Source organism: Actinomadura fulvescens (genome assembly GCF_039533225.1).
Classification (GTDB): domain Bacteria; phylum Actinomycetota; class Actinomycetes; order Streptosporangiales; family Streptosporangiaceae; genus Spirillospora; species Spirillospora fulvescens.
In genome coordinates, this window is the sequence record NZ_BAAATD010000005.1 from 502,207 (window position 1) to 712,271 (window position 210,065).

The 210,065-nt window shown below is 70.5% G+C and carries 177 protein-coding genes, 3 tRNA genes and 1 pseudogene (1 of these 181 running past the window's edge); 85 read left to right on the forward strand and 96 right to left on the reverse strand.

All coding sequences use genetic code 11. The features are described 5' to 3' along the window. The 3 genes from ABD333_RS21360 to ABD333_RS21370 all read right to left on the reverse strand — a co-directional run. Positions 1–111 carry the beginning of an isoprenyl transferase gene (locus ABD333_RS21360; protein WP_344543457.1) on the reverse strand. It extends 708 nt beyond the left edge of the window, so the window shows 111 of its 819 coding nt (coding positions 1–111); the start codon lies at positions 109–111; the stop codon falls past the left edge of the window. Between the two features lie 87 nt (positions 112–198). Then, positions 199–717, reverse strand: a complete 519-nt coding sequence (locus tag ABD333_RS21365) for a hypothetical protein (protein WP_344543459.1) — start codon at positions 715–717, stop codon at positions 199–201. A 217-nt stretch (positions 718–934) separates the two neighbouring features. Beyond that, on the reverse strand, positions 935–1,456 hold the full coding sequence (locus tag ABD333_RS21370; protein WP_344543460.1) for a hypothetical protein: 522 nt from the start codon (positions 1,454–1,456) through the stop codon (positions 935–937). A 113-nt stretch (positions 1,457–1,569) separates the two neighbouring features. Between ABD333_RS21370 and ABD333_RS21375 the strand changes: the two genes are divergently transcribed. Both ABD333_RS21375 and ABD333_RS21380 read left to right on the forward strand, forming a co-directional pair. After that, positions 1,570–3,117 carry an MFS transporter gene (locus tag ABD333_RS21375; protein WP_344543462.1) on the forward strand — a complete coding sequence of 516 codons (1,548 nt, stop codon included), beginning with the start codon at positions 1,570–1,572 and terminating at the stop codon, positions 3,115–3,117. Beyond that, the gene (locus ABD333_RS21380) at positions 3,098–3,742 is read left to right on the forward strand and encodes an acyl-CoA-like ligand-binding transcription factor (RefSeq protein WP_344543463.1); all 645 of its coding nucleotides are present in this window, start codon (positions 3,098–3,100) and stop codon (positions 3,740–3,742) included. Before ABD333_RS21375 ends, ABD333_RS21380 begins: the two co-directional genes overlap by 20 nt. Positions 3,743–3,945: 203 nt before the next feature. Here the strand turns inward: ABD333_RS21380 and ABD333_RS21385 are convergent, their stop codons facing one another. The 3 genes from ABD333_RS21385 to ABD333_RS21395 all read right to left on the reverse strand — a co-directional run bounded on the left by ABD333_RS21385 (position 3,946) and on the right by ABD333_RS21395 (position 8,258). Next, a complete protein-coding gene (locus tag ABD333_RS21385) occupies positions 3,946–5,124 on the reverse strand; it encodes a C40 family peptidase (RefSeq protein ID WP_344543465.1) in 1,179 nt (392 codons plus the stop codon). Positions 5,125–5,303: 179 nt separating this feature from the next. Continuing rightward, positions 5,304–7,289: a thioredoxin domain-containing protein gene (locus ABD333_RS21390; protein ID WP_344543466.1), complete on the reverse strand. Its 1,986-nt coding sequence runs from the start codon at positions 7,287–7,289 to the stop codon at positions 5,304–5,306. A gap of 30 nt (positions 7,290–7,319) precedes the next feature. Beyond that, entirely contained in the window at positions 7,320–8,258 is a 939-nt protein-coding gene (locus tag ABD333_RS21395; protein WP_344543467.1) for a ribonuclease Z, read from the reverse strand. Between the two features lie 120 nt (positions 8,259–8,378). Between ABD333_RS21395 and ABD333_RS21400 the strand changes: the two genes are divergently transcribed. After that, positions 8,379–8,825 (forward strand): pyridoxamine 5'-phosphate oxidase family protein, encoded by a 447-nt coding sequence (locus tag ABD333_RS21400; RefSeq protein ID WP_344543469.1) that lies wholly within the window; start codon positions 8,379–8,381, stop codon positions 8,823–8,825. Here the strand turns inward: ABD333_RS21400 and ABD333_RS21405 are convergent. From ABD333_RS21405 to mca, 3 genes are read right to left on the reverse strand one after another with little or no spacing between them, the layout of a single operon-like run. After that, positions 8,800–10,011: a low temperature requirement protein A gene (locus tag ABD333_RS21405; protein WP_344543470.1), complete on the reverse strand. Its 1,212-nt coding sequence runs from the start codon at positions 10,009–10,011 to the stop codon at positions 8,800–8,802. The two genes, ABD333_RS21400 and ABD333_RS21405, sit on opposite strands and share 26 nt — an antisense overlap. Positions 10,012–10,036: 25 nt before the next feature. After that, positions 10,037–10,351: a hypothetical protein gene (locus ABD333_RS21410; protein ID WP_344543472.1), complete on the reverse strand. Its 315-nt coding sequence runs from the start codon at positions 10,349–10,351 to the stop codon at positions 10,037–10,039. Beyond that, positions 10,351–11,226, reverse strand: a complete 876-nt coding sequence (mca, locus tag ABD333_RS21415) for a mycothiol conjugate amidase Mca (protein ID WP_344543751.1) — start codon at positions 11,224–11,226, stop codon at positions 10,351–10,353. The genes ABD333_RS21410 and mca overlap by 1 nt, the downstream gene beginning before the upstream one ends. Positions 11,227–11,350: 124 nt before the next feature. On the opposite strand from mca, the gene ABD333_RS21420 reads away from it, so the two are divergent. Then, positions 11,351–11,731: a DUF4307 domain-containing protein gene (locus tag ABD333_RS21420; RefSeq protein WP_344543473.1), complete on the forward strand. Its 381-nt coding sequence runs from the start codon at positions 11,351–11,353 to the stop codon at positions 11,729–11,731. Positions 11,732–11,858: 127 nt separating this feature from the next. Beyond that, positions 11,859–12,359: a transcription elongation factor GreA gene (gene greA / locus ABD333_RS21425; RefSeq protein WP_344543475.1), complete on the forward strand. Its 501-nt coding sequence runs from the start codon at positions 11,859–11,861 to the stop codon at positions 12,357–12,359. Between the two features lie 79 nt (positions 12,360–12,438). On the opposite strand, the gene ABD333_RS21430 is transcribed toward greA, so the two are convergent. Beyond that, positions 12,439–12,972 (reverse strand): Lrp/AsnC family transcriptional regulator, encoded by a 534-nt coding sequence (locus ABD333_RS21430; protein ID WP_344543476.1) that lies wholly within the window; start codon positions 12,970–12,972, stop codon positions 12,439–12,441. A gap of 122 nt (positions 12,973–13,094) precedes the next feature. Here ABD333_RS21430 and hppD point away from each other — a divergent pair, with 122 nt between their 5' ends. The 7 genes from hppD to ABD333_RS21465 all read left to right on the forward strand — a co-directional run bounded on the left by hppD (position 13,095) and on the right by ABD333_RS21465 (position 22,809). Beyond that, positions 13,095–14,189, forward strand: coding sequence for a 4-hydroxyphenylpyruvate dioxygenase (gene hppD / locus ABD333_RS21435; RefSeq protein WP_344543478.1), 1,095 nt, complete (start codon positions 13,095–13,097; stop codon positions 14,187–14,189). Positions 14,190–14,334: 145 nt separating this feature from the next. Then, positions 14,335–14,862 carry a DUF4190 domain-containing protein gene (locus ABD333_RS21440; protein ID WP_344543479.1) on the forward strand — a complete coding sequence of 176 codons (528 nt, stop codon included), beginning with the start codon at positions 14,335–14,337 and terminating at the stop codon, positions 14,860–14,862. 81 nt (positions 14,863–14,943) lie between these two features. Next, positions 14,944–16,353 carry an RDD family protein gene (locus tag ABD333_RS21445; protein WP_344543481.1) on the forward strand — a complete coding sequence of 470 codons (1,410 nt, stop codon included), beginning with the start codon at positions 14,944–14,946 and terminating at the stop codon, positions 16,351–16,353. Positions 16,354–16,413: 60 nt separating this feature from the next. After that, the gene (locus ABD333_RS21450) at positions 16,414–17,940 is read left to right on the forward strand and encodes a M1 family metallopeptidase (RefSeq protein ID WP_344543482.1); all 1,527 of its coding nucleotides are present in this window, start codon (positions 16,414–16,416) and stop codon (positions 17,938–17,940) included. Positions 17,941–18,038: 98 nt separating this feature from the next. After that, complete coding sequence (locus ABD333_RS21455) at positions 18,039–19,763, forward strand: M1 family metallopeptidase (RefSeq protein ID WP_344543484.1); 1,725 nt, start codon at positions 18,039–18,041, stop codon at positions 19,761–19,763. Then, positions 19,760–21,223 carry a M1 family metallopeptidase gene (locus ABD333_RS21460; protein WP_344543486.1) on the forward strand — a complete coding sequence of 488 codons (1,464 nt, stop codon included), beginning with the start codon at positions 19,760–19,762 and terminating at the stop codon, positions 21,221–21,223. The genes ABD333_RS21455 and ABD333_RS21460 overlap by 4 nt, the downstream gene beginning before the upstream one ends. Before the next feature lie 158 nt (positions 21,224–21,381). Further along, positions 21,382–22,809, forward strand: coding sequence for a M1 family metallopeptidase (locus ABD333_RS21465; RefSeq protein WP_344543487.1), 1,428 nt, complete (start codon positions 21,382–21,384; stop codon positions 22,807–22,809). Positions 22,810–22,834: 25 nt separating this feature from the next. On the opposite strand, the gene ilvA is transcribed toward ABD333_RS21465, so the two are convergent. From ilvA to ABD333_RS21480, 3 genes are all read right to left on the reverse strand, one after another. Next, positions 22,835–24,058, reverse strand: coding sequence for a threonine ammonia-lyase (ilvA, locus tag ABD333_RS21470; protein WP_344543489.1), 1,224 nt, complete (start codon positions 24,056–24,058; stop codon positions 22,835–22,837). 119 nt (positions 24,059–24,177) lie between these two features. Then, positions 24,178–25,146 carry an ROK family protein gene (locus tag ABD333_RS21475; RefSeq protein WP_344543490.1) on the reverse strand — a complete coding sequence of 323 codons (969 nt, stop codon included), beginning with the start codon at positions 25,144–25,146 and terminating at the stop codon, positions 24,178–24,180. Next, positions 25,143–26,324: an FIST signal transduction protein gene (locus tag ABD333_RS21480; RefSeq protein WP_344543492.1), complete on the reverse strand. Its 1,182-nt coding sequence runs from the start codon at positions 26,322–26,324 to the stop codon at positions 25,143–25,145. The genes ABD333_RS21475 and ABD333_RS21480 overlap by 4 nt, the downstream gene beginning before the upstream one ends. Positions 26,325–26,495: 171 nt before the next feature. On the opposite strand from ABD333_RS21480, the gene ABD333_RS21485 reads away from it, so the two are divergent. Genes ABD333_RS21485 through ABD333_RS21495 form a run of 3 tightly spaced genes read left to right on the forward strand, consistent with a single transcriptional unit; the run spans position 26,496 to position 30,424 of the window. After that, complete coding sequence (locus ABD333_RS21485) at positions 26,496–27,902, forward strand: sigma 54-interacting transcriptional regulator (RefSeq protein ID WP_344543493.1); 1,407 nt, start codon at positions 26,496–26,498, stop codon at positions 27,900–27,902. Positions 27,903–27,915: 13 nt separating this feature from the next. Further along, positions 27,916–29,901, forward strand: a complete 1,986-nt coding sequence (locus ABD333_RS21490) for a vWA domain-containing protein (protein WP_344543495.1) — start codon at positions 27,916–27,918, stop codon at positions 29,899–29,901. A 10-nt stretch (positions 29,902–29,911) separates the two neighbouring features. Continuing rightward, the gene (locus tag ABD333_RS21495; RefSeq protein ID WP_344543496.1) at positions 29,912–30,424 is read left to right on the forward strand and encodes a hypothetical protein; all 513 of its coding nucleotides are present in this window, start codon (positions 29,912–29,914) and stop codon (positions 30,422–30,424) included. Between the two features lie 7 nt (positions 30,425–30,431). On the opposite strand, the gene ABD333_RS21500 is transcribed toward ABD333_RS21495, so the two are convergent. Both ABD333_RS21500 and ABD333_RS21505 read right to left on the reverse strand, forming a co-directional pair. Further along, positions 30,432–31,442, reverse strand: a complete 1,011-nt coding sequence (locus tag ABD333_RS21500; protein WP_344543498.1) for an alpha/beta hydrolase — start codon at positions 31,440–31,442, stop codon at positions 30,432–30,434. A 97-nt stretch (positions 31,443–31,539) separates the two neighbouring features. Further along, entirely contained in the window at positions 31,540–32,688 is a 1,149-nt protein-coding gene (locus ABD333_RS21505; protein ID WP_344543500.1) for a cystathionine gamma-synthase, read from the reverse strand. 165 nt (positions 32,689–32,853) lie between these two features. On the opposite strand from ABD333_RS21505, the gene ABD333_RS21510 reads away from it, so the two are divergent. Both ABD333_RS21510 and ABD333_RS21515 read left to right on the forward strand, forming a co-directional pair. Further along, positions 32,854–35,016 (forward strand): MMPL family transporter, encoded by a 2,163-nt coding sequence (locus ABD333_RS21510; RefSeq protein ID WP_344543501.1) that lies wholly within the window; start codon positions 32,854–32,856, stop codon positions 35,014–35,016. Between the two features lie 201 nt (positions 35,017–35,217). Then, a complete protein-coding gene (locus ABD333_RS21515) occupies positions 35,218–37,386 on the forward strand; it encodes an MMPL family transporter (protein WP_344543503.1) in 2,169 nt (722 codons plus the stop codon). Between the two features lie 159 nt (positions 37,387–37,545). On the opposite strand, the gene ABD333_RS21520 is transcribed toward ABD333_RS21515, so the two are convergent. Then, complete coding sequence (locus ABD333_RS21520; protein ID WP_344543505.1) at positions 37,546–38,922, reverse strand: cystathionine beta-synthase; 1,377 nt, start codon at positions 38,920–38,922, stop codon at positions 37,546–37,548. 187 nt (positions 38,923–39,109) lie between these two features. Here ABD333_RS21520 and ABD333_RS21525 point away from each other — a divergent pair, with 187 nt between their 5' ends. The 4 genes from ABD333_RS21525 to ABD333_RS21540 all read left to right on the forward strand — a co-directional run bounded on the left by ABD333_RS21525 (position 39,110) and on the right by ABD333_RS21540 (position 43,582). Then, the gene (locus tag ABD333_RS21525; RefSeq protein ID WP_344543506.1) at positions 39,110–40,150 is read left to right on the forward strand and encodes an SGNH/GDSL hydrolase family protein; all 1,041 of its coding nucleotides are present in this window, start codon (positions 39,110–39,112) and stop codon (positions 40,148–40,150) included. A gap of 213 nt (positions 40,151–40,363) precedes the next feature. Next, positions 40,364–41,740 (forward strand): outer membrane protein assembly factor BamB family protein, encoded by a 1,377-nt coding sequence (locus ABD333_RS21530; protein ID WP_344543508.1) that lies wholly within the window; start codon positions 40,364–40,366, stop codon positions 41,738–41,740. A gap of 195 nt (positions 41,741–41,935) precedes the next feature. Next, positions 41,936–43,156, forward strand: a complete 1,221-nt coding sequence (locus ABD333_RS21535; RefSeq protein ID WP_344543510.1) for an acetyl-CoA C-acetyltransferase — start codon at positions 41,936–41,938, stop codon at positions 43,154–43,156. Between the two features lie 198 nt (positions 43,157–43,354). Beyond that, on the forward strand, positions 43,355–43,582 hold the full coding sequence (locus tag ABD333_RS21540) for a DUF4287 domain-containing protein (RefSeq protein ID WP_151565633.1): 228 nt from the start codon (positions 43,355–43,357) through the stop codon (positions 43,580–43,582). A gap of 187 nt (positions 43,583–43,769) precedes the next feature. On the opposite strand, the gene ABD333_RS21545 is transcribed toward ABD333_RS21540, so the two are convergent. The 7 genes from ABD333_RS21545 to ABD333_RS21575 form a co-directional block, all read right to left on the reverse strand. Beyond that, the gene (locus ABD333_RS21545) at positions 43,770–44,555 is read right to left on the reverse strand and encodes a Bax inhibitor-1/YccA family protein (RefSeq protein WP_344543514.1); all 786 of its coding nucleotides are present in this window, start codon (positions 44,553–44,555) and stop codon (positions 43,770–43,772) included. A 137-nt stretch (positions 44,556–44,692) separates the two neighbouring features. Continuing rightward, positions 44,693–44,766, reverse strand: a tRNA-Leu gene (locus ABD333_RS21550). Positions 44,767–44,927: 161 nt separating this feature from the next. After that, positions 44,928–46,211, reverse strand: coding sequence for a class I SAM-dependent methyltransferase (locus ABD333_RS21555; RefSeq protein ID WP_344543516.1), 1,284 nt, complete (start codon positions 46,209–46,211; stop codon positions 44,928–44,930). A gap of 191 nt (positions 46,212–46,402) precedes the next feature. Beyond that, on the reverse strand, positions 46,403–47,752 hold the full coding sequence (locus ABD333_RS21560) for an NAD(P)/FAD-dependent oxidoreductase (RefSeq protein ID WP_344543518.1): 1,350 nt from the start codon (positions 47,750–47,752) through the stop codon (positions 46,403–46,405). 266 nt (positions 47,753–48,018) lie between these two features. Next, on the reverse strand, positions 48,019–48,837 hold the full coding sequence (locus ABD333_RS21565) for a uracil-DNA glycosylase (RefSeq protein WP_344543519.1): 819 nt from the start codon (positions 48,835–48,837) through the stop codon (positions 48,019–48,021). A 27-nt stretch (positions 48,838–48,864) separates the two neighbouring features. After that, entirely contained in the window at positions 48,865–49,884 is a 1,020-nt protein-coding gene (locus ABD333_RS21570; protein WP_344543521.1) for an HAAS signaling domain-containing protein, read from the reverse strand. Continuing rightward, entirely contained in the window at positions 49,881–50,216 is a 336-nt protein-coding gene (locus tag ABD333_RS21575; RefSeq protein WP_344543522.1) for a PadR family transcriptional regulator, read from the reverse strand. The genes ABD333_RS21570 and ABD333_RS21575 overlap by 4 nt, the downstream gene beginning before the upstream one ends. A 183-nt stretch (positions 50,217–50,399) precedes the next feature. Between ABD333_RS21575 and ABD333_RS21580 the strand changes: the two genes are divergently transcribed. Continuing rightward, a complete protein-coding gene (locus ABD333_RS21580; protein WP_344543524.1) occupies positions 50,400–51,149 on the forward strand; it encodes a DUF2510 domain-containing protein in 750 nt (249 codons plus the stop codon). Positions 51,150–51,171: 22 nt separating this feature from the next. On the opposite strand, the gene ABD333_RS21585 is transcribed toward ABD333_RS21580, so the two are convergent. The 4 genes from ABD333_RS21585 to eno are packed head-to-tail and all read right to left on the reverse strand — an operon-like array spanning position 51,172 to position 54,513. Then, positions 51,172–52,113, reverse strand: a complete 942-nt coding sequence (locus ABD333_RS21585) for a Ppx/GppA phosphatase family protein (RefSeq protein WP_344543525.1) — start codon at positions 52,111–52,113, stop codon at positions 51,172–51,174. Then, on the reverse strand, positions 52,110–52,691 hold the full coding sequence (locus ABD333_RS21590; RefSeq protein WP_344543527.1) for a DUF501 domain-containing protein: 582 nt from the start codon (positions 52,689–52,691) through the stop codon (positions 52,110–52,112). The genes ABD333_RS21585 and ABD333_RS21590 overlap by 4 nt, the downstream gene beginning before the upstream one ends. A gap of 53 nt (positions 52,692–52,744) precedes the next feature. Continuing rightward, positions 52,745–53,188 carry an FtsB family cell division protein gene (locus ABD333_RS21595; RefSeq protein ID WP_344543528.1) on the reverse strand — a complete coding sequence of 148 codons (444 nt, stop codon included), beginning with the start codon at positions 53,186–53,188 and terminating at the stop codon, positions 52,745–52,747. A gap of 41 nt (positions 53,189–53,229) precedes the next feature. Next, on the reverse strand, positions 53,230–54,513 hold the full coding sequence (eno, locus tag ABD333_RS21600; RefSeq protein ID WP_344543530.1) for a phosphopyruvate hydratase: 1,284 nt from the start codon (positions 54,511–54,513) through the stop codon (positions 53,230–53,232). A 196-nt stretch (positions 54,514–54,709) separates the two neighbouring features. Between eno and ABD333_RS21605 the strand changes: the two genes are divergently transcribed. From ABD333_RS21605 to ABD333_RS21620, 4 genes are all read left to right on the forward strand, one after another. Continuing rightward, on the forward strand, positions 54,710–55,759 hold the full coding sequence (locus ABD333_RS21605) for an ABC transporter substrate-binding protein (protein ID WP_344543531.1): 1,050 nt from the start codon (positions 54,710–54,712) through the stop codon (positions 55,757–55,759). Next, positions 55,756–56,574: an ABC transporter ATP-binding protein gene (locus ABD333_RS21610; protein ID WP_344543533.1), complete on the forward strand. Its 819-nt coding sequence runs from the start codon at positions 55,756–55,758 to the stop codon at positions 56,572–56,574. Before ABD333_RS21605 ends, ABD333_RS21610 begins: the two co-directional genes overlap by 4 nt. Continuing rightward, the gene (locus tag ABD333_RS21615) at positions 56,564–57,439 is read left to right on the forward strand and encodes an ABC transporter permease (RefSeq protein ID WP_344543534.1); all 876 of its coding nucleotides are present in this window, start codon (positions 56,564–56,566) and stop codon (positions 57,437–57,439) included. The genes ABD333_RS21610 and ABD333_RS21615 overlap by 11 nt, the downstream gene beginning before the upstream one ends. A gap of 72 nt (positions 57,440–57,511) precedes the next feature. After that, positions 57,512–58,894: a sensor histidine kinase gene (locus ABD333_RS21620; protein WP_344543536.1), complete on the forward strand. Its 1,383-nt coding sequence runs from the start codon at positions 57,512–57,514 to the stop codon at positions 58,892–58,894. Between the two features lie 18 nt (positions 58,895–58,912). Here ABD333_RS21620 and ABD333_RS21625 read toward each other — a convergent pair whose 3' ends face one another. The 7 genes from ABD333_RS21625 to mfd form a co-directional block, all read right to left on the reverse strand. Next, positions 58,913–59,269, reverse strand: a complete 357-nt coding sequence (locus ABD333_RS21625) for a tetratricopeptide repeat protein (RefSeq protein WP_344543537.1) — start codon at positions 59,267–59,269, stop codon at positions 58,913–58,915. 31 nt (positions 59,270–59,300) lie between these two features. After that, entirely contained in the window at positions 59,301–61,181 is a 1,881-nt protein-coding gene (nhaA, locus tag ABD333_RS21630) for a Na+/H+ antiporter NhaA (RefSeq protein WP_344543539.1), read from the reverse strand. 1 nt (position 61,182) lies between these two features. Next, positions 61,183–62,127 (reverse strand): NADP-dependent oxidoreductase, encoded by a 945-nt coding sequence (locus ABD333_RS21635; RefSeq protein WP_344543540.1) that lies wholly within the window; start codon positions 62,125–62,127, stop codon positions 61,183–61,185. 105 nt (positions 62,128–62,232) lie between these two features. Next, a complete protein-coding gene (locus tag ABD333_RS21640) occupies positions 62,233–64,587 on the reverse strand; it encodes a transglycosylase domain-containing protein (protein WP_344543542.1) in 2,355 nt (784 codons plus the stop codon). A gap of 178 nt (positions 64,588–64,765) precedes the next feature. Continuing rightward, on the reverse strand, positions 64,766–65,761 hold the full coding sequence (locus ABD333_RS21645) for a nucleoside triphosphate pyrophosphohydrolase (protein ID WP_344543543.1): 996 nt from the start codon (positions 65,759–65,761) through the stop codon (positions 64,766–64,768). Between the two features lie 2 nt (positions 65,762–65,763). Then, positions 65,764–66,465, reverse strand: coding sequence for a hypothetical protein (locus ABD333_RS21650; RefSeq protein ID WP_344543545.1), 702 nt, complete (start codon positions 66,463–66,465; stop codon positions 65,764–65,766). 98 nt (positions 66,466–66,563) lie between these two features. Further along, a complete protein-coding gene (gene mfd / locus ABD333_RS21655) occupies positions 66,564–70,100 on the reverse strand; it encodes a transcription-repair coupling factor (protein WP_344543753.1) in 3,537 nt (1,178 codons plus the stop codon). Positions 70,101–70,332: 232 nt separating this feature from the next. Here mfd and ABD333_RS21660 point away from each other — a divergent pair, with 232 nt between their 5' ends. From ABD333_RS21660 to ABD333_RS21680, 5 genes are all read left to right on the forward strand, one after another. Beyond that, positions 70,333–70,905: a TetR/AcrR family transcriptional regulator gene (locus ABD333_RS21660; protein ID WP_344543546.1), complete on the forward strand. Its 573-nt coding sequence runs from the start codon at positions 70,333–70,335 to the stop codon at positions 70,903–70,905. Then, on the forward strand, positions 70,902–72,458 hold the full coding sequence (locus ABD333_RS21665; RefSeq protein WP_344543548.1) for an MFS transporter: 1,557 nt from the start codon (positions 70,902–70,904) through the stop codon (positions 72,456–72,458). The genes ABD333_RS21660 and ABD333_RS21665 overlap by 4 nt, the downstream gene beginning before the upstream one ends. Positions 72,459–72,573: 115 nt before the next feature. Further along, a complete protein-coding gene (locus tag ABD333_RS21670) occupies positions 72,574–73,365 on the forward strand; it encodes a class I SAM-dependent methyltransferase (RefSeq protein WP_344543549.1) in 792 nt (263 codons plus the stop codon). Between the two features lie 140 nt (positions 73,366–73,505). After that, positions 73,506–74,978, forward strand: a complete 1,473-nt coding sequence (cysC, locus tag ABD333_RS21675; protein ID WP_344543551.1) for an adenylyl-sulfate kinase — start codon at positions 73,506–73,508, stop codon at positions 74,976–74,978. A gap of 106 nt (positions 74,979–75,084) precedes the next feature. Further along, positions 75,085–76,074, forward strand: a complete 990-nt coding sequence (locus ABD333_RS21680; RefSeq protein WP_344543552.1) for a sulfite exporter TauE/SafE family protein — start codon at positions 75,085–75,087, stop codon at positions 76,072–76,074. Between the two features lie 16 nt (positions 76,075–76,090). On the opposite strand, the gene soxR is transcribed toward ABD333_RS21680, so the two are convergent. The 4 genes from soxR to ABD333_RS21700 form a co-directional block, all read right to left on the reverse strand. After that, the gene (gene soxR / locus ABD333_RS21685; RefSeq protein WP_344543554.1) at positions 76,091–76,546 is read right to left on the reverse strand and encodes a redox-sensitive transcriptional activator SoxR; all 456 of its coding nucleotides are present in this window, start codon (positions 76,544–76,546) and stop codon (positions 76,091–76,093) included. Between the two features lie 87 nt (positions 76,547–76,633). Continuing rightward, complete coding sequence (locus ABD333_RS21690) at positions 76,634–77,230, reverse strand: NADPH-dependent FMN reductase (RefSeq protein WP_344543555.1); 597 nt, start codon at positions 77,228–77,230, stop codon at positions 76,634–76,636. Positions 77,231–77,418: 188 nt separating this feature from the next. Next, entirely contained in the window at positions 77,419–77,988 is a 570-nt protein-coding gene (locus tag ABD333_RS21695; protein WP_344543556.1) for a hypothetical protein, read from the reverse strand. Between the two features lie 1,079 nt (positions 77,989–79,067). After that, entirely contained in the window at positions 79,068–79,847 is a 780-nt protein-coding gene (locus tag ABD333_RS21700) for a WecB/TagA/CpsF family glycosyltransferase (RefSeq protein WP_344543557.1), read from the reverse strand. A gap of 152 nt (positions 79,848–79,999) precedes the next feature. Here ABD333_RS21700 and ABD333_RS21705 point away from each other — a divergent pair, with 152 nt between their 5' ends. The 3 genes from ABD333_RS21705 to ABD333_RS21715 all read left to right on the forward strand — a co-directional run bounded on the left by ABD333_RS21705 (position 80,000) and on the right by ABD333_RS21715 (position 83,505). After that, the gene (locus ABD333_RS21705) at positions 80,000–80,782 is read left to right on the forward strand and encodes a hypothetical protein (protein ID WP_344543558.1); all 783 of its coding nucleotides are present in this window, start codon (positions 80,000–80,002) and stop codon (positions 80,780–80,782) included. Positions 80,783–80,894: 112 nt separating this feature from the next. Then, positions 80,895–82,169, forward strand: a complete 1,275-nt coding sequence (locus ABD333_RS21710) for a hypothetical protein (RefSeq protein ID WP_344543559.1) — start codon at positions 80,895–80,897, stop codon at positions 82,167–82,169. A 76-nt stretch (positions 82,170–82,245) separates the two neighbouring features. Then, entirely contained in the window at positions 82,246–83,505 is a 1,260-nt protein-coding gene (locus tag ABD333_RS21715; protein ID WP_344543560.1) for a glycoside hydrolase family 26 protein, read from the forward strand. Positions 83,506–83,881: 376 nt separating this feature from the next. On the opposite strand, the gene ABD333_RS21720 is transcribed toward ABD333_RS21715, so the two are convergent. Beyond that, positions 83,882–86,695, reverse strand: coding sequence for a PKD domain-containing protein (locus ABD333_RS21720; RefSeq protein WP_344543561.1), 2,814 nt, complete (start codon positions 86,693–86,695; stop codon positions 83,882–83,884). A gap of 409 nt (positions 86,696–87,104) precedes the next feature. On the opposite strand from ABD333_RS21720, the gene ABD333_RS21725 reads away from it, so the two are divergent. The 9 genes from ABD333_RS21725 to ABD333_RS21765 all read left to right on the forward strand — a co-directional run bounded on the left by ABD333_RS21725 (position 87,105) and on the right by ABD333_RS21765 (position 99,481). After that, positions 87,105–88,385: a hypothetical protein gene (locus ABD333_RS21725; RefSeq protein WP_344543562.1), complete on the forward strand. Its 1,281-nt coding sequence runs from the start codon at positions 87,105–87,107 to the stop codon at positions 88,383–88,385. Next, positions 88,382–89,596, forward strand: coding sequence for a hypothetical protein (locus tag ABD333_RS21730; RefSeq protein ID WP_344543564.1), 1,215 nt, complete (start codon positions 88,382–88,384; stop codon positions 89,594–89,596). The genes ABD333_RS21725 and ABD333_RS21730 overlap by 4 nt, the downstream gene beginning before the upstream one ends. After that, positions 89,593–90,462, forward strand: a complete 870-nt coding sequence (locus ABD333_RS21735) for a sulfotransferase (RefSeq protein WP_344543566.1) — start codon at positions 89,593–89,595, stop codon at positions 90,460–90,462. Before ABD333_RS21730 ends, ABD333_RS21735 begins: the two co-directional genes overlap by 4 nt. Positions 90,463–90,477: 15 nt before the next feature. Then, the gene (locus ABD333_RS21740; protein ID WP_344543567.1) at positions 90,478–91,980 is read left to right on the forward strand and encodes a hypothetical protein; all 1,503 of its coding nucleotides are present in this window, start codon (positions 90,478–90,480) and stop codon (positions 91,978–91,980) included. 140 nt (positions 91,981–92,120) lie between these two features. After that, positions 92,121–94,229, forward strand: coding sequence for a Wzz/FepE/Etk N-terminal domain-containing protein (locus ABD333_RS21745; protein ID WP_344543569.1), 2,109 nt, complete (start codon positions 92,121–92,123; stop codon positions 94,227–94,229). Further along, on the forward strand, positions 94,213–95,826 hold the full coding sequence (locus ABD333_RS21750) for a lipopolysaccharide biosynthesis protein (RefSeq protein WP_344543570.1): 1,614 nt from the start codon (positions 94,213–94,215) through the stop codon (positions 95,824–95,826). The genes ABD333_RS21745 and ABD333_RS21750 overlap by 17 nt, the downstream gene beginning before the upstream one ends. Beyond that, entirely contained in the window at positions 95,810–97,138 is a 1,329-nt protein-coding gene (locus tag ABD333_RS21755; RefSeq protein ID WP_344543572.1) for a hypothetical protein, read from the forward strand. The genes ABD333_RS21750 and ABD333_RS21755 overlap by 17 nt, the downstream gene beginning before the upstream one ends. 16 nt (positions 97,139–97,154) lie before the next feature. Then, positions 97,155–98,501, forward strand: coding sequence for an RCC1-like domain-containing protein (locus ABD333_RS21760; RefSeq protein WP_344543573.1), 1,347 nt, complete (start codon positions 97,155–97,157; stop codon positions 98,499–98,501). Next, positions 98,495–99,481 (forward strand): glycosyl hydrolase, encoded by a 987-nt coding sequence (locus tag ABD333_RS21765; protein WP_344543575.1) that lies wholly within the window; start codon positions 98,495–98,497, stop codon positions 99,479–99,481. The genes ABD333_RS21760 and ABD333_RS21765 overlap by 7 nt, the downstream gene beginning before the upstream one ends. 15 nt (positions 99,482–99,496) lie before the next feature. Here ABD333_RS21765 and ABD333_RS21770 read toward each other — a convergent pair whose 3' ends face one another. From ABD333_RS21770 to ABD333_RS21825, 12 genes are all read right to left on the reverse strand, one after another. Then, on the reverse strand, positions 99,497–100,324 hold the full coding sequence (locus ABD333_RS21770) for a hypothetical protein (protein WP_344543576.1): 828 nt from the start codon (positions 100,322–100,324) through the stop codon (positions 99,497–99,499). Between the two features lie 72 nt (positions 100,325–100,396). Then, complete coding sequence (locus ABD333_RS21775) at positions 100,397–101,293, reverse strand: glycosyltransferase family 2 protein (protein ID WP_344543578.1); 897 nt, start codon at positions 101,291–101,293, stop codon at positions 100,397–100,399. A gap of 134 nt (positions 101,294–101,427) precedes the next feature. Further along, complete coding sequence (rfbB, locus tag ABD333_RS21780) at positions 101,428–102,402, reverse strand: dTDP-glucose 4,6-dehydratase (RefSeq protein ID WP_344543580.1); 975 nt, start codon at positions 102,400–102,402, stop codon at positions 101,428–101,430. 84 nt (positions 102,403–102,486) lie between these two features. Continuing rightward, positions 102,487–103,749: a sulfate adenylyltransferase subunit 1 gene (locus tag ABD333_RS21785; RefSeq protein ID WP_344543755.1), complete on the reverse strand. Its 1,263-nt coding sequence runs from the start codon at positions 103,747–103,749 to the stop codon at positions 102,487–102,489. 32 nt (positions 103,750–103,781) lie between these two features. Beyond that, a complete protein-coding gene (cysD, locus tag ABD333_RS21790; protein WP_344543581.1) occupies positions 103,782–104,696 on the reverse strand; it encodes a sulfate adenylyltransferase subunit CysD in 915 nt (304 codons plus the stop codon). An 80-nt stretch (positions 104,697–104,776) separates the two neighbouring features. Beyond that, positions 104,777–105,649, reverse strand: a complete 873-nt coding sequence (locus ABD333_RS21795; RefSeq protein WP_344543583.1) for a 3'(2'),5'-bisphosphate nucleotidase CysQ — start codon at positions 105,647–105,649, stop codon at positions 104,777–104,779. Between the two features lie 78 nt (positions 105,650–105,727). Beyond that, positions 105,728–107,245, reverse strand: a complete 1,518-nt coding sequence (locus tag ABD333_RS21800) for a sugar transferase (protein ID WP_344543585.1) — start codon at positions 107,243–107,245, stop codon at positions 105,728–105,730. A gap of 208 nt (positions 107,246–107,453) precedes the next feature. Beyond that, entirely contained in the window at positions 107,454–108,029 is a 576-nt protein-coding gene (gene pth / locus ABD333_RS21805) for an aminoacyl-tRNA hydrolase (protein WP_344543586.1), read from the reverse strand. 84 nt (positions 108,030–108,113) lie between these two features. After that, a complete protein-coding gene (locus tag ABD333_RS21810) occupies positions 108,114–108,737 on the reverse strand; it encodes a 50S ribosomal protein L25/general stress protein Ctc (protein WP_344543588.1) in 624 nt (207 codons plus the stop codon). 327 nt (positions 108,738–109,064) lie between these two features. Continuing rightward, complete coding sequence (locus ABD333_RS21815) at positions 109,065–110,045, reverse strand: ribose-phosphate diphosphokinase (protein WP_344543589.1); 981 nt, start codon at positions 110,043–110,045, stop codon at positions 109,065–109,067. A 175-nt stretch (positions 110,046–110,220) separates the two neighbouring features. Further along, positions 110,221–111,744 (reverse strand): bifunctional UDP-N-acetylglucosamine diphosphorylase/glucosamine-1-phosphate N-acetyltransferase GlmU, encoded by a 1,524-nt coding sequence (gene glmU, locus ABD333_RS21820; protein ID WP_344543591.1) that lies wholly within the window; start codon positions 111,742–111,744, stop codon positions 110,221–110,223. 182 nt (positions 111,745–111,926) lie between these two features. Then, positions 111,927–111,998 (reverse strand) — tRNA-Gln (locus tag ABD333_RS21825). Between the two features lie 507 nt (positions 111,999–112,505). Between ABD333_RS21825 and ABD333_RS21830 the strand changes: the two genes are divergently transcribed. Together ABD333_RS21830 and ABD333_RS21835 are read left to right on the forward strand one after the other, a co-directional pair. Further along, positions 112,506–113,462, forward strand: a complete 957-nt coding sequence (locus tag ABD333_RS21830; RefSeq protein WP_344543592.1) for an acyl-CoA desaturase — start codon at positions 112,506–112,508, stop codon at positions 113,460–113,462. A 17-nt stretch (positions 113,463–113,479) separates the two neighbouring features. Beyond that, the gene (locus ABD333_RS21835; protein ID WP_344543594.1) at positions 113,480–114,301 is read left to right on the forward strand and encodes a TetR/AcrR family transcriptional regulator; all 822 of its coding nucleotides are present in this window, start codon (positions 113,480–113,482) and stop codon (positions 114,299–114,301) included. 207 nt (positions 114,302–114,508) lie between these two features. Here the strand turns inward: ABD333_RS21835 and ABD333_RS21840 are convergent, their stop codons facing one another. After that, positions 114,509–115,303, reverse strand: coding sequence for a trans-aconitate 2-methyltransferase (locus ABD333_RS21840; RefSeq protein WP_344543596.1), 795 nt, complete (start codon positions 115,301–115,303; stop codon positions 114,509–114,511). Between the two features lie 77 nt (positions 115,304–115,380). Between ABD333_RS21840 and ABD333_RS21845 the strand changes: the two genes are divergently transcribed. After that, positions 115,381–115,881 (forward strand): MarR family winged helix-turn-helix transcriptional regulator, encoded by a 501-nt coding sequence (locus tag ABD333_RS21845; RefSeq protein ID WP_344543597.1) that lies wholly within the window; start codon positions 115,381–115,383, stop codon positions 115,879–115,881. A gap of 1 nt (position 115,882) precedes the next feature. Here the strand turns inward: ABD333_RS21845 and ABD333_RS21850 are convergent, their stop codons facing one another. From ABD333_RS21850 to metG, 8 genes are all read right to left on the reverse strand, one after another. After that, entirely contained in the window at positions 115,883–117,682 is a 1,800-nt protein-coding gene (locus tag ABD333_RS21850) for an ABC-F family ATP-binding cassette domain-containing protein (protein WP_344543599.1), read from the reverse strand. A 71-nt stretch (positions 117,683–117,753) separates the two neighbouring features. After that, on the reverse strand, positions 117,754–118,674 hold the full coding sequence (locus ABD333_RS21855; protein WP_344543756.1) for a 4-(cytidine 5'-diphospho)-2-C-methyl-D-erythritol kinase: 921 nt from the start codon (positions 118,672–118,674) through the stop codon (positions 117,754–117,756). 69 nt (positions 118,675–118,743) lie between these two features. Then, complete coding sequence (locus ABD333_RS21860) at positions 118,744–119,850, reverse strand: glycoside hydrolase family 26 protein (RefSeq protein WP_344543600.1); 1,107 nt, start codon at positions 119,848–119,850, stop codon at positions 118,744–118,746. After that, positions 119,783–120,928 (reverse strand): 16S rRNA (adenine(1518)-N(6)/adenine(1519)-N(6))-dimethyltransferase RsmA, encoded by a 1,146-nt coding sequence (gene rsmA, locus ABD333_RS21865; RefSeq protein ID WP_410556522.1) that lies wholly within the window; start codon positions 120,926–120,928, stop codon positions 119,783–119,785. The genes ABD333_RS21860 and rsmA overlap by 68 nt, the downstream gene beginning before the upstream one ends. 42 nt (positions 120,929–120,970) lie before the next feature. Continuing rightward, the gene (locus tag ABD333_RS21870) at positions 120,971–121,774 is read right to left on the reverse strand and encodes a resuscitation-promoting factor (protein WP_344543602.1); all 804 of its coding nucleotides are present in this window, start codon (positions 121,772–121,774) and stop codon (positions 120,971–120,973) included. A gap of 129 nt (positions 121,775–121,903) precedes the next feature. Continuing rightward, positions 121,904–122,338: a hypothetical protein gene (locus tag ABD333_RS21875; RefSeq protein WP_344543604.1), complete on the reverse strand. Its 435-nt coding sequence runs from the start codon at positions 122,336–122,338 to the stop codon at positions 121,904–121,906. Between the two features lie 50 nt (positions 122,339–122,388). After that, positions 122,389–123,219: a TatD family hydrolase gene (locus ABD333_RS21880; RefSeq protein ID WP_344543605.1), complete on the reverse strand. Its 831-nt coding sequence runs from the start codon at positions 123,217–123,219 to the stop codon at positions 122,389–122,391. Next, positions 123,216–125,009, reverse strand: coding sequence for a methionine--tRNA ligase (gene metG / locus ABD333_RS21885; protein WP_344543607.1), 1,794 nt, complete (start codon positions 125,007–125,009; stop codon positions 123,216–123,218). Before metG ends, ABD333_RS21880 begins: the two co-directional genes overlap by 4 nt. A 217-nt stretch (positions 125,010–125,226) precedes the next feature. On the opposite strand from metG, the gene ABD333_RS21890 reads away from it, so the two are divergent. Further along, entirely contained in the window at positions 125,227–126,921 is a 1,695-nt protein-coding gene (locus tag ABD333_RS21890) for an ArnT family glycosyltransferase (RefSeq protein WP_344543608.1), read from the forward strand. Here the strand turns inward: ABD333_RS21890 and ABD333_RS21895 are convergent. Genes ABD333_RS21895 through ABD333_RS21905 form a run of 3 tightly spaced genes read right to left on the reverse strand, consistent with a single transcriptional unit; the run spans position 126,918 to position 130,972 of the window. After that, a complete protein-coding gene (locus ABD333_RS21895) occupies positions 126,918–128,414 on the reverse strand; it encodes a hypothetical protein (protein WP_344543610.1) in 1,497 nt (498 codons plus the stop codon). The genes ABD333_RS21890 and ABD333_RS21895 overlap by 4 nt on opposite strands. Further along, the gene (locus tag ABD333_RS21900) at positions 128,411–129,691 is read right to left on the reverse strand and encodes a glycosyltransferase 87 family protein (protein ID WP_344543611.1); all 1,281 of its coding nucleotides are present in this window, start codon (positions 129,689–129,691) and stop codon (positions 128,411–128,413) included. The genes ABD333_RS21895 and ABD333_RS21900 overlap by 4 nt, the downstream gene beginning before the upstream one ends. A 15-nt stretch (positions 129,692–129,706) precedes the next feature. After that, positions 129,707–130,972: a glycosyltransferase family 2 protein gene (locus tag ABD333_RS21905; protein ID WP_344543613.1), complete on the reverse strand. Its 1,266-nt coding sequence runs from the start codon at positions 130,970–130,972 to the stop codon at positions 129,707–129,709. A gap of 244 nt (positions 130,973–131,216) precedes the next feature. Between ABD333_RS21905 and ABD333_RS21910 the strand changes: the two genes are divergently transcribed. Genes ABD333_RS21910 through ABD333_RS21920 form a run of 3 tightly spaced genes read left to right on the forward strand, consistent with a single transcriptional unit; the run spans position 131,217 to position 135,958 of the window. After that, positions 131,217–132,845 carry a hypothetical protein gene (locus ABD333_RS21910; RefSeq protein ID WP_344543614.1) on the forward strand — a complete coding sequence of 543 codons (1,629 nt, stop codon included), beginning with the start codon at positions 131,217–131,219 and terminating at the stop codon, positions 132,843–132,845. 9 nt (positions 132,846–132,854) lie between these two features. Next, a complete protein-coding gene (locus tag ABD333_RS21915; RefSeq protein WP_344543616.1) occupies positions 132,855–134,483 on the forward strand; it encodes a hypothetical protein in 1,629 nt (542 codons plus the stop codon). After that, complete coding sequence (locus tag ABD333_RS21920; protein WP_344543617.1) at positions 134,480–135,958, forward strand: phospholipid carrier-dependent glycosyltransferase; 1,479 nt, start codon at positions 134,480–134,482, stop codon at positions 135,956–135,958. Before ABD333_RS21915 ends, ABD333_RS21920 begins: the two co-directional genes overlap by 4 nt. Here ABD333_RS21920 and ABD333_RS21925 read toward each other — a convergent pair. Together ABD333_RS21925 and rsmI are read right to left on the reverse strand one after the other, a co-directional pair. Beyond that, on the reverse strand, positions 135,917–136,246 hold the full coding sequence (locus ABD333_RS21925) for a hypothetical protein (RefSeq protein ID WP_344543619.1): 330 nt from the start codon (positions 136,244–136,246) through the stop codon (positions 135,917–135,919). The two genes, ABD333_RS21920 and ABD333_RS21925, sit on opposite strands and share 42 nt — an antisense overlap. A gap of 52 nt (positions 136,247–136,298) precedes the next feature. Next, entirely contained in the window at positions 136,299–137,165 is an 867-nt protein-coding gene (gene rsmI, locus ABD333_RS21930) for a 16S rRNA (cytidine(1402)-2'-O)-methyltransferase (RefSeq protein WP_410556516.1), read from the reverse strand. 75 nt (positions 137,166–137,240) lie between these two features. Here rsmI and ABD333_RS21935 point away from each other — a divergent pair, with 75 nt between their 5' ends. Next, a complete protein-coding gene (locus ABD333_RS21935) occupies positions 137,241–138,908 on the forward strand; it encodes a dolichyl-phosphate-mannose--protein mannosyltransferase (RefSeq protein WP_344543622.1) in 1,668 nt (555 codons plus the stop codon). A 7-nt stretch (positions 138,909–138,915) separates the two neighbouring features. Here the strand turns inward: ABD333_RS21935 and ABD333_RS21940 are convergent, their stop codons facing one another. Further along, a complete protein-coding gene (locus tag ABD333_RS21940; protein ID WP_344543623.1) occupies positions 138,916–140,127 on the reverse strand; it encodes an MFS transporter in 1,212 nt (403 codons plus the stop codon). A 78-nt stretch (positions 140,128–140,205) separates the two neighbouring features. Here ABD333_RS21940 and ABD333_RS21945 point away from each other — a divergent pair, with 78 nt between their 5' ends. Then, positions 140,206–141,228 (forward strand): LacI family DNA-binding transcriptional regulator, encoded by a 1,023-nt coding sequence (locus ABD333_RS21945; RefSeq protein ID WP_344543625.1) that lies wholly within the window; start codon positions 140,206–140,208, stop codon positions 141,226–141,228. Between the two features lie 29 nt (positions 141,229–141,257). After that, the gene (locus ABD333_RS21950) at positions 141,258–142,304 is read left to right on the forward strand and encodes a magnesium transporter CorA family protein (RefSeq protein ID WP_344543626.1); all 1,047 of its coding nucleotides are present in this window, start codon (positions 141,258–141,260) and stop codon (positions 142,302–142,304) included. 45 nt (positions 142,305–142,349) lie between these two features. Here the strand turns inward: ABD333_RS21950 and ABD333_RS21955 are convergent, their stop codons facing one another. Beyond that, complete coding sequence (locus tag ABD333_RS21955; RefSeq protein ID WP_344543628.1) at positions 142,350–143,999, reverse strand: penicillin-binding transpeptidase domain-containing protein; 1,650 nt, start codon at positions 143,997–143,999, stop codon at positions 142,350–142,352. Between the two features lie 109 nt (positions 144,000–144,108). Here ABD333_RS21955 and ABD333_RS21960 point away from each other — a divergent pair, with 109 nt between their 5' ends. The 13 genes from ABD333_RS21960 to ABD333_RS22020 all read left to right on the forward strand — a co-directional run bounded on the left by ABD333_RS21960 (position 144,109) and on the right by ABD333_RS22020 (position 160,971). Next, entirely contained in the window at positions 144,109–145,065 is a 957-nt protein-coding gene (locus ABD333_RS21960) for a LysR family transcriptional regulator (protein WP_344543630.1), read from the forward strand. Then, positions 145,062–145,979, forward strand: coding sequence for a serine hydrolase (locus tag ABD333_RS21965; RefSeq protein ID WP_344543631.1), 918 nt, complete (start codon positions 145,062–145,064; stop codon positions 145,977–145,979). The genes ABD333_RS21960 and ABD333_RS21965 overlap by 4 nt, the downstream gene beginning before the upstream one ends. Before the next feature lie 62 nt (positions 145,980–146,041). Further along, positions 146,042–146,839 (forward strand): hypothetical protein, encoded by a 798-nt coding sequence (locus ABD333_RS21970; RefSeq protein ID WP_344543633.1) that lies wholly within the window; start codon positions 146,042–146,044, stop codon positions 146,837–146,839. Positions 146,840–146,905: 66 nt separating this feature from the next. Then, complete coding sequence (locus ABD333_RS21975) at positions 146,906–148,483, forward strand: serine/threonine-protein kinase (RefSeq protein ID WP_344543634.1); 1,578 nt, start codon at positions 146,906–146,908, stop codon at positions 148,481–148,483. Next, positions 148,480–150,030: a serine/threonine-protein kinase gene (locus ABD333_RS21980; RefSeq protein ID WP_344543636.1), complete on the forward strand. Its 1,551-nt coding sequence runs from the start codon at positions 148,480–148,482 to the stop codon at positions 150,028–150,030. Before ABD333_RS21975 ends, ABD333_RS21980 begins: the two co-directional genes overlap by 4 nt. Positions 150,031–150,060: 30 nt before the next feature. Further along, a complete protein-coding gene (locus tag ABD333_RS21985) occupies positions 150,061–150,960 on the forward strand; it encodes a hypothetical protein (RefSeq protein ID WP_344543638.1) in 900 nt (299 codons plus the stop codon). A gap of 111 nt (positions 150,961–151,071) precedes the next feature. After that, complete coding sequence (locus ABD333_RS21990; protein WP_344543639.1) at positions 151,072–153,789, forward strand: AAA family ATPase; 2,718 nt, start codon at positions 151,072–151,074, stop codon at positions 153,787–153,789. 24 nt (positions 153,790–153,813) lie between these two features. After that, entirely contained in the window at positions 153,814–155,490 is a 1,677-nt protein-coding gene (locus tag ABD333_RS21995) for a toprim domain-containing protein (RefSeq protein ID WP_344543641.1), read from the forward strand. 383 nt (positions 155,491–155,873) lie between these two features. Next, complete coding sequence (locus tag ABD333_RS22000; RefSeq protein ID WP_344543642.1) at positions 155,874–156,704, forward strand: phosphatase PAP2 family protein; 831 nt, start codon at positions 155,874–155,876, stop codon at positions 156,702–156,704. A gap of 4 nt (positions 156,705–156,708) precedes the next feature. After that, positions 156,709–156,969, forward strand: a complete 261-nt coding sequence (locus ABD333_RS22005; RefSeq protein ID WP_344543644.1) for a PGPGW domain-containing protein — start codon at positions 156,709–156,711, stop codon at positions 156,967–156,969. Between the two features lie 78 nt (positions 156,970–157,047). Continuing rightward, positions 157,048–158,322 carry an ADP-ribosylglycohydrolase family protein gene (locus ABD333_RS22010; protein ID WP_344543645.1) on the forward strand — a complete coding sequence of 425 codons (1,275 nt, stop codon included), beginning with the start codon at positions 157,048–157,050 and terminating at the stop codon, positions 158,320–158,322. Positions 158,323–158,485: 163 nt separating this feature from the next. Then, on the forward strand, positions 158,486–159,508 hold the full coding sequence (locus tag ABD333_RS22015; RefSeq protein ID WP_344543647.1) for a saccharopine dehydrogenase NADP-binding domain-containing protein: 1,023 nt from the start codon (positions 158,486–158,488) through the stop codon (positions 159,506–159,508). 125 nt (positions 159,509–159,633) lie between these two features. Continuing rightward, a complete protein-coding gene (locus tag ABD333_RS22020) occupies positions 159,634–160,971 on the forward strand; it encodes a sensor histidine kinase (protein WP_344543649.1) in 1,338 nt (445 codons plus the stop codon). 49 nt (positions 160,972–161,020) lie between these two features. Here the strand turns inward: ABD333_RS22020 and ABD333_RS22025 are convergent, their stop codons facing one another. The 5 genes from ABD333_RS22025 to ABD333_RS22045 form a co-directional block, all read right to left on the reverse strand. Further along, positions 161,021–161,833, reverse strand: a complete 813-nt coding sequence (locus ABD333_RS22025; protein ID WP_344543650.1) for a class I SAM-dependent methyltransferase — start codon at positions 161,831–161,833, stop codon at positions 161,021–161,023. A 123-nt stretch (positions 161,834–161,956) separates the two neighbouring features. Then, positions 161,957–163,195 (reverse strand): RNA polymerase sigma factor, encoded by a 1,239-nt coding sequence (locus tag ABD333_RS22030; protein ID WP_344543652.1) that lies wholly within the window; start codon positions 163,193–163,195, stop codon positions 161,957–161,959. Between the two features lie 8 nt (positions 163,196–163,203). Next, the gene (locus tag ABD333_RS22035; protein WP_344543653.1) at positions 163,204–163,629 is read right to left on the reverse strand and encodes a YciI family protein; all 426 of its coding nucleotides are present in this window, start codon (positions 163,627–163,629) and stop codon (positions 163,204–163,206) included. A gap of 96 nt (positions 163,630–163,725) precedes the next feature. Then, positions 163,726–165,048, reverse strand: a complete 1,323-nt coding sequence (locus tag ABD333_RS22040; protein ID WP_344543655.1) for an alkaline phosphatase family protein — start codon at positions 165,046–165,048, stop codon at positions 163,726–163,728. Between the two features lie 180 nt (positions 165,049–165,228). After that, positions 165,229–165,810: a class I SAM-dependent methyltransferase gene (locus ABD333_RS22045; protein WP_344543656.1), complete on the reverse strand. Its 582-nt coding sequence runs from the start codon at positions 165,808–165,810 to the stop codon at positions 165,229–165,231. Between the two features lie 250 nt (positions 165,811–166,060). On the opposite strand from ABD333_RS22045, the gene argG reads away from it, so the two are divergent. Continuing rightward, positions 166,061–167,500, forward strand: coding sequence for an argininosuccinate synthase (gene argG, locus ABD333_RS22050; RefSeq protein WP_344543658.1), 1,440 nt, complete (start codon positions 166,061–166,063; stop codon positions 167,498–167,500). Between the two features lie 15 nt (positions 167,501–167,515). Here the strand turns inward: argG and ABD333_RS22055 are convergent, their stop codons facing one another. The 3 genes from ABD333_RS22055 to ABD333_RS22065 are packed head-to-tail and all read right to left on the reverse strand — an operon-like array spanning position 167,516 to position 168,658. Next, entirely contained in the window at positions 167,516–167,899 is a 384-nt protein-coding gene (locus ABD333_RS22055; protein ID WP_344543659.1) for a VOC family protein, read from the reverse strand. After that, positions 167,896–168,258: an ArsR/SmtB family transcription factor gene (locus tag ABD333_RS22060; protein WP_344543661.1), complete on the reverse strand. Its 363-nt coding sequence runs from the start codon at positions 168,256–168,258 to the stop codon at positions 167,896–167,898. The genes ABD333_RS22055 and ABD333_RS22060 overlap by 4 nt, the downstream gene beginning before the upstream one ends. Further along, the gene (locus tag ABD333_RS22065) at positions 168,245–168,658 is read right to left on the reverse strand and encodes an SRPBCC domain-containing protein (RefSeq protein ID WP_344543662.1); all 414 of its coding nucleotides are present in this window, start codon (positions 168,656–168,658) and stop codon (positions 168,245–168,247) included. Before ABD333_RS22065 ends, ABD333_RS22060 begins: the two co-directional genes overlap by 14 nt. 197 nt (positions 168,659–168,855) lie before the next feature. Here ABD333_RS22065 and rpmF point away from each other — a divergent pair, with 197 nt between their 5' ends. The 3 genes from rpmF to ABD333_RS22080 are packed head-to-tail and all read left to right on the forward strand — an operon-like array spanning position 168,856 to position 170,061. After that, the gene (gene rpmF, locus ABD333_RS22070; protein WP_344543664.1) at positions 168,856–169,029 is read left to right on the forward strand and encodes a 50S ribosomal protein L32; all 174 of its coding nucleotides are present in this window, start codon (positions 168,856–168,858) and stop codon (positions 169,027–169,029) included. A 35-nt stretch (positions 169,030–169,064) separates the two neighbouring features. Continuing rightward, on the forward strand, positions 169,065–169,307 hold the full coding sequence (gene rpsR, locus ABD333_RS22075; RefSeq protein WP_344543666.1) for a 30S ribosomal protein S18: 243 nt from the start codon (positions 169,065–169,067) through the stop codon (positions 169,305–169,307). A 13-nt stretch (positions 169,308–169,320) separates the two neighbouring features. Further along, a complete protein-coding gene (locus ABD333_RS22080) occupies positions 169,321–170,061 on the forward strand; it encodes a class I SAM-dependent methyltransferase (RefSeq protein ID WP_344543667.1) in 741 nt (246 codons plus the stop codon). Positions 170,062–170,121: 60 nt separating this feature from the next. On the opposite strand, the gene ABD333_RS22085 is transcribed toward ABD333_RS22080, so the two are convergent. Next, positions 170,122–170,391, reverse strand: coding sequence for a hypothetical protein (locus ABD333_RS22085; RefSeq protein ID WP_344543669.1), 270 nt, complete (start codon positions 170,389–170,391; stop codon positions 170,122–170,124). Positions 170,392–170,536: 145 nt separating this feature from the next. Here ABD333_RS22085 and ABD333_RS22090 point away from each other — a divergent pair, with 145 nt between their 5' ends. Continuing rightward, on the forward strand, positions 170,537–171,958 hold the full coding sequence (locus tag ABD333_RS22090) for a helix-turn-helix transcriptional regulator (RefSeq protein WP_344543671.1): 1,422 nt from the start codon (positions 170,537–170,539) through the stop codon (positions 171,956–171,958). Positions 171,959–171,991: 33 nt separating this feature from the next. On the opposite strand, the gene ABD333_RS22095 is transcribed toward ABD333_RS22090, so the two are convergent. Genes ABD333_RS22095 through ABD333_RS22115 form a run of 5 tightly spaced genes read right to left on the reverse strand, consistent with a single transcriptional unit; the run spans position 171,992 to position 176,624 of the window. Beyond that, positions 171,992–172,651 carry a M15 family metallopeptidase gene (locus ABD333_RS22095; RefSeq protein WP_344543673.1) on the reverse strand — a complete coding sequence of 220 codons (660 nt, stop codon included), beginning with the start codon at positions 172,649–172,651 and terminating at the stop codon, positions 171,992–171,994. A 17-nt stretch (positions 172,652–172,668) separates the two neighbouring features. After that, a complete protein-coding gene (locus ABD333_RS22100) occupies positions 172,669–173,904 on the reverse strand; it encodes an ABC transporter permease (RefSeq protein WP_344543675.1) in 1,236 nt (411 codons plus the stop codon). Between the two features lies 1 nt (position 173,905). Then, positions 173,906–174,793: an ABC transporter ATP-binding protein gene (locus ABD333_RS22105; RefSeq protein ID WP_344543676.1), complete on the reverse strand. Its 888-nt coding sequence runs from the start codon at positions 174,791–174,793 to the stop codon at positions 173,906–173,908. Continuing rightward, a complete protein-coding gene (locus ABD333_RS22110; RefSeq protein WP_344543678.1) occupies positions 174,790–176,115 on the reverse strand; it encodes a peptidoglycan-binding protein in 1,326 nt (441 codons plus the stop codon). Before ABD333_RS22110 ends, ABD333_RS22105 begins: the two co-directional genes overlap by 4 nt. After that, positions 176,112–176,624 carry a hypothetical protein gene (locus tag ABD333_RS22115; protein WP_344543680.1) on the reverse strand — a complete coding sequence of 171 codons (513 nt, stop codon included), beginning with the start codon at positions 176,622–176,624 and terminating at the stop codon, positions 176,112–176,114. The genes ABD333_RS22110 and ABD333_RS22115 overlap by 4 nt, the downstream gene beginning before the upstream one ends. 125 nt (positions 176,625–176,749) lie before the next feature. Between ABD333_RS22115 and ABD333_RS22120 the strand changes: the two genes are divergently transcribed. Beyond that, on the forward strand, positions 176,750–177,424 hold the full coding sequence (locus ABD333_RS22120) for a response regulator transcription factor (RefSeq protein WP_344543682.1): 675 nt from the start codon (positions 176,750–176,752) through the stop codon (positions 177,422–177,424). Then, complete coding sequence (locus ABD333_RS22125; protein WP_344543683.1) at positions 177,411–178,655, forward strand: sensor histidine kinase; 1,245 nt, start codon at positions 177,411–177,413, stop codon at positions 178,653–178,655. The genes ABD333_RS22120 and ABD333_RS22125 overlap by 14 nt, the downstream gene beginning before the upstream one ends. Positions 178,656–179,694: 1,039 nt before the next feature. On the opposite strand, the gene ABD333_RS22130 is transcribed toward ABD333_RS22125, so the two are convergent. Continuing rightward, positions 179,695–180,321: an ANTAR domain-containing response regulator gene (locus tag ABD333_RS22130; RefSeq protein WP_344543685.1), complete on the reverse strand. Its 627-nt coding sequence runs from the start codon at positions 180,319–180,321 to the stop codon at positions 179,695–179,697. 1,120 nt (positions 180,322–181,441) lie between these two features. On the opposite strand from ABD333_RS22130, the gene ABD333_RS22135 reads away from it, so the two are divergent. The 5 genes from ABD333_RS22135 (at position 181,442) to ABD333_RS22155 (ending at position 186,035) form a co-directional block, all read left to right on the forward strand. Beyond that, positions 181,442–182,011: a hypothetical protein gene (locus ABD333_RS22135; protein WP_344543687.1), complete on the forward strand. Its 570-nt coding sequence runs from the start codon at positions 181,442–181,444 to the stop codon at positions 182,009–182,011. A gap of 93 nt (positions 182,012–182,104) precedes the next feature. Next, a complete protein-coding gene (locus ABD333_RS22140; RefSeq protein WP_344543688.1) occupies positions 182,105–182,677 on the forward strand; it encodes an EF-hand domain-containing protein in 573 nt (190 codons plus the stop codon). Between the two features lie 320 nt (positions 182,678–182,997). Beyond that, positions 182,998–183,711, forward strand: a complete 714-nt coding sequence (locus ABD333_RS22145) for a tetratricopeptide repeat protein (RefSeq protein ID WP_344543690.1) — start codon at positions 182,998–183,000, stop codon at positions 183,709–183,711. A 94-nt stretch (positions 183,712–183,805) separates the two neighbouring features. After that, the gene (locus ABD333_RS22150) at positions 183,806–184,285 is read left to right on the forward strand and encodes a hypothetical protein (RefSeq protein WP_344543692.1); all 480 of its coding nucleotides are present in this window, start codon (positions 183,806–183,808) and stop codon (positions 184,283–184,285) included. 10 nt (positions 184,286–184,295) lie between these two features. Continuing rightward, complete coding sequence (locus ABD333_RS22155; protein WP_344543694.1) at positions 184,296–186,035, forward strand: sensor histidine kinase; 1,740 nt, start codon at positions 184,296–184,298, stop codon at positions 186,033–186,035. Between the two features lie 202 nt (positions 186,036–186,237). Here ABD333_RS22155 and ABD333_RS22160 read toward each other — a convergent pair whose 3' ends face one another. The 3 genes from ABD333_RS22160 to ABD333_RS22165 all read right to left on the reverse strand — a co-directional run bounded on the left by ABD333_RS22160 (position 186,238) and on the right by ABD333_RS22165 (position 187,534). Continuing rightward, positions 186,238–186,555 carry a DeoR/GlpR family DNA-binding transcription regulator gene (locus ABD333_RS22160; protein ID WP_344543758.1) on the reverse strand — a complete coding sequence of 106 codons (318 nt, stop codon included), beginning with the start codon at positions 186,553–186,555 and terminating at the stop codon, positions 186,238–186,240. Further along, a complete protein-coding gene (locus tag ABD333_RS47545; protein WP_410556500.1) occupies positions 186,471–186,767 on the reverse strand; it encodes a DeoR family transcriptional regulator in 297 nt (98 codons plus the stop codon). Before ABD333_RS47545 ends, ABD333_RS22160 begins: the two co-directional genes overlap by 85 nt. 122 nt (positions 186,768–186,889) lie before the next feature. Beyond that, a complete protein-coding gene (locus ABD333_RS22165; protein ID WP_344543695.1) occupies positions 186,890–187,534 on the reverse strand; it encodes a LuxR C-terminal-related transcriptional regulator in 645 nt (214 codons plus the stop codon). 90 nt (positions 187,535–187,624) lie between these two features. Between ABD333_RS22165 and ABD333_RS22170 the strand changes: the two genes are divergently transcribed. After that, a complete protein-coding gene (locus ABD333_RS22170) occupies positions 187,625–188,377 on the forward strand; it encodes an ABC transporter ATP-binding protein (protein ID WP_344543697.1) in 753 nt (250 codons plus the stop codon). Positions 188,378–188,380: 3 nt separating this feature from the next. Beyond that, positions 188,381–190,882 (forward strand): FtsX-like permease family protein, encoded by a 2,502-nt coding sequence (locus tag ABD333_RS22175; protein ID WP_344543699.1) that lies wholly within the window; start codon positions 188,381–188,383, stop codon positions 190,880–190,882. 751 nt (positions 190,883–191,633) lie between these two features. Here ABD333_RS22175 and ABD333_RS22180 read toward each other — a convergent pair. Next, a complete protein-coding gene (locus ABD333_RS22180) occupies positions 191,634–192,218 on the reverse strand; it encodes an HD domain-containing protein (RefSeq protein ID WP_344543701.1) in 585 nt (194 codons plus the stop codon). 721 nt (positions 192,219–192,939) lie between these two features. Between ABD333_RS22180 and ABD333_RS22185 the strand changes: the two genes are divergently transcribed. The 4 genes and pseudogenes from ABD333_RS22185 to ABD333_RS22200 form a co-directional block, all read left to right on the forward strand. Continuing rightward, positions 192,940–195,648, forward strand: a complete 2,709-nt coding sequence (locus ABD333_RS22185; protein WP_344543760.1) for a trypsin-like peptidase domain-containing protein — start codon at positions 192,940–192,942, stop codon at positions 195,646–195,648. Between the two features lie 12 nt (positions 195,649–195,660). Beyond that, positions 195,661–196,173, forward strand: a complete 513-nt coding sequence (locus ABD333_RS22190) for a hypothetical protein (protein WP_344543703.1) — start codon at positions 195,661–195,663, stop codon at positions 196,171–196,173. A 78-nt stretch (positions 196,174–196,251) separates the two neighbouring features. Beyond that, entirely contained in the window at positions 196,252–197,421 is a 1,170-nt protein-coding gene (locus ABD333_RS22195) for a hypothetical protein (RefSeq protein WP_344543704.1), read from the forward strand. 118 nt (positions 197,422–197,539) lie between these two features. Beyond that, a pseudogene (locus ABD333_RS22200) lies at positions 197,540–197,945 on the forward strand (helix-turn-helix domain-containing protein); the annotation flags it as partial. Positions 197,946–198,400: 455 nt separating this feature from the next. Here the strand turns inward: ABD333_RS22200 and ABD333_RS22205 are convergent. From ABD333_RS22205 to ABD333_RS22250, 10 genes are all read right to left on the reverse strand, one after another. Beyond that, entirely contained in the window at positions 198,401–200,665 is a 2,265-nt protein-coding gene (locus ABD333_RS22205; RefSeq protein WP_344543706.1) for an FtsX-like permease family protein, read from the reverse strand. 55 nt (positions 200,666–200,720) lie between these two features. Next, on the reverse strand, positions 200,721–201,386 hold the full coding sequence (locus ABD333_RS22210; protein WP_344543707.1) for an ABC transporter ATP-binding protein: 666 nt from the start codon (positions 201,384–201,386) through the stop codon (positions 200,721–200,723). 86 nt (positions 201,387–201,472) lie between these two features. After that, on the reverse strand, positions 201,473–201,886 hold the full coding sequence (locus ABD333_RS22215; RefSeq protein WP_344543709.1) for a hypothetical protein: 414 nt from the start codon (positions 201,884–201,886) through the stop codon (positions 201,473–201,475). A 1,162-nt stretch (positions 201,887–203,048) separates the two neighbouring features. Beyond that, positions 203,049–203,122, reverse strand: a tRNA-Ala gene (locus tag ABD333_RS22220). Between the two features lie 54 nt (positions 203,123–203,176). Beyond that, positions 203,177–203,743 carry a divisome protein SepX/GlpR gene (gene sepX / locus ABD333_RS22225; RefSeq protein WP_344543711.1) on the reverse strand — a complete coding sequence of 189 codons (567 nt, stop codon included), beginning with the start codon at positions 203,741–203,743 and terminating at the stop codon, positions 203,177–203,179. A gap of 229 nt (positions 203,744–203,972) precedes the next feature. Then, positions 203,973–204,611 carry a GNAT family N-acetyltransferase gene (locus ABD333_RS22230; protein ID WP_344543713.1) on the reverse strand — a complete coding sequence of 213 codons (639 nt, stop codon included), beginning with the start codon at positions 204,609–204,611 and terminating at the stop codon, positions 203,973–203,975. 120 nt (positions 204,612–204,731) lie between these two features. Continuing rightward, positions 204,732–205,568 carry a class II fructose-bisphosphate aldolase gene (locus tag ABD333_RS22235; RefSeq protein ID WP_344543715.1) on the reverse strand — a complete coding sequence of 279 codons (837 nt, stop codon included), beginning with the start codon at positions 205,566–205,568 and terminating at the stop codon, positions 204,732–204,734. 236 nt (positions 205,569–205,804) lie between these two features. Then, positions 205,805–206,710, reverse strand: a complete 906-nt coding sequence (locus ABD333_RS22240) for a 1-phosphofructokinase family hexose kinase (protein WP_344543717.1) — start codon at positions 206,708–206,710, stop codon at positions 205,805–205,807. Beyond that, on the reverse strand, positions 206,707–208,080 hold the full coding sequence (nagA, locus tag ABD333_RS22245; protein WP_344543719.1) for an N-acetylglucosamine-6-phosphate deacetylase: 1,374 nt from the start codon (positions 208,078–208,080) through the stop codon (positions 206,707–206,709). Before nagA ends, ABD333_RS22240 begins: the two co-directional genes overlap by 4 nt. Positions 208,081–208,087: 7 nt before the next feature. Then, a complete protein-coding gene (locus tag ABD333_RS22250; RefSeq protein WP_344543721.1) occupies positions 208,088–209,008 on the reverse strand; it encodes an SIS domain-containing protein in 921 nt (306 codons plus the stop codon). Between the two features lie 142 nt (positions 209,009–209,150). On the opposite strand from ABD333_RS22250, the gene ABD333_RS22255 reads away from it, so the two are divergent. Continuing rightward, on the forward strand, positions 209,151–209,936 hold the full coding sequence (locus ABD333_RS22255) for a DeoR/GlpR family DNA-binding transcription regulator (RefSeq protein WP_344543723.1): 786 nt from the start codon (positions 209,151–209,153) through the stop codon (positions 209,934–209,936). Positions 209,937–210,065 lie beyond the last annotated feature (129 nt).

Genomic DNA, 210,065 nt, shown 5'->3' on the forward strand with positions numbered 1-210,065 from the left:
CGACGACTCGACCCGGCGCTCGTACATGCGGTAGGCGGCGTCCCGCACCACCCCGTACGCGGCACTGCTCTTGATCGCGCCGGTCAGCCTCGCGCGCCGCCCCGTGCCCATGTGCTCCCCGTCCCGCCGTGTTCCGTCTAGAACGACGCTCAATTATGGCCCGGACGTGACGGTTGTCCCACCGTCTCCGGTATTTACTCAGCGACGGGTGCGCTGATGCCCACGGTAGCTCGCACCGGCCCGTTCGGCGTCGGCGAGAAGTTCGGTGAGGAAGTCGTGCAGTTCGGCGGAGGTGAGGACGGCCCGTACACCGCGCCCGCCCGAGCCCCAGGCCTCGATCACCGCGCGGCGGGCGACCCGCCATACGCCGAGGCCGGTGCCCTGCCGTTCGATCCAGACCGAGGAGGTGCGCAGCGCGCAGCGGAGCTCCCCCGTGCTGGCCACGTCACCGCGGTCGCGGTAGCGGAAGGCGAAGAGCTCGGGCTCGCGGGTACCGCCCGCGCTCGGCGGCGGATCGGGGAACCGGTCGTCCGGATCGGGCCACGCGGCGGCCTGCGGCGACCCTCCGGCGCGCGCGGCGGCCACCCGCTCGGCGAGCTCGGCGAGGAAGTAGCCGCAGCGCTCCCCCACCGCGCCGAACGAGTCCCCGTCGCGCCGCAGCTCCAGCGTGACCTCGTACGGTGTGCCGCCGCGGTCGAGCGACGCGACCGGCACCACCGCCAGCGATGATCCGTCAAGACAGCGAAGTCCCCCCACGTCCGGCACATTAGGCCAGGCCACCACCATGATCACACCTAGCCGGGCTTGAGATCATGTAATGTTCGGCGGCCTCGTCCGCACGCGGGCACCTAAAACGATCAATACGGCCGTTCCGGCTCGCGGCCCGGCGGTTTCAGGATTGCGGACCGGCGGTTCAGCCCCGCGGACCGGCGGCTCAGGCCTGCGGACCGGCGGCCCGGGCGCGTTCGACGTACTCCAGGGCGGTGCGCAGCTCACCGAGCCACTCGTCGGTGTTCTTGCCGACCAGGCGGACGCACCAGGCCAGCGCGTCACTGCGGCTGCGCGCCACACCCGCGTCCACCAGGGTGTCCAGGACGCGGCGTTCGGGCTGGCGCAGCCGGGTCATGACGGGGACCGAGAGCGTCGTGAACATCTCCCGCTGCTCCTCGCACTCGACGCCCCACGAGACCTTGTGGCCGAACCGGTGCTCGGCTTCGCGCGCGATGGCGATGCGCTGGTCGCGGGTGTCCTCGCGGAAACGCTGGATGTGGCCCGCCACCGCGGCGGCCCGTTCGGTGCCGGCGAGCTTCGCGGCGGCCGCGGGCACCGGCAGCCGTCCGACGACGCTGACCTCTTCCCTGTCCAGCACGATCTCGGGCACCGCCTCGAACCAGTTCTCGGGAAGCCGCCCGGAGAACCAGCCTCGCACGGTCTCCGCTGCTTCATTCGTATTCATGTAATCAAAATTACAGCCTCAGGCGCCCACCACCAAGGGAACGAGCACATTGACATGGACCACCTTTTGAGAGCTACTCTCATTTACGAGTGACTACTACTTGGAGGCAGGCCATGTCAACGACTCCGGAAACGCGCGGCTCCGCGCGGCGGTGGTGGGGTCTGGGCGCGCTCGCGCTCAGCCTGCTGGCCCTGGGCTTCGACCTGACGATCCTGAACGTGGCGCTGGCGACGCTCTCCGCGGATCTGGACGCGAGCACCAGCCAACTGCAATGGATCGTCGACTCGTACGTGCTGGTCTTCGCGGCGGTGCTGCTGCCGGCCGGGCTGCTGGGCGACCGGTTCGGCCGCAAGCGCCTGCTGCTCGCCGGCATGGCGGTCTTCGGCCTCGCCTCACTCGGCGGCGCCCTCGCGGACGGCCCGGGGAGCGTGATCGTCGCCCGTGCGTTCATGGGCGTCGGCGCGGGGATCATGATGCCGCTGTCGATGTCAATCCTGCCGGCGATCTTTCCCCCGCACGAGCGCACCCGGGCGGTCGCGATCTGGTCGGCGTCCATGGCGCTCGGCCTGCCGCTCGGGCCGCTGCTCGGCGGCTGGCTGCTGGAGCACTTCTGGTGGGGCTCGATCTTCCTGATCAACGTGCCGGTGGTCGCCGTGGCCGCGGTCGCCGTCGCCCTCCTGCTCCCCGAATCCCGTGACACGAGCGTCCCCCGCCTGGACGTGGTGGGCACGCTGCTGTCGGTCGCCGGTCTCACGGGCCTGGTGTACGGGATCACCGAGGGCCCGGCGGACGGCTGGCGCGACCCCGTCATCGTCGCCGCGATCGGCGGCGGCCTCGTCCTGCTCACGGTGTTCGTCCTGTGGGAGCGGCGCCTCGCGCAGCCCATGATGGACGTCACCCTGTTCCGGGACCCGGCGTTCACCTGGGCCGTGATCGCCGGAACGCTGGGGACCGTCGTCATGGCGGGCACGCTCTTCGTGCTTCCGCAGTACCTACAGGTGGTGCAGGGCAACGGCGTCTTCGACACCGGACTGCGGCTCATCCCGATGCTCCTCGGCCTCATGGTCGGCGGTCTGGCCACCGAACGCCTGACGGCGCGCACCGGCCACAAGCCGCTCATCGTCACCGGCCTCTTCCTGCTGGCCGCGGGGCTCGGCTGGGGCGCGCTCACCGACACCGGCGACGCCTACTCCTCGACCGCGATGTGGCTGACGGTCCTCGGCCTCGGCGTCGGGCTGACCATGGTCCCGGCGATGGACGTCGTCCTCGCCCGCCTCCCCGACGACCAGGCCGGCCGGGGCTCGGGCCTTGTCCAGACGCTTCGGCAGACCGGCGGCGCGCTCGGCATCGCGGGGCTGGGCAGCCTGCTGTCGGTCGTCTACCGGGACCGCGTCGACCTGGACGGCCTGCCGGCCGAGGCCGCCGGCCAGGCCCGCGACTCGATCGGCGGGGCCGCCGCCGTGGCGGAACGGCTCGGCGACGGCCGGCTGCTGGCCTCCGCCCAGGACGCCTACGTGCACGGCATGAACGCGGCGCTCGCGGTGTGCGCGCTCGGCGCCCTCACCGTGGCCCTGCTGGTCTGGATCTTCCAGCCGCCGCCGGAACGTGCGCGGCCGGCCGCCGATAGCCCAGAATCGGACCATGAGCACGTCGCTTCCTGAGCATGCCATCGACCGACTCCAGGACCGGCTGGAGCGGCTGCCGCTTCGGGAGCGCAAGAAGCTGAAGACCCGGCGGGCGATCCAGGACCACGCCCTCCGGCTCTTCACCGAGCAGGGCTACGACGAGACCACCGTCGAGCAGATCGCGGAGGCGGCGGAGATCTCCCCGAGCACGTTCTTCCGGTACTTCCCGACCAAGGAAGACGTCGTCGTGACCGACGAGTACGACCCGATCATGGCGGAGATCTTCCGGGCCCAGCCGGCCGGGCTGGCGCCCATCGAGGCGCTGCGCGCCACGTTCCGCGAGATCCTGCCGCAGATGCTCGCCGGGGACCTGGACGCCGTCACCGCGCGGATGCGCCTGACCGCCCAGGTGCCCGCGCTGCGCGCCCGCACCACCGAGTCACTGCGCGAGGGCACGCACGCCGTGCTCAAGGAAGTCATCGCCGAACGCACCGGCCGCCCGCAGGACGACCTGGACGTCGAGGCGTTCACCTGGGCGCTCCTCGGCGTCCTACAGGCGGCGATGTACGCGTGGCTGGACGGCAGGGTCGCGATCGACGACCTCACCGACCACATCGACCACAACCTCGAACTCCTCGCAGCCGGATTCCCGCTCTGTTAATTCTTTCGCGGCCTCGGAGTCCTCGCCTGGCGGCTCGGACCCGAACCGCCAAGGGTGGCTGGGCGGGGGGTGTAGTGGACGGGCGACATCGCTTCACGACCCGGTCGCGCACTCGCGTGACGGCTGAGAGCGAGAAGGTGTTCCGGCGTGCGGATGAGTTCGCGGCCATCGCGATCGCCGGTACGGCCGGGATCGGGATGTGTTCAGCCGGCTACGCGGGCGGCTTGGCGTGGGTTGACTCGGACGGCGCCGCGCATGTTGCGGGTGTAGACGTTCTGGATCTGCACGACCGTGCCGCGCCGCGGGGCCGCCAGCATCTTGCCGTCGCCCAGGTAGAGCGCGATGTGCGAGATGTAGCCCGGCGCCGTCGGGTCGTTGGCCCAGATGAGCATGTCGCCCGGCTGCGCCTTGCTGTAGGGGATCACCCAGCCGGCGCGCGCCTGGTCGGCTGCCACGCGGGGCAACCTGATGCCTGCCCGGGCGAAGGCGTACTGCATCAGCCCGGAGCAGTCGTAGCCGCCCTCGGCCTCCGACTCGCCGCCCCACACGTACGGCCAGCCGAGGCGGGTGTGGGCGGCGCGGATCACGGTCTGTACCTGCTGCGCGGTCATCACCTGGCCGTTGGCGTCCGGCAGCTTCCGGGCCTGCGGGTAATCGATCTTGGGGCTCACCTCGACCGCGCGGGCCTGCTTGGGCAGCAGCTTGCGCAGCTCCTTGATGAGCTTGGTGGCCTTGGCCTTCGGCGCGCTGACCAGCATCGCGTTGGCGGACGGCATGCCGAGCGACCGGGCGCTGGCGTGCGAGATCACCGCGTCGACGTCGGCGATGCCCATCGTGGCGTACGCGCCCACGCGCAGCGTCGACTGCTTCTGCTTGCCGCCGACCGGGATCTGGGTGCCGAGCTGGACGCCGCCGTCGTTGCCCATGGTGAACGAGATCGCCACGTCGCCGCCGGCGATGTTGCGCCACAGGGCGTCCGACTGGGCGGTCGGCTTGGGCGTGTAGTTGCGGAACGTGGACGGGTCGACGCCGAGCAGGCCCACGCGCTTGCCCGCCACCATCGCCTGGACCGCGTCGACGACCTCGACGCCCTGCACGCCCTTGACCCTGCGTACCTTCTCGATCACCTCGGGCGGCAGGGACGCCGGCGCCGCCACCATCACCTGGGGTGACCGGCGCTTACCGAGCGGGGCGATGGCCGTCGGCGACAGCTGACCGTTGCTTGAGGCGGCCACGAACCGCTGGTGCGCGGTCTGCGGAGTGGCCTGCGGACCGTCGCCTCCCTGCCGATGCGCTACCAGGACGGCCGTGTTGGCGGCCAGCGTGGTCAGCACCGAAACGCCGATGATCGTCGGAAGAACCCGGCGGTCCGGCCTGCGCACGGCAACACTCCCTCGAAGGTCGACCTTGACTATGGCCCAGAGGCGTGACCACCGTCCAGATACCCAGCGCCCTGTGCACCATCCGGATACGGACGGCCGCAATCAGTCAGCCCTGGCTCCGTTACTCATTGGTAACACCAAGCGCCACTGAGATCAAGGTCACTCGATGACAAAGTATGTCAGGTCGTCAGGCCTCGCAGCTCGCGCACCAGGTCGGCGGTGGCCGTCACCGGCAGGCGGCACGTGAACCCCCGGCAGACGTAGGCCGCCGGTGCTCCGTCCACCAGGCCCCGCCCTTCCAGCAACGGGACGCCCGCCTGCCCTGGCTCCCCCACGGCGACCACGGCGCCGGGAGAGACCGCCATCAGGGCCGTCTGGTGCAACGCCGTCGTGCGTTCGTCGTCACGGCCGCCCACGACGGCGACCTCCAGCGGCCCTTCCGTGTACGCCTCCGCGACCGCGAGGCCCCACCCGGCGAACCGCGCGGCCTTCTCGGCCAGCACCGTCACCGGCCCGAGCGCCGTGCCCGCCGCCTCCCGATGCCGCTCCGATCCGGTCAGCGCCGAGTACGACAGCAGAGCCCCCGCGGCCGCGAACTGCCCCGACGGCGTCGCGTTGTCGGTCGGGTCCTGCGGCCGCCGGAACAGCCGCTCCGCGTCGTCGGCGGTGTCGAAGAAGCCACCCGTACCGTCTCCGAAGTGTTCGAGCACCGTGCCGAGCAGCTCACCGGCCAGCGACACCCATCTGGTGTCGCCCGTGACGCCCTGGAGTGCCAGCAGTCCCTCGGCCACGTCCGCGTAGTCTTCGAGGACCCCGGCATTGTGGCCCGCGACCCCGTCGCGCGATGTCCGTACGAGCCGTCCGTCCTTGATGTGCAGGCGTTCGAGCAGCCGGGCGACCTCCTCCGCGGCCGTCACCAGGTCCGGGCGGCCGAACAACGCCCCGCACTCGGCCAGAGCCGCGATCGCCAGGCCGTTCCAGGCGGCCACGACCTTGTCGTCCCGCGCCGGGGGGACCCGCCGTTCCCGTGCGGTGAGCAGCTCGGCCCGCACTCTCGCGTACCGTTCGAGGTCGTCGGGGTCGCGCGGCAACTGCAGGACCGAGGTCCCGTGCTCGAACGTCCCGGTGACGTCGAACAGCTCCACGGCATACGCGCCGTCCTCGTCGCCCAGCAGGACCCGCAGTTCCTGAGGGGTCCAGACATAGAACTTGCCCTCGACGCCCTCACTGTCCGCGTCCAGGGCAGAGGCCAGCCCGCCTTGGTCCGTTCGCAGGTCGCGCAGCATCCAGTCGCAGGTCTCCAGCGCGATCCGGCGCGCGAACGGGCTCCCCGTCAGCCGCCACCAGTGCGCGTACACCCGCGCCAGCAGCGCGTTGTCGTACAACATCTTCTCGAAATGGGGCACGACCCACGCGTCGTCCACCGAATACCGTGCGAAGCCTCCGCCAAGCTGGTCGTACATCCCGCCTCGGGCCATGGCCTCCAGAGTGTGCCCGGCCATCGAGAGCGCCTCGGCGTCGCCCGTGCGCGCGTGGTGCCTCAGCAAGAACTCCAGTGCCATCGACGGCGGGAACTTGGGCGCGCCACCGAAACCGCCACGCGACCTGTCGTACGACCCCGCCAGCGACCGGACCGCCGCCTGGAGCAGCTCCTCCCTCGGCGGCTCCGCCCCGCCCAGGGCAGGCCCCCGGGAGCTTAGGGCAGTCACGACCTGCTGCCCCTGCCCTACGACCTCGTCCCGCTGGTCTGTCCACGCCTTGTGGACGGCGTTCAGCAGGGCTTGGAACTGCGGCCTGGGAAAGTACGTCCCGCAGTAGAACGGATGGCCGTCCGGCGTCATGAACACCGTCATCGGCCAGCCGCCCTGACCCGTCATCGCCTGGGTGGCCTCCATGTAGACCGCGTCGACGTCAGGCCGTTCCTCCCGGTCGACCTTGATGTTCACGAAGTGGGAGTTCATGAGCTGCGCCGTCTGGACGTCCTCGAACGACTGGTGCGCCATCACATGGCACCAGTGGCACGCGGCGTAGCCGACCGACAGGAGGATCGGGACGTCGCGCCGCCTCGCCTCGGCGAACGCCTCGTCGTTCCACTCCCACCAGTCCACCGGGTTGCCGGCGTGCTGCAGCAGGTACGGGCTCGTCGCGTCCTTGAGACGGTTCATGCCCCGATCCTGCCCCATCCGGCCCCGGCCTCACTTCGCGCGGCGGCGCGACGGCATGACGACGCGATCGAGATCGTGGACGAGCACGATGTCCCCGCTGTACGCGGCGGCAGCCTGTTCGACGAAGCGCGGCTCGTCCTCGACGCGGTAACGCTCGGAGATGTGGGTCAGCACGAGACGCCGCACACCGGCAGCCGCGGCGACTTCGCCCGCCTGGCGTGCGGTCAGATGACCGTAGGCGGTCGCCAGCGCGGCGTCCTCGTCGAGGAACGTGGACTCGATGATCAGCAGGTCCACGTCGGCGGCGAGCTCGTGCACGCCGTCGCACAGCCGGGTGTCCATGACGAACGCGACCTTCTGGCCGGGCCGCCGGACGCTGCACTCCGCCAGGGTCACCGTGCGCCCGTCCGGCGCGACGACGGAACCCTCCTCCTGAAGCCGCCGGACGAGCGGGCCGCGCACGCCCCGGGCCGCGAGCAGCGCCGGCCTCATCGTCACGCCGTCGGGCTCCTCCAGCCGGTAGCCGTAGGCCTCGACCGGATGCGACAGCCGGCGTGCGGTCAGGCCGAACGGCGCGTCCCCGGTGTCGAGCTCCATCCGTTCGCCCGAGACGGGCTGCTCCCTGATGACCTCGGTGCCCCGGAACGGCGTCGCGTACCGGAGCCGCGCCCAGTATTCGGCGCCGCTCGCCGGGAACGCCGCGTCCACCCGGTGCCCGACGCCGTCGCGGGCGATGCGCTGCACGATCCCCGGAACCCCCAGGCAGTGATCGCCGTGGAAGTGCGTCAGGCAGATCCACGTCACGTCGGTCGCGGTCACCCCGGCGAAGGTCATCTGCCGCTGCGTTCCCTCGCCCGGGTCGAACAACAGGCCGTGCCCGTCCCAGCGCAGCAGATAGCCGTTGTGGTTGCGGGTCTTGGTGGGCACCGCGCTGGCGGACCCGAGCACGACGAGATCGCGAACGGACATGCCGACCATGGTGCCGCGCGGGCGTGCGGGGGCCGGACGGTACCCTGCCGGAAGTCGCGGCAAGTACGCCCTTACATCGGAGGTGCGCCCGTGGGCGGCAACAAGCGAGACAAGATAAAGATGACTCCCGCCGAGACCGCGGACTTCCTGGCGTCCTCCCACAAGGTCCAGGTCGCCACGGTCGGCAAGGACGGCGCGCCGCACCTGGTCACGATGTTCTACGCGCTGCTCGACGGCAAGATCGCGTTCTCCACGTACAAGTCCTCGCAGAAGGTGCTCAACCTGCGCCGCGACCCCACGATGACGTGCCTGGTGGAGGACGGCGAGGAGTACGGCGAGTTGCGCGGCGCCGCCCTCTACGGCCGGGGGCGCATCGTCGAGGACCCGGAGATCCGCCTCCGGGTCGGCGCGGTCGTCGGCGCCCGCCTGGCGGGGATGCCGGTCCCCGAGATGGGCGCCCCGATCGATCCCGAGTTCGCCGCCGCGCTCGAACCCTCACTCGCCAAGCGGGTCATCGTCGTGATGGAGCCCGACCGGATCGTCAGCTGGGACCACCGGAAGGCGTGAGCGCCTCGGCCTCCCTCCGGTGCAGGTAGGCCCGGACCGCGCGGACGTCCCAGAGGGCGAGGGCGGCCATGACGGCGGTGGCGGCGCCGGCCAGCGCCAGCGGCGTGACGAAGGGATAGATCAGCGCCAGGGCGGCGAGCGCGAGGACGGCGGCGATCCGAGCGGTCGTGAAGTGGCCGAAGACGACCCGTTTGAAGATCGCGTGACCGAGGACGAACAGCGCCGGGCCGCCGAGGGCCACGGCGGCGGTGCCGCCGGCCACGTGGCCGCCCGGGTGGGCCATCACCAGTTCGTCCGCCACCGCGGTGACGATGATGCCCGCGACCATCGGGATGTGCACGAACGTGTAGGCGGTCATGCCCAGGCGGCCGGGATCGTCGGATTCGGCGATGATCTCGGCCGCGGCGTCGGCGGCACGATCGAAGTACAGCCACCACATCGCCGCGGCGGTCACGAGCGCCTGCACCAGCGCCAGCGTGGTCGCGGCGGTGGGCTTGAGCTCGGCGAACGTGGCGCCGGTGATCAGCAGGGACTCTCCGAGCGCGATGATCATAAAGAGCCGGCAGCGCTCGGCCATGTGCTCGCCGTCGATGGTCCAGTCCGTCGTCCGGGAGCTCCCCAGACCGGGGACCCGGTAGCCCGCCCAGGGACCGGCGTACTCCAGGAGCAGCGCCGCCGTCCAGAACCAGATCCGGGCCTGGTCGTCCGCCAGCCCGCCGGCGATCCAGACGGCCGCCGGAACGGCGATCCAGACCATGACGCGCTGGAAGTTGGGGCCGAGCTCGTGGCGCCAGGTCACGACCACCACGTAGAAGGTCCGGCCCGCCTGAACCGCCACGTACGCGCCCGCGAACCACAGCGCGCGGTCATCGAACGCGTGCGGGATCGACGCCGACATGACCAGGCTGGCGAGCATCACCCCCGCGAGCATGATCCGGTTGCTCTGGTGGTCCGGGTCGAACCAGTTGGTCGTCCAGCTGGTGTACATCCACGCCCACCAGACGGCGAGCATCAGCAGCAGCGTCTCGGCGGCGCCGCGCGGGGTCAGGTGCTCCAGCAGGCGGTGCGACAGCTGCGTCACCGCGAAGACGAAGACGAGATCGAAGAACAGCTCGAACGGGGTGACCCGGGTACCGCCGTCGCGACTGCGGAGCGGACCGGGCAAACCGGGAGAAAGGGAACTCACGCCTGGATCATGCCCGAAGGCACGGTCAGGCGGTGGCGCCGTTCTCCTTTTCGGTGGTCTCGGGCTTCGCGTCGGCCCTGGCCTTGGCCTTGACGTCGGCGCCGGCCTTGACGTCGGCACCGGGCCTGGCGTCGGCGTCGGCCTTGGCGGTCTGCGCGGCCTCCCACTCCTGCTGCTTGAGGTCGGCCTCGCGCGGTGCCTGGATCCGGCCGATCTGCTTGTTCATCGAACGGATCAGGAAGACCACGGCGACCACCAGGGCGAGGAACACCCCGAAGCCGAGAAAACCCGGCGTGACCGTGTCGTCGTTGAGCGGCATCGGATCGGCGAGCACGAACACTACAAAGACACCTTCTCCCGGATACCCGCGAACAGATCGTCCTCCGGCAGCTCGGTGTCGACCAGGGACCTGGCCAAATGGTAGTCCTCGGTCGGCCATGCCTCACGCTGGAGGTCCAGCGGGCACACGAACCAGAAGCCGTTCGGGTCGATCTGGGTCGCGTGGGCCAGCAGCGCCTGGTCGCGCGTCTCGAAGTAGTCGGCGCACGGCACCCGGGTCGTCACCGCCCACGGCTGGGGCCGCTCTTCCAGCCTCTTCAGCCAGTCGCCGTAGGGCGACTCGATCCCGGCCTTGCCCATCGCGGCGTCCAGCGCGACCAGCCGGTCCCTCGTGAACGTCATGTGGTAGTAGAGCTTGAGCGGCTGCCACGGCTCGCCGGTGCCGGGGTAGCGGTCCGGGTCGCCCGCGGCCTCGAACGCCTCCACCGACACATCGTGGGTCTTCACGTGGTCGGGGTGCGGGTAGCCGCCCTTCTCGTCATAGGTGAGCATCACGTGCGGCCGGAACTCCCGGACGGCTCGCACCAGCGGCTCGGCGGCCACCTCCAGCGGCTCCAGCGCGAAACAGCCCTCGGGCAGCGGCGGCGGCGGGTCGCCCTCCGGGAAGCCGGAGTCGACGAAGCCCAGCCAGGTCTGCCGGACGCCGAGGATCTCGCGCGCCCGCGCCATCTCCTGCTCGCGGACCTTGCCGATGTCGGCCTTGATCTCGGGACGGTCCATGGCCGGGTTGAGAATGTCGCCGCGTTCCCCGCCGGTACAGGTGACGACGAGGACCTCGACTCCGTCCGCGACGTACCGGGCCATGGTCGCCGCGCCCTTGCTCGACTCGTCGTCAGGGTGGGCGTGCACGGCCATGAGCCGCAACGGTTCGGACACCTGCTCGGGCACCTCGGGATCTCCCTCTCGGAGGCTCTTGGCGGGACCCCGGTTCGGAGCACGCGCCACGACGGAAGAGAATTGTTCCTGACAACGTCCGAACCCCGCACGGAGATTCCCCGCGATGGCCACGAGCGCCCCAGCAGCACCCACCACATCCCGCCGCGGCCGGCTCGGCCTGGTGGTGATCGGCCTGCTGGCCGCCGTCTGCGCGGGCGGCTGGGCGATCATCATGGCGAACGTGGGGCAGCAGCCCGGCATCGCCAAGCAGACGATCAGTTACAGCGTACTGAGCGACTCGGCCGTGCGGATCAAATATTCGGTGTCCAAGGGCGAGGGCGACGAGGTCCGCTGCGTGGTGGACGCGTTCGACACCGATTTCGCGGTGGTGGGCAAGCAGGAGATCACCGTGCCGCCCGGCACCGGGACCCTCACGCGGACCGACGTGCTGACGACGACCAAGAGGGCCACCGGCGCCCGTGTCGAGAGCTGCCGCAAGGTGTGAACCGGCTGGTAAAAGCCCACCAGTGGTTGCCCGGTTGCAGAGGGCTTCAAGGGGGAACCTTTACCTCCACACACCGGATAGGCTAGAGGTTTCACCCGGCCGCATTTCATGTGGATGAGGAGTATCCGTGACCGAGACCCGCGCTGACAACGTCACCTGGCTGACGCAGGAGGCGTACGACCGGCTCAAGTCTGAGCTGGACCATCTGTCGGGCCCGGGCCGCATCGAGATCGCAGCGAAGATCGAGGCGGCGCGGGAAGAGGGCGACCTGCGCGAGAACGGCGGCTACCACGCGGCCAAGGAGGAGCAGGGCAAGATCGAGGGCCGCATCCTCCAGCTGCAGAGCATCCTGGAGAACGCGCGCGTCGGTGAGGCCCCCCGCACCGAGGGGGTCGTCGGTCCGGGCATGACCGTCACGGTCGCCTTCCAGGGCGACGACGAGGAGGTCACCTTCCTGCTCGCGTCCCGCGAGGAGAGCGGCGCGCCGATCGACGTCTACTCCCCCAAGTCCCCGCTGGGCGCCGCGATCAACGGCAAGAAGGTGGGCGAGAAGGCGTCGTACTCCCTGCCCAACGGTCGCAGCATGACCGTCGAGATCCTGGACGCCACGCCGTACCAGGGCGCGTAAAGCCTTCGACGAGGGATACCCAGGCCGGGCCGTCCCGCCGCGCCGCCGCTTCCGAGCGGTCAGGCAGCGGTCAAAGTCTCTAGCCGGTCCGCCGCTCCGCCCGGAGCGGCGGACCGCCGGTTTTTCCGGGCCTTCTCGCCGCCGCCCGGACGAGCGGGAGCGTGCGCTGCCGCACCTGGGTGGCCAGCGAGATCACCGACGACGCCCGCTCCACCCCCTCCACATCGACGATCATGTCGATGACCCGCTGCAGGTCCTGGTTGCTGCGCGCCACCACGCGGCAGAGCATGTCGTTGCCACCCGTGATCGTGTGCGCCTCGATCACCTCAGGCACCTCCGCGAGCCGTTCCGCCACCGGATCGTGCCCACTGCGCCTCTGCCCCCGGCTTTGCCTGATCTGCAGGGTCACGAACGCGGTCACCCCGTAGCCGAGCGCCGCCGGGTCGACCTCCGGGCCGAAACCGCGGATCACACCCTCCCGGACGAGCCGGTCCAGCCGTGCCTGCACCGTGCCGCGCGCCACCCCGAGCCGCCGCGACGCCTCCAGCACGCCGATCCGCGGCTCTTCGGCGAACAATTCCAGCACCCGCGCGTCCAGGTCGTCGATCCCCACCTCGCGCCTCCCGTGGTCACCATGTACAGAAAGTCCGGTGCTACCCGCCGGTTACTGTGCAGATTGTCCAGTGATTCAGACCACTGTTGCGCACTCTGTAGGCAATTGTCGACATTGGGGTCATGGATGAGTTCCCGGTCAAGGGCATGGACGCCGTCGTCTTCGCCGTCGGCAACGCCAAGCAGGCAGCGCACTACTACTCGACCGCTTTCGGGATGCGCCGGGTGGCCTATCGCGGCCCGGAGAACGGCAGCCCCGACGAGGCGGTGCACGTGCTGGAGTCCGGAAGCGCGCGGTTCGTCTTCCGCGGCCCGGTACGCGCGGGCACCGACCTCGGCCGCCACGTCGCCGAGCACGGCGACGGCGTGGTCGACCTGGCCATCGAGGTCCCCGACGCCGAGGCGGCCTACCGGCACGCTCTCGCCAAGGGAGCCACCGGCCTGGCCGAGCCGTACGTCCTGGAGGACGACCACGGCAAGGTCGTGCTCGCCGCCATCGCCACGTACGGCGAGACCCGGCACACGCTGGTCGACCGCAGCAACTACTCCGGGCCCTACCTGCCCGGCTTCGAGGCCGCCGACCCGATCGTGGAGCCGCCCGCCACCAAGCGCTACTTCCAGGCGATCGACCACTGCGTCGGCAACGTCGAGCGCATGAACGAGTGGGCCGACTTCTACCACCGGGTCATGGGCTTCACCGACATGGCCGAGTTCGTCGGCGACGACATCGCCACCGAGTACTCCGCGCTGATGTCGAAGGTGGTCGCGGACGGCACGCGCAAGGTCAAGTTCCCGCTGAACGAGCCCGCCGAGAGCAAGCGCAAGTCGCAGATCGACGAGTACCTGGAGTTCTACGGCGGTCCCGGCGTCCAGCACATCGCCCTGGCGACGGGCGACATCCTGGCCTCGGTCGACCAGATGCGCGCCGCCGGCGTGGAGTTCCTGGAGACCCCCGACTCCTACTACTCCGACCCCGAGCTCCGCGCCCGCATCGGCGAGGTCCGCGTCCCCGTCGAGGAGCTCCAGAAGCGCAAGATCCTCGTCGACCGGGACGAGGACGGCTACCTGCTGCAGATCTTCACCAAGCCCGTGCAGGACCGTCCGACGGTCTTCTTCGAGCTGATCGAACGGCACGGCTCGCTGGGCTTCGGCAAGGGCAACTTCAAGGCGCTGTTCGAGGCCATCGAGCGCGAGCAGGAGCGCCGCGGCAACCTGTGAGCCCACCTCGGTTCCCCGGGACCCACCTCCCTCCCGGGGAGCCGGGGTTCCAGCTGATCCGCTTCTGGTCGGCGTTCGGAAAAGCTTTGTCCTCGATGAGGCGTGGCGGGGTTTGGGCGGACGGACCCCGGCTCACCTTGTCGGCATGACCCATGATCCCGCGCCCGGGGATGACGAGCCCCGCACCAGGCCGCCCGCCGACGAGAAACCGCCCGCGTACACCGAACCTCCACCGCACGGCGAACACCCTCCCAACGACCGCCCGCCCCCGCCCAGCACACCGCCTGGACAGCAGCCCACCTACGGCCAGTTGCACGGTTATGGGCAAGTGCCGTCGTACGCGCAACCGCCGGTCACCGGAGTACCTCCCTACAACCAGAGTGGTTCGCCCTACGGCCAGTCGTCCCCCTACGGCCAAGCAGGAGGAGGCCAGACCAGCGGGCTCGCCATCGGGAGCCTGATCGCCGGGATCGTGGGCCTCCTCTGCGGCTTCGGGTCCATCGTGGCGGTCGTGCTGGGACACCTCGCGCTGAGCAAGATCAAAAAGACGGGCGAGGGCGGACGCGGACTGGCCATCGCGGGACTCATCCTGGGCTACGTGGCGCTCGTCGGCTGGCTCCTCTACCTGGCCCTCGCGGTGTTCGCGGGCAGCAACGGCGACTCGACCTACTAGCGGGTCAAGATCAAGCCAACCGCCGTCCATATGTGAGCGGGGGCGCGTTTGCGGACGGGCCCGCGCGCCGACCTTTCCGGCATGAGCCAACCGCCGCACGACCCCCGCTCCGGGGAGGAGCCGGCCGACCGGCCGCCGCGCACCGAAGAACCGCCACCGCACGGCGAGCAACTGCCCTACGCCCAGGAGCCACCCCGCGGGCAGCACTCATCGAGCGGTGAGGAGCCGTCATCCGGCGAGCAATCCCCACACTCGCAGCAGCCGCCCTACGGGCAGGAGTCTTCGCGCGGTGGGCACCCACCGCTCGGCGAACAACCACAGGGCGGCGAGCAACTGCCCTACGGGCAAGAGTCTTCACGTGGTGGGCAAGCGCCGCTCGGCGAGCAATCGTCACAGGCCCAGCAGCCGCACTACGGGCAGCAGCCACCACGCGGTGGACAAACACCGGGTGGCGAGCCTCCACGCGGCGCACAACTGCCCTACGGGCAAGAGTCTTCACGTGGGGAGCAGTCGCCACTCAGTGAGCAATCCGCACAGCCCCAGCAGCCGCCCTACGGGCAGCAGCCACCACGCGGTGAGCAACCGCCGGGCGGTGAGCCACCGCACGGCGAGCAACTGCCCTACGGGCAGGAATCCTCGCGTGGGCAGTCGCCGCTCGGTGAGCAGTCGTCACACGCCCAACAATCGCCCTACGGGCAGCAAACGCCGGGCGGTGGGCCGCCGTACGGAGAGCAACTGCCCTATGGGCAGGAGTCTTCGCGCGGTGGGGAGTCGTCACATGCGCAGCCGCCTTACGGGCAGGAGCCGCAGGAGGGTGGGCCATCGCCATACGAAAAGGCGCCGCCGCACGGTGGGCAGCCGTCCTACGGGCAGGAGCCACCTGGGGGTGGGCAGGCGCCTTATGGGCAGCAGCCGCCTCCGTACGGGGGTGGGTATGGCGGTGGGCAGGAGCCTCCGTATGGGGGGCTGCCGGGATACGGGGGCGGTGAGGGTGGTTACAACGATCCCACGGCCGGCCTGGCGAGCATCGGGCAGCGGCTGGGTGCCGGTCTGATCGACCTGGTGCTGGTGACGGTGGTGACCAGCATCGTCTCGCTGCCGTTCGTCGACTGGACGCGGGTGTTCGACCCGGACACCGGCGAGAGCGTGACGTTCTCGACCGGTCAGGGGGTCGCGAACCTCATCGGGGCCGTTCTGGCGTTTCTGTACTACTGGTTGATGACCCGGAAGTACGGGCAGACGCTGGGCAAGAAGGCCCTCGGCATCCGGGTGGTGCGGGAGGAGGACGGGGGCGCGATCGACAATGGCCGGGCGCTCAGCCGGGCCGCTCTCTACGTCGTGCTTCTCATGATCTGCTGCTGTGTGGCGGGGATCGTCGACGTGGCCTGGATCCTGTGGGACCGGCGGCGGCAGGCGCTGCACGACAAGCTCGCGCACACGGTCGTGGTCAAGGCCCGGCCTGGGGAGCCCGACCCGTACGCCGGGCGTTGACCGGCATGGGGCGGTAGATCCAAGTTGCCCAGAGTGCCGTTGCGAAGGCAGTCTGGGCACGTGACTTCGGCCGGACGCTCCCACAGCCCCCTGTTTCGCCGTCCCGTCCTTTGCGGGCTGGCCGCGCTCGCCGTGGCCGGGGCGTTGACGGGCTGCCAGGTGACGGTCCGCGACAAGGACCGCGCCGAGCCGGGCGCGCCGACGCCCGCGGCCACGGAGACGGGCGGCCCGAGCGGGCCGGACAGCGTGGGCGACCGCTATGTGCCGGGTGACGGCAACGGCGGCTACGACGTCCAGCATTACAAGCTGAAGCTCGCCATCACGCCGGGCGGCGCCAAGGAGCTCGACGGCACGGCCGAGATCACCGCCTCGGCGACCGCGCGGCTGAGCCGCTTCAACCTGGACCTGACCGGCCTCGACGTCGCCCAGGTGACGGTGGACGGGGCCGCCGCGCAGCACCAGCGGCAGGGCAGCGAGCTGATCGTCTCCCCGGCCAAGGCGGTGGAGAAGAACGCCACGTTCACCGTGGCCGTGCGTTACTCGGGCACGCCGCAGCCGGTCGTGGACCCGATCCTGGGCCGGTACGGCTGGATCCGCACGTCGGACGGGGTCTTCGTGGCCTGCCAGCCGAGCGGCGCGCACACGTGGTTCCCGAGCAACGACCACCCGAGCGACAAGGCCACGTTCGACTTCGAGGTCACGGTGCCGGAGGGACTCACGGCGGTGGCCAACGGCGAGCCCGCGTCGAAGGTGCCGAGCGGGGACGGCACGGACGCTCCGGGCGACGACCCGAACATCGTCCCGGCCGCGGCGGGCCGGCGCGCGGTCACGACGGCCTGGCGGGTCAAGGACCCGATGGCCACCTATCTCGCCACGGTGACGGTCGGCCGGTTCGGCGTGAAGACCGGCAAGACCCCGGGCGGCATCCCGATCATCACGGCCGTGGACCCCACGGTGTCGGCCGTGCCCCTGGACGTCTTCCACGCCAAGAGCGCCGAGATCACCGACGAGCTGGTGAAGCTGTTCGGGCCGTACCCGTTCACCTCCACCGGCGGCATCGTCGACAACGCGGCGGTCAACTTCGCCCTGGAGACGCAGACCCGGCCGGTCTACAGCGCGCTCGGCGCGGACCAGACGATCATCGCGCACGAGCTGGCGCACCAGTGGTTCGGCGACAGCGTCAGCGTCACCAGATGGCAGGACATCTGGCTGAACGAGGGCTTCGCCACCTACGCCGAGTGGATGTGGGGCGAGCGCATCGGCGTGGAGACCGTCCAGGAGAAGTTCGACGGCCTGTACGCCGACAGCGGTAACCGAGAGCTCTGGAACGTCCCGTCGGGCAACCCCGGCCGCGCCAACATGTTCGGGCGTTCGGTGTACGACCGCGGTGGGATGACGCTGCACGCGCTGCGCAAGAAGGTCGGCGACGACAAGTTCTTCGACATCCTCAAGACCTGGGCCAGGGAGAAACGCCACTCCAACGCCACGACCCCGCAGTTCATCCAGGTCGCCGAGCGCGTGTCCGGACAGTCGCTCGACACGTTCTTCGACGCGTGGCTCTTCCAGCGGGGCCGCCCCGCGCTGTGACGCGCTTCGTCTGCTGCGGGTGAACGAGCGGCAAGGGCTCGGAAAAGCCCGGGCAAGTGGCGCGACTTCGCCCCGCTTCGGCCATCAGTGTTGGCTGGGTGAACGGGCCTTGGGGACGCATGACCGCGGCGGCCACCGCCGCCGCCGTGCTGGTATCGATCAACAGCGGTGAGGCCTCGCCGGCCTCCGGATCCGACGCTGCGCAGGACTCCGCGCCCTGTCCGCGGACGTCCACGCCGACGCCCGCGGCGCCAGCGCCCGCGCCTGCGCCCGCGGCATCCGCGCCGGCCCCGGCGGCGTCCGCTCCGGCCCCCGTGGCGTCCGCCTCCGCGGCGACCGCGCCCGCGCCGGCGGTCTCTGAACGGCTGTTCCGCCGGATGGCGGTGCCGCAGCCCGAGGCCGTTCCGGCTTCGCCCCTCTCGGTGGAGCCCGGTCCCGACACGCCGCCCGGGGCGAGCACCGCGCTGGAAGGGTGCGATCCCACGAAGGCCGCGACGCCCGGCCCGGCGCCCGCGAAGGCCGTCGCGGGCAAGGCGGGCTCCTCCGGCCTGGGCGACGCGTACTTCCGTGACGCCGGCAACGGCGGCTACGACGTGCGGCACTACGACGTGGCGCTCGAATACGCCAAGGGCGGCAAGGTCGACGCGACCGTGACCGCCACCGCCGTGGCGACGCAGCACCTGTCGCGCTTCAACCTGGACTTCCGCGGCCCCAAGATCGTTGATGTCACCGTCAACGGGAAACGCGCCGCGCACCGCCGCAAGGGCCAGGAACTCATGATCACGCCGGCCTCGGCCCTCGCCGCGGGCAAGCCGTTCACGGTCGTGGTCCGCTACTCGGGACGGCCCGGCCCCGTGCGCAACGGCTCCCTCGGCACCTACGGCTGGGTGCCGAGCAGGGACGGCGCGGTCGTCGTCGCCGAGCCGGACGGCGCGCCCACCTGGCTGCCCGTCAACGACCACCCGCGCGACAAGGCGACCTACGCCTTCCGGATCACGGTCCCCCGCCACCTGCAGGCCCTCGCCAACGGCGCGCCGGGCCGGACCGTACGACAGGGCTCGACCACGATGTACGAGTGGTCGGAGAAGTCGCCGATGGCCCCGTACCTGGCGATGGTGGCCATCGGCAAGTTCCAGGTGAAGCGCGGCATGGCCGGGAAGACGCCCGTGATCACCGCGGTCGACCCGCGGTTCAGGAAGTCGGCCGCGGACCTGCACAAGACCACGATCAAGGCCCTGACGTGGGGTGCCGAGAAGTTCGGGCCGTATCCGTTCGCCACCGGCGGCGGCATCGTGGACGACCCGCGGCTGGACTACGCGCTGGAGACGCAGGAGCGGCCGGTGTACGCCGGGTTCGCGCCCGACGGCGCCTTCATCGTGCACGAACTGGCGCACCAGTGGTTCGGCAACAGCGTCAGCCTCAGGGACTGGCCGGACATCTGGCTGAACGAGGGCTTCGCCACCTACGCCGAATGGTTGTGGCGCGAGCGCGGCACGAAGGACTCGGCCAAGAAGATCTTCAAGCGCTACTACCGCCAGCCGGGCTCGTCGCCGATCTTCAACCCGCCGCCGGGCCGGCCAGGCCGCCGGGAGCTGTTCAGCTTCTCGGTCTACATCCGCGGCGCCATGACCCTGCAGGCGCTCCGCCAGCGCGTCGGTGACCAGGCGTTCTTCAAGATCCTCAAGACCTGGGCCGCGACGTACCGCGACTCCAACGCGAGCACGCCGCAGTTCATCGCGGTCGCTGAGAAGACCTCCGGCAAGCAGCTCGACAAGCTGTTCAAGGCCTGGCTCTACACGAAGGGCAAGCCCAAGAAGTGGTGACCAAGCCCGCCGCGACGCGTACGGTCGCGCTGCTCCTGACGCCCGCGCTCGTCGCCGCCGCCCTGCCCACCGGCACGACCGGCCATGACGGCGAACGGCCCGCTCCGGCAGCCGCTCCGGCGACCGCGACGGTCCCGGCGCGGGCCGGGTCCGAGGGGTTCACGGCGGGCTCGGCGGGCATCGGGGACTCCTACTTCCCGAACGCGGGGAACGGCGGCTACGACGTCGCGCACTACGCCATCAAACTGCGCTACATGCCGCAGGGCGGCCGCATCTCCGGGGTCACGACGATCACGGCGACCGCCACCCAGAACCTCGCCCGGTTCAACCTCGACTTCGCCGGCAACCGGGTCCGCTCGGTGAAGGTGAACGGCGCGGCGGCCTCGTTCACCCGGCAGGGCCAGGAGCTGACGATCACGCCGCGCGACGGGATCAGGAAGGGCGCCCGGTTCACCGTCGACGTGGCGTACGCGGGTTCGCCCCGGCGGAACCAGGCTCCCGGGCTCGGCAGGACCGGCTGGATCCCCACCGGCGACGGCGCCGCGACGCTCTCGCAGCCGGCCGGCTCCGCGACCTGGTTCCCGCTCAACGACCACCCGTCGGACAAGGCGACCTACGCGTTCACCATCACCGTCCCCAGGGGGCTGACGGTGGTGGCGAACGGCGAGTTCCAGGGCTCGGCGAACCTCGGCGCGACGAGCACCTTCACCTGGCGTTCCACCAAGCCGATGGCCGGTTACCTAGCGCTCGTCGCGATCGGGCGGTTCAGGACGCGCGACGGCCGGACGCCGGGCGGCGTCCGCAACTACACCGCCATCGACCGCGCCAACCGGAGCAGCACCGCCCGGTTCCAGGACATCACCGCGAAGGTGACCGACTGGGGCGCGCGCCTGTTCGGGCCGTTCCCGTTCGACTCCACCGGCGGGGTGATCGACGACGTGCCGGTCGGGTACGCGCTGGAGACCCAGAACCGGCCGGTGTACCCCGGCGGCGCCACCACCACGCTGATCGTGCACGAGCTGGCCCACCAGTGGTTCGGCGACAGCGTCAGCATCAGCCGGTGGCAGGACATCTGGCTGAACGAGGGCTTCGCCACCTACGCCGAGTGGTTGTGGAACGAGCAGCACGGCGGCCGCAAGGCCGAGGAGCGCTTCGCCGAGGAGTACGCGCACCCCCGCGACTTCGCGGGCTGGAAGGTCCCGACGGGCAGGCCGGGGCGCAAGAACCTCTTCGCCACCTTCCCGGTGTACGTCCGCGGGGCGATGACGCTGCACATGCTGCGCAAGACCGTCGGCGACGACACGTTCTTCCGGATCGTGCGCGCCTGGACCTCCGACCACGCCCACGGGAACGCCACGACGGCTGACTTCCGCAAACTCGCCGAGCGGGTCTCGGGACGCGACCTCGACCGGCTGTTCGAGCAGTGGTTGTCCACCCGCGGCAAACCAAGCCTGCACTGAACGAAGGACCATCCGAGCCGGGCATCGCCGCCGGGTTTGTGGCGTCGACCGGAAAGCTGGCCCGAACTGGCCGATTTGAGACCAAATCGCGCTTGCACGCCCATTGATCTCCCGAAATTCTTGGGGCTGCCCCGACAATTCTTTCGAGGACGAGGTCGATGAGCAGCAGATCCCCCAAGGTTCTGGCCGCCGTGGCGCTGGGCGCCACCGCCGGCCTTCTTGTTTCAGTGGCCCCCGCCGAGGCCGCTGCCGTCCGGTTCACGCCCGGCGCGCCCGGCGCGGGCGACCCGTACTTCCCCGACATGGGCAATGGCGGTTACGACGTCGCCCACTACGACATCGGGCTCAAGTACAACCCGGCGACCAAGGGCATTCAGGCCGTCACCCACATCAAGGCGCGCGCGACGCAGAATCTGTCGCGGTTCAACCTGGACTTCCTGGGCCCGTTGAAGATTTCGGCGCTGCGGGTGGACGGCAAGAAGGCCGCCTTCAAGCGCACCGGCGCCCAGGAGCTGGTCATCACGCCGCGCAAGGGCCTGCGCAAGGGCGCGCGCTTCGCGGTGACCGTGGCCTACTCCGGCGTGCCGCAGACGGTCAACGACCCCGCGCTGGGCGTCTCCGGCTGGGTGCCGACCCCGGACGGCGCGCTCATGGTCAACCAGCCCATCGGCGCCGCGACGGTCTACCCGGTCAACGACACCCCGCGCGACAAGGCCACGTACACGATCACGCTGGCCGCGCCGAAGGGCCTCACGTCGCTGGCGAACGGCGACCCGGCGGGCCGGTGGACCAAGGGCGGGACCACCGTCTCGCGGTGGGCGATGCGCCAGCCGATGGCCAGCGAGCTGAGCATGATCGCGATCGGCAAGTACGACGTGATCCGCACCAGGCTGAACGGGAAGATCCCCAACATCACGGCCACCGACCGGCAGCTCGGCATCTCCGCGGCTCTGGCCAAGGACTTCAACAAGCAGACCGGCGACTTCCAGAACTACCTCGCCACCATCTACGGCCGTTACCCGTTCTCCTCCACCGGCGGCATCGCGGTGAAGGCGGGCGTCGGCTACGCGCTGGAGACCCAGGGCCGGCCGGTCTACGACCTCACCCGGCGCCCGGGGACCATCCCGCGGCCTGATCTGATCATCCACGAGCTCGCGCACCAGTGGCTCGGCGACAGCGTGACGCCGAAGCGCTGGGCCGACATCTGGCTCAACGAGGGCTTCGCGACCTACTCCGAGTGGCTCTACTTCGAGAAGTACACCGGCAAGCCGGTCCAGCAGTCCTTCGACGAGGTGTACGCCACGCCCGCCGACAACGACCTGTGGAAGCCGAAGACCGCCGACCCCGGCCGGGACAACATCTTCCACGCGACGGTCTACGACCGCGGCGGCATGACGCTGCACGCGCTGCGCAAGGCGATCGGCGACGAGAAGTTCTTCAAGCTGGTCAAGGCCTGGCCGACCGTCAACCGGTACGGCAACGTCAGCACGGCGGACTTCATCCGCTTCGCCGAGAAGATCTCCGGCAAGCAGCTGGACGACCTCTTCCAGAAGTGGGTCTATTCGAGCGGCAAGCCAAGCCTCTGACCTGGCCAAACGTCGAACGGGCGGGTCAGCTCAGCGTCAGGGTGTAGCCCTTGGCGCGGAGCCGCCCGAGGACCTCCTCGCCGTGGTCCGAGCCGCGCGTCTCCAGGTGCAGCAGCACCTCGGCCTCCTCGACGTGGAGGCGCGCGGCGACCCGTTCGTGCATCACGTCCAGCACGTTGACGCCCAGCTCGGCCAGCTCGCCGAGCAGCGTCACCAGCGCGCCCGGGCGGTCCTTGAGACGGCAGCGGACGACCATGTAGCGGCCCGCCCCCGCCAGCCCGTGCCGCAGCACCTTGGCCAGCAGCAGCGGGTCGATGTTGCCGCCCGACAGCAGCGCCACGACGGGCGTCCGGACGGCGTAGGAGTGCTCCAGCAGCGCGGCGACGCCCGCCGCGCCCGCCGGCTCGACCACCATCTTGGCGCGCTCCAGGCAGAGCAGCAGGGCCTGTGAGATCGACTCCTCCGTCACCGTGACGACGGCGTCGACCAGCTCGTTCACCAGCTCGTAGGTGAGCTCGCCGGGCGAGCCCACCGCGATGCCGTCAGCCATCGTGGGGCCCAGCTCGACGCGGACCGGTCGGCCGGCGGCGAGCGACGGCGGGAACGCGGCGGCCCGTTTGGCCTGGGCGCCGACGACCTTGACCACGGGCCCGCCACGTTCGTCCGACACCGCGCGGAGCGCCGCCGCCACGCCCGACATCAGCCCGCCCCCGCCGACCGCGCCGACGACGGTGCGCACGTCCGGGCACTGCTCCGCGATCTCCATGCCGATCGTGCCCTGCCCGGCGACCACGTCCCTGTGGTCGAACGGGTGGATCAGCACGGCACCGGTCTCCACCGCGTAGGTCCGCGCCGCCTCCAGGCAGTCGTCGACCGCCGGCCCCGGGAAGATCACGTCCGCTCCGTAGCCGCGGGTGGCGGCCACCTTGGGCAGCGGCGCCCCCTCGGGCATGAAGACGGTGGCCTTGGCGCCGAGCATGGCGGCGGCCAGTGCGACACCCTGCGCGTGGTTGCCGGCGCTGGCCGCGACCACGCCGCGGGCACGCTCGTCGTCGCTGAGCCGCGCGATGCGCACGTACGCGCCGCGGATCTTGAACGAGCCGGTGCGCTGCAGGTTCTCGCACTTGAGGAAGACGGGACCGCCAACGATCTCGGACAGCACCCGAGAATGGATCAGCGGAGTGGGCACGATCACTCCGCGCAGCAGGTCCTGGGCCGCGCGGATCTCATCGACGCTGACGAGGTCCATCCCGGCATCCTCTCACCCCCGGCGATCTAGGGCGTGTCTCGAAGTCAGCTGCCCTGCTACGGGCGCCGACTTCGAGACACGCCCTACCCGGCCGGTGCGCGAAGGAAGGCTCCGACCGTTCAGTCGGCGTTCCAGTAGCGATCCGCGGCGAAGATCAGGGCTGCCGCACCGATGAGGCCCGAGGTCTGGCCGAGGGCGGCGGGCACCACCTGCACCTGGCGGGCGAACTCCATCCGCGCGTGGGTCCGCAGCGCGTCCTCCAGCGGGTCGAAGAGCAGCGCGCCCGCCTGCGACAGCCCGCCGCCGATCGCGACCACCTCCAGGTCGCACAGGTGGGTGGCCGAGGCGATCGCGATGCCGAGGGCACGTCCGGCACGCACCATCGCGGCCTCGGCGACCGGATGGCCGCGGCGCGCGTCGGCGGCCAGCTCCACGCCGTTGGCGTCCCGCCTGCCGGGCCGCCAGCCCTGCTCCTGCGCCCAGGCCACCAGGCCGGGACCGCGCGCGACGGCCTCCAGGCAGCCGCGCCCGCCGCACACGCACGGCGGGCCCTCCGGGTCGACGACCACGTGGCCGATGTGCCCGGCGTTGCCGCTGGCGCCGTCGATGAGGTGCCCGCCGAGCACCATCCCGCCGCCGACCCCGGTCGACACCACCATGCCGAGCACGTTGTCGCGGCCTCGCCCCGCACCGCGCCAGTGCTCGCCGACGGCCACGCAGATCGCGTCGTTGTGCACGCGTACGGGCAGGCCCGGGTACCGCGACCGCAGCCGTTCCCGCAGCGGGAACCCGCGCCACGCGGGGATGTTGAGCGGCGACACCGCGGCGGCCGGCCAGGTCATCGGCCCGCCGCAGCCCACGCCGACGCCCGCCAGCTCGGGGGCGCCCGCGTCGGCGGCGATCTTGTCCAGCAGCGACTCCAGCGTCCGCCAGAGCCCCTCCGCGTCCACGCCCGCGTCGTTCGGGGTGGCGATGCGGTCGTAGGCGGCGACGCGCCCGCCGGGCTCCACCACCGCCACGGCCGTCTTCGTCCCGCCGATGTCGATCGCCAGCACCGGCGAACCGGTCTCCGCCACCGGGTCGGTCATTCCGGCCCGCCGGAGCCGAACGCCAGGATCGAGGCGGTGAAGCCGTGCACGTGGTTGCGGCCGGCCACCGGACCGATCTCCCCGGCCGCGAAGAAGCCGCCGACCCCCACGTTCCCGAACGTCCGGCTCAGGACCTTCGCGTCGTGGTCGGAGTCGCTGAACATCGTCCGGCCGCGCCCGTTGCAGGAGAACAGCAGCGCGCCCTCGACCGGACCGAGCTCGAAACGGTCGAGCAGCGCGGCGAGGTCCTCGTCGGCGGCGCCCGCGTCGCGCACCTGGAAGCGCACCGTGCGGCCGACCTCGACCACGTCGCCGATCGCGATGGCGCCGCTGTCGGTGTCGGCGCCGACCACGCTGCGGACCAGGAAGTCGCCGTGCTCGTGCTCCTCGGCGTACTCGTCCATGGCCACGCCGATCAGCAGGCCGCGCCCGGCCAGCTCCTGGTCCTCCTCGGGAAGGCCCAGCACGACCTGCTCCAGCTTGTCGAGCGCCGGCGTGCCCGCCAGCTCGTACAGCACGTTCTCGTCGGCCCTGGTCACCACCATGTCGGGGCCGATGGGCCGGGCGCCCTGGCTGACCACGGTGGCGGCCGTGACGTCGCCGCCCAGCACGACCCCGACCGCGCCCGAGTCGAAGATCTCACCGTCGACGAACACGCGGGTGCCGCCGCGTCCGCCGGGTTCGAGGCCGCCGCCACCGCTCTCGGCCATGCCGCCCACCAGGGGAAGGCCCGGCATCGCGTCGTCGGAACGCTCGACGAACGCGTCCACGGGGAAGGTGTACGGGTCGGCGAGCAGCACGCCCACCACGTCGTCGTCGTGACCCTCGGGCATGCCGACCACGATGAGGCGGTCGTCGGTCTTGAGCGTCTCCAGCCGGAAGGGCTCCAGCCGGGCGCCGGGCAGTACCGCCGCCCACGCGCTGACCGCGCTGTCCTCCTCCACGCCGCGCCCGCCGCCGATCACCCCGGAGGCGCTGCAGCCGAGGACCACGGCGCCGTCGGCGACGTTCATGGCACGGTACGCCGCGGATTCGAGCTCGTCGGGGTCGCTCGTGGAAATGAATACACAGACCAGATCTGGTGGTGCTTCCAGTGGTGAAAGCGCCTGCTTGACCGCCGATTCGGCGGCGTTGGGCAGATCGGGTCCGAGGGCCAGGCCGTCACCGAAGCGCGCCATCGGCCTCCCCTCCTTCGAGCCGTACACCGGATGGAGTCACGGTCCCAGTCTCCCTGCTCGGTCGCGCTCGCCCAAATAGGTCTCCCGCGAGCCCGCCAGGACGCCGTGGCGGGCGGGTGAATGCGGCGGGCAGGGTGCGATTCCGGGGATCCGCGACGTAATGTCGATCGCGTGCGTCCAACCAGCGAGACCACTCTGGGCGAGCTTCGCACCAGCGGTCACATCCAGCGGTCGGTGAAGGCCGAGATCCGTCACAACCTGCTCGTCCGGCTGAGATCCGGCGAGCCGCGGTTCCCCGGGATCGTCGGCTTCGACGACACGGTGCTCCCCCATCTCGAACGCGCCCTGCTGGCCGGGCACGACCTGGTGCTGCTGGGCGAGCGCGGCCAGGGCAAGACGCGGCTGATCCGTACCCTGACCGGGCTGCTGGACGAGTGGACGCCGGTCATCGCGGGCTGCGAGATCAACGACCATCCGTACGAGCCGGTCTGCGTGCGCTGCCGGCGGCTCGCCGCCGAGGTCGGCGACGATCTGCCGATCTCCTGGAAGCACCGGGACGAGCGGTACGGCGAGAAGCTCGCCACCCCGGACACCTCGGTCGGCGACCTGATCGGCGACGTCGACCCGATCAAGGTCGCCGAGGGCCGGACGCTGGGCGACCCCGAGACGGTGCACTTCGGCCTCGTGCCGCGCACCAACCGCGGCGTCTTCTCCATCAACGAGCTGCCCGACCTGGCCGAACGCATCCAGGTCGCGCTGCTCAACGTCCTGGAGGAACGCGACGTCCAGATCCGCGGCTACGCGCTGCGGCTCCCTCTGGACGTGCTGCTGGTCGCCAGCGCCAACCCCGAGGACTACACCAACCGCGGCCGCATCATCACGCCGCTCAAGGACCGGTTCGGCGCCGAGATCCGGACCCATTACCCGCTGGAGCTGGACGCCGAGCTCGACCTCATCCGGCAGGAGGCCGCGATCGGCGAACTCCAGGCGGAGGTGCCCGGCCACCTGCTGGAGGTGATCGCCCGGTTCACCCGGCTGACCCGCGAGTCGACCGCCGTCGACTCGCGTTCGGGCGTGTCCGCGCGGTTCGCGCTCGCCGGCGCCGAGACGGTCGCCGCGGGCGCGCTGCGCCGGGCCGCGCTGACCGGTGAGGAACGTCCGGTGGCGCGCGTGTGCGACCTGCCCGCCGTCGTGCCGTCCCTCATGGGCAAGGTCGAGTTCGAGGTCAGCGAGGAGGGCCGCGAGCAGGAGGTGCTCGAACACCTGCTGCGGCGCGCGACCGCCGAGACCTACCGCCGCACGCTCGGCGCCGCCGACCTGTCCGGGCTGCTCGACAAGTTCGACTCGGGCGAGGTCGTGGAGTCCGGCGAGCTCGTGTCGTCGGCCGAGCTGCTGCGCCGCATCGGCCCGGTGCCGGGCCTCGCCAAGATCATGGAACGGCTCGACCTGTCCGGAGACTCTCCGGGACAGGCCGCGGCCGCACTGGAGTTCGCCCTGGAGGGCCTCTTCCTCACCCGCCGGCTGTCCAAGGACACCTCGTCCGGCCGCGCCGACGGGACCGCCACCTACCGAACGTGAGTTGGGGCCGCTGATGAGCCGCTACCGGTACGGGGCCTACCACGATGGGCCCGACCCGCTCGCCCCGCCGTACGACGTCCGCGACGCGCTCGACGCGATGGGCGACTCGGTGCTCGAAGGCAACCGGCCCGACGACGCGCTGCGCGAGCTGCTGCGGCGGGGACTGCCGGGAGCCGAGGGCCGGCGGGGGCTCGACGACCTGCTCCGGCAGGTCCGCGACAGGCGGCGCGAGCTGCGCGACCGAGGCCGGCTCGACGGGACGCTGGAGCAGGCACGGGCGCTGCTCGACACCGCGATCGGGCAGGAACGCGCCGAGCTGTTCCCCGATCCGAGCGACGAGGCCCGGCTGCGCGAGGCCGAGCTCGACACGTTGCCGCGCGACACCGCGCAGGCGATCCGGCGGCTGTCGGACTACGAGTGGCGTTCGCCCGCGGCCCGCCAGACGTTCGAGCGGCTCAAGGACCTGCTGCGGCGCGACGTGCTCGACGCGCAGTTCCAGGGCATGAAACAGGCGCTGCAAAGCCAGGACCCGCAGATGATGGAGCGGGTCAAGGACATGATGGCCGCGCTCAACGAGATGCTCGACAAGGACGCGCGCGGCGAGCACACCCAGGACGACTTCGACCGATTCATTCAGCAGTACGGGGATTTCTTCCCGGACCAGCCGCAGAATCTCGACGAACTGGTCGACTCCCTGGCCCGCCGCGCGGCGGCCATGGACCGGCTGCTCGCCTCCCTCAGCCCCGAGCAGCGCGAGGAGCTGGCCGGGCTGATGCAGCAGACCTTGCAGGACGCGGGCCTGGCCATGGAGATGTCGCGGCTGAACGACGCGCTCCGCGCCCGGCGCCCCGAGCTCGGCTGGGGCGGCCAGGAACGGATGACCGGCGACGACCCGCTCGGCGTGGGCGACGCGACGACGGCGCTGGCCGAGCTCGCCGACCTGGCCGAGCTGGAGGCCGCGCTCGGGCAGGACTACCCCGGCGCCCGGCTCGACGACATCGACGAGGCGGCCGTCCGTCGCGCGCTCGGCCGGCAGGCGGTCGACGACCTCGCCGAGCTGCGCCGGATCGAGAAGGAGCTCGAACGCCAGGGCTACCTGCAGCGCAAGCGCGGCAAGCTGGAGCTCACCCCCAAGGCCGTGCGGCGCCTCGGCGAGACGGCCCTGCGCCGGGTGTTCTCGCAGCTGGAGGCGGGCCGCCGAGGCGACCACGACCAGCGCGACGCCGGGCAGGCGGGCGAGCTGACCGGCTCCAGCCGCGAGTGGCGGTTCGGCGACGAGCAGCCGCTCGACGTCGTCCGTACGATCGGCAACGCCGTCCACCGGGGCGCCATGGAACGCCCGGCCGCGCCCTCACCGCACAAGCGCGCCAACGGCGTGCGGCTGACCGTGGACGACTTCGAGGTCCACGAGACCGAACGGCGCACCGCCGCCGCCGTCTGCCTGCTCGTCGACCTGTCGTACTCGATGGTGCTGCGCGGCACCTGGGCGGCGGCCAAGCAGACCACCCTGGCCCTGCACACCCTGGTGACCAGCAAGTATCCGCAGGACGCCATCCAGATCATCGGCTTCTCCAACTACGCCCGGGTGCTGCATCCGACGGAGATGACGGGGCTCGACTGGGACATGGTGCAGGGCACCAACCTCCACCACGCGCTGATGATCGCGGGTCGTCATCTGGACAAGCACCCAGACTTCGAGCCGATCGTGCTGGTGGTCACCGACGGTGAGCCGACCGCCCATCTTCGGTCCGACGGCCGGTCGATGTTCGACTACCCGCCGTCCGCCGACACGCTCGTGCTGACGATGGCCGAGGTCGACAAGATGACCCGGCGCGGGGCCTCGCTCAACGTCTTCATGCTGGCCGACGACCGGCGGCTGGTGTCGTTCGTGGAGGAGGTCGCGCGGCGCAACGGCGGCCGGGTCTTCGCGCCCGACGCCGAGCGGCTCGGCGAGTACGTCGTGAGCGACTACCTACGAGTACGGCGCGGCCGCCGCTAGCGTTGGCGCCATGTCGAAATCCGATCGCCTGCTGCTCATCCTGCACCTCGGCTTCGCGATCTTCACCCTGGGCCCGCTGACCGCCGCGACGATGGCCACACCGCGGTTCATCCGCCGGCGGGACACCGTCGTGCTCCGGTATCTCAACCGGACGACGAGGATCTACGGGCTGGGCACCCTCGGCATCCTGCTCTTCGGCGTCTACCTCGCCAAGGGCGACTTCGCGAGGGTCTGGCTGACGGCGTCACTGACGCTGTTCGCCGTGGCCCTCGTTCTGCTGATGCTGGTGGAACGCGACCAGCGCAGAGCGATCCACAAGCTGGAGGTCGCCGAGGCCGAGGCGGCTCCCGCCGCCTCCGCCGACAACGACAAGGCCGAGACCAAGGACGGGGCCGACGAGGCCGCCGAGCCACCCGCGCCCGACGACATCGCCCAGGTCGAACGCGGCCGGATCGCCTCCATGTCGGGCGTGGTCGCGCTGCTCTGGCTGGTGATCCTGTTCCTGATGGTCTGGTACGACTAGATCGACGTCAGCGCGTCCGGGACCTGATCCAGGACAGGAGCTCCGGATAGACGGTCTCGTCGTTCATGAGCCCGTTGCCGTGCAGGTCGCCCGGCACGGTCTTGACCCTGACGGGCACGCCGACGCCGCGCAAGGCGCTGGCCAGGCCGGTGCTCTGGGTCACCGGAACGAAGTCGCCCTGGCTGTGGACGAGCAGCATGGGCGCGTCGCCCCGGCTGGCGTGGGTCGCGGAATTGGCGTCGTCCACCCGCTCCCAGCAGGCGGGGCTGGCCTGGCTCGGCACACAGCCGAGAAGCTTGATGACCGCGCCGCGCAGGCTGCTCTGGGCACGGGACGCCGTCGCGGCGATCCCGTCCTGGTAGGCCAGGTAGGGGGTGTTGACGGGTGACAACGCGGCCACGCCGCGCACCTGCCCCGCGCCGGTGCCGACGGTGCCGAGCTGCGTCGCCAGATGGCCGCCCGCGGACGCGCCGACCACGACGATCCGCCGGGGGTCGACGTTCCACGACCTGGCGTGCTTCTTGACGAACGCGAGCGCGGCCTGGGCGTCGGTGCGCTGGGCGGGCCAGTGCGCCATGCCCGACAGGCGGTAGTCGGCGGCGAAGACCGTGAACCCCTGCGTCGTCAGGCGTCGCGCGAAGTACTTCCAGCCGGTCTTGCTGCCCCCGCGCCACGAGCCGCCGTGCAGGAGCAGGACACCCGGACGGGCCGGCTGCTTGCGCGCCTGCTTCCTGGACTTGGACGCCGCGCGCCAGTAGACGTCGACCCGCTGGCGCGGGTGCCGCCCGTAAGCGTAGGTGCGCTGGCTCGGCGGTTTCGGCGTCACGATGACCGCGCGGGCGGAGACGACCGAGGAGTCGGACCGGGCGGGCGGCGACGGAGGGGTGGTCGTCGTGGACGAGGACCGCTCCTCGGTCAGCTTGGGCGCGGGCGGCTCCGCCTGCGCTCCCGCCGGCACGGCCACGGCCGACAGGCAGGTCGCGGCGACGGCCGCCCCGGCAACCAGCACCTTGCGCACTCGGGCCCCTTTCTAGGCGGAACCTGGCGCGCACATCATAAAGCCTTGATCACCCCCATGGCCCCCGGAACCCCACGGATACCGGGGAGCGCGGGGCTCAGGCGAGGGCCCGGTCCAGATCGCGGAGGAGGTCGTCGACGTTCTCGATGCCGACCGAGAGGCGGACGAGGTCGCCGGGGACCTCCAGCGGCGAGCCGACGGCCGAGGCGTGCGTCATGCGGCCCGGATGCTCGATCAGCGACTCCACGCCGCCCAGCGACTCGCCGAGCGTGAACAGCTTGGTGCGCTCGCAGACGCGGACGGCCGCCTCCTCGGAGGCCATCCGGAACGACACCATGCCCCCGAAGGCCTTCATCTGCTTGGCGGCCGTGTCGTGGCCCGGGTGGCCGGGCAGCCCCGGGTAGAGGACCTCGGTGACCGCCGGGTGGCGGCTCAGCATGCCGGCGACGGCCTCGGCGTTGGCGCAGTGCCGGTCCATCCGAACGGCCAGGGTCTTGATGCCGCGCAGGGTCAGCCACGCGTCGAACGGGCCCGCGACCGCGCCCATCGCGTTCTGGTGGAAGGTGAGCCGCTCGCCGAGCCCGGGGTCGGCGACGATCAGCGCGCCGCCGACCACGTCGGAGTGGCCGCCGATGTACTTGGTGGTGGAGTGCACGACCACGTCGGCGCCGAGGGCCAGGGGCTGCTGGAGGTAGGGCGAGGCGAACGTGTTGTCCACGGCCAGCAGTGCCCCGGCGTCGTGGGCGACGGAGGCCAGCGCGGCGATGTCGGCGATGCCCAGCAGCGGGTTGGTCGGCGTCTCGATCCAGACGAGCTTCGTCTCCGGGCGGATCGCCGCGCGGAGGGCGGCGACGTCGTTCAGCGGTACCGGGTCGAACGTCACGCCCCACGGCTCGGCGACCTTCGCGAACAGCCGGTAGGTGCCGCCGTACGCGTCGTTAGGGATGACGACGTGGTCACCGGGCTTGAGCACCGTACGCAGCAGCGCGTCCTCAGCGGCGAGTCCGGACGCGAACGCCAGGCCGCGTACTCCGCCCTCTATCTCGGCCAGGCAGGTCTCCAGCGCCGTCCGGGTCGGGTTGGCCGACCGCGAGTACTCGTAGCCGCCGCGCAGCCCGCCGACGCCGTCCTGCTTGTACGTGGAGACCTGGTAGATCGGGGGGACGACCGCACCCGTCGTCGGGTCGGCCTCCTGCCCCGCGTGGATGGCCAGCGTCTCGAACCCGTGGTGAACGTCGTTGTCCATGAGCACGAGGCTACCCACCCGGTGCGCTACCCGAGGACGAGGGATCCGCCGGATCCACCCCGCAGGTATCAGGCCGGGGTTGGCTTCGCAGCGGGACCACAACGAGAAATCTGATCTTTAGCGTCTTCAGCATTCCCCCATACATCTCAGCTGAAGGAAAGACGCATGTTCGCATGGCTCGCGCGCGTCGTCGTCAGACATCCGTGGTGGACGATCCTGGCCTGGCTGGTCGCCGCCGCCGCGGTCATCATGACGGCGCCCGAAATCAAGACCCAGGACGACACGTCCGACTTCCTCCCGTCCAAGTACGAGTCGATCCAGGCGGCGAAGATCGCTGACCGGGCGTTCCCGCAGCAGGACGAGGAATCGGCGCTCATCGTGATGAAGCGCGCCGACGGCGCGCCGCTCTCGGCGGCCGACAGCGCCAGGATCGCGCAGACGGCCACGGCGCTGACGGCCCGCAAACCCGCGGTGGTCCGCGCCTACACCACCGGACCCGACACCATCGCGCCCAACAAGGCCGTCCAGCTCATCGGCATGCCGATGATCGGTGACGACGACGACAAGATGAGCGCGGCGGTCAAGGAGGTGCGCGGCCAGCTTCCCGCCCAGCTGGCGGGCAGCGGCCTGGAGGCCAAGATCGGCGGCAATGTCGCCGCGTGGGTCGACAACGAGAAGTCGTTCGAGCAGTCGTTCGAGGTCGTCGGGATCGCGACGTTCATCCTGATCATCGGGCTGATCCTGCTGATCTTCCGGGCACCGCTGGCCGCGCTGCTGCCGCTGCTGGTGATCACCGCGACGATGCAGGTGGTGAACGGGCTGATCGCGTTCGCGGCGAACGCCTTCGGCTGGGAGGTGGGTGACGACCTCGGCATCATCATGCTGATCGTGCTGTTCGGCATCGGCACCGACTACATCCTGTTCCTGCTCTTCCGCTTCCGCGAACGGCTGCGGGCGGGCGACGACAAGAAGACCGCGATGATCGTGTCGATGGAGCGGGTCGGCGAGGTCATCTTCTCGGCCGCGGGGGCCGTCGCGGTCGCGTTCCTGGTGATGCTGCTGGCCGCGTTCGGCGGCTTCGGCCCGATGGGCCCGGCGCTGGCGATCGCCGTCGTCGTCATGGCGATCACCTCGCTCACGCTGGTCCCGGCGATCGTCTCGCTGCTCGGCACCGCCGTGTTCTGGCCGTCGAAGGCCTGGCGGCGCCAGCCCAAGGGCACCAGCGCCGCGGCGCTCGGCCGGCTGGTCGGGCGGCGCCCCGCGCTGGTCGCCCTGGTCTCCGGCGCGCTGCTGGTGGGCCTGGCGGCCGGGGTGTTCTCGTTCAAGAGCAACAACGACTTCTTCGCCGGGTTCCCGCAGGACACCGAGTCGGCGCAGGCCGGCAAGGACATGGAGAAGGGTTTCCCGCCCGGGCTGACGACGCCGGTCACCGTCTACCTCAAGCGCACCGACGGGCAGCCGATCTCCGCGGCGCAGGTGTCCTCGTTCAGCGCGAAGGCCAAGGGCGTGCCCGGCGTGGGCCGCGTCCAGCAACCGCAGAGCAGCAAGGCCGACCGGTCGGTGGCGAGCGTCGACCTGCTGCTCAAGCAGAACCCGCTGTCGGCGGAGTCGATCGAGCTGGTGCGCGGCGACCTGCGGGACGCGGTGCACAAGGCGGCGCCGCCCGGTACCCGCGCCTATGTCGGCGGTGAGACCTCGACGTTCGCCGACATCAACAACGTCATGAACCGCGACCTGTCGGTGATCCTGCCCGTGGCGGCGTTGCTCATCGCCCTCATCCTGGCCCTGCTGTTGCGCAGCCTGGTGGCGCCGGTCTACCTGGTCGCGGTGGTGCTGCTCGGCTTCGCGGCGACGCTGGGCGCGGCGGTCTACACGTTCCAGGGCGCACTGGGCGAGCCCGGGATCACTTTCCAGCTGCCGACGATCCTCTACCTGTTCGTGCTGGCGATCGGCACCGACTACAACATTCTGCTGACCGCGCGGCTGCGGGAGGAGGCGAAGGAGGGGAACGACCCGCGCCGGGCCGCCGCGCTGGCCGTCGAGCACGGCGGGCCGACCGTCGCCGCGGCCGGCCTCATCCTCGCCGGGACCTTCTCGGTGATGATGCTGGCGAAGGTCTCGATGCTCCAGCAGATCGGCTTCTCGGTGGCGATCGGGATCGTGTTGTCGGCGTTCGTGATCTCGATCTTCCTGGTGCCCGCGCTCACCGCGCTGCTCGGGCACAAGGCGTGGTGGCCCGGTCACGGCGACGAGCCGCCGGTGCGCCCGGGCCGGGATCCGCTGGAGGACCGGCTCGCCCACTCCGGACGGCACGCCAGGCAGCCCTGACGCCCGCCCGCGAAGGGCGTCATGCCTGATCGGAAGAGGTCCGACAGCAGGAGGGTGGACCTAGGTCCACCCTCCTGGAGGAGGAGATCCTCCCCCGGAGGTATCAGGTGATAGTTCGGCGCTCAGGGTGACCACAAATGGGAGAACGTTCCATACGGTTGACCAGTATCGCTGGATAAATCACTCTCTGAAGGAATCTGCATGTTTTCACGGCTCGCGCGGTTCGTCGTGAGACACCCGTGGTGGACGATCTTGGCGTGGGTCGTCGCCGCCGTCGCCATCGTGGCTCTCGCCCCGAGTATCGAAACGAAATCTGACCAGGCGGACTTCCTGCCCGCCAAATACGAGTCCATCCAGGCCGCGAAGCTGGCCGAGAAGTCGTTCCCGCAGGCCGCGGACGCCACCGCGTTCGTCGTGGTCAAGCGGGCCGACGGCGCGAAGATCACCCCGGCCGACAGCACCAAGATCACACAGGTCGCGCAGACGCTGACCGCCAAGAAGTACCCGCGCGTGGTGGGCCTGCAGACCAACGCGGAGAGCGTGGCGCCCAACCAGGGCTTCCAGCTGATCAACGTGGCGCTGAAGGGCACGGACCAGAACGCCCAGAAGGATCAGGGCGAAGCGATCAAGAACATGCGTAAGGACCTGCCCGGTGCTCTGGGCGGCGACCTCACCGCCAAGATCGGTGGCGACACCGCGGGCTGGGTGGACAACGAGGACTCCTTCACGCAGTCCATGGCGCTCGTCACCGGTGGCACGTTCGTTCTGATCATCGCCCTGATCCTGCTGATCTTCCGGGCGCCGATCGCCGCGATCCTGCCGATCCTGGTCATCATCGCCACCGAGATCGTGACGATGAAGGTGATCGGCGCGGCGTCCAAACTGCTGGACTTCTCCGGTGACGACAGCCTGCAGATCATCTTGACGATCGTGCTGTTCGGCATCGGCGCGGACTACTACCTGTTCCTGCTGTTCCGCTTCCGCGAACGGCTGCGGGCGGGCGACGACAAGAAGACCGCGATGATCACCACGGTCGAGCGGGTGGGCGAGGTCATCACCTCCGCCGCGGCCGCCATCGCGGTGACGTTCCTGGTGCTGATGTTCGCCGCGTTCGGCATCTTCTCCGCGTGGGGCCCCTCGCTGGCCATCGCCGTGATCGTCATGGGCATCACGTCGCTGACCCTGTTCCCGGCGCTCATCTCGCTGCTGGGCACGGCCATCTTCTGGCCGTCGAAGTCCTGGAAGAAGGAGCCCAAGGCCACGCTCGCGACCGGGATGGGCCGGATGGTCGGCAAGCGCCCCGCGCTCGTCGCCCTCGGTTCCGGTGCCCTGCTGGTCGTCCTGGCCCTCGGTGCGTTCGGGTTCAAGGCCGACTACGACTTCCAGGCGAGCTTCCCGCAGGACACCGAGTCGGCCCAGGCCGCGAAGGAGATGCAGAAGGGCTTCCCGCCCGGCCTGACCCAGCCGGTCCAGGTCTACCTGGAGTCCACCGACGGGCAGCCGATCGCCAAGGACAAGGTGACCGCCTTCAGCCAGCAGGCCAAGTCACTGCCGGGCGTGGGCGGCGTCCAGCCGGCGCAGGAGGCCCCGGGCGGCAAGGTGGTCCAGATCGACCTGCTGCTCAAGAAGAACCCGAACAGCAACGCCTCGATCGAACTGGTCAAGGACGATCTGCGGCCGGCCGCGCACGACATCGCCCCGGCCGGAACCAAGATGCTGGTGGGCGGCACCACCGCGATCTACGGTGACATCAACAAGGTCGTCAACCGCGACCTGTCAGTGATCCTCCCGATCGCGGGCGTGCTGATCGCGCTGATCCTGCTCGTCCTGCTGCGGTCGGTGGTCGCACCGCTCTACCTGGTGCCGATCGTGCTCCTCGGCTTCGCCGCGACGATGGGCTCGGCGGTGTTCGTCTTCCAGGGCGCGATGGGGCAGCCCGGTGAGATCTTCCACCTGCCGATCATGTTGTACCTGTTCGTGCTGGCCATCGGGACCGACTACAACATCCTGATGACCGCGCGACTGCGCGAGGAGGCCAAGGCAGGCCACGAGCCGCGCAAGGCCGCGGCCCTGGCGGTCCAGCACGGCGGCCCGACCGTCGCCGCGGCCGGGCTCGTCCTGGCGGCCACCTTCTCGGTGATGCTGGTGGCGAAGGTCACGATGCTCCAGCAGATGGGCGGCTCCATCGCGATGGGCATCGCGCTGTCGGCCTTCGTGATGGCCATCTTCCTGGTGCCCGGCATCACCGCGCTGCTGGGCCGCGCGGCCTGGTGGCCCGGCCACGGCGCCGACCCCAAGAAGGCCGCGCCGGACGCCCAGGGTCCGGGCGAGACCCGCGAGGACTTCGTCCCCTCGGGTTACCGCTCCTAAAGCGTTGGATTGCGGCGTGGAGGTCTGAAATAGCCGCCCACGACCCCACGCCGCAATTCAACTTCATGAGAAGGCGAAGCGCCGGAGATCGGCTCGGATCTCCGGCGCTTCGCCGCGTTCACGCCCAGGTCGGGAACGACCCGCGGCCAGGAGGGTGGGTCAGGACGAGCCGGCCGCGAGGAAGGCGAGGACGTCCTGCCGGGTGATGAGGCCCTTGGGCTTGCCGTCCACGAGGACGACCGCGCCGCCGGCCTTCTCCAGGACCTCGACGGCCTTGCTCACCGGCTCGCCGGAGCCGAGCGTCGGCAGCGGCGCGGACATGTGAGCCTCCAGCGGGTCCGACAGCCGCGCCCGGTCCTTGACCAGCACGTCGAGCAGGTCGCTCTCGACGATGGAGCCGACGACCTCGGCCGCCATGACCGGCGGCTCCTCCTTCATCACCGGGAGCTGCGACACCCCGTACTCGCGCATGATCGCGATCGCGGTCTGCACGCTCTCGTGCGGGTGGACGTGCACGAACTCCGGCAACGTGCCGCCCTTGCGGGTGAGCACCTCGCCCACCGGGGTCTCCTCGGTGGACGGCGCGAGGAAGCCGTAGTCGGCCATCCACTCGTCGTTGAAGATCTTCGACAGGTAGCCCCGGCCGCCGTCCGGCAGCAGCACCACGATCACCGCGTCCGGCTCCGCCGCGGCGGCGACCCGCAGCGCGGCGACGACCGCCATCCCGCAGGAGCCGCCGACCAGCAGGCCCTCCTCACGGGCCAGCCGCCGCGTCATGACGAACGAGTCGCGGTCGGAGACGGCGATGACCTCGTCGCAGATGTCCCGGTCGTAGGTCTCCGGCCAGATGTCCTCGCCGACGCCCTCGGTGAGGTAGGGACGGCCGCTGCCGCCGGAGTAGACCGACCCCTCCGGGTCGGCTCCGATGATCTTCACTCGGCCGCCGGAGACCTCCTTGAGGTACTTGCCGGTACCGCTGATGGTGCCGCCGGTGCCGATGCCGGCGACGAAGTGCGTGATCCGCCCCTCGGTCTGCTCCCAGAGCTCCGGCCCCGTCGTCTCGTAGTGCGAGCGCGGGTTGTTGGGGTTGGTGTACTGGTTGGGCTTCCAGGCACCGGGGATCTCGGCCGCGAGCCGGTCCGAGACCGAGTAGTAGGAGTCCGGGTGCTCCGGCGAGACCGCTGTCGGGCAGATGACCACCTCGGCCCCGTACGCCCGCAGCACGTCGATCTTGTCCTTGGCGACCTTGTCAGGGCAGACGAAGACGCAGCGGTAGCCGCGCTCCTGGGCGACGATGGCCAGGCCCACCCCGGTGTTGCCCGAGGTCGGCTCGACGATCGTGCCGCCCGGCCGGAGCTCTCCCGAGGCCTCGGCGGCGTCGATCATCCGGACCGCGATGCGGTCCTTCACCGAACCGCCGGGGTTGAAGTACTCGACCTTGGCCAGCACCTGCGGCGCCTGGTCGCCGGTCACCTTGCGCAACCGGACGAGCGGTGTGTTGCCCATCAGCTCGACGAGCGAATCATGTACGTGCACGCGACGTCCTTGTCGGGTTTCAACAGGTTTGCATCCACGTTCAGGCCGTGTGTACTTCGGGTGTACTGCGGCGAAGCAGGATGCGCATTCGGATAGATTCCAGTTTCCGACGGTAGCCCACATCGGCCGCCGGGGGCAGCCTCGGTCCTACGGGGTACACCCTTGTCATGACGGAGGGTAAGCGACGATGCTGAGAGCGTTGACCGCGCGGCGCATCGCGACCGCGGCCGCGTACGGGGGAGGCGGGATCACCGCGCTGGGCGGGATGACGTTCGGGTTGATCGTCATGGAGGCCAAGATGGCCCGCCGGATCATCCAGGCCACGCCGTACGGCGAACCGCCCCGCGCCGACGACCTCTACGGCGGCCGGCTGCCCGGCGAGCCCATCTCCTTCGTCGTGCTCGGCGACTCGACCGCGGCCGGGCTCGGCGTGGACGAGCCGGACGAGACGCCCGCCGCCCTGCTGGCCGCCGGGCTGTCGGCGATCGCCGCCCGCCCGGTGTGGCTGACGAACGTCGCCAAGTCGGGCTCCCGGTCGGAGGCGCTGGCCGAACAGGTCGCCCGCGCGCTGGAGGCGGAGCCCGAGATCGCCGTCATCATGATCGGCGCGAACGACGTCACCGGGCGCGTGCCCGCCGCCGAGTCCGTCCGCCATCTGGCCGCCGCCGTCGAACGCCTGCGCGCCGCGGGCTGCGAGGTCGTCGTGGGCACGTGTCCCGACCTGGGCTCGGTCAAGCCCCTCATGCAGCCGCTGCGGTGGATCGCGCGCCGTGCCAGCCGCCAGCTCGCCGCGGCCCAGACGATCGCCGTGGTCGAACGCGGCGCCCGGTCGGTCTCACTCGGCGACCTCCTCGGCCGCGAGTTCGCCGCCGACCCGCTCGCGATGTTCAGCGACGACCGCTACCACCCCTCCGCGCACGGCTACGCCGCGGCGGCGATGGCGCTGCTGCCCTCGATGGCCGCCGCGCTCGACCTCGACACCGATCCCGAAGCGCTGCCCGATCCCCGGCACGGCGAAGGCGTGCTGCCGGTCTACCTGGCCGCCGCCGAGGCGGCCGAAGAGCCCGGCACCGAGGTCGCGGGCACCAGCGTCGCCGGCCGCGCACGCGGGCCGCGCGGCGCCTGGGCCACGCTCCTGCGCCGCCGCCGCGACCCGATCGCCGACGAGGACGTGGAGGACGCGTCGTCCGGCGACGGCGTCGTCCCGGGCACCGCGGGCGCCGCCTGACCCCGGTCCTGCCCGCGCCGGATCGCAGGGTGCCGGAAACGGCTCCGGATCTGTAGTGCCTCTGTTACGTTCTGTTGTTGCGGCGACGGGCGGGGGCATGCCGCAGGCGCGCCTCGGGGCCTGGCAGCCGGTTCGCGGCAGGCCGTGCCGTCGTTCTCCGATTCGGTGACGGCCGGCACTGTCATCCATCGCGCTCGCTGAGGAGCTACCCCCATGGCCTCGCACACCCGACAACGACCACGTTCCGCGACCGCCACGGCACACCTGGCCATGGCGGCGCTCCTGCTGGGGGCGGCGGGGTGCTCCAGCGGCCCGGGCGCGAGCGGCGCCGCGGCCGCGCAGGGCTGGTCCGGCAAGGGCGTCAACACCGTGAGCCGTCCCGTCGCGGGCGCGGGTGTCACCGCCGTGACGGGGCTGCGCCCCGACGGCTCGCTGGAGACGTCGGTGTTCGACCTGTCCAAGGGCCGCAAGCTGTGGTCACGCCCGGCCACGATGGTCGGCCGGCTGTCCGGGATGGGCGTCCAGCCGCCCGCGGTGGCCGGAGCCGAGGGACACGGCGTCGTGGTCTCGCTCGAACCGCAGAAGACCGGCAGGTGGAAGGCGACGCTGGTCGCCCGTGACGCCCGTACCGGCGCGCAGAAGTGGGTGCGCCCGGTGGACTCGACGTTCGGCCCGGTGCGCTGCGGCGCCTACCTCTGCCTCTCGGAGTTCACCGCCCGCAAGAACGCCCGGTTCGTCGTGCTCGACCCCGCGGCGAGCGGCAGGCAGCTGTGGAAGACGGCCGGCATCGCCGAGGTCGAGTGGGCCGGCCCCACGACGGTCGTGCTGTTCCGGATGGCCGAGCATCCGACGCTGGAGGCCCGCGACCTGGCGACCGGCAGGACGCTGTGGACCTTCCCGGTCGAACGCGCCGTCGGCGCGGGCGTCAACCTCTCCGGCGGCTGGGCGTTCGGCTCGCTCGGTGACGTCCTCGTCGGTTACGTGGCCCCCTACCAGCAGCGCAAGGGCCGGTCGCTGTCCGCGTTCGGCTTCTTCGGCCTCAACATGGCGACCGGCAAGCCGATCTGGGTCCGCAAGCGCCTGCTGCGCGTCTACCCCAGCGCCAACCCGGCCGTCGCGTTGATCACCCGTCAGGTCACCGCGGCGGGCGGCTACGGCGGCTTCGAACAGCTCGACCCGCGGACGGGACGGACGACCGGCACGATCTCCGCGGACAGGGCGCCCAAATCCGCCTGGTGGCTGGCCTTCCCCGCCGACCTGTCCCGGCTCGGCTTCCTGTCGCAGGGGCGGGCCGGCTCTGCCTACGATCTGCGCACCTCGGCCCAGGCGAAGACCAAGGGCACGCGCGCCTGGTCGTTCTGCACGGTCGACCCGGCCGAGCTGAAGATCACCGGTCAGCGCGGCTTCTATCCGGTCGCGCCGCTGTGCGCGTACGACCTGGCCACCGGCCAGAAGATCGGCCAGGCGGGCCCGCCGCCCGGGTGGTACACCGGAGCCGTCGACGGGTGGCGCGTCTGGCGGGACGAACGCGGCGTCCTGCACGCGGTCAAGGACGCCAAGGGCACGACGCCCGGCATGTACGGCTTCTGATCCGGCGGCGGGACCGGGGCGCGGAGGGGCAAAGTTGTCTCCGGTGTGAGCAAGCGCGCACTTATTGGACTCACCGTCCATAAGCTCCGGGCCCCGCCGTGTACGCCCGCCCCGGCAGCGGCTAGATTGCTTAGTGACCGGTGAGTAACACCGTCGCCGGGACAGCCACCGGCCGCTCAGACAGGGAGATCCGACATGCCCGAGGCAGTCATCGTCGCCACCGCGCGCTCGCCGATCGGCCGCGCCTTCAAGGGTTCGCTGAAGGACCTGCGCCCGGACGACCTCACCGCCCAGATGATCACCGCGGCCATGGCCAAGGTGCCGCAGCTCGACCCGAGCCAGATCGACGACCTGCTGCTCGGCTGTGGCCTGCCCGGCGGCGAGCAGGGCTACAACCAGGCCAAGGTGGTCGCCACGCTGCTCGGCTGGGACAGCGTGCCCGGCGCGACGATCACCCGCTACTGCTCCTCCTCGCTGCAGACCTCCCGGATGGCGCTGCACGCGATCAAGGCGGGCGAGGCCGACGTCATCATCTCGGCGGGCGTCGAGATGGTCAGCCGCTTCGCCAAGGGCAGCAGCGACGGCCTGCCCGACACCCAGAACCCGCTGTTCTCCGACGCCGAGGCCCGTACCGCCAAGACGGCCGAGGGCGGCGCCGGCCTCTGGCACGACCCGCGCGAGGACGGGGCGCTGCCCGACGTCTACATCGCGATGGGCCAGACCGCCGAGAACGTCGCGGGCATCCGCAGCGTGAGCCGCCAGGCCCAGGACGAGTTCGGCGTCCGCTCGCAGAACCTCGCCGAAAAGGCCCTCGCCAACGGGTTCTGGGAGAAGGACATCACCCCCGCCACCCTGCCCGACGGCACGGTCGTGTCCAAGGACGACGGCCCGCGGCCCGGCACCACCTACGACAAGGTGTCGCAGCTTCAGCCGGTGTTCCGCCCCGACGGCACCGTCACCGCCGGCAACTGCTGCCCGCTGAACGACGGCGCCGCCGCGGTCATCATCATGAGCGACACCAAGGCCGCCGAGCTCGGCATCACGCCGCTGGCCCGCATCGTCTCGACCGGCGTCACCGGCCTGTCCCCCGAGATCATGGGCCTCGGCCCGGTGGGCGCCTCCCAGCGCGCGCTGGCCCTGGCGGGGCTGACCATCGACGACATCGACCTGGTCGAGATCAACGAGGCGTTCGCCGCGCAGGTGCTGCCGTCCGCGCAGGACCTCGGCGTCGACCTCGACAAGCTGAACGTCAACGGCGGCGCCATCGCGGTCGGCCACCCGTTCGGCATGACCGGCGCCCGCATCACCTCCACGCTGATCAACTCGCTGCAGTTCCACGACAAGCAGTTCGGTCTGGAGACCATGTGCGTGGGCGGCGGCCAGGGCATGGCGATGGTGCTGGAGCGCCTCAGCTGACCCAGCTCCGAACAACGACGGGCCGCGCGAACGCGCGGGCCGCCGTCGTTTCTGCAGCTTCCTTACTTTTTATATGAACGATCGTCACCTAATGAATGATCTACGTTACGTAACGGATAGGTCCCCGTTAGGGGGTTGTCACATCCTGCCCGCTGTTGCAGAGTCGGCAGGAAGAGCCCCGCTTCCTGGAGGTGCCAATTGTCTTTGAACCACTCGCCGGAGACGCACAGCAAGCTGATAGCCCGCATCCCGCAAGTCACAGGACGTGACATCCCCGAGTGGTTCACCGCCATCGAGAACGGACCGGCCTTCCTCCGCTGCGAGGAGCGCTGCAACTGGCTCGCCGACGAGCACGGGCTCTCGCACGGCTACGCGGCCGCACTGGTCCGCGAGCACGAGCGCACCCGCCGGGCGCGCCACTACTGACTGACCGCCGCGCCGGCCACGACGCCGGGAGCGCGGCACCCCCCCCCGACGACTTCGCGGGATCCCGCCGACGGACGATCTCCGCCGTCGCACCGCTACGCGACGCGACTTCGGCGCAGAGATCCCGCAACTGATTCGCCCCCTGCCGGATCGGCTCCGGCAGGGGGCGAGTCATGTTCCGGGGTCGTTACTCGCGGAAGTACGAGAGCAGTCGCAGGATCTCCAGGTAGATCCACACGAGGCTCAGCGTGAGCCCGAAGGCGCAGAACCAGGCGAACTTCTCCGGCGCGCCCGCACGCACGCCCTGCTCGATGGAGTCGAAGTCCAGCAGCAGGAAGAAGCAGCCGACCAGGATGGCGATCACGCTGAACGCGATGCCGAGCGGGCCGTTGTCGCGGATCCCGATGCCGGAGTCGTTGAAGATCCCGACGACCAGGTTGACGAGCATGAGGGCGACGAGCGCCAGCCCTGCCGCGCACACGAACCGGGCCAGCTTGGGCGTCACTCGGATGATCTTCAGCGAGTGCACCGCGAGGACCGCGGCGAACGCGAGCGCGGTGCCGATGACCGCCTGGAAGACGATCCCCGCGTAGAGCGTCTCGTAGTAGTGGCTGACCGCGCCGACGCCGACACCGTAGACGGCCGAGAACACCAGCACCAGCGGCGCGTTGGCCTTGCCCGAGAAGCTGATGAACAGGCCGATGCCGAGCTGCATCAGGAAGGCGACCACCGCGATGGCCAGCGCGGTCTGCACCGGCACGAACGCCCAGGTCAGCGCACCGGTGAGCACCAGGGTGCCCAGGCTCATGAAGCCACGGATGACGACGTCGTCGTAGGTCATCGTCCGCTGGCTCGGGGGCGCGTAGGACGGCGCGTCGTACATGTCCTGGAGCTGCTGCGGAGGCGGCGCGCCGTAGCCGCCCCCCTGCCCACCGAAGGCATTGCCCCGGAACGCCGGGTTCCTGCTCTCCATTGCTGCCTCCACTCAGGCTTACCTGTCAGATCATCCTAAAGGCTGCGGGCGTATCGCGGTGCCTCCGCATCGTGACGGCTCGGTATCGGGACCTGCGCGGCGGCCGGCGCCCGCGGAAAGGACGCCGGCCGCGATCGTGCCCCCGGTCGGATTTGAACCGACACCTGAGGCTCTTTTAGGGAGCCTGCCTCTGCCGTTGGGCCACAGGGGCGGCGCAATCATACCCAGGCTCATTCCCAGTCCCACCTGCACACTGTCCGGCCGAGCCCCCCTTTTCCACCGAATCCGCACCCCATTTCAGGCCAGACGCCCCGAGCCGGGACAGAACGCTGAAATAAGGACAGGGATGCAAAATGGGGAGCGATACGTCCGCTACGGCGCGCCATCCGCATGGACCGTGAACGCCTCGACCATCGTGGCGCCCGCGCGGCCATCGCGATCACGGCGAATCGCGCAGATCTCGTGGACGCCGACCCGGCCGCTCTCGCACGCCAGCGCGGAGGCGGCGAGATAGAGCAGCCACACCCTCGCCCGGCCGGCCCCCGCGAGCTCTGCGCATTCGGCCCAGTGCCGCTGGAGGTTGGCCGCCCACGCGCGCAGCGTCCGGGCGTGGTGCTCGCGCAGCGCGGTCACGCCGCGCACCTCCAGCCCGGCCGCCTCCACCTCGGCGACGAGCTCACCGAGCGGGCGCAGTTCGCCGTCCTCGGGGAACATGTAGCTGGTCGTGAACGTCCGCCGGATCTGGTGCGGGCCGGGCCGCCGCACGGGTTCCTGGATCAGCAGCCGGCCGCCGGGGGCCAGCAGTTCGTAGAGCCGGGGCATGTCCCGGCCCAGCGCCTCCAGGCCCGCCAGCCCCACGATCGCGTCGTACGGCCCGCCGCCCGCGGCGGCGAGATCGCGGTCGCGTGGTTCGACGCGGTCGGCCAGCCCCGCGGCGGCGGCCCGTTCGCGGACGTGTTCGACCTGCACCGGCGAACGGGTGAGGCCGACGACGCGCACGCGGTACTGCTCGGCCAGGTGGCACGCGAGGGCACCCCAGGCGCAGTTGAGATCGAGCACGCGGGCGCCGGGGAACAGGCCGAGCCGTTCGGCCACCGAGTCGAACGCGGCCCGCTGCGCCCCCTGGAGATCCACCGCGCCGTCCCATGCCCCGGTGCCGTGCGCCATCCCGGCGCCGAACAGCCGGGCGAAGAACTCCGGGGCGGCCTCCAGCGGCGCTCCGTCGCCGGCCCCGCGCCGGCCTGACCGGAACTCCTCGGGCGGCGGCTTGGGCTCCGGGCCCACGGCGCCGAGCGTCACCGCGGTACGGACGATCTCGCGCTTGTCGTCGGTACTGAGCCGGATCGGCTCGTCGCCGATGCGCATGACCCGCTGCACGGCGCCGAGCGCAGCGAAGACGTCACCCTCGATGTCCAGCTCACCGGCGACGTAGGCGCGGGCGAGCCCCATCTCGCCGGGCTTCCACAACAGCCGGCGCAGCGCCCGCCGGTGCCGGATGACGAACGCGGGCGCGGTGGCGGGGCCGATCGTGCTGCCGTCCCAGGCGCGGACCCGGATCGGCAGGTCGGCGGCAGCCGCCGGGCCGTCACCGTCCTCGGCACCGAGCATGATCTTGGTGAGCAGCGGGGCGAGCCGGGAGGCCACACCGTCCTGCACGACGCGTGCCTCCTCTCAGCCTCGGGCTCGGGCGTGTCTCAAAGCCAGCTGCCCTACTACGCGACGCCCAGGTGCGCACCTCACGGAGTTGTCGTCAGTCGACGGCCAAACCCGGGCCGACTCCCTCCTCCGCCCCCGCGATGCACGCACCTGGACGCCGCTCGCTACGGGCGCCGACTTCGAGACACACCCTAGTCGTCCGGGCGCCGTCCGGCCGCGAGCTCGAACTCCCGCCGGGGCCGCTCCATCGCGCCGAGCGAGACGATCTCGCGCCGGAAGAACAGCGCGAGCGTCCAGTCCGCGGTGACGCGCATCTTGCGGTTGACCGTCGGCACCCGAGACAGATGGTATGTGCGGTGCATGAACCAGGCGAGCACACCCTTCAGCTTGAGGCCGTAAACATTCGCCACACCCTTGTGCAGGCCCAGCCCGGCCACCGAGCCGACATAGGCGTGCCGGTACGGCTTGCGGGGCTTTTCCCGCAGGTCACGCACGATGTTGTCGGCGAGCACCTTGGCCTGGCGCACCGCGTGCTGGGCGTTCGGGGCGGTGAACTCGCCGGGCTTGGTGAGGTCGGGCACGGCCGCGTTGTCGCCCGCCGTGTAGGCCCCGTCGAGGCCCTCCACGGTCAGCTCGGCGGTCGCCTTGACACGCCCCTTGTCGTCGATCGGCAGGTCGCTGTCGCGGACGACCGGGTTGGGCTTGACCCCGGCCGTCCACACCAGCGTGCCGGCGTCGAACTCCTCGCCGTCGCTCAGCACGAGGTGGCGCTTCTCGGCGGACTTGAGCATCGTCTTGAGCCGTACCTCGATGCCGCGTCGCCGCAGGGCCTCGACCGTCCACCGTCCCATCTCGGGGCCGACCTCCGGCAGGATCCGGTCGGCGGCCTCGATCAGCATCCAGCGCAGCTCGCTCTGGTCGATGGTCGGGTACCACTTGACCGCGTCGCGGGACATGTCCTCAAGCTCGGCGAGCGCCTCCACCCCCGCGAAGCCGCCGCCGACGAAAACGAAGGTCAGCGCCCTGCGGCGGGCCTTCTCGTCGTCGATCGAGGACGCGATGTCCAGCTGGTGCAGCACGTGGTTGCGCAGGAAGATCGCCTCTTCGACGGTCTTGAACCCGATGCCGCAGTCGGCGAGGCCGGGGATCGGCATCGTCCGGGAGATCGAGCCCGCGGCCACGACGAGGTGGTCGTAGCCGAACTCCCGCAGCCTCTCCCCCGCCAGCGCGGCCCCGGCGGGCCGTACGGTCACCCGGCGTTCGGCGTGGTCGATCCTGGTGACGTGCCCGTTCACGATCGTGCAGCGTTTGAGGACCTTGCGCAGCGGCGTCACCACGTGCCGCGGCTCGATGTTGCCGGCCGCGGCCTCCGGCAGGAACGGCTGGTAGGTCATATAGGACTGCGGATCCACCACGGTGATCGTTACGTCGCCGCGCCGCAGGTCCCCGCGCAGTTTCTTCTGCAGGCGCAGCGCGGCGTACATGCCGACGTAGCCGCCGCCGACGATAAGGATCTTCCTGGCGTTGTCCGAGGTACGCATAGCTGGCATATCCGGAGCAGTACCCGAATCTGCCACGACGTCACCCAGTGGGGATCCAGCGGACGATCACGACATCAGTAATCGCGCATCGCGGCGAACATCTTCGCCATCTCCGGCATCTCACTGGATGTATCGCAAGAACGGCGGCGGGACAGGGCCCGACGGGGGCGCCAAGCGGCTGGAGCGGATCGCGGGGGTACGTACGACCGCTCCGCCCGCTTGGCCACGGCCCTGCCCCGCCGTTCGACCTCCTGGCGGCCGGGGCGCTAGGGAGCGCCGAGCCCGGCCAGCGTGCGGGCCCGGGCGAAGACGGCGTCGAGCATCGCCTCGGTGACCCTGCCGGTGAAAGTGTTCTGCTGGCTGGGATGGTACGTCCCGATCATCGCCACCGGGCGGCCGGCCGGGGAGGTGATCTCGATCTCCACCCCGTGTCCGAAGGACGGCCGGGGCCTCGGCAGCACGTAGCCGGCCTGCCTCAGCGCGGGCCACGCGCCCTGCCAGGCGTAGCCGCCGAGCATCACCAGGGCCCGCACGCTCGGCGCCACCATCGCGATCTCGCGGGTCAGCCAGGGCTGGCAGGTCAGGCGTTCGGCGGGCGTCGGCTTGTTGTCCGGGGGCGCGCAGCGCACGGTGGCCACCATCCGCGCGCCGATCAGCCGCTGGCCGTCCCCCGCGTGCACGCTGGTGGGCTTGGCGGCGAGGCCGACCCGGTAGAGCGAGGCGAACAGCCAGTCGCCCGACCGGTCCCCGGTGAAGACGCGCCCCGTCCGGTTGCCGCCGTGCGCCGCCGGGGCCAGCCCGATCAGCAGGATCCGCGGCTCGTCCTCGCCCCAGCCGGCGATCGGGCGGCCCCAGTACTCCTCGTGCGAGAACGCCCGGCGCCGTTCGACGGCCACCCGCTCGCGCCATTCGACCAGGCGGTCGCAGGCGCGGCACACCGACTGGCGCGCGCACAGCTCGGCCAAATCGGGTGCCTTCTCCGCCAGCTCGGCCACCTGCGGCGCGTCGTGCGCGACGGGCGTGTCCGGGCTGGCGGGGTCTTCGGGCCACCCTGTTCCCGGCGGTACGAAGGGCGCGTTGGACATGCGAACGATCCTCGCATGTCCCTCGGATCAGCGAGTCGGGGTGGGGGTGGGAGTGGGCGTCGGGGTGGGGCTGGAAGTCGGGGTGAGGCTGGGGGCCGGGCTGATGGTGGGCCGGGGTGCCGCGTTGCCGGGCGTGCAAATGGCTTCCGGGTCGGGCCCCTCGCTCCAGGGTTCCTCCGCGTGCCACGCGCCGCCGGGAGCGGAGTCGCTGAGGTGGAGCGGAAGCGGGTAGGAGTTGGCGATCGGCGGCGGACCGCCGCAACGCCGCAGCTCGTAGCCCCGCGACTGGTAGTCGAGCTGCACGGGGCGGCCGTCCTGGTCGTAGAGCAGGACGTCCTTGAGCGGCTTGCCGTCCTTGGAGTACGGGTAGATGTTCGCAATGTTCGGCGACGCGACGGTGTTGTTCTCGGGCACCGTCTCCTGGCTGACGTTCGCCAACGCCATCTGAGCGAACCCCAGGTGCGTGTACAGGCTGACCAGCAGAAGGACGGCCACGCCGTTGAGCGCGACGGTCATGACCCGCAGCGACGCGTCCCGGCGACCGCGCGACCAGCGCCCGAGCGCCACCGAGGCCACCACGAAGACGATCAACGTCACCCACTGGAACGTGTCCCACGGGCGCGCGTGCCAGTCGTCGTCCAGGAACCGCCAGAGCAACAGGGCCGCGGCCCAGGCCCGCACCAGCCACCACACCGGCCGGAACTCCTTGAGGAAATCCCAAAGGTGCCGGTAGGTATGCGAGCCGTCGGCCTTCTCGCGGAGCCGGGACTCCACCGAATCGAGAGCCCCGAGGACGGTCTCGCGCGCCGACCGGCGGGTCTTCACCGCCCCGGCGCCGTAGGCGCTGCGGAGCTCGGTGGCGTACTGCGCCGGAGTGCCCAGGCGGGCGGCGAGCGGCTCGTCCGACTCGGCGGCCACCTCGGCGAGATGATCTTCCAGGTCCTCCAGCAGCTCGGCCCGGTCGTCCTCGGGAACGTCGGCGAGGGCGGCCCACACGTCCTGGGCGTACCGCGCGATCTCTTCCTGTCTCTCGATCGGCGAGCTCATGGCGTCCCCTTGTCGACGTCGTCCAGCAGGTCGTTCATCGTGTGGGCGAAGGCGGCCCAGGTCTTGGCGGACCGGGCGAGCTGGGTGCGGCCCGCCTCGTTCAGGCCGTAGTACTTGCGGTGCGGCCCCTCCTCGGAGGGGACGACATAGGAGTTGAGCGCCCCCGCCTTGAAGAGCCGGCGGAGCGTGCCGTACACCGAGGCGTCGCCGACGTCGTCGAGCCCGGCGTCGCGCAGCCGTCTGACCACGTCGTAGCCGTAACTGTCGCTGCGGTCGAGGACGGCCAGCACCGCGAGGTCGAGTACGCCCTTGAGCAGCTGGGTGGTGTCCATAATGCGGTAGAGAGTACTACGCATTACGCAGTACCGCACTATGCCCAGGTGGAACGGCCGTATGTGGCGCGCGTCGCAGTGGCCAAGTCATATCGCCCGCCATGGTCGGCTCGATACGATGCGGTTCGCGCTGCCGGTCGGGGAGGTGGGTGTCCGGCGCACCGTGCGGAGCGGAGGCATGCCTTGTCGCAACCGGGCTGGTACCCCGACCCCTATGGCAGCGGCAGCCTGCGCTGGTGGGACGGGCAGAACTGGACACAGAACCTGAATCCCCAGCCGGCGACGCCGCCCCGGCAGGCGGTCCAGCAGCAAGCTCCACAGCCGCAGCCCGCCCCGCAACAGCAGGCGCAGTACGGGCAGTACGGGCAGCAACCCGGGGGGTGGGGGCAACAGGCGGCTCCGCAGGCGCTCGACGCCAACGTACGGGGGCTCCACCTGCATGCCGACGAACAGCTGGTCGGTTACGGCAACACCTCACTCGCCTGGGCACACGTGGAGTGGATCGCCTACTGGGCGGCGGTGCCCACCGGTGGATACGGCCAGCAGCCCGCCGCCGTTCAATGGATCTTCCAGGTCGGCCGTCATCCGTTCCACGGCGGACCGCGGGTCGAGGTGGTCGTCGAGCAGGAGGAGATCTGGCTCCGGCTGGTCGAGGCCTGCCGCCGGCTGGTGGAGCCGCGGCTGGTCGGCGAGCTCGCCCGGCAGGTGCGCGGCGGCGAGTCGATCGACGTGGCTCAGGGGCTGACCGTGCACCCCGGCGGCGTGCGCGGCAACCGCGTCTCGCTGAGCTGGACGGCGATCTCCGGCGCGACGATCGAGAACGGCCGCGTGTGGATTCAGCAGGCGAGCGGCTCGGCCGCGGTGCTGTACGTGCCGCAGCAGAACCCGAACGCCGTCCTCATCCCCGCCCTGCTCGCCGCCCTCAAGCAGTGAGGCCCCGAGCAGCGAGGCGGGGTCAGGCCAGCGACCAGGCGATGCCGTCGAGGATGTCGTGCTCGCTGACCACGACGGCACCGAAACCGTACTCGCGCATGACGCGGTCCAGGATGAGGGCTCCGGCGCCGATGACGTCCACCCGGCCCGGGTGCATGACGCCGATCGCGGCGCGCTCCGCCCGCGTCGCGTGCAGCAGGTTGCGCGTGACCTCGTGCACCTGGCCGGCGGTGATGCGCGACAGGTGTATCCGTTCGGGGTCGTACTCCGGCAGGTTCTGGGCGATCCCGGAGATCGTGGTGACCGAGCCGGCCAGCCCGACGAGGGTGCGCGCCTCGTCCACCGGGACGGTACGGCGGACCTCGGCGAGCGCCGTGTCGATGTCGGCGGCAGCGGCGGTGATCTGGTCGGGCGACGGCGGATCGCCGTCCCTGAGGTGGCGTTCGGTCATGCGCACGCAGCCGATGTCCATCGACCGGGCCGCGTCGACCGTGTCGCCGCCGAGCACGAACTCCGTGGACCCGCCGCCGATGTCGAGCACCAGGTAGGGCCGGGCCGGACGCAGCGCGGCCAGCTCGCGGGTGGCGCCGAAGAACGAGAGGGAGGCCTCCTCGTCACCGCTGATCACCTCGGGCACCACGCCGAAGATGTCGACGACGCCGCTGACGAAGTCGGCCCGGTTGCCCGCGTCGCGGGTCGCGCTGGTCGCGACGACGCGCACCTTCTCGGCCCGGTGGCCTTCGATGAGCTCGGCGTATCCGCGCATCGCCGCGAACGTCCGGTCGAGCGCCTCGGGCGCCAGCCTGCCGGTCCTGTCGACTCCCTGCCCGAGCCGCACGATCTCCATGCGCCGTTCGACGTCGGTCAGCGTCCCGCCGGAGCCGGACGCGCCGTCGGCGACGATGTCGGCGATCAGGAGGCGGACCGAGTTGGTCCCGCAGTCGATCGCGGCAACGCGTGTCACTGGGCCTCCTCGGGGCCGTCCTCGGACTCTGGGTCGGACGTGGGCTTGGGGTCGGACGTGGGTTTGGAGTCGGATAGGGCGTCCGCGCAGACGCACGGGCCCGAACGCCACCACTCGGGCAGGGCGTCCAGTGCCTCGCGGCCGAAGGGATTGACGCCGGGCACCGCGAGCTCGTGCCCGACCAGGGCGTGCAGGCACTTGACCCGTTCGGGCATGCCGCCGGAGCTCTGCATGCCGGCCGGGAGCGGCTCGACGCCGTCCTCGCGCGTCGCCTCGTCGCGCCTGCGCAGATAGTCGGCGTGCGCCTCGGCGTACTTGGCCCTGAGGGACGGATCGCGCGCGAGGCGGTCCTGCATCTCCCGCATGACCCCGCTGCCTTCGAGGGTGCCGATGGCCGAGGCGGCCTTGGGGCACGTCAGGTAGAAGAGCGTGGGGAACGGGGTGCCGTCGGGCAACCGCGGCGAGGTCTCGATCACCGCGGGCAGGCCGCACGGGCACCGGTAGGCCACCCGCCGGATGCCGCGCGGCTCACGGCCGAGCTGGGCCGCGACCGCGGCCTCGTCTGTCCTGCTGATCATTTCCGTCCCCACCCGAGCGCCGCCCCGGGAGTGTCTCCCCACACTCCGGGGCGTCAGCGTGGTCTGTCCGCGGCCTCCACCGACCGCCAGAGCGACTCGTACCACGGCGGCCTGCTGGACCGGCCGCCCTGCTGGGCCTGCTGACCGCCTCCCCCGCCACCGTCAAGAACGATGAAGCACTTCTCCCCTGGATTGCAATAGTGGAGTCTTCGCTTGGCTTCACGCTCAATGTACGACTTATCCCCCAGTCGTTGCTTGCGTTGGGCGAGTTCTTCCACCTGCTTCTGGGCCACCCGTTCCTTGTGCTCCAGGTCGGCTATCTCCTGGCGCTGCGCGACGTACTCGCGCACGGGATAGGCCAGGCTCAGCGCGATGGCGCACATCACGATCGCCAGGATCGCGGCGCGGCTGGTCAGTGCCGGGTTCTTGCGCGTACCGCCGCCCGGGGAAGGGTCCTTGTCCCCCCGGGCGGCCTTACGGTCGTCGTCCTTCGCCAAAGCGAACGCCCCCTTGCGGGTCGACGGCGGTGCGAAGCGGGTCAGCCTTCCCAGGTGAAACGCGGGAAGGCGGCGGCACCGGCGTAGCGGGCGCCGTCGTCCAGGAGCTCCTCGATGCGCAGGAGCTGGTTGTACTTGGCCACGCGGTCGCTGCGCGCCGGGGCGCCGGTCTTGATCTGGCCGCAGTTGGTGGCGACGGCCAGGTCGGCGATCGTGGTGTCCTCGGTCTCGCCGGACCGGTGGCTCATCATGCACCTGTAGCCGTTGCTCTGCGCCAGCGAGACGGCGTCGAGCGTCTCGGTCAGCGTGCCGATCTGGTTGACCTTGACCAGCAGCGCGTTGGCGGTGCCGGTGTCGATGCCGCGCTGGAGCCGCTCGGGGTTGGTGACGAACAGGTCGTCACCGACGAGCTGGACCTTGCCGCCGATCGCCTCGGTGAGGGCCTGCCAGCCCGTCCAGTCCTCCTCGTCGAGCGGGTCCTCGATGGAGACCAGCGGGTAGGCGTCGACCAGCTCGCCGTAGTAGGCGGCCATCTGGTCGGCGCCGCGCTTGGTGCCCTCGAAGTCGTACGACCCGTCGGCGTGGAACTCCGACGCCGCCACGTCCAGCGCCACGGCGATGTCGCGGCCCGGGGCGAAGCCGGCCTTCCCGATCGCCTCGACGATCAGGTCGAGCGCGTCCCGGTTGGTCGGCAGGTCGGGGGCGAAGCCGCCCTCGTCACCGAGACCGGTCGCCAGGCCGCGGCTCTTCAGCACCGACTTGAGCGCGTGGTAGGTCTCGGCGCCCCAGCGGACGGCGTCGGAGAACGTCGGCGCGCCGATCGGCGCGATCATGAACTCCTGGACGTCCACGTTGGTGTCGGCGTGCGCGCCGCCGTTCAGGATGTTCATCATCGGGACCGGCAGCAGGTGCGCGTTGGGACCGCCCACGTAGCGGAACAGCGGCAGCCCGGCGGAGTCGGCCGCGGCGCGCGCGACCGCGAGGCTGACGCCCAGGATCGCGTTGGCGCCGAGCGTGGCCTTGTTGGGCGTGCCGTCCAGGTCGATCAGCAGCTGGTCGATCAGCCGCTGCTCGGACGCCGGGTAGCCGACGAGCTTCTCGTCGATGGTCTCGTTGACGGCGCGGACGGCCTCGCGCACGCCCTTGCCGCCGTACCGCTCCCCGCCGTCGCGCAGCTCGACGGCCTCGAACTGGCCGGTGGAGGCGCCGCTCGGCACCATGGCGCGCTGCTCGGTCCCGTCGGCGAGCAGCACCTCGACCTCGACGGTCGGGTTGCCGCGGGAGTCAAGGACCTCCCGGGCGAGTACGGCCTCGATCGACGACACGGGCAGCTCCCTTTGGTTACAGCGGATGGTTCGCGGTGGAGACGGTTTGCGGACCCGAGCCTATCGAAGGCCGCACCGGACCATCGAAGGCAGACCGTCGTTACGGAACCGTGCCAGTCCGACGACTTGACGAAGGTATTACCCACCTTGTCTACTGTGTCCATCAAACACACTTGTTTAGTAGGGATTACTGACAATGACTCGCAGGTTCCGAGGGCGCATCGCCGCCACAACCCTGATCGTCCTCGCCGGAGCGGGCACGCTCGGCGCCTGCGGCGACGACTCGGGCTCCGGCGGGTCGGGCGCGGGGGCTCCGCTCAAGCTCGGCTACTTCCCGAACGTCACGCACGCGACCGCCCTGGTCGGTGTCGAGAAGGGCATCTTCACCAAGCACCTGGGCACCGCACCCAAGACCGCGACGTTCAACGCGGGGCCCTCCGCCGTCGAGGCGGTCTTCTCCGGTGCGGTCGACGCCACGTTCGTCGGGCCCAACCCGGCCATCAACGCCTGGTCCAAGTCCAAGGGCAAGGCCATCAAGATCATCTCGGGCGCGGCCTCGGGTGGCGTCGCGCTGGTCGTCAAGCCCGGCATCAAGTCCGTGCAGGACCTCAGGGGCAAGAAGATCGCCACCCCGCAGCTCGGCAACACCCAGGACGTGGCGATCCGGCACTGGCTCAAGAAGAACGGTCTGACCGCCAACAAGGACGGCAGCGGCGACGTCAAGGTCGTCCCGCAGGAGAACTCCACCACCCTGCAGACCTTCGCCCAGGGCACCATCGACGGCGCCTGGGTGCCCGAGCCGTTCGCCTCCCGGCTCGTCCTGGAGAGCAAGGGCGTCAAGCTCCTCGACGAGAAGACCCTCTGGCCGGGCGGCAAGTTCGTCATCACCCACCTGATCGTCCGCCAGGACTACCTGAAGGAGCACCCCGACCAGGTCAAGAAGCTCCTCCAGGGCGTCGTCGAGGCGACCGCCTACCTCAACGACAACCAGGCCGAGGCCAAGACCGCGGTCAACGCCGCCCTCTCCAAGCACAGTGGCAAGCCGCTCAAGGAGGACGTCCTGAACTCGGCGTTCAAGGAGATCCTCTTCACCACCGACCCGGTCGCCCCCTCGCTGGTCCAGGGCGCCCGGCACGCCGAGGAGATCGGTCTGCTGGAGAAGACCGACCTGGCCGGCATCTACGACCTCGGACCCCTCAACGAGATCCTCAAGACAAGCGGAAAGGCACAGGTCAGCGACAAATGACACAGGCCGTCCAGGCCGCCCCGAGCCGGACCGCGGCCGCGGTCCGGCTCGACGGCGTCTCCAAAGCATTCGGATCAGGAACCTCGGCGCTGCTGGCGCTGGACAACGTCTCGCTGGACGTCGCCCCCGGGGAGTTCGTCTGCCTGCTGGGCGCGTCCGGCTGCGGCAAGAGCACCCTGCTCAACCTCGTCGCCGATCTCGACCGGCCGACCGCCGGGACGGTCGACACCGAGGGCGCCAGGGTCGCGCTGATGTTCCAGGAGCCCGCGCTCTTCCCGTGGCTGAACGTCACCGCCAACCTCGAACTGGCGCTCAAGATGCGCGGCGTGCCCCGGCAGGAGCGGCGTGCCCGCGCGGCCGAGCTGCTCGACTCGGTCCACCTGGGCGGGTTCGCCAAGAAGCGCCCGCACCAGCTCTCAGGCGGCATGCGGCAGCGGGTCGCGCTGGCCCGGGCGCTGGCGCTCACCGTGAACGAGACCGACGGCGCCCAGGCGGCCGAGAAGCAGGGCACCGTGCTGCTCATGGACGAGCCGTTCGGCGCGCTCGACGCGATGACCCGCGACCTGCTGCACGACGAGATCGAGCGGATCTGGCGCGAACGCGACCTGACCATCCTGTTCGTGACGCACAACGTGCGCGAGGCCGTGCGGCTCGGAGACCGCGTGGTGCTGCTCAGCAGCCGGCCCGGCCGGGTGATCCGGGAGTTCCCGGTCCCCATGGAACGTCCGAGGCGCATCGACTCCACCGAGGTCGCCGAACTCGCGGCGTCCATCACCGACCGGCTCCGCGAGGAGGTCAGCCGCCATGGCGCTTGAGATCGGCCGCAAGCAGGCCCCCGAGCTGGACCGGCAGATCACCGGTCTGGACGCCCTCGAACTGACCGCGGGCACCCGGCGCAATCCGGTCGGCCGGTTCTGGTCCGCGCTCTGGCCGATGATCACGGCCGTCGTGATCGCCCTGGCCGCCTGGCAGCTGGTGGTGCTGAGCGGCTGGAAGGACCGCTACGTCCTGCCCGGCCCGACGGACATGGCGCCCGACTTCGTCGACCAGCTCACCAGCGGCTCGTTCTGGGAGGCGGTCGCGCTGACCATGCAGCGCGCCGTCACCGGGTTCGCCCTGTCCATCGCGATCGGCGTGGTGGTCGGCGTGGTGGTGTCGCAGTCCCGGATCATGCGCCGCGCGTTCGGGTCGCTGATCACCGGTCTGCAGACGATGCCGTCGATCGCCTGGTTCCCGCTGGCGATCCTGCTGTTCAAGCTCAGCGAGAGCGCGATCCTCTTCGTCGTCGTGCTCGGCGCCGCCCCCTCGATCGCCAACGGGCTGATCGCCGGCGTCGACTACACGCCGCCGATCCTGCTGCGCGCGGGCAAGGTCATGGGACTGCGGGGACTCGACTTCTACCGTCACCTGATCATGCCCGCGTCGCTGCCGTCGTTCGTCGCGGGGCTCAAGCAGGGCTGGGCGTTCGCGTGGCGGAGCCTGATGGCCGGCGAGCTGCTGGTCATCATCGGCGACACCACCTCGCTCGGCGTCCTGCTGTCGCAGGCCCGCGAGCTGAACGACACCCCCGCCATGATCTCGTACATGATCATGATCCTGCTCATCGGCATCCTCATCGACCAGCTCTTCGGCGTGGTCGACCGCGCCATCCGCACCCGCTGGGGCCTCGACTCCACCTGACCCCGCCGCACGAGTGTTCCTTGACCTGTTGAGCGGATGGCATTTGCCCAGCTCAGGGTAGTAGACAGCGCGATGAACGCGCTGTGGCGATGGATCCGGAGAGAGCCCGAGATCCGGGTCCGGGTCACGGTCTCGGCGGTGCTCGTCTCCGGCCTGCTCGCGACCGCGCTCTATGTCGCGGTGATGACGCTGGTCCGCCGGGACGAGGTGGCGGACCAGCAGCGGATCCTCGCCCGGACGGGGCGCCGCGTGGCCGCCCTGGTGCGGCTGGACCGGCTGACCGAGAGCACGATCACGGGCAACGTGGATCTGGTCCAGGTCGTGGACGCCCGGGGCCGCGTGCTCGCCACGACCCCGGGGATGAAGGGCTATCCCCGGGTCGGCTTCCCCGCCCCGAAGGACGATGACCGGCTCGACGGTGTCACCTGCCGGGCGCGCGGGCACGGCTGCTATCTCGTGGTGGCCATCCGGGTCGATGACACGGCCGACTCCCGGTTCGTCTACACGCTGGCCCGCCGGCCCGGGCTCGTGCCGCGGCCCCTGCTCGGCGCGGCCCTGGCGCTCTGCGTACCGCTGATCGCCGGTCTGATCGGCTACGGCACCTGGCGCTCGGCGGGGCGGACGCTGCGCCCGGTGAACGAGATCCGGCGCGAACTGGACGAGATCACCGCGTCCGACCTCGAACGCCGCGTGCCCGTACCGCCCCGCGACGACGAGATCGCCCGCCTCGCCAGGTCCGTCAACGCCACGCTCGACCGGCTCGAAGGGGCCGTCGCCAAACAGCGCGCGTTCGTCTCCGACCTCTCCCACGAGCTGCGCAGCCCCCTCACCGGTCTGCGCACGGAGCTGGAGCTCGCGCTGTCCTACCCCGACGCCGACGCCGACGCCGACGTCGACGTCGACGTCGACGTCGACGAGACCCTCCAGGCCTCCCTGAAGAACACCGAGCGCCTTCAGGCCGTCGTCGACGACCTCCAGGCCCTGGCGCGCCTGGACTCCCAGGAGGGTCTCAAGCGCGAGCCCGTCGACCTGCACGAACTCGCCGACCAGGAGATCCTCCGCCGCCCCCGCCGCGCCGGGGTCACGATCAAGGACGACGAGACCGTCGTCGTCCAGGGCGGCCGCAAGGAGCTCGCCCGGCTGTTCGCCAACCTCATCGACAACGCCGACCGCCACGCGGCGTCCACCCTCACCATCGACCTCCGGAACGTGCCGGGCGGGGTCCAGGTCGAGTTCATCGACGACGGCCTCGGGATCGCACCGGGCGACCGCGAGCGGATCTTCGAACGGTTCACCCGGCTGGCCGACAGCGTCCACCGCGACGCGGGCGGTACCGGGCTCGGCCTCGCCATCGCCCGCGACATCGCGGTCGCCCATGGCGGCACCCTCACCGTCACCGACCGCGAGGACGGCGCCAGGGGCGCGCGTTTCGTCCTCCGCCTCCCCTCGGACTGACCGTCGCCGGCGGGCGGATCAGGCGAGGTCGGCCGCGGTGACGGAGACCTCGGTCCCGGTCGACGCGTCAGCGCCCATCGCCCGCGCCAGCCTGCGGTAACGGGCGGCGTCGTCGCGGCGGGACTGGCGCTCCAGCGAACGGGCGAGCGCCTCGTAGGCCCAGCCGTTGCCCGGGTCGAGCTCGACCAGCCGCCGGAAGGCCTCCTCCGCACGGCTCAGCTGAGCGCTGTGGAAGTAGGCCCGGCCGAGCAACTCGACCAGCGCGCGGTTGGACGGGTCGCCGGCGACGATCGGGGCCAGAATCCGTGCGGCCGAGATGTAGTCCTTCGCGTCGAAGAACATCGTCGCGCGGCGGTACTCCTCGTAGGTGGTCATCCGGCCTCCCCTCGGTCGGTTGGGACGGCCCCTACAACCCGGGCTGGAAGTCCTTTGTTCCTGAGGACTTCAGGGCCGCGTCGATGGCGGTGACGAAGGAGTTCAGGTCGTGGTCGCCCTCGTACATCTCCCCGTTGATGAAGAAGGACGGCGTTCCCATGACGCCGCTGCGTTCCCCGGACTCAAGGTCGGCGTTGACGCGGGCGCGGTGACGGTCGATGTCGGTCCACGGGTCGAAGCCGAGTTCGTCGGCGTAGCGGGTGAGGTCGGCGTCGGTAAGGGCCAGCTGGTTGTCGAAGAGCTTGCCGTGCATCTCCCAGAAGAGCCCGTGGTCGCCGGCGGCCTCGGAGATCAGCGCGGCGGGGACGGCGCGGGGATGGATCTCCCGCAACGGGAAGTGGCGGAAGACGAAGCGCAGCTTGTCGCCGTAACGTTCGCGCAGGCGCGCCAGCGTCTTCTCCGCCTTCCCGCAGTACGGGCATTCGAAGTCGCCGTACTCCACCAGCGTGACAGGGGCGTCCGCGGGCCCGAGGACATGGTCGCCGCCGGTGACGGGAGGAAGCGGCTCGGGCTCCACGTCGCGTTCGTCGGGCGGGCCGGACGGCGCGGGCGGGGCGCAGACGGCGCCGCGGTCCCAGGCGAGACGGAAGACCAGCCAGCCGAGGCCCGCGGCCAGCGACGAGCCCACCAGAATGCCGATCTTGGCCTGGCTCTGCAGCGCCGCGTCGTCGGCGAACGCGAGATCGGCGATGAACAGCGACACGGTGAACCCGATGCCCGCGACGGCGGCGCCCCCGAGGATCTGGCCCCAGACGAGATCGCCCGGCAGGTCCCCCCACCTGAGCCGCAGCGGTATCCACGCCCCGAGCGTCACTCCGGCGAACTTGCCGGCCACGAGCCCGAGGGCGATGCCCAGCGTGATCGGCGAGGTGGCCGCCCGGCGGAGCGTCTCGGCGTCCAGCCGCACCCCCGCGTTCGCGAGGGCGAAGATCGGCACGATGACGTAGCTCGTCCACGGGTGCAGGCGGAACTGGAGCCGCTCGTTCACCGACACCGTCCGCTGCACGCTGCGGGTCGCCTCACGCGCGAGCTCGGGGCTGGGGTCGCGGGAGAGCGCCTGCACGAGCTCGCCCGCGCGCAGCAGTTTCGGCCCGCTCGGCGCGTAGACCAGGACGAGCGCGCCGAGGAGGATCCCGGCGAGTGTGGGGTGCACACCGCTCTTGAGCGTGGCGGCCCACACCCCGATGCCGAGCAGGACGTACGCGGGAGCCCGCCAGATGTTGATCTTCCGCAGCGCGACGATGAGGGCGACGAACACGAGCGCGACCAGCAGCGCGGGCACCCACAGGTTCTCGGTGTAGAAGATCGCGACCACCAGCATCGCGCCGACGTCGTCCACGACCGAGAGCGTGAGCAGGAACGCGCGCAGCGGCTCCGGGCAGCGGGTGCCGATGACCGCCAGCAGGCCCAGCACGAACGCGGTGTCGCTGGCGATCGGGATGCCCCAGGCGTGCGCGCCCGCGCCGCCCGCGTTCAGGGCGAAGTAGATCAGGGCGGGCAGGATCATCCCGCCGAGCGCGGCCATCACCGGGACCGCGATCATCCGCCGGTCGCGCAGCTGCCCGAACTGGACCTCGCGGCTGACCTCCAGCCCGATGACGAAGAAGAACACCGCCATCAGGCCCGTGTTGACCCAGTCCCGCAGGTTCAGCGCGAACGCGTGCGTCCCGAGGTGCAGCGACAGGTCGGTGCGCCAGAACGTGTCGTAGGTGTCGCCCCACGGCGAGTTGGCCCACACCAGCCCGGCCGCGGTGGCGGCCAGCAGCACCAGCGTGCTGCCCGTCTCCGTCGCCAGGAACGGGCGCAGGCCGTCGGAGACGACCCGCGCGGCCATGGACCGCTGGGCCGGCACGTCAGAGGCGGATCACGGTCTTACCGCGGGCGCCGCCGGCACGACCACGGGCGATCGCCGCCGGCGTGTCCTCCAGGGAGACCTCCTCGTGGACCCTGACCCGCAGCTTGCCGGCGTCGATGAGGTCGGCGATCCGCGCCAGCAGCTCCGGGCTCGACTCGTCGCCGAGATTGAGCCCCCGCAGCTGCTGGGCCGCCATCTTGTCCGGGTTCACCGACCAGATGGAGCTGATGTACGTACCGCCGGGGCGGAGCAGTCCCGCGAGGCGGTCGACGCCCGCCTGGTCGCTGACCAGGTCGATGATCTCGTCGATGCCCTCGGAGTGCGTCCGGAGCACCTGCCCGTTGAGGTCGCCCTCGCCGTGGTCGACGGTCTCGGCGGCACCGAGACGGCGCATCTCGTCCGCCATGTCGGCGTGCGCGGTCGCGATGACCTTGGCGCCGCGGTCGGCCGCGAGCTGGACCGCGGACTGGCCGACCCCGCCGGTCGCGCCCACGACCAGCACGGTGTGCCCCTCGTCCACCCCGGCGTTCTCGACCATGGTGAACGCCGCCATCGTCGCGGTGGGCACCGCGGCGGCCTGGCTGTAGATCATGCCGTCGGGCATCGGCGCCACGGCGGCCCCCGGCGTGGCGATGGCGTACTCGGCGAAACTGCCCAGCCCGCGCGGCGGCACGAAGAACCGGCCGTAGACCTGCTCACCCGGCCGGAACGGCGTCTCCCCCTCCCCTGTCTCCTCGACCACCCCGGCCCCGTCCATCCCCATGATCAGCGGGAACGCGTGGTCGACGGAGTCCTTCCAGGCACCGTCACTGATCTTCCAGTCGACCGGGTTGAGCCCGGCGGCGACCATCTTGACCAGCGTCTCACCCGGGCCGGGTTCTGGCACCGGCAGGTTCATGAGCGCCGGGGTGGCGCCGAACTCGGACACGGCGATGGCTCGCATGGCGAATCCCCCGATCAACGTGCTGTCTGCCCCGCCACGTGATCTACCCCATGAAACGCCAGGTCAAAGCCCCGACACGGGGACGGGCTCAGCGGCTCCGGCGCGTCAGTCCGGCAGACCGGGGAACCTCGGCGGTTCCGGGAAAGGCAGGCCGGGGAGCTTCTTCTTGCCCTTGCTGACCCGCAGCGTGATGCTGTCACCGGGCTCGGCCGATCCCGGGCCGGGCTCCATCTCCGCGACCGTGCCCTTCTCGTACCTCTCAGAGGCCACCGGACGGCCGACGCTCACCCGGAACCCGGCGGCCCGGAGCCTGGCGACCGCCGCCCGCAGCTTCATGCCGCGGACGTCGGGGATCTTGACTTTGTCCTCGCCCGACCCCTTGCTGAAGTAGTGCGAGGGCGGCCGGTGGAACGAGGTCGCGTCCCGGCCCGCCAGGGCGCCCGCCATGCTGTCCTGCCAGATGGGCGCCGGGATCGTGGCGCCGAACACCGAGCCGTAGCAGGTGCCGTCCATGCACAGGCTGGTCATCGGGTACCGGTAGCCGCCGCGCGGATCTCCCACCCAGACCGCCGCGGCCAGGTCCGGGGTGTAGCCCGCGAACCAGGCGGCGGAGAAGTTGTCCACCGTGCCGGTCTTGCCGGCGGCGGGCCGGCCGATGCCCATGCCGCGCGCGGTGCCCTTGGTGAGCACGCCGCGCAGCACGTGGTTGACGGCGTCGGCGACGCCCTTGTCCATGACCTGCTTGCAGCCCGCGCCCGGCACCTTGACCGGCTTGCCCGCGGCGTCGGTGATGCGCTTGATCGCGATCGGCGAGCAGTACTCGCCCCGGGCGCCGAACGCCGCGTACGCCGCCGCCAGCCGCAGCGGCGACACCGTGTTGAACCCGAGGGTGAACGAGGCGAACTGCTGCATCGGCTCGCCGCCGGCCTGCCGCATGCCCAGCCGTTCGGCCATCTTGACCGTGTCGCACAGGCCGACCTCACGCTGCAACGCGAGGAAGAACGTGTTGACCGAGTGCTGCGTGCCCGTGGTGAGGCTGAAGGTGCGTCCGCCCTCGCCGTCGGCGCTGTTGCGCAGCGAGGAGGACGGATCGCCGACCCGCTCACCCTTGCAGTTGCGGTAGCCGGTGGGGACGAAGCGGCGCGGCGCCATCAGCCGGGTGCCGAACGGCATGTCCTCTTCGAGCGCGGCGGCCAGCGTGAACGCCTTGAACGTCGATCCGGCCTGCATGCCGATGCTGGAACCATGGCTGGCGTCGGCCGCGAAGTTGATCCATGTCTTGCCGCGCACCTTGTCCGAGCCGAGCTTGCGGTCGACGACCATGCCCTTGATCTCTCCGGTGCCGGGCTGGACGAGCGCCTCGGCGGCGGCCTTGCGCGCGGAGTTCTTGCGCGGGACGTGACTGTCGACGGCGCGCTGGGCGGCCTTCTGCGTCTGCCAGTCCAGCGTGGTGTGGATGGTCAGGCCGCCGCGCTTGAGCAGCCGCTCCCGCGCCTTGGGCGTCGCCCCGAACACGGGATTGGTGAGGATCTCGCGCTGCACGTAGTCGCAGAAGAACGGCGCCTTGCTCGTGACGCAGCCGTTGGGGGTGTCGTGCAGATCGAGATGCAGGTCCTGGGCAGCGGTGAGGTCGGCGGTACGGCGGTCGATCCAGCCGAGCTCGGCCATCCGCTGCAGGACGACGTTGCGGCGTTCCTTGGCGCGGCCCGGATAGCGGGTCGGGTCGTAGGCGTACGGGTAGCGGATCACACCGGCGAGCGTCGCGGCCTCGTTCAGGTTGAGCCGGGACGCGGGCTTGTCGTAGTAGTGCCGGGCGGCGGCCTCGATGCCGTACGCGCCGTCGCCGTAGTAGGCGATGTTGAGGTAGCGCCGGAAGATCTCGTCCTTGGAGAATCTCTTCTCCAGCGCCACCGCGTAGCGCAGCTCGCGGACCTTGCGGGCCGCGCTGATCTCCTTGGCGGCCTGCGCCTGCTCCCGCGACTCGGCCTGGGTGAGCAGCAGGTTCTTCACGTACTGCTGGGTGATGCCCGACCCGCCCTGGGTCACCTCGCCGGAGCCGAGATTGCTGGCGAGCGCGCGAAGCGTCCCCTTGGAGTCGAGCGCGCCGTGCTCGTAGAACCGGCTGTCCTCGATCGCCAGCACCGCCCGCCGGACGACCGGTGCGATCTTGCTCAGCGGGACGTCGATACGGTTCTGGTAGTAGAACGTGGCGATCGTCGAGCCGTCCGCCGCCAGGATCTTGGAACGCAGCGGCACGCCCGAGGTGTCGAGGTCGGCCGGCTCGCTCTGGAACCACGTCGAGGTGTCGCGGGCCCCGACGCCGACCGTGCACAACGTGGGCAGGAGGAGCAGTGCGACCAGGACGCCCGCGAGCAGCGCGAGACCACCGAGGCCTCTGATCGCACGAGCCTTCTGCCCGGCGCCTCCACGACCACCGCGCTCTCCGGTCCCAGCCAGCACGCGCTCAGCGTAAACGGACGTACCTCGCAAGACCACCCCATTGGCGATCTTCCGTACAGGTTCCCGCGTCCTGTCGCGTACCTGGTCCCGCGTCCGGTCCAGCAGATCGCGGGCGACGGACGCCCCGCGCGCGGTCCACCAGCGGCGCGGCGGGCTCCGCCGTCCGCCGCGGGGACCATCACGGTCGTCGCGTGCGCTCCCAGTCCTGGACACGGTCGCGGAATACCCGCGAGACGGCGCGCAATTCCGCCTCAGGGTCACGGCCTTCCGCACGGGCCTCACGGACCAGGCCGAATAGACGCGTACCAAGGTCATCATGCTGGCCGGATCCGGCCTGCCCGGCCGGTTCGGGGCGTTCGGCCAGTTCGGCGGGCGCGCCGGCGCGTTCGGCCCGGCGCTGCAGCTGGGCGGCGAGGGTCAGCGCGGGCTGGCCCATCGGCACGCCGTCGAAGATCGAGGCGGTCTCGCCGCTCCTGGCCGCCCGCTCGGCGGCCTTGATCTGCTCCCAGTTGGCGTTGACCTCGTCGGCGTCCGACACGGTCACGTCGCCGAAGACGTGCGGGTGCCGCCGGACGAGCTTGTCGACGATCGCGGCGGCGACGTCGTCGATGGTGAACGCCGTCTCGTCGGTGCGTTCGGAGGCCACGACCGCGTGGAACGCGACCTGCATCAGCACGTCGCCCAGCTCTTCGCGCAGGGCGCCCAGGTCGCCGTCCTCGACGGTGTCGGCGACCTCGTACGCCTCCTCCAGCAGGTACGGAACGAGGGAGGCGTGGGTCTGCTTGGCGTCCCAGGGGCAGTCGCGGCGCAGGGTCTCCATGACCGACACGAGGTCGAGCAGCCGCGCCCCGGGCAGGTCGTACGAGCCGTGCAGCACCTCGATCTCGACCGGATCGTTGAGGACCGACTGGCCGATCTCGCGCATCAGACGTTCGTCGCCGTCCGGATCGGCCACCCAGACCACACCGCCGCCGGCGCGGGCGGCCGTGACCAGCCCGGCCGGATCGGGGTCGGTGACCGGCTCCGCCGCCACGCCCGCTTCGCGCAGGTAGGGCAGCAGCGGATGGTCGTCGCGGACCAGCACCCGGTCGGCCGAGCGCAGCGTCTCCCACGCCTTCCAGGTCAGGAGGCCGGGCGCGACCCGGTGGGTGGTGGCCAGCAGGGTCAGGCCCATGGTCAGCGCACGCCCGACTCGGTGGCCGACAGACGCGTGGTGATCGGGGTGACGGTCATCCGGTTGGCGTCGAACGAGCCGAAGCGCGGGTTGATCTTGATGTCGAGCTTGCCGGCGGTCTGCCGGAACAGCGCTAGGGCCTGCTGCTGGGCCTGCAGCGTCGCCGGGCTCTGGGCGTTGCCGTCGGCGCCGAGCCGCTGCAGGATCAGGCCCTGGGTGGCGTTCATCCGGGCGACGTCACGGGTGAACTGCTTGGGCATCCCGAGGGCCACCACGATGGACTCGGCCGGGGCCTGCTGGCTCATCAACCCGATCATGCGGTCGACCTGGCTCTCGCTCACCGACACCCCGGCGGCCTTGGCCGCCGCCGCGGCGACCTCGATGTTGAGCATCGTGTCGATCGCGGACCGCGCGCTGCAGTCGGCCGGCTCGCCCGACGTGGGCTGCTGCTGCCGCTGGTTTTCCAGGGCCGTCCGGACCTGGTTGGCGACCTGGTCGGCCTTGAACTGCTTCTCGCAGTCCAGCACCGCCCGGTCGACCTTGGCGGTGGTGATGCGGTCGTCGCCGACCACCGCGGCGGCGCCCATCTTGATCGGCTCATCGCCGCACCCGGCCACGGCCCCGGCCAGGACCGCCCCGGCGAGCACCATCCGCGCTGCCCGAGGGGAGACGGCGCCCCGCGTCCCCCGCCGCGGCTTCGCCACGACCTTCACAGTCTTTCCCAGCACGACAGTCCCATCCGATCCGTGACCACGTCCGTGTCGGTGATCACTTCCGAGTTCGTCAGCTTACAGCCGGGGCCTCAGACCCGAGCGGGCTCCAGGAACAGCGCGTCGACCAGGTCGGTGGCCCACCTGAGCAGCTCCTGGTCGCGCAGCGGACGGCCGCCGAGCGGCGCGGTCTTGGGCGTGGGGACCAGCAGCGTGCTGGTGGCGGGCTTCAGGATGCTCTTGGGATAGAGCCGCTGGAGCCGTACCTGCTTGGAGTCGGGCAGATCGGCCGGGGCGAACTTGACGAAGTTGCCCTGCAGCGTGATCTCGGTGAGCCCCGCCCGGCGCGCCTTGGCCCGGAACCGCGCGACCTCCAGCAGGTTGAGCACGGGCACCGGCAGCGGGCCGAACCGGTCCTTGAGCTCCTCGTGCACGGCGGCGATCTCGTCGTCGGAGGTGATGGCCGCGATCCGCCGGTAGGCGTCGAGGCGCAGCCGTTCGCCCGGTACGTACTCGTGCGGCAGATGCGCGTCCACGGGCAGCTCGACCTTGGTCTCGGGCATCTCCCGGACGCCGCCGCCGCCCTCCTTGAGGTCGCGCACCGCCTCGCCGACCATCCGGACGTAGAGGTCGAAGCCGACGCCCGCGACATGTCCGGACTGCTCCGCGCCGAGGATGTTGCCCGCGCCGCGGATCTCCAGGTCCTTCATCGCCACGTACATGCCGGCGCCGATCTCGGTGTGCTGGGCCAGCGTCGCGAGCCGCTCGTGCGCGGTCTCGGTCAGCGGGATCTCCGGCGGATAAAGGAAGTAGGAGTACGCGCGTTCACGTCCGCGGCCGACCCGGCCGCGCAGCTGGTGCAGCTGCGAGAGGCCGTACATGTCGGCGCGGTCGACGATGAGCGTGTTGGCGTTCGGCACGTCGAGCCCGGACTCCACGATCGTGGTCGCGACCAGGACGTCGAAGTTCTTCTCCCAGAAGTCGACCATGACCTTTTCGAGCTCGTGCTCGTTCATCTGGCCGTGCGCGACCGCGACCCGCGCCTCCGGCACGAGCTGCTGGATCGTGGCGGCGACCCGGTTGATCGACCGCACCCGGTTGTGCACGAAGAAGACCTGGCCCTCGCGCAGCAGCTCGCGGCGGATGGCCGCGGCGATCTGCTTCTCCTCGTACGGGCCGACGAACGTGAGGATCGGGTGCCGTTCCTCCGGCGGGGTGAGGATCGTCGACATCTCGCGGATGCCGGTGAGGCCCATCTCCAGCGTGCGCGGGATCGGCGTGGCGGACATGGCGAGCACGTCCACCTGCGTCCGCAGCCGCTTGAGCTCCTCCTTGTGCTCGACGCCGAAACGCTGCTCCTCGTCGATGACGACGAGGCCGAGGTCCTTGAAGCGGGTCCGCGAGGACAGGATGCGGTGGGTGCCGACCACCACGTCCACGCTGCCCTCGGCGACGCCGCGCAGCGTCTCCTCGATCTCCTTGTCGGTCTGGAACCGGCTGATCGGCTTGACCGTGACCGGGAACGCGCCGAACCGTTCGGAGAACGTCGACAGGTGCTGCTGCACCAGCAGCGTGGTCGGCACCAGCACCGCGACCTGCCTGCCGTCCTGGACCGCCTTGAACGCGGCGCGCACGGCGATCTCGGTCTTGCCGTAGCCGACGTCGCCGCAGATCAGCCGGTCCATCGGGACCGGCTTCTCCATGTCCTCCTTGACCTCCTCGATGGCCGCGAGCTGGTCGGGCGTCTCGACGTACGGGAAGGCGTCCTCCAGCTCGCGCTGCCACGGGGTGTCGGCGCCGAACGCGTGCCCCGGCGAGGCCATCCGCGCGGAGTAGAGGCGGATCAGCTCCCCGGCGATCTGCTTGACGGCCTTGCGCGCCCTGGACTTGGCCTTGGCCCAGTCGGCGCCGCCGAGCCGGTGCAGGCTGGGCGCCTCGCCGCCGACGTAGCGGGTGAGCTCCTCCAGCTGGTCGGTCGGGACGAACAACCGATCGCCCTTGGCGTATTCGAGGATGAGGTATTCGCGCGTCGCGCCCTGGACGGTGCGGCTCACCATCTCCACGTACCGGCCGACGCCGTGCTGCTCGTGCACCACGTAGTCGCCCGCGCGCAGCTGCAGCGGGTCGATGCCGCCGCGTCGCCGCCGTGACGGCATCCGCAGCAGGCCCTTGGTGGAGGACTTCTGCCCGGACAGGTCGGACTCGGTGACCACGGCCAGCTTGACCGACTCCATCGTGAAGCCGTGCTCCAGCAGGCCGGTGGTCACGTTGACCAGCGACGGCTCGGGCGGCCGTGGCAGGTCGGTGAGCTTGGCGCCCATCCCCTCCTCGCCCATCAGCTGGACGAGGCGCTCGGCGGGGCCGTGACCGGGCGTCACGAGGACGACCCGCCAGCCACCGGCGATCCAGCCCTTGAGGTCGCCCACCACGCGGGCGGTGTCGCCCCGGTAGGCCTCGGCGGCGTGCACGCCCAGCTGGAGCGCGTTCTCCTCAGGGTTGAGCGCGGTGATGGACCAGCGCGGCAGCCCCAGCTCGTTGCTGTGCTCGCGTACCTCCTCCAGGGAACGGAACGCGGCGGCGCCGAGGTCGATCGGCGCCTCTCCTCCGGCGGCGGCGTTGACCCAGCTCGCCTCCAGGAACTCCTGGCTCGTGCGGACCAGCTCCGCCGAGCGGGTGCGGATGCGCTCGGGCTCGCAGACCAGCAGGGTGGAGCCCTCCGGGAGCAGGTCGGTGAGCAGCTCCATGCTGTCGGCGAGGACGGGCGAGAACGCCTCCATCCCCTCGACCGTGTCGCCGTCGGCGATCCGGCCGAGGACCTCCTCCAGCGCCGGATGCTCCTGGGCCAGCAGCTTGGCGCGCTCGCGCACCTCGGGCGTCAGCGGCAGCTCGCGGCACGGCGGCGCCCACAGCCCGTCCGGCGCGACCTCCAGCGAACGCTGGTCGGCGGCCTTGAAGTAGCGGATCTCCTCGACCGTGTCGCCCCAGAACTCCACCCGCAGCGGGTGCTCCTCGGTCGGCGGGAAGACGTCGAGGATGCCGCCGCGCACGGCGATCTCACCGCGCTTCTCGACCAGGTCGACCCGGTGGTAGCCGGCGTCCACGAGCCGCCTGACCACGTCCTCCAGCTCGGCGTCGTCGCCGCCGCGCAGGCGTACCGGCTCCAGCTCGCCCAGCCCGGAGACGATCGGCTGCAGCACGGCCCGGATCGGCGTCACGACCACGTCCAGGGGACCGCCCACACCCGACCGGCTCGCCCCGTCCGGCCTGGCGGCCGACCCGTCGTCGGCCGTCGGGTGCGTCAGCCGCCGCAGCACCGCGAGCCGCTGGCCGACGGTGTCCGAGCGCGGCGACAGCTTCTCGTGGGGCAGCGTCTCCCATGCCGGGAAGTGCGCGACCCGTTCGGGGTCGAGCAGGCTCGTCAGCGCCGCCGCGAGGTCTTCGGCCTCCCGGCCGGTCGCGGTGACCGCCAGCACGACTCCGGCGCCGTCACCGGTGCGGCTGAGCGCCGCGCCGAGGATCGGCCAGAAGGAGGGCGGCGCCACGATCTCGTGGTCCTCGCGCGCGTGCTTGAGGGCGCGCTCCAGCCCAGGGTCGGTACACGCCAGATCAACAAGTCCAGAAAGCGTCATCATCGCCCGTTACTCGTCCACACCGCCGGGCCACGTGGGCCCGCGCGGACATCCCCGCCAGGTGCGGGGCAGCCCGAAGATCCGGGAAATCGCATGATCCCCCGGTAGCACATCCCAGCCTACGCGCCCCCACTGACACCCCGCGCGGATGCGCCGGGAGGTAGGCCGACGGATGCGACATATGTGTATAGTATGAGACGAAGTTGTCTCAAACTAGACGAAGTTGAGTCATATGGCCATCACCGAAGAGAAGATCATCGCCGCCGCGACCAGACATCTGAACCAGGAGCCCACCGCCTCGATGGCCCGGCTGGCGGAGGCGATCGGCACGAGCCGCGCGACCCTGCACCGCCACTTCGCCAGCCGCGAGGACCTCCTTCACACGCTGGGCGTACGCTCCCTCGACCGCTGGGAGGCATCCCAGCGGGAGGCCGGACTGGCCGAGGCCGCCGCGTCCGGAGACCCGGCGCGCATCACGGAGGGCCTGCACACGGTGCTGCGCCTCTTCGTCGCGGACGCCGACGAGTACGGGTTCGCGCTCACCGACTACTTCATGGCCGAGATGCCCGACCTGGTGGCCCGCGCCAACGAACTGGCGGAACGCGAGATCGCCTTCTACGCGGCCGCGCAGCGGGCCGGCGTGCTCCGCACGGACCTGTCCGCCCGATGGATCTCCTACACGGTCTACGGCCTGCTCGTCGCCGCGCGCGACAGCCTCCGCCACGGCAGCGTCGCCCGCCGCGACCTCGATCAGCTCGTCCTCGAAACCTTCCTGAACGGCAACGGAGCCGGAGGCACCCCATGACCGTCACGCAGACCACCGCCGGCGCCGCCGCGGTGCCGCCCCCGCATCCGCGCCGCTGGGCGGGGCTGGCGGTCCTGTCGGCGAGCCTGCTGCTCGTCGTCATGGACATGACCGTCCTGAACGTGGCGCTCCCGGAGATCTCGGCGGACCTGCGGCCCGACTCGGTCGGGCTGCTGTGGATGGTCGACGTCTACGCGCTCGTGGTGTCCGGGCTGCTCGTCACCGTCGCCAACCTGGGCGACCGGTGGGGCCGCAAACGCATGCTGCTCACCGGCTTCGCGATCTTCGGGCTGGCGTCCGCCGGGGTCCTGCTCGTGGACAGCACCGGCCAGGTCATCGCGCTCCGGGCGCTGCTCGGCGTCGGCGGCGCGATGATCATGCCGTCCACGCTGTCGATGATCCGCAACCTGTTCACCGATCCACGCGAACGGGCCACCGCCCTCGGCGTCTGGGCCACCATGGCCGCGCTCGGCGGGGCGCTCGGGCCGATCCTGGGCGGCGCCCTGCTCGAACGCTTCTCCTGGCACTCGGCCTTCCTGGTGAACGTGCCGGTCATGATCGTCGCGATCATCGCCGGGCTCGTCCTGCTGCCCGAGTCGCGCAACCCGAAGCCGGGCCGCTGGGACGCGCTCGGCACCGCGCTGTCCGTCGTCGGCATGGTCACGCTGGTGTACGCCATCAAGCATTTCGGCAAGGACGGCTTCGACGACACCGGCGCCCTGGTGGCGGCGGCGGTCGCGGTCGTGACGCTCGGCTGGTTCGTGCGCCGCTGCCTGCGCCGGCGCGACCCGATCCTGGAGATCCGGCTGTTCCGGCGGCCGGCGTTCAGCGCGGGCGTGCTGGCCGCGCTCACCGTCAGCATCGCGATGGCGGCGACCATGCTGCTCATGGCGCAGTGGATGCAGCTCGTCCAGGGCTACTCGCCGCTGGAGACCGGGCTGCGGCTGCTGCCCGAGGCGGTCGGCGCGGCGATCGCGTCGCCGCTGGCGCCCGCGCTCGCGGCACGGATCGGGGCACGGCTCGTGCTGGCGGGCGGGCTCGCGGTCACCGGCGTGGGCTATCTGGTGATCTTCTTCTGGCCGGAGCCGCTGACCTATCTCGCGGTCGCCGTCTCGCTCGGCCTGGTCGGCGTGGGCCTCGGCTCGCTCGCCATCGCGTCCGCGGTGATCATGGCGGGCGCGCCGCCGGAGAAGTCGGGCAGCGCGGCGGCCATCGAGGAGACCAGCTACGAGCTCGGCGGCGCCCTCGGCGTCGCGGTGCTGGGCAGCGTGGCCGCCGCCGTCTACCGCAGCGACCTGTCCACGGAGGAGCTCGCGGCCGAAGGCGTGTCCGGGCCGCCCGCCCACGCCGTCCGCGAGTCGCTCGGCGGCGCCATGGACGTCGCGCGGGAGGCGGGGGCCGCCGGCGCGGAACTGGCGGCGCGGGCACAGACAGCCTTCACCGAGTCGCTGCAGTGGGCCGGGCTCGCGGGCGGCGCCCTGCTGATAGCCACGGCCACCGCCGTCTGGCTCATGACCCCGCGTGACCTGGACGTCTCCTCCGGCCACGACTAGGCAGGGCGCAGACCTGGCGGAGACGTGGCGTTCCAGCGCGGCCCGTCGACACGTGCCATGCCAAGTACGGGCAAATGGCGGACAGTCCGCTGTCAAGCGATTACGCTCGGTATCTGTGACCGAACTGCGTAGGCCGCCGGTCAACGACGGCGATCTGTTCTCCGAACGCGCCCGCCAGTACGCGCACGACAAGCCGCTGCGCCGCATCCACATCCTGGAGGCGGGCTGTGGGTGGGGCCGCGGCCTTGACCTCGGTGACCACGAACGCCAGGTCACCGGGGTCGACGTGGACGCGCCCGCCCTGCGCGCCCACACCCACCGGCGCACCGACCTGGACGCGTGGCATCTGGGCGATCTGCGGACGGTGCCGATGCCGCCCCGCGCCTACGACATCGTGCACGCGACCTACCTCATCGAGCGGGTGCCCAACGCCGAGCTCGTCCTCGACCGGTTCGTGGCCGCGCTCAAGCCGGGCGGGCTGCTCCTGGTCCGCATCCGCGACCGCAACACCGCCTACGGCTTCCTGGAGCGCACGCTGCCCCAGTGGCTGAGCGGCCCGCTCTGGAAGCGCCTCACCGACGGCGGACGGCACTGGCAGGCCGAGCAAGCCGGGGACGAGGCCGCCGGGAAGAAGCCGGGCCCGCTCACCGTCGTCCCGCCGCGCGGAGTCTACGAGCGGGTGGCGTCGCGGCAGGGCATGCAGTGGTACTGCGTGATGCGGGGCCTGGTGATCGCCGAGGAGTACGCGTCGCGCGACTCGATGAACGCCCTCGCGGCCGGAACCGGCCTCGCCGGGCGCGTCTGCCGGCTGGTGGCGGCGCTCAGCCGGGGCCGTCTCACCGCCAAGCACAGCGAGACGACGCTGGTCATCCGCAAGCCGGAGAACCGGTTCGCCCGGGTCATCTGAACCACACCGGCACCGGCCGCGGCCCGCCGAGGTGCACGCACCGGTCACGCGGCAGTATTTTTTGGCGGTCTGGGGCATCCCCCAGAAGACACACACCTGGACCAGCCCGGTCTCGTCACCGGGCAGGATCGGAGACCGCGGTGACCGCCGAAGCCGGCCTTCCCGACACGCTGCGCGACCTGCCCGCCTGGAGCCCCGGGCCGGGCGAGCTGGCCGACCTGGAGCTCCTGCTGGCCGGGATCTACCGGCCGCTCACCGGGTTCCTCGGCTCGTTCGACACGGCCATGGTGATCGCGGGCGGCCGGCTGGCCGACGGTACGCCCTGGCCCGTCCCGGTCACGCTCTCGGTGCCCAAGGAGCTGACGGCGCACGAGCGCGTCGTCCTGCAGGACCCGGAGGGCGTGCCGCTGGCCGTGCTGCGGGTGACCGAGGCCTGGCAGGACCCCACGACCCAGGCCTGGAAGCTGGCCGGCCCGCTGGAGGCGTTGCGCGCTCCCGCGCACGGACCGTTCCACTCCATGCGCCGCCGCCCCGACGAGATCGTGAAGGCGGACGGGCCGCTGCTGGCCGTGGCCACCCGCGACCCGCTGCACCGCAAGCAGCTCGGCCAGCTCAGGCAGGTCGCCGAGCAGCTGAACGCGCGGGTGCTGCTGCTTCCGCTGCTGGGTGGCGAGCACGACGAGGCCCTCGTCCGGGCGCTGCTAGCCGTGCGCAAGGAACTGCCCGAGGGGACGCAGATCGTGCCCGTGCCCCTGGCGCGGCACGACCTCGACGGCGACCGTGACACCCTTCTGCGCTCGCACGTGGCCGCCGCGTACGGGGCCACCCACCTGCTCGCCGACGCCGAGGTCGAGGGCACGGCCGTTCCGGTGGTGACGCCGGAGCCCTGGGCGTACGACGCCGATGTCGAGGTGTGGCGGCCGGTGGCGCGCATCGAGCCCGACCACGTCCAGGCCGAGCTGACCCAGGAGCGGTTGAACGAGCTGCTCGACCAGGGCGAGCCCATCCCCGACTGGTTCACGCCGCCCGCGGTGGCCGCCGAGCTGGCCGTCGCCCGGCCGCCCAAGCACGAGCGCGGGCTCACCGTGTTCTTCACCGGGCTGTCCGGCTCGGGCAAGTCGACGGTGGCCCGCGGCCTGGCCGACGCTCTGGTCGAACGCGGCGGCCGTACGGTGAGCCTCCTGGACGGCGACGTCGTCCGGCGCCTGCTGTCGGCCGGGCTCACGTTCTCCAAGACCGACCGCGACCTCAACATCCGCCGCATCGGCTACGTGGCCGCCGAGGTCACCCGCCACGGCGGCGTCGCGATCTGCGCGCCCATCGCGCCGTACGCGGCGACCCGTGCGGAGGTCCGCCGCATGGTCTCGGCCGTCGGGGACTTCGTCCTCGTCCACGTCTCCACCCCCCTGGAGGAGTGCGAGCGCCGCGACCGCAAGGGCCTGTACGCCAAGGCGCGCGCCGGGCTGATCCCCGAGTTCACCGGCATCTCCGACCCGTACGAGGCGCCGTCCGACGCCGACCTGTCCCTGGACACCTCCCGGCTCAGCCCCGGCGAGGCCGTGGAGCGCGTCCTGGACCTGCTGGTCGGCGGCGGATGGGTCCGCGGCGAGTGACTTAGGTCACCTACCGGAGTCTCCGTCAGGGGTGGGGTTCAAGCCTGCGCCGGGTAACCCGTACTCTGGTGGTCAATTTTTCCTATATGCCTGGTAGGTCATGCCAATGGACTTCGATTGGACGATGGCGTTCGGCTCCTTCCTCGTGGCCATCGTCGTCGGGCTCACCGGCATGGGCGGCGGTGCGCTGATGACGCCGATGCTCGTGACGTTCTTCGGCGTCAGCCCCCTCGCGGCGGTCTCCAGCGACCTGGTGGCCGCCGCCGTGATGAAGCCGGTCGGCAGCGCGGTGCACTACCGCCAGGGCACGATCAACATGCGGCTGGTCGGCTGGCTGTGCGTGGGCTCGGTGCCCGCCGCGTTCTCCGGTGTGCTGATCGCGCATGCCCTCGGCGACGGCGCCGAGGTGCAGGACTTCATCCAGAAGGCGTTGGGCGTCGCGCTGCTCATCGCGGCGGCCGGGCTCGTCGTCCGCGGCTACCAGGCGCTCGTCGACCGGGCCGCGCGGCGTACCGGCGCCGCCCGCCGCACCGCCGCGCCCGGCGAGCCCGCCGCCCGCGAGACGCCGGACGTCACCATCCGGCGGGTCCCGACGGTGGTCGTCGGCGTGATCGGCGGCCTGGTCGTCGGCATCACCTCGGTGGGCTCCGGCTCCCTCATCATCGTCGCGCTGCTGGCGCTCTATCCCACGCTCAAGGCCAATCAGCTCGTCGGCACCGACCTGCTGCAGGCCGTGCCGCTGGTCTTCGCCGCCGCGGTGGGCCACCTGCTGTTCGGCGACTTCCGCATGGAGGTCACCGCGGCCCTGCTGGTCGGCTCGATCCCGGGCGTCTACCTCGGCTCCAAGATCTCCTCCCGCGCGCCGGGCGGGCTGATCCGGCGGGCGCTGGGCTTCGTGCTCGTCGCGTCCGCGCTGAAGATGTTCGGCCTCGGGGCGGTCCCGCTCGCCTGGACTCTCATCGGCCTCGTCCTCGGCGCCGCGACCGCGTGGATGCTGCTGCGGCGCCACCACGGCCTGCCCGCGCTCCCGTTCGGCGAGCCGGCACCCGGCTCCGACGCCGACGACCAGCACGAGCCTGCCTCCCAACGTTCGTGAGGGACGCCGCCTGGCCTCACGGCTCGTACAACTTGGGCGCGCCCGCGTTGTCCGCGCCGAGTTCGTCGCTCGGATTGACCAGCGCGCAGCGGTCGATGGAGAGGCACCCGCAGCCGATGCAGTCGGTGAGCCGGTCGCGCAGGAACTCCAGCCGCTGGATCTTGGTGTTGAGGTCCTTGTTGTAGCACTCGGAGGCGCGCGCCCAGTCCTCACGGGTGGGGGTGCGCCCCTCCGGCAGCAGCGCGAGATAGAAACTGATCTCGCCGAGCGACGTGCCGAGCTGCTGGGACGCGCGGATGAAGGCGACCCGGCGCAGCGTGTCACGCGAATAGCGCCGCTGATTGCCGGTGGTCCGGCGGCTCGTGATAAGGCCCTTGCGTTCATAGAACCGCAGGGTGGAGGTGGCCACTCCGCTACGCCGGGACAACTCCCCGACCGTCAGTTCTTTGGCCTTCAATGAGGCGGTCTCCATTCAATTATGGTAACCGCCACGGCCCGCCTGTGAAATGCGGAAGAGACGCGAGTTCTTCGCGTCCCTTCTGCTCGTTCTCGTGGAGGGTCAGGCCGGGTAGGGCACCTTCTCCTTGGCGTCGGCGAGCACCTGGGCCCACCAGTGGAGCTGGCCGAGCAGCTTCTTGGCCGCGGCGTTGCAGGGCTCGGGCTCCTTGGGCCAGTTGCCCGAGTGGTCCCAGTGCCCCCAGGCGTCGGTGAAGCTGACGGTCTCGCGCACCGTCACGGTGTGCAGCTCGGCGAAAACCCCGCGCAGGTGCTCGGTGGCGCGCAGGCCGCCTGAGACGCCGCCGTACGAGACGAAGCCGACCGGCTTGGCGGCCCACTCGGTGAGATGCCAGTCGATCATGTTCTTGAGTGCGGCGGGGAAGCTGTGGTTGTACTCCGGTGTGACGACGACGTAGGCGTCCGCCCTGGTCACCCGTTCGGTCAGCGGCTCCTTGATCGCCTTCACCTCGGGTGGCGGCTCGGCGCCGTAGGCGGGCATCGCCAGCGGCAGGTCGATGTCGGCCAGGTCGAGCAGGTCGATCTCGAACTCACCGAATTTCTCGGCCTCCCCCGCGAACCAATGGCCGACCGTGGGAGCCAGGCGCCCACCCCGCACGCTGCCGACAATGACGAGAAGACGCAGTTTCTTTTCGGGCATGGCAGTCCTTCCAGATAATCCTGCTGGCGCGTCTGTTCTTCGAGGCTAAAAGCTGAACCACGGTTTAGGTCAAGGCGTGAATTCATCGTTCAGCCGTAACGGCGGCAGCAGGAACAGACCCCACCGTGCAACTTCAACCAAGGTTGAAGTCAAGGAACCGGCAGGGAGGGAGGACCGGGCGAGACGCCCTAGGAGCGGATGACGGTGGCGTTGACCAGAGCGCCGCTCTTGGCACAGTCGATGGAACGGCCGGTGACGTCGCCCTTGGCGTGGGGACGGCAGACCCAGCCACCCCGGGTCTTGACCGCCCGGCCGTCGTAGCCGTAGCCGGCCGCCGCGCGGGCGCGGACGTAGCCGAAGTAGTTGGCGAACGCCGCACGGGCCTCGCTGCACTTGACCGCGCCGCGGGCGACCTTGAGGGCGTACTCGGCGGACGCGTCGTTGATGGCGGTGCCGCAGACGGCGCCCGTGCGCCCCACGGCGGGCGGGTTCAGGTACGGGGCCTGCCGGGAGCCCGGGGCCGTGGTCTTGGCCTTGGGACGGGGTGTGGAGGCGGTCCCCGGCTCGGCGTTCGCGCCGGAGGACGATGCCTGCCCAGTGGGTGCGGCCGGGCTCTGGGCCGCGGGCGGAGAGTCCTTGTCTCCCCCTCCGCACGCCGCGAGCGTCGCGAGCGCCAGCACCGTCAGGACGCTTGCGGTACCCGGCCGGAACGCCAGCCGAAGAGCACGGCCACCGTGGGCGGAGTGACGAGCAGCCACCGAGCCGAATGCTCTCACTCAGCGTCATGGCTTCGCTGCCCACCACCATGACCGGCGCCGGCAGCATCATGGTGAGCGCCGGAAATACCGCCATTTGTAAGTACTGGACGTCGTTCGTCGTCGGATCATCGATGAGAGTGCCCCGAGCCTCCCGTCTCACGTGCGGAGAACCTCTGCACCCGGTGGGATAACGCCGTCCACCGTCGGTCCAAGACGAGCCGATGTCCCATTGACCGCATCCCACGACTCCCGTCCGCCGCTGGGCGTTGCCAGGACGCCACCGCATCGGCTGCCCCGGCAGAATGCCCGGGGACAGGCTCGACGGCGTGATGTCAACGAAGAGATCGGATCTTTGAGCTCTGCGCTACCGAATTCGTCGCTGCTCCCCGGACGGCGGCAGCCCGGCCTTGCGGAGGAGTGGGAGGCCGCCCCGGCCCGCCCCGGCCGGGTCGAGGCACTTCTCGATGACATCCGCCCGCTCGACAGCCAGGTTGGAAGTCAGCCAGGACCGAATAGCCTCACATCCGTGCCGCCAGGGGTCACCGAGCCCCGCTGGACTTGGTACGCCATCGAATTCAAGACCCCAATCCGCAGCCGTCCGCCGCTCACCCCGCCAGCTCGGACGGGCGGCACGTGTCTTTCCTTGGCGGTCAGGGCGGGACCCTCAGCCAGCACGCACAGAATCGGGTCTCTCCTGCCGACCTGCGCCGAGACGGTGATCGTGCCGGCTCGCGGCGAGTGGTACGGATTCGGAGGTCGCAGGCGCTCCGCCACCTCCGACCACGGCCCCGTCCGCTCCATCACCACCTTGCATGTGTCGGTCTGCATCCATGGCCCGACCTCGATCGTCTTGACCAGCTCGAGGCGCTCGCGTACGTCAGCGCGGACCGTAGCCTGCCTGGCCTTCGACTCAGGGCGGCGACTGCTGGTCCAGGCCGGCGAAAAGAACTCCGCTTTGGAGTCCTACAAAATCAACCTCGCCCTGTATCCACGGAATCCCGCAGACGTCGCTCGCAATTCCCCGGCCTGGTTCTGCAACGGGGGTTGAATGACGGTACGTCTTGGGTCGTGTGGTTGAACTAGGCAGGTTGACGGCCGTGGCGCAGCCGATGGGTCAGGACCGTCAGGATGTAGGAGCAGAGCTCAATGGTATAGCGGCGCCATAGGCGGCGTGGCTCACGGGCGAGCCGGTAGAGAAACCCGACACGAAGCTTGAGGACCCAGGGCGGATAGTAGTCGCGGCGCTCGGCGAGGTGCTCGAGGTAGGCGCCGCATGTGATGATCACCGGGACGTCAAGGCGGTCGCGGTGATCGGCGACGAATCGTTGCTGGAGCGGCGTGCCCAGGCCGACATGCAGAATGGCGGGCTTGGCCTCGTTGATCTGCGCGACCAGACGTTCGGCGTCGGCCGGCGGGATCTCTCCGGTGGCGTCCGCACAGTGACCGTGCTCGGTGCCGACGACGTCGAGGCCCGGAAACCACTCCCGGAGGTTCGCCGCGGCAGCCTCGGCGATGCCGGGGGCATTCCCGAAGAGGTAGACGCCCCACCCCTCGTCGGCCGGTAGGCCGAAGAGGTCATCGGTGAGGTCGTCGTTGGCCATGCGGCCGGGAACGGGCCGACCGAAGATCTTGCTGGCCAGGACCACGCCCCAGCCGTCGGCGAGATTGAGGTCGAAGCCATTCATCAGGTCGCGCAGGGCGGCGTCCTTGGACGCCTTCCGCACATAGTCGGGGTTGGCGAAGGTGACCGTGAGCTTGCGCCGTTCGGTGACCGCAGCCGTGATGAAGCGACGTAGTGTCGAGGCGTCCACGCGACTCACCCGCACGCCCAGCACGTCGACCGTTTCGTGGTCCCACATCTCGCCACCCTCCGATAGAGCCTGGTCAGAGTACCGAAGAGAGGCGTACATCGCACGGAGAGTTGCCATCACGGTTCATGCCGGTACGACCATGGTCGGCCTACCTGATGTGGATTAGACCAGATAGTCCGAACCTGGCTAGGGTTGCCGCCGTGACGACCAGGACTCGGGACAACCTTCTTTCGGCGGGCTATTACGCTCTGCTGGTGCTGCTGGTCGGCGCCGTGCTGTTCCAGGTCCTGAGCGATATCCTGCCGGTCGGCGCCAAACAGGTCTCACACAACACCGAGGCTTATACGACGGCGGCGATTCTCGCGTTCTGGGTGCAATTCGTCCGTCCTCGGTTGCACGGTTCACGATGGGAATGGCCGGTCACCGGCGGCGCGGCACTGTGCGCTTTCGGGGTAGCACTGCTCTTCTACCTGGCCGGGGAGTGGCCCACCCGGGTCACCACCCTGAACGAAGCGTTCTTCGCTCTCGCGGCCCTCATGCCCTACGTCCAGCCGCGGCGGCGCCGGGCGGACCTCGCGCTGGCCATTTCAGGGCTCACGCTCGCGATCATCGTCTTCGGCGGCTGGACCGCCATCGTCACCGATATGGCCGAAGCGCTGGCCGTCCTCCTGCTCGCTCCGGTCGCGCTGGACGTCTTCGACCGGCGTCGGCTCGACCCCGCGGCGCCGGCCCGTCGGGCGCGCCGAATCGGCTGGTTCGTGTTCCTGGTCGTCGCTCCGATCGTGCTGCACGTCCTCGCCTACCGGGTCGGGTTGAGCGGAGTCGCGGGCGACGTGGTCAGATACGGCGTCCGCTTCTACGAGGCGTTCATCTTCCTTCTGATCTTCCAAGGGTTCTTCGCGATCGTCGCGCAGCGCGCAGGGCGGGAATCGGCAGAACCACCGGTTGAGGGCTGGTCACCACAGGCCACACCAGCCTCGTAAGGCAGGATTCGGAGCAGAACTTCCCTTGTAGCCGATGTGCACTCTTCAAGACCAATGGACGTCCAGTGTGGTACACATTTCCAGTTATCACAGCGCGAATCGGAGCAAACCCATGCGTCGACGCCTTGGCCTGACCGCTACAACGGCCGCGTTCATGCTGGCCGGGGTCTCAGGAAGCCCCGCCGCAACCGCCGACATCCAGCAGTCGGCGGTCGTGTCCGCGAATCCGATCAACACGACGCCTCACGTGCTGGACGGCACGGTACGGGCGATCGCCGTCGTGGGCACGAAGGTCGTCGTCGGCGGTAGCTTCACCAAGGTCCGCGAGGCCGGTTCGGGCAAACCCGAGATCGCCCGCAAGAACCTCTTCGCCTTCGACGTGTCGACGGGCAAAGTCGACACGGCCTTCAAGCCGGCGGTCAACAGCACCGTGTACGCGCTCCAGGCAGGCGACGGCGGCACCGTCTACGCTGGCGGCGGCTTCTGGATCGTCAATGGCGCGCAGACCGGCGGGCTGGTCCGGCTGGGTGTGCCCAACGGCCAGCTGGTCACGGCGTTCAAGCCGAACGTGGGCGGCGGTGTCGTCTACGACTTCAAGCGCCACGGCGGCAAGATCTTTCTGGGTGGCATGTTCACAAAGGTGCGCGGTGTCGCGCGTAACACTCTCGCCAGTGTCAACGCCACCACCGGTGCGCTGGATTCTGGCTTCACCCTCGCGCCGAGCGACCCGAGGGCCGGCGCGCTGAAGGTCTACAAGCTGGCAATCAACCCGCAGGGCACACGACTGCTCATCAACGGCACGTTCACCAGGGTGAGCGGTCAGCGCCGGGTGCAGATCGCAATGATCGACACGCAGGCGTCCCCGGCCCGGCTGAGCAGCTGGGCCACTGAGCAGTACGCCGACCTCTGCAACATCAATTCCTTCCACACCTACATGCGCGGCATGGACTTCTCCCCCGACGGTTCCTACTTCGTGGTGGTCACCACCGGCGGCGGCTACGGTACGTCAGCCCTCTGCGACTCGGCCGCCCGCTGGGAGACCGGGCGCACCGGCAGCGGCCAGCGGCCGACTTGGGTCAACTGGACCGGTGGCGACACGCTGCTGTCGACGGCGGTCACCGGTGCGGCGGTCTACGTCGGCGGCCACCAGCGCTGGCAGGACAACCCGTACGGCAGGGACTTCGCCGGTCCCGGCGCGGTCTCCCGTCCCGGCATCGCCGCGCTGAACCCCGCCACCGGCAAGGCGCTGTCATGGAATCCGACGCGCACCCGAGGCCACGGTGTCGAAACGCTCGTGGCCACGCCCAAGGGTCTGTTCGTGGGCAGTGACACCGATCAGCTCGGCAAGGAGTACCACGGCCGCATCGGCTTCTTCCCGCTGCCCTAGGGTCCAGCGGGAAGACACATGCCGAATCCGGCTGACCGCCTGCCGGGGCGAGGGACGAAAACTATAGTCATCGCTCATGATCTCGCCGCGGCCTGACGGGCCCCGCCGAGGCGGCGGTGTCCCCTCCCCCGGACCGACCTCGGCACGGTGCTCCAAGGCCGGACTCCCGCACCTGGCCAAGTCCGCCCTCGCGGTGGTCACCGGAGCTTCGTGCGCTTTCGCGGCGGCACTTGTCGCGCTGAACCTTGCGGACGGCTCCGGTCCGGCCACGCGTGCGGCGGCGCCCTGGTACCAGCAGATTCACAAGGCTCCGATTGCTGCCGCGGGCGCCGCCGAGAAGGCCCGGAACGGTGACGGCGCCAGGCTCTCGAGCCAGGAACGCGCGACCACCCGCCCGAAGGCACGCTGCACTGTAAACAGAGTGCTGGCGCCGTCCTGTGGTGCCTGGTGGGGTGTGGCGGTCAACGACTATCCGCAGCCCAAGGCCCTACGGGCCTTCGAACGGAAGATCGACCGGTCGGTCGCGATATACCACCGCTACTACCGGGGCAAGAAGGTCTTCCCCTCGCGCACCGACATCGCCCTGGCCCGCGAGCCGGGGCGGCGGCGTCTCCTCATGCTGAACTGGAAGCCGGACGCAGGCGAGTCATGGGCGAGGGTCGCCTCGGGGTCGATGGACGGCCACATCGACGAACTGTCGGCCCACATCAAGCAGAAGTTCCCCGAGCGGTTCTGGCTGGCCATCCACCACGAGCCCGAGGAAGAGGTGCGGGAGCAGGCCGGCTCCGGCTACAGGGCCGCGGACTACCGGGCCATGTTCCGCCACGTGGTGAAGCGGTTCCGCCGGAACGGCGTGGACAACGTCGTCTTCTCGATGATCTACATGGGTTACTCCGGATACGTCGTCAAGCCGTGGTTCAAGACCCTCTATCCCGGCAACGACGTGGTCGACTGGATCGGCTTCGACGCGTATGCCGATCCGTCGGTGAAGACCTTCGCCCATCTCGTCGACCGCGCCGCCCCGCGCGAACACAAGCTGGGCATTGCGGGTTTCTACCGCTGGGCACGCAAGAACCTCTCCAACCGCAAGCCGTTAATGCTCAGCGAGTGGGGTGGCACCGAGATGAGCGGCGATCCCCGCGACAAGGCCGAGCTGTTCCGCAGCATCGCCCGCCAGATCAAGAGCTACCCAGCGCTGAAGGCCCTGATCTACTGGGACGCCCAGAACGGCCACAAGTTCGGCAACACGCGGGTGGACGCCAGTGACCAGTCTCTCCGGGCCTATCGAAAGCTCGGCCACATGCCCTATTTCAACCCTCCGGTACCGAGGCGCTGATCTCAGATTCCGACACGAGACGGCCCGCTCTCCCTCGCCATGCTCTGGCAGGTACCAGGATCAGAACGAACGGATCCACACGGCCGATCGGCCACGCGAGGGTGCGCACGGAAGGTCGCCGATAACAACGTGCTGCGCGGGCCACAGCGGCAGGCTCAGCAGGGACTGTCCCCCTCTGCGGCCTGCATGGTGCTGATCAGCGAACGGCCCGCCGAAGCCGCCGAACTCGATTCTTGACCACGCAAAACGCTCGGCTGGGAAAGCCCAGCCGAGCGTCTCGCCAGGCTGCCCGCCGCAACCAGTTGATCAACTGGTGTTGCGACGACCATTCGACCCCGCCCGGGGAGGGCGGAGCCGTCTCGTCGTGACCTGAACGCTAACCCTTGGGGGCGAGCACGATGGTCCACATCAGGGCCCGGCTGGCGGCGTCGGTGGTCGCCTTCAGGCCACCGTACGCACCTGCCGGGACCGCGCCGTTGCTGTCGGCCACCAGCGAGGTGACCCGGCCGCTGCCGGTGCCGATCGAGGTGGCCCGTGCCGTCACGTCCGCCGGGGCCGTCCAGGAATTCGTGGTGGACGACTTGTCACCCCAGTACGAAACAACCCACGAGCCCGCGACCGCCACCGCGTTCGGGGTGGTGTGCTCGGTGGCCGCGGCCGGGTCGCCGGCTTCTGCCGCCGTCGCCACCGGGGCCGATGCGCTGGTGCCCGAGTACGCCGCGAGCCGCAGGTCGGCCTTGGCATAATCGCTGATCCCGACCGTCACCGCGGCGCCTGCGTCACCCGCCTCGGCGACCCGCTGCCAGACCACCGAACGGGCGATGCCACTCTGCGTGCCTACCTGCGTCCAGCCGGGCGGTGGAGTGATCGTGAATGCGGTGTTGTTCACGTTGAGGATCAGTACCAGGCCATCGCCCGCCTGGACGTTCGCCGGGACGGTAACGCTCGCCTGCTTGGTGTTGGCGTTGAAGCCCGCGGTCCCGCGGAACGCCACCTGCGCGCGGTCGGGAGCCACGACCACCGTCTGTGTGACGGTGTCCTGGTCGCCGCGGTTGTCGGTCACGGTCAGCTTGACCTGGTAGGTGCCTGCCTCCTGGTAGGTGTGCTCGGCGGTCTCGCCGGTCGCGGCCTGGCCGTCGCCGAAGTCCCAGCGGTACGACGCGATCGAGCCGTCGGGATCGGCGGAGGCCGCACCGTTGAACGTGCAGCGCAGCGCCGCGCAGTTCTGCGTGAACGAGGCATTCGGCGCCTGGTTGGGAGTGCCGGCGTAGAGGAACAGCACCCGGCCGCGCCAGTCGCCGTTGTCCACGGTCACCGGCGTGCCGGACGGGACGCCGTCCACAAAGGCGATCTTGTTGAGGCGGCCGTTGGTGGTGTTGACGAAGTACAGCTCTTCGTTGTGCGCGAACATGCCGCCCACGCTCGACCAGCTGCTGCCCGCAAGACTGGTGCTGGCGGTCCATTCCTGCCCGCCGACCACTCCGTTCTCCGGCGTGAAGTAGCGGTAGTACAGCGAGGAGGTGCCACGCGTGTAGTAGATCCGGCCTCCGGCGAAGAACATGCCTCTGATCGACTTCACCTGGTCGTGCCAGGTGCTCATATTGGTCAGCAGGTCACCGGTCTTGATCTCAGTGGGGGCGCCGAACGACTGGCCGTCGAACGTCCGGGAGTAGAACCTCCCGTCGCCGGCACCGTGGTAGAGCCGACCACTGATCATGAACGCGCCGCGCTGCGTGCGCCAGTCGACGCCGCCGGTCGCGTCCTCGGTGACCGTTCCCGCCGTGGTGCCGTCGAACGAGCGGTGCCGCAGGAAGTTGGGATCGAAGAGACCGGTGCCGCCGCCGTAGTAGACGTCGCCGGGCAGCTTGCCGACGGACTTCTTCGGCACCACGGTGCCGCCTGCCAGTGGGAACATCGCCAGCTTCATGTGGGTCTCGCCGCCCGCGATGTCGGTGTCGCTGCCCATCCAGAGCCCCTGCGAGGTGGCGAGCAGATCGAAGACGCCGACCCCGCGCGTGCGTCCGGGGTTCCAGCTGAAGGGCAGCCCGTTCTCGGGGTCGAGGGCCGCGATGCCCTCCCGCGACACCGCGCCCTGGCCGGGCGTGTCGACGCCGAACGGGTTGTTGGACCAGCGGAAGTGGCCGCCGACGTACACCGCGGTGTCGGTGATCTCCACGGCGTAGGAGGTGTCGCCGCCGGTCTGTGTGACCCAGGTGGGCTGGACGCCGCTGCCGGTGGCGGCGGTCTCCCAGCGCGCCTGCGTGTCGCACAGCTTGGCGATGCCGCCCGCGGCGCCGGTCGTGGTGACCACGAAGTACCGGCCGTCCGGCGAGAAGTCGACGTCGCGCATATAGCTGTCGAAGGAGGAGGAACAGGTGTCGCCGTACCGGGCGGTGTGCCAGTCGGCAAGCCGCGCCTTGGCGCCGCTGATGTCGATCATCGCGATTTGCGGCCGGGACTGTCCTGCCACCGAGGTGAAGTTGCCGACCGCGACGAGGCGGCTGCCGTCGGGGGTGACGTCCATCTTGTAGACGAGCGTCGTGCCGCCGTTTTGGGTGCCGGCGAAGTTCAGGTCGACGAAATCGTCCCGGGCGCCGGTTGTCGGGTTGACGGTGGCCAGCGCCGGCCGGGAGAGCCCGCCGGCGTTGGCGTGGTTGCCTCCCACGTACAGTCGGCCGCCGGTGAGCCGGAGGTCCTTGACGCGGGCGTCGAGTTGGGGCTTGAACGTGGCGTCGAGCGCACCCGTTGTGGCGTCGATCTTGCCGAGGACCAGCCGGTCGGTCCCGTTAATGGTGCGGAACATGCCGCCCAGGTAGAGGCCCTTGCCGTCGGCCGTGGGCAGCAGCACGCTGACCTCGCCGCCGAGGACGTCGGGGGCGAAGTCGGGGATGATCTCGCCGGTGGCGGCCTTGACGGCGAAGACGCCGTGCCGCTCCACTATCGGCTTGCCGGCGCCTGGCTCCTTGACCTGGGTGAACGAACCCCCGATGTAGACGCGGTCGCCGATCTGCACGATCGATTTGACCGCGCCGTCCTGAACCTGGGGGGTGAAGTCGGCGGGGTCGGCGCTGACCAGACGATCCTGGTGCTCCGCCGCCGCCCGGGACCCCGGTGAAGCCGCGGTCAAGGCCCCCGCCGCCAGAACCGATCCGATCGCCACGGCGATCAGTCCGCGCAAGCTCGAACGCACACCCGCCCCTTCCGTTCCGGTGGCGTACGGCGATGCGCGCCGCGCCATTGGGTGGTTCCGGCGTCGATCGCGTGAAGCCGGACGAGGCAGGGTATCGGGCGCCACCTAGGACACACACGACATAGGGCTAACTATTCGGTCTCAAACTCCCCATACACTTCGTACCCGATCGCGCCATGTCGAGATGGACATCACCACACCTGGCACTACAGGCGTAGATGACGGGTTAGCCTGCGGAGTCGGCACAACTGGGGGCAGCGTGAGCGGGACGAGAGCGACAGGCGCGCCGGACGGCGCCCTGACGTGGTCACGCCCGCGCCCCGGTTCCGCCCCGCACTTCGGCAAGACCGGCCGGACCCGTCGCAGATTCACGATCAGCGACCGGCTTGGGCCGGGCTGGCCACTCACAGTGATCTTCGTTGGATTCCCGGTGTGGTGGGTGCTCGGCCTCGGCACGTTCATCTTCCTGCTGATGACGGTGCCGATGACGCTCTACCTCTACCGTCATCGGGCTGACCTGGTCGTTCCCCGCGGCTTCGGACTGTGGCTGTTCTTCCTGGTCTGGGTGCTTCTGGGGGTCGGTGTGCTCTGGGCACAGGCTCCGGGCGCGGCGCTCGGCGGGGGGATGGGCCGGTTGCTGGTCTTCTCCTGGCGGGTCGCCTGGTACGTGGCGGCGACGGTGGTCCTGCTCTTCATCGGCAATCTGCGTGAACGCGACCTGCCGGCCGAACGGGTGGCCCGGCTGCTGGGCCTGATGTTCGTCTTCACCACGATCGGAGGGCTGGTCGGCTCCTTCTTTCCCACCCTCGAGCTGACCTCTCCGATGGAGATGCTCCTTCCCGGCGGCCTCGCGAAGAACGAGTTCATGGCTGACTGGATCCATCCCAAGGTCGCTTCTGTCGAGTCGATCCTGGGCTTCGAGCAGGCGCGGCCGATGGCGCCGTTCCCGTACGCCAACACCTGGGGCTCGGCCTACGCGTTCTTCCTGCCGTTCTTCATCATGACCTGGCTGGTCCGCGGCTCAAGGGCCAGGCGGGTGGCCGGCGGCGTGGTCCTGCTGGTCTCCCTGTGGCCGGTCGTCTACTCCCTCAATCGGGGGCTGTGGCTGGCACTGGCACTGATGGCGCTGTTCGGCATCGCCAAGATCCTCGCGAACGGCGACCTGTCGACGGTGCGCCGCACCGTCACGGCGATGCTGGCCGGTGCGGTACTGATCGCCGCCTCACCGCTGCCCGGGATGGTCCAGGCCCGGCTGGACAACCCGCACAGCAACAACCGCCGCGGACTACTGGCCTCCCAGACGGTGCGCAGCGCGATGACCGGTTCGCCGATCGTCGGCTTCGGCTCCACCCGGGACGTCCAGGGCAACCTCACCTCGGTGGCGGGCGGCGACCGGCCCGGCTGCCGGGCCTGCGGCGCGCCCCCGCTGGGCACGCAGGGGCACATCTGGCTGCTGATCTTTGCCACGGGACTTGTGGGCACGGTCACGTTCCTTCTCTTCTTCGGCCTGTTCTTCTTCCGCCACTGGCGATCCCGCATGCCCTACTGCCTGGCGGGCTGTGCCGTGCTCATCTCGTTCGGGCTGTTCGTGCTGACCTACGACCTCGTGGAGGTTCCGCTGTTCACGGTGATGATCGCGGTGGCGCTGATGTGGCGCGCCCGCCGCACGGCCGAAGGCGGGCCGGCATGAGCGCCACCGCGAAGGCCGCCGCCTGGGTGCATACGGTCGAGGCCCTGTGGCCGGGCGCCCGGGTGGAGCCGCATGATCGCCGTGCTCCTGCGGGATCAGAACGGGGTGGCGCGGCGAACGACCACCGCCGGGAGCTGGTGTTCCTGCCTGACGCCGACCATCCGCGACTCCTCCTCCCTGCGGGAATGCCAGGCGTCGCCGCCGCGGCGCTCCGCCGCTACAGCCACGACCTCGGGATCAGGCAGCGGGTCTCCCGGGCACTGGTCGCGGCGGTGGCGCGCACGGGTGTGCCCGAACGGGCCATGCGCGATCGGCTCCGGGTCCACGGCGGAGAGGGCGCCTCGATCGAAGACCATCTGGGTGAGTTGCTGGGGCGCACCGTGGTGGTTTCCGTGGGGCTGGGGACCCTCCGGGCGAACCGCAAGCCGATCCTGCACGTGCTGACGCCGGACGGGACCGCGGTGGCGTTCGTGAAGGTCGGTGACACCTCCACCGCACTCAAACTGATCGCCGCGGAGGCGGTGGCGTTGGAGAGTCTGGCGAGCCGGGACCTACCCGGAATCGACGTCCCGCGCGTTCTGCATCACGGCGACTGGCGTGGTCTCGGCCTCCTGGTCCTCTCGGCTCTGCCGACCACGGCCCGCGGCTGGCGGCCGCGTCGCTCCGCGCCGCTGGCGGCGATGCGCACGCTGGCCGCCTCCGGCGCCGGGTGGCACGAGAGCAAGCTGGCCGGCAGCGGTTACTGGGCCGACATCGAGCAGGTGCCGTCCCGGCTCGACGATGCGGATGCGGCCAGTCGGCTGACCGAAGTAATCGAACGTGCCGGTGAGCGCCACGGCTCCGTCGCGCTGCGGTTCGGTGCCTGGCACGGTGACTGGACGCCATGGAACATGTCCTGGCACCGCGGCAAGCTGCGGTTGTGGGACTGGGAGCGCTTCGCCGACGGGGTGCCCTATGGCTTCGACCTGCTGCACTACCGTCTGCAGGAGGCCACCCGCACCGCCGCGCGATCGCCTTACGAGCAGTTCCCCTCCCCTGAGCTGCTGGCGCCGCTCGAACTTCCCCGCACCATCACCACCGCGGTCACCGAGCTCTACTTCGTGGAATTGTGCGTGCGCTACCTGCTCGCCGCCCAGGAGCCGATCGGGGAGCCGCTGCGCGCACATGCCGGCCAGTTGCTGAACCTGCTCCACGGCGGAGGAGACGCATGATCTCCAAGCGCGACGCCCCACAGTGGGTGAAGGACTCCGGCCGGGCAGCCACCCGGTCCATCGGGCGGCTCACCACCGAGTTGCGCATGCTCCCGGACTTCCTCATGGTCGGCACGCAGCGGGGCGGCACGACCTCGCTGTTCCGCTCGCTCGCCGAGCATCCTGCCGTCGCCCAGCCCATTTTCCACAAGGGCGTGCACTACTTCGACGTGAACTACCGGCGTGGGCGGCGCTGGTATCAGGGGCACTTCCCCACCCGTGCCGCGGCACGCCGGCGCGCCGCGGCGGTCGGCGACCGGCCGCTGGCGTTCGAGTCGGCTGGCTACTACATGCATCACCCGCTCGCGCCCGAGCGGATCGCCGCCGACCTTCCCGGCGTGAAGCTGCTCGTCCTCCTCCGCGACCCGGTCGAACGCGCTTTCTCCGCCCACAAGCACGAGCTCGCCCGCGGCTTCGAGACTGAGCCGTTCGAGCGTGCCCTGGAGCTGGAGCCGTCCAGGCTGGCGGGCGAGGTCGAGAAGATCCGGGCGGACGGCACCTACCTGAGCCACAGTCACCGCCACCACTCCTACGTGGATCGTGGCCGGTACGCCGACCAGCTGGAGGTTCTCTTCGGCCTCTTCGGGCGGGAGCGGGTTCTCGTGCTGTTCGCGGAGGACTTCTTCGCCGAGCCCGAGACGCACTATGACCGAATCATCGAATTTCTGTCGTTGCCGCGCTGGCGTCCCGCGACGTTCGAACGCCACAACGCCCGGCCAAGCTCGCCGATGCCCGAGTCGGTCCGCACCCGACTGACCGACCACTTCGAGCCGTACGACACCAGGCTCATCGGGCTGCTCGGTGAGGTCCCGGCCTGGAGGCGGTGACATGGGGCAGATGACATGAGCGAGCCGCTTCGATCGCAGGCCGGTCCGGAGGGCCGGATTCTGGTCAAGGCGACGCCGCCCCGTCCGCCGGAGGCCGTGCCGCTCTCGCGCTACACCAGGTTCATCCGGCGGCAGTGGCCTGTCATTGCAGCGTGCGTGGTCGCCGGATTCGTCCTCGGGCTGCTGCGGACCGTGCTCTTCGTCGACCCGACCTACACCGCGACCGTGGTGGTGCTGGCCCCACCCGTGCCCCTACACACGGGCCTGCAGACCACCACGCTGCTCCCCGCGCCCGTGCCGACTCCGGTCAAGCGCAGGCCACGGGAGTCCACCATGGACACCGAGACCCAGCTCGTGCACTCGGACGAAGTGCTCAAGCGGCTCAGCGCCTTTCCCGGCTTCCACGCCGGACGTGAGGAGCTCAAGCAGCGGATCACCATGCGCGTTCCGAAGAACACCCGCGTCCTGACCATCATGGTGACCGCCGACGACCCGGTGCACGCCCGTGACGGTGCCGACATCGTCGCCGAGGCGTATCTCACGCTGCGCGGCGAGATCCTGGGCGGCATCCAGCAGCGGAACCGCGAGAGCCTGGAACGCCGCCAGGATCTCCTACGCAAGCAGCTGGCCGCCCTGCCTGGAGACCCGGCCGAGCTCACCCGCCTGACGGTGCGCACCCGCCGACAGGCGATCATGCGGGAGCTAGGAGAGATCGCCAAGCAGCTGTCCCAGCTCGAGGGCACCGCGACCCAGTCCGGCGAGGTGGTGCGCGGCGGCACCACGCCACAGGCGGCCGACGACCCGGGCCGGGAGGTCTCTCCGACCACGGGTGCCGGACTGGGCCTGGTCGCGGGCGTGGGCCTCGGCATGCTTCGGGCACGTCGCCCCCGTCAGCTGCGCACACGCGCGGAGATCCGCGAATCGTTGGCCCTTCCAGTACTGGCCGAGATCCGGGACGATCCGGCGAGCTGGCGGAACGCCGGCCGCCGGCTGCGCAACCTCGTTCATCAGGAGAGCGCCACCACAATTTTGATCGTGGGCATTCCCGGCCGGGTGGCCGCCGAGCCGGCGGGCGAACTCGCCACCGCCCTGGTCGAGAGTGGGCGGACGGTGACCCTGCTGCATCTCGACCAGGGCAACGGATCCAGCGAGACCAGACTGGAACGCGAGGACGGGGCGCTGGACGCCGATCCACGGTTCACCATGGTCACCTTCCGGGATCTGGACGAGGACCGCATGATCACCAAGGCGATCGCCGCCGCGCGCCTGAGATCCTCGGTCGTGGTCGTCGTCGGTACCGGGCTAAGCGGCGCCCAGACCCTCTCGGTCGCGCTCACGTGCGACCTGAACGTGCTCGTCACCGACGTCGTCCACGCGCTCGACAAGGAGCTCGGCGAGGGTGTCCGCGCGCTCGAGGCCGTCTCGGCCAAACCCGAGGGCGTCGTGCTGGTCGGCGGCGCGGCGGGGCGGCGTCGCGATGAGCCGGACCGAAGTGATCTCGCGACGGCGCCCGGATGAAGAGATCGGGCGGCACCCGCCCGATCTCGCGCGAAGTGCAGGCCACGCGTGGCACGGTGGACTGCAGGTAATGTCGGGGCAAACAAACGGCCAGGTGCCGGTCGACGGTTTCAGAGGCATCGAACACCCTGGGAGATAAAGTGGCGGCGGACCAGACTGGAACAGTTCATGGGCAGCTCGTCGCCGCGCTGCTCCGCCAGCGCAAGCTGATCATCGTCGTCGCGCTGCTGGCCACCGGCGCGGGTCTGGCGGCAGGTCTGCTCACCACCACCCTGTACACGGCGACGGCCTCCACGCTGGTGTCGCCACTGGAAGGCAACCCGTACTCCCCGCAAGGACGCGGTGACGACCTGCTCAACCTGGAGACCGAGGCGCAACTCGTCAAGACCGACGCCGTCGCCAAGATGGTGAAGATCAAGCTTCGCTCCGGAGATTCGCCCGGGGAGCTCCGCGCCAAGGTCACCGTGCAGGTGCCGCCCAATACCCAGGTGCTCAACATCAGCTTCGCGGCCAACGGTCCGGCGCAGGCTCGCGACGGCGCCCAGGCCTTCGCCGACTCCTACCTCGCCTACCGGCGCCAACGGACCCAGGCCATCCTGGACGGCAAGCTGAAGAAGCTGCACGACAGCTCGCGCCGCGTCGAGGCCGTGCTCCAGACCGCGACCACCAAGCTGCAGTCGTCCACCGGCTCGCAGCGCGCCTACTGGAACACGCGCGTCCAGGCCTACTCCAACCAGCTCGGCGTGATCGAGGAGCAGTCCAACGACGTCCGGAGCACCCCGATCAATCCGGGCCAAGTGATCAGTCCGGCCCTTCCGCCCACCACCCCGGCCGCTATGCGCCCGTTGATGTTCGCCGGCGCGGGGCTCGTCATCGGCCTGCTCCTCGCCGTCACCATCGTGCTGCTCCGGATGCGCACCGACCGGCGCGTGCACAGTACCCAGGACCTCGAGCAACTGGGCGTCCCGGTGCTCAGCACCGTGCCCCGCCCGAGGCTGGGCGAGGGGTCGCTGGCCCTGGCCAGCGCCCCCAAGGGCGGCGCCGGCGATGCCTACCGCCGGCTGCGTGCCTCGATCGTCGCCGGCGCTCCGCCGGCCCCGGTCGCCCTGCTGGTCACCGCGGCCACGCCCGGCCGTTCTTCGACCGTGGTCAGCTCCAACCTCGCCGTCGCGCTGGCGCTGGCCGGCTCGGCCACGATCATGGTGGACGCGGCGAGCAGCGAGCCGGACCCGGCGCCGTTCTTCGGCCTGCGGCACTCTCGGGGACTTTCCGACGCGCTACTCGGCGGGGTCGACCCCGCCGAATTGCTCGTGCACGCCGACTCCCAGCTGCGGCTGCTTCCCCGCGGTGGTGACCCGGTCGAGGCCACTCACCGCTTCAGCGGTCCGCGGATGCGTGAGGCGATCGACGTCCTGCGGCGGCGCGCAGGCTTCGTCGTGGTCAACGCCGACAGCGTGAGCGACGCCGACGCGCAGGCGCTGCTGGCCCTGGCCGACGCGGTGGTCCTGGTCGTGACCTTGGGCGTGACGACGCGCGACGAACTGGAGCAGGCGTACGCCGAGGCCGAACGAACCAAGACCCTAGTGATCGGCGTCGTCGTCGACACTCCGCCGGGCAAGCGGGCGAGGCGTGCCGAGGACCACGCCCGGCGGCTGGACGTTGGTGGCCTGCCTGCGGCGCCGGCGGACGACCGCGAGATCGATATCCAGACCGAGCGCCGGAGGAGCACCCCCGCGTCGCCGACGTCTTCAGAATCCACCGCGTCTTCCGCGGCGTTCGGATCGTCTGCGTCGGCTGCGCCCGCTCGATTCGCTGCGGCATCGCGGCGTCCGGAGGGACGCCTGGCAGGGCAGCGTGCGGAGGGCGCCTCATCGACCCGGCGACGCTCCGCCGAGAAGGCCACCGGGCTCGACGCGGCTGATCCGACATCCACAATGCCTGACCAGACCGCGCCGCTGCCCGTGGTGAGCGATCTCAAGCCGGCCGCCCACGAGGACCGCGACGACGATGGCACGGACCTCCCGGACAAGCCGGTGGCCGGGTCGACGGGCACGAGCAAGGCAGGCCAGAACGCATCGAGCGGACACGAACGATCCTCAAAGCCGACGGACGACGGCGTGCGCGACGTCACGGCCTACTGGTCGAACCTGGTCTGGGGTTCGGATGAGGACGAGGAGCCGCGCGACTCCGGCTGCCACAGCGAGGAATCCAAGGAATCCAAGGGTGCCACGAGTGAGCCCGGCTCCTGAGGGCCCGAACCTCGGCCGTCTCGCCCGGGGCGGAGCCCTCAATCTCGCCGGAGCGGTGTCCGCCGGAGTGCTGGGGCTCGCCCTCGTCTTCATCGTCGCTCACGCCTACGATCCGGCGACAGCGGGCGCGTTCTTCGCCGCCACGTCCCTTTTCCTGATTATCGGTGCTGCTGCGGGACTGGGCACCGACACCGGGCTGCTGCGGTGGGTGCCGCGTCACCTCGCGCTCGGCGATCCCGCCGCGGCGCGTCGGACGGTGCCGATCGCACTAGTGCCGGTCGCGGCGCTCGCGGTGACCGCCGCCGTCACGTTGGCCGTGCTCGCGCCCTGGCTGGCGGACCGGCTCGGCTCCGGCGAACCGGAGCAGGTCACCGTCATGCTCTGGGTACTGGCCGCCTTCCTTCCACTGGCGCCGCTCCAGGACGCCCTGCTGGCGGCGACCCGCGGGCACGGGGCGATGCGGCCGACCGTTGCCATCGAGAAGGTCTTCCGCCAGTTCGCGCAGGTCGGCGGGGTATTCGCCGTTACGTTGATCACCGACCGTCCGGCGGCGCTCGCGCTGGCCTGGGCCCTTCCCTACCTGCCGGGCATGATGGCCGCGGCGTTCTGGTACCGGCGGCTCGCTGGCCAGGCGTCCTGCATATCAGATGACGTCGCCGCCGCGGCGGCCGCATCGGCCGGAGGCGGTCGGATCGCGGTCAGGGCGCAGGCGGCCGAGTTCTGGCGGTTCACCTCGCCGCGCGCCCTCGCCGGCATCTGCCAGCAGGCGCTCCAGCGCGCGGACATCGTGCTCCTGGCGGCCCTCAGCTCGCCGCGGGACGCCGCCCTCTACACCGCGGCGACGCGCTTCATCGTGATCGGCCAACTGGGCACCCAGGCCGTGCAGAACGTCATGCAGCCCGCCGTGAGCCGGCACCTGGCCCTGTCCGACCGTGCGGGCACCCAGAAGGTCTTCGCGGTCGCCACCGTGTGGACGGTGCTGCTCACCTGGCCAGTCCACCTCACCATCGCGGTGGGCGCCTCGGTCTACATGTCACTGTTCGGTTCCGGCTACGCCGGAGCCGGCACGGCGCCCACGGTCATCCTCGCGTTGGCCATGTTGCTCGCCACCGCCGCCGGCCCCCTCGACGTGCTGCTGCTCATGGCGGGACGGAGCGGGCTCAGCCTGGTCAACAGCGCCACGGCCCTGGCGGTGAACATCGGGCTGAACCTGTTGCTCATCGACCGCCACGGAGCGACCGGCGCAGCGATCGCCTGGGCCGCCGCCATCGTCACGCGCAACCTACTGGGCATGATCCAGGTGCGCCGGATCCTCGCCATGGGCCCGCGGGGCGCCGGGCAGGCCATGGCAGCGTCCTCGGCACTCCTGTGCTTCGGTATCTTGGCCCTGGCCACCAGGGAGATCTTCGGTGCGAACGCCACCGGAATGACGATAGGGCTCATCTCCGGCATGGCCGGATACGGTGCCCTACTCTGGTTCGGCCGGGAACGGCTCGCGCTCACCGCATTCACCGCATTGCTACCCGGCCGACGCGGCGGCCGGCCAACGGTGTTCGACGACGATCCTCCGAGGAGAGTGCATGCCCGCAAAGCTTGACCAGGTGCGACGTCGTTCGCGCACTCTCCTGCGCAAGGCGGGCGTCACACCCAGCGGCCCGCTGTACGGTCGGCTCGTCGATGCCGGGCGTTCCTTCCCCCTTCCGCCCAAGGCGCGTGCCGCCGTGTCCACAGCGGTGCTCCGGCGCCCCTGGCACACGATGGTCCCCCTGGACCGCCTCCTGATGGGCGCGCAGGGAGGCTGGACGGCGCGCGAATTCGCCGAGCGCACGGACGACCTGTGCTGGCCCTCCACCCCGTTCCTCGACGGACCGCATGTGTCGCTGCTCAGGCTGGCGGAGGAGCGCGGCGAGGAACACCCGTTCACCGACGAGGAACTCCTCGGCACCGCCTACTGCCGGCTGGGCCTTCGCTGCGTCGCTGCGGGCTCCACCTACTTCGGGGCCACCGACGAGGCGGGCGTGATCACGGCTGCGCGTGTGTTCATTGACCGCTACCAGGGGAAGGCGACGCCGTGGAACGGCCGGCGCCGTCCCGACGAGAGCGGCCCCGGCGATCCCGTGCTGGTCGCCCCGATACGCGGCTCGGATTACTACCAGGTGCTCGACGGGCATCACCGGCTGGCCGTCGCTGCGATGCGCGGCCGAACGACCTACCCGGTGCTCGCCAAATGGCTGCCCGTAACAACGCCGCTCCAGGACCATCTGCTCAAGATGAGCTGGATCGATGGTAGCCGGGAGCTCTACCAGCCTCTGGACGCGCCCGAACTCCACAACTGGGCCAGGGTGCGCCAGTGCACCGATCGTCTCGGGAAGATGCGGGAATTTCTGGCCGGACGAGGCATCGCGCCTCCGGCCAGCTACCTGGATGTGGCAAGCTGTTACGGCTGGTTCGTCGCGCAGATGGCTCAGGCCGGTTTCGCAGCCTCCGGGATGGAACGCGATCCGCTGGCGATCCCGTTGGGCCGAGCAGCTTACGGGTTGCCGGACGATGCCATTGCCACGGGCGATTGCATCGAGCTACTGCGGAACGCGGACCGGACGTGGGATGTGGTGTCCTGCTTCAGCCTGCTTCACCACTTCGTGCTCGGCCGCGGCTCGGTCTCCGCCGAGGAGATGATCAAGTGGCTCGACCAGGTCACCGAGCGGGTGTTGTTCTTCGACACCGGCCAGGGCCACGAGGAGTGGTTCCGCACGTCGCTGCGCGGCTGGGACCCGGCGCGGATCGCCGCGTTCCTCCGCGAGCACACGACGTTCGACGAGATCATCGATCTCGGACCGGATGACGACGCCCGGCCGCCCTACGAGGACAACTACGGGCGGCACCTGTTCGCCTGTGTCCGCGGTCGCTGACCGCCAGCCGACGCTGATGAGCGACGACCAGGCCAGGATCCGGCGAGTCGCACGGTCCTGCCTGGCGATGGCCGCGGGGACGGCCACGGTCGCCGCGTGCACGGTCACCACCAGTAAGGAGTACAAGATTCCGCAAGCTCAGGCGGCGCCCACGCCCGGTGTCGCCGCGCGCGAGGTCGGCGAGGTGTGGACGACCGGCCTGAACCGCGACCGCCAGCTCGGCCGCGCGCCGGACAAGCTGACGGACGCGGCCCTGGCCCCGGCGGCAGGGGGAGGCGGAGGTGGCCGGCTGCAGGCCGTCGCGGTGGCCGCCGGCGCACGGCATACCCTCGCCTTGGTTTCTGGCGGCCGGGTGGCGGCGTGGGGAGCCAACGACAAGGGGCAACTCGGCGACGGCACGCGTCTCGACCGCGCGGTGCCCGTGGCTGTCCGGGCGCCTGGCAACCCACGGCTTCCGCTCACCGGCGTTGTAGCGATCGCTGCCGACACGGACTTCTCGATGGCATTGCTGCGCAACGGGACCGTCGTGACCTGGGGAGCGGGCACGGCGGGTCAGCGGGGCATCGGCCGGTTCGGACGCGCTGGCGAGCCGCCGTCCCCGACGCTGGTCCTGCGCCCCGACGGAGGAGGTCCGCTCACCCGGGTGAGGGCGATCTCCGCCGACGGCAACACGGCGCTGGCCCTGCTGAAGGACGGGACCGTGGTCGGCTGGGGCTCCAATGACTTCGGGATGGTCGGTGACGGCAGTACCGACGATCGTCCTCTGCCGCGCGGGGTGCGCGGCCCCGACGGTGAGGCGCGGCTGGCCGGCGTGACGCAGATCGCCGTCGGCGGGCAGCACGGGATGGCCCGGCTGCACGACGGCACGGCGGTGAGCTGGGGCCGCAACGACTACGGGCAGCTCGGTGACGGAACCATGACCGACCGCCGCGAGCCGGTGCGCGTGGCCGGGCCGTACGGCCTTCCGGTGCTCCGCGACATCGCCTTCATCACCGCCGGTGAGCAGCACAATTTCGCGCTCCGCGGAGACGGCAGCGTGGTCGCGTGGGGCAACAACACGGCCGGACAGCTCGGCGACGGCACGACTGCCTCCACACCCCGGCCCGTTCAGGTCGCCGGTGTGCGGAGCCCACGTCTGCGTGGCGTGGCCCGGATCGTCGCGGGTGAAGCATACGGTGTCGCGGTCCTTACCGACGGCTCGGTGCTGACCTGGGGATCAGGCAGCAGAGGTCAGCTCGGCTCCGGCACCAGGGCACCGCGGACAAGGCCAGGGCCGGTCGTGCTGGCCGACGGGCGCCGCACGGGACGCGTGCTCGGTGTGGGGACGGGACGCCGGCACCTTGCGCTGCTGATGCGATGGTGAGCCCGCGAACGCTCCGGGGCGGCGCGTTCGTCATCGTCCTCCTGCTGGCGGCGTCACTGAGCGTGGCCTGTGGGGGCGACTCCGCCGACCGGCCCCGTCCCCGGGTGGCGCTCGGCGTCGCCGCACAGAACCGGGCCGAGATCCAGCAACGCGAGGAGGAGACCGGGCATCGGATGGCCGGAATCCGCGCCTTCCGCCGCTGGGACGAACCGATCTTCGACTCGGGCATGCGGTGGGCACGGAGCGGTGGCCGTGAGCTCTACCTGTCGATCAAGTCGAAGCGGCTGAACAACGCCGTCATCCCGTGGCGCGACATCGCGAACGCCGAGCCCGGCGACCCGCTCTACGCCGACATGCTCTCGCAGTCGCGGCAGCTGAAGGACTTCGGCGCATCCGTGTACCTGATCTTCAATCACGAGCCCGAGGCACGCCCTTCCCGGGCGATGGGCACGCCGGCCGACTTCGTTGCGGCCTGGCGGAAGCTGGTGAAGGTTCATCGCAAGGCCGGAGTACGGAACGTCCGCTACGTGTGGACGGTGACCGCCATCGCCTTCAGCCGGAACGGAGGGCGCGAAGCGCGGGAGTTCTACCCGGGCGACGCGTACGTCGACGGCATCGGCGTGGACGCCTACAACTGGTACCGATGCCTGAGCCCTACGAACCCCTGGATGAGCCTGGCGGAACTGATCGAGCCGCATCGTCTCTTTGGGGCCGCCCATCCCGGCAAGGAGCTCATGGTGCTGGAGTGGGCCTCCGCCGAAGATCCGCAGTCGCCGGGACGCAAGGCGGCCTGGCTGCGCGATGCCGCGGAGCTCCTCCAGCGACCGCCGTACGCGGCGTACACGGCGCTGATCTATTGGGACGGTCGGCACGTTCCCGAGGCCTCGCACATTCGATGTGACCTCGACTACCGCAGTTCCGCAAGCGCCCTGTCGGCCTGGCGGCAGATCACTGACTCCGCCCCGTACCGCTTCCACTGATCCGGGCGGCGAACCCTAGGCAGTCGGCCCGCCGGGACCCGAATCCCGCCGGCTGCCCGAAGCGCCCGGAGTATTCGAACCGCCCGGAGCGTTGGGAGTACCGGCAGCCGTGTTGACCGAAGCGCCCGGAATCGCAGGCTTGGAAGAACCCGCGGTCTTGCGGCGGCGCAACACGACCAAGGTCGTGCCCCCGGCTGCCGCCACAACGACAAGACCGATGACGACGAAGAGCAACACCGGCGTGCCCTCGGACTTCTCCGCTGCCTTGGCGGGCGAGGCGGCCGGCGCGGGCAGCGGGGCGCCCTGCTGCGGCACGGCCGCACCCTTCTTGCCGTTCAGCTGATTCTTGCTGGCTGATCGGCCGCTGACCTGGGAACCCACCTTCTTCTCGTCGAGCTGGCGGATGAACGCCACCAGCGCCCGGTCCGGCTTGCCTTTGTTGCCGCCAACGGCCTGCCGGTACGCTCCGAGCACGGTCGCCCTGGGAAGGGCGGTCGAGGACGCCTGAAGGCTGGTGCCTGCCAGTACGACGTAGGTGCCCTTCCGTCCCATCGCCGACTGGAGCTTGGCGATCGCCGTCGCCGGCTTCACGCCGGCGGGGAGCACCGCGATGAAGACCGGTGTCGAGCGATCCTGCGCGCCACGCAGCGCGTCCAGCTGGGCGTCGGCCTTGAAATACTTGGCGCTCGAGTCGACGTAGTACCCGGCCTCATTGATCGACTCGGCAACCATATTCCAGTCGGGCTCCGCCGCCCGGGCGGGCGTGCGCACCAAGCCGGTAAGGACGAGGAAGGCGAGCACGAGGATGCCTGGCACCGTCAGGCGGCGCAGGGAGGTGTCCACAGGTGTGGCTCCTTTGTGACGTTCGACCGAAGAGGCATCGTAGCGAGATGAACTGCAGGTAAGTGACGGAAGCTAGATGCCGCGCCCACGGGTGTGGAGGGCGAGCAGGACCCGTTTGCCGGAGACGGCGCCGGAGGCCACCGCCAGCGCGAAGGGCACCCGGCGTTCCTTCCAGTTGGCGCGCAGCGCCCGGGCCGACCAGCGGACGGCTTCGGCGCGGCGGCCGATCGTGGCGCAGCCGAAGGCGATCTGGCCGTAGACCCGCCCGGCCGCGGCCGGTGAGCCGTCGATCTCGGGATACCGATCGAGGAACCACTTCAGGGCGGCGACCTTGGTCTCCCACGCCTGGGCGTAGTACGAGGTGAGGCCCCACAGGACGCGGACCATGGGCTCGTCCACATTCACAATCGGATGACGGCGGGCGGCGCGGAGCGCAAGATCCCAGTCCTCGCCCTGGGCACCGGGAATCGACTCGTCGACCATGCCGATGTCGATGAGCGCCTCCCTGCGCGCAACGTAAGTCGAGGAGTGCACGCTCATCATGCGGTCGTTGATGAGGGCCTCGTAGGTTACCCGGTCGGTCCCCGCCAGCCGGGGCAGCGCACGACCGTTAAAGTCGATCATGATGCCGGAGCTGCAGAGCACCGCCTCGGGCGTGGACTGGAGGGCGTTGACCTGGGCGGCGAGCTTGCCCGGCAGCCATTGGTCGTCATCGTCGCAGAACGCCACGAGATCGGTGCCGAGGGCCAGGATTCCGCTGTTGCGAGCGCCGGCCAGTCCCGGACCACGATTGTTCTTGATCACCTCGACACGGTCGGAGGCCAAGCCGGAGTCAGGCTCGGCGCGGTCGTACACGACGATTGCCCGCAGTTCCCCCGCGTAGTCCTGCGCCAGCACCGACTCCAGCGCCCGGCGCACCAGCTCGGGCCGGTTGTGGGTCGGTAGGACAACTCCTACGGATGGGACCATGGCAACCTCGCTTGACGGGTCAGACGACCTGCTGACCTCGGCATCGGGGGGTGGCCGCCGGAGACGTCCGGCGGCTGGACATGAGTCTACGGGCGGGCCGCAGCCGACGAGCAGCCGGACGGGAACCGGCGTGGTCAGGCGGCGTCTTTGGAAGGCGTTTTGAGAGGTTCCCACCAGGCGCGGTTGTGCTCGTACCAGCGGACGGTCTCGGCCAGTCCGTGCGACAGCCCGACGCGCGGGACGTGGCCGAGGGCGCGGAGCCTGGCGCCGGCGAGGGCGTAGCGCCGGTCGTGGCCCTTGCGGTCGGGAACGTGCCGGACCCGCTCCCAGCCGAGACCGAGGATGTCCAGGAGTCGGCCGGTCAGCTCACGGTTGGTCAGCTCGCCGGTGCCCGCGACGTGGTAGACCTCGCCGGGCGAGCCGCGCTCGGCGACCAGCTGCACGCCGCGGCAGTGGTCGTCCACATGGATCCAGTCGCGGACGTGCTCGCCGTCGCCGTAGAGCGGGACGTCGTAGCCGTCCAGCAGGCGTGTGACGAACAGCGGAATGATCTTCTCGGGGTACTGGTAGGGCCCGTAGTTGTTGCCGCATCGGGTGACGCTGACCGGCAGGCCGTGGGTCCGCGCGTAGGCCAGCGCGACCAGGTCGCCGCCCGCCTTGCTGGCCGCGTACGGGGAGCTCGGGGCGAGCGGGGCGGTCTCGTCCCACGCGCCGCGCTCGATCGAGCCGTACACCTCGTCGGTGCTCACCTGGACGACGCGCGGCGTGCCGGCGTCCAGGCACGCCTGCATGAGGGTCTGCACGCCCTGGACGTTGGTCCGCACGAACTCGCCCGCGCTGTCGATGGACCGGTCGACGTGCGACTCGGCGGCGAAGTTGAGCACCACGTCATGGCCGGGAACCACCCTGGCGAGCAGGTCCTCGTCGCAGATGTCGCCGTGGACGAACGTGAGGGCGCCCGCCACCGGCTCCAGGTTGGCCGGATTGCCCGCGTACGTCAGCTTGTCGAGGACGGTGACCCGTGCCCCGGCCCAGGCCGGGTATGCGCCCGAGACCAGCGAACGCACGTAGTGCGACCCGATGAACCCTGCGCCCCCCGCGACGAGCACACGCGGGGGCGAGCCGGGCGGGCGCCCGGTGGCAGGGCGCCCGCCCCCGTGATCGTGGTCGCTGACCAAACCGACGTCCCCGGCCTACTTGGTGCCGAGGATCATCCCGGCGCCGACCGTGTTGTTGGTCGCCTCGTCGATCAGGATGAAGCCGCCGGTGAGGCGGTTGCGGCCGTAGTCGTCGACGAAGAGCGGCTGGGTGACGCGCAGGCTGATCCGGCCGATCTCGTTCAGCTCCAGGGACGTGGCCTCCTCGTCCCGGTGCAGCGTGTTGACGTCGAACCGGTAGTGGAGGTCCTTGACCATCGCCCGGGCGGTCCGCGTCGTGTGCTTGATCACCAGTTTGGTACGCGGCGACAGCGGGCGGTCCGGGGTCATCCAGCAGACCATCGCGTCGAGGTCCTGGGCCACCTCGGGCCGGTTGTTGGGCCGGGCGATCATGTCGCCGCGCGAGATGTCCAGCTCGTCGGCCAGCCGCAGCGTGACCGACATCGGCGCGTACGCCTCCTCGACCGGACCGTTGGGCCCGTCGATATGGGTGATGGTGGTGGTCAGCCCGGACGGCAGGTGCACGACCTCGTCACCGGGCTTGAGCACGCCGCCCGCGACCTGGCCCGCGTAGCCGCGGTAGTCGTGCAGCTCGGGGTCGGTCGACTTGTACGGCCGGATCACGTACTGCACCGGGAACCGCACGTCGATCAGGTTGCGGTCGGAGGCGATGTGCACGTGCTCCAGGTGGTGCAGCAGCGACGAGCCCGCGTACCACGGCATGTTGGGCGAACGCTCGACCACGTTGTCGCCGTGCAGCGCGGAGATCGGGATGAAGGTCAGGTCGGTGACCTCCAGCTTGGACGCGAACGCCGTGAACTCGTCGGTGATCCGCTCGTAGGTCTCCCGGTCGTAGCCGACCAGGTCCATCTTGTTGACCGCGACGACCAGGTGCGGGACCTTCAGCAGCGTCGTGAGGAACGCGTGCCGCCGGGACTGCTCCAGAATGCCCTTCCGGGCGTCCACCAGGATGATCGCCAGGTCGGCGGTGGAGGCACCGGTGACCATGTTGCGGGTGTACTGGATGTGCCCGGGGGTGTCGGCGATGATGAACTTGCGCCGCGGGGTGGCGAAGTAGCGGTAGGCGACATCGATGGTGATGCCCTGCTCCCGCTCGGCGCGCAGCCCGTCGGTCAGCAGCGCGAGGTTGGTGTAGTCCTCGCCGCGGTCGGCGCTCGTGCGCTCCACCGCCTCCAGCTGGTCTTCGAAGATCGACTTCGAGTCGTACAGCAGCCGGCCGATCAGCGTGGACTTGCCGTCGTCGACGCTGCCCGCCGTGGCGAACCGCAGGATGTCCATCTGCTTGGAAGGCTGGGTGCTCGTACCGGCCATCAGAAGTAGCCCTCCTTCTTGCGGTCCTCCATCGCGGCCTCGCTGGCCCGGTCGTCGGCGCGGGTCTGCCCGCGCTCGGTGATCCGGGTCGCCGCGATCTCCTCGATGACCTCGTCCAGCGTGGCGGCGGCCGACTTCACCGCGCCGGTGCAGGACGCGTCGCCGACCGTGCGGTAGCGGACGGTCGCCTCGAACGCCGGCTCGTCGTCGCCGCGGTTGGCGTAGGAGATGTCGGCGAGCAGCATGCCGTCGCGCTCGAACACCATCCGGTTGTGCGCGAAGTAGATCGGCGGGAGCTCCAGCCCCTCCCGGCGGATGTAGTCCCAGATGTCGAGCTCGGTCCAGTTGGACAGCGGGAAGACGCGGACGTGCTCGCCGCGGCGGATCTTGGTGTTGTAGAGGTTCCAGAGCTCGGGACGCTGGTTCTTGGGGTCCCACTGGCCGAACTCGTCGCGGAACGACACCACCCGCTCCTTGGCGCGCGCCTTCTCCTCGTCGCGGCGCGCACCGCCGAACGCGGCGTCGAACTGGTGCTCCTCGAGCGCGTCCAGCAGCGTGGTGGTCTGCAGCCGGTTGCGGCTGGCCCGCCGCCCGGTCTCCTCCACCACCCGGCCCTGGTCGATCGAGTCCTGCACAGACGCGACCACCAGCCGCACTCCGAGCTCGGCGACCCGGCGATCCCGGTAGTCGATCACTTCGGGGAAGTTGTGGCCGGTGTCGACGTGCATGACCGGGAACGGGATCGGCGCGGGCCAGAACGCCTTCTCGGCGAGGCGCAGCATCACGATGCTGTCCTTGCCGCCCGAGAACAGCAGGACGGGCCGCTCGAACTCGGCGGCCACCTCACGGATGATCTGGATCGACTCGGCTTCGAGCACGTCCAGCTGTGACAACAGGTAATCGCAGCGCTGCATGGTCTGGGGCTCTCTTCACGCTTTCTGGCAGATGCTCCGGGGGAACGCACGTCCCACCGGCTGGGTTGTACCCGGACGGGTCACTCCGGCAGGGCGTCGCTCACATCCCGGATGCCGGTCAGCAGCGTCGATGCCGACACGGGGTGGCAGACCAGGATATCGGGCAACCGGGGGTCCTTCCGGTTGTAGACCGCCTCGGTGCCGTCGATCCGGCTCGCGTGGGCCCCGGCGGCGAGCGCCACCGCGACCGGCGCCGCCGAGTCCCACTCGTACTGGCCGCCCGCGTGGACGTACGCGTCGACCTCGCCGAGCAGCACCGCGGAGATCTTCGCTCCCGCCGAGCCGATCGGCACCAGTTCGACGTTCACGTCGAGGACCTCGGCCAGCCTGCGCACGAACGCGGGCGGCCTGGTCCGGCTCACCGCGATGCGCAGCAGGCCCACCGCGGGCTCGGTGACCCTCAGCGGCTCCGTCCCTGTGACATCGGCCACAATGGCCCCGTCCGGTCCGGTGACAAGGGTCCTACCCTGCGCCGGAAGCGCGACCGCCCCCGCCGTCAGGCGGCCCTTCTCCCAGAGCGCCACATGCACGGCCCAGTCGCGGCGGCCCTCCTCCGAGAACTCCCGGGTCCCGTCGAGCGGGTCGACGATCCAGACCCGGTCGGCCTGGAGCCGGACCTCGTCGGCCGTGTTGGCCGTGGGGGTCTCGGCCCTGGCGTCCGTGACCGAGGCGCGGCCCTCCTCGGAAAGGATCGCGTCACCCGGACAACGTTCGGCGAGGGCGGCCATCAGGTACTCGTGCGAACGCAGGTCACCGGTGTCCTTCAGAACGCGGGAGTCGGCGAACCCGACCTCCTCGCGCACTCCCAGCAGGATCCGCCCCGCCGTTCCGGCGAGGTCCGCCGCCAACGCGTGGTCGTCCGTCACCGCGGACACGCCACCGCTCTCCGTCATGCTCGACCACATTCCCGATTCGGTTGACCTGTTGGGTCTAGATTCTCATGCCGCCCGTACCGCTCCCAGCAGGCTACGTCAGTAGGCGCCGGAGCCGCGGAAGACGGCCGACCAGGTCTTCCACATGATCTGGAGATCCAGGGCGAGCGACCAGTTGTCGACATAGCGCAGGTCGAGCCGGACGGACTCCTCCCAGGACAGGTCGGAACGGCCGCTCACCTGCCACAGGCCGGTCATGCCCGGCTTGACGACCAGGCGGCGGCGGACGTCGTCGCCGTACTTGGCGACCTCGTCGGGCAGCGGCGGACGCGGGCCGACCAGGGACATGTGGCCTCGGGCCACGTTGATCAGCTGGGGCAGCTCGTCCAGCGAGTAGCGGCGCAGCCAGCGGCCGACCCGGGTGACGCGCGGATCGTGCCTGATCTTGAACAGCACGCCGTCGTTCTCGTTGTGGCGCATCAGCTCGATCTTGCGGTCCTCGGCGTCGACGACCATCGTGCGGAACTTCAGCACGGTGAACTCGCCGCCGTCGCGGCCGACGCGCACCTGGCGGAACAGCACCGGCCCGTTGCTGGTGACCTTGATGGCGACGGCGATCGCCAGCAGCAGCGGGCTGAGGAAGGCGAGGCCTGCCAGCGCGCCGACGCGGTCGAACATGCTCTTGAGGAACTTGCGGCCGCCGTCCAGCTCCGGGTGCTCGACGTGCAGCAGCGGCAGCCCGGCGACCGGGCGGATGGAGATCCGCGGCCCGGCGGCGTCCATGAGCGCGGGGGCGACGACGAGCTCGACGTCCTCGCGCTCGATCTGCCAGGCGAGCCGGCGCAGCGCGATGCCGTCCATCTCGGGACAGGCGAGAACGGCGACCGAGTCGGCCCCGACCTGCTCGACCACCTTGGCCGTCTGGCCGAAGTCGCCGAACACGGGAACACCCTCGACGCTGCTCACGCCCAGGAAGCTCTCGCCGCCGTCCAGCGACTCCGCCCGCAGCGCGTCGTCGCCCTCGAACAGCACCGGCGGCAGGCACACGCCGACGATGTCCATGCCGTGATAGCGCTTCTGGCGCAGCAGCCGGATCAGGTCGGCGAGCGCCGCCCGGTGGCCGACGGCGACCACCCGGCGCATGCACTCGCCCTTCCAGCGGCGGCGGTGCAGCCATTTGCGCAGCCGGTAGCGCGCGAACACGTTGAGGACGGTGGCCAGCGGCAGCGCCATCACCACATAGCCGCGCGCCACCTCGGTCTTGGTGGCGTACGCGGCGATCGCGACGGTCGCGGTGATGATGAAGCCGGCCCGCAGCACCCGGTGGAACTCCTCCGAGCCCACCCCGATGAAGCGCGGCTCGTACGCCCGGCTGATCATCAATATGATCATCCACAGCACCGGCAGGGCGACGGTGAGCGCGATGTAGGGGGCGGTCAGGCTGTTGGGGGTGCCGGGGAAGCGCAGCAGGAACGCGACCAGCCCCGCCAGCAACATGCTGAAGAAGTCGACGATCCCGGCGCGGCGCCGGTACGATCCCGTCCAGTTCTGGGTATGGGAGCGCCGCTGCTCGTCCCGGGAGGAGACATCCACCCGGAGTTTGTCAACGACGGCCATAAACGCCTACCTAACCACCCCTGTAACACGCGTCCCACGCGCATTCTCACACACGCAAGACGCCGGAAAGGTACTCCAGGTTCACATCCCACATGAACCACGTTTGTGATGCATCTTACGATCGGGTGGACGGGCGCGCAGGACAAAGCCGCACTTCAGAAGCGCAATCCCGGCAAGGTAGGGCCAATCACCACATGGCGATCGTCGTTCAGCCGGCGTGGAAGGTGTTCTGGGCCGCCGCCAGCCCGTCGGTGATCAAGGTCTCGACCGCGTCGGCCGCGCGTTCGACGTGGAGGTCGAGCTCCTTGCGCTCGGTCGCCGAGAAGTCCTTGAGCACGAACGCCGCGGCGTCCATGCGGCCCGGCGGGCGCCCCACGCCGAACCGCACCCGCGGATAGTCCTTGGCCGACAGCGACCTGGTGATCGACCGCAGCCCGTTGTGGCCGTTGTCACCGCCGCCCAGCTTGAGCCGGATCGCGCCGTACGGGATGTCGAGCTCGTCATGGACGACGACGACCCGATCGAGCGGCACCTTGTAGAAGTCGCACAGGCCCTTCACCGGGCCGCCCGACTCGTTCATGTACGTGCGGGGCTTGGCCAGGACGGCGCGGGCTCCCGCCAGCCGTCCCTCGACGACCTCGGCCCGGCTCCTGTGGGCCTTGAAGCGCCCGCCGGTCCGCGCCGCCAGCGTGTCGAGGACCATGAAGCCCGCGTTGTGGCGGTTCCCGGCGTACGAGGGACCGGGATTGCCCAGCCCCACCACCAGCCAGAGATCAGCGCTCACGATCTCTCCTCGCTCAGCCGAACGGCCCCCGGCGGTGCGGACACCGGGCCGGGGGCCGTGCGAACGGACTACAGGACGACCGGACTACTCGCCGGACTCGCCCTCGGCGGCGCCCTCGCCCTCGCCCTCGGCGGCCTCCTCACCGGCGGCCTCGGCCGGCTCGGTGGAGACGGTCGCGTCGACGATCTGGACGATCAGCTGGTCCTCGTCGGCGGCCAGGGTGGCGCCGGCGGGCAGCTTCAGGTCCTTGGCGAGCACCTGGCTGTCGATCCCCAGGCCGTCGATGTCCAGGTCGACGCCCGTCGGGATGTGGGTGGCCTCGGCCTCGACGGAGATCTCGACCTCGGCCTGGACCATCCGGCCGCCGGCGACGACGGTGCCGGTCACGTTCACCGGGATGGAGACGGTGACCTTCTCGCCGCGCTTGACCAGCAGCAGGTCGACGTGCTCCAGGAAGCCCTTGATCGGGTCGCGCTGCACGTCCTTGGGCAGGGCCAGCTCGGCGCCGGCGCCCAGGCCCTCGATGCGCAGCAGCACGTTGGGGGTCTTGAGGGCGAGCATCAGGTCATGGCCGGGCAGCGAGATGTGCTCCGGGTCGGTGCCGTGACCGTAGAGGACGGCGGGCACCTTGCCGGCCCGGCGGGTGCGCCGCGCGGCACCCTTACCGAACTCGGTGCGCGGCTCGGCGGCAATGCGTACCTCGGACACGGCGAAAACTCCTTGTTGTTGCGATCCACGGCCGTCCGTCATGGACGTCCGCTGCGGACATAAGCGAATCAGGCGGTGCTCGACGCGTCAGGCGCCTCGAAGATTCTTTGCGTTCCCCGGGGAGTGCGAATCCGATCGGAGCCGTACTGAACGACCCGGGGCATACGCGGATTCGCCAAGTCTAGCCGATCGTCGCAACAGCAAGCGCCATAGGTACGGAGCATTGAGTACGCGTGAACGTGAAACGCCCCGCGGCCCGGGTGGGCGCGGAGCGTTCCAGACGTCGCGGCAGGGGCCGGCGCCGGAGGTGCGCCGGGGGTCAGCGGCTCAGCTGTGGCCGCCGAAGAGGCTGGTCACGGAGCCGTCGCTGAAGACTTCGTGGATGGCCTGGGCCACCAGCGGGGCGATCGGGAGGACGGTCAGCTTGTCGAACCTCTTCTCCTCCGGGATCGGCAGGGTGTCGGTGAGCACGACCTCGGAGATGCGGGAGTTCTTGAGCCGGTCGACGGCCGGCCCGGAGAGCACGCCGTGCGTCGCCGCGACGACGACCTTGGTGGCGCCCTGGTCGAAGAGCGCGTCGGCGGCCTTCACGATCGTGCCACCGGTGTCGATCATGTCGTCCACGATCACGCAGGTCCGGCCCCTGACCTCACCGACGACGTCGAAGACCTTGACCTCGTTGGCGACGTCGGGGTCGCGCTTCTTGTGGATGATCGCCATGGGCACGCCGCCGAGGCGGTCGGACCAGCGCTCGGTGACCCGCACCCGGCCCGCGTCGGGCGCGACCATGGTGACCTGGGTCAGGTCGAGCCGCTGCTCGAAGTGGTCGGCGAGGATGTTGAGCGCGAACAGATGGTCGACCGGGCCGTCGAAGAATCCCTGGATCTGCGCGGTGTGCAGGTCGACCGTGATGAGCCGGTCGGCGCCGGCGGTCTTGAACAGGTCGGCCATGAGCCGGGCCGAGATGGGCTCGCGGCCGCGGTGCTTCTTGTCCTGCCGGGCGTACCCGAAGAACGGCGCCACGACGGTGATCCGCTTGGCCGACGCGCGCTTGAGCGCGTCCACCATGATCAGCTGCTCCATGATCCACTGATTGATGGGAGCCGTGTGGCTCTGGATCACGAAGGCGTCGGAGCCACGGACCGACTCCAGGAACCGCACGAACGTCTCACCGTTCGCGAAGTCGTAGGCCGACGTCGGCGTGAGCTCGACGTTGAGATTGTCGGCTACTTCCTTGGCCAGGTCCGGGTGCGCCCGGCCGGAGAAGAGCATCAGCTTCTTCTGGCCGCTCGCCTTGATCCCACTCACCTCTGACAACTCCCCCTCAACGGACTGTGCACTTCGTGGGTGCGATCCCACTCCCGCAGGCCGAAGAAGAGCTGTGACCGGCCCGCAGTGGTCTTCTATGCCCCGGAGGGAGTCCTCCGAGCGTTTGTCCCGGAAAGGGTCCGGGCTTACCGGGGGTCATCGCCCCCGGAGCTCGTCATCGGGCGTCGTCGCCCTTGCCGTCGGCGTTGTCGTGGGTGCTCTCGGCCTCGCCCTCGGCCTTCGCCTTGGCCGCCGCCTCGGCGAACCGGGTGCCGGCGCGCTTGCGCTCCACCCAGCCCTCGATGTTGCGCTGCCTGCCGCGGGCGACCGCGATCGCCCCCGGCGGCACGTCGTTCGTGATCGTCGAACCGGCCGCCGTGAAGCCGCCGTCCTCGATCGTCACCGGCGCGACGAGCACGGAGTTGCTGCCCACGAAGGCATGCTCGCCGATCTCGGTGTGGAACTTGTCGACGCCGTCGTAGTTGGCGAAGATCGTCCCGGCGCCGATGTTGGCCCCGGCACCGATCGTGGCGTCCCCCACGTACGTGAGGTGCGGGACCTTGCCGCCCTCGCCGACCTCGGCGTTCTTGGTCTCGACGTACGCCCCGACCTTGGCCTTGCGCGCGAGCCTGGTGCCAGGGCGCAGGTAGGCGAACGGCCCGACCGAGGCCTCCGGCCCGATCTCGGCGCCGTCGGCGACCGTGTTGATCACACGGGCTCCGGCGCCCACGCGGGTGTCGGTCAGCGTGCAGCCGGGCCCGACCTGCGCGCCCTCGTCCAGATGGGTGCGTCCGTGCAGTTGCGTGCCCGGGTGGACGACGGCGTCCGCGTCGGCGGTCACCGTCACGTCGACCCAGGTGCTGCGCGGGTCGACGACCGTCACGCCCGCGCGCATGTGGGCGTCGAGGAGCCGGTCGTTCAGCTGCCGCCGCGCCTGCGCGAGCTGGACCTTGTCGTTGACGCCCTGGGTCTCCACCCAGTCGGCGGCCCGGTAGGCCCCGGCCCGGTGGCCGTCGCCGCGCAGGATGGCCACGACGTCGGTGAGGTATTCCTCACCCTTGGCGTTGTCGGTGGTCACCCGCTTGAGCGCGTCGCCCAGCAGGACGCCGTCGAAGGCGTACATGCCGACGTTGATCTCGCGGATGGCACGCTGCGCGTCGTCGGCGTCCTTGTGCTCGACGATCGCCGTGACCGCGCCGCCTTCGCCGTCGCCGTCGCCTTCGCCTTCGCGCAGGATCCGGCCGTAGCCGGTGGCGTCGGGCATCTCGGTGGTGAGAATCGTCACCGCGTTGCCCTCGTCCTCATGGGTCTGGACGAGGTGGTCGAGGGTCTCGCCGCGCAGCAGCGGGTGGTCGCCGTTCGTGACGACGACGGTGCCGCGAAGCTCGCCGACGTGTTCGAGGGCCATCCGTACGGCGTGGCCGGTGCCGCCCTGCCGTTCCTGCACGACCGCCTCGGCGGCCGGCGCGTGCTCCGCCAGATGGGCGACGACCTGCTCGCGCCGGTGCCCGACGACGACGATGGTGCGCTCGGGCTCCAGTTCCTCCGCCGCGGCCAGGACGTGGCCGAGCATGGTGCGGCCGCACAGCTCGTGCAGGACCTTGGAGGTACGGGACTTCATCCGGGTGCCCTCACCCGCGGCAAGGACGATGACGGCTGCCGGGCGGCTTGCCCGGCTCCGTGCACGGCCGACACTCACAGGGAGGCTCCTCGGCGTCGCGGACTGGTGCGGACTGGATCAGCTCGGGCGAGGTAGGCGGTGCGACCTGCTGTCTACCTGCTGCGATGAAGGGACCGCAGGCCGTGACTCGCTCGACATCCGAAGGATACCGCCCAGCCCAGGGTTGTCACCCACCAGCCAGCCGCCGACAAAGAGGACAGCTCCGGCGCAAGGATTCGAACCTTGTCTAAGGGCACCAAAAACCCTTGTGCTGCCGATTACACCACGCCGGATCGACGACGACGGACCGTCCGTACGGGCGATCTGTCGGGCCCAACGATACCGAGCCGACGGCACGACCTTCACCTCTATTGGCCCGCACGCGGCACCGACGGCCGCGACCCGCGGCGCTTGATCGATCCGGGCGGCGGTTCGGGCGGCTGTTTAGGACCGCCCTCATGTGGAAGCACAGAGGAAAGTCGTCCAGAAAGTCCTGGGAGCGACCGGTGCGGAGTCCGTCGGCGAACCATCGTCAACGCTGGAGCGTTGACCGTGGTAGAGGCGTCGTCCGGAGGTCTTCGACGCGCCCGCGCACGTCCGCGCACGTCCGTGCGTGGCCATGGTGCCGCAGGTCACACGGCGGGTTCAGGGGCGAGGTGACAGCCGCCTGACTCGCAAGTGAGCTTTGTGCCACCTGCGACGGAATCCCACTGAATTTACATTCGGATACTGTCCAACCTACGCCAGCGTAGGTTACGGTGGCGTAGGTACGCATCATCAGTAGGAAGAAGTGGTGACACATGACTACAGCCCCCGTCCTTGAACCTCCCACAAGTCGGCCCGCGCGCCCGGAGATCGAGCCCGAGTCGACGAGCGTTTCCGAGAGGGTCCTCGTCGGGGTCTTCACTGGTGTCCCGTTCGTCGCGCTCATCGCCGCGATCCCGCTGGCCTGGGGGCGATTCCTCGGCTGGACCGACATCGTGCTCATGGCGGTGCTCTACTTCGTCTCCGCGGGCGGCATCACGGTCGGGTACCACCGCTACTTCACGCACGGTTCGTTCAAGGCCAACCGCGGCTTGAAGATCTTCATGGCACTGGCCGGCGGCCTGGCCATGGAGGGCCCCGTGATCACGTGGGTCGCCGACCACCGGCGCCACCACAAGCACTCCGACAAGGAGTTCGACCCGCACTCGCCGTGGCGCTTCGGCAACGACTGGAAGGCCCTGACCAAGGGCCTCGTGTGGGCGCACTACGGCTGGCTCTTCGACGGCAACCGCACCTCCAAGGAGCGGTTCGCCAAGGACCTGCTGAACGACCGGGACATCGTCCGCATCCACAAGTGGTTCCCCGGCCTGGTCGCGGTCTCCTTCCTCATCCCGACCGTCCTCGGCGGCCTGCTCACCATGTCCTGGCAGGGCGCCCTGACCGGGCTGTTCTGGGCCGGGCTCGTCCGCATCACGCTCGTGCACCACGTCACGTGGTCGATCAACTCGATCTGCCACACGTTCGGCAAGGAGCACTTCGAGGTGCGTGACAAGTCCCGCAACGTCTGGTGGCTGGCGATCCCGTCGCTCGGCGAGTCCTGGCACAACCTGCACCACTCCGACCCGACCTGCGCGCGGCACGGCGTGCTGAAGGGCCAGATCGACATCAGCGCCCGCGTCATCTGGGCGTTCGAGAAGGCCGGCTGGGCCTACGACGTCCGGTGGCCGAATTCCGAGCGTCTTGCGACCAAACGCACGAACGTGCCCGCGTGAGCGTCACAATTGACACCATGACTGAACCGGCCCCGCCACGGTCACGCAGGAAGCGCATGACCGGCAAGGAACGACGCGAGCAGCTGCTGACCATCGGCCGCACGCTGTTCGCCGAGCGGGGGCTGGACGGTACCTCGGTGGAGGAGATCGCCGCTGCGGCAGGTGTCTCCAAGCCCGTGGTCTACGAGCACTTCGGCGGCAAGGAGGGCCTGTACGCCGTCGTCGTCGACCGTGAGTTCGAGCGCCTGCTCGCTCTGGTCACCGATGCGCTCAACTCGGCGGTCCACTACCGCGGCAAGCTGGAGAAGGCGGCCCTCGCGCTCCTTGAGTACATCGAGGAGAACCCCGACGGCTTCCGCATCATCGTCCGCGACTCGCACGGCGGCACCGGCACGGGCAGCTTCGCGAGCCTCCTCTCCGAGATCGCGGGCGAGGTGGAGTACGTGATGGCGCAGGAGCTCGACCGCCACGACTACGACGAGAAGTTCGCGCCCATGTACGCCCAGATGCTGGTCGGCATGGTCGCCCTCACCGGGCAGTGGTGGCTGGACGCGCGCAAGCCCAAGCGCGAGGAGGTGGCCGCCCACATGGTCAACCTCGCCTGGAACGGCCTGTCCGGGCTGGAGCCCCGCCCGTCCCTCGACCCCAGGCGGCGCCGCAAGGAGCTCGAACGCCAGAAGTCGCGCGCCGCCAAGGAAGCCGCCAGGGAAGAGAAGGCCGCCGCCAAGGAGGCCGCCAAAGAGGAGAAGGCCGCCGCCAGGGCGCAGCGCAAGCACCGGCCGGCCGACGACGACCTGCCCGAGCGCATCGACGAGACGACCACCGAACCGGCCCGCTGAGCGGGCTCCCGTGAACCGGTGGCCGGCCGGAGTTCGTCCGGGCGGCCACCGGCGGGGTCACCGGCCTCGGCGGCCGGGGTCACCGGCCTCGGGTCACGAGACCGGGGTCTTTCGGGGAGGGCGGCTTCAATGGACGCCGCCCGCCGCGCGCGAGAGCACACCGCAGGGGAACGATCGGCTTCTCGCGCGCGGCGGGCGGCACCCTGTCTATGGGCCTCCCGCTGGGCCGCCGGCGACGACGAAGACGCGCCGGAAGGGGAAGACGGTGCCGTACGGGGCGGCCGGATACGCCTCGCGGAGACGAGCCCCGTACTCGGCCAGGAACGCGGTCGTCTCCGCCGGGTCCAGCCTCGTCAGAACGGGACGCAGGGCGGTGCCCTTGACCCATTCGAGCACCGGATCGTCGCCCGGCAGGAGCTGGGCGTAGGTGGTCTCCCAGGCGTCGACCGCGCAGCCGTGACCGGCCAGCAGGTCGAGGTAGCCGGACGGGTCGAGGACCGGGCGCGGGCGGACGGCGTCGCCCAGCCTGGCCCGCCAGCGCGGCGAAGCGCAGATCTCGCGCAGCAGCGTGTGGCTGGGGGCGTCGAAGTTGCCGGGGACCTGGAAGGCCAGCCGGCCCCCCGGGGCCAGTGCCTCGATCCAGCGCGGGAGCAGGTCTTGGTGGGACGGCACCCAGTGCAGGACGGCGTTGGAGACGATCAGATCGACGGGGCGTTCCGGCCGCCAGGCGGCGACGTCGCCCACCGAGAAGGTGAGCCGGCCGGGGATGCCGCGGGCGGCGGCGATCATTTCGGGTGAACTGTCGAACGCCTCGATCGTGGCCTCGGGCCAGCGGCGCAGCAGGGAGGCGGTCAGCTCGCCGCTCCCGCAGCCGAGGTCGACGATGTGGCCGGGGGCCTCCAGGTCGACCCGGGAGAGCAGCTCGGCGAAGGGCCGGGCGCGCTCGTCACCGAAGACCCCGTACTGCGCGGGGTCCCAGACGGCGCCTGCTTGTCTCGACATCAAGAAACATCATGCCCCGGGTCTTATCTTGATGTCAAGAAAGTATTCTCGATATCAAGACAGGTAGGCTGTCGCGCATGCGGGATGAGGTCGACCGGCTGGTCGAGGCCTGGCGCACCGAGCGCCCGGACCTCGACGTCCAGCCCCTGCACGTGCTCAGCCGGGTCTCCAGGCTCGCCCGCCACCTCGATCGGGCCCGGCGCGCGGTGTTCGCGGCCCATGATCTGGAGCCGTGGGAGTTCGACGTGCTGACCGCGCTGCGCCGGGCGGGCACGCCGTACGAGCTGAGCCCCGGCCGCCTGCTGCGCGCGACCCTGGTGACGTCCGGCACCATGACCAACCGGATCGACCGGCTGGCGGCGGCGGGCCTGGTGGAACGGCATCCGGACCCCGGCGACAAGCGCGGCGTCCTCGTGCGGCTCACCGATGCGGGTCAGACCCGGGTCGACGCGGCGTTCGCCGACCTGCTCAGGCGCGAGCACGACATCCTCGGCGGCCTCAGCCCCGCCGACCGCGACTCGCTCGCCGGACTGCTGCGGACCTTGCTCGTCCCGTTCGACAGTCCCGACGGGCTCTGAGTCAGCCGAGATCCTCGGCGAGCAGCAGCCACTCCTCCTCCACCTGCGCGGCCTCGTTCTGGACGTCCTTGAGCCGCGCGTTCAGCTCCTGGAGCTTCTCGTAGTCGGTCGCGTGCTCGGCCAGGCGCTCGTGCAGCTCCGCCTCCTGCCGGCCCAGCTTCTCCAGGCGGCGTTCGAGCTTGTCGAGCTCCTTGCGCGCCTTCCAGTCCTGGCCGCTGCCCTTGCCCTGTTTGGCCGCCGGAGCCGGGGCCTGAGGCGACGGCGACGGGGACTTGGAGGACGACTTCGACGGCGACTGGCCGGGCTTGACGGCGGTGCCGCTGCGACGGCGTTCCAGATACTCGTCCACGCCGCCCGGAAGCATCGAGACCCGGCCGTCGCCCAGGAGGGCGGCGACGCGGTCGGTGACGCGCTCCAGGAAGTAGCGGTCGTGGCTGACCACGACGAGCGTGCCCGGCCAGCCGTCGAGAAGGTCCTCCAGCTCGGTCAGCGTCTCGATGTCGAGGTCGTTGGTGGGCTCGTCCAGCAGGAAGACGTTGGGCTCCGCCATGAGGAGGCGGAGCACCTGCAGGCGCCGCCGTTCACCGCCCGACAGGTCGCCGACGGGCGTCCAATGGCGATCGCTGCGGAAGCCGAGGCGTTCCAGCAGCTGGCCGGCCGTCCAGTCACGCTTGCCGACCGTGATGCGGCCGCGGATCTCCTCGACCGACTCCAGGACGCGGCGGGACGGGTCGAGGTCTTCCAGGCTCTGCGACAGATGCGCCAGCTGGACGGTCTTCCCGCGGACGACCTTGCCCCCGGACGGGGTGACGGCGCCGTCCAGGAGGCGGAGCAGGGTGCTCTTGCCGCTGCCGTTCACGCCGACGAGACCGATCCGGTCGCCGGGACCCAGCTGCCAGGTGAGGTCTTTGAAGATGTCCCGCCCGCCGAGCTCGACGTCGACGTTCTCCAGGTCGAACACCGTCTTGCCGAGCCGCGCCGTGGCGAAGCGCGTCAGCTCGACCTGGTCGCGCAGGGGCGGCTCGTCGGCGATCAGCGCCTGCGCGGCGTCGATCCGGAACTTGGGCTTGGACGTGCGGGCCTGCGGGCCGCGGCGCAGCCAGGCCAGCTCCTTGCGCAGGAGGTTCTGGCGCTTGGACTCGGCGGCGGCGGCGATGCGGGAACGCTCGGCCTTGGCCAGCACGTACGCGGAGTAGCCGCCCTCGTACCGCTCGACCCCGCCGTCGACGACCTCCCACGTGCGGTCGGTCACCTCGTCCAGGAACCACCGGTCGTGGGTGACGACGAGCAGGGCCACCCTGCGGTCCTTCAGGTGCCGCGCCAGCCAGTCGATGGCCTCGATGTCGAGGTGGTTGGTGGGCTCGTCGAGGATCAGCAGGTCGGACTCGGGCACCAGCAGCCGGGCCAGCGCGATCCGGCGCTGCTCACCGCCGGACATCCCGGCCAGCGGCGCGTCCAGGTCGAGATCGGCGAGGAGCCCGCCGAGGATGTCGCGGATCCGGGTGTCGCCCGCCCACTCGTGCTCGGCCCGGTCACCGAGGACCTCCGAACGCACGGTGGCCCCGTCAGGGAACTCGTCCCGCTGGGTCAGGAAGCCGAGGCGCAGCCCGCGGGTGTGGGTCACCCGGCCGCCGTCGGGCTCGGTCTGGCGGGCGAGGACGGATACCAGCGTGCTCTTGCCCCCGCCGTTGCGGCCGACGACGCCGATGCGGTCGCCGGCGTCCAGCCCGAGAGACACCGAATCGAGCAGCGGGGCAGGCCCGTAGGCCTTGCTGACATTCTCAACATTGATGAGGTTCACGACGCCAACAAGGCTAATGCCCGCTCGAACCGTCCGCGCCGCAGGGGCTTCGCGCGCCCCGGCTCCACGGGTCAGATGACGGTGGCTCCGGGGACCGGGCCGCCCGCCCGTACGATCGACTTGGCCACGCCCTCTCCGGCCAGGACGGCCGCCAGCTCGGCCGCGTGCTCGGCGTTCTCGGCGAGGAAGGCGCACGTGGGGCCGGACCCGGACACCAGGGCGCCGATCGCTCCGGCCTCGTGGCCGGCGGTGAGCGTCCGGCGCAGGGAGGGCCGCAGGACCAGCGCGGCGGCCTGCAGGTCGTTGCTCAGCACGACGCCGAGGGCCTTGGCGTCGCCGGTGGCGAGGGCGCTCATCAGCTCCTCGGACACCCGCGGCCGGGGGGCCTCCTCGCCCCGCTCGGCGCGCAGCCGGTCGCACTCGGCGTAGACGGCGGGCGTGGACAGGCCGCCGTCGGCGGTCGCGAAGACCCAGTGGAACGTGCCGCGGGCGAGCGCCGGCGTCAGCCGCTCTCCCCTGCCGACCCCGATCGCCGTGCCGCCGAGCAGCGCGAACGGGACGTCGCTGCCGAGGTCGGCGCCGAGCTCCAGCAGATCGTCACGGCTGAGCCGGGGATCGTCCGGCGAGTCCCACAGGCGGGCGCAGGCGAGCAGGGCGGCGGCGGCGTCGGCGCTGCCGCCCGCCATGCCGCCCGCGACCGGGATGGCCTTGCGGATGCGCAGCGCGACCGCGGGCTCCACGCCGAGCCGGGCCGCGACGAGCCGGGCCGCGCGGGCGGCCAGGTTGTCGTCGTCGGCCGGTACGCCGTCGACCGCGACCCGGGAGCCGGGCGCGGTCTCGACCGTCACCGCGAGCTCGTCCGCGGGCACGGCCGTCAGCTCGTCGAAGAGCGAGACGGCGTGGAAGACGTTGACGAGATCGTGGTACCCGTCGTCACGGAGCGGGCCCACGCTGAGCTGGAGGTTGACCTTGGCCGGTGCGCGCACGGTCACAGCTGTCACGAGACCGAAGCGTACGGGACCGGGCACGCGACGGTCGAAGCCGGGGCACCGCCGGGCCGGTCAGCCGCCGCTGGTGACCGGGAGGTTGCGGGGATTGAAGTAGGGGCTGGTCGCGAACTCGCGCAGGGCCGAGACGGCGGCGCGGTCGCCGGTCACCTCGTAGCGCCGGCGCCTGTCGCGCTGCTCCTGGGCCTGCTCGTTGGAGTTGAAGTAGACCACGGCCTTGATCTGCGGGTTCTGCAGGGTCTGCGCGGCCTTGCGGAGCCACTCGGCCCGGCGCGTGCCGTACGCCTGCGGGACGCCGAACTCCGCGACCATGATCGGCTTGGTGCGCTCCCGGGCCCACTCCATGAAGATCTTCAGCGTCTCGGACAGGTCCCGGTACTCGTAGTCGCCGCCGGGCTGGGCGTCCACGCAGATCCAGTCGACCTGGTCGTCACCCGGGTAGAACGGCTGCGCCGCACCCGAGCCGAACCCGCGGGCCGTGGGGCACCAGACCCAGGCGACGTTGTCGACCTTCTCCCGCTTGAAGATCGTCCGCAGCCGCTTCCAGGCCGCGATGTAGGACTCCGGCGAATGGATCTTGGTGTCGCGCAGGCTCGCCTTGTCCATGTCGCGCTGCCAGCGCAGGAAGATCGGCTTGCCGGTGGCCTTGATCGCCCGGGCCCGGGCGCGGATGAGCGCGTCGTGCCGGCCGGCCACGATCTCCCGGGTGTCGGTGCCGGACCAGGTCAGCAGCATGGTCCGGTGGCCGCCTTCCAGCAGCGCCGTGTCGACCTTGCGGGGGAACTCGTCCTTCCAGGAGATGTAGCTCTGCACGATGTCCAGCCGGCGGCCCAGCTCGCGCTCGAAGCCGGTCAGCGCCGTCATCCCGTCCCTGGCCTCGACCTCGGCGTCGTCGGCCTCAGGGGTGGCCGTGGACTCCGAGGAGGGCGACGTCGACGGCGAGGCCTTGCCGGACGGGCGCTTGGTCTGCGTGGCGTACACGGGGCCGAGGTCGGGCGGGACCCAGGCGCCGAAGTAGGCGCCCTGCGCCGGCGGCGTCGGGGCCACCCCGGCCCGCGCCGTCACCGTGATCTTGGGCGTCGCGGCGGTGCCGTTACTGCAGCCGGCCGCCACGAGGGCGCCCACCACGGCCATCGCGCCCAGCGCCGCCACCGCGGGCATCGCCGATCGGACGAGTGCCGCCCTCGTCACGGGCAGTCTCGTCCTCGTCGCAAGCAGTGTCGCCCTCGTCGCAAGCGACGGTGCCTTCGTCGCCCGCGAACGCGCCTTCACCATGCTCCTCCGCCTCAATCTGATCTTTAGCGCCCCCAGGACCATACTTGGCAATGCAGGCGAACGCGGCCACATCCAGCGCCTCGCCACGGGTCCGGGGATCCACACCGGCGGCGCGCAACGCCCGTTCGGCCTCGGCCGCCGACCCCGCCCAGCCCGCCAGCGCCGCGCGCAGGGTCTTGCGGCGCTGAGCGAACGCGGCGTCGACCACGGCGAACACCTCGTCCCGGCTCGCCGTCGTGGCCGGGGGCTCCCGGCGGGTGAACGCCACGAGCCCCGAGTCCACGTTCGGCGCCGGCCAGAACACCGCGCGTCCCACCGGACCGGCACGGCGCGCGTCCCCGTACCACGCCAGCTTCACCGACGGCACGCCATAGATCTTGCTGCCGGGCGCCGCGACCATCCGGTCCGCGACCTCCGCCTGCACCATCACCAGGACACGCCGGAGCGACGGCACCTCGGCCAGCAGGTGCAGGACGACCGGAACCGCCACGTTGTAGGGCAGGTTGGCCACCAGCGCCGTCGGCTCAGGCCCCGGCAGCACCACCTGCGGCCCCCGGGAAGCCCGGGCACCGCGCCTGGGCACGGCGGCTCGCGGCTCCACCGCGTTCGAAGTCGTGATCCGCAACGCGTCGGCCCGGACCACTTCCAGGCGGCCGGCGAGTTCGGGGGCGTGCCGGGCGACGGTCTCGGGGAGCGCCGCGGCCAGCACCGGGTCGATCTCGACGGCGGTCACGCGGCGTACTTCCGGAAGGAGCGCCAGGGTGAGGGACCCGAGACCGGGTCCGACCTCGATCACGACGTCGTCCGGCGCCAGGTCCGCGGCGCGGACGATCCTGCGGACGGTGTTGGGATCGATGACGAAGTTCTGCCCGAGCGTCTTGGTCGGCCGGATGCCGAGCCGCCCGGCCAGTTCGCGAACCTCCGCGGGCCCGAGCAGCGCGTGCGTGTCCTGTGTGTCCCCCACCGGATCAGTCTCTCAGGTCCGCGTGAACGGTGAAGGTCCCCGCTAGGTGAAGAGGAATCGCCCACAGTGCGGCCACTGCCCCTGCCAGCGGCCGTTGACCTTGTTGTAGAGCAGCTGGGCGCGGTAGGTCTGCTCCGCCGGGCTCGCGTTGGTCGGCAGTCCCGTGCCGCCGACGGAGCCCCAAGTCGCCAGCGAGAACTGGTAGAGCCCGTAGTAGCCGCCCGCGCGGTTGACCGCCTTGGGGTTGCCGCCCGACTCGCACTTGGCCAGCCCGGGCCAGTTGAGCCGCGCCGCGGACCCGGCGGCGGCCGACTGCGGGCCCACCGCCACGATCTCCGTCACCGGCTTGCGCCTGACCTTCTGGTCGATGACGGCCTTGACCTTCTTGCCGCGCCGCTTGACCCAGGCCACCTGGACGACCTTGATGCCCGGCTTGCCCTTGCGCAGCACCTTCTGGCTCCACGGCGGCAGCTTGGAGCTCTTCTTCTTGACGACGGGCGGCGCCGTCTTCACCGTCTTGGTGACCGGCGCCGACAGCAGCCGGAGCACCTTGATCACCTGTGTGGTGGCGGCCGGGGCGGTCAGCGGCGGCTTGACCAGGTTGTGCTTCCCGAGCTGCACCTTGGCCTGGGCCAGCACCTCCTGGACGGTGGCGCCGGTCGTCATCGTCTCGGTGCGCTTCCCGTCGACCACGAGGACGACCTTGCGCGGCGCCGGTGCCGAGGCGCTGGGCGCGGGCGGATCGGCGACGGGCCGCTGCGACTCGGCCTTGGCGCCGCCGCCGCATCCGGCGGCGAGCAGTGCCGCGGCGACCAGCAGGGAAATCGCGGGGGGTGTGGAACGCACCTTGTCCTCCAGGACCGCCGGCAGGGCCCGGGGGTGCCCTGCTCAACGGCCAGACCCTAAAGCCCCGCGGGTGACTTCCGCCACCGCATCACCCGATGTGACCTGTCTGGCAGGTCCCGGGAACCGGCGCTAGGGCCGGCCGCGCAGCCGCCGGACGGACCAGATCACGCCGACGATCACCAGGACGACGAGCATCGCCGCGAAGAACGCCGGCGCGAACGGCCCCCGGACCGTGCAGCCCTCGACGTGGAGGTGGTCGGAGCCGGTCTCGCGCTGGTGCCGGGCGTTCGCCCACAGCCGGACCTCGCAGCGCTCCCCGCCCGCCCGCTCCCACGTGGCGGTGCAGCGGACACGCTTGCCGTCCGGCTCGGCGCACGCGGTCAGCTCGGCCTCCACCGACGCGGCGCGTGTGTACTCGTAGGCGGGATAGGCGGAGGCCAGCAGGCCCACGACCGCCAGAACCACGATCACCGCGATGGCGACGCTCTCGCGCCGCCGCATCCGCGCGGACTCCGCCGCCCGCGTCGCCCGCCCTCGATTCGCTCGCCGCGTTCTGCCTCCCATCCGCCTCAGACTAGGGCGCCGCGAACGCGACGAGGACCGCTGGGTGCGTGTTACCAGGGGCCGAAGACACGTTCCCCGGTCGCGGCGATCGCGGTACAGAGGTCGGCGACCTCGACGCCCTTGACCTCGGCCATGAAACGCACGGTGTGCGGGATCAGGTAGGAGGCGTTGGGCTTGCCGCGGTGCGGGATCGGGGTCAGGAACGGCGCGTCGGTCTCGACCAGGACGAGGTCGAGCGGCGCGACGCGCAGGGCGTCGCGCAGCGGCTCGGCGTTCTTGAACGTGACGTTGCCCGCGAAGCTCATCACGTAGCCGAGGTCGGCGCAGACCTTGGCCATCTCGCCGTCGCCCGAGAAGCAGTGGAAGACCACCGTCTCCGGGGCGCCCTCCTCACGCAGGACGCGCAGCACGTCGTCGTGGGCCTCGCGGTCATGGATGACCAGGGCCTTGCCGGTGCGCTTGGCGATCTCGATATGCGCGCGGAACGAACGGTGCTGGTCGTCCTTGGGCGCCCAGTCGCGGTAGTAGTCCAGACCGGTCTCACCGATCGCCCGGACCTTCGGCCCCTCGGCCAGCCGGGCGATGTCGTCGAGCACGGCGTCGTCGACGCCCGTGGTCTCGTTGGGGTGGATGGCCACGGCCGCGTACACGGGGTCGTGCTCGGTGGCGGTCTCGGCCGCCCAGCGCGACGAGGGCAGGTCACAGCCGATCGTGACGATCCGCGTGATGCCGGCCGCCCGCGCCGCGGCCACCTGCTCGGCCACGGGCGTCTCGACGATGTCGAGATGGCAGTGGCTGTCGAGCACGTCCACCGGAAGGCGATCCGGCAGCGGCGGCAGCGCCCTCGGCGCCATGCCGCCCGCCTCCTCGTCCGCCGTCATTCGGCCTCCAGCCTGGCCAGTTCCTCGTCGACGATCGACTCGTCGAGCTTCTTGAACAGCGGGACCGGCTTGGCCAGCGGAACGCCGGGCTTGATCGGCTGCGACTCCCAGCGCGCCCTGGTCTCGTAGTCGCCGGTCAGGATCGGGTAGTCGGGACCGCCGTGCTCAGAGACGATCTCCAGGCGCGGCTTGCCGCTCCACTCGCCCTCGCCGCCGAGCATCTCGAACACCTTCTGCGAGGACTCCGGCAGGAACGGGGTGAGCAGCGACTTGGCGTCGTCCACGACCTGCAGCGCGACGTGCAGCACGGTGCCCTTGCGCGCCGGGTCGTCCTTGATCTTCCAGGGCTCCTGGGCGGACAGGTAGCCGTTGGCCTCACGGACGACGTCGAACGCCTCGGTGACCGCGTTCTTGAACCGCGACCGGCCGAGCTCCGCGCCCACCGCGGCGAAGCCCGCCCTGGAGCGTTCGAGCAGCGCGCGGTCGGCGTCGGTCAGGTCGACGGCCTCGGGGATCGCGCCGAAGTCCTTGGCCGCCATGTTGACCGACCGGTTGACGAGGTTGCCCCACTGGGCGACCAGCTCGTTGTTGTTGCGCTCGCGGAAGTGCTGCCAGGTGAAGTCGGTGTCCTGGTTTTCGGGGCCGGCGACCGCGATGTAGTAGCGCAAGGCGTCGACGTCGTAGCGCTCCAGGAAGTCCTTCACGTAGATGACGACCTGGCGCGACGAGGAGAACTTGCGGCCCTCCATCGTCAGGAACTCCGACGACACCACCTCGTCGGGCACCTTGAGGGCGCCGAGCGAGCCGGCCGTACCGCCCCTGTCGCCCTGACCGCTGTAGCCGAGGAGCATCGCCGGCCAGATCTCGGCGTGGAAGACGATGTTGTCCTTGCCCATGAAGTAGTAGGAGAGGGCCTCGGGGTCCTGCCACCAGGCCCGCCACGCCTCCGGGTCGCCGGTCCGGCGCGCCCACTCCACCGACGCGGAGAAGTAGCCGATCACCGCGTCGAACCACACGTACAGCTTCTTGGCGGGGTTGTCGCGCCAGCCGTCCAGCGGGATCGGCACGCCCCAGTCGAGGTCGCGGCTGATCGCGCGCGGCTGCAGGTCGCCCAGCAGGTTGAGCGCGAACTTCAGCACGTTCGGCCGCCAGTCGCCCTGCTTGGACCTCAGGTAACGGCCGAGCACCTCGGTGAACGCGGGCAGGTCGAGCATGAAGTGCTCGGTCTCGACGAACTTCGGCGTCTCCCCGTTGATCCGGCTGACCGGGTTGATCAGGTCGACCGGGTCGAGCTGGTTGCCGCAGTTGTCGCACTGGTCGCCGCGCGCGCCGTCGTAGCCGCAGATCGGGCAGGTGCCCTCGATGTAGCGGTCGGGCAGCGTGCGTCCGGTGGACGGCGAGATCGCGCCCATCGTGGTCTTGGGGAAGACGTAGCCGTTGTCGTAGAGCCCCTTGAAGAGCTCCTGCACCACCGTGTAGTGGTTGCGCGTCGTGGTGCGGGTGAACAGGTCGTACGACATGCCCAGCCCGAGCAGGTCCTCGGCGATCACTCGGTTGTAGCGGTCGGCCAGCTCGCGGGCGGTCACGCCCTCCTTGTCGGCCTGCACCTGGATCGGCGTGCCGTGTTCGTCGGTGCCGCTGACCATCAGGACCTTGTTGCCCGCCATCCGCTGGTAGCGGCTGAACATGTCGGCGGGCAGCGCGAATCCGGAGACGTGCCCGATGTGGCGGGGCCCGTTGGCGTACGGCCAGGCGGGCGCGGTCAGGATGTGTCGGCTCGACGAGGACATGAAGTCAAGAGTAGAGGTCGCCTCCGGCGCCAACGACTCGATATCGCCCAGGGCGCAGCGGCGGCTTCCCTGAAAATTTGCTGAGAGTCTCCCCTGGCCACTGGCTCCTGACCTGCGCGGCTGACATCATCGAGCACCGAAAAGGCAGATCAGAGGCCCTCCCGGACGGGCGGGCCGTCGTCGAGAACCAAGCAGGCATGACCCAGAGCACGCAGGCATGACCCAGAGCACACTGCGCACGCCGGACTGCGGCCGCGACACCGCCACGGCGGCGACCGAGACGCCCCGGCGACCCCTACCGGCCCGGCGGCGGCTGCCCGTACGGCTACTGCGCCGCGGCGTGGTCTGGAAGTCGCTGCTGGTCGCGGCGGCGAGCGTCCTCGTGCAGTGGCTGGTCATGCCGCCGCCGCTGTACGCCGACCCGTTCTACGTCTTCACCGCCGGCAAGCTCTGGCCGGACATCCCGCTCGGACGCGAACCCTTCCTCGACGTTCCGCACCAGATCACCCGGATGGGGCTGGTGCTGCCGACCATGATCGCCGAACGGCTGCTCGGCGACGGGCAGGTCGCCTACTTCTGTGTCGCCGCGCTCGGCGGCTGCCTGTTCTTCGTGGGCGCCTTCCTGGCCGTGCGGTCGCTCTTCGGTGAGACCGCCGGGCTGGTCGCCGCGCTGGTGCTGCTGGTGCACCCGTTCTTCATCCTGGTCAACCCGTACGGCGACGAGGTCACCTGGGCGACCGGGGCGATCCTCCCCGACATGCCGGGCGCGGGGCTCTTCGCGATGGGCGTCGCGGCGCTGGTCGCCGCGAGCCGGAGGGCGGACCGGCGCCGGCAGACGCGGTTGCTGCTCGTGGCGGGGCTGTGCTTCGGCTGCGCGTTCCTGGCCCGGGAGTTCCTGGCCTTCCTGTACCTGGCCATCCCGATCTTCGTGGTCCTCCTCCGGCTCCCGCTGCGCAGGATGACGTTCATCGCGGCGCCGATGCTGGGCGTGCTGGCCGTCAACCTCGGCCACAACGCCGTGGTGTTCGGCGATCCGCTGACCGAGCTGCGCTCCGCCGCCGGCCACGGCGGGATGCCCGCCGAGCCCATCACCCGGCTGGACGCGCTGAGCTCGTTCCCCCGCGCGATGTACGAGTGGGACCCGCTCGGCACGATCTTCATCGTGGCGCTGGCGCTCAACGTGGTGGGCCTGCTGGCCACCCGTGACCGGCGGTTGGCATTGACGCTGGTGTGGTTCGCCGCGCTCTGGGCGCCGCTGACGCTGATGTCGGGCACCATCGACCCGACCGACATCTCACTGCGCGCCTGGCTCGTCCGCTACTGGTTCGCCGTGCTGCCCGCCCTGGCCGCCGGCGGCCTCGGCTCGCTGATCCTGCTGACCCGGCGGTTCGCGCTGCCGGCGGTCAGGCGCCACGTGATCCCGGCGGCGCGCCGTGCCGCCGCTCCGCTGACCCGGCGCCTGGCCGAGCCCCGCCGCCGGACGCTGTCGCGGCGCGCCGGCGTGGTCTCCGCCGGAGCGCTGGCGGTCGCCGTCACCGCGGCCTACCTCGTGCCCGCCGGGCTGCTGATCGCCGAACAGCCGCGCGACCAGGCCTGGAGCGAGCTGCGCGGCTGGCTGGCCGACGAGGAGACCACGGTGGACACGATCTGGGCGGACGAGCGGCTCGGGCAGACGCTGACCTTCTACACCCAGGACGTGTGGGGTGAGGAGGTCTGGGACGGCGAGGTCCGCACGTTCCGCCAGATTGACGGTGAGCTGCCCGCCGCCGCGGTGAACGGGCCGCTGCTCCACACCGAGTGGCGGGGGCAGGAGCCGCCCAGCTCCCATGGTGTCCAGCCCAGCACCGAGAGCGGCTGGGAGCTGGAGTGGAGCTCTTCTGACGACGTGCTGGAGCTCTGGGAACGCGGCTAGGCGGGTTCCGCGTCCCGTTCGGGCGCGGGATGGTCGGGCGCAGGCTTGTCCGCGGGCTTGTCCGGCGCGGGCTCCTCGACCGCCGCCTTCGGGTGGCGGGCGAACGTGAGGGCGGCGGCCAGGCAGGCCAGCGGCAACGCGGGCATCGCGTACCGATGGTCGAAGCCGAGCACCGCCACCGGCGCCACGAGCAGCGACACCGCGACGCCCCATGGCAGCAGGACGGTGCGCCGGGTGCGGCGCGAGCCGCCGCGCCGGCTGACGACGCCCCAGGCTCCCAGCAGGAGCACGATGAGGAGCGCCGGGCCGGGAATGTGGACCTTGTAGGCCGCGAGCCAGCCCGCGTACGGCTCGACCGAACGGGTGCCCTCGGTGACGCCCGGGTCGTAGGCGAGGGCAGTGTCCCGAGCCCCTGGCTCGTCTGACAGCGGGACGGTGCCAGTGGTGAAGTAGAAGACCGGCGGCAGGCGCTTGGGATGCGCGACCGCGGGATAGGCGAACGTCCTCGACACGTCCACGGTCACGGCCCACAGGTAGTCCAGCGGCTGAGCCATGATCGTACGGATCGCGAACGAACGGGCCAGGTCCTCGTTGGCGTTGCGGCCGGGCGGCCGGTTGATCTCGCCGACCCAGTAGTACTCCGAGGCGGCGTCGGTCTTCACGCCGTCCGGGCAGAGCCTCGCCTCGGCCGGTGGCGGCTTGACCTTGTCGCAGTCCACGAACGTCCGCGTCCGCGCCCAGAGCGAGGCCCCGTCACCGCCGGCGAGCTTGAACCGCCCGTACTCGGAGTGGTACCAGGTCGCGTACGAGACGATCGGGACGGCCGCCACCAGCGCCGCGACGACCAGCGAGCGCCAGGCCACCCGCCGCACCGCCATCCAGGCCAGCACCAGCACCAGCAGCGGCAGCGCGATCGTGCGGAACAGCGCGGCGAGCGCCAGCAGCAGCGCGGCGCCGGTCGCGGCCCGCCAGGTGATCTCGGGCGACCACAGCAGGACGATCACCGCGCCGGTGACCAGGAGCAGGAACGGCGTGTCGGACAGCACCGCGTGCTCCAGGTGGAGCAGCTCGACGTCGAACAGTGGGGCGATCATGGCCAGCGACGCGCCCCACGCGGGCAGGCCCCGGCGCCGGAGCACCGCGTATCCCAGCACGCCCACGGCCAGGCCCATCAGATGCTGGAGCACGATGATCAACGGGATGCTGTGGAACGGCTTGAGCAGCCAGAGGAAGAAGCCGTAGCCGCCGGGGTGCAGATTGCGCGCGGGATGGGGTTCGAGCGCGAACCGCAGGTATTCGTACGAGTCGTACCAGTACATCTCCCCGGGCCGCTGCCCCAGCAGTGCCAGCACCCGTACCGCCACCGCGAGCACGACCACCACGGCGAACAGCCGGTGCCGTCCCAGCCCGGCCCTCAGGCGCCGGACCAGACCGTGTCCGGACTCCGGCTCCGGCTCCGCGGCGCGGGCGGAGTCGGTCAGCACATCGGTCACCGGGCGGCTCCAACGAGAGTGGGCTCAGCGGCTCCGGGCCGGTCTTCGTCCGGCTCCCACCGGCGACGTGCCCAGGGCAGCGCGACGAGGATCGCCAGGACGACGGCCAGACCGCTCATGTAGTAGTACGGGGCGACGTCGTTCCAGTCGCGCAGCAAGGTCATCACCAGATAGCCCGCCCCCGCGTACAAACTGATCACGATGCTCATCAGCCAGGTCCAGCGGGCCGGGCGGGCGGTCGCGTAGGGCATCGCCCACTCCAGGTACTGCACGCCGTGCGAGGCGGTGGCCACCTGGAAGGCCGAGGCGCTGACCATGGCGATGTCGACCGGATGGGCGCGGCGCCACCACCAGACGGCCGCCGCGATCGCGGCCAGGGTGAGGACCGTGCCGACGGTGCCGATCGTCTGGCTGAACGGGTCGTGCAGCAGCCGGCCCTTGGGCACCGGGTTGAGCCACAGCAGCACCGAACTCCAGCCGAAGGTGCCGACGACCGGGTGGTAGCCCAGCATGACGCTCATCACGTCGGGCAGCTTGGACACGGGCGTGCCGACCGTCAGCGGCATGGTGACGAAGAGCGCGGCCAGGACTCCGCCCATGGCCCCGACCAGCTGTGCCCGGAACCGCCAGGTGGGCAGTGCGATCAGCAGGGCGGGCAGGAAGAGCGCGGGCCAGGTCTTCACCGAGATCGCGAGCGCGATCAGCGCGCCGGCCAGCAGGACCCGGCGGGTGGTCGGCGTCCCCCGCAGGACGACCACGAACGCGCCGAGGGCGAAGAGCAGGCACAGCGGCTCCATCTGCCCGTGCACCGCCGAGACCAGCACGGTCAGCGGGTTGACCGCGTACAGGAACCGCGCCGTGGAGCGGAACGAGGGCGCCGCCAGCGATCCGACCAGCGCCACCACGCCGAGGTCGAACAGGATCGGCCCGATCCGGCTGACCACCATCCACGGCACGTCGAACTGCCGTTCGACGAAGACGTTGCCCGCGAGGAACAGCGCGTAGGTGGGCAGGTAGTTCCAGCCGGTCTCCGGCGCGTTCAGGATCGGGTCGCGGTGCTCCAGCGCGTTGACGCCGGCCCGGTGGAAGTCGATGTTGAGGTCGTAGGGCTTGAAGTCGCCCGCGACGAGCCACATCAGGACCCGCAGGCCCAGCGCCACCAGCAGGGTGATCTTCAGCGACGGGCCCCACCCGCGCCGCCAGGCCACCAGGAGCAGCACGGCGCAGAGCGCGAAGACCGCGAGCCGGGCCGCGAGATCCAGGGGGTCGACGATCATTGACATGCGCCGCGGTCAGTCGCGGTGGGCCCGCTCGGCCTTGGCCAGGTCGACCGCCTCCACTTTGCCCTCGGCCTTGCCGCGGGCGCGCATCGCGTCCTGCACGGTCGAGTCGTCGGCGGCCTCGGTCGCCGGGTGCGAGGAGCGGCGGATGTTGAGAATCGAGAGGAAGAAGGTGCCGAGCAGCGCCTGGAAGCTCATCATCAGGGCGGTGGCCGAGGGCACCACGAGCCGCAGCGACTCGCGCGGGTCGAGCTCGCCGAAGCTGCGCACCTGCCAGTGGACCAGCGAGGCCACCAGGCCGGCGAGGCCCAGCACGGCGAGCACGCCGGAGATCACCAGGCCGCGTTCCAGCGACCAGGACTTCAGGAAGCTTCCTACCCGCGCGGTCTGTGGCAGGAAACCCTCGGCGACGCCGTAGGCCTTGGTGAGCAGCGCGAACAGCACCGCCTGGAATCCGATCACCAGCATCGCCGACGCGCCGACCAGCGTGTCGACGTCGAACGCGATCCTGCCGACCTCCACCGGGCCGAAGGACAGTGCGATCCCCGCGCCCAGCCCGAGCGTCATAAGAACGAGGCCGGGGATCAGGAACAGCCACCGCGGGCTGTAGAGCAGGAGGAAGCGCAGATGGCGCCAGCCGTCCCGCCAGGTGTTGAGGTGCGGGGGCCGCGACCGGCCGTCCACCGCCAGCGTGGTGGGCACCTCGGTGATCTTGTAGCCGAACAGCGTGAACTTGACCACGAGCTCGCTGGCGAACTCCATGCCGCTGGACTGCAGCCCGAGCGACAGCGCCACGTCGCGGCGGAAGCCGCGCAGACCGCAGTGGAAGTCACCGATCTTGCTCTTGAAGAAGAGCCGGCCGACGTAGCTGAGCACCGGGTTGCCGAGGTAGCGGTGCAGCGGGGGCATGGCGCCGGGGGCGATGCCGCCCTTGAACCGGTTGCCCATGACCAGGTCGGCGCCCTTGCGCAGCTCGTCGACGAACGGCCGCAGCGAGGTGAAGTCGTAGCTGTCGTCGGCGTCACCCATGATCACGTACTTGCCGCGGGCGGCGCGGATGCCGCCCATCAGCGCGTTGCCGTATCCCTTGCGGTCGACATGGACGACGCGCGCCCCGGCCGCCTCGGCCAGCGCCTGGCTGCCGTCGGTGCTGCCGTTGTCGGCGACGACGACCTCACCGTCGATACCGTTCTCCTTGAGGCACCCGACCGCCTTGCGCACGCAAGTCTCCACGGTCTCGGCCTCATTGAGACACGGCATCACTACGGTCAGTTCCATGTCGACTCCTTGTTGTCCCCTCGGATACGGGATCTGGGGATTTCGACTAATCTTGGCACGGCGAGCGGACGGCTCAGGGGCAAGAGGCTACCCGTATCACCTGTTCTGGCCCGCGCTATACCGCGAGTAACGACGATTCACGCCATCTTGTTGTCAAGCCGCAACTCGAAGACGAGCGCGGTCCGGTGTGCGGACGACAGGCTGAGTAACATGCTACGGGCTTTCCGGGGGAGGTATTGGCGTCTTGACGTATGCCGCTGATGCCGACACGCACGCCTCGGGTGCGACGGACCTGCTCGACACGCCCGACCAGGACGGCGATCTCGTCGTCGACTCCCCCGCGACCGGCGAACCCGCCGACACCGCCGATACCGGCGAACCCGGCGACCCGCCGCGCCGGCGGCGGTTCCCGGCGGCGTGGGCGCGGGCCAGGCCGTTCCTCGCCGCGCACTGGCCGTTCTTGATCATCTTGACCGCCGGGCTGTCACTGCGCGTGATCACGATGCTGGGCTACCGCTGGGCGATGTGGTTCAACGACGCGTTCCAGTACGTGCAGACCGCGATCGAGAACGAGCCCCACATCGTCCGGCCCAACGGCTACGTCTTCTTCCTGCAGGCCCTGGAGCCCTTCCACTCGTTCGCCCTGATCACGACGGTGCAGCACCTGATGGGGCTGGGCATCGCGATCATGATCTACGCGCTGCTGCGGCGGCGCCTGGGCGCCGCCCGGTGGGTCGCCACGCTCGCCGCCGCCCCGGTCGTGCTGGACGCCTACCAGATCCAGCTCGAACACATGATCCTTTCGGACGTGCCGTTCACCTTCATGATGACGGGCCTGGTGACGCTGGTCCTGTGGTGGCGGGACATCACCGCGGTCCGCGGCGCCGCGCTGGGCGCGCTGCTGGCCCTCACCGTGCTGACCCGGTCGGTGGGCCTCGCGCTGCTCATGGTCGTTCTGGTCTATCTGGTGATCCGCCGGGTCCGCTGGACGGCGCTGGCGGCGACCGTGATCGCCTGCGCGCTGCCGCTCATGGGCTACGCCACCTGGTTCAAGGCCGAGCACGGCAAGTTCGGGCTGAGCAACAGCAGCGGCCCGTTCCTGTACGCGCGGGTGATGAAGTTCGCGGACTGCCACCAGATCAAGAACCTGCCGGTCGAGGAGATGCCGCTCTGCACGCAGGTCCCGGCCGCCGATCGGCCCTCCTCGCAGTTCTACGTGTGGGGCGAGGCCTCGCCATTGCTGCGCCTTCCGGGCCACATCTTCAACAATGACAAAAGCGCTGAGGCGGGACGGTTCGCGCGCCGGGCGATTCTCACCCAACCCGACGACTATCTGCAGGCAGTGGCCTATGACGTCGCACGGGTCTTCTTTTGGAACCGAACGGTTTTCCCTGACCGATTCACCTACGAGCTGTACCAGTTCCGAACGACCGCCGACCCGGTGCCGAACTGGGCCGAGCCGTTCACCAACGCCTATGAGCACGGCGCGGCCGACACGCGCGTGATCGAGCCGTTCGCCGGGGTCATGCGCTTCTACCAGAAGCACTTCTTCCTGCGCGGCACGCTGCTGGGCGCCGTCCTGCTGGTCGCCGCGGCGGGCCTGGTCCGGCGGCGTGACTGGTTCGGCCGGGCGCTGCTGCCGCTCGGCGCGGTGGCCGGGCTGCTGGTCACCCCCGCCGCCAGCGCCGAGTTCGACTACCGGTACGTCGTGCCCGCGATCCCGATGGCCTGCCTGGCCGCCGCGCTCGCCTGGCTTCCCGACCGGGACCGCGCCCGAGACAGAAGCCGAGCCCGAGCCCGCGGCCGAAGCCGTGAACGTGACACCGACCGCGACAGTGACCGTGATGCCCGGCGTGAGCCGGCGGTGAGCTGAGGCGCCGCGATGCAGCCGTCCGAGCCGACGCCCGTCCAGGACCCGCCGCTCCGGCACCCGCCGGCGCAGCCGCCGCGGATCCCGCTGACCACGCGGTTGCGGGTCTCGGTGCGGGCACGGCTGTCGATGACCGGCCGGGCGACGCTGACGCGCATGGCGACGGCGCTCGAACCGCCGCTCGGACCGCGGCTGCGGGCCGTGTCCCGGCGGCACCCGGTCTTCACGGTCCTGCTGGCCTGCGCGGCGCTGCTCCGCGTCATCACGATGATCGGCTATCAGCCGGCCTTGTTCTTCAACGACAGCTACGACTACATCCACGTGGCGATGCAGCCCTACCCGCATCCGCTGCGGCCCGACGGTTACGCCCTCCTGCTGCTGGTCGTGCGGCCGTTCCACAGCTTCGCGCTGGTCACCGCCATACAGCACCTCATGGGTCTCGCCATGGGCGTCATGATCTACGCGCTGGCGCGGCGGCGGTTCCGGCTGCCCGGCTGGGGCGCGGCGCTGGCCGCCGCTCCGGTGCTGCTCGACGCGTACCAGCTCCAGCTCGAACACCTGATCCTCTCCGACACGACGTTCACCTTCCTGGCCGTCAGCGCGGTGTGCCTGCTGCTCTGGCACGACCGGCTCACCTGGCGGCTGTCCACGGCGCTCGGCCTGCTGGCCGGGTTCTCCTGGCTGACCCGCTCGGTCGGCCTGCTGGTGCTGCTCGGCGTGCTCGCGTTCATGGTGGTCAGACGGGTCGACCGGCGCATGGTCATGGTCATGCTGGCCGCCGCGCTGCTGCCGGTCGTGGCCTACATGGGCTGGTACAAGGCCGACCACGGCAAGTTCGCGATGACCGAGAGCAACGGGATCTTCCTGTACGCGCGGGTCTACAAGTTCGCCGACTGCCACCAGATCAAGAACCTGCCGGTCGAGGAGATGCCGCTCTGCACCGAGCTGGTCAACCGGCTGCCCACCTCCCAGGACGGCATCTGGAACGCGGGCTCGCCGCTGGCGCGCTACACCGGCAAGAAGTTCAGCCCCGAGACCAACGCCACCGCCAACGACTTCTCCAAGCGGGTGATCATGGCGCAGCCCGGCGACTACGCCCGGGTCGTGGCCAAGGACTTCCTGCGGGTCTTCGCGTGGGAACGCACGGTCTTCCCCGACCGCGCGACTTACCAGCAGTACGAGTTCGGCACCAAGACCAGCGATCTGCCCAAGTGGATGCAGAGCAGCGGCACGGTGGACCAGGCGGTCCGCTACGAGGGCGGCCCCGTCCGCCCGCGCGCCGTGGAGCCGTTCGCCGGGTTCCTCCGCGTCTACCAGGACGTCTTCTACCTGCGCGGGACCATGGTCGGCGTGCTCCTGCTCATCGGGCTCGCCGGCATCGGCGCGATGTGGCGGCGTCTGGGCGGGGCCGCCCTGCTGCCCTGGTCGCTGGCCACCGGGCTGCTGCTGGCGCCCGCCGCGACGGCCGAGTTCGACTACCGCTACGTGCTGCCCGCCGTCCCCCTGGCCTGCCTGGCCGCGGCGATCGCGTGCTCGCCGGAGTTCCGCGACCGGCTGCGCGTCCCGCGCCGTCCGCGCCGGCCGGCTCCGGTGCTCGCCCCGGACGATTCCCAGCCGGACGGCAGGGTGCTGGTCCCGTGATCAGGCGACTCCCGCCGGCTCGTCTGGCGGGTCACCGGCCGTTCCTCGTCGTGCTGGGCATCGGGGCGGCACTGCGCATGATCACGATGGCGGGCTACCCGCCCGCCCTGTGGTTCAACGACAGCTTCGACTACGTCCGGATCGCCCTCGACCCGTTCCCGCACCCGATCCGGCCGGCCGGTTACGGGATCTTCCTCTGGCTGCTCAGGCCGTTCCACAGCCTCACGCTGGTGATGGCCCTGCAGCACCTCATGGGCCTCGGGATCGGCGTGATGATCTATGTGCTGCTGCGGCGGTACGGGCTGCCCGGGTGGGGCGCGACACTGGCCGCCGCGCCGGTGCTGCTCGACGCGTACCAGATCCAGCTGGAACAGCTCGCGCTCTCGGACACGGTGTTCGCCTTCCTGATCATCAGTGCGATCGCCGTGCTGGTGTGGCCGCGCGGGGGGCGGGCGCCGTCGCTCCGCTGGTGCGCTTTGGCCGGGTTCCTGCTGTCACTGGCGACGCTGACCCGCACGATCGGGCTGCCACTGCTGATCCTGGCGCTGGGCGCGCTGATCCTGTGGCGGGCGGGCTGGAAGCGGGTCGGCGCGGTGGCGGTCGCCGGGGTGGTGCCGATCGTGGCGTACGCGATGTGGTTCCACGCCGTGAACGGGCAGTACGCGCTGACGCGGACCGACGGTGTCTTCCTGTGGGGCCGGACGGCGGCGTTCGCCGAGTGCACGAAGATCAAGCCGCCACCGGAGCTGGCCTCGTTCTGCCCGCAGGGGGAGCCGCGCGAGCGGCGTGCCTCCTCCAGCCAGGTCTGGGCCCAGGGTTCGCCGACCGGGTTCCGGTACGGCGCGGTCTTCGACCCGGAGACGAACGACCGGGCGCAGAGGTTCGCGCTGGAAGCGATCAAGGCGCAGCCGCTCGACTACGTGCGGACCGTGGCCTACGACGTGTTCGTGCGGACGTTCTTCCTCAGCCGCGACCCGTACCCCTCGCAGTACGTGGCCGACCTCTACAAGTTCCCCGAGAAGCCCTTGCCGATGCAGGGCTGGCCCGTCTACGGGGGCGGCGATCCGGCGTCGGTCTCGGCCGCGTACGAGAACGGGGCGGCCGTGACGCGCGTGACCGACCCGTTCGCCTCGTTCATGCGCGGCTACCAGAAGGTGGCCTACCTGCCTGGGATCGTGCTGGGCGGCGTCCTGCTGCTGCCCGCCGTGGCCTGGTGGCGCCGCCGCCGCTCGCGGAACGAGACCGGGACGGGGACGGGGACGGGCCGCGTGCTGCTGCCCTGGACGGCGGCGGCCGCACTGCTCGCCGTGCCGCCCGTCACCGTCGACTTCGACTACCGGTACGTGCTCGTCGCGGTGCCGTTGGCATGCCTCGCCGCCGGGCTGGCCTTCGTTCGGACCAGTCCGGCCACCGCGGAGCCGCCGGACGCCCCGCTACCAGGCGTGCAGACGGCGCAGCCGGAACACCAGTTCTAGATCGTCACGGCGGTGCGCCAGCGGGACCTGCGACCGCTTGCCCCAGGGCGCGGAGAGCGCCTTGACGTTCTGGCTCTCGCAGTTGGGGCACACATGATCGGTCCAGGGCGTCGTACAGCGGTGGCCGTCGTGTTCGTAGACCACCGCCTCCCCACCGTGCCCGTCCGCGGTGTGCCGGGCCTCGAACTGCTCCTCCCACGTGGTGAAGCAGCACAGGCACTCGTAGACCCAGCTTTCGTGGCTCGACCATGCGTCCCGCAAGGCCCCCACCTCCTCGGTGAATGCCACATCGCTCTTCCTCCAGTGTCATCCCCCTGACCAGGCGACACAACCCGGGGGGTCAGGGTTTCCTGGCGGCCACCACGGCGTCGTAGACCACGCGTTTGGGCACGCCGTTCTCCTTGGCCACGTCCCCGATGGCCTGCTTGCGCGGCGTCCCGGCGGTCTCCCGCGCGGCGACCTCCGCGGCGAGGTCGGCCGGATCGGACAGCCCCTCAGGCTCCGGGGCGCCGCCGACCACCAGCGTGATCTCCCCCTTGACGCCCTCGTCCGCCCAGGTGGCGAGCTCGCCGAGCGTGCCCCGCCGTACCTCCTCGTAGGTCTTGGTCAGCTCACGGCAGACGGCGGCCGGACGGCCCGGGCCGAACGCCCCGGCCATCGCGGTCAGCGTCGCGGCGAGCCGGTGCGGCGCCTCGAAGAAGACCATGGTGCGCGGCTCGGCGGCCAGCGCGGCCAGCCGGCGGCTCCGGTCGCCCGGCTTGCGCGGCGGGAAGCCCTCGAAGCAGAACCGGTCGGTGGGCAGCCCCGAGACGATCAGCGCGGTGGTCACCGCGGACGGGCCCGGCAGGACCGAGACCGGCACGCCCTCGGCCACGGCGGCCACGACGAGGCGGTAGCCGGGATCGGACACGCCCGGCAGCCCCGCGTCCGTGATCACCAGCACGTCCCGGCCGGCCAGCAGCTCGCCGAGCAGTTCGGCGGCCCGGGCCCGCTCGTTCTGGTCGTAGTAGGAGACCACCCGGGCCCGCACCTCGATGCCGAGGTCGGCGGCCAGCCGCCGCAGCCGCCGGGTGTCCTCCGCCGCGATGATCTGCGCCTCGGCCAGCGCGGCGCGCAGCCGCGCCGAGGCGTCGTCGGGACGGCCGATCGGTGCCCCTCCGAGCAGCAGGGTCCCGGTTCCGTCGTCTCTCGCGTCGCCTGTCACCACTCCATTCTCCCGCCGGCCGGGCCCGCCCGTGGCAGGTGACCCGACACGTGCCGCGGGCGCCCCTACGATGGCGGGATGGCGATGACGGATTACGCGCCGGCGGACACGCTCGACGAGCGGCCGCGGGAACGCCGGACCGGCTCCCTGCGCGAGTGGCTCGCCCCACCGATCCCGGGCAGCGTCCTGATCGGCTGGCTGGGGCCGCTGCTGGTGACCGCGTTCGCCGGGTTCCTGCGGTTCGACCGGCTGGCCAGCCCGCACGCGGTGGTCTTCGACGAGACCTACTACGCCAAGGACGCGCTGGCCCTGCTGAAGTTCGGCTGGGAGCACAGCACCGTCAAGGACGCCGACAAGCTGCTGCTCGCCGACCAGAACGCGAACATCTGGGCCGACGGACCCGCGTTCGTGGCCCATCCGCCCGCGGGCAAGTGGATGATCGCCCTCGGCGAGTGGATGTTCGGCGCGACGCCGTTCGGCTGGCGGTTCCTGCCCGCGCTCGCCGGCACGCTGTCGGTGCTGGTCCTGTGCCGGGTGGCGCGCCGGATGACCGGCTCGACGCTGCTGGGCTGTGCGGCGGGGCTGCTGCTGGCGCTGGACGGGCTGATGTTCGTGACCAGCCGGGCCGCGCTGCTCGACATCTTCGTGATGTTCTGGGTCCTGGCCGCCTTCGCCTGCCTGGTCGCCGACCGGGACGTGTCACGCCGCCGGCTGGCGGAGGCCGTCGAACGCTCCGCCGACTCGCCCGCCGGGTCGCTCGGGCCGCTCGGCCCGTTCCTCGCGCACTGGTGGCGGATTCCCGCGGGGCTCTGCCTCGGCATGGCGCTCGCGACCAAGTGGACCGGCATCTACTACATCGCCGCGTTCGGGATCATGGTCGTGCTGTGGGACTACGGCGCCCGCCGTGCCGCCGGCGTCGAACGGCCGTTCAGCGGGGCGCTGGCCCTGGAGTCGGGACCGGCGTTCGTCCAGCTGGTCGTGGTCGCCGCGATCACCTATCTGGCCTCATGGTGGGGCTGGATCTTCCGGCCGGGCGGCTGGGGACGCGGCGACGTCGCGGGCTTCGCGCCGTGGCGGCTGGTCGAGGCGATGCCCGACCTGTGGAAGTACCACCGCGAGATGTGGAAGTTCCATACCGGCCTGGACGCCAAGCATCCCTACCAGTCGTGGCCATGGGACTGGCCGATCCTGCATCGCCCGGTGGCGTTCTTCTACAGCGAGCCCAAGGGGCAGTGCGGCGCCGCCAAGTGCTCGCGCGAGATCCTCGGCATCGGCACACCGATCCTGTGGTGGGGCGCGCTGATCGCGCTCGTCATCTGCGTGGGCCTGTGGGCGGTGCTGCGCGACTGGCGTGCCGGGGCCATCCTGCTGGGCGTCCTGGCGGGCTGGCTGCCGTGGTTCGTGCCGGCGTTCTCCGAGCGGACGATGTTCCTCTTCTACGCCACGCCGATGATCCCGTTCATGGTGCTGGCGGTGGTCCTGGTGCTCGGCCATCTCATCGGTCCCGCCAGGGAGCCGTCGCCGAGGTTCACGCCGGACTCCGTCGCGGGCGCCGGTACCGACGCCGGTACCGGCGCCGGTACCGGCACCGCGGTCGGGACGCGCCGCATCGTGGGCGCCACGGCCGCCGGCGCCTTCGTGCTGCTCGTCCTGGTCAACTTCGCCTACTTCTATCCGATCCTGGCGGCGAAGGTGATCACGTACGACCAGTGGAAGGACCGGATCTGGTTCAACTCCTGGATCTGACCGTGGCTCACGCCGCCTCCGCCGTCACGGCGTGTACGGGACGGTGGGCGTCGGCGGGACGCAGGGCTCGCGCGCCCAGGAGGCAGACCAGCAGAGCGAGGACTCCCCCGGCCCCGGCACCGGCGAACGCACCCGGGACTCCGGCCAGATCCTGGCCGACACCCGACACCGCCGAGCCGAGCGAGCTGCCCGCGCCGACCGCGGCGACCACCCAGGCGAAGGCCTCGGTGACCGTGCCGGTCGGCGCCAGCCGGTCCACGAGGGAGAAGCTGCACGCCAGTACGGGCGCGAGGAAGATCCCGCTGACGAACGCGAGGATCGTCATGACGGGCAGGCCGGGCGCCCACGTCAACGGCAGGTAGCCCGCGGCGAGGGCGGCGAGCAGCCAGGGCAGGTGGCGGTGCGCCTCGCCCCGCCAGGGCCGCACGCCGTACACCAGGCCGCCCGCGAGCGCCCCGCCGGACATGGCGGCCAGCAGCAGTCCCGAGGCCAGGTCGTTGTCCAGCCGTTCGGCGTACGCGACCACGGCGACCGCGTACACGCCCAGCGCCACGCCCGCGAAGGTGAGCGAGAGCAGCAGCACCCGCAGACCGGGTGAGCGCAGCGGTCCCGCCCAGTCGGCGGCCCGCGGCTCGCCGCGCCATTCGCGGGAAGGGCGCGACGTCGTGATGACCAGCGTCCCGGCGATCCCGATCGCGCCGGTGAGCACGAGCGCGGTCTCGGTGGACTGCGCGGCGGCGACGACGACCAGCAGCGGCCCGATCGTGAAGAGGATCTCCTGTGCGGCCGCGTCCAGCGCGTACGCGGCCTGTACCTGGGCTGGGCCGGGCAGCACCGCGGGCCAGAGCGCCCGCAGGCCCGCCTCCAGCGGCGGGGTGGCGAAACCGGCGAGGACCACCGCCCCGACCGCCACCGGCAGCGGATCGGCGCCGACCACGGCCAGCAGGGTGAATCCGGCCGCCGACACCACGGCGGACGCCAGCAGGACACGTGGCTGGCCGAGCCTGTCCATGGTGCGGCCGAGGACGGGCTGGCCGGCCGCCGTGGCGAGGCCGAGCACCGCACCGAGGGCCCCGGCGAGCGGGTAGCCGCCGCCTTCGGCCCGTACGTGCAGCACCACCGCCAGCATGCCCATGCCGTTGGGCAGGCGTCCCAGCAGGGTGCCGCCGAGCAGGCGGCCCGCGTGGGGCAGCCGCAGGAATTCGCCGTAGGCGCGCATCCGCTCTCCGAAGTCATACGTATTACTTGGCCCATCATACGTACCACTAAGGGGGCCGCTCCCTCTACCCTGATTTCCGTGTCGGCTACCGGACGCCCTACGAGCAGGGACGTTGCGCACGAGGCCGGGGTCTCGCAGTCCACGGTGTCCCTGGTGCTCGGCGGGAAGTCGGCGGGACGCGTCTCCCCCGCCACCGCCCAGGCCGTCCGGGACGCCGCCGAACGGCTCGGCTACCGGCCCAACCTGGCGGCGCGCACCCTGCGCCTCGGCTCCACCCGGACCGTGCTGCTGATCGTGCCGACGCTGACCGCCCCGTTCTTCGGCGACGTCTATCGCGGGGCCGCGCGGGTCGCCGCCGAGCACGGCTTCGGCATCGTGGCCTACCCGTGGCCCGACGACGCGGGTCCCGCCGACAGCCCGTTCGCCGCGCCACACGAGGCGATCGACGGCATCCTCGCCTCCTCGCTGGCCGCCGACGTGGCGAGCGAGTTCCGCGACACGCCCGTCGTGATGCTCGACAGCGACCCGGAGGGCCACGGCTCGGCAGCCCGTCCGATGCCCGCGGTGCTCTTCGACGTCGCCGACGGCATGCGAGCCGTCACGGCGCACCTGGCGGACCTCGGCCACCGCCGGATCGGGCACGTCGCGGCGTCGATCGACCAGTGGACGTTCCACGCCCGCGGCGAGGCGCTCGCCACGGCCGTCAGGGCTCTGCCGGGCGGCTCCTACACCCGGACGAGCGGCGCACTCGACGTGGGCTCGGCCCGCGACGCGGCGGGGCTGCTCCTCGACCGCCCGGACCGCCCGACGGCACTGGTCTGCGACGACGACCTCATCGCCGCCGGCGCCTACAAGGCCGCTCGCGCACGCGGTCTGGACGTTCCGGGGGACGTGTCGGTCACGGGTTTCGACGACGTCCAGCTGGCCACCGCGCTGGAGCCGGAGCTGACCACCGTACGGCTGCCCGCCGAGGCCCTCGGCGCCGAGGGCATGACCGCGCTGCTCACCCTCCTCAAAGGCGGCGACCCGCGCCCCCGGTCCCTGCCCGGCGAGCTGATCATCCGTGCCTCGACGGCCCCGCCCGCCCGGGGCTCCGGTTAGGCGGCGTCCGCTCGGGCTAGATAGATGCCATGGCTGACATCCCCTCGGAGGTCGATCCGGCCGCGCACGCCCGCGACCGGACCGGCGCGCGGCCACCGCGCACCCGCGCCTGGCGGGACGGGAAGGTCGTGGCGGAGGGCTTTCCGGTCACCGAGGTCAGCGACTACCTCCGCAAGCCCGGCCACGTCGTCTGGCTCGACCTGTGCGCGCCGGACCACAAGGACCTGCTGGCCGTCGCCGGCGAACTCGGCCTGGACCCGGTCGCCGTCGAGGACGCGGTCTCCCGGCACGAACGGACCAAGCTCGACCGGTACGACGACTACGCGTTCCTCAACGTCTACTCCCCCGAGTGCTCCGCCGAGGGAAAGATCGTCCTGCACGAGGTGTCGGCGTTCGTCACCGACGCGGCCCTCGTCACGGTCCGGCAGGACAGCGGCTTCGACGTCGACGGGCTCGTCCGGCGCTGGGACGACACCCCCGAGGTCGAACGGCCCGAGCTGGCCCGGTACGGCGTGCCCTACCTGCTCTACAACCTCCTCGACATGGTCGTGGACGCCCAGCTGGACACCGCCGAGCTGCTCGACGGCGAGGCCGACGAGCTCGGCGAACTGGTCTTCGACGACAGCCATCCGGTCCGCGACGTCCAGCGGCGCAGCTTCGACCTGCGCCGCAACCTGGTGTCGCTGCGCCGAGTCGCGCTGCCGATGCGCGAGCTCGTCAACACCCTGCTGCGTCGGGACCTGGAGATCGTCGCCGCCCCGCTCGTCCCGTACTACCAGGACGTCTACGACCACACGATGCGGGTCGCCGAGTTCACCGACAGCCTGCGCGAGATGGTCGCCAACCTGCTCGACACGCGGATCTCGCTGCAGGGCAACCGGCTCAACGAGGTGATGAAGAAGGTCACCAGCTGGGCGGCCATCATCGCGGTCCCGACGGCGGTGACCGGCTTCTACGGGCAGAACGTGCCGTACCCGGGCTCCGGCACGCACTGGGGGTTCGTGACGAGCACCACCGTCATGATCATCTGTAGCGTGACGCTCTACTTCGTCTTCAAGCTCCGCGACTGGCTGTGACCCGGCCACGGCGACCCGATCGCCGCGGCCGGATCACGGGCCGGATCACAGGCCGCGCAGGAACCTGGCGGCGATGGGGGCCGCCGCCTCGGCGCCGGTGCCGCCGTCCTCCACGATGACGGCGAACGCGACGTCCCCCCGGTAACCGATGAACCACGCGTGGGTGGGCGGCTCGGCGCCGGAGCCGAACTCGGCGGTCCCGGTCTTGCCGGCCGTCCCGGCGGGGAAGCTGACGTTCGCCGCCGTGCCCTCCTTGACCACGGCGGGCATCAGCGTGCGCAGGGCGCGCCGCACGCCCGGCTCCAGCGCGTGCGGCTGCTCGGGTTTGCGCCCGGCCGCGTCCAGCGCCTGCGGCGCCAGCGCGGTGTCGACCAGGCGCGGCGACCGCCACGTGCCGGCGGCCGCGGCCGCCGCGACGCTCGCCATGTTGAGCGGGCTGGTCAGCACCTCGCCCTGCCCGAACGAGGCGGACGCGAACGCCGTGTCGTCCTTGGCCTGCGGGAACGAGGCCCGCACGGCGGGCAGCCCGGCGATGATCGGCTTGTTGAAGCCGAACTGCTCGGCCACCTGCGCCAGCCGCTTCTGCCCGAGATCGTCGACCGCGAGACGCGCGAACGTGGTGTTGCACGAGTGCGCGAAGGCGTCGCGGAACGAGACCGTGCCGAAGTCCTCGTGCTTGTAGTTCTTGAACTGGCGGCCCCCGACGTTGGTCGTCGCCGGGCACGGCACGCGGCTCTGGGCGTCCAGCCCGTCGGCCACCAGCGCGGCGGCGGTGACGACCTTGAACGTGGAGCCCGGCGGGTAGCGGCCCATCAGCGCCCGGTTGTAGCCGCCCGGCTTGTTGGCCACCGCGAGGATCTCGCCGGTGGAGGGGCGCAGGGCGACCAGCGAGGCGGGCTTGCCCACGTCGGCGAGCGCGTCGCCCGCGGCCTTCTGCACCTTGGGGTCGAGCGTCGTGCGCACCGGCTGCCCGTCCTTGCCCCCGAACCGCTGCAGCGTCTTCACGGCCTTGCCGTCGGCCCCGACGATCTGCACGGCCACGGCGGGCGTCCCGGCCAGCCGCCGCTCGTACTGCCGCTGGAGCCCGTCGGCGCCCACCGGATCGCCCTTGCGGTACGGGGCGCCCAGCTTCTTGGCGGCGTCGGCGGTGGCCGGTGCCACCGGCCCGGCGAGCTGCTGGACCGAGCCCGACGAGGAATGCTCCAGGCTGCTGCCGTCGGCGGCCGTGATCCCGGCCCGGGTGGGCCAGGCGCGGGAGGCCTTGAGCCGCTGTCCCTCCTTGAGGGTCGGATAGATGACCTGCGGCGACCAGGCCACCCGCCACTCGCCGTCCCGCTTGGTGAATCCGAGCATCCCGACGTACGACCAGTCGCGGTTTCCGGCGAGGGTCAGCGTGGCCTTGTAGGAGCCGCCCGCCTCGTCCCCCTTCGGCTCTCCGATCGAGCTCGGCTCGTACCTCTGCCGCACGACCCCGAGGTCGTCGCGCAACTGCGCGAAACGCCTGTCGAAGTCGGCCGGCGGGTCGGCGGTCAGGCCGCGCATCGTGGCGACGTCACCGCGTTCCCAGGCGGCGAGAAAGTCCTTCGCGGTGTCCCCCGGTCCGTCATCGCCTCTCAGGAGCCACCAGGCGGCTCCTCCTCCCAGCAGCACGGCGAAGGCCGCCACCACTGCGATGACCACACGCGATCGGCGCATGCACTCCCCCCTCATGACTCAACGTCGCACAGGACACCATCTGACCAGCCAAAAGTCCAAGATGCGTATCGATTTCGGTGAGATATGAAGATTGATATAGTTCCTGGTCGTGAATCTGGTCGGGCATCTGAACTGCTTCGTCGTGGTCGCCGAAGAACTCCACTTCGGCCGGGCGGCGGAGCGGCTCGGCATGGCCCAGCCCCCGCTCAGCCAGCGCATCCAGCGGCTGGAGAAGGAACTGGGCGTGCGGCTGTTCGACCGGTCCAGCCGCCGGGTGGAGCTCACCGCGGCCGGCCGGCTCCTGCTGGACGAGGCGCGTGAGATCCTCACCCGCGTGGAACGTGTGCACTCCCTCGCCGAACGGGCCCGGCTCGGCGAGATCGGCACGGTGCGCGCGGGTCTCCCGCCGGACCTGGGCGGCGCCGTGGTGGCCGCGTTGATCGCCGCGTTCCGCGAGCGGTGCCCCGACCTGCGCCTGGACCTGCGCGAGATCGGCACGGCCGAGCAGGTGCGCGCCCTCACCGAGGGCGCGCTCGACGTCGGCGTGGTCCGGCACCCGTGCGACGCCCGCGATCTCGGGCTCGGCCCGATGCTGAGCCAGCAGGTCGGCGTGCTGGTGCCCGCGGGCGGCCGGCTCGCGGCCGCCGCCGAACTCCATCTCGCCGATCTCACGGGCCGTGAGCTGGTCGTCCCGCCGCGCGACGAGGCGCCCGGGAGCTACGACGAACTCCTCGCGGGGTGCCGCCGGAACGGCTACGATCCGCCGGTGGTCCACGAGGCGAGACACCCGCAGTTCGCGCTGGGCCTCGTGCTCGCGGGCACCGCCGTGGGGCTCTCGGCGCGTACGGAGGACACCGCCGGCGTCACCTGGCGGCCGCTCATCGGCGCGCCGCTGGCCTGGCGGACGTCCTGCGCCTGGCGGTCCGGCACCGGCGACGAGCACGGCATCAGGGAGTTCGCCGCCGTCGCCACCGCCGTGCTGAGGCGCGAGGCGGGCATGGCGCCGCTCGCGCCCGCCCCGGCGCGCCGCGTCGTGCCCCGGCCCGCGTCGGGGTTCCTGGCATGACGTCCGCCCAGCACCGCTCCGGCCGCCTGCCGGAGGCGACGGAGCGGATCGAGGCGGCGTTCCGGAGCGCGGGGGTCACCGGCTTCCTGCACGCCGCCGACCTCGACACCGGCCGCGAGATCGGCGTGCGGGCCGACGAGCCGGTCGTGCTGGCCTCGGTCTTCAAGGTGCCGCTGCTCGTGACGTTCCACCGCCGGGCGGCGGCCGGGCTCCTCGATCCGCGCGAGCCGGTCACCCTGCGCCCCGAGGACCGCGGCGACGGCCCCACCGGCATCTCGGTGCTGCTGGACGAGGTGCGGATGTCCCTGCGCGATCTGGCCTGCCTCATGATCACGGTGAGCGACAACACCGCGGCCGACACGATCATGGATCGGGTCGGCGTGGCCACGGTCAACGCCGCCGTCGCCGACCTCGGCCTCGTCCGCACGCACATCGCCGGCAACGGCACCGACCTGTTCGAGTCGATGCTCCAGGACGGCGGCGTGGAGAGCCTCGGCGAGCTGTGGGGACTGCTCGACGAACCCGGCATGCTCGGCCGCCTGCGGGTCCTCGACCCGCTGACCACGAGCCACAGCACACCGCGCGAGATGGCCCGGCTGATGGGGCTCATCTGGCGGGACGAGGCCGCGCCGCCGGACGAGTGCGCGCAGATGAGGCGGCTGTTCGGGCTGCAGGTCTGGCCGCACCGGCTGTCGTCCGGCTTCCCGTACGACGACGTCCGGGTGAGCGGCAAGACCGGCACGCTGCCCACCATCCGCAACGAGATCGGCGTCGTGGAGTACCCGGACGGCGGGCGGTACGCGGTGGCCGTGTTCACCCGTTCCCTGCTGCCGATCGCGGTCCTGCCGCAGGCGGACGCGGTCATCGGCACCTCCGCCCGCCTGGCCGTCGAAGCACTCCGCCGCCCCGGCTGAAGAGCGAAAAACCGGTTCTCCGGCGGCGGCCCGGCTTCCTATGGTGTGGCGGGGAGGTCGTCATGGGACTGGACGCGTTCGTGCGCTGCCGCTGCTGGCAGGACGGGATCTTCAACGAGCCGCCGTTCTCGCGTGATCTCATCGCGGTCGACGCGGAGGGGTATCTCGGGCTGACCGTCCCCTACGAGGGGAACGAGGAACTCGACCGGGCCTTCTACCAGTGGATCGAAGGTGACGCCTGCCCGCACGCCGACATGGAGCTGGTGTCGGTACGGGTGTCCAACTGGGGCGGCTACCGGATCTTCCAGGAGGCCCTCCGCAGCGCGGGCTGCGAGCACTTCCCGGTGCTGTGCGCCGAGCTGCCCGACGGCAACGGGGGTTCGCTGCCGCCGGACCTGGCCCGCACGGCCCTGGCCGAGCTGGACTTCTTCCGCCACCGCGCCGAGCTGGGCGAGGAGACCCGGCTCGTCGACGAGGAGAGCGGCAAGACGCTCGCCACCTATGTCGCGGGTTATGAGGGCGTCTTCACGTGGGACGGATCCACCCGGCACCAGGCTGGAGTCGACCCCCGGGGCTTCTTCGTCCGCGGGCTGGAGGAGCCGCATGAGGAGGAGTTCCGGTCGCTGCGGTTCACCCAGGAGCAGGTCGGGGAACGGCGCGTGCGGTTCAGCGACGGCGAGCGGACCGTGACGCTCACGCTGTCCGGTCCCGTCCGCGCTGACTCCGAGGGCCGGTATCCGCGGCGCCTCCAGGTCGTCAGCGCACCCGTGACCGCCGCGGACTTCGCCTACATCCTGGAGCCCCTCGAAGCGGTCTTCCGGGCCTCGATCGAGACCGGCAACCCCGTTCAGTGGTGCTGACGCCCCGTCCAGGCGTCCCGTCCTGGGGCCCTCGGTATCGTGTGGGCGCTTGGAGGGGGTTCATACATGTCTGATCGCGTGCTGGCCGGCCGGTACCGCCTCGTCGCGCGGCTGGGCAGCGGCGGCATGGGCACGGTGTGGGCCGCCGTGGACGAGGTGCTCCGGCGGGACGTGGCGGTCAAGGAGGTCCGGCTGCCCGAGGGGCTCGCCCCGGCCGACCGCGAGCTCATCGCCGAGCGGGCCCGGCGGGAGGCGCGGGCGGCCGCGCTGATCGACCACCCCAACGTGATCACAGTCCACGACGTGGTGGTCGAGGACCGGCGGCCGTGGATCGTCATGGAGCTGGTCCGGGGCGTCTCGCTGGACCGGCTGGTCCGCGAGGGCGGGCCGCGGCCGCCGGCGGCGGTGGCCCAGATCGGGCTGCGGCTGCTGGACGCGCTGGAGGCGGCGCACGCGCGCGGCGTGCTGCACCGGGACGTCAAGCCGAGCAACGTGCTGCTCGCCGGCGACCGGGTGGTGCTCACCGACTTCGGCATCGCCGACCTGGAGACCGGCTCGGACCTGACCAGGACGGGGACGCTGGTCGGCTCGCCCGGCTACATCGCGCCCGAACGGCTGCGGGAGGAGGCGGCCGGGCCGGGGTCGGACCTGTGGTCGCTGGGGGCGACGTTGTACGCGGCGGTCGAGGGCCGTGCGCCGTTCGAACGCGAGACGCCGATGGCCGTGCTGGGGGCCGTCCTCACCGAGGAGCCGAGGCCGCCGCAGCGGTCAGGCTCGCTGGCGCCGTTGCTCTGGTACCTGCTCAACAAGGACCCGGCGGCGCGGTTGTCGGTCGAGGAGACCCGGCAGGTGCTGCGGAACGTGGCGGAAGGGCGGCCTTCCGGCCTGCGCGATCCAGCGCCTGCGGCTCCGTTGGCCGCCTCGCCCGTGGGGCCGTCCAGGAGCCGGGGCAAGACGGGCTTCGTCCTGGCGGGGGCAGGCGCCGCTCTTGTCGCGGTGGTCGCGACGACGGCGGTCGCGTTCTCCTTGAACAACGACGACGACGGCGGCAGTGGCGGCGGCGCGGCCGTCCAGCCGACCAGGTCCGCCACGCCCACAGCCGCGCCCACAGCGACGCCCACGGAGAAGTCCGCGCCGACCGCCGCCAAGCTGGACCTGTGCGCGCTGCTGACGCCCGAGCAGCTTGGGCGGTTGCTGCCGAACGGCAAGCCCCAGCGTCAACAGGAGAAGGGCGTGCTGGGCTGTGCGTGGGGCGTGCAGCGCCGTGGCCTCTCCATCGAGTCGAATCCCCGTTACGAGAAAGACCTCAAGCCGGAGACGCCGGCGGAGGCGCATCTGCAGTTCATCAGCAGCAAGCGGCACGACGAGAAGCCCTCGACACATGTGTGGGGCTGGCCCGAGTTCGGCTTCACCGGCGGACGTGGGCGGACGACCCCCGCGCAGGCGGTGCCAGGGCTCGGTGACGAGGCCTACTCGTTCGAGACCCGGGGCGTTGACAAGCCGATGGACAAGGCGACCGTCGTCTTCCGCCTCAAGACCAACGTCGTGGAGGTCGAATACGCCTACTTCCGGGGAGCGGGCGGCCCGGGTGACGCGCTCCAGGCCGCGCGGTGGGCAGCGCGGGCGCTGGCCGGGCGCGCATGAGCGGCGAGCGGGTGCTGGCCGGGCGTTATCGCCTGGTGCGGCGGCTGGGTCAGGGCGCCATGGGCGTGGTCTGGCAGGCCCGCGACGAGGCCCTCGGCCGGGACGTCGCGGTCAAGGAGCTCCTCCTGCCCCCGGGCCTCACCCCGGAGGGACGGGCGATGGCGGCCCAGCGGGCCATGCGCGAGGCGCGGGCGGCGGCCCTGCTCAGGCATCCGTCGATCGTCACGGTGCACGACGTCGTCGAGGAGGACGGGCGGCCGTGCATCGTCATGGACCTGCTGCCCGGCCGTTCGCTGGACGCCGTGCTCGCCGAGGACGGGCCGCTGCCGCCGGAGCGCGTCGCCGGGATCGGGCTGGACGTGCTGGCCGCGCTCAGGGCCGCCCACGAACGGGGGGTCCTGCACCGCGACGTCAAGCCCGCGAACATCTTCCTGCGGACCGACGGGCGCGCCGTCCTCACCGACTTCGGGATCGCGTCCCTGGCGGGCGACACCACGCTGACCGAGACGGGCGCGCTGATCGGCTCGCCCGCCTACATGGCCCCCGAACGGGTCCGGCACGAGCACGGCGGACCCGAGTCCGACCTGTGGTCGCTCGGCGTGACGATGTACGTGCTGGCCGAAGGACGCATGCCGTTCGACCGTGCGACCCTCATGGGCACGCTGAGCGCGGTGCTCACCGAGCCCGTCGAGCCGCCGCGCGAGGCCGGGCCGCTGGCGCCGGTACTGATGGCGCTGCTGGCCAAGGACCCGGCCGTCCGCCTCAACGCGCTCGGCACGGAGCAATGGCTCGGCGCGGTGATCGCGGGCCGGCCCCTGCCGCAGACCCAGCCCGTACCGCTTCCCCCAGGGCCGCCGGCCGCCGGCATGCGAAGCCGCCGCAGGGCACCGCTTGCCGTGGCCGCCGTCGCCGCCCTCGCGGCCATGGCCGTGGTGCTGGCGATCGTGCTGTGGCCGGACAGTCCGGACGGGAAGCCCCGGACGTCAGGCACAACTCGTTCGGGCGCGCCCGCTCGTTCGGGCGCGGCGGCGCCTCCGGCTAACGCCGCTCCGGCGAAGTTGCCCTCCGTCTGCACCCTCCTCAGCCCGGCGCAGGCGGAGCAACTGATCCCTGGCTTCACCGCCACTCCCGAAGCCTCGACCGGCCCGTCCACGCGGCGGCCCAGCAGGAGTTGTACGTGGAGGGCGTCGGCCGCCGGAGGGGCGGAGGTGGACGACGAGCTCAAGGCCCAGGTCGAGGGCGAGGCGCCCGGCGCCGCCGCCGGGGCCGCGCACACCCGGTTCGCCGAGACGCGGGACCTCTACGCGCCGCGCGACGGCAGTCCCGATCCCGGGCGGCCGTTCAACGACATCAACGATCTGGGCGACGAGGCGTTCGTCATGGTCGAACCCGCCACGACGCCCAAGTCCACGGTCGTCTTCCGCGTCGGGAGCCTCACCGTGACCGTCGGGTTCGAGTCCGGCCGGGCCGCTGAGCCCGGACGGGTACGCGACCAGGCGATCAAGGCGGCGCGCGGGCTGGCGGAGTCGATCAGGCGCTCGTCCTGACTCGGCGGGCGAAGCAGGAAGGGACCGGACGTGCCGGAGCAAGAACGGTCGCCGTGGAGCGACCCGGCGTACACCCCGCGGCCGCCCGTGGCGCCGGGGGCGCCCCCGCCGCGGCGCCGGTTCATGATCCCGGCGTTGCTGGCGGCCGTCGTGCTGCTGGGCGGCACCGGCATCGGCGTGGCGGTGCTCCTCACCGGAGACAAAGATCAACCCCGCACCGGCGCGGCCAAGCCGGGAACGCCCGTTCCCTCGGTCTCGATGCCGCCGACCACCATGCCCAGCTGGCCCGCCGAGATGGGCGGCGTGCAGCCCGACCCTCGGATGACCACGCCCACCGGCCCGGAGTTCACGCAGATCGAGAACGCCTGCGCGCTGTTCCCGGCACCGGCGCTGAGCCGTCTCGTGCCGGGCGCGACAGGACGGCCGGGCCGGGGCACCGAGGAGTGGACCTGCGCCTGGAAATCCGCCCGGAACACCGGCGACGACCGCAGGACCCGCCTCAACCGCGAGCTGACCGCGACGATCACGATCAAGCGGGCCTCGGGGCAGCGGTCCGCCACGTACAACGCCGCGAAGCAGATCGCGCAGGAACGCTGGTGGGCCAGGCATCCCGGCAGCGGCCCCGCCGGGGCCTGGCGGAGCGGACCGGTCCGTTACCAGGACCTCCCCGGTCTGGGCGATGAGGCGTTCGTCACGTACGCGGTGCAGGAGCTGGTCGGCGACAGCGGAGTCGGGACGGTCATGGCGCGGGTCCGCAACGCCGTCGTCGAGGTCACGTTCAAGGGCGGCAGCAACCGGCTCGACGAGTTCGGGGACGAGGTCTTCGCGGGGCAGCGGGCCATGCCGGAGGCCACGGCGCGAGGCGGCGCGCGGGAGCTCGCGGGAGCCGCCACGGCGGCGCTTCTCGCCTGTAACACCTGCACCACGTGACCCATTGGTCCCATTCGGCACACAGGCCACCCAGTCACCAAATGACGGAGTCCGCATCCCGTCCGTAACCGTAGGCTGTTATCCGTTTTGATTGCCTAAAAGGGAGAACGTGTGCGGCTTCCGGAGCATCTGGAGCTACTGCTCACCGACGAACCGGTCCTGGACGTCTACTCGTACGGCCCCTGGCGTGTTCCCGCCGGGCTGTTCGAGGAGATCGGCATGCGCATCGACGGCCTGGCGCGCGACCCGCGCGCGGCCGGACTGACGACCGACGAGCACAAGCTGCTGACGCTGCCCGCCTCCCTGGTGATCGCGGAGATCTTCGGCATGCTGGCGTTCCTGCCCGGCGGCGGGGCGATCAAGGCGGGGTCGTGGTCGCAGCTGCCCGAGCGGCTGCTGCGCGAGCACCTGGTCAACCCGAGCCCGCTCAGCACCCGGATGACCCGCTGGGACGCGCCCGGCGGCCGGTGGCGGCCCCCGGTCGACTGGCTGATCGAGGCGCCGGACCGGGGCCTGGCGATCGAGCTGGCCCGCGAGTGCCTGGACGTACTGGAGGGCATCGAGCCGCTGGAGCAGCGCCGCAAGGCCCTGATCAGGCTGTACGACGACCCGCCGGTGCACGATCTTCACCTTCCCAAGATGGAGATGCGCGAGATCTGGCACTGGCACGCCGACGACGAGATCCTCGCGGCGGTGCCCGAGCTCCTCGGCCCGGTGGGCTACCTGGAGTGGGTGTCCGCCGGGCTGCTCGCCGCGTACGAGCACCTGGCCGAGGTGGCGCCCCGCGACGAGACGGTCGAGACGCACCTGGTCCACCTGCTGTTGCAGGGCAGCATGGAGCACGTTCCGGCGGAGCTGACGCTCGCGTTCGGCGAGGAGCGCTACGCCGAGCTCCAGGAACGGTTCGCCGCCGAGAAGCGCGGCTTCAAGCCGGGCGCCTGGCAGGAGAAGACCCGCTCCTGGCTGGTCCGCGCCCTGGTCGCGGGTGCGGCCGACGCCTGCCGCGCCTGGCTGGACATGGCGATGCGCTTTGTGGCGACCGTGCAGGGTTTGCCGGGAGATCCGTGGTTCCCCAAGACCGAGTGGATCCCGGTCGGCCAGTTCCAGACCGACCTGCGCCGCCTGTACGCGCCGCGCCGCCGCGTCGTCAACCCGCTCACCGACACGCTCAAGGTCGAGGAGTCGGCGCGGAAGACCGTGCCCGCCGCCCGCCCCGAACTGGTCACCAAGCTGGTCGACCAGCCCGAGCTGACCGCCGTCCTGGCCGAACTCACCACGAGCGGCGCGGCGAAGGCGGCCGTGGCGGACGCGGCGGCGCCGGGCCGGACCCCCGTCCGGCTGCTGATCGTCGGTCCGGACGGCACCGGCAAGCGGGACGCGGCGCAGGAGCTCGGCAAGGCGCTCGCGCTGGGCCGGGACCCGCTGTGGCTCACCGGCAACCTGTTCGCCGGGCAGCGGCTGGCCGACGCCGTGGCGCGGTTGCAGGCCGACGCCCGGGACTGCGCCGGCGAGCGGCTACTGATCATCGAGGGCCTGGACGAGATCATCACCGATCCGGGCAACGGCGAGCCCCTGGCCGAGGAGCTGCACCGGCTGCTGGCCGTGCACGAGGAACTGAACGTCGTGGCGCTGTGCGACTCCACCGGCGACGAGCGGATCGGCGAGGTCAACCCGGTGCTGCCCCAGCGTTTCCGGGTGGCCCGGACCCGTCCGTTCACCGCCGAGGGGCACGCCGAGCTGTTCCGGCGCGCCCTGCGGGAACGCGGCGCCCGCGGCACGCGGCAGGCCGTGGCCGCCGCCGGTGAGCTGCTCGTCGCGACCCCGCCCGTGCAGACCCTCCGGAACGCCCGGCTCGCGCCCCACCTGGCCGACCTCGTGGTGCGCGAGGCCGCGTCCCGCCCGGCCACCGGCCCGAAGAGCTCCGCCGGAAACGGCGAGCTCGTCATCGGCAAGGCCGACATCCCGCGCGTCCTGCACCTGTCGGGCGGCGCGGACGACCCGCGGGCCGAGCTGCGCGAGCTGCCCGGCCTGGAGTCGGTCAAGCACGAGCTCGGCCTGGTGGTGGCCACCGCCCGCGCCACCCAGCTGCGCCGCGACTCCGGGCTGAAGGTCAGCACGCCGACGCGGCACATGGTCTTCACCGGCAATCCCGGCACGGGCAAGACCATGGTGGCCCGGCTGGTCGGCCAGATCTTCAAGCGGCTCGGGGTGCTGTCGTCCGGTCACCTCGTCGAGGCGTCGCGCGCGCACCTGGTCGGCGAGTACATCGGCCAGACCGCGCCCCGGACCCGCCGCCTGGTGGAACGGGCGCTCGGCGGCGTGCTCTTCATCGACGAGGCGTACACGCTGACCCAGTCGCCGCTGAAGGGCGACTACGGCCACGAGGCCATCGCCGAGCTGGTCAAGCTGATGGAGGACCACCGCGACGACCTGATCGTGATCGTCGCCGGCTACGAGCAGCAGATGGCCGAGTTCCTGGCCGCCAACCCGGGCCTGGACTCGCGGTTCCCCAAGCAGCTGCACTTCCCCGACTACAGCGACGACGAGCTGGTCGCCGTCTTCGAACGGCTCGCGGCGGCGGACGGCTTCCGGCTCGACCCCGGGACCACCGAGCTGCTGCGCTCGGTGTTGTCGCGCCTTCCGCGCGGCCCCTCGTTCGGCAACGGCCGGTTGATGCGCAACCTGCTCGACCTGGCCGTGGCCAACCAGGCGCAGCGCCTCGCCACGATCCGGCGCAAGCCCAGCAAGCGCGGGCTGGTGACGCTCACGCCCGACGACCTTCCGCCCGTGTGGGAGGAGCCGGCGGAGCTCATCGGCCTGTACCTGTAGGGGTCCGCGGGCGAGACTTGCCCCATGGGCGACGACGCGGAGACGCGACGGCTGCTGGCCGCGCTGCGCGGGATCGCCGAGCAGGAGACCGCGCGGCTCCGCGACGGCACGCTGCCCTGGACGTGGTGGCTCGAACGTGCCGCGCGATACGGGCGGTACGGGTTCACCAACACCCTGCTGATCTCCGCGCAGTGGCGTGCCGCGACCGACGTCCGCTCGTACGAGGCGTGGCGCGCCGCCGGGCGGCAGGTCCGCAAGGGCGAGGCCGCGATCCGTCTCATCACGCCGGACGGCAGGGTCGGCGCGGTGTTCGACGTGGCCCAGACCGACGGGCTTCCCCTTCAGGACCGGCCGCCCGCCGACGGCCGGGAACACCTTCACCGCGTCGCCGCCCGGCTCGGGTACCAGCGCGACGAGGACCTCGCCGTGCTGGCCCATCAGCTGGCCCATGTGCTCCGGCGCGGCGACCGTCCCGATCCGCCCGGCCTGGCGGGGTGCCACGGCCTTCGCCGGGTGGAGGCCGACTCCGTGGCGTACCTCGTTCTCGCGGGTCTGGGGCTGGAGCCGCCGCGCCTGTCGTTCCCGCCGGTCGCCGGTTGGGCCGGGCCCGAGCTCGGGGACCGCGTCCTGCGCCTGAGCCGCCGCCTCCGGCACCACGACCGTTCGGCCGAGGTCATGCGCGCGGCGCACCGCTTCTTCCGTGCCTGTTTGGATGGTTCGTGGGTGCCGGATTACCTGGTGGAACGAGGGTTCAGCCGGGCCGTGCAAAGGCGCTGGCAGATCGGGTACGCGCCGCGGGACGGGCAGGCCCTTGCCGCGCGCCTGCGTTCCCTGGGGCACTCTGACGAGGAACTCGTGTCGGCCGGACTGGCCCGCCGTAGCCGTTCCGGTGCCCTCTACGACACGTTCCGGGATCGCGCCATGTTCGCCCTCCGCACCCCGGAGGGAGCGGTCACGGGCTTCATCGGCCGTCTCCCGGACGGCGCGGAGGGACCGAAGTACCTCAACGGCCCGGACACCGAGCACTTCCACAAGAACGAGTCGCTCTACGGCCTGCACGAGACCCGCGATCGCCTGGCCCGGGGCGCCCGTCCCGTCCTCGTCGAAGGGCCGCTCGACGCGATCGCCGTCAACGTCGCCGCCGCCCGTACTCACGCCGCCGTCGCGACCTGCGGCGCCTCCGTCACCGCCGCCCAGCTCGGCTCTCTCTCCCAGATCGCCGATCTTGACCTCGCCGGGCTGGTCGTCGCGCTGGACGACGACGAGGCCGGGCGGTCGGGCAGCCTCCGCGCATGGCACACGCTGACCGACGACGCCCGGGTCCGCGGCCCTATCGGCGTGGTGTCGTTCGGGTCCGGGCAGGACGCCGCGGGACTTCTGCGATCTCACGGACGAGCCGCCGTACGTGCGGCCCTCCGTACCGAGAAGGAGCTCAGCCATCTCGTTCTGGACGCCGCCATAGAACGATCCGGGGGCGCCCTGAGCACCCACGAGCAGCGCCTGACAGCCGTTCGTGCCGCCGTTCGCGTGATAGCGAGCACCGCAGCCGCGCCGGTCGGCGGCGCCGCCGCCGCGATGCCGGACGTCGCCCGCGAGGTGGCCCACGTGGCGGCTCGCACCGGCGTCCGGCACGGCACGGTGACCGAGATCCTGGCCGAGACCGTCAGCCCCCGCGGGGACGACGGCGCCGACGTTCGGTGACGGCGGGGTCGCCGCTCGTCGCACGCGTGCCGTTTGTCGCACGCGACGGACCGCTCGTCGTTTCCTCCGGCGGACCGGTGAACCTACCGCGCGGTACCCGGTTAGCTTCATCGAATTCCGTGGAGCCGCCGGCAGGGCCAGTGGGGGGCAGGAACGGCCATGGCCGTTCCTCAAGCCTGCGGCGGTCCACTCGGGGCGGGGGAAGGGGTCGCGGCGCCCAGCCGATGGGTGCACATCGGTGCCGCGGCCCCCTTCGCCCCGCCCGAGCCCACATCCCCCGAGCCCGATGTGACGAGCACCATATAAAACGGCCATTCCTTTTTCAGAGGAACGGGTCAATGCTGGGGTCAAGAGAGTGTTCTTCACAACGGGGTGAGGCCTCCATGCATTCCGCGTTCGCACCGGCCCTCCAGATTCCCTGGCGGCGCGCGGGCAAAGAACTCCTCCTCATCGCCGTGCTCTTCGCCGCCTACAAGCTCGGGCGCGTGCTGGCCGCCGACCACGTCGCCACGGCCTTCGGCAACGCGGGCCGCCTGTGGGAGCTGGAGCGGGCGCTGCGGCTGCCGAACGAGGCGCGGGTGCAGGACTGGCTCCTGAACGAGCCGGGGGCGGTCCGGGCGGCGAACGTCTATTACAAGTTCGCGCACTTCCCGGTGACCGCGGTCTTCCTGGTGTGGCTCTACCTGCGGCATCCCGCCCACTACCGGTGGTCGCGCACGGTGCTCGCGGTGCTGACCGGCCTCGCGCTGGTCGTGCACTTCGCGGTGCCGCTCGCCCCGCCGCGCATGCTGGGCGGTCTCGGCTTCGTCGACACGGGCGCGCGGTATGGACCGGCCGTCTACGGATCGCCCGAGTCCGACCAGCTGGCCAACCAGTTCGCCGCGATGCCCTCGCTGCACGTCGGCTGGTCGGTGCTGGTGGCGGTCGGGATCATCGCCGCCACCCGCGGGCCCTGGCGTTGGCTGAGCGTCGCCCATCCAGTGATCACCACGTTCGTGGTGGTCGCCACGGCGAATCATTACTGGCTGGACGGGATCGTCGCGACGGTCGTGCTCGTTGTCACCATTGTGACCCTGCGGCCGCCGAAGCCGGTCGCGCCCGACGCCCACGGGAGGACCGTTGACCTCGCCACCGTCCGCCGGCCTGACGCCGGCGAAGCAGGAACCCCCGGAGAACGAGTCCCCGCGCCGTCCCGGGACACGGCTGCTGCGTAAGGCCGTGGTCGGCGTCGCCGGCACCGCGCTGATCGCCGCGGGCATCGCGATGCTGGTGCTGCCCGGCCCCGGCATTCTCGCGATCTTCGCCGGTCTGGCGCTGCTGGCCACCGAGTTCGAGACCGCCAAGCGGGTGAACGACTGGGCCCGCGCCCGTTTCCACGATCAGTGGCAGAAGGTCCGCGGCCGGGTCGGCCGCGACCGGCAGGGCAAGACGAGCGACACCGCCGAGAGCGCCGAGAGCGTCAAGACCGCGCGGGACTGACCAGAGGCGGGGCGACACCGGCGGCTCCTGGACGCACGGTCGCACCTGGAGTGGGCGCCAGGTGCGACAATCCCCCCGATGACCATTGATCGTCTTGAGCGCGCGCTCGTCTCGCTGCGAGGTCTCGCGGTGGGTGACGCGCTCGGCTCCCAGTTCTTCGTGCCCGCCAACCGCCCCGGGCTTGAGTCCCGTTCGCTGCCGCCCGCGCCGTGGCGGTGGACCGACGACACCGAGATGGCGAGCGCGCTCGTCCTGGAGCTGGCGCTGGCCGGGGGCGACCTCGACCAGGACCGGCTCGTCGGGCGCTTCGCCGGCCACCACGACTTCGACCGCGGTTACGGGCCGTCCACCAACCGGTTCCTGCGCCTCGTCCGGGAGGGGGCGGACTGGCGTGAGGAGCTCGCCGGCCTCTTCGACGGCCAGGGCTCCTGGGGCAACGGCGCGGCGATGCGCGTGGCGCCGCTCGGCGCCTACCACGCCGGCTGCCCGCAGCGCGCCGCTCACCTGGCCGAACGTTCGGCCACCGTGACCCACACCCATCCCGAGGCGGTCGCCGGAGCCGTCGCGGTCGCCGTCGCCGCCGCTGCGGTCGCGTCCGGCCGCCGCTCGCCCGGGCAGATCATCGACGCCGTCCTGGATCAGGTCGCCGAGGGCCGCGTCCGCGACGGCGTCGTGCGCGCCCGCCGGCTCCTCACGCTGAGCGACCCGCGCGCCGCCGCCGAGCAGCTCGGGAACGGACGCGACGTCAGCGCGCAGGACACGGTGCCCTTCACGCTCTGGGCCGCCGCCAAGCACGCCGGCGACTTCGAGGAGGCCGTCTGGGCGACCGCGGCGGCCATGAAGGGGGAAGGGGAGGTGGGTGGGATCGACACCAACTGCGCGATCGTGGGCGGGATCGTCGCGGCCGGGATGGAGCCCGGCACGCTGCCCACCTGGTGGGATCGGGGCACCGAGGACCTGCCCGGTTGGCTGGTGATCCCGCCGGTGACGAGACCGGCCACCGCGACGGGTCGTGACTGGAAGACCGAGCCGATGCGGCGGCCCGCGCCGCTGCCGCCGCCGGACCGGATCTGGGCGCCGTACGAGTGGGAGACCATCCGCCGGGGCCTCGTCCCGGCGGAGATGGAGGAGAAGTGGTTCGCCTACGTCGAGGCTGACCGGCTCCATCTCCACCGCAGCTGGACCGGCTACAAGATCTACGAGGCCTTCTTCCAGCCCGTCGACGGCGGCCTCCAGATCACCGAGGCGTGGATCGAGCGCGATCGCGGGATCTACAAGGGCGGGGACGACGAGCACGAGACGGGCGTGCTGCACGGCATGATCGAGCGCCTCCTGCTGGGCTACTGGTGCTGAGCCGACGTCGTCCCTCCTCCCGCGCGCGGCACCCCCGCACCTCAGGCACCCCTTCTCACCTGCGATGTTCGAACGGTTTCGAACGTGGTCACCGTGCCCTTGACGGCTCTACTCCGGGTAGGTAATTTCCGAATCACGTTCCAGTAGGAAAGCGGGCCGGCCCATGTCCACACCGGTGATCGCGGTCTACGGAGCGTACGGCCACACCGGCCGGCTGGTCGCGGCGGAGCTCCGCTCCCGGAACCAGAACGTCATCCTCGGCGGGCGCGACGCCGGCGCGCTGGACGTCATGGGCGCCGAGCTCGGCTACCCCGTCCACCCGGCACCGCTCGACGACCCCGCCGCCCTTCGCGAGCTCTCCCAGCAGGCGGACGTCCTGATCCACTGCGCCGGCCCGTTCACGGTGACGGGCGAGCCGGTCGCCACCGCCTGCGTCGAGACCGAATGCCACTACGTCGACCACGCGGTCGAGCCCCATCACGTGCGGCGCCTCTTCGAGGACTTCCAGCGCAGGGTCCAGAGCACCGGGATCGCGATGGTGCCGGGCATGAGCCTGTACGGCGGCATCGGCGACCTGCTGGCCGACGCCGTGGCCGACGGGCTGCACGGCATCGACCGCGTCACCACCGCGTACGCGGTGAGCGGCCGGCAGGCGAACAACGGCGCCAGGGAGACCGCCGCGCGGTTGTTCGCCGAGGCCGAGCGCATCACCTACACCGGCGGCGAGTTCCAGATCGGGTACGTGAGGCCCCGCAACGTCGTCTTCGCGTTCCCGCCGCCGATCGGCCCCCGCACGATGATCGCCCCGTTCCCGTCCTGCGAGATCGTGACGATCCCGCGGCACGTGCCCGCCCGTACCGTCGAGGCGCTGTTCACCGCCGACACGTTCACCGAGCGGCAGGTCCTCGTCGGCGAGCAGGCCGGCACCGCCGGGCGGGGGCGGAGCGAGTTCACCGTCGCCGCCCAGGTCATCGCCGCGCACGGCAGCCGGGCCGGGCGGGTGACCGGCACCGACCCGCGGCGGGCCGGGGCCCTCGCCTGCGTCGAGGCCGCGCTCCGCCTGATGGAGGTGCCGTCCAAGGCGGGTGTGCTGAGCCCGGCCGAGGCGTTCCCCGCCGACGTCCTGCTCCGCGCGCTCGAACGGCTCGGCGCGTTCACGCTGACCATCGAGAGGCGAGCCCCATGACGCTCGTCACCGGCATCCGGTGTCCGGTTTACGACGTGGCGCCACCATCGGCGGCACCGGCGATCTAAGCTGAGCCTCCCGCGGAATCCCGCCGGATATATCCGGCTCGTCGGAGCGAGGTCGTCATGCGCCTGCTGCCTCGGTCGATCCGCGGAAGAGACACCGTGATCTCCGCCGTGGTGGCCCTGCTGGTGCTGAGCGCGCTCGCCGGCGCGTCCGAGATGCTGCTGCGCAACATGCTCACGCAGCGGGCCCTCGAAGACGCGCAGTACGTCGCCCGGCAGGCGAGCGCGGCGGTCCGCGAAGGGAAACTGGACAACCCGATCAGGGAGGACGCGGGCGGGGCCGCGCTCGTCCAGCTGGTCTCGTCCGACGGCCTGGTGCTGGCGGCCAGCCCGAAGGCGGCGGGGCGGCCTCCGCTCGTCAACGTGCGGCCCCGCCCCGAGTCGCGGGTCCGCGACGTGACCGTCTGCCTGGACGGCCAGTGCTACGCGGTCTGGGCGATCCGGGTGACGACGGCCCCCGACTCCCCCACGGTGTACGGCGCGAGCAGGCTGCCGTGGGTGATGACGTCCGGCCTCCTCGAACTGCTGCTGGCCGGCGCCGTGGTGGCGCTGGCCGCGCTGGCCGCCGGGACCACCTGGCAGGTGGTCGGCCGTACGCTGCGGCCGGTCGAGGAGATCCGGCTGCAGCTGGCCGAGATCAGCGGCAGCGACCTGACCCGGCGGGTGCCCGAGCCTCCCGGCGCCGACGAGATCGCCCACCTCGCCCGTACCGCGAACGAGACCCTGGACCGGCTGGAGAAGTCGGTCACCCGTCAGCGCCAGTTCGCCTCCGACGCCGCGCACGAGCTGCGCACCCCGATCACCGGCCTGCGGGTCAATCTCGAAGACCTGGCGATGTACCCGAACGACACCGACATACCGGCCGCGACCCAGGCCGCGCTGCGCGCCACCGACCGGCTGGAGTCGATCGTCGCCGACCTGCTGCTGCTCGCCCGGATCGGTACCGGCGCGGCCGTGCAGGAGGACGTCGACCTCGCCGAACTCGTCCGCGCCGAGGTGGCCACCCGGTCCTGGATCGCCGCGCCGCGCACGCACCTGACCCCCGGCCTGACGGTCACGGGCGTCCGGGTGCAGCTGGCACGGCTGCTCGGCAACCTGCTCGACAACGCCGAACGGCACGCCAAGCAGACGATCGAGATCGAGGTCCGGCGCGCCGTCGACGAACCGGGCGTGGCCGTTGTCGTCGTCACCGACGACGGCCCCGGCATCCCGAAGGCCGACCGGGAGCGGGTGTTCGACCGCTTCACCCGCCTGGACCCGGCCCGCAGTCGCGGCTCCGGCGGCGCCGGGCTCGGGCTCGCCATCGCCCGTGACATCGCGCTCGCCCACGGCGGCTCGCTCCGGATCGAGGACAGCCCGCGCGGCGCACGTTTCGTCCTGCGCCTTCCCCTCCTCTGAGGCGGCGTCACGTCGCGGGCCGCCTGGCCATCACATCGCGGGCTGGCGATCACATCGCGGGCTGGCGTCCCCACGCGCTGACGAGCGCCTCCGCGGCGTCCACGAACCGGGGGTCGCCGAAGAGCGCGAGCGCGGCGTCGATCTCCGCGTCGGTGATCAGCTCACGGGCGACGAGGGCCGGACGGAGCTGGCCGAGGAAGATCCGCCAGAACCGTTCGGTCGGGCCGCCGTCGCCGACGATGAAGACCTCCAGCGCCAGGCCGAGGTCGACCAGCCCCGCGTCGGCCAGGATCGCGGGCTGCCTGCGCCGCGCCCACCCGACGTCCTCGCCCTGGCTGCTCAGCAGGTCGGCGACCGCCGTCATGGCCTTGTTCCAGAGTGGATAGGGCGAGGTGGCCTTCGGGAAGTTGCCGATGTCCTCCAGCACGAGCCACCCGCCCGGGGCAAGCCAGCTCGCGACGCGCTTCACCAGCTCCTCGCGTTCGGGCAGGTGCATGAACAGAGCACGCGCATGGATCAGGTCGAACGAGCCGGCGGGAAAGTCCAGGAGCCGCAGGTCGCCCTCCCGTACCTCCAGATTCGGCGCCCAGCTCGCGTCCAGGTATCGCACGTCGATGTCGACGGCCGTCACCGTGCCGGCGGGGAAGCGCCCGGCCATCCAGCGCGTCACCGACCCGGCGCCCGCGCCGAGCTCCAGGCAGCGCGCGGTCGCCGGAAGCTCCCCGGCCCGGGCACCGAGCACGTCGAGGGTGACCGGATCGAGGTGCTCCTCCAGCAGCCGGAGCCGGTCCAGCTCGGTCGGGACGTCGTGGCTCAGCACACCGCTGCTGTACTGATCGGACACGCTCTCCTGCTCGGTCATCTCGCGCTCTCCACGATCAGCGCGTGCGGACAGCCCGCACGGACAACGATCCCCAAAGCTAGATGATCTCTTCGCGCCGAAGGTACGAAACGGACTATTCGGCGGCCGTCCGGGCGGGGCGGGTCAGCGGACGGACAGGCGGGCGGCGCGGGCGTTGAGGTAGCGCTGCTGCGGCAGGCTGGTCGCCCGGCGCGCGGCCTCCGCGTACGTGGTGCGAGCCGCCTCGCGTTCGCCGGCCATCTCCAGCAGGTGCGCACGGACGGCGAACAGCCGGTGATCGTTCGAGACGTGCTCGTCGGACGCGAGCCCGTCGAGCAGCGCGAGCCCTGCCGGCGGGCCGTCGGCCATGCCCACCGCGACCGCGTGGTTCAACCGCACCATCGGGTTGGGGGCGAGGCGCAGCAGCACCTCGTACAGCGCCTTGATCTGCGGCCAGTCGGTGTCCGCCGCGGTCGGCGCCTCGTCGTGGACCGCGGCGATCGCCGCCTGGAGCTGGTAGGGACCCGGCCTTCCGCGCGGCAGCGCCGCGCTGATCAGCGCCACGCCCTCGTCGATGGCGGCGGCGTCCCAGCGCGAGCGGTCCTGTTCGGCCATCGGGATCAGCGCCCCGTCCGGCCCGATCCGCGCCGGGCGGCGCGCGTCGGTCAGCAGCATGAGCGCGAGCAGCCCGGCCACCTCGCCGTCGCCCGGCAGCAGCCGGTGCACCATGCGGGCCAGCCGCATCGCCTCGGCCGACAGCTCGGGACGGAACAGGTCGGGACCGGACGTGCTCGCGTACCCCTCATTGAAGATCAGGTAGAGCGTGTGCAGGACGGCGCCGAGCCGCTCGTCGTGGTCCACCGGCATGCCGAACGGGACGCCGCCGGCCCGGATGCTCCGCTTGGCCCGGCTGATGCGGCGGGTCATGGTCGCCTCGGGCACCATGAACGCGCGAGCGATCTCGGTGGTGGTCAGGCCGCCGACGGCCCGCAGCGTCAGGGCGATCTGCGAGGCCGGGGTCAGCGACGGATGGCAGCACATGAACAGCAGGATCAGCGTGTCGTCGGATGCGGTCGTCGGGTAGTCGGCCGGGGGCGCCATCCACCGGCCGGGAAGCGCCCACTGGGCGATCGTGTTCTCGCGCCGCCGCCGGGCCTGCTCGCTGCGCAGCAGATCGGTCAGGCGCCGCGCCGCGACCGTGATGAGCCAGCCCCGCGGGTCGTTCGGAACGCCCTCGACCGGCCACTGCGTCACGGCGGCGAGCAGGGCCTCCTGCACAGCGTCCTCAGCGGTGTCGAAGTTCCCGTACCGCCGCACGAGCGCGCCGAGGACCTGCGGCGCCAGTGTGCGCAGCAGGTCCTCGGACGCCTCAGCAGCGGCCACGCCGATACCTAGAGGTCGTAGTCACCGGCGCCGCCCGCGACCGGACGCACGTCCACGTACCAGTCACGGCCCAGGTCGGCGTCCGGCGGGTGCGGGGTGTCGGCCAGCCGCGCGGCGATCTCGGTCGCCCGGTCGAAGCTCGCGCACTCGACGATCGTGAACCCGGCGAGGACCTCCTGGGTCTCGGCGTACGGCCCGTCGGTCACCACCGGGGCCCCGTCGCGCACGCCGATCCGGCGGGCGTGCACCGGCGCGGTGAGCGCGTGGCCCTCGACGAACTCGCCGGACTCGACGAGCGCGTTGTTCCAGGCCGCCATGAACTCGTGCAGTGCCGCGACGTCCTTCTCCTCCCAGGCCGGCGTGGCCCCTTCCTGGCCGGTCAGAACGTCGTAGTCCCGCTGCGATCCGTACATCATGATCATGTACTTCATCATCGGCTCCTCTCTGGCGGCGCCCCTCCGGCGCCTTCACCAGAGACGTCGGAGCCGCGGCCGCCGACCGGACACCCGTCCCCAAGATTTTCAGAAACCTCAGCGTCTGCCGAAGTTCTTCCTGGCCGCGTACCGGCGCAGCTGGTCCCAGTCGTCGCCGAAGTGGACGTGGCCAGGTGCTATGCAGCCCAGGGTGATGGGCCGCGGCGCCTTGTAGCGGGGCGCGTGCAGGTTCGGCTCGCTCGCGAAGTCGAGGGCCTCGGCGATGTTGCGGGCGGCGGCGTCGCGGACCGACAGCGGCTCCAGCCCCCACCGCCATTCGATCGCCTTGAGGATCGACGTGTGGTCGTACACCTCGTGCGCGATCGCGCCGCGCCGGGCTCGCGGGGAGATCAGCAGGCACGGCACCCGGAAACCGCGCAGCCCCGTGCCGAGGTCGGGCCGCGGGTCGGGTCCCTCCGGCGGCACGACGTGGTCGAAGAAGCCGCCCCACTCGTCATAGTTGATGACCAGCAGCGTCCGGCCCCAGCCGGGGCCGTTGGTGATCGCCTCGTACACCTTGTTGAGGAAGTGCTGCCCGAAACGGATGTCGGCGAGCGGGTGTTCGTCCTCCGACAGGCCGGGGACGAGCTCCCCGACGAAGCCCGGCTCCACGAACGAGACGGCGGGCAGCCTGCCCCGCGCCGCGTCGCCGTAGAACTCGCTGATGTGCCGGCTGATGCCGAGGTGCTTGAGCCCCCACAGGGCGGTGAACGGAACGTCGCTGAAGTAGTACTTGTGCGGGACCTTCTTCGCCGCGAGCCGGTCCCAGATCGTGGTCAGCTCGGAGAACTCGAACGCGTTGTTGATCCGGTCGGTCTGCCCCGCGTGCTGGAAGATCCGGTTGGGGAACGTGGAGGACATGATCGCCGGGAAGTAGCGGTCGCACACCGTCCAGTCCCGGGCGGCGCCGCCGTAGAAGTTGAGGTCCGGGCCCTCGAAGTACCCGATGGCGAAGACATCGCTCTCGCCGGACCGCAGCCATCCGTCGCACTTGCCCCCGTTCAGCTGGACGCGGCCACCGGCGTAGCTGTGGTCGGGGTCCTGGAAGCCGCAGCCGTGCGGGGCCTTGAGGTGGTGGGTCGCGTGCTCCCCGCCCTCCCTGTCGGTGAACGTGAGCCCCGCCTGCCGCCCGTCCGCGCCGGGCAGCCAGCCCAGGTAGTGGTCGAACGACCGGTTCTCCATCATCACGACGACGATGTGGTCGATGCCGGACTCGTCCGGCCGCGGGAGCTCGGACACCGGCGCTCGCCGCGAGACCGCGCCGGTCTGCGCCGCCCCGGCCTCCGCCGCCGCGGCTTGGGCCGCGCCGCCCGCCACCGTGGCGGCCGCCGCCGTGGCCGCCGAGCCGGCGAGAAACCCACGCCTGGTCAGTTCGTCCATGCCACTCGTCCTCTCACGCGGGGGATGCGTGGGGAGCATGACGACACCGAGCCCAGCGGGATAGAACAACAACCAACAAATCAGCACGCGGAAGATGAAGTTTTTTCAGAGAAGCGCGGGACACCCGCCACGCCGCGAGCCCCGCTGTCCGGGACCGGCCACTCGCGGCCAGAAGAACGATCAGAGGGGATCGAAGGCGAGATAGCTCCAGTGCAGGCCCGGGCGCCCCAAGAGATCCTCACCCCGGCTGCGGTGCACGCAGGCAAGGCCCGCCCGCCTGGCCACGGCGACCGTCTCGGCCGCGCTCACCTCGTACATGCGGCGGTTGCGCGGCGCCGGCCCGTGCCGCAACGTCATGACGATCCGCCCGTCCGCGGCCAGCAGGCCCGCCAGGCGCTTCATCCCGACCGCCCGTTCCTGGTCGTCCAGGTGCATCCACACCGCCGACAGCAGGATCATGTCGAACGCCTCGAACCGCGCCGACACCACGGGCAGCTCGGGCAGGGCGTCGTCGACCCATTCGACGGGCTCCGGATGCGCGTCCCGCCCGAAGGCCCGCAGCTCCGCCGTGGGCTCCACCGCGATCACCCGGTGCCCGAGCCGCGACAGGGCGGCCGCGTCGCGCCCCGTCCCGGCGCCCACGTCCAGCACGGACGCGGGGGCTTCCGGGAACAGATGCAGCACGGCACCGTGCACATCGGTGAACCGCAGGCCCTCGTACTGCCGGGCCAGAACGTCCGCGTCCTCGCCGTAGCCGTTCATGCGCCGAGCCGCTCCCCCGTGCGTTCATCGATCATGGGACCCGTCCACCACCCGGCGCGGCGTCCGCGGCACCGCGCGACACCACCAGAGTGCGGCCCCGCACCCCGCCTGTCACCCACTTTCCGCAAGGATCGGGTGACAGCCCGGCGCCGACCCCACTGGTCGACCGTCCCGTCCCGAGACGAAAAAGCACGCGGAGATTTCCGCACCCCCGTTGCATGACCATGCATAACAGTGCATACTCTTGCTCATGTCCAAGGTGCTCTCCTCCCTCCCAGTCGGCGAACGCGTCGGGATTGCCTTCTCCGGCGGCCTCGACACCTCGGTAGCGGTCGCGTGGATGCACGAGAAGGGTGCGGTGCCCTGCACCTACACCGCCGACCTCGGCCAGTACGACGAGCCCGACATCGCCTCGGTCCCCGGCCGCGCCACGGCGTACGGCGCGGAGGTCGCCCGGCTGGTCGACTGCCGGGCCGCCCTCGTGGAGGAGGGCCTGGCCGCCCTGGCGTGCGGCGCGTTCCACATCCGGACCGGCGGCCGCGCCTACTTCAACACCACGCCCCTCGGCCGGGCCGTCACCGGAACGCTGCTCGTACGGGCGATGCTCGAAGACGACGTGCAGATCTGGGGCGACGGCTCCACGTTCAAGGGCAACGACATCGAGCGGTTCTACCGCTACGGCCTGCTCGCCAACCCCTCCCTGCGGATCTACAAGCCGTGGCTGGACGCCGACTTCGTCAGCGAGCTCGGCGGGCGCACGGAGATGTCCGAATGGCTGCTCGCCCACGGCCTTCCGTACCGGGACAGCACCGCGAAGGCCTACTCCACCGACGCGAACATCTGGGGCGCGACGCACGAGGCCAAGGCGCTGGAGCACCTGGACGCGGGCATCGAGACGGTCGAGCCGATCATGGGCGTGCGGTTCTGGGACACCTCCATCGAGATCCCCGCCGAGGACGTCACGATCGCCTTCGAACGGGGCCGCCCGGTGACGATCAACGGCAAGGAGTTCCCCTCCCCCGTCGACCTGGTGCTGGAGGCCAACGCGATCGGCGGCCGGCACGGCCTCGGCATGTCCGACCAGATCGAGAACCGCGTCATCGAGGCCAAGAGCCGGGGCATCTACGAGGCGCCCGGCATGGCGCTGCTGCACGCCGCCTACGAGCGGCTCGTCAACGCCATCCACAACGAGGACACCCTCGCCACCTACCACAACGAGGGCCGCCGGCTGGGCAGGCTGATGTACGAGGGCCGCTGGCTGGACCCGCAGGCCCTGATGCTCCGCGAGTCCCTCCAGCGCTGGATCGGATCGGCCGTCACCGGTGAGGTCACCCTCCGCCTGCGGCGCGGCGAGGACTACTCGATCCTCGACACCGCCGGACCGGCGTTCAGCTACCACCCCGACAAGCTCTCCATGGAGCGGACCGAGGACTCCGCGTTCGGCCCCGTCGACCGCATCGGCCAGCTCACCATGCGCAACCTCGACATCGCCGACTCCCGCGCCAAGCTGGAGCAGTACGCCCAGCACGGCATCGTCGGCGACCAGCACATGGTCGGCTCGCCTCAGGCCGCCTCCACCGCTCTCATCGGCGCGATGCCCGAAGGCGGCGCGCAGGCGATCGCGTCCCGCGGCAAGGCCCCCGCCGACGAGCTCCTCGACCACGCCGCGATGGAGTCCGGCACCGACTGACCCGGCGAGCGGAGGTCAGGCGGTCTCCACGAGCAGGTGCACGATGCCGGCCGGGTTCGTGATCCAGTGGCTTCGGGATTCGGGGTTCACGAGGGGTTCGACCTCGTCACATGGGGTGATTCCCGTGCCGGCGAGCTGCTCGACGGCGGCGTCGAGGTCGTCGGTGTGGAGCTGGAGCCACAGGTCGGGCTGGCTGAAGTTGTCCACGCAGTCGAGCCACAGGGTGGTCGGACCGAACCGCACCGCGTGGGTCCGGGAGACGGTCGGCGTGCTGGAGACGTCGTCCTCGCTGACCTCGAAGCCCAGGGTGTCTCTGTAGAAGGCCACGGTGGCCTCGTACCGGGCTTTGGGGATCTTCATGGCGATGTTCAGTCCGGCGGTGAATCTCGGTTCGTTCATCGTGTCCCGCTTCCTCGGTCCTGGTCGTTCGCGTCCAGTGCGTGTTCCAGTGCGGCCAGCCGGTCGTCCCACCGGTTGGCGAGGGTGGCCAGCCACACCTGAGCGCTGCGGATGGCGGCAGGTTCCAGCCGGTAGGGGTGGCGGCGGCCGACGGGTTCGCCGGGGCTGATCAGGCCCGCTTCGGCGAGCTGGCCCAGATGCTTGGCCACCGCCTGCCGGCTGACGGGCAGCCGGGCCGCCAGTTCGGTCACGGTGGCGGGCCCGGCGCGGGCCAGCTCGTCCAGGAGCGCCCGCCGTATCGGATCGGTCAGCGCCCCGAACACCGCGATGGCTTGCGCCTCCGGGTCAGACGGCGGCATCGAGATCGGCGAGTTTGACGTCCCATACCCGGTCATTGGTCGTGTGGGCGGCCCGGGCCACCTCGTCGGCGGCCTGGGCGAACCCGCTCTCCACCAGGCGCAGCCGAGTGCCTTCGGCCACCGGCTCCAGCGTGAACTCCACCAGCGTCCGGAGTGCGTCCTCCTGCGGCAGCCCCTCGATCGCCCATCTGAAGGCGAAGCGGTGCGGCGGCTCGACGATCGCGACCGTGGCCACCGATTCGTCGTCGTCCCACCGGAAGAACGCCCGCCCACCGGGACGCAGATCGATCTCGACCACCGAGGCGAACCATCTCGCCAGCCCTTCGGCAGTGGTCAGCGCGGCCCACACCCGCTCGATGGGATGCGCCAGCACCACCTCACGCTCGATCGTGTCCAGCATCGATCCCCCTCGCATCGCAACCTTGAGGTTGCCATCAATCGCAACCTACAGGTTGCGATGCCGATTTCACAAGCGCGACGCGAAGGCCATCGGCACCCTTCTGCAAACGAAAACGATTATCGCTATCATGCTGCCCACACGCTGTGTCGTCGTCGAACTCCCCGACGTGTCACCAAGTCGAGCCGGCAAGGAGCCCCATGGCAGTCCCCAAGCGCAAGAAGTCCCGCAGCAACACCCGCAAGCGCCGCTCACAGTGGAAGGCCGACCGCCCCGACCTCGTGCCCATCACCGTCGAAGGCAGCCGCATCCTCGTGCCCCGCAACCTCGTACGCGCCTACCAGAACGGCCTCCTCCGCGATACGGCGACGTGACGCAAGACGCATTGTCCACAGAGAGGAGAACGCAGATGCCCGCGCCTCGCCGTACCGAACGGCGCCACAAGCCCAACCCGCTGCAAGGAATCGCCTACATCGACTACAAGGACGTGAACCTGCTGCGACGGTTCATTTCCGATCGCGGCAAGATCCGCAGCCGCCGCGTCACCGGAGTGACCGTCCAGCAGCAGAAGCAACTGGCCAGGGCTATCAAGAACGCCCGCGAGATGGCCCTGCTCCCCTACGGCTCCCGCCCCTCGCCGAGGCAACCGTGAGAAAGGGACCACGATGAACGAGACAGCACGCGCCGAAAACGGGCTCGGCTATGCCGTCAACGCGCCGTACTACGACCTGATCTTCCCGGCTCCGGTGCGGGCGACGCTGGAAGGCGCTCTTCGGACGCTGCTGCCGGACGCGCGTACCGTCGCCGAGATCGGCCCTGGCACGGGGCTCTTCACCGAGACCCTCGCCCGCCTGCTCGGCCCCGAGGCCGAGATCTTCGCCATCGAGCCCGCCCGGATCATGCGGGCGGCGCTGATGACCCGGCTCGCACGGTTGCCCGAGGCGAACGTGACGGTGGTGCCCGACGACGCCCTCGACGCGGAACTCGACGTTGAACTCGATGCCGTCGTGCTGTTCAACCTCATCATGCATTTCGGCCCGGACGACCGAACCCGGCTGTGGCGCAAATGGGCCGGCGCGCTGCGTCCCGGCGGGACGCTCATCATGGAGACCCAGTTCCCGCAGACGGCGACCCCCGTTCCCGAGACGGTCGTGCCCGGCGGCGGCCTCGGCCGGCACCGCTATGACACGGTCAGCCGCGCAGACGTCATCGACAAGGACAGGATTCGCTGGGTGATGACCTACCGCACCTGGGCGGGCGACAAGCCGGTGCGCGCGGAGACCGCGGACTTCGACTGCTACGTGATCTCCGACGAGATCCTCGCCCAGGAACTCACGGCCGCCGGGCTGGTCCCGCACCCGGCGTCGCCCGAGGGAATCCAGGCCTGGCAGCGCCCCCACCACTAATGGCCGACGACGCCGGCGGCCGGGTCGCCTGGGTCCAGACGCCGGCCACCGTACGAGCGCCTACCGCATGTTGTTGATGGTGGTCATGGCCGTGTTGTGTCGCGTGTTCTGCATGTCCATGAGGAAGTCGTAGATCTCCTCGCTCTCCTGCTGAGTCGGCGGCTCCGCGGGAGTGGGCGCGGCGGCCGGCTCGGCCTCGGCGGACACCGTCCCGTCTTCGATCATGCCGTCGGCGTCTTGAGCGAGGCCGCCGTACGAATCGTCGACGCCCATGTGCGGCATTTCTTCCAGCGTGGCCTCATCCGGCAGCTGGTGGAACCCTTCCGTCATCACGAACTCCTTCGCGCGTTGTGGATGATCGTGCTTGCTAGCCGGCGAAGACCAGCACCAGCGACAGGAGGCCGAGGCCCAGCGAGATCCACGTCCAGAGTTTCGCCCGGTTGAGCGCCTCCTTGGCCCCGGCCACGTCGCCGCCGTGGACCGGACGCGCGGGCGGCTGGACATGTTCACCGGGAACCCGGGCCGGGCCACGAAGGTCCTGCTGGACGCCGCGGAGTCGCAGGAGAGGGAATCGCCGGGATGGGCCGACGGCGCGTTCGCCGACGCGGCGATGTCGGCGTTCCTGGCCGGTGACCCGGTGCGGGCCGTGGATCTGGCGTTCCGCGCCCAGACGCCGTCGGACCGGCCGGGCGACCAGGTGGAGCTGATCAGCGGCCTGATCATCGGCACGGCCCTCACCCATCTGGGCCGCGTACCCGAGGGGCTGCGGATGCTCCGCGAGTCCGCCGCGATCGTCCGTCAGCACGGTCTGGACCTGGAGGACCTGGAGTACGCGGTGTTCACCGCGCTCGCCCACGCCTGGGTGGGCGACCTGCCCGCCGCACGGGCGCTGTCGGAGACCCTGGTCCACGATCTGCGGCGCCAGTCGGCGCTGGGCATCCTTCCGCTCGCGCTTTACGCGGCCGCCTACATCCAGGCGATGTCGGGACGCTTCTCCTCCGCCTCCACCCAGGCCGCCGAGGCGGTCGAACTGGCGCACGACACCGGCAACTCGCTCTGGTCGTTCTTCGGCCTGAGCTGCCTGGCCCTGATCGAGGCACACCAGGGGGACGAGACGCCGTGCCGCAAGCATGCGATCGACGCGCTGACCCTGCTCGGCTCGTTCGATCTCCAGTACCCGCGGGACGCGCTGGACGCCCTGGGCCTGCTGGAGCTGAGCCTCGGCAGGCCGGGAGCGGCCCTCCAGCATCTGGAGGCCGCGCACCAGGACCCCCAGACCGACACCCCGCCGGTGTTCGACGGCCCGCCGGGCGCCGATCTGGTCGAGGCGTACGTACGCTCCGACGGGCCCGTGCCGGACGACATCCTCGCGCAGGTGGAGAGCCAGTCGGGCAACCTCGACTTCGCCATCAACGCGGCTCTCGCCTGGCGGTGCCGGGGCCTGCTGGCCGACGACGAGAGCTTCACCGCCTGCTTCGTCCAGGCGCTCGACCTGCATGCGCACGCGGGGTCGCCGTACGACCAGGCCAGGACGCAGTTCTGTTTCGGTGAACGGCTGCGGCGCACGGGCCGTCGCCGCGACTCCCGCCGGCAACTCCGCGAGGCGTACGAGCAGTTCGCCCAGCTAGGCGCGAACCAGTGGGCCCGGCGCAGCGCCGAGGAACTGCGCGCCACGGGCGAACGCGTCCGAAAAGACCCTGCCGCGCCCCCCGAGAAGCTGACGCCGCAAGAACGCAGCGTCGCTTCGGCCGTCGCGAACGGGGCCACCAACAACGAGGCCGCCGCCGCACTCTTCCTGAGCCCAAAGACCATCGAGGCGCACCTCGGCCGCGTCTACCGAAAACTGGGCATCAGATCGCGCTCGGAGCTGGCGGCCAGCTTCCGCCAGTCCACCTGACTCGTCGGCGTTGGAGGGTGATCGGAGTTGGATTCACGGCTGGCGTCTTGGGCGCTGGGCCGGATTCCCGTACATCGGCGGGCGACCATCGGGACGCGGTTGGTTATGCCAGGACTCGTTGCCGTAGGCCTGGCATAGCCCGTACGCGGCGTGGTGTGCAGACGGCCAAGGCGCGGCATCTGGATGCGGTAGGCGGATCGGCTTGACCGTGCGGTACTCGAAGTGCCACCACTCGTTGTCGTAGACGCGGTAGAGCCCGTACCGCCCGCCGTGCCGTTCGAGCCACTGCGCGCCCTCGGTCGGCCGGACGTCGAGCGCGAGGCCCCGCACGTGGTTGGACTCCTCCGGTGGCAGCACCCGGCGGCGTGCCGCCGACACCGAGCCGGTGCGCCGCACCTCCTCGGTGAAGATCCGGTGCTGTTCGGCGGCGTCGCGATGTCCCGAGGTGAGGCCGATCAGCTGCCCGTCGCGCCAGAACGCCTCGGCCCGCGCGTATGTGAACGCCGTCAGCGTTTCCGGTGCCAGCCCGCGGAGATCCTCGGCGGGGAAGCGCAGGCTCAACGCCCACTGGCAGGCCAGGAAGCGGGCGCGGCCCGGTGCGCGGCAGAAGGCGACCGGCACCAGCAGCACCGCGACGAGCCGGGTGACGGTCGCGAGGATGTGCACTTTGATCGCCAAGGGTGGATAGGTCACGATTCACCGCCTCAGGGTCAGGCCGTACGCAGGGCCTCGGTCGGGGACAGCCTCGCGGCGCGCAAGGCGGGCATCAGGCCCGCGATCGCGCCGATGACGATGGCCGAGCCGATGCCGCCCGCCCACGCTTCGGCGGGGATGACGACCGCCCAGCCCTTGACGTTGGCGTACACCGCGGTCGCGAAGACTCCGGCGGCCACGCCGACCACCCCGCCGAGCACCGCCAGCATGATCGCCTCCGCCAGGAACTGCGTGCGGATCTGTCCTCGGGTCGCCCCGAGCGCACGGCGCAGGCCGATCTCCGAGCGGCGCTCCAGCACGGAGATGATCATGATGTTGGCCACGCCGACCGCGCCCACGATCAGCGCCACCACGCCGAGTCCCAGGAACAGGCTGTTGAACGCTCCCTTCGCTGCGGCACGCGCGGTGAGCGCATCGGAGGGCTGGCTCACGTTGACCTCGTTCGGAGCCGCCGGGTTCGCGGTCCGGGCGAGCACCGACTGCACCTGTTCGACCGTGTCGGTCTTCGCCCGTACGTAGAGCGTGCTCGGCGGGCCATCCACCGGCTTGCCGCGGGCCATGCTGGTGTGGCCGAGGTAGCGCCGCGCCGCCGGATATCCGACCAGGGCGCTGGTGTCGACGTCCGGCGCGAGGGTCGCGGGAGCGAGGATCCCGGCGACGTAGAACCACTGCCCGTCCAGCCACACCCGCTGCCCTGGATGGACACGGCTGAACCCCAGCCGCTGTGCCGCCGCCGCGCCGAGCACGACGGCGGGCTGTGTCGCCGTCGCCTCGTTGAGCCAGCGGCCCTGGGCGACGCCGGCGCCGGCCACCTGCGGCAGGTTCAGACTCGCCGTCTGGACCTTCAGCCCGTTGGTGCTGATCGGAGGAATCAACGGGCTCCGGTACACCTTCGCGTCGCTGACCGTGCCGGTATGCGCCACCTCCTCGACGGACCCGAGCCGCGACACCCGGGCGGGCGCGGCGACCGGCATGACCGCTTCCTCCTGGGTGAAACTCTGGCCGGTCTTGGCGGTCAGCAGGTTCGTGCCGAGCCGGTCGATCTCCGCCAGCAGACCGGCCTGGGAGGACGACGACAGCCCGAGGACCGCGACGATCGCCGTGGTGCCGATCGCGATCCCGAGCGCGGACAGCCCCGCCCGCAGTGGCCGGGCACGCAGCCCGGTGCTCGCCACCCGGGCCTGGTCTCCGGCGCGCAAGCGTGCCGGCACGAGATGGGTCGGAACCCGCATGTCATTCCACCTCTCCTGGCCCGCTGTACGCACCCACACCCGCACCGGCACCTGAGCCCGCGCTCGCAGTTGAGCCCGCGCTCGCTGCCGTGACCGCACCTGGGACCGCACTCGCAGCCGCGACCGCACCTGAGCCCGCGTCAGCAGTCGCGAACGTGCCTGTGGCGGCGAACGTGCCTGAGTCGGGGGCGTCGTCGGAGATGATCCGGCCGTCCAGAACGTGCATCCGGCGAGGCAGCCGCGCGGCCAGGTCACCGTCATGCGTGATCATGATGATCGTCGCGCCCTCGGCGTTGAGCTCCCGCAGCAGTTCGAGGATCGAGGCGCCCGTGGTGCTGTCGAGGTTGCCCGTCGGCTCGTCGGCAAGGACGATCGCCGGCCTGCCCACCAGTGCGCGGGCGATGGCCACGCGCTGGCGCTCGCCTCCGGACATCTTCGTGGGACGGAAGCCGCTGCGATGCGCGAGCCCGACACGGTCGAGCGCGTCGGCGGCACGGCGCCGTCGCTCTCCGACCTCGACGCCCGCGTACAGGAGGCCGTCCGCGACGTTCTCCAGGGCGGTGGAGTGCTCGGCCAGGAAGAACTGCTGGAACACGAAACCGATGCTGCGGGCGCGCAAGCTCGCGAGCTGCCGGTCGCCGAGCCCCGCCGCGTCGACTCCGTCGATCCGGACCAACCCGTCGGTGGGCCGCTCCAGTGTCCCCATGACGTGCAGGAGCGTCGTCTTCCCCGATCCCGACGGGCCGACGATGGCGACGAGTTCGCCGTGGCGGACGGTGAAGCTCACGCCTCGCAGCGCCGGTACGGGTGGCTGGCCCGCGTAGACCTTGGTGACGCCTTCCAGTTCGAGCGCGGGAGCCCGGCCGTCCTGTTCGTGAGTCGTGCTCATGAGGCCGGCACCACCACTCGGTCACCGGCGGACAGGTCCCCGGACACCTGCACGAGCCCGTTGTCGTTGTCGAACATGCCGAGCGTCACGGGGACCAGACGGCGCCGCTGGCCGTCCGCCGGGTCGGCCACCTCGACGACGTAGCCGCCTCCGGCCCTGCCCATGAGCGCGGTGACCGGGACGGTCAGCGCCTTCCTGACCCCGTCCGTCGTGATCTGCACCTGAACCGGGGCTTCGTCCAGTTTTCCCGCGTCCTTGGGACGGTTGAGCGTGATGTACACCGGGAGCGTGGAGCCGGACGAGTCCTTCTTGTCGTCACCGGATTTCGCGACCGTCCCGATGCGGCTCACCCTGCCCGGGGTCGTCCTGTTGTCCGGAAGCGTGATCTGGGCACGGTCACCGACCTTGACCTGGGACTGCTGACCGGGGTCGAGTTCCACCGTCACCTGGCGCCTGGCCGAGGTGGTCTGGGCCACCTGGGCTCCCGGCGCCGCCCGCGTTCCGGCCTTGGCCATCGCCTTCGTCACCCGGAGCGGACCGGGCAGGAAGACGGCGTCCCCGAGACCCAGTCTCCCGGTCTGGTCGACGCCCAGCTGATCCTGCAGTTCGATGACCGCCTCCGCGGTCTCCGAGCCGTAGTAGTCCGAGCCTGGGTCGAGCTCGGACTTCTCGGCGTAGCCGAGTCTCACGAGGTTCTCGTTGAGGTAGCGCACCTCGCGGCCTTCGTCGCCCTGTGACAAAGCGCGGTAAGCCGGTGTGGCGCCGCAGATCAGCACCACCGGCTTCTCGTCCACCCGGTAGAGGGTCCTGCCGCAGTCGATCTCCTTGCCCTCGCTGGGGACCCAGGTGTAGATGCCCTTGGCCTGGTTGACCACGGCATACGGAGTCCCGTCACCACTGGCCGCGTACGAGAGCGTCCCGCTCTGCGTCACTTGCGTGGACAGCGGTCCTTCCCGTACGGCCGCCAGCGAGGTGCCATCGCTGGAGGACGCGGACTGGGTGTCCCCGTCATCGAAGGGCTCCATGACGGCGGCGGCGACGCCCGCGGCGACCAGCAGCACCAGGACCCCCGTCCCGGCGAGCACCTTCCGCCGTCCGCGCCCATGCGCCTTCCGGCGATCCGGAGCCGGGACGTCGGGCCTGGCCTCGGGGACGCCGGGGGTAGTGGCGGTGTCGCCGGGAGTGGTGTCGGTGGCGGCGGGGCCGCTGTGTGCGGCACCGGGGCTGGTTTCTGCGGCACCCGGGCCTGCGTCGGTGGCGCCCGGGCCTGCGTCGGTGGCGCCCGGGATACCGGAAGGCGCCTCATTGATGTCGGTGCTCATCCCCCAGCACCCGTCGGCCGCAATGACTGGCATTTCTGATCCGCGGCCTTGAACTGCGGCGAGTCGGGATTGAGGTCACCCGGGTCCAGTTTTCCGCCCTGGGGGTCGGGGAACCTGGGCACCCCGTTCTTGCGCATGCACTGCGCGTACTTCAGCATTTGCGCCTGCGCGGCCGGGTCCGTCCGGGCGGTCCATCCCGGGGGCCGCACTGACTCGCATTTCTGCGCCGCGGCCTTGAACTGTGGCGTGTTCGGGTCGATTTTCCCCAGCGGAAGAAGGAACTTCGTCCCATCAATGGGATCGGGCCAATCCGGGACACCGTTCTGGCGCATACATTGCGCGAACTTCACGTACTGCGCGGTGTCCTCACCAGCGGCACCACCGCCCGCCGCTCCACCCGAACCGCCGGAAGAGCCGTCCGATCCACCGCAGGCCGCGAGCACCGGCAGGAAGACCGCGAGCGCCACCAGCGACAATGTCAGGGGCCGTTTCTGCTTCACCTTGGACATGGCGCGGTCTCCTTCGCGTCAGTGGATGAGCGTTGGAGACCATTTCTAGGCAACGGGCGGTCACACGACGGTCAGAGCGCCTGTGACCGGGTTGTGACCGTGGCAGTGGTTAACCTGAAAGCACGATGAGAGTGCTGGTAGCCGAAGATCATGCCGAGCTCGCGGCGTCCGTCGCGCGAGTCCTGCGCCGTGAGGGAATGGCCGTCGACGTGGTCCACGACGGCGCGGCGGCCATCGAACGGACCTCGCTGCTGGACTACGACGTCGTCGTGCTCGACCGGGACCTGCCCGCCGTCCACGGCGACGAGGTGTGCCGCGCGCTGGTGAGCCGGACGCGCCGTACCCGTGTCCTGATGCTGACCGCCTCCGGCACGATCGCCGACCGGGTGTCGGGCCTGAGCCTCGGCGCCGACGACTACCTGCCCAAACCGTTCGCCTACGCCGAGCTCGTGGCCCGGATCCGGGCGCTCGGCCGCCGGGCGCAGCCTGCGCTGCCGCCGGTCCTCGTCCGCGGTGATCTGCGGCTGGATCCGGCGCAGCGGATCGCGACCCGGGCGGGCATGCGCCTGCCGCTGAGCCCGAAGGAGTTCGCGGTTCTGGAGTACCTGCTCGGCGCCGACGGCCGTGTCGTGTCCGCCGAGGAACTGCTGGAACGGGTGTGGGACGAGGCGGCCGACCCGTTCACGACCACGGTCAAGGCCACGATGAACCGGCTGCGGTCCAAGCTCGGCTCGCCACCCCTGATCGAGACCGTCCAGCAGGGCGGTTACCGGATAGGTGATGCCCATGAGCCCTCGTGACCTGCTCCGCCCGCGCGTCGCCTCGCACCGTTCCCTCTGGACCGTGCGGATGCGTCTCACGGCCTTGTACGGCGCACTGTTCACGATCTCCGGTGCGGTCCTTCTCGCGATCACTTACTGGCTCCAGCGCCGCACCAGATGGGTGCTCATCGACTACTCCGGCAACGCGCGGGAAAACCGTGAGCACCTGGACCGGATGCAGCAGGCACAGCTGCACGATCTCCTGACGCAGTCCGGGATCGCTCTCGCGATCATGGTGGTGATCTCGATCGCGCTGGGCTGGCTGGTCGCCGGACGTGTCCTGCGGCCGCTGCGGACGATGACGGCAAGGGTCCAGCAGATCTCCGCCCGTAACGTGCACGAACGGCTCGCCGCCGCCGGACCCCACGACGAGATGAAGGACCTCGCCGACACCGTCGACGGCCTGCTCGGCCGCCTGGAGACCGCGCTCAACGCGCACAAGCGCTTCGTCGCCAACGCCGCACACGAGCTGCGCACGCCGCTCACCCTGGAACGTGCCCTCCTGGAGGAGATACTCACCGACCGTGAGGCCACGCTGGAGTCCTACCGGGCGACCTCGGAGCGACTGCTCGCGATCAGCCAGGACCAGGGGCGGCTGCTGGAAGCCCTGCTCACGCTCGCCGGCAGCGAACGTGGTCTCGATCGCCAGGAGCCCTTCGATCTGGCCGATCTCGCCCGTCGGGCGCTCGACCCGGCACGCCTTGAGGCGGACGCCCGCGGCGTGCGCGTCCATACCCGGATCGCGCCCGCCCCGTCCGCGGGCGACCCCGCGCTGGCCGAGCGCCTGGTCGCCAATCTCATCGACAATGCCGTGCACCACAACGTGACCGGTGGCCACGTGGAAGTCGCGACCGAGGCCAGGGCCGGGCGAGCGTTCGTGTCGGTGGTCAACAGCGGCCCGTTGATCTCCCCGCAGCAGGTCGGCCGGCTCTTCGAACCGTTCCAGCGGCTCGGCGGACGGACGGCGCGCGGCGATGGCCACCACGGCCTCGGCCTTTCGATCGTTCGCGCCATCGCGACCGCGCACGGCGCCCACATCACCGCAAACGCGCGCCCGGGCGGCGGCCTCTCCGTCGAGATCGGCTTCCCCGCGGCCGTCACTCCCAGGTATCCCCCGGCGCGCACGCCTGACCTGCGGCTACGCGGCCAGCGTACGCCCGCGGCCTCCTCACCCGGACGGCAGCCGACGCCGAACCGCACGGACAGGTGACGCCCGAGCAGGTACGGCAGCCCCTCACCCCCGGACCATCACACCAGTGTTCGCTGGCAACTTCGTAACCGGTGTCGTCGCGGCAGCACACGCCGCGCTGCCCATGGGCTCGGCCCCTCGTGAAGGACCTGGGCTGACAGAGACTTTTAGCGCTCGGTCAGGGGGCGAGGTCGTCCGGCTTTTTAAATTTCCCGAGCTTGTATGAAGTGACCCCGACAGCAGCCGATCAGCCCGGCGACAGCAGCAGAACCCAGCGTTATTTTGCGTCTGAACAGCAGAAATTCCTGCACGCTGCACTTGGCGGGAACCAGCGGAAAGCCGCTCCATGCATATCATCGTCGCGCGCTGGGCAGGCGTGCGCATGAATACCTGTACTTAATACGAGCACCAGGTGCGATCCCGGACGTACTGGGCCCAGTGCCCGATTGATCAGGCGGTGAGGCCGCAAGCGAGCGCTCCCCCACCCGATGAAAGCAGGACGCCCGATGTATCGCTGCTCGTGCTCACCTAAGGCGCCCGAGAATCGGTCCGGGTTCCGTCGCCTTCAACGGGGCAGTGTCCTTTGGCTACTCCGACTTCGAAAGGGCGTTGTTCTCCAGCGTCATCTCGGTGAAGCACGGAGGGATGGCACGTTCGATCGTGCGGACCGGACAGGGTCTCATGCGCTGGGGCGGGTCGAGCTGGTCTGGGGCGCCACGGGCCGACTCGTCGCCGATCCGCCGCAGGCTCCGGCCGCAGACAGTGTGAGTGCCACACGCCCGAGGCGCGGCAGACAGGGTGCCGCCGCACCGAGGCGAGGACACTTGCAGCCGACTGACCTAGTGCTCCGCCGCGGCACTGTTGCGGTCGTCGCAACCGGTCGTCCGCCTACGCGCCTGTTGGTCGTATGCACGCTGCCACCCGGGCGTTTTCGCCCTGACGGGCCGTGATCCCGCCGGTTCCGGCCCTGGACGGCGTTGGCGTGGGCTCGATGTGGCGCGGCGGGCCGAGCCGGGCTCCACCGTGGCGCTTGCTCTGGCACGCGAGCGCGGAGTCTTTGTCAGTTGCTGTCCTGGCCGGATGGGGGTGGGTCGGTGGTGGTGTCGGTGATGCCACGGGCCAGGTCGGCGATCTTCTGGTTGGTGGCGCGGGCGCGGGCACGCAGGATCTCGAAGGCGGCGTCGGTGGTGATGCCCTGGCGGGTGGCGATGATGCCCTTGGCCTGTTCGATGTGGACGCGGGAATCCAGTGCGGTCTGGAGTTGGCCGTTGAGGGTGACCTCGCGGACGAGGGCGTGCCGCTGGAGCAGGGCGATGGTGGTGACGTCGGCGAGTGCGCGGGCCAGGTCGTGGTTAGGACGGGACAGGGCGAGCGGAGCATGGCTGAACAGGTTCAGGACACCGGCGGTGTGGTCACGCAGGTGCAAGGGGATGGCGTGGACGGCATGGTATCCGGCTCGCGCGGCGCGGCTGATCAGGGGTTCCCAGAGCGGGTCGCCGGGGCCGGGGGCGATGAAGTGGGTCGGCCGGCCGGTGCGGTAGGCGGTCAGGCAGGGGCCGATGTCGGCCTCCAGTTCGAACAGTTCCAGCAGGTTGATCTGCTCGGCTGAGGAGGCCAGCAGTTGCAGTGCGCCGGCGGGGGGGCGTACATCACGCCGGCGCCGTCGACGTCCAGCAGGTCCAGGCAATGCCGGGTGACCCGATGCAGCAGGTCGGACACGTCGTGACCGACGACCAGGGTGTCGGCCAGGTCCACCAGCGCAGCGATGGCGCGTCGCTCACGCGAGGCCGATGGTGATGGCGCACCTCGGGGGTCGGTGGGGCCGTGGGTGTTCACGATGCCGACCCGAGCGACCCCGTCATCGTCGGCGGCGAGTGGGTGAGCTGCGTGGCGTCCATCGAGGTCCTCCAGTGCGCTGGTGATCGCTGAGGGGTCACCGGCGTCCTGCGAGCGTCATCGGCCAGGGAAGCCGGACGCGGCCAGGCGCCGGTGCGGAGCCCGGCGCGAGCGCGAGGTCTGGACGGCACGCGAGATCGAGCTAAGCGGTTGTCCGGCAGGACACCACGACCGCTACCGCCGTCGCCCTGCCATACCGCCACACTACGCGCCAGGAGGAGAGTCTCATGTACTCCAGAGCCCTGCCCGACGTCGTTCACCCCGATCGCGAAGGCACCGTCGCGGACGTGCGCGATCGGCGAGTGATCGCAGCGCGGGCCGGCACCAACACACCACTGACAAAGACCGAACGCTCAACACGGGCGCAGGCTCCAGGTGCAGACCGGGAAGCGGCCCATGTCAGGGCGCCGCCGCAGCCGACGCCGCCCACCTAACGACCAGCGTCGCCACCCTAGGCCAGAACCGGGGCGCCAACGGCGTAAGTAGCCGCCCCTACGCCTTCGGACCTCTCGCGACCCCCTCCCTGACTGATGGCGGGGTCCTTCGCCACACCCTCACTTCCATCCCGGCGACCAACCCCACCGCCCTGGTCACCGAGTGGAACGACCACCTCTTCGGCAACCGGAAGGAGACGCCCTGAAGGCGTCCACACCTCTTAGCGCGGTCAGCCAGACGGTCGCGAGACCCCAACGACATGCTCGCCTGGCTCGCCCCCGAACTCTTCGATCACGGCACCGCTAGCTGAGGACAACTCCGCACGCAACGCCTGCCACCTAGCCGCCACCGACGAACGGGATCCCATCTTTACTCGCCCTTTACCTAAAGCAGCAACAGGATTACAGTACGCACACGACCACTCTCGGTATCAACCGGACACCGCAGAGTGATGATCGATGCCAATTGGAGGCATCATGTCCACCAACCTGATCTCACGCCGCGCTCTGACCGCACTGCTGACCGGCCTCGCGCTCGTATGCGCACTGGCCGCCGGCACCTCACGACCGGCCCATGCAGACGATGACCCGCTAGCGGTCTGCCCCGGCTGGGTAGAGCAGACCATCGACCCGGGGCTGACGGTGCTGCCGCAGTTCCAGACGGTCAAGGTGGAGGGAAGGTTCGTTCCCTGCACAGGTCAGCTCATCGACCCCGAGCACGTCGCCGCCGACTACACCGCCAGCGCCTCCGGAACGCTCAGCTGCACCATCAACGTCCCGATCACCAACGCCAGCGGCACCGTGCGCTGGCAGGACGAAGACGGCCATCACACCGGCACCTCACACTTCACCGGCGGCATCACCCTGAGCCAACGGCCACTGGGCGAGAACGTCGGAATCGTCGTCGCCACCATCAACTCCGGTGAGTTCGCCGGCCGCAGGCTCGTGCTCATCAGCGCCCGCCTGACCATCGACCCCGTCCAATGCGCGACCACCGGAGTCCGAAAGGTCGCCGGCCCGGGCTCGCTGGAGATCCTGCCTGTCTGACCAACCGTGGGTGCCGTAGGCAACCGCGGTCGCCCCCCGGCGAGAGGCAAGGGATGCTGGGACGGTCCGCCCGATCCTAGATTCGGAGGCGTCATGGAGATCTCATCGTTCCTCGACCGCAAGCTGGGCCGCCGCTTCCGCACGTTCGACCGTGATGGCGACGGGTTCATCCAGCGGAAGGATTTCGAGCATTCGGCGTCCATGATGATCGAGGAGTTCGGGCACAAGCCGGACTCACCGGCCGCCCAGCGCCTGCTGAGCCTGTCCCTGGGCCTGTGGGATCACCTCGCCACGGTCGCCGATGCCGACGATGACGGACAGATCAGCGAGACCGAGTACAAGAACGCTTTCGCAGCCGGACTACTGGAGACCCCAGACTCCTTCGACGCCGCCTACCGGCCGTTCCTCGAAGCGATCATGGGCATCGCCGACACCGACGCCGACGGCAGGCTCACCGAGGACGACCACGTCCGCTGGACCGGCTCGCTCATGGGCCTGCCCCAAGCCGACGCCCGCGAGGTGTTCCAGCGGCTCGACTCCGACAGCGACGGACTCATCACCACCGGCGACCTACTCGAAGCGATCCGCGAATACTACTTCGACGACGATCCCGCCTCATCCGGAAGCTGGCTCCTCGGCCCCCTAGACCAACAAACCACCGACTGAAACACACCCCACTCACCCGACAGGAGCCGCCCCACGTATGCCCTTGATCACGTAGCCACTTGACGCTTGCGAGCCGTCTCCCATGTCGGCTGCCGCCGGCACAACAAACGACCAAGGCCTGATCGGAACGATCTCCGATCAGGCCTCTGACCTGGGTGTCTGGGCGGGGTGTTCTCGAGTGCCGGTGGCCAGGGGCGATGGCGGGCCGTTGAGATCGCTTCCCACGGCTGGTGTGATCGCTTCCCAGGCCGTTGGCGTTGTCGGCGAGGCTTCTGCGGTGGAGCGGAAAAGGTTTGGCGGTGTTGGCCCTTCGTGCTCTTATGAAAGGCCGGATCGACGACGTGATCGAAGGCGTGGGAACTGTGGGTGCGTTGGATCACGAGGAGCTCTACGCCGAGGGTGACCGTTTGTACTGGGCCGGAGCGGCTGACCGCACGCTCCCGCTGCTGGAGCGCGCTGCCAATGCTGGGCACGTGGACAGCATGTTCAGGCTGGGGCGGCTGCACTACGATGCCGGTCGCAAGGAGCCTGCGCTCCGCTGGTTTCAGAGTGCTGCAGAGCGTGGGCATGTGGGTGCGATGATCGACCTGGCGGCGCTGATCGAATCCGACGATCGTGATGTGGCCATGGCCTGGACGTTGAAGGCGGTCAAGGAGGGGCACGACCTCACGGCCGAGTACAACTACGGTGTTTTCCTGGAGGAAGATGGTCGGCTCGAGGAGGCCGAGCGGTATTACCGTTCCGCCGCGGAAGTGAATTTCCCTGCGACGCGGAATCGGCTGGGTTGCTTGCTCTGGAACACCGACCGCGGCGACCAGGCCGAGAGGTGGTTCCGCCGAGCCTTGGACGACCTGGCAGATTCCTGTGATGGTCCAGGTGACGACGACTACGAGGCCAACACGGCGATCATGTGTAATCTCGCCGGTCTTCTTGCGGAGACCGGTCGATCCGATGAGGCACTTGCTCTCTACCGTCAGGCGGCCGAACGAGGTGACCTGGGCGCAGCCGAGCAAGCCTCGCGCTTCACCTCGTAGCCGAGTTGCGTGGACTTGGCTGTCGGCCCGCGATCATGGGGCTATGGCTGCGGGCGGGCGGGATATCGGCCGGTTTCGTGATCCTGGGAGTTGGGTGAACGAGTTCGGCGACCGGGTGCTGGTGCGGTGTCCGCGCTGCGACGGCTGCGCTGTTGTGCTGGCCCACCTGGGCCCCTCTGAGTCCATGCGAGGAGACGAGGGGATGGTCAAATATCGCCGTCGCGTGCGTTGTCCAGATTGTGGGCTGTTCAAGGACGGCTATCTATCGGGCGCCGCGTTCGGGATGCCTGTCGATCCCTATTTCCGGTTCTCTCCGCTATGGCTGCGGGCTCGATGCCGCGGGCCCACGTTGTGGACCTACAAACCTCGACCAGTCGGCTTTGCTGCAGGCCTACGTTTCGGCCGGTCTTCGCGAGCGCGGTGCGGCCCGCTCGCGGGGCCCGGCACGTCCGCCATCGCCGACCTGCCGCGCGACGCCTTCCCTCACATGGCCGAGACCGCGCGCAGTGCCTCCGACGAGGAGTTCCACGACGGCCTGACCCTCCTCCTGAACGGCATCGACACTGCTATGTGATCATTTGAGGATGCGGCCATGGACCAGCGCGGGCATCGTCGTGCTGGCCGTGCTCCTCGCCGTGCCACCGGGCCTCGGGCTGCTCCTGAACACTGGCCGCGCGCCAGCGGAAGGGGTCTCCCTCCTCCTCGTCGGGCTGATGAGCGGTGGCGGCTTCGTGGGTGCCGGGCTCCTCGCCTGGAGGTCGCGTCCCGCCGACCCGACCGGACGGCTCGTGGTCGCAATCGGCATGTTGCTCCTGCTCTCCGGGCTCCAGTACCTGGGAGGCCGGCTCGCGCTCGTCGTCGGCAACGTCTTCGGGGTCGCCACGCTGGCCGTGCTGGCGCACCTGGTCCTCGTAGCCCCCGAGGGAATCGCCCGCACGCGTATGGGACGCATCCTCGTTGTGCTGGCGTATGTGGTCCACGCCTTGGTACTGCTCGTCTGGCTGCAATTCGGCCGTACCGACGAAGGCGAGTGCGTCTGCGTGACCGTCGTTCCCCTACGGGAGGGACGGACGCTGCTCATGGCGGGTGCGGTCGCGCTGTGGGCGTACGCCCTTGTCCTCGCCTCGACACTCGTCCGGCGATGGCTGTCGGGAGTGCCCGGCCCGCGCCGGCACCTCTTCGCGCCGGTGATGTACGGGGGAGTGCCCGCCATCCTGGTCATGGGGGCGAGAGAGGGGCTCTTCATGGCCCCGGGCGGGCCGCACGAACCGGCCGAGGGCCTCCTCGGAACGGCGGCGCTGTTCCTGATGGTCCTCTGGCCGCTCGGCCTCATCGCCGGATCCGTCCGCGCCCGGCTGGACCAGGCCGCCGTCGGCGGGCTCGCCGCGCGGCTCGGCCCCTCGGTGCCGCCGCGTTCGCTGGAGGGCGCGCTCGGCGTGGTGCTGCACGACCCGAGCCTGCGGCTAATCTACGGGACGAAAGAGTTCGTCGACGGCGCCGGGCGGCCGGCCCGGCTGCCACTGCCGGGTTCCGGCCAGATGGTCACCCGGCTGGAGACCGGCGCGGGACCCGCCGCGGCGCTCGTGCACGACGCCGCGCTCGCCGCCGAGCCGGAGCTCGTCCGGTCGGCGGCCGCGGTCGCCCGGCTGGCGATCGAGAACGCGCACATGCGCGCCGAACTGGCCGGGCAGCTCGCCGAGGTGCACGCCTCGCGGGCGCGGATCGTCGCGGCCGCCGACGCCGAACGCCGCCGGATCGAACGCAACCTGCACGACGGCGCGCAGCAGCGGCTGGTCGGCCTCGCCTTCGTTCTGGGGCGGATCCGGTCCCGGGCAGGGCCCGAACTGGCCGCCGACGTCGACGAGGCGTCGGCCGAACTGCGCGCCGTCATCGACGAGGTCCGCGAGCTCGCGCGCGGGCTGCACCCCCCGATCCTCCGCGAGGCCGGGCTGGAGGCCGCCCTGGTCTCGCTCGCCGACCGGTCACCGGTGCCGCTCACGGTACGGAGCGCGGTGGACGGACGGATCTTCGAATCGGTGGAGCAGGCGGCCTATTTCGTGGCGGCCGAGGCGGTCGCCAACGCGCTCAAACACGCCGCCGCAGCCCGGATCACCATCGACGTCACGGCCCGGGACGGCCTGCTGTGGCTGGCGGTCACCGACGACGGGCACGGCGGCGCCGACCCGGCGCGCGGGACGGGCCTGCTCGGCCTAACCGACCGCGCAGCAGCCCTAGGCGGTCGCATCACTATCGAGAGCCCGCCGGGCGAGGGCACGCGCGTGACGGTCGAGCTGCCGCTGACGACCCGTGACTGGGCACCGTAAGGCTTTGGCCGACACGTTGTCCATCATGGTCGACGGCGACTACCTCGATGCCGTTGGCAGTGAATGCCGCGATGACGGAGGAGTCGGCTTCGTGGTCGGTGACGAGGGTCCATTCGCGTGGTAGTCGTGCCCAGGCGTGAAGGCCGGGGGATCAGCTTGGCGGCGTGAGCCAGAACGTAGACGTGTTAGGCGCGACGTGCCATCAGTTCTTTGAGGCGGGTCTGTTGCAGGTCTGCCTCACAGATCCACCGTCGGGGGAGACGCCGTCGGCGCCGAGGAAGGCGCGGTCGAAGGTCAGTTTCTCAAGCGCCGCCTCGGCCAGTGGTCCCACCAGGCCGTGGCTGAGATGCCGCAGGCTGCCGCCGAGGCACTCCACGCGCACGGCGTCCACGTCGGCGAGTTCGTTGAGGGTGGTCAGTCCGGTGGTCGCCACGGTCAGCGCGCTCGCTGACCGCAGTTCGTGGGCGAGCGCCCCCATCGTTGACCCGGCGTCCAGCAAGACGGTTTCGCCGGGACGGATCTGTGATGCGGTCCACGGGCGATGCCTCGCTCGACCTCGAACGCCTCACCGACCCTTTGACGAAGTGACGCCTCCGGATGCGCGTTGGGTGCGATGGCACCGCCGGATGTACGGGTGAGCCGGCCTTGGGACGTCAACGTGGCGAGGTCACGACGGATGGTCGAGGCCGTCACCTGGAACGTTTCGGCCAGCTCCTCTACGGTGGTCAGCACTGGCGACTGACAGATGGCCGCCCCTCGCAGTTGCTTCGGTGACTCCGAGCGAGTCCGCGGTGGCCTGGCCCACCAGCGTGCTCAGCCACACGACCGCGAACGGCTGAGGGCCGGGCCGCCGGTCACGATCGCAGATAGCTGAGGACCGCGAGTACACGCCGGTGGTCGTCGGAGCCGTCAGGGAGCCGGAGCCGCCGGAAGATGTTGCGGACGTGCGTCTCCACCGTCTTGGGACTCAGCGTCAACGTCCGGCAGATCGCCTGGTTGGTGCGTCCCTCGGCCATCAGCGCCAGCACCTCCAGCTCCCGTTCGCTGAGCCGCGCGAGCGGTCCGCCTGGCGAGCGCCGCCCGACCAGCGGCGCGACGAGGGCCGGATCGACCACGGCGCCGCCCGCCGCGATCCGCGACAGTGCGCCGGTCAGCTCCGACATCTCGGCGACGCGGTCCTTGAGGAGGTAGCCGACGCCGCGCGGGTCGGTGCCGAGCAGGCGTACCGCGTGCTGCGCCTCGATGTGATGGGAGAGCACGAGCACGCCCACCCGCGGATGGTCGGCCCGCAGGTGCAACGCGGCGTCGAGGCCCTCCAGCCGGTAACCGGGCGGCATCCGCACGTCCACGATCGCGACGTCGGGTGGCTGGTCGTCCACGGCGGCCAGCAGCGCCGGCGCGTCGCCCACCGCCGCCGCGACGGTGAACCCGGCGTCCTCCAGCAGTCTGGTCAGGCCCTGCCGGAAGAGCGCGCCGTCCTCGGCCAGCATCACCCGCATCCCGCAGAGACTAGCGCTCAGGGCTGGCCCTGAGTGGGTTCGGGGACAGCCCTGTTGATCATTGAACGGCCTGGCCGGGACGCTGGGGGCATGCACGGAATCGAGAGCCCGGTGGCCGTTCAGGCGGCCGTCCAGCTGGACGAGGTGACCAAACGCCACGGACGAGGCAAGGCGGCCGTCGACGCGTTGCGCGGGGTGTCGGTGGAGCTGCCTTCCGGCTCCTTCACCGCGGTCATGGGGCCGTCCGGATCGGGCAAGAGCACCTTCCTGCATTGCGCCGCCGGGCTGGACCGGCCCACCTCCGGGCGGGTGCTGCTCGAAGGCGCCGACCTGTCGGGGGTCCGTGAGGCCGGGCTGACCCGGCTGCGCCGCGACCGCATCGGCTTCGTCTTCCAGTCGTTCAACCTCGTCCCGTCCCTCACCGCCCGCCAGAACATCGTCCTGCCGCACCGGCTCGCGCGGCGGCGCGCGGACAAGGCATGGGTCGCCGAGGTCGTCGAACGCGTCGGGCTGACCGGACGCCTGGACCATCGCCCCGGAGAACTCTCGGGCGGCCAGCAGCAGCGGGTCGCGATCGCACGGGCGCTGGCCGCCAAGCCTGCGGTGGTGTTCGCGGATGAGCCGACGGGCGCTCTCGACCTGTCCACCGGCCGCGACATTCTCGCCCTGCTCCGCGCCACCGTCGACGCCTGGCGGCAGACCCTGGTGATGGTCACCCACGATCCGGCCGCCGCCGCGTTCGCCGACCGGGTGCTCTTCCTCGCCGACGGGCGCATCGTCGACGCGATGGACCGTCCGGGCGTCGCCGACATCGCCGACCGCATGACGACGCTGGGAGCATGACCCGTGTTGCGCTTGGCTCTGAGCACCGTCCGCAACCGCAGGTTCGGGTTCGCGGGCTCTTTCGTCGCGGTGACGCTCGCGGTGGCGCTGGTGTGCGCGTGGTTCATCCTGCTTCTTTCCGGCCTGGGCGCGGCCCCGGCCGTCGATCGCTTCGGCGGGGTCACGGCGGTCGTACGGATGGATCCGGACCTGACCGTGCGCACCGGAGCCGAGGACCAGGAGAAGGTCCCCCTCGACCAGCCTCCGCGCCTGCCCGCCGACTTCGCCGAGCGGATCCGGGCGATCGATGGCGTGCGATCCGTCATCCCGGACACGCCGTTCTACGCGCAGGTCATCAGCAAGACGGGCGTGCCGCTGGCGGGCCCCGGTGACGGCCCTTCGGTCGGGCACGGATGGGCCGCTGCCGCTCTCACACCGTTCACCTTGCGGAACGGGCGGGCGCCCGCGGGTCCGGACGAGGTCGTGCTCGACGCGGATCTCGCCCGCCGTGCCGAGGCCGTGCCGGGAACCGCGGTACGGGTCGTCACCGCCGGAGGCGTCCGGGCCATGCGCGTCAGCGGGATCGCCGCGCCACGCGGACGAGCCGGGCTGCCGAGCCAGGCCACGCTGTTCGTCGCTCGCCCGGCTGACGGACGGCCCCAGTTCGTCGGGGTGGTGGCCGATCCCGGAACGCCTTTGGCCGCACGGCTGCGCTCCACCGGCGCCGAGGTCCTGACGGGCAGGGGCGCCGCGCGGGCGGGCTCGCCCGAGGTCGGCGACAGGCTGGAGTACGCGACGTTGTTTCTCGGCCCGATGGGCGGGATCGGGCTCTTCCTGGCGATCTTCGTGATCGCGGGAACGTTCGGCCTGTCGATCCTGCAGCGCGGCCGAGAGATCGCCCTGCTGCGGGCGATCGGCGCCGCCCCCGGGCAGGTCCGGCGGATGCTGCTGGCCGAGGCCTGCTCCGTCTCGCTGGTCGCGGCCCTGCCCGGCTGCCTGCTGGGCGTGCCGCTGGCCCACCTCGTGCTCCGGTTGATGATCGCCAATGACATCGCGCCGGACGACTTCGGCATCCGGGTCAGCACACCGCCCTTCCTCGTGGCGACCGGCGCCGGGCTGCTCGTGAGCCTCCTCGCCGTGGTCTTCTCGGCCCACCACGCCGCCCGGGTGCGCGCCACCGAGGCGCTCCGCGAGGCCGCCGCGCCGAGCCGCCTGATGCCGCTGCCCCGGCTCCTGCTCGGTCTCGCCGCACTGGGCGGGGCGGTCCCGGTCCACCTGCTGTCGCAGCGGGTCGGCGGTGAGGTCGGCGTCGCGTTCCAGTACCTCATCGTCATGATCCTCATGATCGCGGCCGTGGCGTTGTCGCCACTGCTGACCCGGTTGCTCACACCGCTGGTGGGGGCGGCGGTCACGCCGGCGACCACGGGCTGGCTCGCCGCGGCCGGATCACGGTCCGCGCCGCGCCGGGTCGCCTCGGCCGCGGCGGCGGTAATGCTGAGCACCGCCCTGGGGAGCACAGCACTGCTGGTGGGCGACTCGATCGAGTCCACCGCCGTCGCCCAGAGCGGGCAACGTGTCGTCGCCGACCGGATCCTGACACCACGCGACGCGCCCGGCCTGCCCGCATCAGTGGCGTCGACGGCGGCCCGCCTCCCCAGTGTGAAAGCAGTCTCGCCCCTGCGCTCGACCACGTTCATCTCGACGGTCCTCGGCACCCCGGAATCGATGGTCGCGCAAGGCGTCGCGCCGGAGTCGATCGGCGCGGTCCTCGCCCCCGGCGTCCGGGCGGGCTCGCTGACCGCCCTGGCCGAACCGGGCACCGTCGCCGTCAGCCGCACCCACGCCCGTGAACGCGGCTGGTCGGTGGGCAGCCGCGTTCACGGCACCCTCGGCGACGGAACCCCGATGAACCTCCGCGTGGTCGCGGTCTACGACCGCTCACTGGGCCTCGGAGATTTCCTCCTGGCCCGCTCCGCCCTCACCGGCCACCTGCACGAGAACCTGGACGACGCAGTGCTCATCCGCGCCCGTACCGCCAACCTCGACCGAGACCTGAGTGCACTAGGCATACCGACCGTCAAGGTGCTGGACGCGTCCGCATACGCACAACTGTCACGCAGCGGGCTGTCCCAGAGCACCACGAACGTCTACATCGTGCTCGGCCTGCTGGTCGCGTTCACCGCCATCTCGATCGTCAACACCTGCGTCATGGGCACGGCCGAACGGGCCAGGGAGTTCGCCCTCCTGCGCCTCGTAGGCGCCTCACGCGGCCAGGTCGTCCGCACGATCTGCATGGAAACGGCCATAGTCGCAGTGATCGGAACCATCGTCGGCACAGCCATCGGCCTGGTAGCCCTGGCAGGAGCAAGCGGCGCGCTCACCGGCACAATGAGCCTCCATCCCTCAGCCTCACGCTTCGCCATCGTCCTCATGGCCGTCGCCGCGCTCTCCCTCCTGGTCAGCCTCCTCCCCGCCGCCATGGTCATGCGCTACCGCCCCGCCACAGCCCTAGGCCGCCGAGAATGACCCGGCCCCTGCCTGGCATCGTCCAGCCCATTCCTTCGCGATACGCCAGGTGAACAGAACTTGGAGTTCCAGTCTGCGAGGCAGATGCCTGCTGAGCAGCCAAGGATTCAGCATGGTCGCCCAAGGCGAGCAGCCCTTCGGCCGCGGCCTGCATGGCGCGCGAGCTCGTCCAGGCGGCAGAACGCGCCGAGGGCTACACCTTCAATCCCGAAGAGCCCCTATGGGTCTGAAATGTCGTGAACGTTCTTAGTGGGTTCCTCTGGCACCTCGTCCAGTGCGGCGGTTTCCCTCTGCGTAGGAGCGGATCGCAGCCACCGTGGACGGCAACATGCCGTGCTTGAGGAGACCCTCCTCATAAGCGGCCCGCACCACTTCCATCGCCAGGAGCAGCGACGTCCGCTGCGACGGCTCTCCGACCGTCACCGCCACTCCTCGATCACATCCGCCTCCCATACCACTCAGGGGGCGTGGGGGCGGAGCCCCCACTCGGGCTTTGGGGCGGAGCCCCATTGGGGCTGTCCGAGTCCCAGCGAGGGCGATGCTCTTAAGTCTTGGCTCTTAGGTGGGTGGAGCTGAGGGGATTTGAACCCCTGACCCCCTCGATGCGAACTACTGGCCTGGCCTAGGTCACTCCCCCGCCGCGCTGGTGGCGAGTGTGGCGGGAGATGATCAGGAATGCCCGCGTGAGGGTGCGTTGCTGTACTTCTCTGCTGTACAGCAGCACCGCCGGATGCCCAGGTTAGAGGCGCCTCTACGCGTCCTCATCACCGTTCAACGCGCGCATGAACCAGTCGAGCGAGCCGGACTTCTGCGCCTCCTCGGCGAGACGCTTGGCGGACTCGGTCTGGAGTTGAGCGAGTGAGCTGTCTACCCACGGCTGCGTGTTCTGGTTGCCGTGCTCGCGGTACTCGATCGCCTGAATGAGGCATTCCAGTTTGTCCGCGTCACGGGCACAGACCGCCTCGGTACTGGCCTTGCCTTCATACTCCGCGACGACACCTGTGACCATCGCGGCGACCGGCTCGGGCAGGCCGCGCATCTGATGCTCGGTCACCTGTTCGTTGGGCGCCTTCGTCACGTACGGCTTGGCCAGATAGGGAATGTCAGTGAGGCGCGTCTCCTGGGTGTCATGGAAGAGGCTGAGCAATGCGGCACGCTCGGGGTTGGCTCCCTCCATCGCCGCCAGGACGCTCGCAATGATCGCCGTACGGAACGAGTGGTCGGCGATGCTCTCCGGGGCCTTCACACCTGCCACAAGCCATCCTGTGCGCTTGTAGCGTTTGAGAAGGCCGACCTCGTACAGGAAGCCCGCCAGCCGCTCCGCCTCGTTCGTCATGCTCGCCCTTCTTTCAACGGCCGTCCGCCATACGTAGACCGTAGAGGACCTCTTCCAACTCCCGGCGTGACTGCACCGAGATCACTCCACTGTCGAGGACCCGTCCGGCGCGAGCCTGGACCCTGCCGAGCATGCCGGAGCCCGTCACCACAGGCCACCGCCCGGAGGCTGCAGGGTGACAGTCGCCGCGAGCAGCGCCCCGGGCGAGATCTCGTCGGCCCGAGACACTGCTCGGGTGGCCATCTAGCAACCGATGCAGCCCTGGCAGCGCCTGCCTGGTGCGCGGCCGGTCCAGTTCGGCGGGTCGAGCGGCTCCTCCACGATCTCGAAGTCGGGCGTCCGTTGACACACTCGCGCAGGTGTGGGCGGTGCTGCTGGATGAGGGCATGCGCACGGCCGCGCCTTTTGCCGCAGCCTGTTCCGGCATCGCAATACGGCTGAAGTGAGTTTGCGCGGGGACGTCGTTGATCTGAGCTCTACCGTGCGTGACCGGTACTGGCCTTCGCCTGGGAACGTGGCCTTGCATTGGTCCAATGACGTCTTACCTGGCCAGGCCGGCCTTGTCTGCTTTTCACGTTGTCAAGGCGGTAGCGGATGAGGCTCTGAAGGGTGAGGTGGCGTCCGTGGCCTGCGGGACAAAAAGTGTTGACAGGCGATCTGGCAGAGTTCACTGTTTCGTGTCAAGTGACCTTAACGGCTGGTTTCGGGGGTGTGTCACTTGATGGATCGTTTCGGCACGGGGGCTTGGGTTGGGGTGGGATTGCTGGGAGCGGTGCTCAGCCTCACACCACCGGCGGTGGCGGCGCCCCGTCCTGCATCCACCGATTCCGCTGCCGCTCGGGCCGGCCAGGCACAGGAGCGGTTGGAAGCTGCGGAACTGGACCGTTTCTGGACTACCGGACGCTTGCGTTCGGCCGCGCCGGACGGCCGCATCTCTTCGCGCTCCTCACCGGACGGGGTTGCGCCGTCCACTGCGGTGAATGCCGGCGTGGAGATGGTCGGGGCATTCTTCTGGATCGACGCTCGGGGGAAGGTGGGCTATTGCGCTGCCACAGTGGTCGAAAGCCCGCACCGCAATCTCATCATCGGGTCCGAGACATGCATGGGCACGGCCGGGAACCGTCGACGGGTCGCTTTTGTTCCTGGCTATCAGGATGGGCGCAAGCCTTGGGGTCTGTTCCCGGTCAAGTTCGAACACAGCCGGGCTACCGGCGACCAGGGTAAGGGACAAGCGCGGCCACGGGTTGCGATCGCCCAGGTCGGCCCGAACACAAACGGCGTGCAGGTTCAGGACGCGGTTGGTGGTGTCGAACTGGTGACCGATGCGCCTTACCAGCGACGCGACGTCCGCTTCGTCGGCTACCAGGGGCAAGGACCCCGGCGGTATGAATGCACCGGCCGCACCACAGGGTTCACCGATGCAGGGCCGGGACGTGCCGCATCGTTGCTGCGCCTTCCCTGCGAGGGCCACCCCGAGGCCAGTGGCGGGCCGCTCCTTGTCCCAGGTGCGAAAGGGCAGGTCGGCGCCACAGGTATTGCTGCCGATTGGCCTGGGACGGGTAACGATGCAGCCGTGTACGGCATTGGCTTCGGACGCGAAGTACGCGCGCTCTACGATCGTGCGGTGAGGATCGCGGGGCCTCGTAGCAGCCCGGCACCCGCTGCTCCTCTGCCGGAATCCTCGTCACCGGCTCCGGGTTCGCCCTCGCCCAAGAGGCAGGCGCCTTGGCTGCGCAGTACACCGGTTCCGCCGACGCCACGGGTGGAGGCTGATCCCGACCCGGCCGCGTTGGACGCCTACTGGACACCCGAACGGATGCTCAACGCGCAGCCGACCGAGGATTCGCGGCACGTGGGACGTGACACGCCTCCGGATCCACCGCTCCGGCGGGAGCTCATGGCGCCCAGCAAGCCCTTCAACGGCATCCCCGTCGTCGGGACGTTCTTCTACACCGGCCGGGGCAACGATCATTTCTGCGGCGGCACCGTGGTCAAGAGCCAGCACCGCAACATCGTGATCTCCGCCGGGCATTGCCTCGACGATGGAGACGCGAAAAAGAACCTGTCCTTCGTGCCGCAATATCACGACGGGCAGAAGCCCCACGGTCTGTTCGGCATACGGCCTGGCCGTATCTACATCGACCAGCGCTACTACGACAAGGGACACAAAGCCGGGGCCGACCTGGACTTCGCCTTCGTTCAGCTGACCGCTCGCAAAGACGGCAAGCAGGTCCAGGATGTGGTGGGTGGCGTCGACCTGGTGACCAACGCGCCGTACGATCAGCCGAAGGTTCGCCTCATCGGCTATCCCGGTGATGCTCCCAAGCCGCTGGACTGCACGAGCAACACTTCCAAGTTCACCAGCAGCGACTCCAAGGTTCCGGGCTCCTTTCTGCGCATCGCCTGCGACGGCTACAAGGCAGGGACCAGCGGAGGACCGTTTCTCATCCCACGTCCCAACAACCAGCTCGGCGTCATCGGGGTGATCGGCGGCTATTACACCGGAGGCAAGACCCCCAATGTCTCCTTCAGCTCCTACTTCGACAACGACGTCACCAAGCTGTTCAACGCCGCCGTAAGCAGCGCGCCACCCGCCGGCCGCACCCTGCTGGGTAAGGCCCAGACCTGGCAACACGCCTACTCGATGGCATCTGGATACTTTGTCACCGACCCGGCCAGCGACGACGAGTACATGGACCTGATCGTGCAGTGGGACGACGGCGAGGTATCGCTCTACCGTGGAGCCGGCGAACGCGGCAACGTCTTCGACAAAGAGATCCGGCTGGCCTCTCCGGGCAGCGTGTGGCAACACGCACGAGAGATCACCGGTGGCGACTTCACCGGCGGCGAGGCCGAAGACCTGATCGTGCGCTGGAAAGACGGGGAGCTCACCCTGTACCCGGACGTGGACGAACGGGGATTTCACGGCGAGATCCAACTCCAGAAACCCAACGACCTCTGGGAGAACGCGCACGCCATCACCGCTGGCCGCTACGCCACCAGCAGCCGCCGCAACGATCTGATCGTGCGCTGGAGCGACGGCGAGGTCTCGCTGTACGCCGACGTGTCGGCGTCAGGGCTCGGCACCGAGCATATGCTGCTCAAACCCAACGATCTGTGGAAGCACGCTCACGAGATCGCCGCCGGCGACTACACGGGCAATGACAACCATGACCTGATGGTCCGCTGGAGCGATGGTGAGGCCACCGTCTACCCCGATCTCACCGTCAACGGCTTCCGGGGCGAGTACCAACTTAAAGCCCCCAACTCCACCTGGACACATGCCAAGGTAGTCACCGCCGGTGACTACACCGAGAACCCCTGGCCCGACGACCTCATCATCCGATGGTCGGACGGAGAGGTCAGCTTGCACATCGATGTCGACTCCAAGCTGCACGGCGAGCGCACCCTGGTCGCGCCACCGCGCTGACATGAGGTCACCATGAAACGAACTCTGACGCTGATCGCGGCGACCGTGCTGACCCTGATCTGCGGGTGCCCCATCTCCTGGGCCGGACCATCGCCCTATCCGCCGGACGCCTCCCTGGAGATCGACGCGGGCAAGCCCGGCGAACTGGTGGAGGTGATGTTCTCCGACTCCGGCGCCGACGACGAGCAGCAGAACGTCACCGTACGCAGCGCGGCCTTCGAACCCGATGATGTGGTGCTGGGGTTCACCGGACGCAAGTACATCGGCTCAGCGCGGCTGCGGCGCACTCTCAAACCCGGCCGGTTCATCGCTTCGGTGCAAAGCCTGACCCATGGCCGCAAAGCCAGCATGGAGGCAGAAGTCAAGGTCCTGCCATCGGCGCAGCCCCTTAACGATTCCGCCAGGCGCGTGAGCCCACGACACGGATTCCTGGAGGGCGCGGTAGCCGGGATATGCGCCGGAGCGGTCGTGACACTCGCCGCCCTGTACGCAGTGCACCGCCTCCGCAGAAGGCGTCCATCCTGACACGACCGATCGATTGGGGAACGTGTGATCCTGGCCAAAAGCACAAGACACCGTCGCCTTCCAACGCTGCTACTGGTCATGGGCATCGCTCTGGCCACGGTCTATGCGCCGCTCCCCGCGGTGGCGCTGGAGACGCACGACCCACTGCGACAACCGACCAGCCCGGTGGCCACAGCGGGTCAGTTCTACTCGGCAAGGATACGAGTCCTCGACAAGGTATGGATTCCCGCACTGAACGAAAGCATCACGTTCAAGGTCGCGGGAGTCGGGGGAGTGCCGGCGACGGGGGTGGACTCGGTCGCCCTCAATATCGCAGCGGCCAGTGAACCCGGCAGGGAAAGCAACGGCGAGCTTGTCGTGTCTCCATCAGGCAGCGCCGATTCCGAAGCAGCCGCCACCGCCTACAACTCCAGCTTCTACGCGCAGAACCTGGTGATCGCGAAGGTCGGGCCGGACGGCCATTTGAAGATCACCAATCCCAACGCGGCAAGAGTGCTTGTCTACGCCGATGTGCACGGCTACACGCTAAGAACGGCTGGCGCGACCGCAGGGACGAGATTCGTGCCGCTCAAGCCCGCCCGGATAGGGCGGGTGAACGTGCCCGCGAACGCCAGCTACACTCTGGCGCCACTGGGCCAGGCAGGCATTCCCACCACCGGGGTATCGCACGCGGCGTTCACCATCACAGCTAAGAGCGCCACCAAAGGCAAGCTCACCGTTCATCCGTCCGGCCAGCCCAGACCGGGCGACACCAATCTCGACTACGGCCAGAACCAATACCACCAGAACCACGTATTCGCCCAGCTCGGCGCCGACGGCAAGGTGATCATCAGCAATGCCGGCTCTGCGGCGGTGACAGTCGATGTCGATGCGGCAGGCTATTTCACCACGTCCGAAACAGACGCCGCAGCTCAGACGATCAAAACCCTGCAGCCGGCCAACCTAACCGGATACATCACGATCCCAGCGCAAGGCACACACATACTGACGCCGCTAGGCAAGGGCGGCATACCGGCCAACGGAGTGTCCGCAGTAGCAATCTCCATCTTTACTGTAGGCCGAAGCGGAGCCTTGCGGATCTTCCCCTCTGGGACCCCCGCGGCGGTCACACACGCGGTCTCCATCCTGCCTGACCTGCTCTACCGTGGCTTCATCCCCGCCAAACTCGGCGCCGACGGCAAAATCGCCATCCTCAACTCCAGTAGCTCCCCGGTCACCGCCAGAATCGCCTCCTTCGCCTACTTCTAGGTTTACTAACCATGGACGTTGGTAACGGCGACATGGCTGGATGAGCTTGATAACAGGGAGGACCTCCTGGCGCGCTGTGAGGGTACCAAACAGCCACTTCACGCCACAGGAGGTCCTCGTGCCCCACCGTAATGCGCCGTTGACTGAGACGGGTCGGCTGTGGCTGGCCCGGTGCGTCGTTGACGATGGCTGGTCGCTGCAGCGGCCCGCCGAGCGGTCCCAGGTGGTTCCCACCACGGTCAAACGGTGGGCCTGACCGATACCGGCAGCTGAGCATCGCGGGCATGGCCGATCGCTCCAGCCGACCGCATCACTGCCTCGCTCGCACACCCAAACCGACCGAGCGCCGGATCGTCAAGGTCCGCATCACCCACCGGCTCGGGCCGACGTGGATCGCCGCCCAGCTAGGCCTGCCGGCTTCCACGGTGTACCGGGTCTTGCGCCGCTGCGGCTGCCCGCCCCTGGCCCATCTGGACCGAGCCACCGGCCACCCGATCCGCCGCTACGAGCACGGCTCCCCTGGCGGACCTGATGCGAATGCATAAGGCCATTTCGCTCGCGCTACTCTACGGAGGGCTTCTTGCGGCCAACTTGCACCGCACATGCACGCGTCTTACGCGTAGTCCACTGCACCTCCTGCTGGCCCACTGTGGGTTTACTGACATTGCATGGCCTTTGGCCGACGGGCGATACTCCTGATCATTCGACCAACGAATGGATGAACGTTGTGCGATTTGCCAGAGTCTTATGGTTAGCCCGCTTATCACAACGTTCATTGAGCACATTGACGACCGCCGCCGAACGGATAGCGTGCCACAATTCCCCTCTTCGCCGACCAAAGCTGGATGAGATGTTCCTTGACTGGTTCCTGCTCGTCGCGGCCGGTGTTTCGTCCACAGGCGTGGATTCTGAGGCACTAACTCCGGCGCCAGTGAAGCTTTCTTCACCTCGGAGCATGATGAGTGGACCCGGCGATCTGCTATTCAGAGCGTGGTATTTCCGATCGGTCGAAGGAGGCGATCAAGCAGCGTGCGGAAATCACGATCACCAGGGCTGCCGTCACCGCCACCGCCACGGCCGCGATCGGTAGCGACCACGACAGGAGTTCTGTCACGTGGTCGAGCCCGCCGTACGCGGCAGCGTTCAACAGGGCCACACCGAGTGACAGCACGGTGCTGATCCCGAGCGGGACCAGAAGGAACCAAAGGTGTGCCCGGCGAAGCAGGACCAGGGGTGCGCCAGCAGTGGCCATCATCATGACGCCTTTGCGCCGTTCCCAGCCGGCATCGATCCCGGCCGCCACGAGCGCGAAGGCTGCGACGAGAAGCCCTAGGACGGCACCTGCCGACAGCACCGCTCGCTGTGGGTCGGTCGACAGGACCTGCTCGCGGTTGGCGCTGTCCACACTGGTCACCTGAGCTGCGGGCTCGTCGCGGAGAACGGCCTGCCGAACGTGCTGTTCGGTTTCGGAACGCCCGTCTGTTTCCACGAGGGTCACAGGCTTCTGCCGACTTTCAGCTGCCCGCATCAGCGGGGCGATCCCCGGATAGTCCGGCGACAGGAACAGGATCGTGTTCTCCGGGGAGAAGAGGGATGCAGGGGGAGTTGCGTTACGGCTGTTGGACGGTGTGATGATCGTGGCGGTGGCGGGGCTCTTGTCGACAGACAGACGCACCCGCTGCCCTTGCCCCAATCTGGGGATCGTGCGGCACCCGTTGTCGTCGCAGAACTCGCCCAATCCCTGTGACCGGTTCACGACAACGGCATGTTGCAGACCGCAGTCGTGAGCGGAGAGGCCCAGAAGAGGGAGGGCCCGGCAGTCGGCCACCAGTGCACTCTCCAGACCTTTACCGAGCGCAGCAGCCTCAGGCCGCTCGATGTACACCTCGGTGAGGCGGGTGGCCATCCGCACGCCGGGGACCTTGATGGCGCCCTGCGGCCCGGCTCCCTCTACCCGCAGCCATGATCGCTGTACGCCTGTTGCGTTGGCGAAGTTGGTGTTGGCAAGGGCGACCGCCGCGCCGAACGTCTGGGCCACCCCGAGGACCACTACGGCGAGCCCGACGCTGCCGACGACCCGGGAGGCAGCGGTCGGCTCATGTTCAAGCCTTCGCGCACCGAGCCGGGCGGCGACGGGACGGACCAGACTCAAGGCACGCGCGACGACCCTGATCAACGCTGGCAAGACGAGCGGAAAGGCCAACACCGTGACCACAGCACCCAGCAGCGCGATCAGATCAACGAATTGCCGCGCGAGCCAATCTTGGCCTTCGCGGGGGCGGAGCGCAGGCACCTGGAGGGCAACTCCGGCTCCAAACAGCATCAGTCTCGGTACAGTGGCCAGCCGGGTCGTGGCGGCACGACGTACGGCCAGCGGAGAACCTATGGCCCGCCGGGCCGCCGTCGTGGCGACCATCACGCTCAGAATCGGCACGCCGAGCACGATCACCGGGCCATAGACCCCGGGCCAGAAATCACCGTCGTACCAGCTGATCCCGCCAAGCCCGATACCGCTCGCCCAAGGCCGCAGCACGAGGTAGGCACCGATCCCCAGCACGGTTCCCACAACCGCCGCGACGAGGGCCTCACCTGCGAGCACCTTGCGTGTCTGGGCGGCCGAGGCGCCGACCAGCCGCATCGCCGCCACTCTCCGGTCCCTGGCCAGTGCCGACATGCGCGCGCAGGTGGCCAGCAGAACGATCAGCATGGCCGCCAGCAGAGCGCTGACCGCCAGGACATAGGCGCTGGTTCCCGATGAGTGCGCCTCGTCACGCACAGTCTCCGGCGCTTGGCCAAAGCCGGCCACGGGCATCTCCTCGTCCCGAGCCTGGGCTACTTGGGCGCGTGTTGCGCCGACATACGCGATTAGTTCCTCCGGACCTGCCAGCCCGTCTGCTGCGACGATGCCACTGATCGGCCCATAGCGGGCGGCGAGGTCACTGCCGGGATTGTCTCGTACCAGCCGCGCGAGTGCGGGCGAGAGCACGGCCTGACCCGGGGCGGGAAATCGCTGGACACCGGGTACGCGCAACTTGCCCGATGAGGTCGCCACCAACTCACGCTTGATGACCTTGCTGCGCCAGTAGTCGGTACTCTCGGCCATCCAAAGCGTGGCCTGCGACTGGTCCAGCCGGGGGCTGCGGTCGGCGATGCGTCCCACACGTGCCTCAAGCGCCTGCGGGAGGCTCGCGACTAGAAGGAGCAGCAACACGCCAAGTCCCACGCCGAAAGTCGTCAGCGCCAAGCGAATACGGTCACGAAGACCGGAACGAAGCGCGAGCCGGACTCCGATCCCAAGCTCAACCATCCGTCGCCGACCCGATCATACCGTCGCGCACTTCCACGATCCGGTCCGCCGACGCCGCGACCTCGGAATCGTGGGTCACCACGACAAGGCTGCTCCCGTGCCGCTTGACGGCATCTATCAGCAACACCAGTACCCGCTCGGCCGATTCGGAGTCCAAAGCACCAGTTGGCTCGTCGGCGAAAACAACAGCGGGCTTGTGGACCAGGGCCCGGGCGATCGCGGTCCGCTGCATCTGCCCGCCAGAGACCTCGGCCGGCCGACGCCGGGCGAGGTCTGCGATGCTCAAGGTGTCCAGCAGGTTCAAGGCTTGGGCCTCGGCCTCCCGTCGCCGTATCCCACCGAACACCAGCGGCAACGAGACGTTCTCCACCAAGGTCAGTTCGGGAACCAAGTCACCGAACTGGAGAACGAAGCCGAAGGCGGTTCTGCGAAGCTCGCTGGACTCCTCGTCAGGCAGGTCATCGATGCGACGCCCCCGGAACCACACGCTTCCCGAGGAAGGTCGCAGGATTCCGGCCAGGCAGTGCAATAGCGAAGATTTTCCCGAACCGCTTGGTCCTTTGATCGCGACGGATTCGCCTTCGCGAACGGCCAACGACGCCCCGACCAACGCCGTGTCCTGGCCAAACGAGAGCCCGACCTCTCGAGCCTCGAGCATCGTTGCCATTCCTTCCCCGTCCCCGAAGGGCGTCCGAGGACGGCGCACACCGCCCTCGGAACAGCACCTTCCACGCTTGGGCCTACTCAGCGTGTCTTGTGGGTCACCCTGCTGGAACAGTTGTCAGGACGTCCAGGCCTGTCACGGCAGACCTTCCACTTGAGGTTGACGAAGGCGCCGTGTCGGTTGTAGCGGCCGTCCCTCACAGTGATCGTCTTACCCGCGCCCTTCTTGTTCTCGAGGTGAATGCCCCCAAAACCATCCTGCCACCAGGCGACATAGACACGATTGCGGTCGGCCTTGGTGTCCTTGAGGTAACAGCTGATATAGGCGTACTGGTCCCGCACCTTACCGTTCGCGGTCGAGACCCAACAGTGCGCCCAGGCACCGGTGGTGTCGCGCTTGTCATTCCAGACCTCCGCATGCGCACCGGAGGCGGAGAGCAAGACCACCCCAGAGGCGAGCGCCGCGACCGTCAACGCACTCTTCGTGCCGAACATGATCCTCCATTGGCCGAGGGACTGCGCGGGGTGCGGTCTAGATCTTTGCGTCTGTTGTGGAGGTGGTCAAGACAATCTGTCAAGTCATGCAATGGCCGCCAATCCGCTCCCATTTCCGGTGCGTCAGGTGAGTAGATTTCGGTTGCCCACGGGGGTCTACCCGGTTGAGCGGTGAGGTTGGCTGAGAGCCCTTACGGCTACCCGACCAAGCACGGATCTGCCCGCCCACGACGCCCTCTGTGGCAACGTCAAGCAGCACCACGTTTGCTGCTGGCCGCTGCGACCCGTTGTTCTGGCGGGGACGCAGGGATGCTGTCAAGCCAGCAGCGCCAGATCACGCGGGTCCAGGCGCGGGCCAGGATCAAGACGGCGTGGGGTGATCGATGCCTCGACCCGCTGGTAGACATTCGCCGCTCATGGGCTGTCGTGACGGCTGTTGCCGGCCATGTGGTGATGGGCTGGCGGATGAGTTTGTTGCACAACCAGCCTCAACCGACGGCATGGTGGCGGTCCGATGCCTTGATGACCAGGGGCAACGCCGCGACGGAGTCCGTGCCGTCATGGTCGAGCCCCGACCCCCGGACGGCCACATACCACCCCAACCCCTGCCCGCGGTGCACTGAGGACCGCCGCCCGAGTCCTGGCGCTTGCCGGTCGCAGGGAACGAGCGCATCGTCCGCGTGTTCGTCCACCAGCGAGCATCTCCGTCGGACCGGCCACATCAGCGCCGCACCATGGATGGCCGAAAACATCAGCGCCTCCCGACACGCGAGGCTTGCGAAGAAAGGACTTCCCCGGTCAGTGGACCCGAGCAAATCCTCTGCCCATACGCGGCGTGCCAGCCTGAAGAACTTGTTTTCGAGCCAGCCGCTACACAGGCCAGGTCATCCAGCGACCTCATCCATTTGGGCGGCAGCAGCCAGTCATAGTCGGCCGCTGAGATCGGCTCGCATGACGTATCACATCGCACAGTGAGATCACTGCGGATGCCGTCGCGCGCCGCCACGGGTCTGTGACTGAGGCCGGTACAGGAGTTACTGGGAGCGGCTCAGTTGGTGTCGGTGGCATCTGGTGCCGCCGAATCCTGATGACATCTTGATGACAAACGATCAAGGCCTGATCGAATGATCTTCCGATCAGGCCTCTGACCTGGGTGTCTGGGTGGAGCTGAGGGGATTTGAACCCCTGACCCCCTCGATGCGAACGAGGTGCGCTACCGGACTGCGCTACAGCCCCAAGGACTCCGCAAGGTTAGCAAACATCGGGGGTGGTTCGCGCATCGGTATTCGGTCAGCCGCCGACCACTCGGCGGTCGTCGGCGTACTGGTCGAAGACCTCTTCCTCGACGTGGGGGACGAGTTCGATCACCTCGGCGTCCTCGGCGGCGGCTTCGGCGGCGGCGCGGCGGGCCTCGGCGCGGATACGGGCGCGTTCCTGGGCTTCGGCGCGGTGCTGGGCGACGTCCATGCGCACGGCGACGCGGAGGAGGGAGAGGTGGCCGGCCAGGAGGAGAACGGGCGGTACGGAGACCCACCAGGGGACCAGGCCGGTGGCGATCACGATGATCGAGGTCACCGTGAGCAGGAGGAGGCCCGTGGTGCGGCGGCGGCGCCTGGCGATCACGGCGGCGCGGCCGGGGCGGCGGCGGGGGGCCGGGGCCGTGTCGGTGTCCTCGTCGAGGGTCTCCTCGGCGTCGTCGAGGGTGGGCTCCTCGAGCGTGAGCTCCTGGGTGTCGTCGGCCTTCTTGTGGAGGAGCTTGGAGAGCCCGGTCGCCTCGGTGTCACGGCGGAGCCACATGGGGACGAGGACGACGGCCCACACGGCGACGATGGCCAGGTAGAGAACGGTGCTGCTCACCGGCCCACCACCAGGGCACGCTTAAGAGGCGGGCCGACTTTCGGCGCGCGCACGTGCATTGGGAGCAGGGCCACGACCCGCACGGTACGAGTCACTGTTAGATGTTGACGAGCATAAGGGGCGGTGTGTCGCGAGATCGATCTCGCGGTTACTCTCTGTTTGCCGACTCTTCTCGATCGCAGGATTCTTACCATCCGCACAAACTCGAAAGTCAGCGCGGACCCAAGTGTCAGGGGGACGAGGACGAGCGCGGAAATGCCTGCTTGGTGCTCGCCAGCCAGCGTGAGCGCAGGCCACCCGGCACGTCCTCGACCGTGAGGGCGTAGCAGATGTGATCGCGCCAGGCGCCGTCGATGTGAAGATGACGGCGCCGAATTCCCTCTTCGCGGAATCCCAGTTTTTCGACCACCCGGCGGCTGGCGGTGTTCTCGGGGCGAATATTCGCCTCGACTCGGTGGAGCCCGACCGTGAAGAAACAGTGGTCGACGGCGAGGGCGACGGCGGTCGGGATGACGCCGCGGCCTGCGACCTTGCGGTCCACCCAGTAGCCGATCTGGGCCGAACGGGCGGACCCCCAGACCACGGCGCCGACGGTCAGCTGGCCGGCGAACTTGCCCTCGTGCGTCACCACCCAGGGCAGCGCGAGGCCTTGCCGCGCCTCGCGGCGCATGGTGTGGACCATGCTGAGGTAAGGGCCCAGACCGCTGCGAAACAGCGGGGTCTCGGGGTTCGTCGGCTCCCACGGCCGGAGCCATTCGGCGTTCCGTACCCGGAGTTCGCGCCAGACGGCTGCGTCCCGGTGCCGCAGCGGGCGCAGCCCGACCGGGCCCTCGGTCAAGGTGACCGGCCATCCGCGCAGTCGTTCCACGGCTCCATGATTCCCTGGTGAAGTATCCGGACGCCATCAATTGTCGCCGACAACTCAGCCGGAGCGCAGGTCCGGGGCCTCCTGACCCGATGATGCGCCGGCAGACCCGGAAAAAACGTGTCATGCGGCACGGAGCACGGCCAGCAGACGGCCCACCTCCCGCGCGATCGCCGTCCGGCCGGGGGCCAGGTATTTGCGGGGGTCCACGAGTTCGGGGGCGGCGGCGAGGGCCGTCCGCACCTCGGCTGTGAACACCTTGTTCAGCTGCGTGGCAATGTTGATCTTCGTCATGCCCCGTTCGACCGCGGCGGTCAGGATGGCGTCGGGGACGCCGGAGGAGCCGTGCAGGACGAGCGGCACCGGAACGGCGGCGCGCAGCTCGGCGATCAGGTCGAGGTCGAGGACCGCATCGCGGGTGAGCATGGCGTGGGAACTGCCGACGGCGACGGCCAGGGCGTCCACGCCGGTCGCGGCCACGTAGGCGGCCGCCTCACCGGGTTTGGTACGGGCGCCGGTGGCGTGCACGCCGTCCTTGCCGCCCACCTCGCCCAGCTCCGCCTCCACCCAGACGTCGCGCTGGTGGCACCAGGCGGCGATGTCGGCGGTGGCCTCCACGTTCTGCTCGTACGGCAGCGTGGAGGCGTCGAACATCACCGATCCCGCGCCCAGCCCCACGGCCTCCCGCACAAGATCGGCCGAGGTCGCGTGATCGAGATGAACGGCCACCGGGACGGCCGCGCGGCGCGCCAGCATGAGCGAGGCGGCAAAGATCGGCGCGGCCGCGCCGTGGTAGCGGACGCAGTTCTCGCTGATCTGAAGGATGACCGGCGCACCCGCGGCCTCGGCCCCGGCCACGATGGCCGCCGCATGCTCAAGCTGGATGACGTTGAACGCACCAACGCCGCGCCGACCGGCCACAGCAGGGCCAATGATCTCTCCAGCAGCTACGAGAGGCATGGATCTCCTTGGGGGGGCTACGCGGAAGCGAGTTGTGCGCGGAGCGGTCTGTTGCGGGTGAGTGGTCTCGTCTAGGCGGTGCGGCGTTGTCATGCAGGCGGGGGGCAGGGTCTCCTGCAGGTGGTGGGCCGATCTCCTGCAGGCGATTGGGGTGTTGTCATGCAGGCGGTACGGCCGGGACGCGCAGGCGGTGGGGCTGTCTGTTGTGGGTGGTGGGGTGGTCTCTTGCAGGTGGGTTAGAGCGGGGTGACGGTTACCTCTTTGGTTAGGCGGGTGTAGGCGGCGGCGTCGAAGTCGCCTGCTACGGGGGCGTGTACGGCTGCCGCTGACAGTGCTACCGCGTTGCGCAGGAGGTCTGGCCAGGCGTCGCCGGCGAGTAGGGCACGTGCAGCCGCGGCTACGGCTGCGTCCCCGGCTCCGGTTGGGTTGCCGTTCACCGGCTCGGGCGGTACGGCGCGCCAGCAGCCCTCGGCTGTCACCGCCACTAGGCCTCCGGGCCCCAGCGACACCAGAACGGCCTGTGCGCCCTTGGACTGGAGGGCCCGCGCGCCCTCGATCACCGAGGTCTTCCCTGTGGCCCTCGCCAGTTCGTCGGCGTTGGGTTTCACGAGTGCGGGGCCGCCTTGGACGCCGAACGCCAGCGTCTCCCCGTCCGCGTCCAAGATCACGGGGACCGGCGAGTCGGTGATCAACGTGGCGTAGGCGTCGGCGGGAACGCCCGGCGGGAGGCTCCCGGAGACCACCACGACGTCCGCTTGCGACTGGAGCCTTCCGTAGCGCTCACGAAAGGCCTGCCACTCGTCGGCGGTTACCGCTGGCCCAGGCTCGTTCAATACCGTGGCCGCGCCGTTGGACGTCTCGACTACGGTGAGCGTACGGCGGGACGTCCCGCCCACTACGACGAAGTCGTGCCGCAGCCCGGCATCGTCGAGGTCAGCCAGGACGAGGTCCCCGGTCACGCCGCCTACAAGCCCGGTCGCCACCACAGCAGAACCCAGGGCGGCGGCAACCCGCGCCACGTTGACGCCCTTGCCTCCCGCCCGTTGCCTAACGGTGCCCACTCGGTTGGAGCCGCCCCACTCCACGCTGGGCGTCTCGTACGTGACGTCCAGCGCCGCGTTGAGGGTCACCGTGAGGATCACGTCCAGCGACCGCCCTTCATGACCCTCTCGACCTCCAGGTCGTCGTTGAGCACGACGAGGTCGGCCTCCTTGCCGGGTGCGAGCGAGCCGATGCGGTCGTCCAGGCCGAGCGCGCGGGCCGGGACCAGCGCGGCCGAACGGGCTGCGTCCTCGATCGGCAAGCCCACGACCGTGACGGCACGGCGGAACCCGTCGGCCATCGTGATCGTGCTGCCCGCGATGGACGTGCCACCCGCGAGAACGGCGCGGCCGTCCTTGACCTCGACGTCCATCACGCCGAGGGTGTACGAGCCGTCGCCCATCCCGGTCGCGGCCATCGCGTCGGTGATGAGCGCGACGCGGTCGGCGCCCGCGGCGTTGAACGTGAGGCGCGCGACCTCGGTGTCGATGTGCACGCCGTCGTTGATCAGTTCGACGGTGACCCGCGGGTCGTTCAGCGCGGCGACGATGGGCCCGCCCTCACGGTGGTGCAGCGGCCGCATCGCGTTGAACAGATGGGTGGCGACCCGCGCGCCCGCGTCGAACGCCTCCCTGACCTGCGCCGCGGTGCCGTCCGTGTGCCCGACGGCGGCGACGACGCCCTCGTCCACGGCGGCCCGTACGAGATCCAGGCCGCCGGGCAGCTCGGGCGCGAGCGTGATCATGCGGACGTGGCCGCCGCCCGCCTTGACCAGCCGCCGGAACTCGGCGGCGTCGGGATCGCGCAGCAGCGTGGGCTCGTGCGCGCCGCACCGGTTCCGCGCGATGTACGGGCCTTCCAGGTGGATGCCCGCGATGAGGCCGTCGGCGGCCAGTTCGGCCAGTCCCGACACCGCGTTCAGCAACTCGTCCGCGCTGCCGGTGACCAGCCCCGCCGTCAGCGTCGTCGTGCCGTGGGCGCGGTGGAACTCCACGATCTGCCGCGCATCGTCGGCCCGGCCGCGCTGGTACGAGTGGCCCGCGCCGCCGTGCATGTGCATATCGACGAATCCGGGCACCACGTACCGCCCGCCGAGATCCACGATCTCGGCGTCAGCGCCGGCCATGCCCTGAGCCGCGGCGCGGGTTCCCGGGGCGGTGGCGCCCGTTACCGGGGCGGTGGCGCCTGTTCCTGGCTCGTGGGCGCCCGATCCCGACCCAGAGACGCCCGCGCCAGACCCGTTGGCGTCCGAGCCTGGCCCAGAGACGCCGGATACCGTGCCGCCGGCGCCCGTGCCATGCCCGGTCGTGTCCGAGCCCGAGCCGTTGGTGTCCGGGCGTGAGCCGGTGGCGGACGCGTCGGCGTCGGGGGCGCCTGGGCCGAGAGCGGTGATCCGGCCGGCGTCGATGCGCAGCCAACCGTGCTGGACGGCGTTCGGAAGGACGAGGCGGGCGTTGGCGAGGACGGTCATGGCAGGTTCACACCTCGGCGTCGAGGATGACCGACCGGGTCAGGTTGCGCGGGGTGTCGGGGTCCAGCCCGCGGTTCCGGGCGATCTCCACGGCGAGCCGCTGTACGCGGATCAGGTCGGCCAGCGGGTCCAGGTCACTCACGATCATAGTTCCGCCGACCCCCGCGACCTGGTCGGCCAGCCCCTCCGGAGGCGTGCCGAACATCCAGACGACGCGGCCCGGCCCGGTGATGCTGATCGGACCGTGCCGGTATTCCATGGCGGGATACGACTCGGTCCAGGCTCCGGCGGCTTCCCGCATCTTGAGCGCCGCCTCGTGGGCGAGCCCGGTGGTCCAGCCACGGCCAAGGAACGTGAACTGCTCGGCCACCTCGGCCCCGGCGGGCAGCGGCTCGGTGACGGCACGTTCGGCGTCCGCGATCGTCCCGGCGAGGTCCTGGCCGAGACTCGCCCGCAGCAGGACGAGCTGGGTGGTCGCGAAGCGGGTCTGAACGACAGAACGCTCGTCGGCGTAGTCGAGCACCGCGATCTGGTCGGCGGCCGCCATCACGGGCGTGTCCGGATCGGCGGTGATCGCGGCCGTCGGGATCCGCCCCCGGACCCGCGCGAGCACGTCCAGCACTTCGGTCGTGGTCCCGGAACGGGTGAGGGCCAGCAGCCGGTCGTACCTCCGATCCAAGGGCGTCTCGGAAGCGGCGAACGCGTCGGTCTCCCCCTGCCCCGACGCCTCGCGCAGCGCCGCGTACGCCTGCGCGACGAACCACGACGTTCCACAGCCGACGACCGCCACCCGTTCGCCCGGCCGCGGGAGCACCGCCGAAAGGTCCGCGTCCGCCGCGGCGGCGCGCCGCCAGCACTCCGGCTGGCTGGCGATCTCAGCCTCGGTGTGAACGTCCGCCACGTTCGCCTCCTCGCACAGGACCTGCATACAAATGATCGTTAATGCTTGTTTTATAGCAACAACACGCAGAAAAGAACAGATGCGTGCACGGATAGACTCTTGGACGCCACCCGCCGTACGTGCGCCGCCATGCACGTGGATGCGCGAACGCCGCACGAAGGGAGCGCGAGTGACCCGCCACGAGCGCTGGAACGCGCTGCTCGAACTGCTCGCCGACGCCGGCCAGCTGACGGTCGAGGAGACCGCCTCCCGGATGGGGGTCTCCGCCGCGACCATCCGCCGCGACTTCGACCAGCTCGCGCAGCAGCAGATGCTCACCCGTACCCGCGGCGGCGCCGTCGCCCAGAGCGTGAGCTACGACCTGCCGCTGCGTTACAAGAGCGCACGCCACGCCTCAGAGAAGCAGCGCATCGCGGCCGCCACGGCCGAGCTGGCCAAGCCCGGGTCGGTCATCGGCCTGAACGGGGGCACCACGACCTCCGAGGTGGCGCGCGTCCTTGCCAGGCGCGCCGACCTGCACGCCGACGGCGCCATGCCGGGCATCACGATCGTGACCAACGCCCTCAACATCGGCAACGAACTGGCCGTCCGCCCGCACGTCAAGATCGTGCTGACCGGTGGGGTGCCGCGGCCCCAGTCGTACGAGCTCACCGGCCCGCTGGCCACCGGCATCTTCGATCATGTCACCCTGGACGTGGCGATCCTCGGCGTGTACGGCGTGGCCGTCGACCACGGCGCCACCTGCCACAACGAGGGCGAGGCCGACATCAACCGGATCATGGCCGAACGCGCGGACCAGATCATCGTGGTCGCCGACGGCTCCAAGGTCGGCCGCCGCGCGTTCGCCAAGATCTGCGACACCGCCAGGATCGACGTCCTCGTGACCGACAGCACCGTCTCCCAGTCCGCCGTGGACGCCTTCACCGAAGCGGGCGTGAAGGTGATCCGCACCTAGGCCGTGTTTCGAAGTGCGTGTAGCCATTCGTTGATGGCGGCGACGTGGAGTGTTGCCTGGTAGCGGACGGCGAGCTTTTCGTATCGGGTGGCCATGGCGCGGTGGCGTTTGAGCCGGTTGATGCCGCAC

Excerpts from the sequence above, each read along its gene's own strand:
- ABD333_RS22140 (WP_344543688.1), top strand. The coding sequence starts at position 182,105 with ATGGAGATCTCATCGTTCCTCGACCGCAAGCTGGGCCGCCGCTTCCGC.
- ABD333_RS22100 (WP_344543675.1), bottom strand. The coding sequence starts at position 173,904 with ATGCGGGTTCCGACCCATCTCGTGCCGGCACGCTTGCGCGCCGGAGAC.
- mfd (WP_344543753.1), bottom strand. The coding sequence starts at position 70,100 with ATGACGCTTTCTGGACTTGTTGATCTGGCGTGTACCGACCCTGGGCTG.
- ABD333_RS22105 (WP_344543676.1), bottom strand. The coding sequence starts at position 174,793 with ATGAGCACGACTCACGAACAGGACGGCCGGGCTCCCGCGCTCGAACTG.
- ABD333_RS22190 (WP_344543703.1), top strand. The coding sequence starts at position 195,661 with ATGAAACGAACTCTGACGCTGATCGCGGCGACCGTGCTGACCCTGATC.
- ABD333_RS21615 (WP_344543534.1), top strand. The coding sequence starts at position 56,564 with ATGGCGCTTGAGATCGGCCGCAAGCAGGCCCCCGAGCTGGACCGGCAG.
- ABD333_RS21785 (WP_344543755.1), bottom strand. The coding sequence starts at position 103,749 with ATGGACATCCTGCGGTTCGCCACGGCGGGCAGCGTCGACGACGGCAAG.
- ABD333_RS21610 (WP_344543533.1), top strand. The coding sequence starts at position 55,756 with ATGACACAGGCCGTCCAGGCCGCCCCGAGCCGGACCGCGGCCGCGGTC.
- ABD333_RS21440 (WP_344543479.1), top strand. The coding sequence starts at position 14,335 with ATGACCCATGATCCCGCGCCCGGGGATGACGAGCCCCGCACCAGGCCG.
- ABD333_RS21620 (WP_344543536.1), top strand. The coding sequence starts at position 57,512 with ATGAACGCGCTGTGGCGATGGATCCGGAGAGAGCCCGAGATCCGGGTC.
- ABD333_RS21400 (WP_344543469.1), top strand. The coding sequence starts at position 8,379 with ATGACTCCCGCCGAGACCGCGGACTTCCTGGCGTCCTCCCACAAGGTC.
- ABD333_RS21995 (WP_344543641.1), top strand. The coding sequence starts at position 153,814 with ATGGGCGACGACGCGGAGACGCGACGGCTGCTGGCCGCGCTGCGCGGG.
- ABD333_RS22110 (WP_344543678.1), bottom strand. The coding sequence starts at position 176,115 with ATGAGCACCGACATCAATGAGGCGCCTTCCGGTATCCCGGGCGCCACC.
- ABD333_RS21465 (WP_344543487.1), top strand. The coding sequence starts at position 21,382 with ATGAGCAGCAGATCCCCCAAGGTTCTGGCCGCCGTGGCGCTGGGCGCC.
- ABD333_RS21905 (WP_344543613.1), bottom strand. The coding sequence starts at position 130,972 with ATGGAACTGACCGTAGTGATGCCGTGTCTCAATGAGGCCGAGACCGTG.
- ABD333_RS22010 (WP_344543645.1), top strand. The coding sequence starts at position 157,048 with ATGACCATTGATCGTCTTGAGCGCGCGCTCGTCTCGCTGCGAGGTCTC.
- ABD333_RS21605 (WP_344543531.1), top strand. The coding sequence starts at position 54,710 with ATGACTCGCAGGTTCCGAGGGCGCATCGCCGCCACAACCCTGATCGTC.
- ABD333_RS21565 (WP_344543519.1), bottom strand. The coding sequence starts at position 48,837 with ATGTCCAACGCGCCCTTCGTACCGCCGGGAACAGGGTGGCCCGAAGAC.
- ABD333_RS21840 (WP_344543596.1), bottom strand. The coding sequence starts at position 115,303 with ATGTCGAGACAAGCAGGCGCCGTCTGGGACCCCGCGCAGTACGGGGTC.
- ABD333_RS21710 (WP_344543559.1), top strand. The coding sequence starts at position 80,895 with ATGCGTCGACGCCTTGGCCTGACCGCTACAACGGCCGCGTTCATGCTG.
- ABD333_RS21680 (WP_344543552.1), top strand. The coding sequence starts at position 75,085 with ATGGACTTCGATTGGACGATGGCGTTCGGCTCCTTCCTCGTGGCCATC.
- ABD333_RS21420 (WP_344543473.1), top strand. The coding sequence starts at position 11,351 with ATGGCCACGAGCGCCCCAGCAGCACCCACCACATCCCGCCGCGGCCGG.
- ABD333_RS21510 (WP_344543501.1), top strand. The coding sequence starts at position 32,854 with ATGTTCGCATGGCTCGCGCGCGTCGTCGTCAGACATCCGTGGTGGACG.
- ABD333_RS22045 (WP_344543656.1), bottom strand. The coding sequence starts at position 165,810 with ATGAACGGCTACGGCGAGGACGCGGACGTTCTGGCCCGGCAGTACGAG.
- ABD333_RS21800 (WP_344543585.1), bottom strand. The coding sequence starts at position 107,245 with ATGGCCGTCGTTGACAAACTCCGGGTGGATGTCTCCTCCCGGGACGAG.
- ABD333_RS22085 (WP_344543669.1), bottom strand. The coding sequence starts at position 170,391 with ATGACGGAAGGGTTCCACCAGCTGCCGGATGAGGCCACGCTGGAAGAA.
- ABD333_RS21775 (WP_344543578.1), bottom strand. The coding sequence starts at position 101,293 with ATGGTCCCATCCGTAGGAGTTGTCCTACCGACCCACAACCGGCCCGAG.
- ABD333_RS21830 (WP_344543592.1), top strand. The coding sequence starts at position 112,506 with ATGACTACAGCCCCCGTCCTTGAACCTCCCACAAGTCGGCCCGCGCGC.
- ABD333_RS22125 (WP_344543683.1), top strand. The coding sequence starts at position 177,411 with ATGAGCCCTCGTGACCTGCTCCGCCCGCGCGTCGCCTCGCACCGTTCC.
- ABD333_RS21495 (WP_344543496.1), top strand. The coding sequence starts at position 29,912 with ATGTCGAAATCCGATCGCCTGCTGCTCATCCTGCACCTCGGCTTCGCG.
- ABD333_RS21965 (WP_344543631.1), top strand. The coding sequence starts at position 145,062 with ATGACGTCCGCCCAGCACCGCTCCGGCCGCCTGCCGGAGGCGACGGAG.
- ABD333_RS22195 (WP_344543704.1), top strand. The coding sequence starts at position 196,252 with ATGGGCATCGCTCTGGCCACGGTCTATGCGCCGCTCCCCGCGGTGGCG.
- ABD333_RS22060 (WP_344543661.1), bottom strand. The coding sequence starts at position 168,258 with ATGCCGCCGTCTGACCCGGAGGCGCAAGCCATCGCGGTGTTCGGGGCG.
- ABD333_RS21975 (WP_344543634.1), top strand. The coding sequence starts at position 146,906 with ATGTCTGATCGCGTGCTGGCCGGCCGGTACCGCCTCGTCGCGCGGCTG.
- ABD333_RS21570 (WP_344543521.1), bottom strand. The coding sequence starts at position 49,884 with ATGAGCTCGCCGATCGAGAGACAGGAAGAGATCGCGCGGTACGCCCAG.
- nagA (WP_344543719.1), bottom strand. The coding sequence starts at position 208,080 with ATGACCGTCCTCGCCAACGCCCGCCTCGTCCTTCCGAACGCCGTCCAG.
- ABD333_RS22235 (WP_344543715.1), bottom strand. The coding sequence starts at position 205,568 with ATGCCTCTCGTAGCTGCTGGAGAGATCATTGGCCCTGCTGTGGCCGGT.
- ABD333_RS22135 (WP_344543687.1), top strand. The coding sequence starts at position 181,442 with ATGTCCACCAACCTGATCTCACGCCGCGCTCTGACCGCACTGCTGACC.
- cysD (WP_344543581.1), bottom strand. The coding sequence starts at position 104,696 with ATGCAGCGCTGCGATTACCTGTTGTCACAGCTGGACGTGCTCGAAGCC.
- ABD333_RS22155 (WP_344543694.1), top strand. The coding sequence starts at position 184,296 with ATGCGGCCATGGACCAGCGCGGGCATCGTCGTGCTGGCCGTGCTCCTC.
- ABD333_RS22040 (WP_344543655.1), bottom strand. The coding sequence starts at position 165,048 with ATGGACGAACTGACCAGGCGTGGGTTTCTCGCCGGCTCGGCGGCCACG.
- ABD333_RS22170 (WP_344543697.1), top strand. The coding sequence starts at position 187,625 with ATGCACGGAATCGAGAGCCCGGTGGCCGTTCAGGCGGCCGTCCAGCTG.
- ABD333_RS21755 (WP_344543572.1), top strand. The coding sequence starts at position 95,810 with ATGCCCGCAAAGCTTGACCAGGTGCGACGTCGTTCGCGCACTCTCCTG.
- ABD333_RS21530 (WP_344543508.1), top strand. The coding sequence starts at position 40,364 with ATGGCCTCGCACACCCGACAACGACCACGTTCCGCGACCGCCACGGCA.
- ABD333_RS22120 (WP_344543682.1), top strand. The coding sequence starts at position 176,750 with ATGAGAGTGCTGGTAGCCGAAGATCATGCCGAGCTCGCGGCGTCCGTC.
- ABD333_RS21760 (WP_344543573.1), top strand. The coding sequence starts at position 97,155 with ATGAGCGACGACCAGGCCAGGATCCGGCGAGTCGCACGGTCCTGCCTG.
- rpmF (WP_344543664.1), top strand. The coding sequence starts at position 168,856 with ATGGCAGTCCCCAAGCGCAAGAAGTCCCGCAGCAACACCCGCAAGCGC.
- ABD333_RS21900 (WP_344543611.1), bottom strand. The coding sequence starts at position 129,691 with ATGATCGTCGACCCCCTGGATCTCGCGGCCCGGCTCGCGGTCTTCGCG.
- ABD333_RS21875 (WP_344543604.1), bottom strand. The coding sequence starts at position 122,338 with ATGGGAGGCAGAACGCGGCGAGCGAATCGAGGGCGGGCGACGCGGGCG.
- ABD333_RS21735 (WP_344543566.1), top strand. The coding sequence starts at position 89,593 with ATGATCTCCAAGCGCGACGCCCCACAGTGGGTGAAGGACTCCGGCCGG.
- ABD333_RS21980 (WP_344543636.1), top strand. The coding sequence starts at position 148,480 with ATGAGCGGCGAGCGGGTGCTGGCCGGGCGTTATCGCCTGGTGCGGCGG.
- ABD333_RS21845 (WP_344543597.1), top strand. The coding sequence starts at position 115,381 with ATGCGGGATGAGGTCGACCGGCTGGTCGAGGCCTGGCGCACCGAGCGC.
- ABD333_RS21935 (WP_344543622.1), top strand. The coding sequence starts at position 137,241 with ATGGCGATGACGGATTACGCGCCGGCGGACACGCTCGACGAGCGGCCG.
- ABD333_RS22020 (WP_344543649.1), top strand. The coding sequence starts at position 159,634 with ATGCGCCTGCTGCCTCGGTCGATCCGCGGAAGAGACACCGTGATCTCC.
- ABD333_RS21835 (WP_344543594.1), top strand. The coding sequence starts at position 113,480 with ATGACTGAACCGGCCCCGCCACGGTCACGCAGGAAGCGCATGACCGGC.
- ABD333_RS21480 (WP_344543492.1), bottom strand. The coding sequence starts at position 26,324 with ATGGCGCGCTTCGGTGACGGCCTGGCCCTCGGACCCGATCTGCCCAAC.
- ABD333_RS21690 (WP_344543555.1), bottom strand. The coding sequence starts at position 77,230 with ATGCCCGAAAAGAAACTGCGTCTTCTCGTCATTGTCGGCAGCGTGCGG.
- ABD333_RS21860 (WP_344543600.1), bottom strand. The coding sequence starts at position 119,850 with ATGCCCGCGGTGGCGGCGCTGGGCGCGATGGCCGTGGTGGGCGCCCTC.
- argG (WP_344543658.1), top strand. The coding sequence starts at position 166,061 with ATGTCCAAGGTGCTCTCCTCCCTCCCAGTCGGCGAACGCGTCGGGATT.
- ABD333_RS22250 (WP_344543721.1), bottom strand. The coding sequence starts at position 209,008 with ATGCAGGTCCTGTGCGAGGAGGCGAACGTGGCGGACGTTCACACCGAG.
- ABD333_RS21515 (WP_344543503.1), top strand. The coding sequence starts at position 35,218 with ATGTTTTCACGGCTCGCGCGGTTCGTCGTGAGACACCCGTGGTGGACG.
- ABD333_RS21765 (WP_344543575.1), top strand. The coding sequence starts at position 98,495 with ATGGTGAGCCCGCGAACGCTCCGGGGCGGCGCGTTCGTCATCGTCCTC.
- ABD333_RS21660 (WP_344543546.1), top strand. The coding sequence starts at position 70,333 with ATGGCCATCACCGAAGAGAAGATCATCGCCGCCGCGACCAGACATCTG.
- ABD333_RS22055 (WP_344543659.1), bottom strand. The coding sequence starts at position 167,899 with ATGAACGAACCGAGATTCACCGCCGGACTGAACATCGCCATGAAGATC.
- ABD333_RS21535 (WP_344543510.1), top strand. The coding sequence starts at position 41,936 with ATGCCCGAGGCAGTCATCGTCGCCACCGCGCGCTCGCCGATCGGCCGC.
- ABD333_RS21890 (WP_344543608.1), top strand. The coding sequence starts at position 125,227 with ATGACCCAGAGCACACTGCGCACGCCGGACTGCGGCCGCGACACCGCC.
- ABD333_RS21575 (WP_344543522.1), bottom strand. The coding sequence starts at position 50,216 with ATGGACACCACCCAGCTGCTCAAGGGCGTACTCGACCTCGCGGTGCTG.
- ABD333_RS21505 (WP_344543500.1), bottom strand. The coding sequence starts at position 32,688 with ATGGACAACGACGTTCACCACGGGTTCGAGACGCTGGCCATCCACGCG.
- ABD333_RS21665 (WP_344543548.1), top strand. The coding sequence starts at position 70,902 with ATGACCGTCACGCAGACCACCGCCGGCGCCGCCGCGGTGCCGCCCCCG.
- ABD333_RS21730 (WP_344543564.1), top strand. The coding sequence starts at position 88,382 with ATGAGCGCCACCGCGAAGGCCGCCGCCTGGGTGCATACGGTCGAGGCC.
- ABD333_RS21955 (WP_344543628.1), bottom strand. The coding sequence starts at position 143,999 with ATGCGCCGATCGCGTGTGGTCATCGCAGTGGTGGCGGCCTTCGCCGTG.
- ABD333_RS21525 (WP_344543506.1), top strand. The coding sequence starts at position 39,110 with ATGCTGAGAGCGTTGACCGCGCGGCGCATCGCGACCGCGGCCGCGTAC.
- ABD333_RS21940 (WP_344543623.1), bottom strand. The coding sequence starts at position 140,127 with ATGCGCGCCTACGGCGAATTCCTGCGGCTGCCCCACGCGGGCCGCCTG.
- ABD333_RS21590 (WP_344543527.1), bottom strand. The coding sequence starts at position 52,691 with ATGATCAGCAGGACAGACGAGGCCGCGGTCGCGGCCCAGCTCGGCCGT.
- ABD333_RS22145 (WP_344543690.1), top strand. The coding sequence starts at position 182,998 with ATGAAAGGCCGGATCGACGACGTGATCGAAGGCGTGGGAACTGTGGGT.
- ABD333_RS22210 (WP_344543707.1), bottom strand. The coding sequence starts at position 201,386 with ATGCTCGAGGCTCGAGAGGTCGGGCTCTCGTTTGGCCAGGACACGGCG.
- ABD333_RS21880 (WP_344543605.1), bottom strand. The coding sequence starts at position 123,219 with ATGACGGCGGACGAGGAGGCGGGCGGCATGGCGCCGAGGGCGCTGCCG.
- hppD (WP_344543478.1), top strand. The coding sequence starts at position 13,095 with ATGGATGAGTTCCCGGTCAAGGGCATGGACGCCGTCGTCTTCGCCGTC.
- rpsR (WP_344543666.1), top strand. The coding sequence starts at position 169,065 with ATGCCCGCGCCTCGCCGTACCGAACGGCGCCACAAGCCCAACCCGCTG.
- ABD333_RS21715 (WP_344543560.1), top strand. The coding sequence starts at position 82,246 with ATGATCTCGCCGCGGCCTGACGGGCCCCGCCGAGGCGGCGGTGTCCCC.
- metG (WP_344543607.1), bottom strand. The coding sequence starts at position 125,009 with ATGTCCTCGTCGAGCCGACACATCCTGACCGCGCCCGCCTGGCCGTAC.
- ABD333_RS21635 (WP_344543540.1), bottom strand. The coding sequence starts at position 62,127 with ATGCGAGCCATCGCCGTGTCCGAGTTCGGCGCCACCCCGGCGCTCATG.
- ABD333_RS21560 (WP_344543518.1), bottom strand. The coding sequence starts at position 47,752 with ATGCGTACCTCGGACAACGCCAGGAAGATCCTTATCGTCGGCGGCGGC.
- ABD333_RS22035 (WP_344543653.1), bottom strand. The coding sequence starts at position 163,629 with ATGATGAAGTACATGATCATGATGTACGGATCGCAGCGGGACTACGAC.
- ABD333_RS21700 (WP_344543557.1), bottom strand. The coding sequence starts at position 79,847 with ATGTGGGACCACGAAACGGTCGACGTGCTGGGCGTGCGGGTGAGTCGC.
- ABD333_RS22180 (WP_344543701.1), bottom strand. The coding sequence starts at position 192,218 with ATGACGAACGAGGCGGAGCGGCTGGCGGGCTTCCTGTACGAGGTCGGC.
- ABD333_RS21475 (WP_344543490.1), bottom strand. The coding sequence starts at position 25,146 with ATGACCGACCCGGTGGCGGAGACCGGTTCGCCGGTGCTGGCGATCGAC.
- ABD333_RS22015 (WP_344543647.1), top strand. The coding sequence starts at position 158,486 with ATGTCCACACCGGTGATCGCGGTCTACGGAGCGTACGGCCACACCGGC.
- ABD333_RS22185 (WP_344543760.1), top strand. The coding sequence starts at position 192,940 with ATGGATCGTTTCGGCACGGGGGCTTGGGTTGGGGTGGGATTGCTGGGA.
- ABD333_RS21390 (WP_344543466.1), bottom strand. The coding sequence starts at position 7,289 with ATGAACCGTCTCAAGGACGCGACGAGCCCGTACCTGCTGCAGCACGCC.
- ABD333_RS21375 (WP_344543462.1), top strand. The coding sequence starts at position 1,570 with ATGTCAACGACTCCGGAAACGCGCGGCTCCGCGCGGCGGTGGTGGGGT.
- ABD333_RS21490 (WP_344543495.1), top strand. The coding sequence starts at position 27,916 with ATGAGCCGCTACCGGTACGGGGCCTACCACGATGGGCCCGACCCGCTC.
- ABD333_RS22025 (WP_344543650.1), bottom strand. The coding sequence starts at position 161,833 with ATGACCGAGCAGGAGAGCGTGTCCGATCAGTACAGCAGCGGTGTGCTG.
- ABD333_RS21625 (WP_344543537.1), bottom strand. The coding sequence starts at position 59,269 with ATGACCACCTACGAGGAGTACCGCCGCGCGACGATGTTCTTCGACGCG.
- ABD333_RS22165 (WP_344543695.1), bottom strand. The coding sequence starts at position 187,534 with ATGCGGGTGATGCTGGCCGAGGACGGCGCGCTCTTCCGGCAGGGCCTG.
- ABD333_RS21395 (WP_344543467.1), bottom strand. The coding sequence starts at position 8,258 with ATGTCCGTTCGCGATCTCGTCGTGCTCGGGTCCGCCAGCGCGGTGCCC.
- ABD333_RS21740 (WP_344543567.1), top strand. The coding sequence starts at position 90,478 with ATGAGCGAGCCGCTTCGATCGCAGGCCGGTCCGGAGGGCCGGATTCTG.
- ABD333_RS21370 (WP_344543460.1), bottom strand. The coding sequence starts at position 1,456 with ATGAATACGAATGAAGCAGCGGAGACCGTGCGAGGCTGGTTCTCCGGG.
- soxR (WP_344543554.1), bottom strand. The coding sequence starts at position 76,546 with ATGGAGACCGCCTCATTGAAGGCCAAAGAACTGACGGTCGGGGAGTTG.
- ABD333_RS21950 (WP_344543626.1), top strand. The coding sequence starts at position 141,258 with ATGGCTGACATCCCCTCGGAGGTCGATCCGGCCGCGCACGCCCGCGAC.
- ilvA (WP_344543489.1), bottom strand. The coding sequence starts at position 24,058 with ATGGACCTCGTCAGCGTCGATGAGATCCGCGCGGCCCAGGACCTGCTG.
- ABD333_RS22065 (WP_344543662.1), bottom strand. The coding sequence starts at position 168,658 with ATGCTGGACACGATCGAGCGTGAGGTGGTGCTGGCGCATCCCATCGAG.
- ABD333_RS22215 (WP_344543709.1), bottom strand. The coding sequence starts at position 201,886 with ATGTTCGGCACGAAGAGTGCGTTGACGGTCGCGGCGCTCGCCTCTGGG.
- ABD333_RS21915 (WP_344543616.1), top strand. The coding sequence starts at position 132,855 with ATGCAGCCGTCCGAGCCGACGCCCGTCCAGGACCCGCCGCTCCGGCAC.
- ABD333_RS21445 (WP_344543481.1), top strand. The coding sequence starts at position 14,944 with ATGAGCCAACCGCCGCACGACCCCCGCTCCGGGGAGGAGCCGGCCGAC.
- ABD333_RS21795 (WP_344543583.1), bottom strand. The coding sequence starts at position 105,649 with ATGACGGAGAGCGGTGGCGTGTCCGCGGTGACGGACGACCACGCGTTG.
- ABD333_RS21645 (WP_344543543.1), bottom strand. The coding sequence starts at position 65,761 with ATGGGCCTGACCCTGCTGGCCACCACCCACCGGGTCGCGCCCGGCCTC.
- ABD333_RS21970 (WP_344543633.1), top strand. The coding sequence starts at position 146,042 with ATGGGACTGGACGCGTTCGTGCGCTGCCGCTGCTGGCAGGACGGGATC.
- ABD333_RS21380 (WP_344543463.1), top strand. The coding sequence starts at position 3,098 with ATGAGCACGTCGCTTCCTGAGCATGCCATCGACCGACTCCAGGACCGG.
- ABD333_RS21545 (WP_344543514.1), bottom strand. The coding sequence starts at position 44,555 with ATGGAGAGCAGGAACCCGGCGTTCCGGGGCAATGCCTTCGGTGGGCAG.
- ABD333_RS22000 (WP_344543642.1), top strand. The coding sequence starts at position 155,874 with ATGCATTCCGCGTTCGCACCGGCCCTCCAGATTCCCTGGCGGCGCGCG.
- ABD333_RS22115 (WP_344543680.1), bottom strand. The coding sequence starts at position 176,624 with ATGTCCAAGGTGAAGCAGAAACGGCCCCTGACATTGTCGCTGGTGGCG.
- ABD333_RS22080 (WP_344543667.1), top strand. The coding sequence starts at position 169,321 with ATGAACGAGACAGCACGCGCCGAAAACGGGCTCGGCTATGCCGTCAAC.